The 171960-nt window shown below is 44.2% G+C and carries 143 protein-coding genes and 4 tRNA genes; 55 read left to right on the top strand and 92 right to left on the bottom strand.

Annotated elements, in window-relative coordinates; translation table 11 throughout:
• Nucleotides 1-484: 484 nt before the first annotated feature.
• A complete protein-coding gene (locus ACXAGV_RS18440) occupies nucleotides 485-949 on the top strand; it encodes an RNA recognition motif domain-containing protein (RefSeq protein WP_474874481.1) in 465 nt (154 codons plus the stop codon).
• 76 nt (nucleotides 950-1025) lie between these two features.
• Here the strand turns inward: ACXAGV_RS18440 and ACXAGV_RS18435 are convergent, their stop codons facing one another.
• On the bottom strand, nucleotides 1026-2342 hold the full coding sequence (locus ACXAGV_RS18435; RefSeq protein WP_474874480.1) for a DUF5610 domain-containing protein: 1317 nt from the start codon (nucleotides 2340-2342) through the stop codon (nucleotides 1026-1028).
• Nucleotides 2343-2532: 190 nt separating this feature from the next.
• Between ACXAGV_RS18435 and trmA the strand changes: the two genes are divergently transcribed.
• On the top strand, nucleotides 2533-3630 hold the full coding sequence (trmA, locus tag ACXAGV_RS18430) for a tRNA (uridine(54)-C5)-methyltransferase TrmA (RefSeq protein WP_474874479.1): 1098 nt from the start codon (nucleotides 2533-2535) through the stop codon (nucleotides 3628-3630).
• A 78-nt stretch (nucleotides 3631-3708) separates the two neighbouring features.
• Here the strand turns inward: trmA and fabR are convergent, their stop codons facing one another.
• Nucleotides 3709-4302, bottom strand: a complete 594-nt coding sequence (fabR, locus tag ACXAGV_RS18425; protein ID WP_269918394.1) for an HTH-type transcriptional repressor FabR — start codon at nucleotides 4300-4302, stop codon at nucleotides 3709-3711.
• Between the two features lie 340 nt (nucleotides 4303-4642).
• Between fabR and ACXAGV_RS18420 the strand changes: the two genes are divergently transcribed.
• Together ACXAGV_RS18420 and sthA are read left to right on the top strand one after the other, a co-directional pair.
• A complete protein-coding gene (locus tag ACXAGV_RS18420) occupies nucleotides 4643-5770 on the top strand; it encodes an acyl-CoA desaturase (protein WP_474874478.1) in 1128 nt (375 codons plus the stop codon).
• A gap of 238 nt (nucleotides 5771-6008) precedes the next feature.
• Complete coding sequence (gene sthA, locus ACXAGV_RS18415) at nucleotides 6009-7430, top strand: Si-specific NAD(P)(+) transhydrogenase (protein ID WP_474874477.1); 1422 nt, start codon at nucleotides 6009-6011, stop codon at nucleotides 7428-7430.
• A gap of 53 nt (nucleotides 7431-7483) precedes the next feature.
• Here the strand turns inward: sthA and ACXAGV_RS18410 are convergent, their stop codons facing one another.
• Complete coding sequence (locus ACXAGV_RS18410; RefSeq protein WP_025254039.1) at nucleotides 7484-7789, bottom strand: hypothetical protein; 306 nt, start codon at nucleotides 7787-7789, stop codon at nucleotides 7484-7486.
• Between the two features lie 114 nt (nucleotides 7790-7903).
• Here ACXAGV_RS18410 and ACXAGV_RS18405 point away from each other — a divergent pair, with 114 nt between their 5' ends.
• A complete protein-coding gene (locus ACXAGV_RS18405) occupies nucleotides 7904-8482 on the top strand; it encodes a uracil-DNA glycosylase family protein (protein WP_474874476.1) in 579 nt (192 codons plus the stop codon).
• On the opposite strand, the gene ACXAGV_RS18400 is transcribed toward ACXAGV_RS18405, so the two are convergent.
• The gene (locus ACXAGV_RS18400) at nucleotides 8479-10704 is read right to left on the bottom strand and encodes a bifunctional diguanylate cyclase/phosphodiesterase (protein ID WP_474874475.1); all 2226 of its coding nucleotides are present in this window, start codon (nucleotides 10702-10704) and stop codon (nucleotides 8479-8481) included. The genes ACXAGV_RS18405 and ACXAGV_RS18400 overlap by 4 nt on opposite strands.
• Before the next feature lie 143 nt (nucleotides 10705-10847).
• Here ACXAGV_RS18400 and ACXAGV_RS18395 point away from each other — a divergent pair, with 143 nt between their 5' ends.
• A complete protein-coding gene (locus ACXAGV_RS18395) occupies nucleotides 10848-11753 on the top strand; it encodes a TIGR03899 family protein (protein ID WP_474874474.1) in 906 nt (301 codons plus the stop codon).
• Here the strand turns inward: ACXAGV_RS18395 and ACXAGV_RS18390 are convergent.
• The 10 genes from ACXAGV_RS18390 to dusA form a co-directional block, all read right to left on the bottom strand.
• Nucleotides 11750-12496 (bottom strand): phosphoadenylyl-sulfate reductase, encoded by a 747-nt coding sequence (locus ACXAGV_RS18390; RefSeq protein ID WP_474874473.1) that lies wholly within the window; start codon nucleotides 12494-12496, stop codon nucleotides 11750-11752. The two genes, ACXAGV_RS18395 and ACXAGV_RS18390, sit on opposite strands and share 4 nt — an antisense overlap.
• A complete protein-coding gene (gene cysI, locus ACXAGV_RS18385; RefSeq protein ID WP_474874472.1) occupies nucleotides 12486-14207 on the bottom strand; it encodes an assimilatory sulfite reductase (NADPH) hemoprotein subunit in 1722 nt (573 codons plus the stop codon). Before cysI ends, ACXAGV_RS18390 begins: the two co-directional genes overlap by 11 nt.
• Nucleotides 14207-16030: an assimilatory sulfite reductase (NADPH) flavoprotein subunit gene (locus tag ACXAGV_RS18380; protein WP_474874471.1), complete on the bottom strand. Its 1824-nt coding sequence runs from the start codon at nucleotides 16028-16030 to the stop codon at nucleotides 14207-14209. The genes cysI and ACXAGV_RS18380 overlap by 1 nt, the downstream gene beginning before the upstream one ends.
• 199 nt (nucleotides 16031-16229) lie before the next feature.
• On the bottom strand, nucleotides 16230-16985 hold the full coding sequence (locus ACXAGV_RS18375) for a TIGR04219 family outer membrane beta-barrel protein (RefSeq protein WP_474874470.1): 756 nt from the start codon (nucleotides 16983-16985) through the stop codon (nucleotides 16230-16232).
• Nucleotides 16986-16988: 3 nt separating this feature from the next.
• Complete coding sequence (locus ACXAGV_RS18370) at nucleotides 16989-17981, bottom strand: DUF2333 family protein (RefSeq protein ID WP_474874469.1); 993 nt, start codon at nucleotides 17979-17981, stop codon at nucleotides 16989-16991.
• Between the two features lie 156 nt (nucleotides 17982-18137).
• Nucleotides 18138-18500, bottom strand: coding sequence for a hypothetical protein (locus ACXAGV_RS18365; protein WP_474874468.1), 363 nt, complete (start codon nucleotides 18498-18500; stop codon nucleotides 18138-18140).
• Nucleotides 18500-18700, bottom strand: coding sequence for a PspC domain-containing protein (locus tag ACXAGV_RS18360; RefSeq protein WP_458730277.1), 201 nt, complete (start codon nucleotides 18698-18700; stop codon nucleotides 18500-18502). The genes ACXAGV_RS18365 and ACXAGV_RS18360 overlap by 1 nt, the downstream gene beginning before the upstream one ends.
• 62 nt (nucleotides 18701-18762) lie before the next feature.
• Nucleotides 18763-19431, bottom strand: a complete 669-nt coding sequence (gene pspA, locus ACXAGV_RS18355) for a phage shock protein PspA (protein WP_474874467.1) — start codon at nucleotides 19429-19431, stop codon at nucleotides 18763-18765.
• A gap of 332 nt (nucleotides 19432-19763) precedes the next feature.
• Complete coding sequence (locus ACXAGV_RS18350; RefSeq protein ID WP_474874466.1) at nucleotides 19764-20051, bottom strand: hypothetical protein; 288 nt, start codon at nucleotides 20049-20051, stop codon at nucleotides 19764-19766.
• A gap of 192 nt (nucleotides 20052-20243) precedes the next feature.
• Nucleotides 20244-21260 (bottom strand): tRNA dihydrouridine(20/20a) synthase DusA, encoded by a 1017-nt coding sequence (gene dusA / locus ACXAGV_RS18345; RefSeq protein WP_474874465.1) that lies wholly within the window; start codon nucleotides 21258-21260, stop codon nucleotides 20244-20246.
• 372 nt (nucleotides 21261-21632) lie between these two features.
• On the opposite strand from dusA, the gene ACXAGV_RS18340 reads away from it, so the two are divergent.
• The 4 genes from ACXAGV_RS18340 to ACXAGV_RS18325 are packed head-to-tail and all read left to right on the top strand — an operon-like array spanning nucleotide 21633 to nucleotide 26579.
• A complete protein-coding gene (locus tag ACXAGV_RS18340; protein WP_474874464.1) occupies nucleotides 21633-22184 on the top strand; it encodes a hypothetical protein in 552 nt (183 codons plus the stop codon).
• A gap of 3 nt (nucleotides 22185-22187) precedes the next feature.
• On the top strand, nucleotides 22188-23951 hold the full coding sequence (locus ACXAGV_RS18335) for an OmpA family protein (protein ID WP_474874463.1): 1764 nt from the start codon (nucleotides 22188-22190) through the stop codon (nucleotides 23949-23951).
• Nucleotides 23952-23966: 15 nt separating this feature from the next.
• Nucleotides 23967-24452: a Rab family GTPase gene (locus ACXAGV_RS18330; RefSeq protein ID WP_474874462.1), complete on the top strand. Its 486-nt coding sequence runs from the start codon at nucleotides 23967-23969 to the stop codon at nucleotides 24450-24452.
• Nucleotides 24453-24461: 9 nt separating this feature from the next.
• Nucleotides 24462-26579 (top strand): putative bifunctional diguanylate cyclase/phosphodiesterase, encoded by a 2118-nt coding sequence (locus ACXAGV_RS18325; RefSeq protein ID WP_474874461.1) that lies wholly within the window; start codon nucleotides 24462-24464, stop codon nucleotides 26577-26579.
• A 70-nt stretch (nucleotides 26580-26649) separates the two neighbouring features.
• On the opposite strand, the gene fghA is transcribed toward ACXAGV_RS18325, so the two are convergent.
• Nucleotides 26650-27492: an S-formylglutathione hydrolase gene (gene fghA / locus ACXAGV_RS18320; RefSeq protein WP_474874460.1), complete on the bottom strand. Its 843-nt coding sequence runs from the start codon at nucleotides 27490-27492 to the stop codon at nucleotides 26650-26652.
• Nucleotides 27493-27605: 113 nt separating this feature from the next.
• Between fghA and ACXAGV_RS18315 the strand changes: the two genes are divergently transcribed.
• Genes ACXAGV_RS18315 through ACXAGV_RS18305 form a run of 3 tightly spaced genes read left to right on the top strand, consistent with a single transcriptional unit; the run spans nucleotide 27606 to nucleotide 30751 of the window.
• Nucleotides 27606-28520: an acyltransferase gene (locus ACXAGV_RS18315; RefSeq protein WP_474874459.1), complete on the top strand. Its 915-nt coding sequence runs from the start codon at nucleotides 27606-27608 to the stop codon at nucleotides 28518-28520.
• Nucleotides 28517-29410 (top strand): acyltransferase, encoded by an 894-nt coding sequence (locus ACXAGV_RS18310; protein ID WP_474874458.1) that lies wholly within the window; start codon nucleotides 28517-28519, stop codon nucleotides 29408-29410. Before ACXAGV_RS18315 ends, ACXAGV_RS18310 begins: the two co-directional genes overlap by 4 nt.
• A 3-nt stretch (nucleotides 29411-29413) precedes the next feature.
• Nucleotides 29414-30751: a mechanosensitive ion channel family protein gene (locus ACXAGV_RS18305; RefSeq protein ID WP_474874457.1), complete on the top strand. Its 1338-nt coding sequence runs from the start codon at nucleotides 29414-29416 to the stop codon at nucleotides 30749-30751.
• Nucleotides 30752-30826: 75 nt separating this feature from the next.
• Here the strand turns inward: ACXAGV_RS18305 and ACXAGV_RS18300 are convergent, their stop codons facing one another.
• Nucleotides 30827-31018 carry a hypothetical protein gene (locus ACXAGV_RS18300; protein ID WP_014950735.1) on the bottom strand — a complete coding sequence of 64 codons (192 nt, stop codon included), beginning with the start codon at nucleotides 31016-31018 and terminating at the stop codon, nucleotides 30827-30829.
• A 346-nt stretch (nucleotides 31019-31364) separates the two neighbouring features.
• On the opposite strand from ACXAGV_RS18300, the gene ACXAGV_RS18295 reads away from it, so the two are divergent.
• Together ACXAGV_RS18295 and ACXAGV_RS18290 are read left to right on the top strand one after the other, a co-directional pair.
• Complete coding sequence (locus ACXAGV_RS18295; RefSeq protein ID WP_474874456.1) at nucleotides 31365-32195, top strand: DUF2884 family protein; 831 nt, start codon at nucleotides 31365-31367, stop codon at nucleotides 32193-32195.
• 166 nt (nucleotides 32196-32361) lie between these two features.
• Nucleotides 32362-33174 carry an NAD-dependent epimerase/dehydratase family protein gene (locus tag ACXAGV_RS18290; protein WP_474874455.1) on the top strand — a complete coding sequence of 271 codons (813 nt, stop codon included), beginning with the start codon at nucleotides 32362-32364 and terminating at the stop codon, nucleotides 33172-33174.
• Nucleotides 33175-33288: 114 nt separating this feature from the next.
• Here ACXAGV_RS18290 and ACXAGV_RS18285 read toward each other — a convergent pair whose 3' ends face one another.
• From ACXAGV_RS18285 to ACXAGV_RS18275, 3 genes are all read right to left on the bottom strand, one after another.
• Nucleotides 33289-34710, bottom strand: a complete 1422-nt coding sequence (locus ACXAGV_RS18285; RefSeq protein ID WP_039216347.1) for a sodium-dependent transporter — start codon at nucleotides 34708-34710, stop codon at nucleotides 33289-33291.
• A 311-nt stretch (nucleotides 34711-35021) separates the two neighbouring features.
• Nucleotides 35022-35747 (bottom strand): SDR family NAD(P)-dependent oxidoreductase, encoded by a 726-nt coding sequence (locus ACXAGV_RS18280; RefSeq protein ID WP_435786958.1) that lies wholly within the window; start codon nucleotides 35745-35747, stop codon nucleotides 35022-35024.
• Nucleotides 35737-36132, bottom strand: a complete 396-nt coding sequence (locus tag ACXAGV_RS18275; protein ID WP_081099448.1) for a thiol-disulfide oxidoreductase DCC family protein — start codon at nucleotides 36130-36132, stop codon at nucleotides 35737-35739. Before ACXAGV_RS18275 ends, ACXAGV_RS18280 begins: the two co-directional genes overlap by 11 nt.
• Before the next feature lie 224 nt (nucleotides 36133-36356).
• Here ACXAGV_RS18275 and msrA point away from each other — a divergent pair, with 224 nt between their 5' ends.
• On the top strand, nucleotides 36357-36902 hold the full coding sequence (msrA, locus tag ACXAGV_RS18270) for a peptide-methionine (S)-S-oxide reductase MsrA (protein ID WP_474874454.1): 546 nt from the start codon (nucleotides 36357-36359) through the stop codon (nucleotides 36900-36902).
• A gap of 101 nt (nucleotides 36903-37003) precedes the next feature.
• Here msrA and ACXAGV_RS18265 read toward each other — a convergent pair whose 3' ends face one another.
• Nucleotides 37004-38125 (bottom strand): hypothetical protein, encoded by a 1122-nt coding sequence (locus ACXAGV_RS18265; protein ID WP_474874453.1) that lies wholly within the window; start codon nucleotides 38123-38125, stop codon nucleotides 37004-37006.
• 272 nt (nucleotides 38126-38397) lie between these two features.
• On the opposite strand from ACXAGV_RS18265, the gene ACXAGV_RS18260 reads away from it, so the two are divergent.
• The 5 genes from ACXAGV_RS18260 (at nucleotide 38398) to ACXAGV_RS18240 (ending at nucleotide 43781) form a co-directional block, all read left to right on the top strand.
• Nucleotides 38398-40263 (top strand): metallophosphoesterase family protein, encoded by a 1866-nt coding sequence (locus tag ACXAGV_RS18260; RefSeq protein ID WP_474874452.1) that lies wholly within the window; start codon nucleotides 38398-38400, stop codon nucleotides 40261-40263.
• A 17-nt stretch (nucleotides 40264-40280) separates the two neighbouring features.
• Nucleotides 40281-40817 (top strand): flavodoxin FldB, encoded by a 537-nt coding sequence (fldB, locus tag ACXAGV_RS18255; RefSeq protein ID WP_014950744.1) that lies wholly within the window; start codon nucleotides 40281-40283, stop codon nucleotides 40815-40817.
• 26 nt (nucleotides 40818-40843) lie between these two features.
• Nucleotides 40844-41632: a CLCA_X family protein gene (locus ACXAGV_RS18250; RefSeq protein WP_474874484.1), complete on the top strand. Its 789-nt coding sequence runs from the start codon at nucleotides 40844-40846 to the stop codon at nucleotides 41630-41632.
• Between the two features lie 142 nt (nucleotides 41633-41774).
• Nucleotides 41775-42185 (top strand): ExbD/TolR family protein, encoded by a 411-nt coding sequence (locus tag ACXAGV_RS18245; RefSeq protein WP_014950746.1) that lies wholly within the window; start codon nucleotides 41775-41777, stop codon nucleotides 42183-42185.
• Between the two features lie 183 nt (nucleotides 42186-42368).
• Nucleotides 42369-43781, top strand: a complete 1413-nt coding sequence (locus ACXAGV_RS18240) for a collagen-binding domain-containing protein (protein WP_474874451.1) — start codon at nucleotides 42369-42371, stop codon at nucleotides 43779-43781.
• 38 nt (nucleotides 43782-43819) lie between these two features.
• Here the strand turns inward: ACXAGV_RS18240 and ACXAGV_RS18235 are convergent, their stop codons facing one another.
• The 8 genes from ACXAGV_RS18235 to ACXAGV_RS18200 all read right to left on the bottom strand — a co-directional run bounded on the left by ACXAGV_RS18235 (nucleotide 43820) and on the right by ACXAGV_RS18200 (nucleotide 54840).
• Nucleotides 43820-46243, bottom strand: a complete 2424-nt coding sequence (locus ACXAGV_RS18235; protein ID WP_474874450.1) for a cellulose synthase subunit BcsC-related outer membrane protein — start codon at nucleotides 46241-46243, stop codon at nucleotides 43820-43822.
• Nucleotides 46240-47346, bottom strand: coding sequence for a family 8 glycosyl hydrolase (locus ACXAGV_RS18230; protein ID WP_474874449.1), 1107 nt, complete (start codon nucleotides 47344-47346; stop codon nucleotides 46240-46242). Before ACXAGV_RS18230 ends, ACXAGV_RS18235 begins: the two co-directional genes overlap by 4 nt.
• Complete coding sequence (locus tag ACXAGV_RS18225; protein ID WP_474874448.1) at nucleotides 47340-49616, bottom strand: cellulose biosynthesis cyclic di-GMP-binding regulatory protein BcsB; 2277 nt, start codon at nucleotides 49614-49616, stop codon at nucleotides 47340-47342. Before ACXAGV_RS18225 ends, ACXAGV_RS18230 begins: the two co-directional genes overlap by 7 nt.
• Nucleotides 49613-51739, bottom strand: coding sequence for a UDP-forming cellulose synthase catalytic subunit (gene bcsA / locus ACXAGV_RS18220; protein ID WP_474874483.1), 2127 nt, complete (start codon nucleotides 51737-51739; stop codon nucleotides 49613-49615). Before bcsA ends, ACXAGV_RS18225 begins: the two co-directional genes overlap by 4 nt.
• A 76-nt stretch (nucleotides 51740-51815) precedes the next feature.
• A complete protein-coding gene (locus ACXAGV_RS18215; RefSeq protein ID WP_474874447.1) occupies nucleotides 51816-52388 on the bottom strand; it encodes a hypothetical protein in 573 nt (190 codons plus the stop codon).
• A 305-nt stretch (nucleotides 52389-52693) separates the two neighbouring features.
• Entirely contained in the window at nucleotides 52694-53182 is a 489-nt protein-coding gene (locus tag ACXAGV_RS18210) for a YgjV family protein (RefSeq protein WP_136783768.1), read from the bottom strand.
• Between the two features lie 14 nt (nucleotides 53183-53196).
• The gene (locus ACXAGV_RS18205) at nucleotides 53197-54063 is read right to left on the bottom strand and encodes a tRNA1(Val) (adenine(37)-N6)-methyltransferase (RefSeq protein ID WP_474874446.1); all 867 of its coding nucleotides are present in this window, start codon (nucleotides 54061-54063) and stop codon (nucleotides 53197-53199) included.
• 156 nt (nucleotides 54064-54219) lie between these two features.
• A complete protein-coding gene (locus tag ACXAGV_RS18200; protein ID WP_474874445.1) occupies nucleotides 54220-54840 on the bottom strand; it encodes an NAD(P)H-binding protein in 621 nt (206 codons plus the stop codon).
• A 70-nt stretch (nucleotides 54841-54910) separates the two neighbouring features.
• Here ACXAGV_RS18200 and ACXAGV_RS18195 point away from each other — a divergent pair, with 70 nt between their 5' ends.
• Nucleotides 54911-57124 (top strand): S9 family peptidase, encoded by a 2214-nt coding sequence (locus ACXAGV_RS18195; protein WP_474874444.1) that lies wholly within the window; start codon nucleotides 54911-54913, stop codon nucleotides 57122-57124.
• 236 nt (nucleotides 57125-57360) lie between these two features.
• Here ACXAGV_RS18195 and ACXAGV_RS18190 read toward each other — a convergent pair whose 3' ends face one another.
• Together ACXAGV_RS18190 and ACXAGV_RS18185 are read right to left on the bottom strand one after the other, a co-directional pair.
• Nucleotides 57361-57735: a PH domain-containing protein gene (locus ACXAGV_RS18190; protein WP_014950757.1), complete on the bottom strand. Its 375-nt coding sequence runs from the start codon at nucleotides 57733-57735 to the stop codon at nucleotides 57361-57363.
• Nucleotides 57736-57746: 11 nt separating this feature from the next.
• The gene (locus tag ACXAGV_RS18185) at nucleotides 57747-60725 is read right to left on the bottom strand and encodes a putative bifunctional diguanylate cyclase/phosphodiesterase (protein WP_474874443.1); all 2979 of its coding nucleotides are present in this window, start codon (nucleotides 60723-60725) and stop codon (nucleotides 57747-57749) included.
• Nucleotides 60726-60920: 195 nt separating this feature from the next.
• Between ACXAGV_RS18185 and ACXAGV_RS18180 the strand changes: the two genes are divergently transcribed.
• The 4 genes from ACXAGV_RS18180 to ACXAGV_RS18165 all read left to right on the top strand — a co-directional run bounded on the left by ACXAGV_RS18180 (nucleotide 60921) and on the right by ACXAGV_RS18165 (nucleotide 65828).
• Nucleotides 60921-61961, top strand: a complete 1041-nt coding sequence (locus ACXAGV_RS18180) for a serine/threonine dehydratase (RefSeq protein ID WP_474874442.1) — start codon at nucleotides 60921-60923, stop codon at nucleotides 61959-61961.
• Between the two features lie 97 nt (nucleotides 61962-62058).
• On the top strand, nucleotides 62059-63759 hold the full coding sequence (locus tag ACXAGV_RS18175; RefSeq protein WP_474874441.1) for an amidohydrolase: 1701 nt from the start codon (nucleotides 62059-62061) through the stop codon (nucleotides 63757-63759).
• Entirely contained in the window at nucleotides 63756-65183 is a 1428-nt protein-coding gene (locus ACXAGV_RS18170; RefSeq protein ID WP_474874440.1) for an APC family permease, read from the top strand. Before ACXAGV_RS18175 ends, ACXAGV_RS18170 begins: the two co-directional genes overlap by 4 nt.
• Nucleotides 65184-65186: 3 nt before the next feature.
• The gene (locus ACXAGV_RS18165) at nucleotides 65187-65828 is read left to right on the top strand and encodes an MBL fold metallo-hydrolase (RefSeq protein WP_474874439.1); all 642 of its coding nucleotides are present in this window, start codon (nucleotides 65187-65189) and stop codon (nucleotides 65826-65828) included.
• A 147-nt stretch (nucleotides 65829-65975) separates the two neighbouring features.
• Here ACXAGV_RS18165 and ACXAGV_RS18160 read toward each other — a convergent pair whose 3' ends face one another.
• Complete coding sequence (locus tag ACXAGV_RS18160) at nucleotides 65976-66491, bottom strand: lactoylglutathione lyase family protein (RefSeq protein ID WP_474874438.1); 516 nt, start codon at nucleotides 66489-66491, stop codon at nucleotides 65976-65978.
• A gap of 226 nt (nucleotides 66492-66717) precedes the next feature.
• Here ACXAGV_RS18160 and ACXAGV_RS18155 point away from each other — a divergent pair, with 226 nt between their 5' ends.
• The gene (locus ACXAGV_RS18155; protein ID WP_474874437.1) at nucleotides 66718-67614 is read left to right on the top strand and encodes a LysR family transcriptional regulator; all 897 of its coding nucleotides are present in this window, start codon (nucleotides 66718-66720) and stop codon (nucleotides 67612-67614) included.
• Nucleotides 67615-67717: 103 nt separating this feature from the next.
• Here ACXAGV_RS18155 and ACXAGV_RS18150 read toward each other — a convergent pair whose 3' ends face one another.
• The 6 genes from ACXAGV_RS18150 to ACXAGV_RS18125 form a co-directional block, all read right to left on the bottom strand.
• Nucleotides 67718-68551: a class II glutamine amidotransferase gene (locus ACXAGV_RS18150; RefSeq protein WP_474874436.1), complete on the bottom strand. Its 834-nt coding sequence runs from the start codon at nucleotides 68549-68551 to the stop codon at nucleotides 67718-67720.
• Between the two features lie 230 nt (nucleotides 68552-68781).
• Complete coding sequence (locus tag ACXAGV_RS18145; protein WP_474809605.1) at nucleotides 68782-69165, bottom strand: nuclear transport factor 2 family protein; 384 nt, start codon at nucleotides 69163-69165, stop codon at nucleotides 68782-68784.
• Between the two features lie 345 nt (nucleotides 69166-69510).
• Complete coding sequence (locus tag ACXAGV_RS18140; RefSeq protein ID WP_474874435.1) at nucleotides 69511-69807, bottom strand: hypothetical protein; 297 nt, start codon at nucleotides 69805-69807, stop codon at nucleotides 69511-69513.
• Between the two features lie 152 nt (nucleotides 69808-69959).
• The gene (yiaA, locus tag ACXAGV_RS18135; RefSeq protein ID WP_474874434.1) at nucleotides 69960-70430 is read right to left on the bottom strand and encodes an inner membrane protein YiaA; all 471 of its coding nucleotides are present in this window, start codon (nucleotides 70428-70430) and stop codon (nucleotides 69960-69962) included.
• Between the two features lie 10 nt (nucleotides 70431-70440).
• Nucleotides 70441-71250, bottom strand: a complete 810-nt coding sequence (locus ACXAGV_RS18130; RefSeq protein ID WP_474874433.1) for a DUF2145 domain-containing protein — start codon at nucleotides 71248-71250, stop codon at nucleotides 70441-70443.
• A gap of 7 nt (nucleotides 71251-71257) precedes the next feature.
• The gene (locus ACXAGV_RS18125) at nucleotides 71258-71662 is read right to left on the bottom strand and encodes a hypothetical protein (protein WP_474874432.1); all 405 of its coding nucleotides are present in this window, start codon (nucleotides 71660-71662) and stop codon (nucleotides 71258-71260) included.
• Nucleotides 71663-71793: 131 nt separating this feature from the next.
• On the opposite strand from ACXAGV_RS18125, the gene ACXAGV_RS18120 reads away from it, so the two are divergent.
• The gene (locus ACXAGV_RS18120) at nucleotides 71794-72528 is read left to right on the top strand and encodes a helix-turn-helix domain-containing protein (protein WP_474874431.1); all 735 of its coding nucleotides are present in this window, start codon (nucleotides 71794-71796) and stop codon (nucleotides 72526-72528) included.
• 50 nt (nucleotides 72529-72578) lie between these two features.
• On the opposite strand, the gene ACXAGV_RS18115 is transcribed toward ACXAGV_RS18120, so the two are convergent.
• The 9 genes from ACXAGV_RS18115 to rutA all read right to left on the bottom strand — a co-directional run bounded on the left by ACXAGV_RS18115 (nucleotide 72579) and on the right by rutA (nucleotide 83051).
• Nucleotides 72579-74078 carry an NCS1 family nucleobase:cation symporter-1 gene (locus tag ACXAGV_RS18115; RefSeq protein WP_474874430.1) on the bottom strand — a complete coding sequence of 500 codons (1500 nt, stop codon included), beginning with the start codon at nucleotides 74076-74078 and terminating at the stop codon, nucleotides 72579-72581.
• A gap of 289 nt (nucleotides 74079-74367) precedes the next feature.
• Nucleotides 74368-76686 carry a TonB-dependent receptor gene (locus ACXAGV_RS18110; RefSeq protein WP_474874429.1) on the bottom strand — a complete coding sequence of 773 codons (2319 nt, stop codon included), beginning with the start codon at nucleotides 76684-76686 and terminating at the stop codon, nucleotides 74368-74370.
• A gap of 270 nt (nucleotides 76687-76956) precedes the next feature.
• The gene (locus tag ACXAGV_RS18105; RefSeq protein ID WP_474874428.1) at nucleotides 76957-78447 is read right to left on the bottom strand and encodes a CoA-acylating methylmalonate-semialdehyde dehydrogenase; all 1491 of its coding nucleotides are present in this window, start codon (nucleotides 78445-78447) and stop codon (nucleotides 76957-76959) included.
• Nucleotides 78448-78466: 19 nt separating this feature from the next.
• A complete protein-coding gene (locus ACXAGV_RS18100) occupies nucleotides 78467-78997 on the bottom strand; it encodes a flavin reductase (protein ID WP_474874427.1) in 531 nt (176 codons plus the stop codon).
• 22 nt (nucleotides 78998-79019) lie between these two features.
• Nucleotides 79020-79640 (bottom strand): malonic semialdehyde reductase, encoded by a 621-nt coding sequence (locus tag ACXAGV_RS18095; RefSeq protein WP_474874426.1) that lies wholly within the window; start codon nucleotides 79638-79640, stop codon nucleotides 79020-79022.
• 96 nt (nucleotides 79641-79736) lie between these two features.
• A complete protein-coding gene (gene rutD, locus ACXAGV_RS18090) occupies nucleotides 79737-80573 on the bottom strand; it encodes a pyrimidine utilization protein D (RefSeq protein WP_474874425.1) in 837 nt (278 codons plus the stop codon).
• Nucleotides 80574-80631: 58 nt separating this feature from the next.
• The gene (gene rutC / locus ACXAGV_RS18085) at nucleotides 80632-81015 is read right to left on the bottom strand and encodes a pyrimidine utilization protein C (protein WP_159120466.1); all 384 of its coding nucleotides are present in this window, start codon (nucleotides 81013-81015) and stop codon (nucleotides 80632-80634) included.
• A gap of 216 nt (nucleotides 81016-81231) precedes the next feature.
• Nucleotides 81232-81963 carry a pyrimidine utilization protein B gene (gene rutB / locus ACXAGV_RS18080; RefSeq protein ID WP_474874424.1) on the bottom strand — a complete coding sequence of 244 codons (732 nt, stop codon included), beginning with the start codon at nucleotides 81961-81963 and terminating at the stop codon, nucleotides 81232-81234.
• Nucleotides 81963-83051: a pyrimidine utilization protein A gene (gene rutA / locus ACXAGV_RS18075; RefSeq protein WP_474874423.1), complete on the bottom strand. Its 1089-nt coding sequence runs from the start codon at nucleotides 83049-83051 to the stop codon at nucleotides 81963-81965. The genes rutB and rutA overlap by 1 nt, the downstream gene beginning before the upstream one ends.
• 309 nt (nucleotides 83052-83360) lie before the next feature.
• Here rutA and rutR point away from each other — a divergent pair, with 309 nt between their 5' ends.
• Both rutR and ACXAGV_RS18065 read left to right on the top strand, forming a co-directional pair.
• Nucleotides 83361-84035 (top strand): HTH-type transcriptional regulator RutR, encoded by a 675-nt coding sequence (gene rutR, locus ACXAGV_RS18070; RefSeq protein WP_474874422.1) that lies wholly within the window; start codon nucleotides 83361-83363, stop codon nucleotides 84033-84035.
• A 93-nt stretch (nucleotides 84036-84128) separates the two neighbouring features.
• A complete protein-coding gene (locus ACXAGV_RS18065) occupies nucleotides 84129-84347 on the top strand; it encodes a VF530 family protein (protein WP_474874421.1) in 219 nt (72 codons plus the stop codon).
• Here ACXAGV_RS18065 and ACXAGV_RS18060 read toward each other — a convergent pair.
• The 14 genes from ACXAGV_RS18060 to ACXAGV_RS17995 form a co-directional block, all read right to left on the bottom strand.
• Nucleotides 84340-87504: a glycoside hydrolase family 2 TIM barrel-domain containing protein gene (locus tag ACXAGV_RS18060; RefSeq protein WP_474874420.1), complete on the bottom strand. Its 3165-nt coding sequence runs from the start codon at nucleotides 87502-87504 to the stop codon at nucleotides 84340-84342. The genes ACXAGV_RS18065 and ACXAGV_RS18060 overlap by 8 nt on opposite strands.
• 121 nt (nucleotides 87505-87625) lie before the next feature.
• Nucleotides 87626-88501 carry an MBL fold metallo-hydrolase gene (locus tag ACXAGV_RS18055; RefSeq protein WP_474874419.1) on the bottom strand — a complete coding sequence of 292 codons (876 nt, stop codon included), beginning with the start codon at nucleotides 88499-88501 and terminating at the stop codon, nucleotides 87626-87628.
• 73 nt (nucleotides 88502-88574) lie between these two features.
• Nucleotides 88575-88823, bottom strand: a complete 249-nt coding sequence (locus ACXAGV_RS18050; RefSeq protein ID WP_474874418.1) for a DUF1653 domain-containing protein — start codon at nucleotides 88821-88823, stop codon at nucleotides 88575-88577.
• Between the two features lie 216 nt (nucleotides 88824-89039).
• A complete protein-coding gene (gene dinB / locus ACXAGV_RS18045; RefSeq protein WP_474874417.1) occupies nucleotides 89040-90113 on the bottom strand; it encodes a DNA polymerase IV in 1074 nt (357 codons plus the stop codon).
• Between the two features lie 208 nt (nucleotides 90114-90321).
• Nucleotides 90322-90555: a (Na+)-NQR maturation NqrM gene (nqrM, locus tag ACXAGV_RS18040; RefSeq protein WP_014950791.1), complete on the bottom strand. Its 234-nt coding sequence runs from the start codon at nucleotides 90553-90555 to the stop codon at nucleotides 90322-90324.
• A 9-nt stretch (nucleotides 90556-90564) separates the two neighbouring features.
• Nucleotides 90565-91590 (bottom strand): FAD:protein FMN transferase, encoded by a 1026-nt coding sequence (locus ACXAGV_RS18035; RefSeq protein WP_474874416.1) that lies wholly within the window; start codon nucleotides 91588-91590, stop codon nucleotides 90565-90567.
• Nucleotides 91591-91725: 135 nt separating this feature from the next.
• Nucleotides 91726-92958, bottom strand: coding sequence for an NADH:ubiquinone reductase (Na(+)-transporting) subunit F (gene nqrF / locus ACXAGV_RS18030; protein ID WP_071815998.1), 1233 nt, complete (start codon nucleotides 92956-92958; stop codon nucleotides 91726-91728).
• 20 nt (nucleotides 92959-92978) lie between these two features.
• The gene (gene nqrE, locus ACXAGV_RS18025; protein WP_474874415.1) at nucleotides 92979-93587 is read right to left on the bottom strand and encodes an NADH:ubiquinone reductase (Na(+)-transporting) subunit E; all 609 of its coding nucleotides are present in this window, start codon (nucleotides 93585-93587) and stop codon (nucleotides 92979-92981) included.
• Between the two features lie 3 nt (nucleotides 93588-93590).
• Nucleotides 93591-94223, bottom strand: a complete 633-nt coding sequence (locus ACXAGV_RS18020; RefSeq protein ID WP_118492037.1) for an NADH:ubiquinone reductase (Na(+)-transporting) subunit D — start codon at nucleotides 94221-94223, stop codon at nucleotides 93591-93593.
• Between the two features lie 10 nt (nucleotides 94224-94233).
• Nucleotides 94234-94998, bottom strand: coding sequence for a Na(+)-translocating NADH-quinone reductase subunit C (locus ACXAGV_RS18015; RefSeq protein ID WP_014950796.1), 765 nt, complete (start codon nucleotides 94996-94998; stop codon nucleotides 94234-94236).
• A complete protein-coding gene (locus ACXAGV_RS18010; protein ID WP_014950797.1) occupies nucleotides 94988-96190 on the bottom strand; it encodes an NADH:ubiquinone reductase (Na(+)-transporting) subunit B in 1203 nt (400 codons plus the stop codon). The genes ACXAGV_RS18015 and ACXAGV_RS18010 overlap by 11 nt, the downstream gene beginning before the upstream one ends.
• A 3-nt stretch (nucleotides 96191-96193) precedes the next feature.
• Entirely contained in the window at nucleotides 96194-97534 is a 1341-nt protein-coding gene (locus tag ACXAGV_RS18005; RefSeq protein ID WP_202941862.1) for a Na(+)-translocating NADH-quinone reductase subunit A, read from the bottom strand.
• Nucleotides 97535-98045: 511 nt separating this feature from the next.
• Nucleotides 98046-99224, bottom strand: a complete 1179-nt coding sequence (gene fabV / locus ACXAGV_RS18000) for an enoyl-ACP reductase FabV (protein ID WP_474829808.1) — start codon at nucleotides 99222-99224, stop codon at nucleotides 98046-98048.
• Nucleotides 99225-99554: 330 nt separating this feature from the next.
• Complete coding sequence (locus ACXAGV_RS17995) at nucleotides 99555-100175, bottom strand: FKBP-type peptidyl-prolyl cis-trans isomerase (protein WP_015068144.1); 621 nt, start codon at nucleotides 100173-100175, stop codon at nucleotides 99555-99557.
• Nucleotides 100176-100407: 232 nt separating this feature from the next.
• Between ACXAGV_RS17995 and ppc the strand changes: the two genes are divergently transcribed.
• Nucleotides 100408-103029, top strand: coding sequence for a phosphoenolpyruvate carboxylase (gene ppc, locus ACXAGV_RS17990; protein WP_474829806.1), 2622 nt, complete (start codon nucleotides 100408-100410; stop codon nucleotides 103027-103029).
• A 114-nt stretch (nucleotides 103030-103143) separates the two neighbouring features.
• Here ppc and ACXAGV_RS17985 read toward each other — a convergent pair whose 3' ends face one another.
• Entirely contained in the window at nucleotides 103144-104178 is a 1035-nt protein-coding gene (locus ACXAGV_RS17985) for an alpha/beta hydrolase family protein (protein WP_474829804.1), read from the bottom strand.
• Nucleotides 104179-104399: 221 nt separating this feature from the next.
• On the opposite strand from ACXAGV_RS17985, the gene ACXAGV_RS17980 reads away from it, so the two are divergent.
• Nucleotides 104400-105188, top strand: a complete 789-nt coding sequence (locus ACXAGV_RS17980) for a DUF2071 domain-containing protein (RefSeq protein WP_474829802.1) — start codon at nucleotides 104400-104402, stop codon at nucleotides 105186-105188.
• 553 nt (nucleotides 105189-105741) lie between these two features.
• Here ACXAGV_RS17980 and mdh read toward each other — a convergent pair.
• Nucleotides 105742-106680: a malate dehydrogenase gene (gene mdh, locus ACXAGV_RS17975; RefSeq protein ID WP_474829800.1), complete on the bottom strand. Its 939-nt coding sequence runs from the start codon at nucleotides 106678-106680 to the stop codon at nucleotides 105742-105744.
• Nucleotides 106681-106917: 237 nt separating this feature from the next.
• Here mdh and argR point away from each other — a divergent pair, with 237 nt between their 5' ends.
• Nucleotides 106918-107382 (top strand): transcriptional regulator ArgR, encoded by a 465-nt coding sequence (argR, locus tag ACXAGV_RS17970; RefSeq protein ID WP_025253953.1) that lies wholly within the window; start codon nucleotides 106918-106920, stop codon nucleotides 107380-107382.
• 84 nt (nucleotides 107383-107466) lie between these two features.
• Here argR and ACXAGV_RS17965 read toward each other — a convergent pair whose 3' ends face one another.
• Nucleotides 107467-108150, bottom strand: coding sequence for a type 1 glutamine amidotransferase domain-containing protein (locus ACXAGV_RS17965; RefSeq protein ID WP_474874414.1), 684 nt, complete (start codon nucleotides 108148-108150; stop codon nucleotides 107467-107469).
• Nucleotides 108151-108344: 194 nt separating this feature from the next.
• On the bottom strand, nucleotides 108345-111518 hold the full coding sequence (locus ACXAGV_RS17960; protein ID WP_474874413.1) for a TonB-dependent receptor: 3174 nt from the start codon (nucleotides 111516-111518) through the stop codon (nucleotides 108345-108347).
• A gap of 381 nt (nucleotides 111519-111899) precedes the next feature.
• On the opposite strand from ACXAGV_RS17960, the gene ACXAGV_RS17955 reads away from it, so the two are divergent.
• From ACXAGV_RS17955 to ACXAGV_RS17935, 5 genes are all read left to right on the top strand, one after another.
• Nucleotides 111900-112793: a hypothetical protein gene (locus ACXAGV_RS17955; protein WP_474874412.1), complete on the top strand. Its 894-nt coding sequence runs from the start codon at nucleotides 111900-111902 to the stop codon at nucleotides 112791-112793.
• Complete coding sequence (locus tag ACXAGV_RS17950; RefSeq protein ID WP_474874411.1) at nucleotides 112793-113746, top strand: hypothetical protein; 954 nt, start codon at nucleotides 112793-112795, stop codon at nucleotides 113744-113746. Before ACXAGV_RS17955 ends, ACXAGV_RS17950 begins: the two co-directional genes overlap by 1 nt.
• A gap of 188 nt (nucleotides 113747-113934) precedes the next feature.
• Complete coding sequence (gene udk / locus ACXAGV_RS17945) at nucleotides 113935-114558, top strand: uridine kinase (protein ID WP_014950808.1); 624 nt, start codon at nucleotides 113935-113937, stop codon at nucleotides 114556-114558.
• Between the two features lie 12 nt (nucleotides 114559-114570).
• A complete protein-coding gene (locus ACXAGV_RS17940; protein ID WP_474874410.1) occupies nucleotides 114571-115782 on the top strand; it encodes a NupC/NupG family nucleoside CNT transporter in 1212 nt (403 codons plus the stop codon).
• Nucleotides 115783-115951: 169 nt separating this feature from the next.
• Nucleotides 115952-116791, top strand: coding sequence for an isopenicillin N synthase family dioxygenase (locus tag ACXAGV_RS17935; protein ID WP_474857416.1), 840 nt, complete (start codon nucleotides 115952-115954; stop codon nucleotides 116789-116791).
• Between the two features lie 55 nt (nucleotides 116792-116846).
• Here ACXAGV_RS17935 and ACXAGV_RS17930 read toward each other — a convergent pair whose 3' ends face one another.
• Entirely contained in the window at nucleotides 116847-118004 is a 1158-nt protein-coding gene (locus tag ACXAGV_RS17930) for a tetratricopeptide repeat protein (RefSeq protein WP_474874409.1), read from the bottom strand.
• A gap of 361 nt (nucleotides 118005-118365) precedes the next feature.
• Between ACXAGV_RS17930 and ACXAGV_RS17925 the strand changes: the two genes are divergently transcribed.
• The 3 genes from ACXAGV_RS17925 to ACXAGV_RS17915 all read left to right on the top strand — a co-directional run bounded on the left by ACXAGV_RS17925 (nucleotide 118366) and on the right by ACXAGV_RS17915 (nucleotide 120712).
• Entirely contained in the window at nucleotides 118366-118872 is a 507-nt protein-coding gene (locus tag ACXAGV_RS17925; RefSeq protein ID WP_474874408.1) for a fasciclin domain-containing protein, read from the top strand.
• Nucleotides 118873-119098: 226 nt separating this feature from the next.
• Nucleotides 119099-119518: an MAPEG family protein gene (locus tag ACXAGV_RS17920; RefSeq protein ID WP_474874407.1), complete on the top strand. Its 420-nt coding sequence runs from the start codon at nucleotides 119099-119101 to the stop codon at nucleotides 119516-119518.
• A gap of 210 nt (nucleotides 119519-119728) precedes the next feature.
• Nucleotides 119729-120712 (top strand): GGDEF domain-containing response regulator, encoded by a 984-nt coding sequence (locus tag ACXAGV_RS17915; RefSeq protein WP_474874406.1) that lies wholly within the window; start codon nucleotides 119729-119731, stop codon nucleotides 120710-120712.
• Here the strand turns inward: ACXAGV_RS17915 and ACXAGV_RS17910 are convergent.
• The 4 genes from ACXAGV_RS17910 to ACXAGV_RS17895 form a co-directional block, all read right to left on the bottom strand.
• A complete protein-coding gene (locus ACXAGV_RS17910) occupies nucleotides 120709-121395 on the bottom strand; it encodes a 3'-5' exonuclease (protein WP_474874405.1) in 687 nt (228 codons plus the stop codon). The two genes, ACXAGV_RS17915 and ACXAGV_RS17910, sit on opposite strands and share 4 nt — an antisense overlap.
• Before the next feature lie 5 nt (nucleotides 121396-121400).
• Complete coding sequence (locus ACXAGV_RS17905; RefSeq protein ID WP_474874404.1) at nucleotides 121401-123230, bottom strand: putative nucleotidyltransferase substrate binding domain-containing protein; 1830 nt, start codon at nucleotides 123228-123230, stop codon at nucleotides 121401-121403.
• A gap of 98 nt (nucleotides 123231-123328) precedes the next feature.
• Nucleotides 123329-125035, bottom strand: a complete 1707-nt coding sequence (locus tag ACXAGV_RS17900) for a sodium:solute symporter family protein (protein ID WP_474874403.1) — start codon at nucleotides 125033-125035, stop codon at nucleotides 123329-123331.
• A gap of 3 nt (nucleotides 125036-125038) precedes the next feature.
• Complete coding sequence (locus ACXAGV_RS17895) at nucleotides 125039-125305, bottom strand: DUF4212 domain-containing protein (protein WP_039216401.1); 267 nt, start codon at nucleotides 125303-125305, stop codon at nucleotides 125039-125041.
• Nucleotides 125306-125562: 257 nt separating this feature from the next.
• Between ACXAGV_RS17895 and ACXAGV_RS17890 the strand changes: the two genes are divergently transcribed.
• Nucleotides 125563-129006: a PAS domain-containing hybrid sensor histidine kinase/response regulator gene (locus tag ACXAGV_RS17890; RefSeq protein ID WP_474874402.1), complete on the top strand. Its 3444-nt coding sequence runs from the start codon at nucleotides 125563-125565 to the stop codon at nucleotides 129004-129006.
• Between the two features lie 90 nt (nucleotides 129007-129096).
• Here the strand turns inward: ACXAGV_RS17890 and ACXAGV_RS17885 are convergent, their stop codons facing one another.
• A complete protein-coding gene (locus ACXAGV_RS17885; protein ID WP_474874401.1) occupies nucleotides 129097-129720 on the bottom strand; it encodes a mechanosensitive ion channel domain-containing protein in 624 nt (207 codons plus the stop codon).
• 538 nt (nucleotides 129721-130258) lie between these two features.
• Between ACXAGV_RS17885 and rimK the strand changes: the two genes are divergently transcribed.
• The 4 genes from rimK to ACXAGV_RS17865 all read left to right on the top strand — a co-directional run bounded on the left by rimK (nucleotide 130259) and on the right by ACXAGV_RS17865 (nucleotide 133768).
• Nucleotides 130259-131164, top strand: a complete 906-nt coding sequence (rimK, locus tag ACXAGV_RS17880; RefSeq protein WP_025257684.1) for a 30S ribosomal protein S6--L-glutamate ligase — start codon at nucleotides 130259-130261, stop codon at nucleotides 131162-131164.
• Nucleotides 131165-131206: 42 nt separating this feature from the next.
• Nucleotides 131207-132238: a succinylglutamate desuccinylase/aspartoacylase family protein gene (locus ACXAGV_RS17875; RefSeq protein WP_474874400.1), complete on the top strand. Its 1032-nt coding sequence runs from the start codon at nucleotides 131207-131209 to the stop codon at nucleotides 132236-132238.
• Nucleotides 132239-132255: 17 nt separating this feature from the next.
• The gene (locus ACXAGV_RS17870) at nucleotides 132256-132690 is read left to right on the top strand and encodes an ATP-dependent zinc protease family protein (RefSeq protein ID WP_474874399.1); all 435 of its coding nucleotides are present in this window, start codon (nucleotides 132256-132258) and stop codon (nucleotides 132688-132690) included.
• Between the two features lie 106 nt (nucleotides 132691-132796).
• Nucleotides 132797-133768, top strand: a complete 972-nt coding sequence (locus tag ACXAGV_RS17865; protein WP_474874398.1) for a type 2 periplasmic-binding domain-containing protein — start codon at nucleotides 132797-132799, stop codon at nucleotides 133766-133768.
• Here the strand turns inward: ACXAGV_RS17865 and ACXAGV_RS17860 are convergent.
• Complete coding sequence (locus tag ACXAGV_RS17860) at nucleotides 133728-134372, bottom strand: response regulator (RefSeq protein WP_474874397.1); 645 nt, start codon at nucleotides 134370-134372, stop codon at nucleotides 133728-133730. The genes ACXAGV_RS17865 and ACXAGV_RS17860 overlap by 41 nt on opposite strands.
• Before the next feature lie 17 nt (nucleotides 134373-134389).
• Nucleotides 134390-136336, bottom strand: coding sequence for an acetate--CoA ligase (acs, locus tag ACXAGV_RS17855; RefSeq protein ID WP_474874396.1), 1947 nt, complete (start codon nucleotides 136334-136336; stop codon nucleotides 134390-134392).
• A 257-nt stretch (nucleotides 136337-136593) separates the two neighbouring features.
• Here acs and ACXAGV_RS17850 point away from each other — a divergent pair, with 257 nt between their 5' ends.
• Nucleotides 136594-137757: a DcaP family trimeric outer membrane transporter gene (locus ACXAGV_RS17850; protein ID WP_474874395.1), complete on the top strand. Its 1164-nt coding sequence runs from the start codon at nucleotides 136594-136596 to the stop codon at nucleotides 137755-137757.
• A 203-nt stretch (nucleotides 137758-137960) separates the two neighbouring features.
• Here ACXAGV_RS17850 and ACXAGV_RS17845 read toward each other — a convergent pair whose 3' ends face one another.
• The 3 genes from ACXAGV_RS17845 to ACXAGV_RS17835 all read right to left on the bottom strand — a co-directional run bounded on the left by ACXAGV_RS17845 (nucleotide 137961) and on the right by ACXAGV_RS17835 (nucleotide 141420).
• Entirely contained in the window at nucleotides 137961-139115 is a 1155-nt protein-coding gene (locus tag ACXAGV_RS17845) for a Na/Pi symporter (protein ID WP_474874482.1), read from the bottom strand.
• 102 nt (nucleotides 139116-139217) lie between these two features.
• Nucleotides 139218-140270: an aldo/keto reductase gene (locus ACXAGV_RS17840; RefSeq protein WP_474874394.1), complete on the bottom strand. Its 1053-nt coding sequence runs from the start codon at nucleotides 140268-140270 to the stop codon at nucleotides 139218-139220.
• Between the two features lie 91 nt (nucleotides 140271-140361).
• On the bottom strand, nucleotides 140362-141420 hold the full coding sequence (locus tag ACXAGV_RS17835) for a chemotaxis protein (RefSeq protein WP_474874393.1): 1059 nt from the start codon (nucleotides 141418-141420) through the stop codon (nucleotides 140362-140364).
• 378 nt (nucleotides 141421-141798) lie between these two features.
• Here ACXAGV_RS17835 and ACXAGV_RS17830 point away from each other — a divergent pair, with 378 nt between their 5' ends.
• The 6 genes from ACXAGV_RS17830 (at nucleotide 141799) to ACXAGV_RS17805 (ending at nucleotide 150754) form a co-directional block, all read left to right on the top strand.
• Nucleotides 141799-144276 (top strand): S8 family peptidase, encoded by a 2478-nt coding sequence (locus ACXAGV_RS17830; protein ID WP_474874392.1) that lies wholly within the window; start codon nucleotides 141799-141801, stop codon nucleotides 144274-144276.
• A gap of 92 nt (nucleotides 144277-144368) precedes the next feature.
• Complete coding sequence (locus ACXAGV_RS17825) at nucleotides 144369-145214, top strand: DUF6689 family protein (RefSeq protein ID WP_474874391.1); 846 nt, start codon at nucleotides 144369-144371, stop codon at nucleotides 145212-145214.
• 154 nt (nucleotides 145215-145368) lie between these two features.
• A complete protein-coding gene (locus ACXAGV_RS17820; protein WP_474874390.1) occupies nucleotides 145369-146208 on the top strand; it encodes a GAF domain-containing protein in 840 nt (279 codons plus the stop codon).
• 79 nt (nucleotides 146209-146287) lie between these two features.
• Entirely contained in the window at nucleotides 146288-149446 is a 3159-nt protein-coding gene (locus tag ACXAGV_RS17815) for a protein kinase domain-containing protein (protein ID WP_474874389.1), read from the top strand.
• Nucleotides 149439-150128 carry a sensor histidine kinase gene (locus ACXAGV_RS17810; RefSeq protein ID WP_474874388.1) on the top strand — a complete coding sequence of 230 codons (690 nt, stop codon included), beginning with the start codon at nucleotides 149439-149441 and terminating at the stop codon, nucleotides 150126-150128. The genes ACXAGV_RS17815 and ACXAGV_RS17810 overlap by 8 nt, the downstream gene beginning before the upstream one ends.
• A complete protein-coding gene (locus ACXAGV_RS17805) occupies nucleotides 150125-150754 on the top strand; it encodes a response regulator (protein WP_474874387.1) in 630 nt (209 codons plus the stop codon). The genes ACXAGV_RS17810 and ACXAGV_RS17805 overlap by 4 nt, the downstream gene beginning before the upstream one ends.
• 214 nt (nucleotides 150755-150968) lie before the next feature.
• On the opposite strand, the gene ACXAGV_RS17800 is transcribed toward ACXAGV_RS17805, so the two are convergent.
• From ACXAGV_RS17800 to ACXAGV_RS17785, 4 genes are all read right to left on the bottom strand, one after another.
• Nucleotides 150969-153416, bottom strand: coding sequence for a S8 family serine peptidase (locus ACXAGV_RS17800; RefSeq protein ID WP_474874386.1), 2448 nt, complete (start codon nucleotides 153414-153416; stop codon nucleotides 150969-150971).
• Between the two features lie 232 nt (nucleotides 153417-153648).
• The gene (locus ACXAGV_RS17795; RefSeq protein WP_474874385.1) at nucleotides 153649-154203 is read right to left on the bottom strand and encodes a hypothetical protein; all 555 of its coding nucleotides are present in this window, start codon (nucleotides 154201-154203) and stop codon (nucleotides 153649-153651) included.
• 94 nt (nucleotides 154204-154297) lie between these two features.
• Nucleotides 154298-155026, bottom strand: a complete 729-nt coding sequence (locus tag ACXAGV_RS17790) for an Lcl C-terminal domain-containing protein (RefSeq protein WP_474874384.1) — start codon at nucleotides 155024-155026, stop codon at nucleotides 154298-154300.
• A 10-nt stretch (nucleotides 155027-155036) separates the two neighbouring features.
• Nucleotides 155037-156536, bottom strand: coding sequence for an ethylbenzene dehydrogenase-related protein (locus ACXAGV_RS17785; RefSeq protein ID WP_474874383.1), 1500 nt, complete (start codon nucleotides 156534-156536; stop codon nucleotides 155037-155039).
• Between the two features lie 143 nt (nucleotides 156537-156679).
• Between ACXAGV_RS17785 and ACXAGV_RS17780 the strand changes: the two genes are divergently transcribed.
• Both ACXAGV_RS17780 and ACXAGV_RS17775 read left to right on the top strand, forming a co-directional pair.
• Nucleotides 156680-158917: a DNRLRE domain-containing protein gene (locus ACXAGV_RS17780; RefSeq protein ID WP_474874382.1), complete on the top strand. Its 2238-nt coding sequence runs from the start codon at nucleotides 156680-156682 to the stop codon at nucleotides 158915-158917.
• A gap of 87 nt (nucleotides 158918-159004) precedes the next feature.
• A complete protein-coding gene (locus tag ACXAGV_RS17775; protein ID WP_474874381.1) occupies nucleotides 159005-160648 on the top strand; it encodes an alkaline phosphatase D family protein in 1644 nt (547 codons plus the stop codon).
• A gap of 52 nt (nucleotides 160649-160700) precedes the next feature.
• On the opposite strand, the gene ACXAGV_RS17770 is transcribed toward ACXAGV_RS17775, so the two are convergent.
• The 13 genes from ACXAGV_RS17770 to ACXAGV_RS17710 all read right to left on the bottom strand — a co-directional run bounded on the left by ACXAGV_RS17770 (nucleotide 160701) and on the right by ACXAGV_RS17710 (nucleotide 171614).
• A complete protein-coding gene (locus ACXAGV_RS17770) occupies nucleotides 160701-161315 on the bottom strand; it encodes an ankyrin repeat domain-containing protein (protein WP_474874380.1) in 615 nt (204 codons plus the stop codon).
• A gap of 148 nt (nucleotides 161316-161463) precedes the next feature.
• Entirely contained in the window at nucleotides 161464-163080 is a 1617-nt protein-coding gene (locus ACXAGV_RS17765; RefSeq protein ID WP_474874379.1) for a catalase, read from the bottom strand.
• The gene (locus ACXAGV_RS17760; RefSeq protein ID WP_474874378.1) at nucleotides 163077-163253 is read right to left on the bottom strand and encodes a hypothetical protein; all 177 of its coding nucleotides are present in this window, start codon (nucleotides 163251-163253) and stop codon (nucleotides 163077-163079) included. The genes ACXAGV_RS17765 and ACXAGV_RS17760 overlap by 4 nt, the downstream gene beginning before the upstream one ends.
• 288 nt (nucleotides 163254-163541) lie before the next feature.
• A complete protein-coding gene (locus tag ACXAGV_RS17755) occupies nucleotides 163542-164894 on the bottom strand; it encodes an alkaline phosphatase PhoX (RefSeq protein WP_474874377.1) in 1353 nt (450 codons plus the stop codon).
• A 402-nt stretch (nucleotides 164895-165296) separates the two neighbouring features.
• On the bottom strand, nucleotides 165297-166481 hold the full coding sequence (gene tuf, locus ACXAGV_RS17750; protein ID WP_012519826.1) for an elongation factor Tu: 1185 nt from the start codon (nucleotides 166479-166481) through the stop codon (nucleotides 165297-165299).
• Nucleotides 166482-166548: 67 nt separating this feature from the next.
• A tRNA-Thr gene (locus tag ACXAGV_RS17745) sits at nucleotides 166549-166624 on the bottom strand.
• 7 nt (nucleotides 166625-166631) lie between these two features.
• Nucleotides 166632-166706: transfer RNA gene (locus tag ACXAGV_RS17740), tRNA-Gly, on the bottom strand.
• A 33-nt stretch (nucleotides 166707-166739) separates the two neighbouring features.
• Nucleotides 166740-166824: transfer RNA gene (locus ACXAGV_RS17735), tRNA-Tyr, on the bottom strand.
• A gap of 7 nt (nucleotides 166825-166831) precedes the next feature.
• Nucleotides 166832-166907, bottom strand: a tRNA-Thr gene (locus ACXAGV_RS17730).
• A gap of 121 nt (nucleotides 166908-167028) precedes the next feature.
• A complete protein-coding gene (locus tag ACXAGV_RS17725) occupies nucleotides 167029-167775 on the bottom strand; it encodes a type III pantothenate kinase (protein ID WP_474874376.1) in 747 nt (248 codons plus the stop codon).
• A gap of 142 nt (nucleotides 167776-167917) precedes the next feature.
• Nucleotides 167918-168904 carry a bifunctional biotin--[acetyl-CoA-carboxylase] ligase/biotin operon repressor BirA gene (gene birA / locus ACXAGV_RS17720; protein ID WP_039222269.1) on the bottom strand — a complete coding sequence of 329 codons (987 nt, stop codon included), beginning with the start codon at nucleotides 168902-168904 and terminating at the stop codon, nucleotides 167918-167920.
• Nucleotides 168901-169935 (bottom strand): UDP-N-acetylmuramate dehydrogenase, encoded by a 1035-nt coding sequence (gene murB, locus ACXAGV_RS17715; protein ID WP_474874375.1) that lies wholly within the window; start codon nucleotides 169933-169935, stop codon nucleotides 168901-168903. The genes birA and murB overlap by 4 nt, the downstream gene beginning before the upstream one ends.
• A gap of 116 nt (nucleotides 169936-170051) precedes the next feature.
• Entirely contained in the window at nucleotides 170052-171614 is a 1563-nt protein-coding gene (locus tag ACXAGV_RS17710; RefSeq protein WP_474874374.1) for a methyl-accepting chemotaxis protein, read from the bottom strand.
• Between the last annotated feature and the right edge of the window lie 346 nt (nucleotides 171615-171960).

Below are 171960 nucleotides of genomic sequence, written 5' to 3'. Positions count from 1 at the left end.
TCGAAATATGAATCGTCGTTGTGACACTCTTAACGAGTGCCCACACAGATTGTCTTGTCTAAATTGTTAAAGAACGTTGCGACTTCGTCGCAATTCACTATAAGCCGCTGCCTCTTAGTGACTCACCCTGTTCGAGTGAGGTGCGCATTTTACATCGTTTATTTTCGATGTCAACCATGTTTTTAAACTTTTTATCTGTTTGAAAACTTGGTTTCGCACTCAATTCAAAGTTGACTTTGTTTTTCTCGAAGCCCCCTCAGAACGTGGAGCGCATTATAGATACCTCTTGAGAAAGATCAACACTTAAATTGGATTTTTTTGCATTTTAAGGCACTTTTGATGTTAACCGCTCATTTCTACATCATTTCTATGGGTTCAATGCATCTTTAGACTAGTTTTTTCACATTTTATTGTTCAAATTGTTACAAATGAGTAAACTATATACAGCCTCCAACACCATAATAAACAATAGAAAGGTAGGTATATGAAAGTAGGCTTTATTCAATGCGCTGTAATTAGCGCTATTTTTGCAATTGCAGGGTATTTGTTATTTTCTTCTGCTAGTTTAAACGTCCATGTTCCACTTACCGTATCGGCAGCTCTGCTGATAAGCGGTATCGTCACTCCTTGGCTAGCGTCTCTTATTCAAAGTCCATCTTCCTCAGATGCCAGAGCACACACCAATAACGGATCAGTCGAGACTTTATATGTGGGTAACTTACCCTATAGAGCGAACGAGAATGCAGTAAAGGAATACTTCAGTAGCTTTATCGAAGTACAGTCGGTTCGTTTGATGAAGGATCGCAAAACCGGGAAAAGAAAAGGTTACGGTTTTATTGAGGTTGTCACTGATGATCTAAGTAGTGTTATCAATAAAACTAACGACTCAATCTTTCAGGAACGAACACTTAAGGTTCGTCCTGCAAAGGATAAAGTCGAACACGCATAGTCCTGTATACTCAGTATCAGTTATTCAAAAAAAGCCCGGTTAGCTTTGCTCCCGGGCTTTTTATTTTGGTAGACCATTAACTTTCGCTAGTTTCAGCAGATTGAGGAAGACCCTCTAACAGGGTTTGGTTAAACGAGCGGAATCTATTTATTGCTGATATAAGGTCGGGTACCTGAACATCTTCCATCTCGTTAATAATGCCAGCGATTAACGCATTATAGTCTTCACTACTTTCTAACTTACTTTCTGCGTTAGCAAAGGTATCCATCATCTTCTCTAGATATTGAGCGATTGGACTAACCACATTACCGTATTTAGCGTTGTCGCTTTTATCCTCGTTGTAGTGCTGGATATTCTCGTATGTTTTTAACACTTCGGTTTGTGTAGTCCTATTCAACTGTAACGCATAGCCAACCAACTCTTTATCGTCAAAGCCTAAACTTAGTGCCTCTTCGAACGCTTTGTCTATATCTCCGCTGTAGAAAGTATCGGCAAGATCCTGAACTTGACCGACCAAATCAGCGATCGATTCCAGCTCATCTTCATCAAGTTCGCCTTTCAATGAAAAGCTAATACCGCTTCGTTCATAGTATTGGTAAGAAGTCTGTTGTTGGTATGATGCTGAAAAATTGTTTTCGCCTTGTTCACCACTACCGCCTGATTGCTCCTGAGATGCCTGTGCCTGGAAGTTAAGTTGTTGAGAGGCTTGGAACGAGCGAAGACTTTCAAAACTAAAACTCACTTCGTCCCCATCTTTAGTTCGAATCAGCAAGCTACCGCTTTTCTCATCTGATGCAGCTACTGCGTTTAAGGATGAAAGTGATACCGCGCTCGGCTGCTGTCGACCAAATATGTCAGTTTCTAGATCATCAATACCTGTATCGATGAGATCACGACTTTTGGTTATACCTTGTTCAATCTCATCATTCATAAACCCAGCGAGATCTTTTTCTGCCATTGCGAAACCGCGGCTTACTCCATCTCTTGCTTGGCTAAAGAGCCCGGCAAGCTTTTCTTCGCTGGCACCTCCATCAGCTGCGCCGCGAATAACACTGCCTACGAACTTAAGTACATTTCGGGCTACTTTTTCAAAATCGAATAAGCCGTTTGACTTTTCTTCAAGATTTTTCTCTTTGGTTTCTTGTGGTTTTTGCCCATCTATTTCCAACGCTTGATTAATATTGCTACTTACCACGCGCAAGCCGATACTCGTTTGGCTACTTGAAACAGATACTGAAGCCGCTTGTTGCTTCGAGAACTCAGCGGCTTGCTGCAATCCATCTTGCTTCAACTGCTTTTTAAGCGCTTCATTCGGGTGAACCGTTGCCTTTTGATCCGCTTTCTGATCAACCTTTTGGTCTCCCATAAAAGCTTTTATTTGACCCACGTTCATAATTTGATCCTCACTATCCTCATTCTTATTATCGGCAAAGAATCAATATTGTTTAATTTTAATACAGCATTTTTTTCTAAAAGCTATTTAGGTAATCACGCTAATTAATAATGAAGAAGTCGGGAGCGCTTGTTGCAGTTATTTTTTAAGGGACTACAATTCGCGACCTCAACAATGAATGGAGAATTTTATGACCACCACTGAACAACAACGCTATCAAGATCAGTTAGACGAAAAAGTTAATCGTCTCGGTGCGTTGCTTTCTCCATTCAATGCCCCAGAGCTTTCAGTGTTCCCATCTCAGCCAACGCACTATCGTATGCGTGCGGAGTTTAGAGTATGGCATGAGGGTGATGACTTATTTCACATAATGTTTAATCAGGAAACAAAAGAAAAATATCGTGTGGATAGCTTTCCTCCTGCGTGTAAAGCAATAAACGATGCAATGGAACTTCTGCTTGAAGAAGTAAGACCAAACGAAACTCTAAGAAAAAAGTTATTTCAAATCGACTACCTTTCTGCACTGTCTGGCGAACTTGTTATAAGCCTTTTATACCATCGTCAATTAGATGAAGAATGGCAAGTGGCTGCAAAAGCATTACAAGCAACACTTGAGACTCACTTTCCCAAAGTAAACATCATCGGTCGCGCTAGAAAACAAAAACTCATTATCGACAACGATTTTGTGATTGAGCGTTTGCCAGTAAACGGTAGAGAATTCGTTTTCAAACATATAGAAAACAGTTTTACCCAGCCTAACGCTGAAGTGAACTGTAAAATGATTGAATGGGCTCTAGATTGTGTAAAGCCGCTCTCGGGCGATTTACTGGAAATGTATTGTGGTGCCGGCAACTTTTCACTTCCGTTAGCCCTTCACTTTGATAATGTAGTGGGTACCGAAATAGCTAAACCTTCGGTGCAGGCTGCTCAGTTTAACATTGAGCAAAATCAGCTTAATAATGTGAAGATTGTAAGACTCGCCGCTGAAGAATTCACTCAGGCTATGAAGGGCGAGCGTACGTTTAGTCGCTTAGAAGGCATTGATTTAAGCACTTATAATTTCACCACTGTATTGGTCGACCCTCCAAGAGCTGGATTAGATGAAGATTCACTTAGAATGATTCAGGATTACGATAATATTGTATATATCTCATGTAACCCCGAAACATTGGCGCAGAACCTTGAGCTTTTGAGCGAAACTCATAACGTTGTGCAGTCTGCGCTTTTCGATCAATTTCCATTCACTCATCATATTGAGGCTGGGGTTCTTCTTACACGCAAAAGCTAATTTGCGTGTAAGTAAGGAAAAATCTCACACTGAAATATAATTTGGAAGAACACTTTATACTGTAAATTCTTTTCCGCGCTAGGCTTTTTGCGTAGCGCCCACTTGAACAAAGCGAAGTTGCGCTTTCACTCTTTCGCCGATTTCACTTCTAAGCTTATCATCTGCTTCTAATGCTTCAGCTCCGGCACTAAAGACCAGTCTTACCATTGCATCGGCTTGTAACTGAGCGCAAGCGTATTCCACGCCTTGCTGTTCGATAATGTAGTCAGTAAGTTCATCAATGAAATGTTGAATTTCTCTGAATACTGCAAGTCGGTAAGCCGACGACGTACCGGTATGCTCTCGCAGTAATAATCGAAATACATTTGTATTGGCCGCGATGAACTCCATGAAGGTTTCAACAGAGGTATGAATGACGCCGCCGCCTGAAGCTATGCGCCTTCTAGCCTGACGCATAAGCTGTCGAAGCGCTAAACCCGCTTCATCCACCAACGTTAAACCCAACTCGTCCATATCTTTAAAGTGCCGATAAAAAGACGTGGGGGCAATGCCTGCTTCTCGGGCAACTTCGCGCAAGCTAATTGCCGATAAACTGCGGTTTTCGTCTAGCAGTGAAAACGCAGCATGGATGATATTCTGGCGGGTTTTTAATTTCTGTTCTTGTCGGCTCACGTTTGCACCCTGTGTTCATTAACTTTTAATGGTCTGATGATTTTTTAACTTTAGAGACTACTCTCAACGTCATCTGAATAACCATTAACGCAATCGAACCTCGTACATCAAAGACTAGCATGCATAGTCTATCTCAACATCTACTCATCAGGAAAGAGAAACAAAATCATCTCTTTAATAAACAAAGGTTAAGCAGTTTTCGTCACGTTTTATCTGTGTTTTGACTACACTTGGCTATAATTAAACTTTACACATGTAAGCAGAACTAATCTTGGTTTTGCTTGCCTGAAGCCTCGTAAAACGATAAATTAGCGAACAGTTGTAAGCCAAGTTGTATAAAATGAAAAAACCTCCTCTTATCCTTACTAATGTGCTGGTATTTATAATATCAGGCGCAATTGCATTTATAGGTGTGCCGCTTTGGGTGGCATATCAGGGTATCGATTGGACAGAAATCGGTACCGCTATATTCCTATTCTATTTCACCGGTATGTCGATAACTGCTGGGTATCATCGCTTATGGTCACATAAAACCTATGATGCCAACATTGTAGTTCGTGTCATATTAGCGATTGGTGGTGCCATGGCCCTGCAAAATAGTATTTTGCACTGGTCGTCAGATCATCGCGTTCACCATCGCCATGTAGATGACAACGACAAAGATCCCTACTCTGCAAAGAAAGGGCTTTGGTTTGCGCACATCGGCTGGATGTTACGGGAGTATCAAGCTAAGCGTTACGATGATTACAGCAACTGTAAAGATCTACAAAAAGATAGCGTTGTGATGTGGCAGCATAAATACTACTTGCCTATTGTACTCGTTGCTAACTTTGGAATTACTGGTCTGTTGGGTTATCTTAACGGCGACGTGATGGGCATGATTTTGGTAGCCGGCGTACTTCGCCTAGTGCTAGTCCACCACGTAACCTTTTTCATTAATTCCCTTGCTCACTTCTGGGGTAGTCAGCCTTATACAGATAAGAATACGGCACGTGATAATGGCGTTTTAGCATTCTTCACGTTTGGTGAGGGTTATCACAACTATCATCACATATTTGAGTACGACTACCGCAATGGCATTCGTTGGTATCAGTTTGATCCAACTAAATGGCTAATTAAAGGGCTCTCTTATGTAGGTTTAACGTCGAATCTTCGCAAAGTACCTGAAGAGCGCATCGAAAAAGCCTTGGCGGCCATGCAGCTTCAAAGGGCAAGTGAAAAAGTATCGTTACTGCCGAATGCGGAAGAAATGATGCACACAATTCAAGAAGAGTACGACTTGTTGATGCAGCGTATGAGTGAATACTACGCCACGAAAAAACGCGTGATGCGCGTTAAGCAACGCACCTTAAAGCGGAGTATTGAAGGGCTTGAGCTTGCATATAAATATAAAGAGCTGAAACACGCCTTTGCTGTTCAGAAAGAAAAATGGACACAATTGCAGAGTTTGTCGCTTCAAATGGCGTAACTATTTTCTTTACTCTTGTATTCGTAGAAAACCACATAAGCCCATGCTTATGTGGTTTTTTTTGATCTATAGTTTGAATGACACTTCAAGTAAGGTAGTTATACTGGAGTTTGGAAGATTGGGATAAAAACTTAGCTTTATTCTAAGTTCGATGTTCACGCTACATAATAAACTGAATTATGGCGGTTACTGTAATTTCAGACGCCACATCATAGAAGTAATAATACGGGAAGGTAACATGGCAACGAAGCAAAAAACAAAAGCTCCATCGTATCACTATGACGCAATAGTTATCGGCACAGGTCCTGGTGGAGAAGGTGTTGCAATGCAGCTTGCTAAAGCCGGAAAAAAAGTTGCTGTGGTGGAACGCTACGAAGCAGTAGGAGGTGGGTGTACCCATTGGGGCACTATTCCGTCGAAGGCGCTTCGACACTCTGTCAGTCGTCTAATTGAATATAATTCATCTCCCTTGTTTGCCGACAACCACCTAAGCAAAAGCCTGACTTTTTCTGACATTATGCGTCATGCTAGCGGTGTTGTTAAAAGCCAAACGCGACTTCGTTCTTCTTTTTATGACAGAAACCGCGTTACGCTTTTTCACGGCGAAGCCAGTTTTGTAGATGCGCATACGTTAGAGATCACCCGGAAAGATGGCTCAAAAGATACTGTCACTGCGGGCCAAATTGCTATAGCAACCGGTTCGAGGCCTTACTGCCCGAAAGATATCGATTTCACCCACCCACGAATTTATAACTCAGATACGATCTTGTCATTAGATCACGATCCTAAATCAATCATCATTTATGGTGCTGGAGTAATTGGGTCAGAATATGCCAGTATCTTCCGAGGACTAGGTGTAAAAGTAGACCTCGTTAATATGCGCGATCGCTTACTTTCATTTCTTGACGACGAGATATCTGATGCGCTTAGCTACCATTTATGGAATAACGGCGTGCTTATTCGCCACAACGAAACTTATTCTTCGGTTGAGGCCACCGATGACTCGGTAATTTTGAACCTAGAGTCAGGCAAGCGTATGCGGGCGGATTGCTTACTGTTTGCTAATGGTCGCACAGGTAATACTGATACACTTAAACTCGAAAACATTGGTTTGAAAGCTGATGGCAGAGGCCAGCTTAGAGTAAACGAGAATTATCAGACTGACGTAGACAATATCTTTGCAGTTGGCGATGTGATTGGTTATCCAAGCTTAGCATCAGCAGCTTATAATCAAGGGCGCTTTGCTGCAGAAGCCATGCTGGGTATTAAAACACACTCTGCATTGGTAGAGGATATTCCGTCTGGTATATACACCATTCCGGAAATCAGTTCTGTAGGAAAAACAGAGCAAGAACTTACCGCAGCAAAAGTACCTTACGAGGTGGGTAGAGCCCAGTTCAAGCACTTGGCCAGAGCGCAAATTGCGTCAACGCAGACAGGGAGTTTGAAAATCTTGTTTCATCGTGAAACAAAACAGATCTTGGGAATTCACTGCTTTGGCGAACGTGCCTCAGAGATTGTTCATATCGGCCAAGCCATTATGCAGCAAAAAGACGAAGGAAATACCATAGATTACTTCGTTAACACTACGTTTAACTATCCAACCATGGCAGAAGCTTATCGAGTCGCTGCTATTAATGGACTGAATAGAATTTTCTAGCAGCCACAAAAAAGCCGGCGAAATTGTCGCCGGCTTATATGCGTTAACTAAAATTAGTTACGGTTCGCAGCAAGCGCATTAAGCGAGTCTTTATGTGCTACGATGTCGATGTGCATATTTTCTTGATCGAACGTCATTGTTGCAATGGCGTAGTCACCCTGACTCTCGCTTGCAATGTCGATCAGCTTTGCTTGTGCATCACGGAAACGAATGTTATTGCCGATTTGATCAGACATACATTGGTTATTCATTTCGAATGTTTTCGCATCCATGCAATCGAAAAGCTGGTTTTCACCAGATTCCGCATGCGCAATACCAAAGGCTGCTGAAAGAGCTAATGTTAGTACTACTTTACGCATGTTTCTTCTCCTGTGCTACAGTCTACTACTGTCACTATTAAACATACTGTATATACATTAGATAGTCAAATTTAGATCACACTAATATGACAGAAGTATGACAAGAAGAAATAATTGGAGAAAATTTTGAAAGGGCACGATGCATTGGTTGCCAAAGCTAAGAATTGCACGCTATGCGCCCCTTATCTACCGCAAACACCCAACCCTATTTTTAGCACTGCCGCACCAACCAAGATACTTATTATTGGACAAGCACCGGGGATGAAAGCGCATGAAAGTGATAAGGCTTTTGCGGATCCGAGCGGAGATCGGTTACGCGATTGGCTATCGGTTTCTAAAGAGACCTTTTACAACCCGCGGCTAGTTTCTATTATGCCAATGGGCTTTTGCTTTCCAGGTTATAGAAACGGCGCTGATGCTCCTCCCAGAAAAGAATGTGCACCTACGTGGCACAATCAATTTCTTTCTTACTTAGAACCTGAAATAACACTTTACCTAGGTAGATACTCGCAACAGTATTACTTACCACAATACAAAACATTAACTGAAGCTGTACGCAGTCCGACTGAAACACACTTCGTCCTACCCCACCCATCTGGCAGAAACAACAGGTGGCTCGCTAAAAATCCTTGGTTTGATTTAGATGTTCTTCCTAGGTTGCGACACACTATCGAGTCTGTTTTGAAAGTTTAGTCGTGCTCTTCAAGAAACGCTAAGAGCGCGTCGAACGGCATGGGCTTCGCATATAAATACCCCTGAGCTTCGTCACAACCGAGCTTTATCATGTAACTCGCCTGCTCTCTTTTTTCCACGCCTTCAGCAATAGTCAGTAAGCCTAGCTTGTTCCCCAGCGTTACTATGGTTTCAGCTAACACTGCACTTGCGCCTGGCTTAATATCTTTAACGAATGAACGATCGACCTTTAGCCGGTCTAGCGGTAGCTGCTGTAGATAACTCATGGAGGAAAATCCTGTTCCAAAGTCATCAATGGCTATTTGAACGCCGAATTCTTTTAGTGAACGCAAGGCATCAATAACAATTTGTGGTTCATCCATCACCACACTCTCTGTTATTTCGAGCTCTAATAAGCTCGGGTCGCAGTTAGCTTTGGAAAGAGCTTGTTTTACTTTATCCACAAATAACCTGTCGCGAAATTGTGGAATAGAGATGTTAACAGCAACTCTAAGATGCCCGTAGCCTTTCTCTTTTAACGCTTGAAGACGTCTGCATGACTCTTCCAAAACCCATTCACCAATATCAACAATAAGCCCAGAATACTCGGCCAACGGAACAAAGACAGCAGGAGAGATATAACCACCCTCGCCATCGGGCCAGCGAAGTAGGCCTTCCATACCCACCACTTTTTCATTCAGTAAGTCCACCTGCGGTTGAAACCACAGTTCCAACTTACGTGCCGCAAAATCACTGCGAAGTTGGCGAATCATATCAAGGCGCCAAGTTGTCTGATCTTCGATATCTTTGGCATAATATTCAAAGTTATCAGTCAGGTTTTTCTTGGCGCGATTTAGCGCGATGTTAGTACGCTTTAAAATTTCGATACCAATGTGACGTTTATTATCCAGCTTACATAGCCCAAGAGTAACGTTTACAGGTAGGGTGTGATCACCGACCAGAAATGAAGACTGAAAAATATTGTTGATTGATTTAGGACAAACTAGTTCATCCGGGCCAATTAGACCAAACACGTCGGCACCTATGCGGCCCTTTTGAACAGAAACATCTAGCGCAGAATGAAAGCGGTCGCTAATTGCTCGTAAAAGCTCATTACCAACCTCTTGGCCAAGACCATCATTGATATCAGAAAAATGATTCACATCAATAAGTGCAACAGTATAATTTTCTCCCGCAAACAGATGGGGTTTATCAAGCATGTTGATAAATTCGTTGCGGTTAGGCAAACGCGTTAACCAATCTCTAAAGGCAGCGTTTCTCAATTCATGAAACAAATTGACGTTTTCGTAGCCTACGGAAATACTAGAAAGAAAGACTTCAAGCAGGTTTTTATCTAATTCGCTTATTTCGTGAGTTTGCCGAACGTAAACCGCGGCTTCAAAGCCCGCTCTGCTAATATAAAGTACTGAGCAGCTAAGCTCAAAGACATGTTTTTTAAGACGTAGACAGCGCGATACATTTTCTTCAATTTCACTGTTTTTAACATCTACAACCGGTTGGTTGATATATCTGGCGTATTCACCCGCGGCACCAAGTACATATACTTGTTCGTCGTCTCGGTCTAGTAATGACCCGGCCCTAGCACACAATAGACCTTCAGAATCGAGTCCTATCAGGGAACTGATTTGAGTAACAACCCCTTCGCAGAATTCTTTGACCGAATGTTCTTCAAACAAATTGGCCGAAGACGTAATAATCTTTTCTAAACCTGCGCGACTTTGGCTTATGGTAATAATTTGCTGATAAGAGCGGAGCGAAGAAATAATGGTAGTGAGCAGTTTAGCGCGAGTAAGCTCAGTTTTCGTTTTGTAGTCATTAATATCATACACTTTAATGACCTGCTCTTCTGGCGCATACCCTGGCTGCCCAGTACGCAATATTATGCGAGGCTCAAAGAGCTTCATATCTTCGCGAATGTATTTAACAACGTCGAAGCCAGCATCATCAGTTTCCATCACCACGTCAAGTAGAATGATGGCAATACTGTTACCGTGCTCATGGAGCTTCTCTTTGGCCTGTTTTGCAGAATAAGCGTGGATGAAGTTTAACTTTCGATCATTTACGATGAGGTCAGACAGGGCAAGGCGCGTTACCGTGTGAATCTCTTCATCATCATCGACAATAAGAATATTCCAGTCTTTACCGAGTAAAACCTGCTCTTCAACTGAACCATCATCGTCTAAAAAAACTAACTCGTCGTTATCGTAATCCATTGCCGACATTACCGCTCATTTCCTCGATACATACAAAACAAGAATGCATGACTTACTGTATTAAGGAGACGATTGCATTGATAAATGGGTTACGCAATGCAATAGTGCTCACATGGTACACGCTAATTTACATTCATTTTATTTAAACCAACATGAAGATAACACCTCAGCACATTTCTCCTGAGATAAAAAAAACTCAGAACACGGAAGGCAATGGCACAATAGCAACGACTAGCCAAACTGCTGCTGAGAAGGTAGCAAACTCTACACAAACCGATGCAAGTCGCCAACGCATGCTAACGTGGTTCGCTAGAGTGGGAATTAGCCCTTCTATGTTGTCTCCTGATCCTAAAAAGCAAAAACACGCCTTAGAACGAAGAAAACAGATCCTAGAAACCCAAAAAGCGAGCAATCTTCAATCTGTTCTAAATATAGCACTAAATGTCTCAATCAACGAACAAACTAGCGATAATCTTGATCCCGACTGGTTTTTTGCCTTTAGTACAATGGCTGAAGAGATTTATAGCCCCCCCATGCAGGAATTGTGGGGAAAAATTTTTGCCGTGGAAGTAGCGCGTCCAGGCAGTTTTTCACTACGTACCCTGCAACTACTCAAGACACTCACTCACAGAGATGCAAAGGTATTTAATAAAGCAGTTAACATAGCGAGTCGAAAGAGTAATGATACCGTTCCGCGCATATTGGTAGGGTATCATAAGCGCAAGGGTCTTTTTTCGTTTCTTAAAAAGCCTATTCCAGAGCAAATAAACTTAGCCTCTGTTGGCCTCAGCTACCCTGATTTATTATCTCTGCAAGAAATGAAATTGATTTATGCCAGTGAAATCGAGAGTGCAGAATACGCTGAAGGGCAGCAGGTTACTTGGCGATGTGTTAATGAAAACATGACACTCACATGTAAAGCGCCGGGAGTGGCATTGGTTTATTATAAATTTACTTCAGTAGGTGCTGAACTTTATAAACTGGTGACTAAGTCTACTAACGAAACGTATCTACAAGAAATCAATCAAGTATTGAGTGAGGTATTTAACATAAGTTAAATACCGTCACCGAACTCGTGTAATCCACATTCGCGTTTCAAACCAAAGAAACGGGTGTCTTGTTCACTCATTCCTTCTTGAAGCGATTGGGTTGTATGCCAGTCACCAATTGAAACATAACCTTGTTCCCACAGCGGGTGATAAGACAGGTTGTTGTCTTTAAGGTAATAGTGAAGGTCTTTGTTACTCCAATCGATAATCGGATACAGCTTGAACTGCTGCCCTACTTTTTGTAGAACAGGCAGCTTGCCACGGGTATCAGATTGACTTCTGCGCAAACCTGCGAACCAGGTACCCGCATTCAGTTCACCCAACGCACGCTGCATTGGTTCAACTTTGTTCATCTTGTTGTATTTTTCAATACCGTCGATGCCTTGCTCCCAAAGTCTGCCAAATCGAGCCTCCTGCCAAGCAGATGACATTTCTGCACTATAAACGTGTAGGTTTAAATTAAGCTTCTCGACCAATTCATCAATAAACTTGTAGGTTTCTGGAAACAGATAGCCGGTATCGGTAAGCACAACGGGTATATCCGGTTGTGCTTGAGTAAGCATGTGCAGCATAACTGCCGACTGCGCTCCGAAACTCGAAGACACAATATGAGTATCGGGCAAGTTGTCCAGCGCCCAAGCTACTCGCTCTTGCGCTGTCATTTTTTCCAACATATCGTTGATATCAGCAAGGGCTTCTTTGCTGATATCAAGCGTAAGTGGTTGCTGCTTTTCTGCTGTATTATTCGTCATAGAAATCCCGTGCGGAGTCTACTACTGGTTTTACAACACCAGCGCGAACAACATAATCACCAAAGGCCTCGCCACTCTCACGCTCTTTAGCCCATTGACCAAGTAGCGTATCTAACTCCGCCATGATTTCTTGTTCGCTAATATTTTCACGATACATACGTGGTATGCGTGTACCTTCTCGATTGCCGCCTAAGTGCAAGTTGTACTTGCCTGGGCCCTTACCAACCAAGCCAACTTCTGACAACATTGCGCGACCACAGCCATTTGGGCAGCCAGTTACGCGGAAAATAACACTGTCTTCTTCTAAACCGTGTTTGGCAAGTAAACCCTCTAGCTCGGTAACAGCATCTGGCAGATAACGCTCAGCTTCTGCCATCGCTAGCGGACAAGTTGGCAATGCAACACAGGCCATTGAATCAAGGCGCTGATTAGAAATACTCGGCGCAATGAGGCCATGCTCACGAGCTAAGGCTTCTACTTTGTCTTTGTCTTGGGGTGGAACACCAGCAATAATCAAGTTCTGGTTTGCGGTTAAACGGAAATCGCCTTTGTGTATTTTGGCAATTTCTGCGCAACCTGTTTTTAGCGTTTTACCTGGGTAATCCAAAATACGACCATTTTCGATAAACACAGTCAGGTGGTATTTGCCGTCAATGCCTTCAACCCAGCCAAAACGATCACCACGGTCGGTAAATTCGTAAGGTCGGCTATCTTGGAAAGTCACGCCTGCGCGCTTCTCAACTTCAGTTTTGAAGTTGTCTACGCCAACACGCTCTAAGGTGTATTTCGTTTTCGCGTTCTTACGATTAACACGGTTACCCCAATCACGCTGCGTGGTAACAACCGCAGCGGCAACGTCTAGCGTGTTTTCTAACGGTATAAAACCAAAATCAGATGCTTTACGCGGATAGGTGCTCTTATCACCGTGGGTCATTGCAAGACCACCACCAACAAGCACGTTAAAGCCAACTAGTTGACCATTTTCTGCAATCGCAACAAAGTTAAGGTCGTTTGCGTGAACATCAACGTCGTTTTGTGGAGGAATAACCACCGTCGTTTTAAACTTACGCGGCAGATAGTTATCACCCAAAATAGGCTCAACAGGCTTTTCAGTGGTCTCAACTTTTTCACCATCCAACCAAATTTCAGCATAGGCGCGAGTTTTAGGAAGTAAGTGTTCACTTATCTTTTTAGCCCATTCAAACGCCTGAAGGTGAAGCTCAGATTCAACCGGATTTGACGTACACAGTACGTTTCGGTTTACATCACCTGCCGTTGCAATAGAGTCAATGCCAGCCTTGTTCAGCATTTGGTGCATAGACTTAATCTTAGGCTTTAACACACCGTGAAACTGAAATGTTTGACGCGTGGTCAAACGAATACTGCCATACATAGTGTGGTCAGCGGCAAACTTATCGATAGCTAACCATTGATCAGGCGTGATTACGCCACCCGGTAAACGAGCGCGCAGCATCACATTGTGAAGCGGCTCAAGTTTTTGCTTTGCACGCTCAGCGCGGATATCACGGTCATCTTGCTGGTACATACCGTGGAAGCGGATAAGCTGGAAGTTATCAGCCGTGAAGCCACCTGTAAGATCATCTTTGAGATCCGTAGTGATGGTGCCGCGCAAATTATTACTTTCACGCTTTAAGCGCTCGTTGTCAGCCAGTTTGCCCTCAACGATAAATGGTGATTTTTCGTTACTCATTAATAGACATCCTTCTGATAACGTTTCGCTTTTCGTAACTCTACAATATAGGCTTTAGCATCGGCTTCAGATTTTCCGCCGTGCTCTTGCACGATACTAATAAGGGCATTTTCAACGTCTTTCGCCATGTGCATTGCATCACCACACACATAAATGTGTGCGCCCTTCTCTAACCATTCGTACACTTCTTTACCGTTTTCTAACAAGCGGTGCTGAACGTATACTTTTTCTTCTTGATCACGAGAGAATGCGAGCGTAATTTTATCTAGCAGACCTTCTTTAACGTAACCTTGCCACTCTACCTGGTATAGGAAATCTTGCGTAAAATTAGGGTTCCCAAAGAACAACCAATTTTTGCCTTCAGCGCCTTGAACGTCACGCTCTTGCATAAAGGATCTAAACGGTGCAATGCCCGTGCCTGGGCCAACCATGATAACGGGTGTATTCGGATCTTCCGGCAAACGGAAGTTGTCATTGTTTTCAACGAAAACTTCTACCTCACCATTTTCTTGTAAATACTCACACAAGAAACCAGACGCACCACCTTGATGACGGTGACCAAACGCTTCATAGTCAACGTGAGCTACCGTCAAGTGTACTTCGTCTTCTACGTCAGCTTGGGCTGATGCAATAGAGTACAAACGTGGCGTAAGTGGGCGCAACGCATCTACAAGCTGCTGTTCAGACAGCTTACCTGGGTGATCGCGCACAATATCAATGATTTGACGCTCAGCCATGTAGGTACGTAACTGCGCTTTATCTTCCATCAGGCTCGCTAACGACTCAGAGCCGGTCGCTTCTTGATAAGACTTAATGAAATTAGGGTAGCTTAAGGTTAATTCAAGTTTAGACGTTAATGCTTCAGTTAACGACATTGTCCCGTCACCAACAGACACTTCAGCATTGCCATCTAACGACAAAATACTAATAAGTTCTGATACCAAAGAGTCGGCGTTCTTGAACCAAACGCCTAGCGCGTCACCTGGCTTGTAGGTAATTCCGCTATCTTCAAGGCTAATTTCAATGTGACGGATATCTTTAACTGAATCGCGACCCGTAATTTTCTGAGCATCAATTAACGTTGCTTTGAACGGCGCTTTTTTAGTGTAAGTCTGTGCTGCTACACCCTGAACTGCTGCGCCAGTTTGCGCCGCTACCGCAGCCTGTGGTGCTGCGCTAAAGTCATCTTTTAAAGATTCAATCAGCTTATTGAGCCAAGCCTCGGCTTCAGCTTCATAATCAACATCACAATCAAGGCGCTCAACAATAGGTTTGCCACCAAGCTTGCCAAAGCGCTCATCAAAGTCTTTACCTGTTTGGCAGAAAAACTCATAACTGCTATCACCTAGACCCAACACGGCGTATTTAGTGCTTGCCAGCTTAGGTGCTTTTTTACCTGCTAAGAATTCGTGCAGTTCGATGGCATCATCGGGTGCATCGCCTTCACCGTGGGTACTTACAAATACCGCCACGTGAGTTTCTGCTTTTAAGTTGCGAGGCTTGTAATCTGCCATGCTAACTAGCTTGCTATTAAAGCCCGCTTCTTCTGCTTTCGCTTGACACTGCGCTGCAACACCTTTCGCATTACCGGTTTGTGAACCGTACAAAATAGTTAACGTTGGTGCATCACCCGCAACTGCAGGCGCGCTTTGTAATACAGGGGCAACCGAACCACCTTGTGCAGCTGCCATGCCTGCTGCATAGCCACTTACCCAAGTAAGTTGATCACGATTTAAGCCTGCAATGGCTTGCGTAATTGCATTCCACTGCTGTTCGTTTAATACCGCGCCTGGCGCTGAGTTCGAATTAGAATCTTGTGACATAGTCTTTTAGCCTTTTATCAATGGCGCTAAGGCTAACGGCTTTCTACAAGAAGAGAAAAGAATAAATGAAACTTTTTTATTACTGAAAGTGCTAATGACTGTGTGAATAGGTAATAACGTACATGAAGATTACGCTCGGAAAATAAAAAAGGCGTGGACTGCACGAGCGGCCACGCCTTTAAATACAGGTAGTTAGCGCTTAAAAATGAAGTTCTAAGCCTGCGAATACACCGTCGAATTCCATGTCAGCATAAACATCATCAAGGTCTTCAATATCAACCGTTACGTTTCTGTAACCAACTTGAAGCGTCATATCGACTGCTAAGCTCTCAATAAACGAGTATTGAACTGCAGCCTGATAGTCGCTTAGCTCGTGGTCATCGAATGACAAATAGCTGCCTTCAAAATATGCAGACAGTCCCGTAAATGGAAGACCCAGCTGCACTTTTGAATATGCCATAGGCACTATGCCCGAAAACTCAGCAGAGCCGCTGGTGTTACTGTCTGTCTCAACAACACTTAAAGCGCCATCAATATATTTTGCATTTACACCAAGATCAAAGCTAACTAGGTCGTTATCAAACAGCTCGTAGTACAAAATGAAGTCGGTTGCATCAAGCTCTATATCAGTGTTTACAACAGCGTCACTTCGAAACAACTCGTCATCAAAGGTAAATTCAGATTGAAGCGCTGTAGTCCCAGAGTTATCTAACGTGGTGTGATTTACCTTCACATTCGGCAAGAAAGGTACTGGATGTTCAAAGGCAATGTATAACGCCGTATTGGTTTCATCGTCAAAATTGAAGTCAGCGGTGTTGTTGTTGTCAGCAAAACCACCTTGTGTATCGGTTTGCCACACTTGTGCACCAACATACACGCCAGCAATAGTGTCTGCGTGAGATGAAACTGAAAATAATGCGCATCCCAATGCGGCAGCTATAAGACCTTTTTTCATTAATTATCCTTGATTAAGAAGTTCTGATATTTCAATTAAAGCAGCGTTTGCGCGAGAAATATAGTTAGCCATAACTAAAGAGTGATTAGCTAACATACCAAAGCCACTGCCGTTTAAAATCATCGGACTGTAAACAGACTGTTGTGTTGCTTCCAGTTCGCGAATGATTTGCTGAAGACTCACTAGGGCATTCTTATCTTCAAGCACATCGTTAAATTCAATTTCTACGGCTTTAAGAAAGTGTAGTAAAGCCCATGTTGCACCGCGCGCTTCATAAAAATTATCATCTAACTTCCACCAGCTTGTCTGTACAACTCGTTGGTTGCTGCTAGGCGTAGATTGCTTTGCGTTAGCGTCACCAGCTAAATCTGTATTAACTCTCGCAGATCCTACGCTGGCGCTTAATCTTTGTGAATAGCTACCCAACCGTTTTTCAACCTGCTTCAACCATTCTCGCAGGTTATCTGCTCGGGTATAGAACTGACTGTCTGAATTACGTGTGTTTGCCAACTCGTCTCGATATTTTTTAAGAAGCTCGATACCTTCAGCATAGCTTGATTCAGACGAAGGTAATGCCCAGCTTTTATGATCCATATTGAATTTAGGGTGGGCTTTTGTCAGGTATGGGTTTTCAATGGATTGAGATTGAGAGCGGCTGAAATCTTTGCGCATAGAAAGCGCGAGATCTCGCACCATCTCTAGTGCACCAAACTCCCACGCAGGCATGTTATCTAAAAAGACACCAGGAGGAATGACATCATTTGAAAGGTAACCACCAGGCTTATCTAGCAAAGTTTCTGACACATCAATCATAGTAGTGGTCAATGTGTAACCCGCTATGTTGGTAGGGTTTTCAACGGGTGAGTTCTGTTCCAAACGTTTTCTAACATCATACGTGTCCGGAGATAAACTCCAATACCACCCGATTAACCAGAACAGTAAAAAAATCACCACAGCGACAATCGCTATCTGTTTTGAGTTAATAGATTGTCTCATATAAACACCAACCTTCCTTTTAAATAACAAATAGCCGACGGTGGTCAGCTATTTGAAACAACTAATATTATGTGAAAAATGCGAAACCTTTATGACGGTTACCGGTATAACACCACCTTTTACTACGTTAACACAATTTAAATTTATTTATGTTAATTATAAAGTGTGGCGCATGTTTACGTCATTTTGTCGCCTATAAGCAGCAGATTTACGATTTTTCAGAGCATATAGCGCGATACCGATTAGTATAATTGGCCAGAAAGCACTGACACCCAACACCAGCAAAGCCAAAAAGCCTGCACCTAAAGCTAAAAGAATCGTACCCATAACGCTTATAGCAACAACAAAGCCCACTATGGCAAGGGCAACACCAATTAACGAAAGCACTGCCACGTTTTCCCAAGGACTTAGCAACTCGTCAGACATAACAAGGTGCATGCCGAGCCAGCTATCTACAAGGCTTCCCAAACAATTCACCAAAATAATGGCGATGACTAACGCAATTAAAAAGTTTTTCATTACACTAATCTCGGTAGTAGGATAACGGCAGCCACGTAAGCTACTAGCGTGATGGGGGTGGCGATAAATAAACCCGCTATCGCTGCCGCTCTTACCCATACTGCATCGATATCAAAATAACGTGCAACACCTGCACACACACCTGAAATAATGCCAGAATCAAGGTCTCTATAAATTCGCTTCTGTGATGGTACTTTCATCATCTTCTCCAAAAATGTTTCTTTCGATATCTACAATATAGGCTGGCGGTAGCCAAGGTCGCTTAAGCGACCTTTTTCTTCTTAAGTTCTGCCAGTTCCTTTTCAATCGCTTCGTCTGCTTCCATTGCGTCGAACTCAGCTTGTAATGACGTTGCTTCATTAGACTTCGTTAAGTCATATGCATCCACTTGCGCTTCAAGATGGTCAATACGCTGTTCGTAGCTTTCAAAACGCATCATTGCATCGTCAATTTTTCCTTCGTGGTCAGCCTGCTTCACCTTCAAGCGTGTTTGCGCTGAATTTTTGCGCTGAACTAAGGTTTTTTGCTTAGCTTTGGCTTCTGCTAATTTACTGTTCAACCTTGCAGTATCGCCTTGAATTTTTTCGATACTTTCTGCAAGTTGCGCTTCTTGCTCTTTAAGAGAGTCAAGTTTCGAGACATACTTCTGCTTCTCTATAAGCGCCGCTTTCGCTAATGACTCTTTATCGTTGTTCATTGCAATTTGCGCTTTTTGTTGCCACCCCTCTACTTCCTTGTTTGCTGCTGCGATATGACGCGCTAAGGTTTTCTGCTGAGCAATAAAGCGCGCCGCGTCCGTGCGAACCTCAACTAGGGTTTCTTCCATTTCTTGAATAATCAAACGAATGATTTTTTCAGGCTCTTCCGCTTTATCTAACATTGCGTTGATGTTTGCTTGAACAATATCGTTAATGCGTGAAAACATACCCATAATTCTTTCTCCGTTAAAAATAGTGTTGTGGTTTCCAGCATTTATTCTTAAGTTCACACGCTGCTGGTTACCGCTGACTGAGTTCTCCTCAACACTTAACGTATTACAATGACCATGCCATTTATTTAAGTCACTGTTTTTAATATATTTTAATTTAATTACAGGGATTTCCAACTGCTCACCAAGCAACCAAATACAATTTTTTAGCGTATTTAACCAATCAAATTGTTAAATTGACCACACCTATTTATTGCGCCTTTAATGTTAAAATCACTGTGATACACACACAAAAAAAGCGCCTTTCGGCGCTTTTGCTAGATACTAATATCAAATTAGTCAGCGTCATCTTCTGTCGCACTACCATCAGATGAAGTAGTAGCAACTAAATCAGTCACACTGACCTTACCTCTTCCATGCCCTTCTTGCGGGCTGAGTTCAAAGTGGTATGTTGCATTCGCAACGGCTTGGTATACATCAGCCTTTATTTCTTGTGTAGTTGTGCTTACTGCATTTGAAACTACATGCGTCAAAAACGTTTGAAGCACTGACTCTTCTGCGTTTGCTACGCCACTTGCCATGCTTGCTGTCAATAAAGTTGCTGCGATTAGTGAAGTTTTCATGATATCCCTCTAAATTTAGTCAGTGCAACCACACGCTGTCGTTGCGATATCTAAAGGATAGCGAGAGGTGTGCCAACTCCTTAAAAATCACTTAAATTACTGATTAAATTAAAAATAAACAAAAAATCTCGCGAGACTGCGAGCTTTTAAAAATTGAACAAATATTAAACTTTGGTCAAAAGTACTAAGTCGTTAGTCTTTTTGACTATTGTAAGCTGCCACTTCTTTTTGGGCACTTTCAACTGCGTCTAACGCATTTAGCAGTAGGTTGGGATCTGGATTTTTGCCTGTACCATTTTGGCTTAAGTATCTACGCCAAATACGTCCACCCGCCTGCCCTTGATAAAGGCCTAAAATATGCCGTGCTGTATGCCAGGGTTTAAAATACGGGTCGTCTTGGCGCTCAATATATTGCTGCATTTGAAGCACTATCTCACGACGTGACAGGCTATGTGCATTAACATCACCAAATATATCTTTATCTACGGTAGACATGATATAGGGGTTTGCGTAAACCTCGCGGCCAACCATAACACCGTCAACGCTCTCTAGCTGCTGCTGGGTTTCAGCGAGTGTTTTTATACCACCGTTAATGCTAATTGATAATTCAGGGCGCGCCTGTTTTAGTCTGTGAACCCTAGGATAATTCAAAGGCGGAATTTCACGATTTTCTTTAGGGCTTAAACCTTGTAGCCACGCTTTTCTGGCATGAACAATAAAGGTGTCACACCCTGCGTCTGCCACTATATCGATAAAACGAGTAAAGTCTTCATCTTCATCCATATCGTCGATACCAATACGGCATTTTACTGTTACTGGAATATCTACCGCAGCCTGCATAGCCTTGACGCAGCTAGCTACCACTTCAGGTTGCGCCATCAAACACGCTCCGAAACTGCCGTTTTTAACTCTATCACTTGGGCAGCCTACATTAATGTTAACTTCATCGTAACCGCGCTCTTGAGACAGCTCGGCACACTTGGCCATATCAGACGGATCACTTCCGCCTAGCTGAACGGCTACTGGATGCTCCTCTTGGTTGTAACCAAGGTAATCGCCTTTACCGTAAATGATCGCGCCCGTTGTTACCATTTCAGTATAAAGCAGCGTATGTTTAGACATTAATCGTAAAAAGTAGCGACAATGGCGGTCCGTCCAATCCAGCATTGGAGCGACGGAGAATTTACGATTTAATGGGGTGATAGACACGACAATAACCTCAGAAACAATTGGTACCTTTAGACCTCGCTTAGACGAGAGCGGCGTATAGTACCTATGTTCAATAAAAAAACAATGTCGCTTTCTATTATTTAAGAGACTTAATCGCCCCTCATAAAAACAGCCTGATTTGCCATATCTTTAATTGACAATCATGAATAGGTTAACTTACTGAAAAGAAGTTGTTTTTGATTGAGGAGTTTTTATAGGTATTCGCCACTATTATGCTTTTTGCGTATTTCAAAGTTAGCGATTAGCCGCTATTGTATAAAGCAATAATCAAAATTATTAGCACAAACAAAAATGTGATAGCAGTATGTAGGTTTATAAAACCCTAAACACTGCACCTCCCGGAGACATTTTATGGCGGACATGAAGCCGAAGGATCAGCACGCGCAAGACGTTTCTAAAACAGAAAGCGCTCCTCAACCCGCTGATGAGCTTGCACAACTTAGAGAAATATTATTCGGTCAAACAAACCGTGCTTTTCGGGCAGATCTATCTGCCTTAGAGTCACGAGTAAACGATAGTTTCACTAGATTAAACGCACACCTTGATGACCAGTTCAATGACATACGTAAGCTTATCGACCAGCAGATCACTGAACTTTCAAACCAGCTAGCCAGTGCCAATGACAACCATAGTAACGTGCAAGAACAGCTTCAGCACACGACTGACAAACTGCAAAGCGAGTTAGAGATTGCTGAAACAGCTGCTAAAAACGATAACGACGCGCTAGAAGCTCATGTTGTGAAAGAACTAGAATCACTAGACAACCTATTTAGCAAACGTCATCAAGAGTTGTTAGAAAAGCTACAGCAGGTTACTAGCGAGCTTTCAGAAAGTAAAACCGACAGAAAAACACTGGCAAACTTACTTTCAACCATGGCAACCAATCTCGCTACCGACCATTAATTAATGAGTGACAAAGTGCCGCCGTCTGAATTGCAGGACAACTCTCTTGAGAAAGTCAGAGAGCTGCTCATCGGACGGGATGACAAGTTCATTCAGGATAAATTGCAGCGCGATGCTAAAGGCATTGTGACTAATGTTGTCTCCGAAGCGCTGTTTGATCGAGAAACAAAAGATGGCTCGGTAAATAAGGTATTAGTTCCCCTTGTTGAAAAGTCGCTGCACCGTTCTATAGAAGCCAATAGCGAAAAAATCGTCGGCACACTTTACCCATTAGTCGGTACGCTGGTAAGAAAGGCGGTGTCTTCATTTCTTGTCGAATTTGTCGAGCGCACAAACGCGCTAATTGAAAATAGCTTCAGCCCTAAAAGTGTATCGTGGCGTTTTAAAGCGTGGCAATCAGGAGTTAGATATTCCGAATACGTTGCATCGCAAATTTATCAGTACCAAGTTCAGCAACTTCTTGTCATACATCGAGAAACCGGCACCCTACTCCATAGTATTTCATCAGACCCTGAGAAAGAGAAAGATGCCGACCTGATTTCATCGATGTTAGTGGCTATCAATGACTTCGTTGCTGATGCGTTTGGCGTCACCGCTACCGAGTCTGACAACGAGCTGGGTGAGATAAAAACAGAAGATTTTACGCTACTGATTAAAATAGGGCCTCAAGCACTGCTTGTCGCTGCTGTAACTGGGAGCATACCGCCCGAGGTACGCGGAAAATTGCAACAGACTTTGGAAGAGTTTCATCAATTTTATCAACAACCTTTACTTCATTACGACGGTGACAACGCCCCGTTTGAGGGTTGTGAGACTATTCTTTCAGATTGCTTGGTCAGTGAGAAAAAGGAAGGCGAAGGTAAAAAGTCAAAACGTGTAATAGGCGCTGCAGTGCTAGTTGTAATTTTTGCTGCACTTGCTGTACTGTCTTTTATGCGCTTGTCACTCAGTATTTTAAAAAGTGATTTGCATGAGCTTACTCCTCCACCAGGTATTATAGTGACAGACACATACGTGTCTAATGGGAACGTATACGCTAAAGTACTCCGAGATCCCGTAGCTACAAACATCGAAAAATGGCTTAATGACAACGACATTGATGCTGACAAGATCACCATTATTGAAGAGCCATTTGTCTCTTTAAAACCCGGGGTGGTCGAACGCAAACTTGAAAGTCTTGTTGTGGGTTACCCACTCAGCGAATCAGAAAGCATTTCAATTGAAAAAGATAATAGTGGTCGCTTTGTGATATCGGGCACAGTGTTTACTCCCACGGCAATCAACCTAACTAAGCAAATAGGCGCGATTCCGGGTATTTCAGGGATTACGGTTGATACAGATACACTTAATGTACAAGCGGCTTATGAAGTCGATGATGCAGTGCTTCAAAAAGCTGCGTTAAATCGGCTAGTTAACAAGGTTTCTTCACAAAGTGTACTTTTTGCTACTAACCAAGAGGTGCTTTCTGAAGTACAGTTAGCAAAACTAGAAGCGCTGGCAAACGACATAAAACAATTATTAACGCTTGCAGACAAGACAAGTACTGTTGTTAGTATTGTTGTGATGGGTGCCAGCGACAATTCAGGGTCAAGCGCCCGCAACCGCGCTTTGAGCCAAAAAAGAGCAGAGAATGTTGTGAATTCATTAATTTCACTAGGCATAGAAAGTGATATTCTTATACCCGTAAGCTTAGGAGAGCTACCATTGCAGAAAGCATCAATGGGGCGTTCAGTTATGTTGAATGTTTTAATATCCAGTGAGCAATAGTAAGGAAGCTATGCGGTGATACAGAAAAAAGTTTGTATTCTAGGGCCCACGGGTGTTGGCAAAACAAGCCTGGTAAAGCAATTCGTTGAAGGTATCTTCTCTGAAAAGTACAAAACGACCATAGGCGTTAAAATTGACAAAAAACAAGTCAATAAAGAAGGCCGAGGCGTTCAGCTTCTGCTGTGGGATTTAGAAGGCATCGATAGATACTGTGGCTTTAACCCCCGCTACCTTCGTGGAGCTAGTGCCTATATTATCGTGGTTGACCAGACTCGCTCTCAATCTTTACTTGAGGGAATAGAAATTCTCGACCTTGCCAGAGAGCATTATCCCGACATTCCCGCATTTTTTGTTGTGAATAAAACCGATCTTCCTACAAGCTGGCATTGGAGTGAGGAAGAGTTAAATAACTACGCACAGAGGTTTACTTCACTTACCAAAACAAGTGCGAAAACCGGTGAAAACGTAGAAAAGTTGTTCAGTGCAATAGCGTTTTGGTAGGAGAATGGCATGGATATCCATTTGTTAAACGCGTTGGGCATAACTAACTGTGCGTTGTTTAAATATAACCCCGAAGATGACATCACGTGTTTAACACCGGAACTTCCATGGTTAGTAGACGTGGTTTCGCTTGACAACAACAAACTGCAAAGAAAGTACATTCCCTCTATTTTTTTAGACGACTTCTTTCTTGACGTTGAAGAGGTATGGAAAGGCGACACCTCGCTTACACTTTCTTCAGGTTTTTGGACCGAGCAGACCGAAAGTGAAGTTTTGCGTCTTGAAGCCTTGGCTATAAATAGCGCATCAGGCTCTCGCTATCTTGTAGTGAAGAACGTTGAAGAGCAGTTCGACGAAAAGCAACAAACGCTGCAAGCTGCTAGAGAATTACTGCTTAGCCACCATGAAATTGTAGGGCAGCACGAATATATTAGGCATAGATTAAATAGTGTACTGCGCAAGAATACCCGCTTGCAAAAGTTAGTGCCGCCCATTCAGCAAGCTATTCATAATATAGAAACTGGCGTTGTTATTTTAGATAGCGAGGGCGCGTTAATTCTCGACAACAAAGCTTCTCACAGACTGCTGCTTTGCAATAGCACTACCCCAAGTTCTATTCGTATCGGTGAATTAATAAAAGATATTGATGCTCCGTCGACTTTCCTGCCTGCGTTAATTCAACGAAAAGCGCCGTGGCAGGGCGAGATATACTGGCAACCAGCAGATGATTATAAAGTGTGGCTTCAGGTAACTATTCACCCGGTACTTCATAGTGACGAACTTACTCACTGGGTTTACTTATTTACCGACATCACGCACATACACAGCAAAGAAAAAAGTATACTTACTGCTAGCGGCATGGACTCGTTAACAAAGGTTGCCAATCGGAATTTGTTTATCGATACGGTTAGGCGACTGGTCCAAGAAGACACTCCCTTTACCTTGTTTATTATTGATATTTGCGGCTTTAAGAAAATAAACGAAGTCCTCAGCTATCAATCTGGAGACGAGATCTTAAAATCATTTGCATTACGCCTGCAGGCCCTCAAAGGTAACAGCGGGTTTATTGCAAGGATCGGCAGTAACGAGTTCGCGCTTGTAAAACGACTAGACACCTTTAAAGATGTTTCTAGCGCTGACTTTGTACATCAGTTACTGAATAAAGTAACACAAACCTACACCGTACTTAACGGTAGTGAGCCAAATCTAGGCGTAAATATTGGCCAAGCAAGTTTTCCTAAGCACTGCTCTTCTATCGAAACGCTGCTGCAATGTGCCGATATAGCACTTCAAGCGGCTAAATATCAGGGCAGAAATATCGCGCTTGCATATAGTGACGAACTACATAAACAGCATCATGCAATTAACGAACTTGAATCAGAGCTTCGATGTGCCATTGAGAATAATGAGCTAAAATTATTTTTGCAGCCCATTGTCGACCTATCTTCTGGGAAATTAGTAAAATGTGAAGCGCTAGCAAGATGGATAACACCTGAAGGAAAGTTTATTTCTCCGGAAGTATTTATCCCACTAGCAGAAAAAAGTGAGCTGATATTCCCCTTCGGTGAATGGCTTATTAACGAAGCATGTAGTGTTATTGAGGCGCTGAAAGCATCCAATTTAGATATCAGGTTGGCTATCAATATATCAGGCCGTCAGGTATCTGATTTGGCGCTGCTTACACAGATCAAAAATGCGTTAGAGGATCACCAAATTCTCGGTTCAAACCTGTCTATAGAATTAACAGAGAGTGTGTTTGTTGATAGCTTAGACACCGTATCTGTTTTGCTCAATGAGCTAAGAGCTATGGGTATAACCGTGTCGATTGACGATTTCGGGACGGGCTTTAGTTCACTTGTTTATCTAAAAAAGTTGCCAATTGATGAACTTAAGATCGACCGCTCTTTTGTAAGTGAACTTGAAAATAACACCGACGACCAGGCAATTGTGCAAGCTATTCTTGGGCTAGCAAGCAATTTGAATATTAAGATTATTGCCGAAGGCATTGAGACGCAACAGCAGCAGCAATTTTTACAGAGCCATCATTGCACATACGGGCAAGGGTATTTATATCAGCGACCCGTTGCAATTGATGAATTCATCTCACAAGCACATAAGTTTAAGTAACTTGGGCCTTTTGATTAAAACGATACAAACAGCCGGAATGTCTTCCGGCTGTTTGATTCACCTTATTGGCTTATATTAAGCCCATATGCCCAGCATGAAACTCCAAATGTTCTTCAATAAATGATGCAATGAAGAAGTAACTATGATCGTAACCTTCATGCATATTCAGCGTAAGCTGCGTATCTGATTGCTGCGCAGCATGAACCAGAGACTGAGGCTTTAGCTGTTCGTGCAAAAACTCATCCTTTGTCCCCTGCTCAACCAACAACGGCACGCTATGGTTTTTGCTCGCTAATAGCAGAGATGCGTCGTAATCTTTCCACGTTGTCTTGTCTTCCCCCAAGTAACGCCCTAAAGCTTTCTCCCCCCAAGGACAATCTGATGGATTTGATATAGGGCTAAATGCCGATACCGATACAAATTTATTGGGGTTTCGCATACCAATGACGAGCGCGCCATGCCCGCCCATTGAATGCCCGCTAATCGCACGCTCTTTAGTTACGGGGAATTCGCTTTCGATAAGCGCTGGCAGTTCATCAACAATGTAGCTATACATGTTGTAGTGTTTGTCCCACGGAGCTTGAGTTGCGTCTACATAAAAGCCAGCTCCTAGACCGAAATCGTAAGACCCTTCTTCATCGTCTGGTACACCATCACCACGAGGAGAAGTATCCGGTGCAACAATGGCCATACCCAATTCTGCTGCAAGCTTCATTGCCCCCGCTTTCTGCATAAAGTTTTGATCAGTACAGGTTAACCCTGATAGCCAATATAATACCGGCACCGGTTTTTCGTTAGAGGCAAATGGGGGGAGAAAAATTGCGAAAGTCATATCGCATTGAGTGGATTCCGCTTTGTGGGTATAGCGCAAGTGCTGTCCCCCAAATGCTTTATTTTCGCCAATAAGCTCCATTTCAGCTCCTTAAATTCATTAATTTGTACCTTTATTGTGGAATCAGTAAAGGCTCTATCGGATTTTAGATCAAGTTCGTTTACACTAAGCGCCTAATTTTTGAGGTAAGTACAATGGTAAAAGCCCTGTTGCATCATATTGTTGGCACTATTTCGGTTATCTGCTATTTCCTGAATACAGTTTTGTGGTCAACGCCTATATTCATACTAGCGATTTTTAAGTTAATCCCTTTTGCCCCATGGCGTCGCTTCATCTCCTATTTGCTCGATGCATGTGCCACTGCGTGGATTAGTGTTAATAACCTTAATCAACGCATAAGCGGGCGTACCAAGTGGCAAGTTAACGGACTTGAAAAACTTACTCGAGATGACTGGTACCTCGTTGTTGCTAATCACCAATCTTGGGTCGATATCCTCGTTCTTCAACGTGTTTTTAATCGAAAGATTCCTTTTCTGAAGTTTTTCCTAAAAAAAGAACTAATCTATGTGCCAATACTAGGCCTTACTTGGTGGGCGCTGGACTTTCCATTTATGCGCCGTTATTCAAAATCATTCCTGGCTAAGAACCCACATTTAAAAGGGAAAGATATGGAAACCACGCGCAAAGCGTGTGAAAAGTTCCGTAATAAGCCAGTAAGCATAATGAATTTTGTTGAAGGCACGCGTTACACGCAAGCAAAGCACGACAAGCAAGCATCGCCTTTCAATCACTTACTAAAACCAAAGGCCGGCGGCGTCGCTTTTGTTCTATCGGCTATGGGAGAGCATTTGCATAAGCTTATTGATGTAACCATAGACTACCCGAACGGTGTTCCATCTTACTGGGACTTTGTAAGCGGCAAGGTACGGGACATTCGCGTAAATATTAAGGTTATGCCTATTAAAGACATTATGGAAAATGGCATTTTTAACGACAGTTATTTTGACGACCCGCAAGTTCGTGCCCGTTTTCAAGCATGGCTCAATGAGCAATGGCACGCCAAAGATCAATTATTAGATTCACTTAACGCAACTCAGAAACCATTATGATTCGTGTAGTACTCGCGCCCTTTATTTTTGTTTTGCACACCACGCTGCAAATTCTTAATCTCGCCCTATGGGGCGGTCTTATTATTGTCCTAGGTTTGGTCAAACTTTTGTTACCAAATGGAAAGGTCAGAACTGCGTGGAACAAGGTTATGCATGCCCTAATGTTTAGCTTTGGGCGTATAAGTGTGCTTCTAATTAGGTTATTCAATAAGATTGATATTGAATGTTCGGTTCACGGTGAGCTTTCAAAGAATAGTTGGTATTTGATTATCGCCAACCATCTGAGTTATTTAGATATTATTCTGCTCATCGAGTTCGCCACACACCGCATTCCAGCACCAAAATTCTTCCTTAAAAAAGAGCTTATCTGGTTACCCTTTGTAGGGCTTGGGGCATGGGCTCTTGATATGCCATTCATGCATAGATACACCCGTGCCTATTTAGAAAAACACCCAGACAAAAAAGGTAAAGATTTAGAGACCACTAAAGCGTATTGTGAGAAGTTCCGAACGGTTCCGACTACCGTAATTAACTTTGTTGAAGGAACCCGCTTTACTACGCAAAAACACCTGTCTAAGCAAAGTCCGTACGAAAATCTACTTCAACCAAAAGCCGGTGGGGTCTCTTTCACGCTGTCTGCTATGGGTGAGCTCTTTACTAATGTGTTAGATATCTCGCTGCTTTACCCTGAAAATAGACGTCACCCTATGATGGCAATGCTAAGTGGTCAAATGACTAAAATCGTCATCGACGTGAACGTAACTCCTGTACCTGAACTGCAACAAGAATCAGAACGCACTGAATCTGAGTTTCGTCTTTATTTTCAAAACTGGTTAAATGGTCTATGGGAAAATAAAGATAACCGCATTAAGAAACTGTTGGAGTCGTAAATAATGGAAGTCAGTGCTTCAGTACGCGATCACTTCATACATTCGGTAAAAGACATTTTTCCAAATTTAACCACCGAAGATCCGCTTTACAGTGTAATTGCACTGGGGTCTATTTTGTTCGTTGCCGCACTTATTTACATTATAGCGCGCTTGTTAGTGCGCCCTCAAATTGCTAACTGGGTGTATAAATCGAACAATAAGTGGGATAACGCGCTGCAAGAACATGGCTTCTTCAGACGCTTAATGCACCTCTTCCCCGCTCTCTTTATTTATATTGCCACCCCGGTACTTATTGATAACGAAGCAGTAATGCACGGAATGGTGATTAAAAGTGCTCAACTGTACATGCTGTATAGCGGGTTGTTGGCCCTGTATGCCATGCTGAGCACAGTAGAGGACGTATATAATGCATCTGTGCTTTCACGGCGCGCACCAATAACAGGCTTCATTCAAGTTACTAAGTTAGCGTTTGCTATTGTCACCATACTGTTAAGTATTTCATTGATTGTAGATAGAAGCCCGCTGCTTATTGTTTCTGGCTTAACCGCCATTGCCGCTGTTTTATTATTGATATTTAGAGACACCATTCTAGGCTTTGTTGCCGGCATTCAAATAGCCGCTAACCGCATGTTTAATACAGGCGACTGGATTGCCATGCCTAAGTATGAAGTAGATGGTGAAATACTCGAGATAGGCCTTACCAACGTCAAAGTACAGAACTGGGATAAAACCATTTCTACGCTGCCGACTTACAGCCTTACTACAGAAGCAGTTAAGAACTGGCGCGGTATGCAAGAGTCTGGCGGACGCAGAATTAAGCGCGCCATTTATATTGATGTGCACTCTATTAAGCTTTGTGACAACGATATGCTAGAGCGCTTTTCGAAAATTCGCTATATCAACGAATATATCGATAAGAAGAAAAATGAGCTCCGCGCTTATCACCGAGATTACTCCATTGATGAGTCGGATCTGCTAAACAGCCGTCGCCTTACCAACATCGGCACTTTTAGAGCTTATTTAGAGGCATACTTGCGCAAGCACCCGGATATAAACCAAGAACTGACCCTAATGGTTAGGCAACTACCGCCTAATGAACTTGGTCTACCTTTAGAAATTTACTGCTTTAGTGCACAAAAGGAATGGGTGAGGTACGAAAAAGTACAGGCGGATATTTTCGACCACGTTATGGCTATGCTGGATTTGTTCGATTTACGCGCTTATCAACGTGATGGACATTTGTCGCTGCTTGCCCATCGCGAACAAAGCGCTTATAGAAACAGTCCTGAAAGCGACAATGCGCTTGAGGATGCTCAGGAGAAGAGCGAACCTAATCGATAAGGCAGTGATGAATAAAGACTAGTTCAAGACGAAAAAAAACCGGCTGAGATAGCCGGTTTTTTTAATGCTTATCGCTTAAGCCAATGCGTAGGCCATCAGTAAGCAAAGTACTAAACCAGTAACGCCAAAAAAACCGTACTCGATTTTTTCCTGCATACCTTCAGCACCTGCTTTAGCAGTCATAAAACCCATAACGATGCTGCTTAGCCCTAGCGTAAAGGCAATTAGCGCAACACCAAACATAATTGCATTAATCCAATCAGCCATTGTGATAACCCCTTAAAAATATTGGCGGTATTATGCACCAATAAATAAGATTTAACCATGCTTGGATTGGCTTAAATGTACCGCTATTGGTATTAATTGATCTTAGTCAAAACTACTAATTAGTTGGTAATCTCACTAAATAGTGTATTTAGCAGAGCATAAAGAAATCATCAAATATCACTAACCATTTGAAAGATATAGACTTTAAATATTGGCAAGGCCATTGCTCTACCTTAGGTATAACAGCGAGTATCGTTAGCGTCTATCTGACAGTGACACTACAACGCATTGCAGTTTGCTTCGAGCACTTTCGTTAACGCGTCACACGTAAATTAAGGAATGAACAATGTCTAAGAAACTATTACTTTCAGTTGCCCTTACCAGTGCTTTAATGAGCGGCCACGCTTTTGCGCATGACAGCAGCTTTCAAAACAACAGTTGTGACATGGAGCTTGATGGTCATATTCAATATTACCAAGGCGACCTAACGGTTCAGATGGATAATGGCTCAGTGATGATGATTGACTCCCATCACAATATGACCATTAACGGTGAATCAGTATCGCTTGACAGCGAACAACAGCGCTGGGTAAGTGAATATTACAACAACATTGATATCGCCATTCCTATGACGTTGAATATCGCCAGTGAAGGGCTACAAATTGCCAACGTGGCAGTAACTGAAGTGTTTACTGAACTGTTGGGTGGCGATCAAATGGGTGACGATTTCAATGAATTGTTTAACTCACTAGAAACCAAATTAAACACATCTTTTTATGATGACGAGGGCAATATCCGCGTAGACTCAACTAAATTCGACGAGCCAGGTTGGTTTGACGAAAGCTGGGAGCAAGAGTTTGAGGCACAAATTGAGTCTTTAATCAGTGAGTCTATGGGAAGAATTCTTATTGCCGTAGGGACACAAATGTTGTGGGAAGGCGGTGATATGTCTGAGTTTGAGCAAAAGATGGAGCGCTGGGGTGAAGATTTAGAATATCGCTTGGAAAGCCAAGCCGCTTCACTGGAAGAAAAAGGCGAAGCTTTGTGCAAAGTCTTGAAAAAAGCCGACTATGCCGAAGGTAAAATACAGGCATCTATATCAGGGCTAGATGACTTGAACCTGCTAGATATTGATCAAGACAACCACCATGACCACAACGACGAAATGAAAATGTAGTTGGAGAATTTAGCGAACTAAACGCGCAGAGCGAAACGATTTACAACTCTAACCACTCACCTTAGAAAACCGACTGTAACCCAGTCGGTTTTTCATTTTTACAGTTAACGACAATCACCCTACAGTTAATGTACTCTTAAGCCCTAAACAAAGGGGTATTAAAACAATGACTCAGAATGTAGTAATTAGTGGCTACGGCTGGTTAGCTGGCTATGTGGGCAACGCACTATCAGGCAAGGTCAATATTGTTGGCACCACTCGAAGCCAACAGAAACGCTTAGCGTTAAAAGAACAAGGTATCACCGCAATTGAATATGCACTGGGCGATGATACATCAGCGCTATGCAACCACCTACCAAACGCTACCTTATTGCTAAATATTCCCCCTGGTAGGAGAAACACAGATCTCGCGTCATTTACTGATAATATGCTGCAACTTATTGATGCTGCAATTAGCGCAGGCGTCGCGCATATTGTTTTTATCAGTACCACATCAGTATATGGAGATGACACAAGTAAAGTCATTACGGAACAAAGTGCCACAAACCCAAAAACTGCGTCAGCGAACGCTCATGTGGCTATTGAAAACTATTTACTGTCTAAACGTAAACAGGCTGATGTCAGTATTGTTCGTCTAGCCGGTTTAGTAGGCCCAGACCGTCACCCCGCCCGTTCGTTAAGTGGAAGACAGTTAGATGCAGGCAACAAACGAATAAACCTTGTACATGTGGACGACATTGTATCTGCTTTGACGACCATCATTTGTGACAATCCGCTTAACGATGTTATACACCTTTGTAGCTTGTCTCACCCTAAACGCGGCATTTACTATGTGGACGCCGCGCAAGCGATGGGCATTGATGCCCCGCACTTTTCTGATACTGAAGCTGAGCCTGCTGGCAAAGTGATTGACGCCGCACAAAGCTGGGCAAGGCTAAATGTAACGCCAGTGTACGGTGACCCCTATCGCATGTTTTAGGCTTTACACTTAGTGAAAATACATACTCTGACACAAACAAAAACGGCAAGCTTTAGGCTTGCCGTTTTTAAGTTGAGCTCGCTGCTAGCTCACGTCATTTCTTGTAAAACCTGACTATCCGAATAGGCTCAACCCGAAGTATTTTACCGCTACCGTGTTTACAAAAATCACGAGTAAAATAAGCGGAATAAAGGTTTTCAGCGATATATCCACGTACTTTTCAAACCAGCTGCCTTTGTAACCACTGCTGCCCTCTTCCAAAGAAGCATTGAAGTTTGCACTCTTCCAACGATAAATAACAAACAAACAAATTAGCAAGCCGTTTAAAGGCAAAATCGTGTCGTAGAACACATCGTAAATGACATCAAATAGTGATTTATCTGCGCCAGCGTAGTGCATAAACGACGTAAGCATATCAACTTTACCGAATGACAAAGCACTTAGGATGGCTAGCAAAATCATAATGCTTCCTAGCGACCCAAGCGCCCATTTACGGCTTACACCTTTTTCATCCATAAGCGCCGCAACAGGTACTTCAAAAATAGACACTAGCGACGTAATGGCCGCAAAGAACACTAATAAGAAGAACAAGCTAGCGACAATCGATGCGCCCATATATCCAATCGAGTCTTGTAACGCTAAAAAGATACTAGGCAGGTAAGTAAAAATCATGCCCACTGACGACTCACTTAAATCATCAGGGTTAATGTCTGGGTTAAAAGAGAAGATGGCAGGAAGGATCATCAAACCCGCAGTGAACGCTACGGCCGTATCCGTTAACGCCACCAGCTTGGCAGCGCTCGGTACATCTGCACGCTTATCAATGTAGCTACCGTAGGTAATAAGAATACCCATACCCAACGATAGAGAGAAAAAGGCCTGCGATAGCGCACCATTCACCACTTCAGCAGTGATTTTTGAAAACTCAGGAACGATATAGAATTCAACACCAGCCATCGCATTTTCGCGGGTTAATACGAAGATAACGAGACCGATTAGCATCACGAAAAGCGCAGGCATGAGCAGCTTTGCCGCTTTTTCTATCCCTTCTTTTACACCGCCTTGAAGGATGAGGTAGACCACACCAACAACGGCCGCCATATATACAAAGATGGCTTCTGAGTTTATGAACAGCCCAAAGGTTTCTGGGTTAGCTAACTTGTCTAGATTCCCGCTTACTGCTTCAAACAAATAGCCGAAAAGCCACACAGTAATAACCATGTAGAAAACGGCAATCATGAACGGCGTAGCAATAGCTAGCCACCCCGCGACTTTCCATTTCTTTTCATTACCGCTTATATCACTGTATGCACCAAGCGGGTCTTTTTTAGCATGGCGACCAACTGACATTTCCGCCAGCATTACCGGTAAACAAATGGCAAAAACGAAAATAGCGTACATTAAAAGAAATGCACCACCGCCATTTTTAGCTGCACCGACAGGAAACCCTACCAAATTACCTATGCCTACCGCAGAACCTGCAGCTGCCAAAATAAAACCTATGCGCGATCCGAACTGTTCTCTGGCCCCGCTCATATCCCTTCCTCTTGTTGAGTTATTGTTATAGCAGTTCGCCGTATCATGCCTTGTGATGCACAAACACGTCGTGTGCTCACAATTTAATCTGGTTGTCGGTACTTGCTATTCGTAAGAATCAAACCGAGCGAACTGGTATTATTTATTATCAGGATGGCGTTTGTTGTTATGACTCACGTGTGGCGTCAACGCGTTGTATTGCTACCTCTATGGGCTTATCAATACGCTGCACCATTCCCAAAAATAGCATGGTAACAGCAGTGAAATAAAAAGTCTTGATGTTGGACTTGCTGAAATGATGTTAGACCGTATCACCAAGTTACCACTTCGCCATTCCAGTCGATAAAATGACAGGCTTGGTCTCGATTAAGCGCCGAAAGGTGGTGAATGAGCTGTTTAGCGGTAAACTCAGGCGTGAACAGTTTCTTGGCGGCGACGTTCTTTTGAAAAGGCTTAGAAAGCCCCGTATCAACCGTCCCAGGGTGATAACAAACAAGCATCACGTCTTTCAATCTGCGCTTGTATTCTACCGACGCCGTTTTAACCAACATGTTGAGCGCCGCTTTCGACGCGCGGTAGCCGTACCACCCGCCAAGTCCATTATCTGAAATACTCCCTACTCTCGCGCTTAAGCAAACAAGGGTTGAGCCTTCTTTACTCATAATATTCACCAAATGCTTGAGCCACATTGCGGGAATAATGCTGTTAGTCGAAAAATAAGCCGCTAAGGCCTGCTCGCTGACATCTTCCAAACGTTTCTCAGGATGAATGCCATCGCTTTCGCGGTGTAGAAAGCCTGTTGTGATAACTACCGTAGTTAACACAACCTGCTGTTCAGCCAGCTGTTCAACAAATTCGCTAATGTGCCTATCGTCCTGTTCGGCCAGCTGATGATAGGTAACATCTCCAGAATGATTGGTGTCAGATAAAAGGGCGCGACTAACCGCGAACACCCTAGCACCTTCACTGCTATATTGCTCAATAAGCGCAGACGCAATACCGCCCGACGCGCCCACTATGAGTACGTTATTTTTCACTGGCTTCTCCTGGTATGCAGCGATCGCACTGGCGTTTTTTACCTGTTAACAGGTATGAAATGGTGTATCTATGCTTTGCGAATACATTGTAGAAAGCATCGGCCACATGACGAATAACAGGCCAGCGAAGCGGTGCATATAGCCAACCCATGCCCACGGCTTTCCATGCTTCATGAGTGACATCAAGGCCAGTTATCAACGTCCCGTCTTCACGAAGTCCGTGAATTCTTGCATTGAGTGCATGCCAATCCATGGTTGGATAACGGCTCGAAAAATCGGGGGCCTGAATATCTACCAGTGTTAATTTGTTGTGCTTGTCTCTTTTTCTTAAATGACGCATTTCAGCGATACACAACGGACAATACCCGTCATAGAAAATAATCACGACTGAATACCTCTGCCAAATTTTGAACACGTTTATACGCATTCTTACCAGTTGCAAACTGCTTGAAAGAAAGCAGTTAACCTCACATGTTAAAACCTTTCACTTAGCTCGCACATTATTCTTATTTAATATTCGTTTATACGATAAAAAAACACGCTTGGATGACTTGTGTTGTGACCTACCCGCACCCACACTACAGACAAAGATTAAGAGAGGTTTTTACTATGGCAAATATACAAGTCGCCACGTTGGCAGGCGGATGCTTTTGGTGTATCGAATCAGCGTTTAATAGCGTTGAAGGCGTGGAAAAAGCAATTTCTGGCTATGCTGGAGGCGAAAAGGCCGATCCAACCTATGAAGAGGTATGCAAAGGAAATACTGGCCATGCTGAAGTGGTACAAGTAACGTTTGATGCCGACAGCATTAGCTACCGAGAGATACTAGAAATTTTCTTTGCGCTGCATAACCCTACACAGCTTAACAGACAGGGCAATGATGTCGGCACACAGTATCGCAGCGCGGTTTTCTATCACGACGATACACAAAAAGCTGAAGCAGAAAAAATTATCGCAGAAATCACAGAAGAAGAGATTTGGCCCGTTCCCGTAGTGACTGAAATAGTAGCAGTAAATAACTACTACGACGCCGAAGACTACCACCAAGATTACTTCAAAAATAATCCACAAAACCAATATTGCTCTATGGTGGTGGCGCCTAAACTTGCGAAGTTCAAAAAAACCTTCGCTTCTCGACTTCGCAGCGACGCATAAATAAAACAGCGATATTAAGCGCGCTATCAATAGCGTTAGCCAACAATAAAAAGGGTTGCTTAAAAGCAACCCTTTTGTTTTTCAATCTATTCGTTTTCTTATTATTCAAACCAAACGCTGTTAATTTCTAGTGGAAATAATAAAGGCGCTAAGTCTTCATAACGCTTCTTATGCGCTTCACACGTCGCGTTTTTAAGGTAGTTTTTCTCCCAAGGATCGTTAATGATCCACAAGGTATTTTCAATGGTCACTAGTCCTTCCACCGACGAATTATCCATTGTGTACTGTTCACAATTCTGGTCGCCGGCAACGTCAAACTTAATAGGGATACGCTTTGTTGGCTTATTGCCATTCACATCAATTACCCACAGTTCATTGTCGTTTCTTGCTGCGCCAAACAAATAGGATGCGCCGGTTGAATGGGTATAAAGCGCCAGTCCATTGATAGGGTGATTACCTGAAGTAAACGAAGGAAGTTGAAGGTTAGGCTCGCTCACTGTGGCAAAATCATTCGACGAGAAAAAGTCTTCATCAACAGCCAATGTAAAAATTCTTGGCTGTCCTGCTTTATCTTTCTCTAGCGCCAAATATAACGTGCCGTCTTCAGCCATCGTCAACCCTTCAATGCCGTCATTGGGAAAATTACCTACTTCGAACTCTTGCGGAAACTGTAGTGGGCGCACATCCGACATTTCAACAATGCCACTGTCCTTTCGCTCTAGTTTAACCAATAGCGTCGGGTAATCTGTTGAGCCCGTATTCTCGTATTTAGCTTCACAACGAGGGCTTAATGCGCCGGTACGGGTAGCATCTTCGGTAACCGTATAAATTACATTGGCGTCTCTGGGGTCTACGGCTAACGCTTCTAAATCAGGTTGCTCACTTAAATAGCTATAGAAGCAGCTTCGCCGCACGTTTCTTGAGAATGAAAAGCGATCGCTCGATGCGCTCAGCGTTACGGTATCTGGTGAAATGCTGTGAAATTTCAACTGTTGAGTGGTATCAGCGCTAGCATCTGCGATAGTGACAAGCTGACCGTCTAGCACCACTAACCCTGAGGTTTGAGGATCAAACATAACGTTGTCTTTTTCATCAAGGATCCATTGACCCACAGTGACTTCTGTTAAGTCTTGAGGTTCAGGAGTAATAACAACGTCTTTCGGCTCGCTACAGGCGCTAATCAGTAAAGTGGTTAGCACAGCACTCGTTAAATATTTTAGCATAGTGTGAAGTCCTCTCTCCGTTTATTAAGACGAGAGCAAAAGGTAAAACTGAAAAAATTGTAAGGGAGTATATCGAGCATACCGTTCATTCACAAAAAAGAGTAAGGTTATGCGATAGACATCCGGTTTGCTGAGTACATATATGATAAGGCGACGATAAATAGTCGTGCTGTCATCATGTTTTTTAATTTACGTGCAGCATATTTAGTTAACACGCTTACGTGTACTGATTATCGACAAAATTGAAGGAGAGCGTCATTTCTACGCAGCACTTGCCCCAAGTTATTGCAGGTCCAATAGTAAGAAAGGTGACATCCACAGAATGTCATATTTGGGTAGTAACCAGTAACGCCGATTCACCTACGCTAAATCTATCTGCAAATGAAGTCGTCGCCAGCGGCAATTGTCAACGCGAAACCATACGCGTAGGTAAGTACGCATTTATACACTTGCTCTCTTTCACTTCGTCAGAGCCCTTCGAAGATACTGTGCGGATAGGTTACTCGCTATCTTTTAGCGACGACGCTCAGCAGGCTTCATGGGAAGATGAACAACGCGGGCTTCTTTACGATGGGCAGTCTTCCTTATGTTTCCACTTCACCGAGACTCCCGAGACCATATTGCACGGCTCATGCCGTAAGCCTCACTTTCAAAGTGATGATGCCCTAGCACAAGTAGATGTACTCCATGAAAATGCGTTCAAAAAGCAAAATGATTTTCCCGATCTTCTATTGATGACAGGCGATCAAATTTACGCTGATGATGTCGCAGGTCCTATGCTTAAAGCCATACACAGCGTGATTGAGCGTTTAGGTCTTTATCATGAAGTACTGGAGGGAGCAGTAGTAGCCAACACTAATGAACTTGCCACACATGAACACGGGTATTACGAACGAGAGCAGCTTCTTCCACAAGTTGCGACCAATACGGTACTGTCTTCAATATTCTTTGGCGCTAAGAAAAAACCGGTATTCACATCAGTAAACGCGCAAAACCATTTGATTGGCAGTGCGGAAATCATCGCTATGTATTTACTGGTGTGGTCCGACACGCTTTGGGCTGATATCAATATAGATAAAGATGGGATCCCCCCAAAATACCTTGCTATTTTCGACAAAGAACACGAGGCGCTTAACGGCTTTGTAAAACAGCTACCGCAGGTACGTAGAGCCCTGGCACACATTCCTACCTATATGATCTTTGACGATCACGATGTTACCGACGACTGGAACTTAACCCGGGGCTGGGAACAAGAAGTCTATGGAAACCCTTTATCAAAACGCATGATCGGCAATGCGCTTATCGGCTACTTGCTTTGCCAAGGCTGGGGAAATGCACCAAAAAAAGTAGCGCCATTAATTGCTAAAGTACAAGAATCAATGGGAGAAAGCGGTTTAAACTCTCACGATGAAATCATTGATGATCTGTTGGATTTTGATCAGTGGCATTATCGTTTAGATACCACACCACCTATTGAGGTTTTAGACACCCGCACGCAGCGTTGGCGCTCCGAATCAAATATGAACAAGCCCTCGGGCTTAATGGATTGGGAAGCACTGTGTGATTTTCAGCACTCTATAATCGGCAAAGAATCAGTCATCGTTGTCTCTGCCGCTCCCATTTATGGTGTAAAGGTTATCGAAGCCATTCAAAAGGTGTTTACGTTTTTTGGCAAGGCACTTACTGTTGATGCTGAGAACTGGATGGCCCACAAAGGCACTGCAAACGTTATATTAAACATATTCAGGCATTACAAAACGCCCCCCGATTTCATCATTCTATCTGGCGATGTGCACTATTCCTTTGTATACGATGTACGCCTGCGCTTTAGGCGCAACAGCCCTCACATCACCCAGTTCACCTGCAGCGGATTAAAAAACGCCTTTCCTGATGGATTGATCAAATGGTTAGATAGATTAAACCGCGTGCTTTATCGCTCCAAATCGCCCCTCAACCTTTTCACAAGACGTCGAAATATGTCAGTAAAAGCGAGAGAACCAAGTTTGGGCTATGGCGAATTATTCAACGGTTGCGCCATTGGTGTATTAAAAATTTCACAGAAAAACACCGATGTTCAGTGCAAAGCTTTGTTGAGCAACGGTAAAGAGGTAGAATTCCCAGCTTCTAAAGACGATTAGTTCAAAAGAGGTATCTAATGAGTGATAGCGCACTGTCCATCGGATTATTTTACGGTTCAACAACCTGCTATACCGAAATGGCAGCAGAAAAAATCCAAGCGCAGCTCAATAGCCTTTTCGACGAAGATATTGTTGATCTTCACAACATTAAAGACGTTAACCTAACGCGCACGGCCGAATACGACATTATCATTTTTGGTATTTCAACGTGGGACTTTGGCGAGCTCCAAGAAGATTGGGAGTCTCATTGGGAAGAAGTGCACGGTTTGGATTTATCAGGGAAAACCATCGCCTTATTCGGACTTGGCGATCAACTTGGTTACGGTGAATGGTTTCAAGATGCGCTAGGCATGCTTCACGATGCAATATTGCCATCAGGCTGTAAGATCGTGGGTTATTGGCCAAACGAAGGATACGAGTTTACCGCCTCAAAAGCGTTAACCGAAGACAAAACTCAGTTTGTTGGCCTGTCTCTTGACGATGAAAACCAATACGACAAAACTGACGCACGCATCGAAGCATGGTGCGAACAGTTATTGGTCTCGATGGCTTAAAGCCTATTAAAATTCGGATGTCAGTGTTGGAAAGTAAAGGCCGTATTCATCAGCAGTTTTATCGCAACGGCCCAAGCCACAGGGACGGCGCTGATGTTTCGTTTCAAGATATTCGCAAGCTGTTTAATTTCGCTACGATCACTGTGGGTAGATGGGTAACAGCAGAAGAACAACAGATCGCTGCCAACCTCTTTTTCGATGCGCTTTACGATCTGGTGGCGATCTTAAATATCAATGAACAGGTGTTGTCGTTAAACGGCTCCCTGTCACTGGCTTTTGGCAGTGGCGGTCAAAAACACAGTAGTGCCCACTACAACAGTGCGAAAAGACAGCTTGCGCTAGCAAAAAACGCAGGAGCCGGAGCGCTTGCCCACGAGTGGTTTCACGCCTTCGATCATTATATTGCGCCGCGCATGTTCGACGGTATTGCCGCCGGTAGCTTTGCCACACAGGCCTGGCTTGACAATGCCCCGATGAATCCTCATCCGTTGAATCAAAAATTGAGCGATTGTTTCTCGCTATTGTTCCTAAATGATCAAAAAAGACCAAATGATTACTTTGTGCGATCCGTAGAAGCTGATCGCGCGCTAAAAATGTATTATTATGCTATGCCTCAGGAGATGGCAGCCCGTGCATTTGAGGCCTGCATTCAAGATCACGAGATCAAAAATGCGTTTTTGGTGCAAGGCACAAAAAAGTCAACGGAAGCTAGACTTGGCATTTATCCTCATGGTAACTTGCGTACATCACTCAATCAGGCATTGATGTTGTATTTTTACCAATTAGGTGTCGCTATTTCACGCAAACAAACCTAGTTTGTTGTTTTATTACCGTGAAACTGAGTATTTTTTCAACAACAAGTGTTAATGAGCACACTGTTTTTATACAAAAGTCTGTATATTTTTGTAACAAGCAGTATACTAAATGGCTCGAACGTAACAGAAGAAAGAAGACGAGATGAAAAGAAAGAAGCATACCTCGGCTGAAGACGAGGCTCAGATTGATATGACCCCCATGTTGGACATCGTGTTCATCATGTTGATTTTCTTCATCGTAACGACCTCGTTCGTGAAAGAGAAAGGTTTAGACGTAAACCGTCCAGAAGATAATCAAGCGAAGAACGACAAGCCTTCTAAAGCGCTATCAATTCGTATTGATGCCGATGGCACTATCATGATGGGTGGCCGTGAGGTCGATATTCGTCGTGTGGTTGCAAACACGCAAACATACCTTGCAGAAAACAACACGGATTCAGCTGCAATCCAAGCTCACGAAGACAGCGAGCATGGAACGGTTGTTGAAGTAATGAACCAAGTCAAAATTGCTGGTATCGACAAAGTATCTGTTTTGGTTAAAAAGAGCAGCTAAACGCTTTATTAATCAAACGCAAGTTAAGTAAAAGCCACCTTCGGGTGGCTTTTTTCGTATAAGACCTTATACCAAAGTATCTCTTGTGCTATCGCATGAATTTTGTTCAGATCGTAGTATTCGGTGTGTCTGGAAAATCCATGTTGAAGCTCGGTTCCAGATTCGGATGTCACTGGAGCCATTATGCACAAGAAATTAATCTACACCGCTGTACTTGCAGCAGTGATGACAGCACCACAGGTGTCTGCCGCCAAAATTGAATTAAGTGAAGCGTTTGAATATAACGCATTCATTTTCGACAGCTTTACCGGCAAATCGTCCGATGTTGAAGGAAGGTTAGCGGTAGGCGGTAAGATGGACGTAACTGATTTCAATGTTGGCTTGTTGTTATCACCAGATATGTCAGAGTCTGCGCTTGCCGTAGGCGGTAACCTTCATTTCACGCGCGGTGATGTTCACGGTGGTTCAACTACCGTGTCAGGTATGGTGTTTGGCTCTGAACTTTCATTCGATAAAGCGGTTAACGCCGAGCAGACTGTAAATCTCATCAATTCGACGGTGAAATCTGGCGGTATCTCATCAAAAGGTGATGTCAAGCTAGGTAACTCAAACGTTGTATCAGGTGATGTGCACGCCAATACTGTGAAACTTGGCGGGCCCAATAGTGTTTACGACAGTGTGAGTAACCCTGCCGTATACGGCTCCCAAGTTGAAAGCGGAAACGTATTTGCTGAGTCTAGTGTTGAACTTGATAGCAGCGAGGTTAACGGTGCCATAACGCTTAACGACGCTAACAATTACACCGCTATTAACGGTTCGACAGCAACATCTGTTGAACAAGGCAGAGTGAGTAAGGCTGAAGTTAACAATATTGAATTTAATGCTATTGCTGCCGAAGTAACAGCGCAGTCTCAGAAGTTTGCTTCAATGACACTGAATGGCACAACAACATTGTCGTGCACTGACGCTAACGATTCGGATCAAGCTGTTGCTTGTACCGACGCTAGCAAAGATGTATTAAATACCATCACCTTCTCTGGCTCTGATGATATCAATATCTACAATATTGACGCTAGTTGGTTCAGTGCTGCTGATAAAGGCATTGTTTACGATTTCTCAACCACCAGCTACAACATCATCAATGTGTACGGTAAATCAGTTGAGTTATTTAACACTGGCTTCTTTAATACAGCGTTTACGCAGGAAAATGAATATTTCAGAGAAAATGGCCAGTATAGAGATAATGACAACAATGAAGGTCAACGTCATGATGGCCTTTATACCAACAACATCTTGTTTAACTTCGTTGATGCTAAAGATCTCACCCTGCACAGTGTAGGCGTAAAAGGTAGTGTATTAGCGCCATATGCAGAGCTAAGTTTTTATAATGGTCACGTAGATGGCAATGTGATTGCTAATCGTTTGGAAACGCCGTTCAAGGAACTGATTAATGACGATGGCGAAACCTACGTTGCGCCAACAGGCCAAATAAACAACTATCAATTTGGTGCCATTAACGTAAATGAACCCGCCTCAATCGCCCTTTTATTTGGCGCTGGATGTTTCATGCTAGCAAGACGTAGAAAAGCGAACTAACGCTTACAAAGTTAGTAAATCTTCAAATAAAAGCGGCTTTATAGTGCAAAGCCGCTTGATCTTGGCGAAGACAGCAAGAGTTCATCGCTGGTTACGCCGCCGCCTTGCCCTTCTCGCCACCTTATTTGAATACCCGCTTCAAACGCTCGATACTCAACCGCAAAGGCTTTTCCAATATACCCTGCCACAATCCAGTTGTGATCAATACGATACTGCCCTTCAGCCATAAAGTTACCGCTTAAGCCTGTATCTGAGCTTTCACCAAGGGTCGCATTCTCGTCTGCCGTAGGAAATGCACCTCCAATCGGAAAGCGCAGATCATCGTCTTGTTCAACACGTGATAGCGCAAGTGAGCTTCGCAGTTTAACTTGCCAGTTTAGTGCTTCAAGCGTCAATAGCTCTGAATAGCCGCCAATACTAATGAACTGGCTTGGGCTAAAGTAGCCACCATTGCCAACGGTAAAGCCGCTTAGATTTTTATCGTAGCTTGTATAGCTAAAGAATGGCCCGACACGCCAATAATCAAGCTTGGGAGATATCATGGTAGCAATATCGTAACTGACATCCCCCCGTAGAGAGAGCGCGCTATTATCGGCAACCTGCTCGCCGTCTAAGCGACTAACCTGGGCAGTACCTGCAACAGACCAGTTATCGGCCACTGTATGCGCTACTAACCCTCTTATGCCACTTTCTATCACATAGCCCCAAGGTTTAGCGTGATCAGCATTGAAGGTTCCGGTTTGGCTTAATAAGCTGTCTTCTTTTGCCTTTCTAAACAAGGTTGCAGCTACCGTTGTACTGGTAAGAAATTTGGTTGCAGATATCTGCCCGGTTACTTTAGCGCCAACGGGTTGATCGAACATGGCATATTCAAGGTTTGCATAAAAATTGAAATCAGGTGCCTGATAATGCGCTTCGGCGCGAAGCCCCTTATCTTCAAAGCCGCTTATTCCCGAAAATGCTTCACTCAATTGATCGTTACCAAACCAGTCACCAACTTGAGGGCGACCACTGTAGAATTGCTTATAGTCGAGCGATACTTGCCACAGCCAGTTTTCATAACCGCTGCCAATACCAATATATTGCGAGAGAACATCGAAATTACCGAGTCCCTCCTCCCCGCTTCGACTGCGAGTATTAATACCGTAGACTGCACTTAGGCCATCTTTAGTTTGTGCTGTAACTCCCCGCACATCGCGATTTTGATAAGCTAGCCAAAACTGTTTTCTGGGCCAGGCATTACGTGTGGTGCGTTCTTGCAATATGCTTTTTACCGCACTATATCTCAGCGCCAATCGGTTCAGTGTGGCTTCGTCGTTTTGATTAATTGTAACCAATTCATTGGCAATTACCGTATCGGTTGGCGTCTTCGCTAACACTCGCTCGAACGCTGCGGTGGCGGTTGTGGTGTCTTGTATCTCTTTAGCAGCCCACCCAATTAGTGCTTGCTCATCTACACTTAACGGTCTCAAACGGGCAAGTGATTCTCCTGACTCAATACTTTGCTTGTAGCGCCGTGTATCGTAAAACTGAGCCTGTCGGCTAGCCAGACCATCAGCACAGCGTCGAATGAAAATTTCGGTATTGACACTACATGCTAGGTCGAACGCGCTTTGCTTGGCCGTGTCGCTGCTTTGCGCGCTAAGTGACAAATACCTGCCTTCGTTATCGTTCACCAAACTAAATAGCGCGGCGGCAAAGTCGTAATTTTTCAAGTCGAATTGTTGCCATGCCGCGCCCTGCAGCACTTCTTTTACGTAGCCGCTGTTATCAGATTTGAGAAATTGCTCCAGCGTTGTCGTATCGCGCAAAGACAATGCCTGCTGCAGCTTAATACCAGTGACACTGTTAAGGCCTTGTTGAGCGGATTGTTTATCGATATCCCGAACTGCCGATTGTTGGGCCTGAGAGAACTGCTGCGTTGCCATTTCTAACATGCCTTTATCAATGGCGGTCCACCCCATAAGCAAGTAAAAATCAGTACGCTTAATTTGATTGCTCAATGCAATAAGCGTTTCTACTTTTTGCTTCGGCGTATTTGCTCTGGCTTTCGGCGTTAACTGAGCAAATTGTTCGAGCGGGAGGGTTTTAGAAGCGGGCTTATCTGGCTGCTTTTTTAAAGCCTGAAGCGATTCTCTTGGCGCTGAAACTACAGGCTTGATAGTACCTTTTAAGCGGCCGTTTATTCTGTTTAGTTCGGTTTCGACTTCTTGTGGTACCTGCCACGCAGGGTAACGAGCTTTTAAGCGCGTAAACTCTTCATTGGCTTGCTGAATCTGTCGGTCATTAATATGGTACCAAAGCCCTGTTAAATCTGGCTGTTCTTGCTGTGTAGGTAATATACCCAGATCTTTTTCTTTGTACGTTGTTTTAGCTTGTCCGTATGCCTGCACCGATAAAAGTGACGTGGTCATAGCGCCTAGTGCCAGATACAAAGACGTGCGAGTAAACCGAGTTTTCACGATGCGTTATCCAAAACTGCTAGCATAGAAAGCAGCGTTAAACTTGCCGAGTAATAATCCATGTTTCGATTGATCTCAGGCCACTCTGGCCTTTGCTTTTCTTCTGATTTCATCAAACTGTTTACGGCCATCTGCACTGAGCGCATTCCCTTAGACATTTCGTACTCGGCTGTTTCCTCGTTTAACAGGTTGATGGTAGCTGGCGTAGGCGTTATCGCCCACCATGCATAGTAGGGAGAAAGTAGCTTCTCAGTTAACCTAGCGTTTTTGCGAAAACGTGGCGACCATGCTAGCTGAAGCGGTATACGGATCGCATTAAAACCAAACTCAGGCGATATCACATTATCTAAACTTAACGTACCAATCTTACTGTTATCGGACTCAGCACTATTAGGGGTGAAACGCACCCAATCACTGGGCAATTGATAGGTAGAAAACTGCATGTTCGACAGCAAGATCAAGCCCGATTCGAACAGGCTTTCCCAGCGTTCTGGCGTAGCCGACAGCGAAGACAGGTCGGTTATGGCAGGAAAAACCCAATAGGACAGATTTAGCTGAAGGCTGGTATTTCCTGATTGGTCAGAGGCAAATCCGTATTCCCCTGGCAAGAGCACTACACTGTTACTATTTACCACCAAAAGTTTCTGCTCTACAGCACGTACGATATTTCTGGCGTCCTCCTCATACGTACCAACACCCCATTTTTCACTTGCACGCAATAATGCCCAGGCAATAAGAATCTCACCATCAGAGGCATTATTAGGGTCATCGATACAAGAAGATGAATTATCCACACAAGGACGGTAGCGCCAGCTAAATAGCCCGTCCTCGCGCATGAGCGTACGTTGAGTCCAGAGCCATAATGCATCGAAGGTGTCTTTGTCGTTGGCGGCGACGGCAAAGAGCATACCGTATCCTTGCCCTTCGCTGTGAGACACATCATCATTTCCTGTGTCTACCACGCGCCCGCCGTCAACAAACAATGCCTTATACGCTATGTACTGAGACTTGAATTCGCTATCTTCCTTGGTAGAGCACGACGCCAACAGGAACAAAAAACCTATCACTAACGTCGCTTTTGTTGCGTAATGCAGAATTACCATGAGTCTTGTACTTGTTTATTTCTGCGTTTGAGCAACAGGTAAACAATCAGACTGACAACAAATACGAAGAATACAAAGCCTATTAGCCAATACCACGGGTTGTTAGACAGCCACAGTCGTAAATGCAGCCAGCTGTCGTCGGCTTCACCCACTTCATATTTATCGCTTACCTGCATGATGAGTGATGGCGAAAGGCCATCTTTCCATGCGAAGAAATCCCCTGCCATCTGCCCCCACATCGACAAACTAACCAGATCCTCGATTCTAGCTTGAAGAAGTTCCGGGGTCTGCGCTGCAACAATGAATAAAGTATCGGTTTGTGATGAAACAGGGTGTGCCTGTGCAGTAAGTACAGCTTGCTCACCTAAGTCGCTTTCTTGGATGGTATGACCGTCTATGCGCATTTCCTTGAAAGACTGATCGTCCGTCAGGTTTCTTACGCGATTGTACAAATTATTCTGTAACCGATAAGACCAGCGTTTCGTTGCCTCAATGGCCGTACTGAATTCAGACTGCTCAATATTCGTTAAGCTTTCAGGGGTACCTAGAACAATCACAGAACCTTCGGTTGTAATGTCGTTTCCAGTTGCTATTTTCACGTTTAATAAAGGCACTTGAGCTACTTGCGCTAATTTCGCTGAAAGGGTTAACGCTGTATCTAAGTAGTCATCTGACGGAATAGCAATGGATGACGATGGTGCTGACTTAAAGCGCGCAAACGGGTAAGCCGTTTCTGAAAGCAAGACGAGATTAGGTTGAACTGCCACGTTTCCTGCATCAGGTAGCTTTATAGCCGAAGAATCATCAAGCTGGAACACGAGGTGGGAACCAGGAATATCATCACAAGGCACGCCTGCCAGTGGCGCTCTCATGGTTACCGCAAAGTCTAAATTATTCGTCCCGCCTTTGAAGAACCGTGCAGGTATTCTTAGCTGATAGTCTCGGTAGGATTGTCCGTTAATATTATTAAGAGACAAACCGTGTACAAGTTCGTCATTCACGCTTACATTCATAACCGAACCTGGCCCAAAACCTGCGCCATATCCAAAATCTAAGAGCAAGCTAACGCTCGCGTTTTCAGGTACATAAAAATCTGCAGGCAATCTGAATGACACCCGTTTGGTGAAGTTCCCCTCATCCCTAAACTGAGTGGTCGCCACACCAAAGTCTTGGAATGTGTAGTGATTGTCAGGGTTCAGAATGCGATGACGCTGCAGCGTTTCCGCCTGCATTTGTGACTGTGAAAGTACGGTGACTTGTGAAATAGGGTTAATCGCATCGTCCATTACCGCCAAGGCTTTCGCTGCCTCAAGTACTTCATCTTGCGTAGTACCGCTGACAATAAGGCGGTAGCTAGCTGGTACAATAACCTTACTGTCCTTAACAAACGCTGGCGTGCGCTGTGCTTTTAAAAACGCGCCATCTATGTCGTTAATCACTTCGTCAGATAACACAGGTGATAACGCGTCGACTGTACCAACTAGAATATGAACAGGCTGCTTTTGCTTGGCTTTCAAATACCACGCAGCTCGCTCGTAACGAGCAACATTTTGGTCGTTCCAAAAGCTATTTTCTGTGTCTTCTAGCTGTGGCAAAACGTAACCATCATCAAAGCTATCGTGCTCGATAATAAGCGGTTGATATTGATTCCTCAGAGACAGCGCTTGCGCAACAATGGGAAGCGTCTGATATTTAATTTGAGCATCAGCTTCACGCGCTGTGTATAGCTGAACGTTTCGCTGCCCGCCGATTCCTGGATTAAAGAACCCGCTCAGCTCATCTAACGTGAAGCGCTTTTCATTCACCGACGTCGCAATTTTTAGCGTGGAGTTGTACGCATTAATTTCGCTCCACAATTCAGGCGCACTGCCGTCAACACATTGCTCGGCATAGTGCTGACTTACCGCTAGTGTCAGAGAGTTAAACCCGGCTCGCCACAATGAAGTAGGGATCGCAATTTCAGAGACAAGAGAAGGTCTGTCTGGATCGAACGCAATCTGTCCAATGGTCGCATTATTGAATCTCACATACAGCTGAGAACGCTTTTTAATTAACGCCTGCGAACTGACCACTTCTAATGTAAGTAACGCGCTGTCCACATCAGTTACTGAACTAAGGGGAATTGGAATATCAGTAGAGGCAGATTTTCCCTGTAAGCGCACGGTACTTTCACCGCCAAAGAAGTCGGTTAATCGGTACGTGTTGGTTTGCGCCGCTAGGGCAAAAGACATGCAAAAGCATACGATAAACATAAGGTATTTTTTTATCATTGTTTTTCCTTTGCCAGTTTAACAAGCAAGCCTAATTTCATAGCGAATTTCCCCATTAATACAAGCATATGCAATAAAACAGGCTTTAACCCAACTTTCAACACATGTTTTGCGCCGAACCAGTATGAGATAGCCCTTGTTCTTCTTCGTTGAAACGACATCCAGCGCAGACTATCACACAGTGAATAAGCGACGACTTCGTTTTCTTGTTCTTCGGTTTGAGGCATAAAGCGTACACGGAGCATTTTCGACTTACTATCGTAATGCAGCACATTTATAGGGATATGTACGTTTCTACTTAGTGCATGGCTCCATGAAGTTAATATCGCGCCCTCGGGCACGTAAGCGCCTTCTCCCTTTAATCGAAGTCGAGCCCCTCCAAGTGACATGTCTACTAAATCACCCACCCATCCTTGACCGTTCTTACTCTTGATAACCACGCTATTAGTAGCGGGCAAGCGTGCCTGGCTACGCACTTGTTTTCTTTCTAATAATACGCTGAGTACAGACAGCAGTAATATTAAATTGAACGCGTTCCAAAGCATTACCACCACGGTTAATTCTCGGGTGATCGGCTCAGTGATAAATTTATAAATACCAGTACCTAGTGCGAAAGTGATGACCAGAATAAGCCAATAAAATACGGTCGAAAGTGGCGACACAAATGTCTTTTCCAGGCTTTCTCCTTTGGGCGTTACAACAAAAGAAGGAGCGCGAGGTTTTAGGAAGACTTTTACCAAAGCATTCAACGTAAAAGCACATTGTAATATTTCATATAATTCTGAGACCAGCGGCCATCGCGTTCGACCAAAAAGCATGGTTGATATCATGTAGGTAGCGACAACGTGGGGTATGGTGAAGGCAAAAATTTCAAGTAATGACGCATGATACACCTGAAGCCCAAAAACCAAGTATGCTAGCGGCATTAGCAAGAAAATAATACGGGCGAAAGGAAACAGCCAAAACATGATTGAACTCATGTAACCCACCCGCTGGTACCATTTCAAACCTTCTGCTTTGAATGGTTTTTTTAGTAATAAAATTTGCGTCATGCCCTGCGCCCAACGCATACGTTGCTGAATAAATGCATCAAATGTTTCAGGGGCGAGTCCGCTAACCATTGGCCGATCAACATATACTGATTCATAGCCCATTTTGTGCAAATCAAGCGCAGTTTCTGCATCCTCTGTAATAGAATCACCCGAGATCCCACCCACCAAGTCCAGATGCTTCCTTCGCATTAAAGCAGCTGAACCGCAAAAGAATGAGCTTCCCCAATAGTCTAGCCCCTTTTGGATGGTGCCATAGAACATGTCATTTTCAGACGGCATACGGGTAAATGCCGAGAAATAGTTTCGTTCTACCGGATCGGGATTAGCCATAAAATGAGGGGTTTGAACTAAGAATACTTTTTCATTTTTAAGCATCCAAGGGACAGTTCTATCTAGAAAATCTGAAGTGGGTACATGATCTGCGTCAAGAATTACAATTAAATCACCCGTAGTGTTTTGTATTGCGCTATTAACATTACCCGCCTTGGCGAATTCATTTTTTTCACGCGTGTGATACGTGACACCAAGGCGCGAACAAAGCGCCTGCAGGTCCTGCCTTCGCTGCTTTGCTGAGGCCGCTGAAACCGGATTATCTGCATTGATTTTTTGATCTGTTCCGCCGTCGTCAAGCAAGTGGATGTAAAGCTTATCCTTTGGATAATCCAGCATTTGTGCGGCACGAATTGTGACCTCTAGTATCTCTTCATCTTCGTTATAACTTGGGATCATTACGTCAACGCTCGGCAGTGTAGACTTGTCTTTACCTTCTAATGTCAGAAGAGGACGGCTTAAAGGAAAAGCATTCACTATGGCGCCCAATACGGAAGTTATCCCAGCGTAAATTTCTGCGCCAAACAATAGCCAAACTGCAATCATAGAAAGCACATCAGAGTAAGTTAGCGTGTAAATACCACGCCATAATAAATACCTCACGCTAAGTGCTATTGCGAGAACGAGCGCAAGCACTCTGAATAAGTTCTGGTATTTTTGAGAATGCCTGGCTTCTTTACTGCAAAGCGATATGAAAATAAGAATAGTAATGGAAGCGAGGAGTTGCCCGAGTGCATCCATCGGAGCCAAAAGTAGCGCCCCAAGAAAGAGCGACGCTACTAGTAGAACAGCAGTAAGGTGTGACGTGTAGTGATGTTTATGTGTTTGCGAATGATCCAACGTTGCGATCCAGTATGTGTATGTGCGTTACACTTGCATAGTTCGCCCTGTTGATTAACGTCATCTTTCCGTCTGCGACCTCTACCTCATGATTGCTCTTGTAAAACAAACTTGAGATGTGATCTCTGCGCTTTCTGTCGCTCTTGGATACTAAGAACCACGCTGGGTACGTCGCAACTCCGAAAGCGGCGACCGCACTTAGAACATAGAAAACGACTGGCGACATGGACGGTGCTAAATACAGGGAAAATAAAAACATAGCCATGCTCAATACCGTAAATATACCAGTAATTTTACGTAAGCGTATAACTTTAATAAGTTTATTCTCTGCATCAAGTAACAAGTTGAGACGTTTCTTCCACAGGTTTTCTGTTTCTAAATTAGTTCGAGTCTCAACTAGACGAGGTTGCTCACTTGCCGAAACAGCATTGCGAAAATGCCTCGCGCGCTCAAATACGTTAACCGCAGTGCCTTTGTCTATCGCACTTTGAAACGATTGCTCAAGCAAGTCAGACTGATTAGATAGTTGTGTATTTTCCACTAATTTCACTGCGCATACTCCCCTCATTACTACACGTTGAGTTTACCTCCACATATTCAGAGGAAAAATTGCTGAAAACCATACTTACTGATTAGAAATGATACGCTTATATTTGGATAAAGATATTGAACTTTAGCCCATTGAACTTTGGTATACCCCTTTAAAAATAAGGCGTGCAGAGATTTGACATGATATTTATTGACCGATTGGTTAAATATTTCCAGGAATTCCAACCACCGAAAACCGGTCTTTTTTTGAGCAAAAAGAGAGAAGAATTAGACTAATTGATTAGATAAAGGTATTGAAGGTTTTAACTAGGGTTTGCGCAGCTTGCTTAAAATACTGATCAAATTGCTTACGTTGAATACCGTGCCGAAAATACTTCCTACAGAAATGGCGTACAGCAGCCCCAAAGTTTCAGCTAGAAGAAAGACTTTTCTAATAGTATGTGTGTTGCGAATAACCAGCGAACCCACTGTGAAAATAAGTGACGACGCATAGGCAATGAAAATGATCCAGCTGTGATCTAGTACAAACCATTCATAAGCCAGAAAGCCTAAATTCACCGCAACAAAGAAGAATAAAATGATATTACTTCTATGTTTAATGGCAACGAAATTACGTACGCTGGCAAGTAGAGTACCGATGCCTGCGGCCATAGCATCTAGCATAAAAAAGTGCACGCTAAGTGCGCTTAAGGCAAAGGCAGAAATGAGCAAATATTTATCTACGTTCGTTTGGCGATAACCAATAAAATTTAAAACCACGGCTATTGCGCCAAAGCCTTCTGCGATTATGTTCATTTATATAAGCTCATTTAAAATTTAAGGTAAAAAGGCTGACAAAGGGCTTTGTATTGATTGGTATATTCGCCCTCTCGATCTCTAATTATCAACTCACTTTTATTTGTACTTATTATCCTCGCACTCAGACAGTCTCGATTTGCTGTAACGTTTGCCAGACTATCGCTTGCACGCTTCAATACTTTTTTAAAGTGGAATGCGCAAAGGTAAGGCGCTTTGTTAGACGTATGCTTTACATAAAGAATATCTTCCAACGATAGGCCATAACCTGTCGCCGTTTCGATAACTTCGGCTTCCATCGACGCTGGGTACACGCAGTACATTTGCCCTTGATCTGCTAACAATTTACTGCTTGCACTAAAAAGTTCATCTGGGCCCAATGAAGACGTTTGCCTTGCCACCGAGCGAGATTCGCTTTGCTTGCTGTACGCATTAGAAAGCTTAGCTGGCGAGTCAAAATACGGGGGGTTAGATATCACTAAGTCATACAAGTGAGGCGAGGTATAGCCACTTACATCACAGCAGTAAACAAACATCTGCTCAGCCCATTTTGCAATTTTAAAGTTAGCAGAGGCTTGTGCTGCGGCTTGCTCATCTATTTCAATCGCATCTACTTGAGCAGCGTTATTGTCTAACGGGCTTTGGGGTGATGGAGCTGAACAAGTCGCACACGCTTTCTCAAACTTTTGACTATCAGCGCCATCACTATAAACCTTCCCGTTAGCATCGCTTTGCGAGTAACAACCCTCAGTTTTTTGGGCCATCATCAGTGCTAAAATGCCACTGCCGGTTCCAATATCCAAAATACGTGGAGCATGGCCGATTTTTGCGCGAAGCTGCGCCCAACTGCCTAAAATCAGGCTGTCGGTGTTCACTTTCATGGCGCATTTATCCTGCGCCACGGTGAATTGTTTACAGCGGAACATAAGGGAGTCGTATTACCCAAAGCATTAAATGGCGCGCATTCTATACCAAGTTGGGTTGAGCTTCACGTTAAGCTGGTGACATATATTGTCACGACTTAATGACTTTATTTATTACCAACGCTGCAGCGACATCATATTTCTGGCAACATCAATAGCATGAACGGGGCGGTATTTCTTTAACGGCCCTTTCATTATGCTTTGCCAGATAGGCGCAGTCTTCTGCGCAATATCTTCTAAAGTTCGTGATTCCCCTCTATCTCCTAACAACAACGAAGGTCGAACTGCCGAGGCATGGGGTAGTTGCGGCATGCGCATAATGGCGTTCTCTAATTCTCCTTTCACCCGCAAATAAAAGTTACTGCTTTTAGCATCAGCGCCAACCGAAGATATCCATACAAAGCTGTCTGCGCGTTGAGCACGAGTAAGCTGGGCAGCGACGTGCACAAACTCAAAATCCACACGGCGAAAGGCTTGTTTAGACCCCGCTTTTTTAAGCGTGGTCCCTAGGCAGCAGTACACATGGTTTACGCTGAAGTAACCTTGGTAGTCTTGCAGGTTGTCAAAGTCGATAACCACAGGCTTGAGCCTATTGTGTGGGTCGTTAAACATGCTAGAGGAAAGCGGTTTTCTGACTAAGCAGGTTACTTCATTGTACCGTCTGTCCTGTAACAGCATATTTACAAGCATTCGTCCTACTAAACCTGTCGCTCCTAGCACCATTGCGGATTTCATACGTCGCACCTTGTATCATAAATTGATATAACTACAATCAAACCTTCGACAGTCAAATATGCAGATAAAAATGAAAAAAGCCCTTTTAATTGGAGCCGCTATGCTCTCTACTGCTTTAAACGCTGAAACGCTCACTATTGAGCGCATTTTCTCCTCTCCTTCACTTGATGGCAATGCGCCACGTTCATTGAAAGTATCCCCAGACGGTCAACGTGTCACCTTCTTAAAAGGTAAGCAAACTGACTACGAACGCCTAGATTTATGGGAATACCATATTGAAAGCGGTCAAACTCGCATGCTTTTCGACTCAAACGACCTACAAAGCGGCGAAGAAGTGCTTTCTGATGAAGAAAAAGCGCGACGGGAACGTATGCGTTTATCTGGCAGCGGTATTGTAAGCTACCAGTGGTCGGACGATGGTAAAGCATTACTTTTCCCATTAGGTGGCGATGTGTTTTATCACAAGCTGGGCGAAAAAGGGGCGAAGCAACTTTTAGATACTGACGCTTTTGAAACTGATATTAAATTATCACCAAAAGGTAACTACATCTCATTTATTCGCGACCAGAACCTTTATGTGAAACACATTGAGTCAGGTAAAGAGACAGCGATTACCAAAGAAGGCGGCGGCAACATAAAATTTGGTATGGCTGAGTTTGTTGCCCAAGAAGAAATGGGCCGCATGACTGGATATTGGTGGTCACCAGATGAGACCAAGATTGCCTTTACCAAGGTGGATGAAAGCCCGGTAGATGTGATCACCCGCTCTGAAATTTATGCTGATGATATCAAGCTTATCGAACAAAAATACCCTAAGGCGGGCACACCAAACGTATTGGTAGAACTGGCTATTCAAGACATCGACTCAGGGGATCGCACTTGGGTTGATTTAGGTAAAGATAAAGACATTTATTTTGCACGAGGCAAGTGGATGCCAAATAGCACTACCTTTACCTACCAGTGGCAAACACGTGATCAGCAAACCCTAGAGCTGCGCGCGTTTGACCTTAACAGCAAAAAAGAAAACGTACTGCTTACAGAATCAAGCAACACGTGGGTAAACCTGCACAACGACCTTTACTTCCTAAAAGACAAAGGCCAATTTATTTGGGCGTCAGAGCGCGACGGTTTTAAACACCTTTACCTATTCGACAACACTGGCAAACTGGTTAAGCAATTAACCAAAGGTGACTGGGTTGTTGACAGTGTTGAAGCTATAGATACAGCGAACAACCGTTTGTACTTCTCTGGCCGCAAAGACACCCCACTAGAAAGCCATGTTTACAGCGTGCCTTTAGAGGGCGGCGAGATTTCGCGTATCACTGAACTTGGGGCATATCACAGCGCGGCATTCAGTAAAGATGCCTCTATCTTTATCGACCGTTTCTCAACCATTAACTCTCCTGCACAAGTTAGCCTAAATAGTGCCACCGGCGAGCGAATTACCTGGCTTGAAGAGAACAAGGTTGAAGAAGGCCATCCGCTACACGCTTACATGGATAGCTGGACGGCACCTGAGTTTGGTGACATCACCACAAAGGATGGCGCAACCCTTAAGTATCGAATTTACACGCCTGACAGTGCCAAGCAAAACCCTAAACAGAAGCACCCTGTTATTGTTTACCTTTACGGCGGCCCGCACGCACAAGTGGTAACAAACAGCTGGGCGGGTAACCGTGGCTTGCTATTCCAACACTGGGTTGATCAAGGCTATGTGGTATTTACGCTAGATAACCGCGGCTCTAATTATCGCGGTAAAGGTTTTGAAGATCCTATTTATAAAAAAATGGGCTTTATTGAAGTAGACGATCAAGTTGCAGGCGTAGAGTTCTTACGCACACTACCTTTCGTTGATGCTGAGCGTATTGGAGTTCATGGCCACAGCTATGGCGGCTACATGACGCTGATGACCATGTTCAAAGCGGGCGATTACTTCGCAGCGGGTGTGTCAGGTGCGCCGGTAACTGACTGGCGCTTATACGATACCCACTACACTGAACGCTACATGGGCAACCCAAATACAGATGATGATGCTTACACTGCGTCTTCAGTATTCCCTTACGCAAAAGATCTTAAAGGCGACCTTTTGATTTACCATGGCATGGCAGATGACAACGTACTGTTTACCCACTCGACTATGCTATACAAGCATCTTCAAGACTTGGCAATTCCATTTGAAACTATGGATTACCCGGGCAAGAAGCACAGTATCCGTGGTAAGCAAACGGGCATTCATTTATACAGAACGATTACTAATTTCTTTAACCGTAACTTGAAAGACTAATACGGTTAGAGCCTGGGACTGTTGATCTCTACTGTACATCCAAGCTCAACAAGCCCTGGAAAGTAGCAAAAAGCAAAAAGCGATGCTTATGAAGGCATCGCTTTTTTGTTTCGTCGATTTAATTAACGCTTATTTTGTACATGTTTGCTTTGTAGTGTTTTGCTGCACTTGTAGGGTGATTAGACTTTCTTCACTTGCTACTTCAAAACATCAATCAAATTTTACAACTATAGAAACTAGCTAAACATCTGAGTTGCTAGGTTTTGCTGTACCGCCTGGGCAGAGGACGCACTTAATTCAATTTCAATAGGATCGGCTTTGCCCGACAGCCAAATTTTAAGCTCGGCGTCAGTATCAAAATGCCCTGCCGTCTCAACGATAAACTGCGTAATAGATTTATAAGGTATTGAATGATAGTTCACTTTGCGCCCGGTCAGGCCTTGCTTATCAATAAGGATTAGGCGCTTGTTTGTGAATACGCTCAAATCGCGCACTAATTTAAACGCAGAGGTAACCGTTTCGTTAGCAGCAAGTATAGGCGTAAGCTCTTCTTGAACATCTGAAGCGCTAGTCTCGCTTGCATTACCCATGATGGTATCAAATAAACCCATAATCATTTCCTTTAGGCAGAGGCAAGTTTAACTCGCCATTGAACTCTATGCGCCAGTGGCTTGGGTTTATCTAAAGCAAAGCCTTGACCATAGTCGACTTTAAGCTCTCGTAAGACCTCTGCGGTCGCGTTATCGACCACAAACTCAGCTACCGTTTGTTTACCCATACTGTGCGCAATATTATTAATTGCAGTAACTGTAGCATGATCAATTGGATCGTGAACAATGTTTCGCACAAAGGAGCCGTCAATCTTCACGTAATCTACGTCAAGGTGCTTAAGGTAAGTAAACGACGACATACCTGCACCAAAATCATCTAAGGCAAAGCTACAACCTAAATCGCGCAGCGTGGATATAAAGTGTTTAGCGGCACTTAAATTAGTTACCGCCGTTGTTTCTGTAATCTCAAAACAAATTTTCTCTGCAGGTACAGAGGTACTTTGCATGCGCTTGGTAATGTTGTGAAGCGCCATTTCATCGCCCAATGTAATACCCGATAAGTTAATGGCCACTTTGCCAACGTTATCAATATGCGCTGGGTTACTTTCAAGGGTTTTAAGGGTGTTATCTACCACCCACATATCCACTTTGTTCATTAATCCGTGGCGCTCAGCTAACGGGATAAATAATCCCGGACTGATAAGGCCGCTGTCTTTGGCGTTTAGACGCAGCAGAATTTCGTAATGCTGTAATTGGGAGGCCTGTTCTTGGCTCGGCACGGTAAGTGGCATAATAGCTTGGCTATACAACTCAAAACCATCGTTTTGTAACGCGTAGTGCAAAGCATGTAGAACCTGATTTTCGCTGTCGTCAATGGCCATTTGCGAGTCGTTATCATGGAATACAAAGTAACGGTTTCGGCCTAGATGCTTGGCTTTGTAACAAGCATTGTCAGCAGCTTTAATTAACGCTTCCGCGCTTTGTGTGCTCTCGTTTATTTCGATAACGCCAATGCTTGCCCCCACAAAGAACAACTTGTCGTCATAGACAAAACGGTAATTGGAAATCGCTACCAATAGCTTGTCTAGGCGGTTTGTTACCTCATCCAAACTTTGATTGCGAAATATAATGCAGAACTCGTCGCCACCTATTCGGGCGAGCAGGTCGTGTCCATTGACATACTGCCTAAATATGGTCGAAATCTCCTTAAGCAGCTTGTCGCCGGCTGGGTGACCACAGCTGTCATTTACTAATTTAAATCGATCCATATCGATAAAGCACATCACGCTTTGTTTGTGGTAAGCGCGGGGCAAATGAATGTCAGCCACGTTTTCAAAACCAACTTGGTTTAACGCCTCTCGACTACTGTGTTGAACAGCTTCTTTGTGCGTTTCATCAAGTATCTCTCGCAATTTTTCATCAAATGCGTAGCGATTAAACAACCCGGTTAACTGGTCATGGTTGGCTTGAAAATACACTTCTTCCTGTAGCGCTAGCTCTTTCGTCACATCGCGTGCTATGCCTTCAACCGCAACCAACAATCCTTGTTCGTCAACGATGGGGGTATCTGAAAATTCAATCGCTAACGGCTCCCCTACTTTGCCTTGATAATGCACAACATAAGGCTCGGGCTTTTCGCCGCGGGCAATGGTTTGGCGTATTTCGAAGGTCTCGTCAGGTACTTGGCGTACGTATTTCGACTCGTTCGCACAGAAGTCTTCGGCGCTAAACCCTAAAATTTTTTCAATACCCGCGCTCACATACATAAAGTTATGCTCGACAGTTTTGGTGTAAACAAAGTGACGGTGCATGCCATCAACTAAGCGACGATACTTTTCTTCGCTACGCTTTAAATCGTGCTGGGCGCGAAAACGTTCGGTCACATCTCTTACGGTGACCGCTATATTATCACCTGCTTTTACCACCTGAACTTTTATCCATTGTGGCGCAATCTTGTCGCTGTGAATGGCAAGGTGGGCTTCATAAGGTACACCGTGTTCAGACACGTTTTTAGCATTCTTAAATTCATCACTTAAGCCTAAATAGCGCGTTTGCTCGGCTAAGCTCATAGACCGTAATACATCACAAGCACCGCGAAATAGATAGCGGCTATATGAGTTTGCTTCAACTAAAGAAAAGTCATCATCTATTGGTTGATAGATAAGTAGCGCGTCAAGAGATGCTTCGCTAGCGGTAAGATAACGTTGATGGCTAGCGGATAGATTAACCGCTCCTTTGAGCTGCTTGTGCAGTACATAGCTAACCAACGCTGACATTAATAAGCCCGTTAGCATAATCAAAAGCCCTGCGTTGTAAGGGCTAAGCTGGGACTGCATGGTAAGAAGGAAGTCCCGATCTAGAAATGTAAACGGTGCAAGCGGCACAATAGTGCCATCTTGTACTAATTCTCCGCTTTGAAATAAGGTTTGATTGTCGGCTTTGAGCTGAAAATTAAACTGCGGCCCCACTAACTCGCCTAACATCACGCCTAGAATAGTTTGTATATCAAAACTCGCCACTAGAAAGCCATGCTCAGGCTCCTGAGGGCTTATCGATCTACCCATAATGATAAAGTGGTGTTTAGCGGTATCTGAATACAAAAGCGTGCTTTCCAAGTCCTCAGAAAAACGCGATATGTTCAAGCCTAACGCTTCCATAGGCTTACCAACTAAGCTGTTGTCTATGCGGGTTTTAATGCCGGAAGATGGCGTTGCCACCCACGCTATCTTCCCATCAGCATCAACAAACACCAGCGATGAAAAACCACGCTGCATGCCCATCAATGACAAAGCCTGCGCGTTAAACCAGTCTACTTGGTTTGGCTCAAAGGTGGGCCAGTTTTGCATAAGGTTATGCAGCGCTTGAATGCGTTCACTCGAGAACACCTCTAAACTTATCTTTACCTGCTCTGCTACTGACTGGGCCTTAGAAATACGAGCTGCACGCTCATCGTTTTGAATAAAAGCGCCCGCAGAAACAAAAAGTAAAGTGAGAAAAAGAAACAAAACCGTTGGTAAGGCGTAAATACGATGGTTGAGTTTGCTTAACATGTGCCTATCTCCGGTAACTAGCGCCGGCATACTAAAGTAGAATTATGAAATAAATATGAATTGTCTTATGTGGTATCGGCTCTGGCGTTATCTAATAGTATCTGGCACTGTAAGGCTTCCGATTTCCTTTTAGTGCCTAAAGGCCATTGTCGGCGCTACCCCATAAAAAAACCAAAATGAAAAGAGCGTTACTTAATGAGTATTTCCCCAAACTTCGAAGACATTAAACAAGCCTATAAACGTATAAAAGGCGACGTAAAGAAAACGCCAATTGTTGAATCTTCGTTGCTCAACAAATGGATGGGCAACCGCATTCTGTTTAAAGCGGAGTGCTTACAGACCATTGGGGCATTCAAAATTCGCGGCGCTATGAATTTTTTAGCCCGGTTGAAAGAGGAAGGTCGTTTACCGAAGCATGTGGTCGCCAATAGTTCTGGAAATCATGCTCAGGCAGTAGCCTATGCAACGTCTCACTTTGGTATTAAGGCCACTATTTTTGCAAGTGAAACCATTTCGCCAATTAAAGCTGCCGCTACGCAAAGCTATGGTGCTGAATTAAAACTATTCCCTACCCGTCCAGAAGCAGATGCGGCTGTCGAGCAAGCGTCAAAAGCACCAGACACGGTCTGGATACCGCCGTTTAACCACAAAGATATTGTGGCAGGACAAGGCACGGCAACGTTAGAAGCGCTTAACGAGATAGGTGAAGTGGATGCTGTCTTTGCGCCGTGTGGTGGCGGAGGGTTATTGTCGGGCGCATTACTGGCAACTAGTGTACTACAGCCAAATGCATTGGTCATTGGCGCTGAGCCCGCAGAAGCGAATGATGCGTCTATGTCTCTACAGGCGGGTGAGATAGTGTCGTTGCAACATACTCCTGACACCTTAGCAGACGGCGCAGCCACGCCTTCTGTTGGTGATGTAACGTTTCCTATACTGCAAGAAATAGATGATTTCTACGAAGTGGATGAGCTGCAAATTGCTTATTGGACCCAATGGCTACATCATTTATTGAAGCTTCATATAGAGCCCACGTGCGCGATGACCATGGCGGCAGTAGCTGCTTGGGCTGCCAACACTCCACCTGGGCAAACCGCTCTTGTTATATTGAGTGGTGGCAACATTAGTCAGTCGAGTATGGCTAAGATTTGGGAGAGAGATTTTTTGCTGCAGCCTCCCATTCTTGACCTTGATGACGCAGACGAATTTGAAGACAACGAGCGTGTTGAGGCTTAGCATTGCATTAGTGCGCAGCTATTGAAACTCTAGCAGCTCGGTATAAAAACTAAAAAAACAAAGAATAAAATAGAAATTAAAAAGGCAGAAACTCACTATGAACTCTACATTGTCGGCACTGACATTTAAAAAGCACTCGCTTTCAAAATTGCTAACCACAACGTTTGCAACAGCGGCAACGTTAGGCGCTATGACCACCACGCTTACAGTGGATGCTGCAACGCTTGTTGAGAACGTAAAAGGCTACACCTTAAATGAAAAGGGTGAACTCAAAACTTTTAAAAATCTTCTTTTGGACGAAGGTAAGGTCGTTGCACTAGACGTAGATAAAGGTAAAACCTCTGTTGATGACACCATAGACGGCAAAGGCAAAGTTATGCTGCCTGGTCTTATCGACGCTCATGGCCACCTTCTCGGCTTAGGAGCAAACTTACTAGAAGTAGACTTGCGAGAAAGTAAAAGTGCCCAAGACGCAGCTAAAATGGTTGCCGAATACGCCTTTGCAAACGGACAACAATCTTGGATCACCGGGCGGGGATGGAACCAAGAGTTATGGTCTGACCGAGCCTTTCCAACCGCTGCGGATTTGGACAAAGTTGTTTCTGATAAACCTGTAATGCTTACTCGCGTAGACGGTCATGCGGCATGGGTTAACACAAAAGCCATGGAGTTAGCTGGCATCACAAAGGACACCCAGGCGCCTGTCGGCGGTGAAATTATCAAAGACGCCAACGGCAATCCTACAGGCGTATTTATTGATAACGCATCGCTGTTAATCGAAGAACACTTACCAACAGCCAGTAACGCGATATACGAGCAGCAATTGAATGCCGCAGGTGAGCACTTACTAGCAAATGGCATTACGTCAATGCACGATGCTGGTGTGGGCAGAGACGTTTACGACTTCTATTTAAAAGAAGCGGTAGAAGGCGATTTACCTGTACGTATTTATGCAATGGTGAGCGCGACTGACCCTGAACTTTCAACAATGTTGAGCAACGGTGCAATTCGTGATGAAGACGACTTTTTGTATATTCGTTCAGTGAAAGCCTATGGCGATGGTGCCCTAGGTAGTCGGGGTGCAGCATTACTCGAACCTTACTCAGATGCGCCCCGTCAACATGGATTACTGTTAACTCAGCCAGAAGATATGACACAGCTTTTCACCACGGTTATTGGTGCGGGCTTCCAGCTTAACTATCACGCTATTGGCGATAAAGCTAATCATGTTGCGCTAAACGAGTTTGAAACTACGTTTAAAAATATTGGCGGCAGCGAGTTGCGCAACCGCATAGAGCACGCGCAAGTTATTGCTCCTGACGACCTAGCCCGTTTTGCGTCGCTGAAAGTTCTTCCTTCCATGCAGCCAACGCATGCTACCAGCGATAAAAACATGGCGGAAGATCGTATTGGCAAAGACCGAATGAAAGGCGCTTACGCATGGAAAACGCTACTTGATTCAGGAATTGCCCTACCCTTAGGTTCAGATTTTCCTGTAGAGCTTGCTAACCCGTTTTACGGTCTTCACGCTGCGGTAACGCGTCAAGACAGAAATAATCAACCAGTAAAAGGCTGGTATGCTCACGAGGCACTAACCATTGAACAAGCCTTCAAAGGCTTTACGCTAGATGCTGCCTATGCAGGGCATATGGAAGATACTTTAGGTACGTTAACCCCAGGCAAGTGGGCTGATTTCATTTTGGTAGACCAAGATATTTTCAGCATAGACGCCAAAGACATTTGGAAAACCGAAGTACACGCCACCTATGTGGCTGGAGAAGAAGTTTTTTCTAAATGAGTAGCGAAAACAAAAGCCTGTTAACCAAAGGGATTGGCGGCATTGGCGCTGCCCTTTTGGTATTAAATGGTCTTATTGGGGCAGGCATTTTTGCACTGCCCGCTAAAATGGCCGCAGAGCTTGGTGCTTTCAGCCCCTACATCTTTTTGATTTTTGGCGCGCTAATGCTGGCCATTGTGTGGTGTTTTGGGCAGCTAGCGGCGCTGTACCACGAAACCGGTGGACCTGTGGTGTACGCCCAGAAAGGCTTCGGAGACGCAGCGGCGTTTCAAACTGGCTTTATTTACTATTTAGCTCGCGCAACCGCGATTGCCGCCAACACGCACGTGTTATTGCTGTACGCCGGCTATGTGTGGCCCGAACTTAATGAAGGAACAGGCAAGTCATTCGCGATTATCTCGCTTTCTACAGCATTAATTGTGGTGAATGTTGTTGGTCTTAAGGCCGCCATGCGTTCGCTTGATACTATCTCAGTGCTAAAACTGCTTCCCTTTGTGGCGCTTATTGCGGTTGGCTACTGGCAACTCGACTTTTCTACTGCGTTAACAAGCTCTTCGGAAGCCGTTGTGCCTGCATTTGACACCATATCGGCCGGTGCCCTGCTTACGCTTTACGCTTTTATTGGTTTTGAAACGGTAGTGGTGACCAGCGGCGAGACTAATTCACCGAAAAAGACCATTCCTCGAGCGTTGATGCTTACGGTTTCAGGCATTGCCATATTCTACTTTTGCGTACAGTGGCTTTATTGGCACACAGTAGGGCCTGTAAAGCCGGATAGCGCACCGCTTATCGCACTCGCCAATCTGATATTTGGCGAAACCGGGGCGCTTATAATGACGCTAACTGCCGTGGTGTCGGTTGCCGGTAATTTGTTGGCGAATATGATATCTACCTCTCGACTTACGTTCTCTATGGCGCGGCAGTCGCTTATTCCAGGTAGACTAGGTGATAAGCTAGGAGAGATTCACTCGACCTTTGCAACTCCAGCCGTTTCCATAACGATATTGGGGATTTTTGCCGGTACCATGGCGCTTACCGGCAGTTTTGTATGGCTGGCAATTTCAAGTGTGCTGGCGCGGCTAGTAGTATATGCAATGTGTGTAGTGGTGTTAATAAAAGCGCAGAGGGCTTATTTAAAAAGGGGTTCTTCACAGGGGGAGAGTTCACAAGGGTGCTCTTTGCAAAACGGGTCGCTACAAGATGAACATGGGCGAAACTCTGACCTTACTACAGACTCACAGGCTAATGCTATAAACCCTTTGAAACGTTTGATACCCTTTGCTGCATTAACGGTTTGTGCATGGTCTATTGCACAATCGTCAACGAACGCATGGCTATTTTTATTAGGTGAATTAGCGGTTGGCGCACTGCTTTATTTTGCGCTTTTTCATCTCGCTCTAAGCAACAAAAAATCAAAAGGTTAAACAGTGGAAATTCAAGTTATACCCGTCACGCCCTTTGCCCAAAACTGCTCGTTAATTTGGGACCCAGCTACTAACAAAGGTGCGTTTGTGGACCCTGGCGGTGATATTGAAAAGCTCATTGCTGCGGCGTCAAGTAAGAGCGTGAGTATAGAAAAAATCATACTGACTCACGGCCACCTCGATCACGTTGGCGGCACAGTCGCCGTTGCCGAGCACTACGGTGTGCCTATTATTGGACCTCACATAGGCGACAAATTCTGGTTAGATGCACTTATGCAGCAAAGCCAGATGTTTGGCTTTCCACCCGCGCAGCCTTTTGCCCCCAATGAGTGGTTAAATGACAACGACACCATTTCAGTAGGCAATTTAACGTTAGAAGTGCTGCATTGCCCCGGTCATACACCTGGTCATGTGGTGTTGGTAGAGCGTTCGAGCAATCGAGTTATTGTGGGGGATGTCATATTTGCAGGCTCTATTGGCAGAACTGATTTTCCGCAGGGAAATCATCAGCAGCTTATCGACTCTATTAAGCAAAAAATTATGGTGTTACCTGATGATATGACGATTTACCCTGGACATGGCCCTACTACAACGGTAGCCACAGAAAAGGCATCCAACCCTTATGTATCAGGTCAGTTCGGATAAAATCTCACGTTTCAACAGCAGTTAAAGAACAAAAAAGGCGAGGTGCGTTGAACAAGCTCTTGCTTGTTTCGCCCTCGCCTTTTGCGTGCTTAAAGCCTGTTATGTATTTGCTTGAAGCAATACCTAATTAGCGTTAGTCACTAACGCTTACTCGTAAGCACCGCTTGCATAATGCAACTCATAGCTGTGGCTATAAATTTCAAGGATGTTGCCAAACGGGTCTTCCATGTAAATCATGCGGTAAGGCTTTTCACCAGGATAGTAATAACGCGGCGCCTTCATTCGCTTCTTACCACCAGCGGCAACAATCTTTTCTGCTAAGCCTTCAACGTCTGGATCTTGAACACAGAAGTGGAAGATACCGGTTTTCCAATATTCAAAGTTGTTTTCTGGGTTTTCTTGGTTGTTGAATTCGAAAATTTCAACGCCTACACGGTCACCTGTTGAAAGGTGCGCAATGCGGAATTTTCCCCACCCTGCACCGAATACGTCGGTACACATTTCACCAATGGCCGAGTCATCTTCAACAATTTCGGTTGGCTTCATGATGAGATACCAGCCAAGTACTTCGGTATAAAACTTCACAGCAGCTTCTAAGTCAGGTACTGAAATACCTATATGAGAAAACGTACGTGGATACGGTGTTTTTACTGCTTCAGACATCACTTACTCCTTTGTAGTGCAAGTTATCAAAATGGCTTAAGCGTCTACAACATTGCCTATTTCAGGGTTTAGTTAGATAGCGTTTCTTACAATAGCTACCCGAAGCCTCGAAAAATTAGCTAATCGAAAATAGCGCTTAAGTGAATATGGATACATAGTAGCTAGACAATGAGAAAACTTGAAATTATGATATTTTCTCAATTTGATAAATTTAGGTTATACCAAAATGATTAACCCTATTTGGCTAGACACCTTTATTACTCTAGTAGAAACGGGAAATTTCACTCGTACCGCTGAGCAGCGATTTATGACGCAGCCCGGGGTAAGCCAGCACCTGAAAAAACTAGAAGAAGTATGTCAGTGCGAATTGGTGGTTCGTTTAGGCAAAGGGATTCAGCTTACAGAGCAGGGTCAGCGGGTTTATCAATACGCCAAAGAGCAACAGATAAAAGAGCAAGATTTTATTGCCAGCTTAAAGTTTGACGCGCCATTTGAAGGAAAGTGTGTAGTGGCCTGTTCAGGCGCTATCGCACAGCGTATTTACCCTGCCTTGTTGGCACTACAAAAGCAGCATAACACGCTTAACATTCACGTCGAAGTTGCGCCTCGACGCACAATTTTGTCAGGCATAGCGAACAATACGCTTGAGCTTGGCATTGTGACTAACCAGCCAGAGAGTGAAGATATACACAGCGAGTACTTAGGCGAGGAAGCGTTGGGGCTTATTCTACCGCGTAGTCTGCCTGAAACATTTGATGCTGCTACATTAAAAGGCGTCATCAACCATTTAGGACTTATAAATCACCCTGACGCCATGCACTACTTACAGCGCTACTTTAACGATTGCGGAGAGCCTGAATTAGTCAAGATTAATCCAAATAAGCTGCCACACGCCGGCTATATCAATCAACTTTCGCAAATTCTACTGCCGGTAAGCGAAGGATTAGGTTACACCGTGCTACCCACCAGCACGCTAGAATTTGTATCATTTGCCGACAAACTTACTGTTTACGAAGCAAAAAACGAGGTAACCGAGCCCTTATACAGTGTTCAAACACCCCACAGCGCTCTACCCGCCCGCTACCAAGTAGTGAAACAAGCCATCACCCAAGTATTGGGATAACCCGAGTTTTGGGGTCAGAGTACATTATTGAGCGGCTTACCAACCAAGCGCCGGCTTTTAAAGTGCGGGGCCGGTAAAGTTACTCTGACCCCACAATTCGTGATTAGTCGTGAAGTGACGGGTCGGGCGCTACCATCTCGGCTTCTTTTTTGTGTTCAGGGACATCTACTTTACCCGAGGCTATGACTTCGCCTTCCTGCCATAGCTTCCACTCACCCCGTTCGTAGATATCCCACTGTTCATCGTTGGTTAGCGGTTCAGTAGCAATAATGCTCACTACATCTTTTGGCGTGGTTTCAGCTGCAAAATCAATTTCCACCTCTACATCACTCAAACAAGCGGGGCCAAAAGGTGCTCTGCGGGTAATGCTAGCTAACTTTGTACTACAGAACGTAAATAACCAGTCGCCATTGCTCAGCAAGCAATTGAATACACCTTGCTGAGCGTACTCCTTTGCAAGTGAAACTAACGTTTCAGCTAACTGCTCAGGCATAGCGTCTCGTGGAAGGTTTTGCCTAACGTTATTCATAATATCGCAGAAAAGCTCTTCGCTATCTGTATCCCCTACCGCTTCATAAATACCTGCTCGACGTGAGAAGTTGGGTAATTGCCCATTATGTGCAAACACCCAATAGCGCCCCCACAGTTCGCGAGTAAAGGGATGCGTGTTAGCTAAGTTAATGTTACCCACATTAGCCTGACGAATATGGCAAATCGCATTCTTGCTTTTTATAGGCAACTTCGAAACAAAATCAGCGATGGGTGATGTGGCGCAAGGCTCGGGATCGTGAAACATACGCACGCCCTTACCTTCGTAAAAGGCAACGCCCCAGCCGTCCTTATGCGGCCCGGTTTCACCACCACGACGTGTTAACCCGGTAAAGCTAAAACATAGGTCAGTAGGAGTGTTCGCACTCATGCCTAAAAGTTCACACACAGCGTTTATTACCTTTAGCAGTTGTTTCATTAAGTACGTCGAGAATACGCAACCTCTCGAATTGAATCAATTCGACATTGGTGTTGAAAAAGGCGTTTAGCTTCGAGTCGGAAGTATTTGTAGATAAGTACGTTAAGCTTGCGCATGGACGCTCTGTCTTTGAAATCATAGAAAAAAGCGAGCGATTTGGGAATATAACGTGGCGCCACAATTTAAGCTGCTTTTGTTTGTTAAAACATGGTGTTGCTATGTGCTAATTGCTCTGGCACATCTTGAATTACGTCCCAATGTTCAACGATTTTTCCGTTTTCTAGACGAAAAATATCCATGACCGCATGTCCTCTCTCTCCTGGAGTGAATACCCAGTGTGCATGAACACTCACTAAATCCCCCTCGCTCAGCATTCGTTTAATCTCGAAATGGGACTCTGGATATGTGGAAAAGGTTTCCTTAAAATTCTCTATAAAAGCGTGTAATCCGTCTTTAACATTTGGATTATGCTGTATATAGTAATCTCCGAGACATCTTTCGGCCCCTTCATCCACTCGATGTTGATTAAATACTAGCTCTATAAAATCTTTCACTACCTTCTTGTTTTGCTGAAGATCAGTCATTTATTACCTTCTCTAGTTCAAAATAAACTCCATGTAAGGAGAACAGTGCAAATTCAACAGCTTTTTCTACCCTAGTGAAACATCTATTTGGTAATTCTCAGAGCATCAAAAAGATCACATATGATTTCAAATCAATGATGACCTACAAAACGTAACTGACCTGGGTAGTAAGAGTTTGAAGCCTCAATAGGTTTCACTCAAATGTGTTGGGAATGGATAAGAACTAATAGATTGAAGATGAATTTAAAGAAACACGGAAAGGTCAACAACGCTGGGCTAACGCATGTCTTATGACATAATTAAAGCCGCGCGCAAAAGGAAGTGCGCTTTATGGTCGTCTAAATCTTACCAGTCGATTGAGATAACAGGGCGTGATGTGCTGCTGCAAAATAGTTGGCAAATAGATGCATAGATAAACGGTGTTTCACCTAATAAATGCGGGTTTGAGAGCAAGCTTCCAGCACGTTTAATTCGATGTTTTTCATAGGCTTTAGTGCTAATTCCTCGACCTATGCTGGTTACGGTTGCAGCGCTTCCATTAAGTAGACTTTTGATGCACGCCGTGACCGCATTTAGACGCGTTTTATGCATATTGTAGCTGACAAGCGTAACGACTTTGTTCACAATAGATAGGGCATTCATGACTGTTTGACCTCGGTGAAGTTTGGCGATTGATATGATCACCAAACGTCATGAATGTTCATATCTTTTTTATCTCACTGATATCGTTAAATTATTTGTGGGGATACCTCAGACCCCGACCCCATTAATTTAATGTACTCTGGCCCCATTTTTTAAGCGGCTTTCACTTTGGGAGAGTCTTCGTGCTCAGTAGCGCTGCTTTGAGTATCGCTTTTTGTGTTGCGTGACTCATCTGCAGTTTGGCTATCACGAACGTTCTTCTGCACCGTAATAGCGGCAAAGAGGCTTAGAGTGAAGGCCATGCCGAAGAAGCCTTTTTCACTTAATAAAAGCTCAGCATTTAATAAGCCAATTACCAACAATACGATGGCTGATGCAGTAGCTACAGCTGATGCAAGGAAGTATGCTTTGGTCGCTGGCACACCTTCCATTTTATCGCGTACCGTTTTTTGTAAGCTCACTACAGAAAACAAGCCAAATAACATAATAGTGAAGTAATAACCTTTTTCATTAAGGGCCATAGGCGCGTTGTACAAGCCTATGAAATACGCACCTACGCCTACAATTAGTGCTGCTAGCGATGCGATTCGAAACGCTTTAGTGGGTTTATTCATGTTTAGCATAGTAAAACTCCTAAATATTCTCTATTTGACCCGTGTGGGTAAACGTAACGGCCTTGTTTGTTAAATCGTACTTTTGCATATAGCGAGCAAGACTTCCGAAGGTGGTGGTTTCTACTTTGCGACCGTGATCTGACAAAGTTACGCCATCGCTGAACATACTTGCTAAGCCAAGTTTCGCGCGGCTCATATTTACTTTTTGTGGCACAAAATGGGCCTTAGCATTTACCTTTAGCTGCGCAATATCAGTGGTTGAATAAATTGCTGCGTTTAAAACATCAAGGGTGTATTCCGTGCAGTTTTGACGTTCACTATTAAACGGGTTTGCCACTACGGAATAGCGAGAATTGTGAAGCAGCTTAGCTTTGTCATCGCGATATAGATTCACTAACGCTTGCTGTACCTCTACTGAAGGAATTATTATTCCTGCCTCTAGCGCATACGCGCCCCAGAAGAAATCTACAGGATAGTCGGTAATCAAATGACTTTTGCCCTGCTTTTCTGCGTCTTGATATAAATTGTGTATGGCATAGCCCTTAGCCGTATCGCCATTGCTTAGCTGGATACTTGAGTAAATAGCAATAGCGGTATGAGTAAAGCGTATGCCTTTCGGCATATCCTCAATAGGTCTGCCACGTCTGGCAATAATAAATGCCCGGGCCCCTTCAACTGCCGCATACTTTTCCACATTCTTTGAAAAAGTAGCGATCGCTTCTGGCGTAAAAGTAGGCTTACCGTGCTGCTGACTACCCGCGTATACGTCATGAATACCAGACATCAATAGTACAAGTGTAAACCCGATTGAAGTTATGTAGGCTTTCATGTCTAACCTACCGCTTAGTATTAGTTGTGGTCGTGATCACTTTGGTCTTAGTACTAACCACTTGGTTTGGAGCTGGATCAGCGGTAATAATGGTTTCGGTTATCACCAAAGGTTGGTTATCCGCCACTGAAGACTGATGGCTAGCCTGATGAAGGTTGCGAGCACTTGCATTCACGGCGCTTTCTACCACCGCGCTTCCGGCTACAACCACACTCCCGGTCAATACCACAGGTACTGCCACGACTGCACTTGCTACCGAAGCGGTTGTCGCCAAGCCTTCAGAGGCAGCTAATGCACTGTGCTTACTGGCTTTGCCGCTATGATAAAAAGAATCATCTGCCATTGCAGAATGGGTAAGAAGCGCACTACTTAATAGTGCAGTTAACATCAATGTTGAACGTGTATTTTTCATATCACTTGCTCCTAGTTTGTTAAGACAAGATGTGTCTGAACACTTTCCACACTAGAGCCAAGAATAAATTTCGTAAACCAAAATGATTAATGTAGTATTAAATTACACCACAAGTATAAAAAAGTAATACCGTGAGCCAAATCAGCCTTGTGTACGACACCTTGAAACAATGCTTACGGGAACAGCGACTTACCTATAAGCAGCTTGCAGAAGCGCTTGATGTTAGCGAAGCAAGTGTAAAGCGTAACTTTTCGTTGCAGGCATTCAGCCTTGATAAGTTAGAGCAGATTTGTGAATGCTTAAATTTGTCATTAAGCGATTTATTTAGCCTTTCACAAAAACAGCAGGAGAAAATTTCGCAGCTGTCTGAACAACAAGAAATGGAGCTGCTTGCTAACCCTAAGTTACTGCTTGCCGCAGTGTGTGTAAGAGACGGCTGGCGCTTTTCAGAACTCATTGAACATTACGATATTGATGAAGTTGAAGGCATTAAGCTAATGACTACCCTCGACAAGCTTAGGCTTATCGAACTACTGCCGAACAACCGCTATAAGCTGCTTATTGCCCAAGACTTTAGGTGGATCCCTGGCGGCCCGCTAGAAAAATTTATGGAACAGGAAGTTATGGTGAAGTTTATGGACCCAAAGAAAAACGAACCATGGATGTTTCGCTTTTACTTACGAGGTCGCTACTCACAAACCTCGGTTTCTATTATTCAGCGGCGCTTAGAGCAGCTTAGGCAAGAAGCAGCTAAGCTCAGCAGTGAAGATAATGATTTACCGATAGAAGAGCGCCAGCATGTAGGTTTACTAATGGCAATGAGACCATGGGAGCCTTCGCTTTTTGAAAACATGAAGCGAAAATAGAAGCAGTGGGGTCAGAGTACATTTCATGGAAAAGTACTCTGACCCCATAGCTAAGAGGCGCTTCTTGCCTGCATGGTAATTGGTACTCTGTTGGACAGCGTTAGGTAAACGATACTGGCGATAATTAGCCCCACGAACCACGCGTAGGCGTAAAGGGTATCGAATATGGCGGGTACACTGTCTACAAACCCTGCCGCGTGCATAAAACCGGGTATATTAGGCAAAATTCCAATAACTAGTGCAGCTACTCCCGCCATGTTCCAACCGTTGTTCGCACCGTATTCGCCAGAGTGTTGAAACAGCGCATCGATGTTTAACGTCGATTTTCTTAAAATGAAATAGTCGGCAATTAGAATACCTGCGATTGGGCCGAGAAGTGCTGAATATCCCGTAAGCCATGTAAATAAATAACCACCCGCGGTTTCAAGCAGCTTCCAAGGGAAAATAGCCACACCTATCCCCGCGGTAATATAGCCGCCCATTCTAAAGCTAATTTTTGAAGGCGCCATGTTCGAAAAGCCATACGCCGGAGCAACCATGTTGGCGGCTAAGTTTGTAGTTAAAGTAGCAAGCGCTAAGGCAGCCAGTGCAAAGACCACGCCCATGCCGCCCATTCTGCCAGCAAGCGCCACTGGGTCCCAAATGGCTTCTCCGTAAATGGTTACAGTTGCAGAGGTAACCACTACACCGATGAAGGCAAACAACGCCATAGGTAACGGCAAGCCAATAGCTTGCCCTAGCATTTGATCTTTTTGAGATTTAGCGAAACGGGTGAAATCGGGGATGTTTAATGCCATGGTTGCCCAAAAGCCCACCATAGATGTAAGGCCTGCGAAGAAAGCAGACCAAAATTGGCCTTCTTTAGCTCCACCTTCCACAAACTGCGATGGCGTAGATAACATAGCGCCAAATCCACCGGCATTGATGTATGCCCAAGCAAGAAGCGCTAAGCCCATTAAGATCAAAAATGGTGCAGCAAAAGTTTCAAGCCAGCGAATAGATTCAGTACCGTGTTTAATAAAAACTAAGTGCATTGCCCAAAAAGCAAAGAAGCACAGAGTTTGGGTAATATCTATACCTAAAAATGGCAGCGCCTGCCCCACAAAAGCGTCGCCGCTCACGCTATTTAAAATAACGTATATCGCGCTGCCACCCACCCATGTATTGATTCCAAACCACCCGCAGGCTACAAGACCGCGAGCCAGAGCAGGAATCTTCGCGCCTTTGGTGCCAAACGCGCTACGCAGTAACACAGGAAAAGGTAAGCCGTATTTAGCGCCCGCATGACCAATTAACATCATTGGTACCAGTACAATAACGTTGCCTAACAGCACGGTAATCACCGCCTGGTACCAATTCATGCCTTCAGACACTAGGCCGGCAGATAAGAGGTATGTAGGTACACACACCACCATAGCGACCCATAATGCCGCATAATCTTTCCACCCCCAGGTTCTTGTTGCTTTACTGGTTGGCGCTAAATCTTCGTTCCATAAATCGCCATCGTAATGGGAAGGTTTTGTCATGGGTTGATTGTTGGTGTTATCCACGATCTCTTTCCTTGTTGAGTTTGTAGTGCGCATAGTGACATCTAACAAACGTTGCTTATTGATAAAAAGTCGCTCTTCGCGAAGTCTTTTACTTACGTTTAGCTTATTACATGCAGCGTCTTTGCCTGGCAGACTAAAAGAAAAGCAAAAACACTGCCGTTTCGCGTGCTTTGATAAAACAATACCTACATACCGTTTTGTACTTTTTAGTATCTCGGCTAGCCACGCGTATTTTTTGGAGCTAGTAATGCGCTTTATTCAATAGGAATAAAGCGCATTTCTACTCAAATTAAAAATTACGCCTTACTGTCACGCCATATGTCCTAGGCTTCGCATAGGAAATTTGGCTGGTCCCATAAAAGCCCGTCACGTCAAAGCCAATCAGTTCATGGTCAGAGTCAAACAGGTTATCTACATAGGCAGCTAGACTCCATTTATCCTCAGCGTCAACCCAGGTTAAACGCGTGTCGGCAGTGGCGTAGCTATCAATTTGATGAGCGGTAAAATTACGCGCGTTGTGAAAGGTTTCTGATTGATAGCTAGCTGACAATTGCGCTGCCATATTGCCGTTAAAGGCACCCCAGTTATAGCGAAGCATGGCGGACGCCTGATATTCGGGGGTAAATGGCGGCGTAGTATCGGCAAAGTAACCTGAAGCCACTTCTAAGTCTTCAACCACAGCATCGGTATACGAGAAGTTAACCATTACGTCTAAACTATCTGTCGGCGTTAAAAATACCTCAAGCTCTACCCCACTAAACGAAGCCTCTTCATTCGTCACCACACCGGCATTATTTACCCACGAAAAAGACTGGTAATCGTTGTAGTCATAGTAAAAGACGTTGGCATTAAACACGCCGCTTCCCTGCATAAAGCTGTGCTTCAAACCTGCCTCATAGGAAGTTAGCTCTTCAGGTTCATAAAAGCTGAACCCTCCGAATAAGGGCGCATTAAAACTCCCCGCTTTTACGCCACGATTAATTCCCGCGTAGTACAAACTATTGCCAATGCTGTATTCCAACTGTAGCTTTGCCGACCATAAGTTTTGATCGTTACTTTGCGAAAGTATTTCCAAAGAAGACGTACTGGTGTCAATCTCAATCACTCGGTCATCGGTATTTTCATTCTGATACACGTTACCGATGAAATCTTTGCTCTCTCGGGTGTAGCGAAGCCCGCCTACTAATACCAAATCATCCGTTAAGCTGTAGTCAAGTTGCCCGAATGCAGAGTATGACTCGGTTTCAAGCGCCACTAAGGTATTGTTTTCTTCACCACCTAAGAAGAAGGTTGTGGGCGAACCTGCTAGGCCTTGACTATAATCTGTGTCGATAGAAAGGTAATAAAGCCCCCCTACCCACTTTAAGTCTGCAGTTTCACCTGAAAAACGAAACTCTTGGCTAAACTGTTCGATGGTGCTATTTGACTGGAAGATAAGTTCAGGAGACGCCGTTTGGTCAGAATCAAGACCAACCGTACGTTTGAATTCTTTATAGTCTGACATCGCAAAGAAATCGAACTCTTCGAAGGCATAGTCTAGTGTCGCCGCTAAGCCTTTTGACTTAATTTTGTTTTGATCGTCAAAGGCAAAGTCTTTATTTACCTTATTGCCCGAACCGTCAGGGTCAAAGTTACCGTTAAAGTCACCACCTTGCACAGGGCGAAACGGGTCACCATTGAAGTTACCGTCCACGCACACGCCTGCCTGAATAGTGTCACATCCTAGAGGATCGTCGGCTGCGAAAATTACATCTATCACATTGCCCGCGGCATCTTTTACTTCTGTGGTATTCACCACCTGATACGGGCCTTCACTTTTGGTGGTATCAGACCAGTTACCGCTTAGAAGTAACGAGCCTTCCTCGCCAATATCAAACATCAGCTGAGCACGAAACGCCTTAGTATCGTCGTTGTAGCCGTCTTCACCACCGCCTACTGAACCCAAGCGCGTATCGGGTGCTGCACCGTCTTCATAAATATTCTCGAGTATTTCACCTTGCTGATTGGTAAACCCAGAAAATCGGCCATAAATGCCGTCTGCTATTTCCCCGGATATTGCCCCTTCAAAACGATATTGTTCGAAACGGGCTGCGGTAAACTCTGCATAGCCCTCGGTGTTGGCGGTAGGTTTTTCGGTAATAGTATTTACCAGCCCGCCCGTGGCGTTTCTGCCAAATAATGTTCCCTGAGGGCCTTTTAAAATTTCGATGCGAGCCACATCGAATAAGCCAAAGGTTTGTGCTTGGGTACTTGCTAAATATCCGCCGTCCACATAGACCGCCACCGGCGCTTCAGCCAAATCGGCGTAGTCGTTTTGCACCACGCCTCGAATATTGAAAATGGCGCGTTGGCCGCCAATGTCCCCGGCTAACGACACGCCTGGGGTAAAGGCAATAAGCTCGGTACTGCTTTCAAGACCTAGCGCCTCTAACTGCTCCCCTGAAAAGGCGGTGATTGCGATACCCACATCGCTTATATTCTCGTTGCGCTTTTGCGCGGTAACCTCAATACTTTCCCAAACATTTTCTGCAGCAAAGGCCGCTGGCGCACTTAACGCCATAGCTACGGTTAACGCCAGCAGACGCTTGTGTGTGTTTAACGTATGCATGTTTTACTCTCGTTTATAGTTCTTTTAACAAGCCTTGCGGCGGTGTTGTCCCGATATTTTTATAAGAGTAACTGTCGACGTGAACTGCTTATCGATTGCCACTTAAGTGCAAACCTAAGACAGGACTGGAGAGGTACTGTCAAAGGTTTGCGAGTTTAAATTGTTATAATTAATGGCGTAGCTTTTTATACCTACCGCCAGTGAACATTGGCCGTTTTATCTAAAGGCATTAATACACTGGTAGCGTGTAAGTGTTTATTAACTTGTTAGTTAACTAGGAAATGAAAAGCTGACTCCTTCTCTAACTCCACTTGAAGGCCAACGTTGGGTAATAGTTTTGCGCTTGGTATAAAAACGCACGCCGTCTGGCCCATATGCGTGAAGGTCGCCAAACAGTGAGCGCTTCCAACCACCAAAACTGTGATAAGAAACAGGTACAGGCAGCGGTACGTTTATGCCTACCATGCCCACCTGAATATTGTCGGAGAAATAACGCGCAGCTTCACCGTCGCGGGTGAAAATGCAGGTGCCGTTGCCGTATTCATGCTCGTCAATAAGCTGCATGGCTTGATCCATACTTTCAACGCGCATTACCTGTAATACCGGGCCAAAAATTTCGGCCTTATAACTTGTCATTTCAGCCGTGACTTTATCGATAAGCGTTGCACCTAAGAAAAAGCCAGTTTCATATCCCTCGACTGTGGGACTTCGCCCGTCAACGACAACGTTGGCGCCTTGCTCAGCTGCACTTGTTATGAACCCTTCTACTTTCTCTTTGTGCTGCTGAGTAATAAGCGGGCCAAAATCATTAGACGCATCGTCAAATGTCCCCACTTTCAAACCTTTCATCGCCGACTGCATCTTATCTACAATCTCATCGGCTATCTTGTCGCCCACGGCAACCACCACAGACAATGCCATGCAGCGCTCGCCCGATGAACCAAAGGCTGCGCCTAACAGTTGATTTACCGCGTTATCAACGTCGGCGTCAGGCATAACAATGGCGTGGTTTTTAGCCCCGCCTAGTGCTTGGCAGCGCTTGCCACTAGCATTGGCTTTTGAATAGATGTATTCGGCGATAGGCGTTGAGCCTACAAAACTTACTGCTTTAATGCGCTCGTCATCGAGTATCTGATCAACCGCTTCTTTATCGCCATTTATCACATTGAAAACACCGTCGGGTAACCCTGCTTCTTTCAGTAACTTTGCTAAGAAAATAGCGCAGCTTGGATCTCGCTCTGATGGTTTTAAAACAAAGGTGTTACCGCATACAATGGCGAGCGGAAACATCCAAAGCGGCACCATAGCCGGAAAGTTAAATGGGGTAATCCCTGCAACTACACCAAGGGGCTGAAACTCGCTCCAAGAGTCTATGCTTGGCCCAACATTTTTACTGTGTTCACCTTTAAGCAACTGCGGCGCGCCACAGGCAAACTCTACGTTCTCGATACCACGTTGCAGTTCGCCCGCCGCGTCGTGGCTTATTTTCCCGTGCTCCGAGCCAATTAGCGCGATAATTTCATCTGCGTGCTCTTCAAGTAAGCTTTTGAACTTAAACATAACGCGAGCCCGCTTGCTCACCGGAGTGTTTCGCCATTGTGGGAAAGCTTGCTGTGCGTTAACAATGGCTTCGTTTACGGTAGCCTTCGATGCCAGCAAAACCAGCTTCTCTGCTTCGCCCGTTGCTGGGTTATAAACATCTTGCATACGCCCTTTTGGGGTACAGGTTTCACCGTTTATAAAGTGGCCTACTACTTTCATTGGGTATCTAATCCTTCAGTTATGCGTCTTTGCACGCGCTGTGATAGCCGCGCTGGTAATATAAAAGTGCGTCGGCATCTTGGTCTTGTTTAATGTCTACTACCTGGCAAAAAAGCACATCGTGTGTAGCAACACTTTTTACATCTGTGATTACGCAATCAAAACTGACTGCGGCATTGAGTAGTTGAGGGCAGCCAGTTGCTGACTCGCCCCATTCGCCAATTTCGAAGCGTTCATTCATAGGCGCTTTACCACCAAAGGTGTTTGAAATTGACTGATGCTGTGAAGTTAGCGTGTTAATAACCAGATGCGTGCTGTTTTTAAATACTTTGTGTACAGAAGCATTGCGGTTTAAACACACCAGTAAGGTTGCTGGGCTGTCGCTTACGCTGCACACCGCAGTTGCTGTAAAGCCAGCGCGCCCTTCTGGGCCAGTGGTTGTAACGACGTTTACCGCTGCCGCTAAGCTAGACATGCCTTCACGGTATTGCTCAGGCGTAACAGGGGGAAGCACTTCTGTTACTGCGTTTTTTATTGCTGTAATAGTCATACAAATATCCTTTGTGTTGGCGTTACAATATTTGACAAGCTTGCTCGAAACTTAAGCGAGGCAAACGTTTGTGCACTTTCTTTCCATCGCCATAGCCAATGTTAAGTAAGAAGTTCACCTTCCACGTGCTATCGGAAAAGAATGTTTCGTTGAGTAATTTGGGGTTAAAGCCAGACATGGCACCGGCATCAAGACCGAGTGCGCGCGCAGCGCTAATGAGATAAGCCCCCTGCATTGAACTGTTTCGCATCGCGGTTTCATAGGCGGCTTCAGGGCTTGAAATAAACCAGCTTTTCGCATCCGCATAAGGAAATAGCGTAGGTAATTCTTCATAGAATTCTTCATCGTAAGCGACGATAACCGTACAAGGTGCGGTCATGGTTTGCTCTACATTACCGCTTGAAAGACAAGGCTTAAGTTTTTCTCGCCCTTCATCTGAGGTAATAAAAACAAATCTCGCCGGGCTGCAATTTGCTGATGTCGAACCTACCTTCACCAAGTCATAAAGCTGCTTTAGCACCGCTTCATCTATTTTTTTATCAAGCCATGTAGTGTGCGTGTGTGCACCGCTAAAAAGCTGGGCTAGACCGCTATCAGTAATAGGGCCTTTTGTTTCATATTCAGTTTTCTCTGATACCGTCATTTCTATATCTTTCCAGTTTTCAAATTGCTAGACAGCGTCTTAGCCGACTAGGTATTGTTTTGAGCGCTTTGTTCTGAGGCACTTACGTGTGAACAATTAAGCTATGCGCGCTAAGTATCCCAACACCAATTTATTAAATGCCTCAGGCACCGTAATGCTTGATGCATGACCGCCATATTCCATTACCGATAACTCTGCGTTAGGCATGGCATCAGCTAGTATTTTTGAACGCTGCCACGGCACCAAGGTGTCGTCTTTGTTGGCAAGCGCTAACGTTGGTGTAGTGATAGTTGCTAGCTTGTCATCGATATTGAACGCACTTAGCGCGCCGATACGAGCTAGCAAGTTATCTACATCGGGAAAATGATTAAGTAGATGCGCCTCTTCATCGTCTAAATGATGTGCATTAGCGGCTATCCAATCAGGTGGAAATAGCAACAGTGCTTGCAGCTGTAGGTACATGTCTTTTCTATCCGCAGCGAGTAACGCTTTACGTATATTAAAGCAACGTAGCGTGTGTGGATTGGGGCTACTCCATGCATTTACTAGCACTAGGCTTTGCAGTAGGTTGGGCTGAGTTAACCCTAGTTCTAAGCCCACCAGCCCACCAAGTGCATGCCCAACAAAATGACATTGCTGCACTTCCAGTTTTTTCAGTAGTGCAGCGAGTTCATTTGCCATATCAGAAATACGGTAGTTCGCTGGCAAGTCACCCACACTTTTGTTGGTTCCTAGCTGGTCGTAAGTGATCACTCTGTAGTCTTGAGTAAAGTCAGCCAGTTGGGGCTGCCAAAACTTAGCTGCCCCGCCTAGCCCTGAACTGAAAACAACCGTTGGCGCGTCGGGCGATGTCAATCCGTGAAGTTCGTAGTGCATGTCGTAATGCATTCCCTTGTGCGTATCAACTTCGCTTGTCTGCACGTTAGAAGGCATAAAGCTCACCTACATAAAACCAATGGGCACAGTTAATAGGAAGTCCAAACATAACCGCTTACCCAATGTGCGCTGTAGAGGCGATTTCAATTAAGGCTTCAGGCTTTACTAGCCCAACCTTAATGCAATAACGGGCTGGCTTTTCACCCGGGAAGTATTCGGCGTATACCTTGTTTACCGCGGCGTAATCGTCCCAATCGGTAATAAAAATTGAGTTGAAGGTGACGTCATCCATAGTACCGCCCGCTTCTTCAATAACGCTTTTTATGGTTTCTAAAACGTGTCGAGTTTGTGCTTCAGCATCACCTACATGCACTACGTCATTGTTTTCATCAAACGGCAAAGTGCCTGACACATATAAAATATTGTCCGCCATAGAGCCTGGAACAAAAGGGGCGATTGGCGTTGACGTACCTGCTGGAATAATGGCTTTCTTTGGCATAATTAAATTCCTATTCTTCTTTGCGCTTTTTACACAGTGTTCTTTGTAGTGCTTTAGCTAATTCGTTTTATTAAGGCGTTACTGCTTGCCTTTTTTTTACGGTTATTGGTTTTTCGCTTTTTAAGCTTTCTTTCCCACTTTTGAATAACGGCTTTGGGTTGAAGCTAAATGTTTTTTTGCTCCAAGTGCAGCGCGCTAACGTCTGGGCTTTGGAAACTAAGAAGACTTAAACACCTCACAAAATTGCGCGGTGGTAGACACCCAACCGAAAAACGTTTGTATATTGAAAAGTGACGCTTCGTGAATATCGGGCGGACCAGCTTGATATGCAGCATCAGCCAATACCACGCCAAAATATTCCAAGTGAAAGCCATCGCGCAGCGTAGACTCCACACACACGTTAGTGGCAATACCGGTGAACACTAAGTTGCGAATACCGCGGGCGCGCAGCATGCTGTCTAAATTGGTGTTGTAAAAGCCGCTATAACGGGTTTTAGGGATAACGATATCGCCTGTTTGAGGCTTTAGTGCGTCGACAAGTGCGTAGTCCCAGGTTCCTTTGGCTAGCAAACTGCCCTTTAACTCTGGCTGATTGCGCATAGTTTTAAGGGCATTAGATTTATACCAATTCGGCGAACCTGGGCCGCCAGCCTCTTTATAATCCGCATCCCAACCATTTTGTAAGAACACCACCGGCATGCCTGCAGCACGAGCGGTATCAAGCACCTTGACGGTATTTTCAATAACAGGCGCAGTAGTAGAGACGTCAAAACCCGCTTTGTCTAAGTAACCGTTTTTACTAGCATAAGCGTTCTGCAAATCCACAACTATCACGGCAGTTTCAGCAGGGTTTAAGGTTAAGGGTTCAGGTTTAGCAGGCAGTACGGGCTGCCCTGTTTGGCGTGCTTGAAAGCACCCTGACACTTCAAATACGTCACCGGCAGACATTAGGCAGCTCCCGATGTGCTAAGCAAGTGCTGACGGGATTTCATTAACGGCTGAATTTTAGTGCCGAAATCATCCATACCTTTAAGGAAGTCATCAAAGGTTAGCAATACACCTTCACAGCCTGGAACCGTCGCTATTTCATCGAGCATAGAAGCCACCGATTCATAAGAGCCAACCAGCGTGCCCATGTTCAGATTTACCGCTGAGGTTGGGTTGGTCATGTCGCGAATGTTGGTGTCTTTGCCTGACTTTTTGTCGGCCGCGCCCTGCGTTGCCATCCAATCTAACGCTGACTGATCCTTGCCATCTTTATAGCTTTCCCATTTAGCCATGGCGGCTTCGTCGGTTTCATCGGCAATAACCATGATAAGTACAGCAGAACCCACGCTGCGACCGTGCTTTTCAGCCGCTTCGGTTAAGCGCGCTGCGGTAGGAGCAAATGCAGTAGGTGTATTCACACCTTTGCCAAAACAGAAGTTATAGTCGGCATGACGAGCCGAGAAATCCATACCAGCCGCACTTTGGCCCGCACAGATAAGTGGAATTTTTCGCTGTGGTTTAGGTAGCATACGGCAGTCATCCATTTGGAAATGCTCACCTTTAAAGTCGCTTTTTCCGGTTTCCCACAGCTCTTTCACTACTTTGATGTACTCATCTAAATACTCGTAGCGGTTACCGAAAAATTCATCGCCCGGCCACATGCCCATTTGTGAGTATTCAGGGCGTTGCCAGCCAGTCACTAGGTTTACGCCAAAGCGACCGTTGGAAATAGAATCGATAGTACTTGCCATGCGCGCCATGATCGCAGGCGGCAAGACTAACGTGGCAGCTGTGGCATATAGCTGAATTTTTGAGGTAACGGCGGCAAGACCAGCCATTAACGTAAACGACTCTAGGTTGTAGTCCCAAAATTCAGTTTCACCGCCAAAACCGCGCAACTTGATCATAGAGAGCGCGAAGTCCATATCGTACTTTTCTGCCTTCATTACAATCTCTTTGTTGAGATCGAATGATGGTTTGAACTGAGGCGAATTTTTCGAAATTAGCCAGCCGTTGTTACCAATCGGAATAAATACACCTATATCCATGTTGTTCCCTCTGCTTGTATGCGTTTTAAGCGGTTAACCCCGCTTTTTTTAAGGTTGCCGAATTCAAAACATTGAAGTGGCGGTATACATAATGAACAGCATAAAGCAGGCCAATTTATTTAATATATTATTTTCAATAACTTAAATATCACAAGCTTTCAAGTTAGACCTCTCGGTTCAATTTGGAATACCCAGTCCAGTGCAACTGAACTTAATTGGTGCATATTTGTGCAAATGGGTTTATAGGTTAGAAAACTGCGCGTAAACTATGCGCCAGATTGCAGAAATCCGGTTAAGAAGAATTGAGTAGTGAGTAAATCTGAAGACCAATTAAGTACAAAAACAGCAAGAGCTTTTAGCCCTACAACCCAGAAAAGAAGAGAAAAGGCGCTTCAAGAAAAGCGTACCCGCATTATGGATGCTGCCCTTTCTCTGTTTTCAAAAAACGGTGTAAGCGGCACAACCGTAGAACAAGTATCGGAATTAGCGAATGTATCAAAGAGTAATTTACTGTATTACTTTAAAAGCAAAGATGGCCTTTACTTATCGGTAATCACTCACCTATTAGATGTATGGCTAACGCCGCTACAGAGCTTTTCTGCAGAACAAGAGCCCATAGCCACCTTAAATGAATACATTAAAGTAAAACTTGAAATGTCACGGGACAATCCTGCCGAATCTAAGCTTTTTTGTATGGAAGTAGTGCAAGGTGCGCCACTTTTAATAAAGGAATTGGAAACGCCGCTTAAAACATTGCTGGACACAAAAAGTGCCGTCATTAATGAGTGGATTAAGGTCGGAAAGCTAAAACCTGTCGACCCCATACACCTAATTTTTAGCATTTGGGCTATTACGCAGCACTACGCAGATTTCAGCGTGCAAATCAAAGCCGTAACAGGTAAAGATTTAAGCGATCCCGTTTTCTTTGAAAGCACGCTAAGCAACATTCAGCGCATTATTTTAGACGGGCTAAAGCCTGCGTAGCACCTTTTAGCAAAGTGGGGGTAGAGTAATAACTCTGCCCCCAGTGTTCGTGGTAAACTAGTAGGAAGGATAAATCAAAAACTGCAGCACGTTATGAATCAACAACCCAATAATCCCCTACACGGCTTAACGCTTGAGAAAATCGTGACACGACTTCATGAACAATACGGTTGGGACGGGTTGTATTACCGTATAAGAGTGAACTGCTTTAATAATGATCCATCCATTAAATCCTCACTCAAGTTCCTCAGAAAAACGCCGTGGGCTCGAGACAAAGTCGAAAAACTGTATATTCAGACCTTTATCAATTAAGCGCTATCTCGAACTGATAGTGATAGTCTCTCCATGGCAGCGTGTATTTAAACAGTGGCGGAGTCATCCATGAGTCTGTACCCGCAACACCACGCTGCTTAAAGTCAATATTAATAAAAGCATTCTGCTTAACCGGGATTTCATGAGGATGAAGTCCGGTTTTTTCAGTTGTGTCGTAATCCAGCCAATCTGTGTATTGCGCATTAAAGCCTATCAATGGCTTGCCTTTGAATGTAATAGACGGTGTCTCTGCATTACTTCTCTCAAAGAAACTTACTTCGTAAACATCCGCTCTGTGTCCGTTTTCTTGAGGCCTCACATAGTCATGACTTAAATCAGCAATAGACATTGAGTATTGTCCAAAAAAGGCAGAGTTTTTGCGATCCCAGTAATTTTCGTGTGGACCACGGCCAAACCATGACGCACTTTCATAACTATCGGCTAGCTGAAGGCGATAACCAATTCTAGGGAGCGCAGAGTAATATTGGTTTGGCGCGGCAAGAAACCAAACATCAATCAAAATATTACCCTTATCCGTCAAGGTGTATGTTGTGTGATATTCACTTTGTACGGTAGGAAAACGGTGTTTTGTTACAACACTTATTGCTCCGTTTTCTTCTTTTTCAGTTATAGAAATTAATTCAGCATGTTTAGCAACATCTATCCAGACCTTGCTTTTTTGCGGAAAGCCCTCTCCGAAGTCATTGTCGGTTGGCGCTCGCCAGAACCAGGGAATCATTGGCGTCTTTAATACTTCTTTTTCTTTCTTTTGTACTGAAGTAAGCCACCCCGTATTTTTGCTCACCGTGTACTCGCTATCTTCAAAGCGAAGTATCAGTGCATCACCTCTCTCGTCAATACTGCCTTGTGACTTAACAATCTCTTTTTCGTTATTTTTAAATGGTTGCAAGAGCTGTATTTTTGCAATCACATCCCCTTTTTTATGGCTAAGTGAATCTGATTTCTTAACAAAGTACAGGTTAGTATGATAAAGATTCTCGTTTTTCATCTTTGAGATATTAGGGATGGTTATTGTCGCGCTTTCGCCTGGTGGTATTGAGAGCGATTCAACTATTCCACTTTGAAGCACCTGTCCCTGCTCAAGCCTTTCCCATCTTAGAGCGACATCGTCGAGACCGGTAAAGTAACGACCATTTCTGATAAGAACTCTGTCAGCACGGGGAGAATCCCACTCTGCAAATATATTTTGATAAACGTGTTGCACCTCATAGGCATGAGGATGCAATTCTCGATTAGCGGTAAGAAGACCATTTGCAGAAAAGTTACCATCGTGATATTGACCTGCTTGCTCAAAGTCACCTCCATAACCTTGATACTCGATCCCTTCATTTGTTGTGGTGGTTATCGTTTGGTCTACCCAGTCCCAAATGAACCCGCCTTGTAACGCTTCATGTTTATAAATGAGATCCCAGTACTCTTTTAAATTCCCAACCGAATTTCCCATAGCGTGCTGATATTCACACAGTATCATAGGCCGGTCACTGCCTAACTCAACAAAGCTTTGCATGAGATCTAGCGAAGCATACATTTGAGCGTAAATATCGGTATGAGGACGAAGCTGCGCTTGCTCAAACATAATAGGCAGCGATGTTCGTTCTTTGAGCCAGTGATATAGATATTCAGTATTGTCGCCATCTCCACTTTCGTTGCCAGGAGACAACATCACGACAGAAGCATGGTTCTTACTCGCCTCATACATATTGCGGATACGATCTACATATGCGTTTCGCCACTGAGGCATGTTGACCATGTGATTTTCAGCATTATAGCTGTGGCCTTGATTCGCGGCCCCTACACCGTGTGACTCAATGTTCGCTTCGTCAACAAGATACATTCCATACTCATCAGCTAACGCATACCATAGGGGATGGTTCGGATAATGTGAGTTGCGCACCGCATTTATATTGAGCGACTTCATTAGTGTAAGGTCTTTTCGCATCGACGCTTCTGAAATAACGTGGCCAGTAAGCGGATCATGTTCATGACGATTTACACCTTTAAACAACACAGGTTTGCCATTAATCAGGACGTTACCTTCCTTCAACTCACTCGTCCTAAAGCCTGCTCGAAGCCAGACGACCTGTGTTACCTCTTCCTCTCTGTTTAGCAGCCTTAACCTGACCGAGTAAAGTGTGGGAGATTCATGGCTCCAAAACTGTACCCCTTTTACAACCGTCGACTGAACGATAGCTACGGACGTATTTTCTTGGATGCGAGTTGACTGGCTATCACTCAAAACCACACCTCCGTTTTCATCATAAACGGTGAAATCAACCACGCTATTACTGGCTTGATTTCCTACAATCGAAACCTCTGCTCCAAATAACCCATTTTGATAATCTGCAGTGGTCGTGGTGTTTAACTTGATATCTTGAATGCGTGTGCGAGGGGTCGCATAGAGATAAACATCTCGTTCAATACCATTTAGCCGCCACATATCCTGTAACTCTAAATAACTTCCATCCGACCATCTATACACTTCAATAGCCATAGAGTTCTGCTTGCCGGGCACTATAAATTCTGAAATATCAAACTCAGCTGCAGTTTTACTGTCTTGAGAGTATCCAACGTAGTGCCCATTCACCCACAGTTTAAACGCTGACTTTACAGCGCCTAAATAGGCAATAACTGTTTTTCCATTCCATTCTTTAGACACATTAAAAACACGTTTATATCGCCCTGTTGTATTGGTATCACGAGGGATCTTATTAACCGTCAGCGGATTTTCATCAGGTGCAAAATCAGCGCGCATATTAACGTAATTGGGCTCGCCGTAACCGTTTAAAGACCAATTTCCAGGTACCTGTATCGTACCCCAGTCTTCTGTTGAGGCGTCGTTTTCGTAAAAACGCGTGGAACCGGTAAACGGCGACGAAGACAATTGAAATTGCCAGTCTCCATTTAAGTTCAAGTAATTTTGGCTGTCCCATGGGGTGTAGACGAATTTATTCGGATCTTGAAAAAAAGAAAAAAAGTGTGACCGTGCTGGAAGACGATTCTCATGGACAATTGTTGGGTCTTCCCAAGGCGCTTGAATTTCGTCGCAGTGAAGGTGATGAGAGAATACGCCTAGAAACACAACAAAAAGCAGGGTTACTTTCCAAGGTAACGTACTAATTTTTTTATTTTTCAACACACGTCCTCTCCTTCACAATTTGGCAACCCATTATAGGTAAACGTTTACCCTTGTAAAGTTAAGTGTGAAATAAATGTAAAAAAAGCGGCCTGCGCCACTTTTTTCATGCTTTTTGACTTTACTAAGCGTCGTTGTAAAGTGCAGTTATCCACTTATCTTCATTGATAAAGTTCCAGCTCCAATCGGCCCATTTTTCATCTAAACCCATCGCTTTCACTTCATCAAGGGTTTTGCCGTCTTGCTTAAGTGATTTAACGTAGCTAAACGTTTCTCTAATCATCTTCAAAAAGCTGGTGTATTCCTTCTTGTTACTCAATTTACCATGACCAGGAATAACAACCGTATCGTCATCAATTTTGTTAAGTAAGTGCTGCACAGATTCCATATAACCCTCAACGTTACCGCCCGCGCCTTGGTCAATATAAGGAAACATGCCGTTAAAGAATAAATCGCCAGTGTGCAATACGTCGGGCTGCTCAAACCACACAACGCTATCGCCATCAGTATGTCCAACCGGCAAGTGCATCACGTGAACCGTTTCACTGTTGAAGTAAATTTTGATGCCATCATCATAGGTTACTGTTGGCAGTGTTTCAGGTTTTACTTTTTCATCATCAGCAAGACGTATACGAACATTCTCGTGCGCAAAAATGGTTGCCCCCTTGTGACTATGGAAAAACGCATTAGAGCCCGTGTGATCACCGTGGTAGTGCGTATTGATTACATATTTAGGCTTGTCGCTACCCAGCTCACCTAGTGCAGCTGCAATTTTTTCAGCCAAAGGAGCGAATTGATCATCAATAATAAGTACGCCATCTTCGCCAGCAGAAACACCAATATTCCCCCCCATACCAGTAAGCATATGTACAGCCCCTCTTACTTCAGTGGCTTTTACTTCAACATCAGCGAACCTATCTTGGGCGAAAGCTTGATTCAAAGGAGATATGGCCACCAATGCCGCTAATATGAGTGATCGTGAACGAATAGCAGAGAGCATGAGTTATTCCTTGTGTAATGGACGTATTATTATTCTTAAATAAGACCTTCTACACTATGACCTAATTTCAAAATTAGATCATTTTTTCGTCATTAGGTATATCTCCCACATAAGCAAAACGAGGGAGTGTCTCTCCGTCTTTATCCACTGACTCAACAAACATATCCAAAGGGCGAACCCATAACGCCTTTTCTCCATAGCACGGCCGATATACCACTAATTTACTTTCGTCTTCTGAGTGGGTGGCTACTTCGTAAACATCGTATAAATTACCTTTGTAGTGCTTATAGCGACCTGGGGTTTTAAGTTGATTTGAGTTCATAATGTTCTTCATCAAAAGAGTAATAAAATAGCAGTAGTTGGCTGCTTTGTTTGAGTGCCACAGATAAAATGCCTTGGCTACCAAATCACTAGCTTGTGTTTTCACAACGCAAGATAGCATCATCGGTATGAATGACAACTTCACCGCACTGAGGATAACAAGCGACTACATTGCGGCTGCAGCGCACGAGCATTAAAAAATGTATGATACCTTTATCTAAATCTGTTCAAAAGGCAAAACCAATTGCTGAGTCGATTGGTCGGCCGCAAGCCCTATGTGCACACCCACAAGACGGATACCTCGCCCTGTTGCCCGTTCAAAAGCTTCCTGCATCAATGTGTGAAAGTACGCTTCATCAAGCGTGGCACAGCGGTGCTCTACCGTAGTTAGTTGGAAGTCGTTAAACTTAAGCTTAACGCCCTGCGTGCGAATACGTACCGGCTTACCCGTACGCTTCTTGTGATTTTCCATTCGCTCTTGAAGCTTTTCAAATAAATGTGGCAAAAAATCTATGCATTGCTCGAAGGTGTGAATGTCTTCGCTTAGCGTGCGCTCTACGCCGATAGACTTTCGCTCACGAGATACGGATAGTTCACGCTCATCAATACCGTGAGCACGCTCCCACAGCACACTGCCAAATTTACCCAGCTCTTTTTGAATGCGCTCAAAAGGGTATTGGCGAACATCGTCGCAGGTATTAAGCCCCATACGCTGCAGCTTTTGCATGGTGACTTTGCCTACGCCCGGTATTTTTTTTAGTGGCATTTCGCGTACAAACTCATCGAGCTTGTCAGGAGTAATAACACAAATTCCATCGGGCTTATTTTCATCGCTCGCTACTTTAGCCACAAACTTACAAGGCGCAACACCTGCTGAAGCTGTAAGCCCAAGTTCATTTTTAATGCGCTCGCGTATTTCTTCGGCAATTAACGTGGCGCTGCCACCGCAAAATTCACTGTTAGTCACGTCTAGGTAGGCTTCATCTAATGATAAAGGCTCAATGAGGTCGGTATAGTCAGCAAATATCTTACGTATTTTTTGCGACTCGGCAGCGTAAACATCCATGCGCCCTTTTACTAGCGTGAGATTGGGACATAACTTTAAAGCATAGGCTGTTGCCATAGCCGAGCGCACACCAAATTTCCGGGCGGGATAATTACAGGTAGAGATAACACCGCGACGGTCGGCACTGCCGCCAATAGCGATGGGTATATTGCGCAAAGCTGGGTTGTCGCGCATTTCAACTGCGGCGTAAAAACAATCCATGTCGACGTGGATAATTTTTCGCATTACCTGCCTTTGCTATATAGCTATCAACGTAAAACTGTACAAAAAGACAGTATATTATTAATAGTGCTGAATTACACTATCTAATCATGGCTTCTAAATCGAAGTAATGGCTCGCACTTATATTTGAAGGCTGTGATAAAAAACAAAAAAGCGCTGTCGATTTACTCTAACAGCGCTTTTAAATATTAAGTCAACGGTGTGATAAGCATTACAAAATTTGATTTTGTTTCCACTCGTTTAACTTTTTCTGGCGGGCTTCTTCTTTTTCCATGCGCGACTTTTTACGATCACACGGTTCTGGACAGTCACAGGCTTTTTCAATACCCAGTGCGCCTAAGCCACCGCAGCTTCCAGAGATTGATTTTTTCTGAAATAGGTAGCCCACGGCCATAGCTAGTACCATTGTTAGAAAGAAACCAAAAGCAAGAATGAATGTAGACATTGCTACCCCCTAATTATGAACTGTGACCAGTTTATCAAATTCTGGCGACGCGTACTCTTCAAATCCGTCATCTGTGCGACGAATGAGGAATACAGCGAGTTGTTCTTGCTCAGCAACCGCTATCGCTTGTTCCCATCCCATTACATTAAACGCCGTAGCCAAACCGTCTGACGTCATAGATGAAGGGTGAACTACGGTTACCGATACCAAATTATGCGAAATAGGTTTACCCGTAGTCGGGTCGATTAGGTGTGAATAACGGACGCCGTCTTCTTCGTAATAGTTACGATAGTCACCCGATGTAGCAACCGCATTTTCACCTATTGAGACAACTTTTTGAACAGCACGTTCAGTGGTAACTGGCTTTTCAATGGCTATCAGCCATTCGCTGCCGTCGCCACGTTCTCCTTTAACGCGCATTTCACCGCCTATTTCCACAAGGTAGTTTTCAATACCGTGCTTTTCAAGGATCTCTGCCACTTCATCAACGCCAAAACCTTTGGCAATAGTAGATAAATCGACGTAAAGCATGGGATGGCTTTTCTTTAAGCCCGTCGGCGTGGTTAGTAGCTTCTTATATCCTACATACTCTCGAATCTCGTCGATGTCTGCCTGGCTCGGCACTTTTTCAGGGCGCTTTGTTGGGCCAAACCCCCACAAATTAACCAATGGACCAACGGTAACATCAAGCACACCACCACTAAGATTTGCCAAGCGTAACGCCTCGTTTACTACGGTTAGCGTATCTGGCGATACGGCGAAATTGTCGGTGTAGCGATATTGATTGAACCTTGATAGTTCTGACGTTGGGTCGTAAGTAGACATCATCTTGTTAACCTCAACAAGACGGGCATCTATTTCAGCTTGTAAGCCTTCTACCGGCGTTTCAGCTACAAGGTACTTAACGTTGTAGGTTGTGCCCATTGTCTGCCCTTGCAGGTGTACTACAGGCGTTTTTTCGTCGCTACAGCTTGCGAGAAGTAGAATACCTACCGCAACAAAGGCGAGGAAAATTCGAATAGCAAATCGAATCACGATGTTGTCCTTAGCTAATATGCACATTATTCAATCGCTATTATGTGCATTCTGCGTTTTGCTTCAACGAAAAAGGGGCTTACGCCCCTTTTAATATGCTTGATTTTTTAAGCGAGTAGCTCTTAAATCAACTCCTTAGCCACCGAAGTCATCTAGCATGATGTTTTCGTCCTCAACACCTAAATCTTTAAGCATGTTGATTACGGCCGCGTTCATCATAGGTGGTCCACACATGTAGAACTCACAGTCTTCTGGTGCAGGGTGATCTTTCAAGTAGTTCTCAAGAAGTACTTGGTGGATAAACCCAGTGTAACCTTCCCAGTTGTCCTCTGGCTGAGGATCAGAAAGTGCTACATGCCACTCAAAGTTATCGTTTTCTGCTGCTAGCTCGTCGAAGTCTTCTGTATAGAACATTTCACGAAGTGAACGTGCACCGTACCAGAAGCTCATCTTACGCTTAGACTTAAGGCGACGAAGCTGATCGAAGATGTGAGAACGCATTGGGGCCATACCTGCACCACCACCTACGAATACCATTTCATTTTCAGTTTCTTTCGCGAAGAATTCACCGAACGGACCAGAGATAGTCGCTTTGTCACCTTCTTTCAGGCTCCAAATGTACGATGACATTTTACCCGCAGGTAGGCTTAGGTTATTAGGTGGCGGCGTAGCGATACGCACGTTCAACATAATAATGCCTTCTTCTTCTGGGTAGTTCGCCATTGAGTAAGCACGAATAGTCTCTTCGTCTACTTTAGACTCAATGTCGAAGAAGCCAAAACGCTCCCAGTCACCGCGGTATTCTTCAGGAATATCGAACTCTTTGTACTTAACGTGGTGCGCTGGCGCTTCAATCTGAATATAACCACCTGCACGGAAAGGTACGCTTTCACCGTTAGGAATTTTAAGCTTAAGTTCTTTGATGAAGGTTGCTTTGTTATCGTTAGAGATAACTTCACAATCCCACTTCTTAACACCAAATACCGACTCTTCCAGCTCAATTTCCATGTCTTGCTTGATAGCAACCTGACATGAAAGACGGCAGCCTTCGCGCGCTTCACCTTTAGTGATGTGGTCTAGTTCAGTTGGAAGGATTTCACCACCACCTGAGTGTACATCTACACGACACTGACCACATGAGCCACCGCCACCACACGCAGATGATACGAAGTAACCTGCGTCAGCTAGTGCACCAAGAAGTTTGCCACCCGGTGCAGTTTTGATTGCCTTGTCTGGGTCACCATTGATAGTGATAGTTACATCACCACTTGGTACCAATTTAGACTTGGCAAACATGATAATAAATACCAGCGCTAGAACGATGGCAATGAACATGCCAACGCCTAGATATATTTCTACATTATTCATTTATATGCTCCCGAGCTCTATTACAGCTGAATACCAGTGAATGACTGGAAGCCTAGTGCCATTAGGCCAGCGATCATAAATACAGAACCTAGACCACGAACACCATCAGGCATATCAGCATACTTAAGCTTTTCACGTACTGCCGCAAGCAACACGATTGCAATTGCCCAGCCAATACCACTTCCTACGCCGTAAACAACACTTTCAGTCAAGTTGTATTCACGTTGTACCGCAAATGCCACACCGCCGAAAATTGCACAGTTAACGGTAATAAGCGGGAGAAAGATACCTAGTGCGTTATATAGCGCAGGGAAGAACTTATCTAAGCTCATCTCTAGGATCTGTACCAATGCCGCGATAACACCGATAAACGTCAAGAAGTTAAGGAAGCTTAAGTCAGCTTCTGGGAAACCTGCCCATGCTAATGCGCCTGGAGCAAGAATGTTTACATAAATAACTTGGTTAACCGGTACAGAGATACCTAGCACCACGATAACGGCAACACCAAGACCCATAGCAGTTTTAACTTTCTTAGATACCGCAAGGAAGGTACACATTCCTAAGAAAAGTGATAACGCCATGTTCTCAACAAAGATTGAGCGAACAAATAACGACAAATAATGTTCCATGACTTACTCCTTAGGCTCTACTTGCTCAGGACGGATAGTACGGATAACCCAAATCATACCGCCGATTAAGAAGAATGAGCTGAATGGTAGGATTAATAAACCATTACCTTGATACCAGCCACCGTTTTGAACCAGTGGAAGGATTTCGAAACCTAAAATAGTACCGAAACCAAATAGCTCTTTAATTGTACCAATTACAACTAGGATGAAAGAGTAACCCAAGCCGTTACCGATACCATCAAGGAAGCTCATCAGAGGTGGGCTCTTCATGGCGTAGGCTTCAGCACGACCCATTACGATACAGTTTGTAATAATTAGACCAACGAATACCGACAGCTGCTTCGATATCTCATACGAATACGCTTTCAGAATTTGGTCAACAACGATTACCAACGACGCAATAATGGTCATCTGGATAATAATTCGAACGCTAGATGGGATCTGGTTACGAATTAGTGAAATAAACAAGTTTGAGAACGCTACAACGCTAGTAAGCGCTAGCGACATTACCAATGCTGTTTCCAGCTTAGTGGTAATTGCCAGTGCTGAACAGATACCCAATACCTGTAGGGCGATCGGGTTGTTGTCCAGGATTGGCCCAAAGAGGGCCTTTTTCATTTCTTTAGTATCTGCCATGAGACTTCCCTTATGAACGCCATGCTTGGTTCTTCAGGAACTGGCCGAAGCCTTGCTCGCCTACCCAGTAACGAATTGTGTTTTCAACACCGTTGCTGGTTAGGGTTGCACCTGAAAGCGCATCGATAGTGTGAGGATTGCTAGGGTTAGCATTTTTCACTACGCGAATAGCAACTTCGCCATTCTCGTAAAGCTCTTTGCCGTCCCATTTGTCCTGCCAAGCAGGGTTTTGCACTTCACCACCTAGTCCTGGCGTTTCTTTTTGCTGATAGTAAATAAGCTCGCGAACCGTTTGGCCGTCTGCGTCTACCGCTAAGAAACCGTACATAAGATCCCAAAGGCCGCTTCCGTGTACAGGAAGGATGATACGAGAAACATCACCTGCATCGTCGCGAACTAAGTAAACACTTGCCACGTTAGGGCGGCGTTGGAAACCAACATTGCTGTTAGTTACCTTAGTGCTGTACTCAGTTTCTTTGGCTGCTTTATACATATCGTAATCTGGCTTAGGCGCTTCTACGAAAGTACCTTCGTCAAGATTAACAAAACGCTGCTCTACTCGCTCGCTGTACGTGCTTTCAATTGCGCTATTGCTCATGCCCATTTCATAAAGGCCTGCAGCATTAAGAATGTTGCTCTTTTTATCTAGAGCTGCGTTTGTTTGTTGTAGAGAGCGAAGGCCAACAGCCGCGCCAGACACAACAATTGAACAAACTAAACATACGGCAACAACAATACCTACCGTTTTGCCTAAAGATTCTTTCTTAGCCGACACGTGCTACCCTCCGCTTGATATTGCTTTGTGCGACGAAATAGTCGAACAGTGGCGCCCACAAGTTAGCAAATAGAATTGCTAGCATTACACCTTCAGGGAAGGCTGGGTTTAGGACGCGGATTAGTACCGTCATGAAACCAATGAAGATACCGTAAGCCCACTTACCTTGGTTTGTGAACGACGCAGAAACTGGGTCTGTCGCCATAAAGAACATACCAAAAGCAAGACCACCAACAACAAAGTGCCAATGTGCAGGCATTGCAAACATAGGGTTAGTATCGCTGCCGATTAGGTTTAGCAAGGTTGCGAAGAACGCCACACCAATTGCTACACCAGCAACAATGCGCCAGCTTGCTATACGCATGTACATGATGAACAAGCCACCAAGAATAATAGCAAGGGTAGACACCTCACCCGCTGAACCTGAGATAGTACCGATGAAGCTGTTCATCCACTGGTCCATGTTCGCGTAATCAAGGTTGCCAGAAGCCGCTTGGCTTAGAGACGTTGCACCAGAATAACCATCTGCCGCTACCCATACTTGGTCACCTGAAATTTGCGCAGGATACGCAAAGTAAAGGAATGCACGACCAGACAATGCTGGGTTAAGGAAGTTACGACCTGTACCACCGAATACTTCTTTAGCAATTACAACACCGAAGGTAATACCTAGTGCAACTTGCCATAGAGGAATAGTAGCTGGAAGTGTTAGTGCGAACAGTACCGATGTAACGAAGAAACCTTCGTTAACTTCGTGCTTGCGCACAGACGCGAACAATACTTCCCAGAAACCACCTACCGCGAACGTTACCGCGTAGATTGGCAGCCAGAAACATGCGCCATAGAAGAATAGACCTAGTGTACCCGCATTTGCCAAGTCACCGCCAAGGGCAGCGAATAGACCTGCTTGCCACGTATCAGGTAGTGTTCCTGCGCCAGCAGCAATAGCTTCTTGCGCTTGGAAACCAATGTTATACATACCGAAGAACATAGCTGGGAATGTTGCCATCCATACCATGATCATGATGCGCTTAAGGTCAATGCTGTCACGCACGTGCGTGTTAGCTTTATTTACTTTACCTGGGGTGTAGAAAATGGTCGCCGCAGCTTCGTAAAGCGCATACCACTTTTCATGCTTACCACCTGGTTCGAAGTTTGGTTCGATCTTTTCTAAATACGCTTTTAAACCCATGACTTAACCCTCTTTCTCTATCGTGGTCAAACAGTCGCGTAAGATAGGAGCGTAGTTGTATTTGCCAGGGCATACATAAGTACACAATGCCAAATCTTCTTCGTCCAACTCTAAGCAACCCAACGTCTGAGCACCGTCAGTATCACCAGAAATCAGGTCCCTAAGCAGAAGCGTAGGAATGATATCTAGGGGCATAACGCGTTCGTAATTACCAATTGGAACCATAGAACGTTCAGAACCATTGGTAGTTGTTGTCATATCAAATTTCTTGCTGCCACTTAGGTGACCTAAGTAAGCACGAGTCACTGAGTGTTGGTTTGAACCAGGTAGGATCCAACCGAACAATTTCTTCTCGCGACCTTCTTTTAGTAGTGAAACTTGGGTGTGGAAACGACCAAGGAAGCCGTGAACGCCCATCGCTGTCGTACCGCTAAGTACAGAACCAGAGATAACACGTACTTCACCGTCTACTTGCTCGTTCGCAGTTAGCTCGGTCAAGTCTGCGCCCATTACGGTGCGCACTAGGCGTGGGTTAGTTGCTGCAGGACCCGCAAGTGAAATAACACGACGGTTATCTAGCTCGCCAGAGGTCAGCAATGCACCAATTGCCATAACGTCTTGGTAGTTGATGTGCCAAACCGTTTTGTTCATGCCGGCTGAATCAAGGAAGTGGATGTGAGTACCCGGTAGGCCCGCAGGGTGAGGACCGCCAAATTCTTCAACATCAACTGCCGCATCGCCAGTAGCAACAGATGCACCTGCCGCTTTACAAACGTAAGTCTTGCCACCGCTCAATTGCGTTAATGCTTTAAGACCATTTACGAAATCGTCTTGGCGCTCAGCAATAATCACAGCAGGATCTGCTGCCAGTGGATTAGTATCCATTGCTGTAACGAAAATTGAACTTGGAACAGAGTCTAGCTTAGGAGATTTGCTAAATGGACGTGTACGGAACGCTGTCCACATGCCTGACTCTACAAGGATTGACTGAAGTTGCTCGCGTGTTGCGCTCGCGATCTGGTCAGCTGCAATTTTATCAAATGTCACAGCATCGCTGCCGTTCACTTTGATAACTACAGACTGAAGAACACGTTTTGCACCACGGTTAACCTCTACCACTTCACCCGCTGCTGGCGCAGTGAATTTAACGCCAGGATTCTTTTTATCTTCAAAAAGAACCTGACCTTTCTTCACTACATCGCCAACTTGGACGTGCATGGTAGGGCGCATACCCACATATTCTTCTCCCAGAATGGCAACGCGCGTTGCAGCAGATGCATCAGCAATCTCCTGCTTTGGCGCTCCCTCAATTGGGAGGTCGAGACCTTTCTTGATTTTTATCATATGTAATCGCACTACTCTAATAGAAATACCCTTTTGCATGACCGCAGAAAACCTGCCTGTCAGCATGCAAAAGCGCACTATTAACAGGTGTAAAACACCTTTTCGTTGTTGATTGATGGAACTTGCTGCATTTGCTACGGTCAGCCTGTTATGAAGCCGTAACGCATAATTCCTTTTGCGGACGCTTTGTTCGCCCTTTCTTTATAGACCACCAGCCGAAATTTACACTTATTATTGTTGTTGTGTTGCTGCAATCGCCACTGCTGTTTTGGTAGAGGCAGAAAAGGCCCCTACTTAATTTCGGGATTTTAGCATTAACCCATACGTTTGTGCCACGCAATTTCAAGATAAAGGCAAATTTTTCTACAATTTAATGTAAACCTTTGGTCTTATTTATTTACATTTTTTTTGATGACACCCTACACCGGCTTGTAATTAGGTACAAAAAAGCCGTCAAATCAGACGGCTTTTGCACAAATTGCATTAAGTTAATTAATGGTAAGTTTAGGTTTTACCACTTAACCAATGGGTCAACTTCACTGTCGTAATCAACGCTTGAAATGTCAAAACCAAACAGCTTTAGGAATTCATGGTGGTAACCTTTGTAGTCACTTAAGTCATGAAAGTTCTCTTGTGTCACTTGATCCCATAGCGCCTTAATTTTCGCTTGGGTTGCATCGTTAGTTTCCTTGCCGTCCATACGAAAGCGATTTGCTTCATCTAACGTAGGAGTATTTCCAAACAGGCATTGTGTGAATAAACCATGAATTTGTTCAATACACCCTTCGTGTGTCCCCTCTTCTTTCATCACTTTGTAAATAAGTGAGATATACAGAGGCATTACAGGAATGGCAGAACTTGCCTGCGTTACCAGTGCTTTTAGTGAACTTACGTTTGCTTGTACAAGCAAGTCACTGTTTTTACCAACAATAGCAGCAGCAGCGCGATCTAGGTCTTCTTTTGCCTTACCGATAGTTGCTTGACCGTAGATAGGCCACGTAAGCTCTTTCCCGATATAGGTATATGCGGTGGTTTTACAGCCTTCTGCAAGCACATCGGCTTCACGCAAAAAGTCCATCCAACGCTCCCAATCTTCGCCGCCCATCACTTTGATGGTGTTAAGGATCTCGTCGTCGTTGGCAGGCTCTAGCGCCACTTCATGCACTTTATCTTTATCTGTGTCGTAAGTTTTTGTGGTGTATGCCTCGCCTACTGGCTTAAGTGTCGACTTGTAGGTCACACCGGTTTCTGGGTCGGTTCTGCGCGGAGACGCAAGGCTATAAATAACCAAGTCAACCTTACCCATTTCAGCTTTGATTTTTTCGATGGTTTCATTTTTGATTTCATCGGAAAACGCATCGCCATTGATGGTGTCTGCATACAAGCCTTTTGCTTTGGCTTTTTCGTGGAATGCTGCAGTGTTGTACCAACCTGCTGTACCCGTTTTGCGTTCCGTTGGCGCTTTTTCAAAGCAAACACCTAGTGTTTTCGCGCCATAACCAAAGGCAGATGTGATGCGTGAAGCCAAGCCGTAGCCTGTAGAACTACCAATAACCAGTACATTTTTAGGGCCTTCGCCTAAGTCGCCTTTTGCTTCTACATAAGCAATTTGTTCGTCAACCGCCGTTGCACAGCCAACAGGGTGCGCGTTTGTACAAATGAAGCCTCTCACTTTAGGCTTGATAACCATAATAATTTTCCTTATTTGAGCGTGGGGCTATTGTAATGCCGAAGCCACTGATAACAACTCGGAGCAGATGGAAGCCTGCTAACCATAAAACGCTTTTGCCAGCATATCGCATACATGCATTCTCACCAACAAAACATAGTAGCATCACATATTTAGATTTAAACAAGCGACACTTAAGCGCATTCAGATTATTAGTGTGCTGTTCGTTTACTAACTAAGCGTTAGAAAAGTAAAAGGAATAGGCTAGAAGATAGAAAGGGATACAAGATTAAACAAAGAAAAGTACTGGTATTCACAGGAGCACCACTGGGCACTCCTGTGAAGAAATCATTAACCTAGAACGTCAAGAAGTTCTACGTCAAAGATTAGGGTGCTGTAAGGTGCAATAGCTGCGCCAGCACCTTGCTCACCGTAAGCTAGGTCGTGTGGTACGTATAGACGATACTTTGAACCTGCTTTCATAAGTTGAAGTGCTTCAGTCCAACCTTTGATTACGCCGCCTACTGGGAATTCAGCTGGCTGACCACGCTCGTAAGAGCTATCAAACGTAGTACCGTTTATAAGCGTACCATGGTAGTGAACACGTACTGTGCTAGAAGCATCTGGTGTCTCGCCGTCACCTTCAGTAACAACTTCGTATTGAAGACCAGATTCAGTTACGGTTACTTCGTCACGCTTCGCGTTTTCTTCAAGGTACTTTGTGCCTTCTTCAATAACCGCTTTGCTTGCTTCTTCTTTAGCAGCTTGCATACGCTTGTGAATTTCGCCAAACGCATCACGTAGAGTGTCGTTATCAACCTGAGGTGCTTGACCTGCGAAGGCGTCTTTAAGGCCAGCTACAACAGCGTCAATCGCTAGTCCGTCAAACGGATTTGATTGTAGTTGTTGACCCATTTGAAAACCAATGCCGTAACTTGCTTGGGTTTCTACTGTATTGAATGTATCAGTCACAAGAACTCCTGAAATTAAATTACAAATGCAGTACAAATTTCAAACAAAACGCATATTGCGAGAATGTTTCTGCATTTTCCGGTGCTAGAGTGTATCACACCACAAAATATCTTGCTTTGAGCAATGTTAACTAGGGTGCAAAAGTATCAAAATGTTGTAAATTATAACCGAAAGTGGTTAGACAAGTCGCGAAGGACACAGTATGGTTAGCCCATATATTTAGGAGGATAGCATGCAAACACACTACGATGCTGAACTGAAAGATACCGTTCGATACCTTGGTAAAACCCTTGGTGAAACAATCAAAAATCAATTAGGTCAGGAATGGCTAGACCGTATTGAAAAGATTCGTAAAGGCGGCCGAGCCTCTTATCAGGGAGACGCTACCTGTAGCGAAGAACTGAAAGAAACTTTCAAAACAATGTCTGACAGCGATTTGCTTACTGTTGGTCGTGCCTTCGCACAATTCTTGAACCTAGGCAATATTGCCGAGCAAGAATACAACGCAGCAATGAATGTCGATGCATCGATTGATGCTCTGTTTAAACACCTAGATAAAGCAGAACTAACTGCTGACAAAGTACAAGATGCTGTAGCAAAGCTGAACATTGACCTTGTATTAACTGCGCACCCTACTGAGGTTACGCGCCGTACACTTATTCATAAACATAAAGAGCTAGCGGATTGCCTTCAAGCAGTGCATCAAGCTTCACTAAGTGATGTTGAGCGTAAAAAAATCGAAACCCGCATTGCTGATCTTATTGCGCAAGCTTGGCACACTGAAGAAATTCGTTCAGTGCGCCCTACGCCTGTTGATGAAGCGCGTTGGGGCTTCTCCGTTATTGAGAACTCATTGTGGGAAGCGGTACCTGACTTCATGCGCGAGCTTGATGGTCGCTTAAATGAAGACTACGACGTATCGCTACCGCTAGACTCGTCACCAGTACAATTTAGCTCTTGGATGGGTGGAGACAGAGACGGTAACCCGTTTGTTACTTCGAAAGTAACTGAGCAAGTATTGCTGCTGGCAAGAAAACGCGCGGCTAAGCTTTTCGCTATCGACCTTGATCGTTTGCAGGTAGAACTTTCGATGTACGATTGCAACGAAGAACTACGTGCACAAGTAGGCGATGCAAACGAACCGTACCGCGCCCTACTTCGCCCGTTGGTTAATAAGTTTATTGCTACTCGTGACGGCATTGCCGACTATCTTGCAGGTAAAAACCCAGACACGTCTAACTGGATAGAAAGCGATGATGAGCTTATCGAGCCGTTGATGCTTTGCTATCAGTCACTATTAGACTGCGGTATGCAAGTTGTTGCTAATGGCCTACTACTAGACACCATTCGTCGTGCTCGCGTATTTGGTATTCACCTTCTACGCCTTGATGTACGCCAAGATTCAGAGCGTCACGCAGACGTATTTAGCGAACTTACTCGCTATTTAGGTTTAGGCGATTACGCACAGTGGAGCGAAGCCGACAAGCAAGCATTCTTATTGCGCGAGCTTGGCTCAAAACGTCCGCTATTCCCAGCACAATGGGACGCATCTGACGATGTAAAAGAAGTTCTGGATACCTGTAAGGTCATTGCAAAGCACAGCAAGCATGGATTTGGTATCTACATTATCTCTATGGCGAGTGAGCCATCAGATGTTATGGCGGTTCAGCTGCTTCTTCAAGAAAGCGGTGTAGATTGGCCAATGCCGGTAGCACCACTATTTGAAACGCTAGACGATTTGAACAACTCGCCTGACGTAATGCGCAAACTTCTGTCTATCGACTGGTATCGCGGTTACGTGAAAGGTCGTCAGTTTGTGATGATTGGTTATTCTGACTCAGCAAAAGATGCAGGCGCATTAGCAGCTGGCTGGGCACAGTATCAGTCGCAAGAAGCACTGGTAGCCATTGCAGAAGAATTCGACGTAAGCCTAACCCTATTCCACGGCCGTGGCGGTACAATTGGTCGTGGTGGATTGCCAGCACACGCTGCTATTTACTCACAACCTCCTGGCTCACTAGAAGGCGGGTTCCGCGTAACAGAACAGGGCGAAACTATTCGCTATAAGTTCGGTATGCCAACTCTGGCCAAGCGTAGCTTAGGTATTTATGCGAGCGCTATTATAGAAGCCATGTTGTTCCCACCTCCGGCACCAAAAGAAGAATGGCGCGAACTCATTACTGCAATGGCAGCACAAGGCCGTGATAACTATCGCGCCACTGTGCGTCACGACGAAGAGTTCGTTCCATATTTCCGAGTTGCTACGCCGGAGCAAGAGCTAGGTAAACTGCCGCTCGGTAGCCGTCCTGCTAAGCGTAAGCCACAAGGTGGTATAGAAAGCTTACGTGCTATCCCATGGATATTCGCTTGGGCACAAACCCGTTTGGTGCTACCAAGCTGGTTAGGTGTTATGCGCGCTATTGATAGTGTGAAAACACCTGAGAACGAAAAAGTGGTTAACGAGATGTTTAGCGAATGGCCATTCTATCGTTCACGTTTGTCTATGCTAGACATGGTGTTCCACAAAGCCGACCCACGCATTAGCGAAGCGTATGATGAGCGCCTAGTGCCAAGCGAGCTTAAGCACTTTGGTGAAGCGCTGCGTAAAGAGCTTAAAGAGAGCATTTCATCGCTACTCGCCATTACTGGTGATGACGACATTATGAAAAACGATCCGCAGGGTAAAGAGTCGATGGAGATCCGTGCAGGCTATCTTCAGCCTCTACACTATCTTCAAATTGAGCTTTTAGATCGTATTCGTAAAGCAGGTGACGAGTCACAAAACACCAGCCTAGAGCGCGCCATGATGGTAACCATCGCCGGTATTGCTATTGGTATGCGTAACACGGGTTAACTCGCTAAATTTGTGAAAAACAAAAGCCCGCCTCGTAGTACGTAGCGGGCTTTTTTGTATTTAATACACGTTGCTGACGCTTGTGTTTACATCCTCAGAGCAAAGCTTTAAAGCTTACATATGGCTAGAAAGCCAACTGTTAATTTCAGTTTTCATTTCTTTTTGGTAGAACGAAAGTCCATGATCCCCATTTTCATAAATAACCACTTTATGCGGATGTTGATTTTCACTGAGCGCTTCAGCTGCCATATTTGTATGCGAAACATCAACACGAACATCAGCATCGCCGTGTATAAGTAAAATCGGAACTTTAGTGTTAAGTTCATCTACCCACTTCACAGCAGAACGTGCATTCAGAGCTCTCTCTTGATTATTTTCAATGTCAGGGATCATGCGATGCAGGAGTGCTTTCATACCAGCTCTGCGATTAATCATAAAATGTAAATCGGTAGGACCTGCTACCACTATGGCCGTTTTTATATCATCCGACGCCTTCAACTGACGCAAGGCTTGCCATGTCATCATGCCGCCTCTGCTAACACCATACAGCGCAATTTTTGAGGCATCGGCAGCTGGCAACTGCTTAGCAATGTCGATAAGAGCAAGCACATCGTTTACATCTTTTCCACCAAACTCATCTTCACCCTCACTAAAGCGCGAGCCTCGATAATTACTGGCAAGTACGATGTAACCTTTTGCGGCAAGCGGAAGAAGTCGGTCTACTACCGTAATTCGGCTGACATTATGTTTATTATTACCGCCGCGATTATAAATAATAACCGGAAGCTTTTTGTTGCCAGCGTTTTTAGGCGCCACCATTACACCTGAAATCTTCAAACCATCAGATTCGTATTCAATCCACTGAGCGCTTGTTTGTTTGATGAGAGTATTAAACGCTTTGGGATTAACACGCTTCTGCCAGCGGTCGACAAAAGCTATTTTTTGATTGTTACTTTGCGCATGCGCAAGCCATTGTTGATAGTTTTCGAAAGGCAAAGCGTCGCCTTTAAGAGTTAGTGCTTTTGGCAGTTTAGCAAATGCAGTACCTGCCAATGGCACAGTATTGCTTGTAGCCGCAATAGTATTGGCGTTAATGCATAAGGTTAAAAGTGCGATGGAAAGTAAAATAGTGCATTTTAAAAAACTCATAACACGTCCTTGTTGAATTCAAATAAAAAACAGTCAGAATGTAGATAGTAAATAACGAAAACGTATACGACTCAACAAAATACGAACCTGATTAGTAACAAAATTTGTCGTTGTGCATTGTATTAAATTGCAAGCAGCGAATCAGGTTTCTGCTTGTAAATGAAAGTAAGCGTTACTCTTCTTTTTCAACTTGTATCTATCTATTAAACCAAGGAAGTATTGTGCAAGAATCAAGGAAGCTAAAAGACTATTTGATCGATAGACCTAAACCGAGTGGAATTGACGTGCTATGCAGTTTAGAGCATTTTGCAATTATTACTTATGCAGTACCAGCCAAACGTTTTGAAGGAATTTTCCCCGAGAGGTTTCAACTCGACACTATTGAAATAAATGGTCAAGAACTTGGGCTTATATCCGTGGTACCTTTTATTGACGTTGATTTCACTTCCGCCGTGTTCCCCTTCCCTAAATTTACAATGGGGCAAACCAATTATCGTATCTACATCATCGATAAAGAAACAGGAGAACGTTGTGTCTGGTTTCTTGGAACAACACTCGATTCGTGGACGCTAGCCGTTCCTCGATACGTTTGGAACTTACCGTGGCATTCGGGAAGGGTTCGTTTTGATTGTGAGCGAGACAAAGAGAGCGGTCTCTATAACAAGTATCGAATGAACACCGAGTCTGATTGGGCCCCTGCGTCGGTAGAATTAGTGCAAGATAAGACTGACAAACTTAGTTTTCCCGGCTTTCCCGACACAGAATCTGCTTTAGTTTATTTAACCCACCCTCTCGCTGGCTTTTATTATCGAAGAGATAAAAAACTGGGGACTTACCGAGTCTGGCATAAAGAATTAGTAGTCAAGCCCGCTAGACTTGTATCTGCAAGTTTCAAACTTTTATCTGATCTCGACATTGTGAAAGAGTCAGAGCAACACTCGCCTTACAGCGTTCTAATAGAACCCATCAATGAGTTTACTATTTACTTACCACCGACTGTCATTAAATAACTCGAAGAGCTTATAAGCTCCTGTGCCAAGGAAGCAGCGGCGAAGCCTACAAAGATGCAACAAAAAAGGCTGGATACGTAAGGTCGTAACAGACTGCGCTTTATTACTACTTGAGTGATTAGGCTATAGAGGTGTTTTGAGTTGGCGGGGATTTGATAAGTAGGCTTTCCTGTGCCAAGGATGCCGTGGCGAAGCCTACGAAGACGCAACAAAAAAGGCTGGATACGTAAGGACGTAACAGACTGTCCTTTTATAAAAATCTTCAGTAATTAGGCTACAGGGATGTTTGGAGTTGGCGGGGCTTTGATAAGTAGGCTTTCCTGTGCCAAGGATGCCGTGGCGAAGCCTACAAACACGCAACAAAAAGGCTGGATACGTAAGGGCGTAACAGACTGCACTTTCTACAAATCTAAAGTGATGAGGCTATTGGGGAGTTTTGAATTGGTGGGGCTTTGATAAGTAGGCTCTCCACCGCAGGGAAGCGGTGGCGAAGCCTACAGGGAAGTATTCACGGCGTGCCTACGTTCAAAGGCCTGCCAATGACACTCACTAATTAGCCGTTTACGAAGTCAACACCTAGCTTGATGTCGCCACGTAGGCCTTCAAGCATGTCGTTTTTCGCTTTTTCTTCAAATGCGCTTAGCTCGCCGTATGGCAAGATTTCTTCAACACCGTTTGCGCCAAGGCGAACTGGGTGTGCGAAGAATGCTGCGTCGTCGCTGTCGTCAGTTTGTACATAAGTGTACTCAACAACGTTCTCACCCTGCATTGCTGCAACTAGAGATAGACAGAAGCGTGCCGCTGCTTGACCCATTGATAGGGTTGCAGAACCGCCGCCCGCTTTAGCTTCAACAACTTCAGTACCCGCATTCTGGATACGAGTTGTAAGGCTAGCAACTTCTTCGTCTGTGAAATCTACACCTTCAACTTGTGAAAGAAGAGGAAGGATAGTTGTACCAGAGTGACCACCGATTACCGGTACGTGCACAGAAGATACGTCTACGCCTTTAAGTTCAGCAACGAAAGTTTCAGCACGGATAACGTCAAGCGTTGTTACACCGAAAAGCTTATTCTTGTCGTAAACGCCTTTAGCTTTAAGCGTTTCAGCTGCAATAGCTACAGTAGTGTTAACTGGGTTAGTGATGATACCAACACACGCGTTCGGGCAGTTATCAGCTACACCTTCGATTAGGTTTTTAACAATGCCGGCGTTGATGTTGAACAGATCTGAACGATCCATACCTGGCTTACGAGGCATACCTGCTGGAATAAGAACTACGTCTGCTCCAGTTAGTGCATCAGCTAGGTCATCTTTACCGTGACCGGTTACTTTTACCGCAGTGGGGATGTGGCTCAAATCAACGGCAACACCAGGAACAACTGGCGCCACGTCGTAAAGCGCTAAATCTGAACCTGCTGGCAATTGTGTTTTCAACAACAAAGACAGCGCCTGACCAATACCACCGGCAGCACCTAACACGGCTACTTTCATACCATTTCTCCTATGGGATTACTTCACGTATTTAAACGGAACGTCACACTAATGCAACGCGGGGGAAAACTCAATCACCGGATCGTCTTATTAACGTTATTTATGGCGATTTTTGTTCGATATTCATTATCATGAATGATTATGCAAAGAAATTGCGCAAAGTCTACCTGTGCGGCACAATATACGCATACTAAATATAATTCCTAACGATAACCCTCAGAAAAGAAAAGAGCGCTAATGGCAAACGCAAAACAAGAGCAACTCATCAAGGCTTTTAAAGAGATTCTTAAAGCGGAAAGTTATGGTTCACAAGGCGAGATAGTAGATGCTTTAAAAGCTCAAGGTTTTGACAATATCAGTCAATCTAAAATCTCTAGAATGCTAAGCAAGTTCGGTGCAGTAAGGACTCGTAATGCCAGGGGCGACATGGTGTACTGTTTGCCCCCAGAACTAGGCATGCCAACCGCCAAGAGCCCCCTGAAACAACTTGTGTTAGACATTGTCCACAATAATGTGATGGTTATTATCAGAACCAGTCCAGGTGCAGCTCAACTTATCGCCCGTTTATTAGATTCGTTAAGCAAGAAAGATGGCGTATTAGGTACTATTGCAGGCGACGACACCATTTTTATAGCGCCAGCTGATGTGACAAGAATTGAAGAGCTAAGACAACGCGTTGAAGATTTATTCGAAAATGTCTAACTAGTTCGTTAAAGACTCGGTAACCGAAAACAAGAAACCGCATACAAGATGCGGTTTCGAAATAGTTTATAAACTAAGACTTTCCTAAGATAAAAGCTTAATTAGGGCATCTGCAGCTGGGCGTGATGACGGTGGGTTCTGTCCTGTCACCAGTAGACCATCAGTACACACTTTTACGGCGAAGTCATCTGCACTTTCATATTTACCGCCCTTTTTCACTAGTTCGTCTTCAACTAGGTATGGGACAACATCGGTAAGTTCCATTGCCGCTTCTTCGCTGTTTGAAAATCCAGTTACCTGCTTACCATCAACTAAGTACTTGCCATCTGAAGTTTTAACGTCCTTAAGCACGATTGGAGCATGGCAGACTGCGCCAACAGGTTTATTTGCCGCGATTGTGTCTTCTATGAGTTTAATTGAGTGGGCATTATCTGACAGATCCCACAAAGGACCATGACCACCTGGGTAGAATACTGCGTCAAACTCATCTGCACGCACATCTTCAAGCGGTATAGTCGACGCCATTGCACTTCGCGCCAGTTCATCTTTTGTATATCTTATTGCGTCGTCTGTCATCGCATCATCTGCAAGGCTATTTGGGTCGATAGGTACTTGGCCTCCCATTGGCGACGCAAGGGTAATCGTATAGTCTTGATCTTTAAATGCGTAATATGGCGCTGCGAACTCTTCTAACCACATGCCTGTTTTCTTACCCGTATCACCCATAATTTCATGAGACGTCATTACCATTAGCATACGTTTTGTCATAAGCCCTCCTTGCGAGCATTTAAAAAATTCTCTCGTCGGTTAATTCGTGTAGTGGAGGGACTTAGATCATAAACAAAGGCTATGCGCGGTAAGTAACAGATGTGTGAGATAAATTGCAGGCATAAAAAAGTGCCACTTCCTGTTAAGGAGAGTGGCACCTAACACTACAACTTGTAGTTCGTGTTTACTACTTCTTAGAAGCGGTAGTTAACACCTACGCGGATTTCCCAAAGAGATGGACCGCGAGATACGCTTTGCTCTGGAATAGAAACGGCGCTGTACTCATATTGACCTGCGTCATTGAAACTAGCATCAAGAACTTCATCACCACCGAAGCTACCCTGACGGAAATCGCCCCACTGGTCGTTGATCAAGTTAGTCAAGTTTTCAATTACGAAGAACGCGCTTGCTGTATGACCTTCATAGAAGCCAGGAAGCTCTTGAGAAACACGTAAGTCAGCTTTAAACCACCAGTCAGCAGTTTCACTGTTACGCTCAAGGATCTCGCCACGTTCGAAGCCGTTGTTCTCAACCCAACGGTTAAACAGTCTTTCTGCTTCTTCTGCAGTTTGTAGCACGTCACCATCACGGTTAGTTTGATCAACAAATACAACATTCGCATCATTTACTTCAGGGATATAAATAAGCTGACGAGCAAATACACCATCCCATGGGAATGCTGAGTTGTTGCTATGAACGTAAGAGAAAGGCTTACCTTCGTTAGCCGTTGCAAACAAGTTGAAACGCGTTGCATAACCGTCAAAGAACTCAGCAGTGTAGCCTAGAGAGAAGTTAAAACGGTTGCCAACAGCGTAGTCAGACGTTGCTGCAGATGGATTGTTAGGATCGCTAGTTGCAAAGTTCGCGTAGTTCGAGAATGCAACTGCGCTTGTCATTGGGTTAGCATCTTCAGCATCAACATAAGCGTATGAAGCGCCCATATCGAAACCATTATCCCACTCTTTGCTTACGCCGATTGAAAGTACAAGCGAACTACCGTCGTCACTTGAATCTACGTTACCAAGGATAAAGTCAGACGTTTCGTTACGGTCCGCGTCAATGCGCTCGTAAATTGGACGACCGTCAAAACGATTTTGACCTGAGTAAACGATGTTAGCGTCTCTAACAATCGCTGAGTCTTGGCGATCGGTATAGATCATATCAGCGTTAATTAGGTAGTCGTTTTCAGTTACGTAGGTGAAGCCTAGCGCGTATTTCCACTCAGACGGAATTTCAAAGTCTGGGTCAGTTGCGTTAGTGTTACCGTCACCATCTGTTAGGCTAGTGTTCGCTACTACGTCAAATAGCTCTTGTGGTACGTCGTAAATCGGACGACCTTGACCAGTTAGCGCTAGGTCAAACAATGAAGTAGTGCCACTTACGAAGCCATCGATTTGACCTTCACGAGTACCAATGTTCGTCACACCGTCGTTAGAGTAAGCATTTGAGATCCAAACGTTAGGGTTACCACCAGAGTAAAGACCTAAACCACCGCGTAGCTCTAGGCTTTCGTTAACTGTGTAAGTAAAACCGAAACGCGGTTGAAGAAGGTCGATACCGTCTACATTTGCCGTGTTTGCAAAACCGTAACGCTCAGTAAAGTTTTCATTCAAACGAGGTGTGTCGTCAGAACCGTATGTATCGTAACGAAGACCAGCCATAATTTTTAGGTCGTCAGTCAGATAGAACTCGTCTTGTACGTAGAACGTGGTCACGTCGAATGCAAAAGAAGCACCTGCATCAGCTGGGTTATTTGTACCCGCTGAGTTGTTGTAGTAAATACGGTCAACTAGGCCTGCTTCAAAATCAGCAATGCTGTCGAAACGGTATTCACCTACGGTGTGCTGCATAAACAGGTTAAATACATCAGTTTCTTCGTATTCAACACCGGCTGTAATTTCGTGGTCGCCCCAAAAATAAGTACCCGCAAGCTTGAAGTTAAACACTTCGTAGTTAAGGTCATTAGACTGACGAGAATCATCAGGACCGATGTAAATACGGCCGTTACCTTCAGTAGAAATCTGCGCTTCTGCAAAGCCAGAAGCAGCATCAAGTGATTGCTGGCGATTATCTAGGTCAGTGTGACCAATACGAAGTTCTGTCGAGAAATCGTCAGTCCAGTTTGAGTAGAGTGAACCAACAATCGTAGTTAGCTCAGCGCCGCGCTCGTAGAAGTGATTGCTAAGAGAAAGGTTAGATGAACCACCATCAGATTGGCTTACGCTGAAACCATCGTTCCAGTTGTAAACTAATGAAGCACGGTGATCTGCATTAATGTTCCAGTCTAGTTTAATAAGAATTTTTTCATCTTCAACTGGCGCAGAACCTGGTGTACCGCCAACATCGTAACCGTAAACGCGTTGCGCAATTTCAGTTACTTGGTCGATATCATCTTGAGTTACACGGCCGCCAAGCGCGTTGTAATCATATAGCTGAACGCCTTCAAGCTTCTCGTAAGCAGCAAAAAGGAAAAGACTATCTTTAATTAGTGGAAGGCCAACGTTGAAGCCGTAACGTTTTTCAGTGTAGTTGCCGTTGTCACGCTCTACGCTGTCAACTTCGTCGCCGCGGTAAGAGTCAGACGTAAAGTCATAGAAAACACCACCGTGAACTTCGTTTGTACCTGATTTGGTTACCGCGTTGATGTTACACGCAGTGAAGCCGCCGTATTCTACGTCGAAAGGAGCAAGCTCAACCGCTACTTGTTGAATAGCGTCGTAAGAGAAAGGCATACGCTCAGTTGGGAAGCCGTTGCTGTTTAGACCGAAGTTGTCATTCATGCGAATACCATCTAGGGTCAAGCTGTTGTTACGCGGGCTTGCACCGCCACAACTAATTGAGTCGTTGAAGCTTTCATCAACGAAAACACGAGGGTCAACACGCACAATATCACCGATGCTACGGTTAATAGCAGGCGTATTTTCTAGCGCTTCAAGGTTGAATACTGTTTGTGGGCCGGTCGCACCAAACGCTGTAGCTGTTAATGCACTACCGCTTACAGAGATAACTTCGATATCGCTTGCATCTTCTAGCGTAAGGTTTACACCAAATGGGTTACCTAGTTCTAGGAATACGCTATCGATAGTCGTATCTTGGTACTCATCAGAATCGATAACGACTCTATAAGGCCCACCTACGCGAAGTCCACGAAGGTTAAATGTACCGTTTGCACCAACAACCACTTCACGGGCTGTACCAGTAGGTTCGTGAATAACAGTAACAGATGTTCCCGCAGCAGGTGCACCTGTAGGGGTAAGGATGCGGCCTTCCATTGCAGATGACGTTTCTTGCGCCATTGCAGTGGTAGACAAACCGATTGACAGCGCAACCGCAGCCGCAATGCGACTGAATTTAGCTGATGAGCTCATGTGTGTGTTTCCCTTTTTGTTTAAAATTCTTTTTTCGGCTAAAAACTGCATATACATTGTACATTTTGTCTGGTTATTAACCGGAACCCGATGAATTGTCGTCAAGGTTCATGTCATTTTTATTACACTTTTACATTTTTATTTAACAGCAATCGTACGAGAATACTGAGTTTGCAATTTTTTTCTTGACCACATGGTCAAGTTAATTTACTTGTTATTATTATTGGCGACCCGCTTCGATTTGTTGGACCTATTCTTGACAGACGGGCAACTAATAAACAGCGTTTAATAAAAATCAGGTTTACCTATAAAAAACCATTAAATTTCAATATATTAACGCATTTAAATAAACTTACCTATTGCAATAAATAACCTTAACTGATGAAATCACTTTATAAATCGTTAATTCATTCGGTCGTTTTTTTGACTAATTTCAGAATTGTTGCTTCAGGAAAATGGATAATTTTAATTCTGACCGCTGTTATTTGCGGTTCGATAAACTATTTTCTAAATTCTGCATCGTATGGTGATATCGCGCCACAAACTGGTCATTACATAACCTGCAAGACTGGTCTTGAGGGTAACAATGATGTTTTTTCTGTTTATGTTACCGATGGCAGAATCGCAGAAATGGCTAGCGAGCGTTTGTGTGATGATAAAATCATCAAGCGTCAATATGGCGAGGTCAAGGTAACTATCGGTCAAAGCGACTATGACACTTTCCGTTATATTAACCACGGTGTAGTTAATCTAGCGCTGGTCAAGAGCAATGTAGTTGATGCGTTTGGCGCAGATCAAATATATGGATTAACGAAAATAGCTTCCCATCCAGATTATTCAGCGTTTTTTATAGCCTTAAGAGAGCGACCACAACTTTCAAAAGAGTATTTGCTGGGAAAAAGCATTGGACTTTTAGATTATCCAAGCAGCCGTTCTGGTCACATTGTGCCGAAAACCGTGATACAAAGCATTGGATTAAGTGACAACAACGTAAACATTGTTTATTACAGTTCTCATCAAGAATTAAGGCGAGCATTACTCGCCGGAGAAATCGATATAATTTCGTCCTATTGGGCTGAAGAAGATAGTGAGAACTTTTCCAAAAACTATGCAACGCCCCTTCAAGAGGATGTCAGCGGCATGCAGTGGTACTTAAAAATGCTGACGCAAAACACGGATCTATTCTGCGCCATGCAAACCGTTGTAAACGAGATAGCTATGTCACACCCAAGGCCTTATTACAAAACGATTACACTTGAAGAAGGCTGTAACTGATGAGTAATAAACCTCTCAACTGGAAGCCTAAACCTTTTATCTTTTTTATCTTCTTTGCACTTTTTGCGTGCATACAGTGTGTGGCTCTCGTTGCACAATACTGGTCTTATCAATCTTCAATTCATGAAGCAGTCGATAAGGTTGAACGAAGAATAAGCTTAGATAGCGCCTTTCTTGACGTAGGAAACAGCACACTAAATACACCCGTGAATCAATTCGCAATTATTAGGTATCTAGAAAAACTCAATAAGGCGCTCAAAGATGGAGGTTATCCTGTCCTTGTAAAGAGTATTCAGACTATCGGAGTCGATAAAGAAGATTTCACATCTTACAGCTCTATTATTGATGCTAATTTCAAGAACGCAGAACAAACGATTACCGCAGAAATTCGAGCAGTTGGAACGCTAAGTGCGCTCTCTTTTAGCTGGACTGCACTGCTGTCGTCACTGCTATTGACCCCTATTTTCAGTGTCTCAAATAAGGTTAAAAAGAAACCAACGTCGCTAGAAGAAGTGATTCCTCCTTCACCGAAGCTGATAATTAATCTCCAGGAAAAAACAATTTCAAACGGTGTCGACGATAAGGTCGTTATACTGCAAAACAAACCACTTTGCTTTTACACTGCACTGGTGAAATATTGCATTGAACATCCCGGTGTACCACTCCCCCCGCATAAAGATGTGCCAAGTGAACTGTTGGTTCTTGCAAATAAAAGTTTTGGTCGCTTAATTGAACTTGGCCACACCAAACGTAAGCGCCCAGATTTCAACGCAAATCTTGATAAGACGTTAAGCGAAATAAGAGCCGCTCTTGACGAAGTTTTTTCTTCATTCAGCGAAGAGAAAGAAACATATTACCCACCACGGGCTCAAGGAGAGGGTTCACGTTCAAAGCAACACTCTTACGCATTGCCACCGATAAAAGAAGAGGATATCGAAATTATTGGTAATTAATTAAAAACTGACCAATTGGAGAACTTTTTTGTATTTTATGCGAGTTTTAAAAACAGCCCGCAATACCTTGAAAACACAATAAAGTTCTAGCAAAGACCGCGCCCAAAAGTAATAACTTGTGAATATAACATTGATTCGCGAGGCCTAAACGCGTATCTTTGCACCAACAAAACCAGCTTTATAGTACTATGCAATCGCCACTAATTATTGCCATTTCTGGAGCTTCTGGCTCTGGGAAGTCTCTTTTTACAAAAAATTTGTTTAACGGCTTCAGTGCTCAAGGCCGCCCTGTTCAAGTGCTGCGCGAAGATCACTACTATCGCGCCCAAGATCACCTTCCCATGGAACAGCGTGAGAAGAATAACTACGATCATCCAAACGCATTTGAACACGAGTTATTGAAAGCGCACTTGCAAGCATTGCGTGATGGCCAACCTATCGACTATCCGCATTACTGCTATAAAACGCACACACGTTTACCTGAAACGGAGCGCTTAAACCCCGCACCGGTGATCATACTTGAAGGTATTATGTTGCTTGCACGTACAGATTTATTACCTCTGTACGACGTAAAAATCTTTATCGATACTCCTCTTGATATTTGTTTGATGCGCCGAATGATGCGAGACCTGAAAGAACGAGGTCGTAGCATTGAGTCGGTGGCAAAACAGTACGAAGAAACTGTTAAGCCTATGTATCATCAATTTATCGAACCTAGCCGCTTCACTGCCGACGTAGTAGTGACGCAAGGTGGCAAAAACCAAATTGCATTAGATGTGATTAAATCACACATTCAGCAAGCGCTTCTTTAAGGGAACATTACTATGGTAGGTTTACTGGGCATTGCAGTCCTTCTGGGTATTGCTTTCGCGTTATCATCGGCGAAACGCAGTATAAATTGGCGCACCGTTGGTGGCGCATTTGCTATTCAAGCATCAGTTGGCGCGTTTGTCCTGTATTCTGAAACAGGTAAAGAAGTATTGTTAAGTGCAACCAAATTTGTTGCTAATATTATTGCTTACAGCCAAGAGGGCATAAACTTTCTGTTTGGCCCTATCGGCGACAAGTCTATTGCGTTTATCTTCGCTTTTAACGTACTTCCCGTTATTGTCTTTTTCTCAGCCCTTATCGCAGTGCTCTATCACCTTAAAGTGATGGGAGTTGTTATTAAAGTTATCGGTGGCTTCTTACAAAAGACGCTGGGTACCAGTCGCCCTGAATCCATGTCATCTGCAGCCAACATTTTTGTCGGTCAAACCGAAGCGCCTTTGGTAGTTCGCCCTTTCATCCCACACATGACGAGCTCTGAGTTGTTTGCCATTATGGTAGGCGGGCTAGCGTCAATTGCGGGCTCTGTGATGGCTGGTTATGCCGGAATGGGCGTTGACCTTAAATACTTATTGGCAGCAAGCTTTATGGCTGCGCCAGGTGGTTTGCTAATGGCAAAAATTATCTTGCCTGAAACCAGTAAACCAAATGAAGACTTACACGACGTAGACGCGGAAGATACCGGCTACGCTAATGTATTTGATGCTGCTGCCAGTGGCGCAGCGTCAGGCATGCAGCTTGCGTTAAACGTAGGCGCTATGCTACTCGCTTTCATAGCGTTAATTGCCATGTTTAACGGCCTTATTGGCTGGACAGCAGGGCTATTTGGCTATGAAAACGTTACGTTTGAAGGGATCCTGGGTTATGTACTTCAACCTCTTGCATGGGCAATCGGCGTACCATGGGAGGAAGCACAACTTGCAGGTAGCTTCATTGGTCAGAAAATGGTGGTCAACGAATTCGTTGCTTACCTTAACTTCTTAGAAAACCAATCGCAGCTATCTGAAGCATCTCAGGCCATTATCACCTTTGCACTTTGTGGTTTTGCAAACTTCTCTTCTATCGCTATTTTGATGGGTGGAATTGGTGCTATGGCACCAACACGCAGAAAAGAAATTGCGAGACTGGGGTTAAAAGCTGTTATTGCTGCAACGTTATCTAACTTAATGAGTGCCGCGCTAGCGGGCTTTTACCTCTCTCTTGGTTAAATTTCATTAATTTGGACCAGTTGGTCAAGATTTTACTAGACTAACTGGTCAGGTTTCTGTAAATTACGCGCAAATTCCTCGCGGGGTTGATTTATGTCAATTTCTGCGACTTTTTTCTGTAGCCCGTCTACCTTTATAATGCCGCAGTCAAAATATACGGGATAAAGTTATGCAATTAGTTGCTGTTGATTACCAAGCGGAAAACGCACAAGAAGAATTCGTGAAGTCACTTCGCGAGACAGGGTTCGGTGTTTTGAAAAATCACCCTATCCAACAGTCATTAGTTCAAGGTATTTACGACAATTGGCAGGGTTTCTTCGACAGTGAAGAGAAGAACGACTACCTGTACAACAAAGGTAAACAAGACGGATTTTTCCCTCAGAGCGTATCTGAGGTAGCTAAAGGCTTTACGAAAAAAGATATTAAAGAGTATTACCACTTCTATCCGTGGGGTCAGTGCCCAGAAGCGCTACATCCACAAATTTCTCAGTACTATGAGGAAGCAAACACATTAGCGAAAGAGCTGTTGGGTTGGATAGAAAAGCATTCTCCTTCTGAGGTGAGTGATAAGTACAGTCAACCGCTAGGTGGCATGATCAAAGATTCTGATCAAACCTTGCTACGTATACTGCACTACCCACCACTAAAAGGTGATGAAGAAGTAGATGCGATTCGCGCTGCTGCTCACGAAGATATTAATTTGATTACTATCTTACCGGCAGCCAACGAGCCTGGATTGCAAGTACAAGCTAAAGACGGTAGTTGGATTGACGTTCCTTGTGATTTCGGGAACCTGATTGTGAATATTGGCGACATGCTTCAAGAAGCATCAGGCGGATATTTCCCATCAACTACCCATAGGGTTGTAAACCCAGATGGCACTGACATGACGAAGTCTCGTATCTCGTTGCCATTGTTTTTACACCCAAGACCAGATGTTGTTCTTTCAGAACGTCATACTGCAGGGTCATACCTGCAAGAGCGCCTTCGTGAGCTGGGCGTTATATAAATTAAGTTCCTTTTGTAGTGTTATTCTTTTGCCGCAGCTAGTCTGCGGCTTTTTTTTAGTTGCTTGCCAAGGTGGCTAATTTAGAAGAATAGCGTTGTTTTTCCTGTAGGTTTGGCGAATGCTTCACGGCTCTTTCTAAATAACGCTGTGCTTCGCTAACATCTCCTAACTCGTGATACGCTTTGGCCATGCCGAATAATATCTCGTGACGTGCATTATCAAGCTTGAGCCCTTTTCTATAATGCGCTATTGCGGCGTTAAGCTTGCCAGCATCAAAAGCTTGTTCCCCTAATATGTAATGATAAAAAGGGTTGTTCTTACGCTTTGCTTCAACCATTTGCGCAATCTGCATTGCTTCTACGTTTCTATCTTGATGCGTATAAAGAATAGATAAATTTTCCCATGCGGTGAGGTTTTCGTCATCTAGTGATAGTGCGTGCTTGTAAGTCATCTCAGCCTGCTCATAAGCGTCAACCATTCTGTATAACACACCAAGGTTGACCCAGCTTTGCTGTAATTCAGGCGTTAATGTAGCAGCGGCACGAAAATAGCTGTAAGCCCTTGTGTAGCTATTCGCAACCAACGCATCTGCCCCTTTGTTGTTGTAGTACATGGACACTATTTTATTTTTTGACACTGGCTTTCTGGGAAAGTAGTTGCGTAGCATTTGCGGGTCAAAGTCTACGTCTGCCCATGAACCTCCAACCGAGGCAATCTGGTTATCGCTGGGCAGTGAGACGCGCATATTAATATGCCCATTTAGCAGGCTATACCCTTCTCTTCGTGTCCAATACTCTGGAATATCTACTTCATAGAAGGTCGCGTCTAGCCCCACATGTTCAGCAAGTGCATAGGTCATAATTGAGAGGGATAAACAGTTTGCCGCGCGGTTGTTAAACGTAGTGTCTGCTGTCGTATTCGCGCTATTTCGATACAGCATGCCATAATCAGAATGGTCAAAAATAGCTTTCACTAAGCCTTTAACATTTTTCTGCAAAGTGCTTTTGTTATGTACCGCTTTTTCAGCAAAAAACTGGGCATCTTCACCTAAGTAAAAAATTTCGTCGATGGTCTCTACGGGAAACAAATGGTATGACGGAAACAGGTTGTCGTTTAATAAGGTAGGTGGCGATGCTACATTTTGCTCGTCAGTAGACTGGCAAGCACTAAGAAAACAACAAAGTAGCCAAACTAAAACTAGTCGAGTATTCATATAAGGCACCTATTTTAGTTACTCGATAGTTTAAAATTATAGCATCCCAACCATTTTTTACATTTTATTTACAAGCTGTGCTGTTGTACTTTTATCGCAAAAGAACATCAAAGTGGGCTTACTCACTTTTCTGTTTTCTCATTCTTACTAATGGTTATCGTTTCTCTAATGGCATTACACAAAGTTAATCATCAAATTATTAAATAGCGCCGTAACAACTTTCGATTCAGTACCTTTTAGTTGCTACATGGAAGCCTGTTGACTTTTCCTTTACAACAAAGCTCAACAGGCCCCTAGTAGTAGGCAAAACGAAGGATAGTGAATTTCACTTAAAGCCAATTTACATGTTAAAGGAAATAGTATGAAAAAATTAATCAGTGCATTGTTTTTAATTGTAGTGAGCGCAAGCGCTTTCGCGGGACACCATGCTGAAGGTGAGCAAAAAGATATTGTCGATACAGCCGCAAGCAATAACATGTTTTCTACATTGGTTGCTGCCGTAAAGTCTGCTGATTTAGTCACTACATTGAAAGGAGATGGTCCATTTACCGTTTTCGCGCCAACCGATGATGCATTTGCAGCTTTACCTGATGGAACGATTGAAATGCTGCTTAAGCCAGAAAACAAACAAACACTTGTGAAAATTCTTACCTATCATGTTGTAGCTGGCAAAGTAACGGCCAAAGACGTATCTGCGCTTTCTGATGCAACTACAGTGGAAGGAAGTAAAGTTATGGTCTCTACTACTATGAATAAAGTCATGATAAACGATGCTCAGGTTATCAAGGCTGATGTGATGACCAGCAACGGTGTTATTCATGTTATTGATACTGTATTACTTCCAGACGATGTAAAAGCCTCTCTATAAGATGTTTCTCTAAAAAGAAAAGCAAAGATCGCCTGTAGTCAGTCTTTGCTTTTTTTAAACTTATCACCGATCTCTCCCAATAACTTCTCCGTAAAAAAATCATATGAAACACTGTTTTCATTGTTCTAGTACTATCCAGCGCGTGAGTTGAACAAACAAATCAGTCTCGGTGCTATTAGAACTTCAGATAATTAACCTTGCCCTTTGGGCTAGAAAAGGAGTTCATATGTTTACGGTTTACACATACAGTATTGCTGGCCTATTAGTGATTAGCTTTACGGTGTTCGTTCAAAACATTGTTGCCGCTGTGGCGCATAGAAAACAGTCTCGCTACATCCCCGGTAAAGTTAGCGAGGAATTAAGCCATGATAGTTTTGTATTTAGAAGTCACAGAACCTTTCATAACTCGCTTGAAAATATTCATCAATTTGTGCTTCCCGCCCTAGTTTGCATGTTTCTTGGTGCGCAAACAGACCTATTGGCTATCTTGGTTTGGGCCTTCGCACTAAGTCGTATCATTCATATGGCGCTATACTATGCAGTTGCCACAGAAAAAAACCCTAGCCCTAGAAGCTATTTTTATATGATAGGTGCGCTTTGTACGCTTGGTGTTTATGGGCTTGCGTTACTTCAGTTGTTATTCTAGCTAGCAACACTTAAATCTGTACTATATTTATACAGCACAGTAGTCTTTTAACTATTGAAAATGCTTTACTCTTTAAAGTTTTATATAGAGAAGCAGATAACAATGATGCTGAACCTAACGCTTGAATATTACACTTTTGATTAATGTTTTTTTCCAGATTCAGGCGTATTCTTACTAATTGAACGCTCACATATGTGTTTAGGAGCTCCAGTGTACATTGACCAAGTCGGCGATCGGTCTTTAGCTGATTGCAGTGTATTGATTGTCGACGATCAAGCTAGCAGTAGACTTATTTTAGAAACACTACTCGATGAAATAGTAGAGCGTTTTTCTGTGAGCTCAGGAAAAGAAGCCATTGAGTACTGCAAACACAATAAGCCAGACTTAATCCTAATGGACGTCTCCATGCCAGAAATGGATGGGCACGAAACCACAGCACTACTTCGACAAAAGCCATCTTGCGAACATATACCAGTCATTTTCGTAACGTCTTCTTCCACTGAAGAGGAAGAATCTCGCTGTTGGGCATCGGGTTGTGTGGACTTTGTAGTAAAGCCTGTGAATGCTTGTACGCTGCGCAATCGCGTCAAGTCACATATTCAACACAAACTTAGAAGCGATTTTTTAGAAACGCTGATTTATATCGACAAACTGACTGGAGCCTACAACAGGCACTATTTGGATGACTTTTTACCCCGACTTGTAAGAGACAGCGAGCGCAACGCTACTCCCTTGGCTCTAGTTATCTTTGATGTTGATCACTTCAAACTGTTTAATGATATGTATGGACATTTAGATGGCGACAGCTGCTTGTGGAAGGTCAGTAAAACGATAAACGACGCACTCCTTCGGCCTATGGACAAATTGGTTAGAATTGGTGGCGAGGAATTCTTGGTGATCTTGCCAAATACCGATGTAGATGGTGCTAAAGCAGTAGCAGAACGTCTATTGCAAACCGTTTACGATCTCAACATTCTTCATAGTTCGTCTGAGTACGGGCGTATAACATTGAGTGCTGGCTTAGCAATAAAAACCGCCAGCGATGATAAAACGATTGATTATGTCATGCTGGAAGCAGATAAAAACTTGTATGCAGCTAAAACTTCCGGGCGTAACCGCTTAGTATCTCCTTCACTTGCGCCTACTAAAAAAGCAAAGAGCCCCAGTTCTTCACAAACGATAAAAAGTTTTTAGCTGCTACCTAGCTGAATACACCCAACCGCCCCGGTGTGAAGCAGACAGTCCAGCGTAGCCTCTTTCTCTACACCTAATTCCGTCAACTGGGCTAGGAAAAGCTGAAGCGTAGCTAACGCATCATCTAGCGCATTGTGTTCATTGAAAGCTGGAAGATCTAAGCGTTGACGGCACACACCTAGCGTAGCACTATTACTTGGTAAAACCTGATGCTGCTTATTTAGCTGATATAGCGCAAGCTGAAGGGTATCAATATAAACCACCTCCAACTTTGGTACAGCGCACTGTTTAAATGCGCTATTTAATGCCATTAAGTCCAGCCTAGCGTTGTGAAAGATAAGAATGTGTTGTTGTAATAAAGGTGTGAGTGCATGAAGAGCCCTCTCCAAATTCTCACCTTTTTGCAAGATGTCAGGGGTTAAACCGTGAATCACAGGGCTTTGTCCTAGGTCTGCGGTAGTGTTGATAACATGATAACCGCTCGTCGATAAATCGATACGCCCCCCCTTGCCACTCACATAACCCACAGAAGTAATTTGCGTTGCTGAAGGGTTTAGCGAAGTAAGTTCTAAATCAACTGCGGTAAATGATGTATTGTAAACGCTAAGTTCGCGAAGACGCTTTTTCAGTTTCGTTTTGCTATTGAGCGCCTGTGCGCATACCTTTATCCACCGTTGAACCATGTCGATTAACTCACGCCGCCGGAAAACTTCATCACCATAGCTTGATTCGTTCGTTCTATGGCTTTAAAAGCAGCTTTAAGCTGATGTTTTTCAATTGATGACAGGCTTGATATGGAAACGCGATTATCAGTAACCTTGTTTTCAAGTTGATGACGCCAGCGCAGACGATTCAGGAACAGCCAAATATCGCTAAGATTCACTGCATCTCGTTTTGATAGTTGAGAGCGTTCAGACAGAGCTTCCAGACGTGCAAGTGTATTAGGTAAAGTTACGCCATCGGCTAAAGCGTAAATTCGGGCGATATTATTTATTAAAGCGACGGCACGGGCTTTAAGATCAATAACGTCTTTTTGTTTTCTGCCCCTTTCATAAACAAACTTCTGAAACATGGAAAGCGGCACCGATATATCGTTACTATGTCTGGCAAGTGCTGCTAAAAACATGTTTTGCTGCATCAAAGGCGCACGCTGTTTTTGAAGCTGCTTGAATAAGCTTACATCTCCCGCTGCACATCGCACATCAAGAAAAATATTAAAATGCATAATGGCATCTTTGGTGGGCGCTTTTACCCATTGTTTCGCCTCTTCAAGAGCTTCATTCAGTGACAACCTAAGCTTGGGGTTACTAGCCATAATATTGCCATCGCACAGCTTAATACCGCACTTTGCTAACCCGTTGCACACGTACTGGGCCATGTTTGAAAAATATGCGGATTGCGCTTCGGTAGGTCGTTCCGCAAGAAGCAAACCGTTGTCTTGATCTGACCCCATTGTTTGGTCTTCTCTAGCTTGCGAGCCATACACCAACCACGCAAACATCATGGGAGCTTTACCGTTAGCTTGTTGGAAAAAGCCAATGAGCTTTCTGGTCATAATATCGGTTGCTTGTGACAGTATTTTTCCAGCAATATCGTAATCACCCGCTTTTTTCGCGTGGGCAGAGAAATAGTGAGGCAGTTGCCACGAGAGGCGCGTGAGTTCATATAAGTTCTCGGCTTTGCTTAGTTCACCAATGATGAACAGTACGTTTCCCCGCTGATGACGAATAATATCGCTGGCCGTTACCATTCCAAGCGGCACTTGCGTTTGTTGCTCGATAATAGGCAAATGATGAATATTTTTTTCTGTCATTAGCGCTAATGCATCAAAAAGCGTTCTGTTTCCCATAATTTGGGAGGGATTAGCCGTCATTATTTGGCTAACCGGAAGATGAGTGTCTAAAGATGCCGCAACTACTCTCGACCTTAAGTCACGATCAGTAATAATGCCAATAAGCTTCTCTTCTTGCGTAACCAACAAAGAAGAAACTTTTTGCGACGTCATTAACTGAGCAGCAACCGTAATGGGCGTTTGAGTATCAACGGAAACAGGGGCTTTTTCGATAACCTCTAAAAGTCCCTTGTAAAGCCACATTGAATTACTATCTGCTATAGCGTGACTTTGAAGTGCATTATTTCTAAGCCCATCAAAAAAGTGCCGTATTACTGGTATCTCTAGTAAAGGTTCGACAGCTAACGCATCAAAGCAATAGACTAACCCCGGGCTGTCGACCGTTATGCTTAATGGAAAATTGCCCTTTTCCATTATATTCGTATAACCGAAATAGTCCCCATCACTCAAATGGCGTGTTGGAGCATCGGAATCTTTCACAGAAAACTGCCCACTTTGAATAAGAAACAGCGCGACCTTATCTTTCAGAACCTGATCCACATTATCAGCGGTCAAATAGATTAGCTCAGTGTGTTTTACAAGCTGCAGCTTTTGCTCTTTGTCCAGCAAGTCAAAAGGCGCTGAGGTATTAAGAAAGCCTTCAACTTGTTTAGCCATTGCAGTCATAGAAGTTGTCCAGTTCACAAAAAGAAAAAACCAACCTACTCACTTTCGCCAGTAGATTGGTTTTATTTTGCTAAAGCCTATCTTAAGGCAATACTAACTTAGTGCGCTGATGCTTCACCCGCTCCCTTAGGATAACGAATGCTCTCAACCAGCTCTTGAACTTCTTCTGGCGCTTCACCTGTTGCTTTGAACACAAGGAAAGCCACAATGAAGTTCACCATCATACCTAAAGTACCAATGCCTTCAGGCGAGATACCAAACCACCAGTTATCAGGCGTATTAGCTGCTGGATTTACAAATTTAAAGTAAATAATGTAAGCCGCTGTAAACGCGATACCTGAAATCATCCCAGCAATAGCACCTTTATCGTTCATGCGCTTGCTAAAGATACCCATAATAATTGCAGGGAAGAAACTGGATGCCGCCAAGCCGAAGGCAAATGCCACCACCTGCGCCACAAATCCAGGTGGATTAATACCGAAGTAACCCGCTATCACTATCGCAACACCAGCAGCGAGTCGCGCATACATCAGCTCGGCTTTATCTGTAATATTAGGCATAAAGTTCCGCTTCAGTAAGTCGTGTGATACAGAGGTGGAAATCACCAACAGTAAGCCCGCTGAAGTAGAAAGGGCTGCTGCCACACCACCTGCCGCAACAAGCGCAATTACCCACGCTGGTAAATTAGCAATTTCAGGGTTAGCCAATACCATGATGTCGCGGTCAACTTTCATTTCGTTGCGCTCATCACCCGAATAGAACATCTTGCCATCACCGTTTTTATCTTCATATGAGATAAGGCCAGTTTGTTCCCAATTTTTAATCCACGACGGCGCTTCTTCATAGCTGGTTCCCGTCATTTCAGGGCCGTTAATGGTTTCAATCATATTCACACGAGCAAACGCTGCTAACGACGGTGCTGTAGTGTAAAGAATAGCGATAAATGCTAAGGCATAGCCTGCTGATTTACGTGCATCGTGAACTTTAGGCACAGTGAAGAAGCGAACAATAACGTGTGGAAGACCCGCAGTACCCACCATTAGTGCAAAGGTGATAAAGAATACATCGATGGTACTTTTCGTTCCCGACGTATATTCATTGAACCCGAGTTCGACGGATAAATTATCGAGTTTCTGCAGCATATGCATCCCCGAACCGTCAGCTAAAGTGGCCCCAAAACCAGTTTGTGGCAGGATATGTCCTGTTACCATCATCGAAATAAATACCGCAGGTACGATATAGGCAAAGATCATTACGCAATATTGCGCTACCTGAGTGTAAGTAATGCCTTTCATACCGCCAAGCACAGTGTAGAAGAACACAATGACCATGCCGATAACCACGCCAGACACAATATCTACTTCTAAGAAGCGGCTGAATACCACGCCTACGCCACGCATTTGGCCTGCTACATAGGTGAAGCAAACGAAGATGGCACAAAATACCGCAACCGTACGGGCGGTTTGTGAGTAGTAGCGATCGCCAATAAAGTCAGGCACAGTAAACTTACCGAACTTACGTAGGTAAGGTGCTAAACAAAGCGCAAGTAGAACATAACCGCCGGTCCAGCCCATAAGGTATACCGCACCGTCGTACCCCATAAATGAGATAAGACCCGCCATTGATATAAACGATGCTGCCGACATCCAGTCTGCCGCCGTAGCCATACCGTTCATAACAGGCGGTACGCCGCCACCTGCTACATAAAAGTCATTTGTCGACCCGGCGCGGGCCCAAATTGCAATTGCAATATACAGCGCGAACGACGCACCAACGATAATAAATGTTAAAGTTTGAACGTCCATGATTTACTCCTCATCTACGCCGTAGCGTTTGTCCATGGCGTTCATCTTCGCCATATAGACAAAGATCAATGCAACAAATACGTAAATTGAGCCCTGTTGTGCAAACCAGAAGCCTAATTTAAAGCCAAAAAACTGAATTTCATTTAAGATATCGACAAACAGTATGCCGGCACCAAATGATACGATGAACCAAACGACTAAAAGCTTAGCTAGGAGCGCTAGGTTTTCACTCCAGTAGGCCTTTTTGTCCTCTTCGTTTCTAAATGCCATTGTTTCACCCTCATGTCAGGTTAACTAGTTGTTATGATTTTACAATTCCCTAACGCTCGGCTTTGTTAACGTTATTGCTGCGATTGAAACTTTTGTACACGACAGAACCAAAGCAGCAAAAGTCAAGCATCTAGGAGGTCGGCTATTACTCTAGACCTGAGGTGTGAAATTCAAAATGAGACCATGGTCGTAGGTAGACTATGGTCGAAATGATTATAATATCAGCATGGTTGTTAAAACTAAGTTAAAGGAAGATTATGGTTTTTGGTTGGGTAACGCTTGCAGTCTTGTACCTTTTTTTGCTGTTTTCATTAGCAAGTTGGGGAGAAAAGAACTCGCCTACAGCAAGAGCACTGACTTCTCATCCCGCCATTTATTCATTAGCCCTGGCAATCTATTGTACCGCTTGGACTTTCTTTGGCATGGTAGGGCAAGCAAGTAGAGATACGTGGATTTACCTGCCAATCATGCTTGGGCCCATCTTGGTCTATGTGCTGGGATACAAGTTTATTTACAAACTGACACTGGTAAGTAAAAAGCAGCATATCACAACCATTTCAGACTTCATTGCGTCTCGCTATGGCAAGCGTCAAACCGTAGCCTTAGTCGTTACGCTTATTGCTTTACTGGCAACCATTCCCTACATCGCGCTTCAGTTAAAAGCAGTTGGCGCCACCTTTCAACTGTTAACTCAACAACCTAACAGCAATGGAATTATCATTGCCGCCACAGGCTTTATCGCTGCCTTCGCGATTTATTTTGGTACGCGCCAAACTGATGTAACAGAATATAGGCGTGGCCTGATGCTGGCCATAGCCTTTGAGTCAACCATTAAGCTACTTGCTTTAGTGCTGGTTGCTATTGTGGGTTACAGCGCGTGGAAGCGTACCCAGTCTGGTGCATTTTTCGAAAGTTTTACTAACGAGGTGGCACTTGCTCAATTTGGCTCATTTAGCTTCATCGCACAAACCATCATGGCTGCGGCAGCTATTGTGTGCTTACCTCGTCAGTTTCATGTCGCCATTATTGATAACTTAAGCTTGGGGCACATACGCACGGCGCGTTGGCTATTTCCGCTTTACTTAACCATTATTTCCGCGGTTATTCCCGTTATTGCTATCGCAGGTAAAGCCATTTTTGCTGGCCAAGGCATTGAACCTGACTCCTATGTTTTGTCTCTTGCAATGTTTTCGGAATCTGCGCTGCTTCAGGTTATTGTATTTGTGGGTGGGCTGTCTGCGGCCACCGCTATGATTATTGTCGCCACGTTAACGCTAAGTACCATGCTTACTAATGACGTGATATTGCCGCGTATTCTCGCGTTTTCCGGCAACACTGATGATAAAAAAGACGTGTCGAAAAGAATCCGCCTTATTCGCCGTATCGTTATTGCCTTCATTTTATTAATGGCCTTTTTATACCACCAGCAAATGACCAGCAGCCGGTCTCTTCACTCTATTGGTCTTATTGCGTTTTCTCTTGTAATACAGCTAATGCCTGCCATTGTTGGCGGCCTTTATTGGAAACGCGCTCATGCCCATGGTGTCTACGCTGGCTTAATGGTAGGGCTTGTTATCTGGGTGCTGTGGTTAGTGCTGCCCATTGTGAGTGAACAAGTTTCGCAAATGGAGCAAAACGAACTTATAAGCCAAGGGGCCATGATTAGCTTGGCTGCAAACAGCCTGGTATACATACTCTTTTCTCACTTTGCTCCCCAGCGCCTTATCGACAGAATGCAGGCAGAAGCGTTCGTTTCTCCCGCCATTTCTAGTAACAACACGGTGAAAGCTCAAGCCACAAACGTTACCGTGTCTGACCTTATCACTTTGCTTTCAACCTTTATGGGAACAGGTCGTTGCGATCAGCTTCTTACCCAATATCAACAGTTAAACAATTGTCAATTAAGCCACACTGACACGCCTAATGAATCGTTTTTATCATTCTGTGAGCGGGCCCTCGGTGGTGTGATTGGCGCATCGAGCGCTAAGGTATTACTAGACAGTGCGCTGCGCGGTAAAAAAATGGATTTTACTGAGGTCATTAACTTCTTCGACGATACCACGCAGGCGATGCAATTTAATATGACGGCGCTATTAACCTCGCTTGAAAACATGGATCAGGGCATTAGCGTGGTAGACAAACATTTGAATTTGGTCGCTTGGAATAAACGCTACGCCAACCTTTATCCCTACCCAGACAACTTACTTGCTGTGGGCACGCCTATTGAAAAGCTCATTCGATACAACGCGTCGCAAGGCGAGTTTGGGACTCACGATGTCGATGCTGAAGTAGAAAAACGTTTGGCGCACTTGCGATCCGGTATGCCCCATCGCTTTACTCGTCAGCGCAAAGATGGTCGGGTTATTGAGATGGTAGGAAATCCACTTCCCGGAGGCGGTTTTGTAACAAGCTTCAACGACATCACCGGGCACGTGGAAATTCAGCAAGCGTTAGAAGAATCGAATATTGATCTTGAAGCCCGTATTAAGAAACGCACGGAAGAGGTACACTCCATTAACGCCGAGCTTCGCCTTGAAATAGAACGCCGGTCAGAGGCCGAGAAAGAATTGATAAGAGCACGAAAAGCCGCTGAAGACGCCAACGCCAGTAAAACCCGCTTCTTAGCCCTTGCCAGTCATGACGTACTGCAGCCACTTAATGCAGCCAAGCTCTATGTAAGTGCTTTGGAAGAGCAGGAACTCTCTGATCAGGCCCACGCTATTATTCAAAAACTTGGACATAGCGTTACCTCAAGTGAAACACTTATAGGCACACTGTTGGATATTGCTAGACTGGACCAGGGAGAAATGAAACCCGATATCGAGTCTATTGATGTTAGCGCTCTACTCTCTCCGCTTGTTGATGAAATGGCCATGCGCGCCCGTGAAAAGGGGCTTGGTTTCAAAGCCATTATCCGCCCTTGTTGGGTACGAGGCGATAAAACTTATTTATATCGAATAACCCAAAACTTGCTATCAAATGCTGTGAAATACACGGAAATGGGTCGAGTTTTATTTGTCGTAAAACCCGTAAAAGAAACTGTTTATTTTAAGGTTTTCGATACTGGCATTGGTATCTCCGATGATAAGAAAGACAGTATATTTGGCGATTTCTTTCGCGCCAATGAGAGCAAAGAGCATGGGTTAGGGCTTGGATTAGGTGTAGTGCGCCGCTTAAGCCTTCAGCTTAACAGCGATATTAAGGTTAACTCAAAGGTGGGAAAAGGAAGCTGCTTTACATTTTCTTTAGACAAAGTTGAACCTAGACGGGTTACTAATATTGCAGCAAAGCCTCGTAGTACCACATTCACTGGAATGGATGTACTTTGCGTAGACGACCAAAGAGAAAACTTAGATGCCATGCAAACCCTATTACAAAAATGGGGCGTGAATGTGTTCTTAGCGAATAACTGGGATGATGCACTGAAGGTTTGTGAAATCATTCAGCCTCAGATCTTACTGATGGATTATCAACTTAGTCACGATAACGAGAAAAATGGGCTTGCGCTGATTGAGGAGATAAGACACCGGCTAAACATCGTTGTGCCGGCGGCGCTTATAACCGCAACACCAGATGAGAATTTAGTTACTGAGTGTAAAGACCAAGGCGTAAACTTTTTGGCTAAGCCGCTTAAACCGGCAAAACTACGCGCGTTACTACAAAGTATGACGCGTTATATCAGAGAAGCGAAAAACGTTTAATTATTGAGGAGCGATAACATATCTGTACCACGTTAATTGAATGCTTTTCGTTCTCTACTATTGAACTGTACATGACGAATAAAGAAGTACTTACAGTAACTCGTCATGTGGTTTAGTTTCTTCCGTCTTAACCACCGGCGTCTCTACACTCGACTTCGCCACAACTTTACCCATTGCGCCCCACTTTTCTTTCGGGTTGAGTAGCACTGGGCGAGTTAGAATCAAGTTGTTAGGATACATTAAAGTTTCGCGGTCAGCGGTGAGTAAGCGCGTGCTAAATGGCCCAACATCCGCAATTACTCCCTCGATATAGTTGTCCCCATCAAGAATACGCACGTAGTTGCCGCGACGATAGGCTACATTGGTCAATAAAATAAAGTACGCGGTAATGTTACTTATAAGCGACCAGCTTGCAAATAGCGCTACCCCAGTCACCGTTATTATAGACGTAGAAAGTACAAGTAAGCCTGAGAAATCAATACCCCAAGCCAATAAAAGCAGGCAAAGCGAGACCGTAGCTACGAGCACACGCGCAGCAAAAAGCCCTTTTAATGCACTGTTAGATTTGAGCTTTGATTTTACAATATTATTTTCTAATTTTGGCAGTAATTTCCGCGACATAGCCAAATAGATAAGCAGAACTAAACCACTGAACACGACGTTTGACTGGTACTGAGTTAACCACGCCAAAAAACCATGCCACCACTCATTCATTTACTCTTTCCTTACTGTTTTTGTGAGCCATATAGGCCTTTCTCTCTGATTTTTATTTAGAAAAGCCAAGGCGCATTAATGCTAACGCGAATAACAGACAAGTTCATGCATTAAAAGCAATCGACACCACAAGAATTATTCGTAAGACACCCCCTAACACTTCTATTAGTATGCGCGCAAAAATGACTTGTCTAATTAATACCAGTCTGTATAGATAATTACCCACTCAGGAAAAGTTAAAATGTTCGTAATCGCGGCGTGTTACCGCAGGTATAGTGGTACTACATCAAGGTGACACAACAAAGAGTACAGACATTTTAAACTCGCCCTTCGGGAAGGCCTGGCAAGCTTCCTAGCTTCATTCTGGGAATTTGAAAGGAAACAATCATTCCTGCATTCCCGCGCTTCGCAAGGAAACTTGCCAGCGCCTTCTGAGTGGGTCATTATTTGTACAGATTGGTATGATCACGTTCTAGACGTGATTACTGACACGTCGAATAAACGACAAAATAAATCACAAACTACAGGCTTTTTTATAATGCGCATCGCAATTCTTTCAAGAAATCCACGTCTTTACTCTACTTCACGCTTGGTGGAAGCTGGGCAGGCTCGCGGGCATGAGGTCGACGTTATCGACACTATGCACTGTTACATGGATATCACGAGCGCACGCCCCTCTGTCCGCTACAACGGTAAGAAACTTCCATACTATGATGCGGTGATCCCTCGTATAGGTGCATCGGTTAGCTTTTACGGCACATCGGTGGTTCGCCAATTTGAAATGATGGGCACATACAGTCTTAACGAGTCAGTGGCTATTAGCCGTTCTCGAGATAAATTGCGCTCGCTCCAACTGCTTTCACGAAAAGGCATTGGCATGCCTAGAACCGGCTTTGCTCATCACCCTGACAAAATCGACGATGTGATCAAGACCGTGGGTGGCGCACCGGTAGTGATTAAGCTGCTCGAAGGTACCCAAGGTATAGGCGTAGTATTAGCAGATACTCAAAAAGCCGCAGAATCCATTATTGAAGCATTTATGGGGCTTAATGCCAGTATCTTAGTACAAGAGTTCATTAAAGAGGCGGGGGGTTCCGATATACGCTGCTTTGTGGTTGGTGGAAAAGTGGTAGCTGCTATGAAGCGTCAGGCGGCGCCTGGTGAGTTTCGCTCTAACCTTCACCGCGGTGGTCAAGCAAGCTTGGTTCGCTTAAGCCCTGCTGAACGCAAAACAGCGGTAGATGCCGCAAAAACAATGGGGCTTAACTGCTGTGGTGTAGACATTCTTCGCTCGAACAACGGCCCGGTCGTTATGGAAGTTAACTCTTCACCAGGTTTAGAAGGTATCGAGAAAGCGACCAACAAAGATGTTGCCAGCATGATTATTGAATTCATTGAAAAGAGTGCCGAGCCGCACAAAACCAAAACCCGTGGGAAAGGCTAGCCCCTTCAACCTACGCAATAACGTAAACATAGGAAAACATTAGTGGTAAACGATGTTTTAAAAATTGGGGGTGAAAGCATTGCTCCTGGCGAAACCAAAAAGATTGAGTTAGAAATGCCGCCGTTATACACGGCTACTAACATGAGTATTCCCGTATATGTAAAGCGTGGAAAGCGACCAGGCCCTGTTATGTTCGTAAGCGCAGCCATCCACGGCGACGAATTAAACGGTATAGAAATCGTCGGCCGTCTTATACGGTCTAAGGCAATTGAGCGTTTAAGAGGCACCTTGATAGCCGTACCAATGGTTAACGTATATGGAGTGTTAAACCAGTCTCGCTATTTACCCGACAGACGCGACCTAAACCGCAGCTTTCCGGGTAGTAAAAAGGGCTCGCTTGCTGGGCGGTTGGCGAACTTATTCTTTAAAGAAATAGTGAGTAAATGTGACGTGGGCATCGACCTACATACAGGCGCTATTCACCGTAGTAATCTGCCACAAATTCGCGCGGATTTAGACGATCCTGAAGTACTAGAAATGGCTAAGGCGTTTGGCGTGCCTGTGTTGCTTAATGCGGAATTACGAGACGGTTCACTACGCGAGGCGGCCAGTGAAAATGGCGTTAAAATATTGCTCTATGAAGCAGGTCAAGCACTGCGCTATGACGAATTTTCTATTCGCGCAGGCGTAAAAGGTATTATCAATACCATGCGCCACTTAGGCATGCTTAACAAGAGTCGCAGCAAAGGCCACAGCATTGAGCGTTTCATTGCCAGACAAAGTGGTTGGGTGCGCGCGCCTGAAAGTGGATTTGTAAATCACCTTGCCCAACTGGGCGATCATGTTGAAAAAGGTGACAAACTAGCCACTATTGCGGATCCATTTGGCAATTATTTAGACAGCCTTGAAAGCCCTGCTGAAGGGGTTGTCATTGGTAAACAAAATATTCCCCTTACCCAAGAAGGTGAAGCCGTTTACCATATTGCATACTTCTCAGAGCCTGATACTGTTGCTGAACACGTTGAGCTATTACAAGACAATTTATTACCACCAGAACAGGGGCCTGTTCTTTAAAATTGGTAGAAAGACTGATGAACAATAAAAAAATTGTTGGTGCGGTAGAACTGTGTGACTTACCTAAACTTGCTATCTCTGATTTAAATGTGCGTGTAGACACTGGAGCCGCCACCTCGTCACTTCACGTAGACAATATTGAAGAGTTCGAGCAGGACGGTGAACTATGGATTAAATTTGATATTCACCCAGACATCCACAACGTAGAACGAGTAGTTCGCCGAGAAGCTCGCGTTGAAGGACAAAAGCGCGTAAAGAGTTCAACAGCTACACGTGAGAAGCGCTATGTTATAATTACACCTATAATAATGGACGGCTACCAGTGGGATATTCAATTAACCCTAACTGATCGCTCTGAAATGACCTACTTAATGCTACTCGGACGTGAAGCTATGAGTGGGCAGTTTATTGTAGACCCCGAGCACGACTTTTTGCTGACGGGAAAAGATTAGCAATTAAGTCTTAAGGCCCTAATAGCGCCTTATCTGTGTATTGAGCCTTAGATAATCTTTAGTTGAGGCGTGCAGGTAAGTGTTCACCAAATGCGTGAGTAAAAATATGGACATTAAAGCTAAAGCGCTAAGTGCTAGCGTTCTTCTAATCAGTATATTCACACCACATGACGTGTGTGGACAGCAACAGCCCTTCAATGAGGTAAGTACAGACTTACCTCATACTGTTTTGCGCTTGCCAAACGTGCACCCCGGTAGGGATGCTGTTTATTCCTATGCAAAATCACTGCTCACTGAAACTTTGCGTATCACAGAGCCTCAGTACGGCACCTTTGAACTCACTGTTAGCGACCAAGAAACTGCGCAAGAACGACAGTTACGTAGCCTAGAGCACAATATGCTCGACGTAACTTGGAGCGTTACCTCTAGAGAGCGAGAGCGTCAGTTTCTTCCTATCCGCATTCCAATCATGGCCGGTCTTTTCGGTAAACGCGCCTTGTTTATCAAAGAAGGTGATGTTCGACTAAAAGAAGTGAAAAGTCTTGTGGACCTGAAAAAGTTTCGCGCGGTTCTAGGCTACGACTGGCCCGACACCAAGATTTTTCGCGCAAACGACATTCCGGTACTAGAAACGACCTATCGCGCTTCGTTCCGCATTGTTTCGGAAGGGTTTGCCGATATGTTCCCAAGAAGCGTTATGGAAATTAGCGAAGAGTTTGCCGACAAAACCTTGTCAAAGGGGTTAGCTATTGACGAACATCTAATCATTTCCTATCCCAGCCCCATCTTTTTCTTCGTAGCAAGCGACAATCAGGCTTTGGCTAGGCGGATCGCTGAAGGCCTTTTACAGCTTTTCGAGACGGGAAAATTTCAGATGCTACTGTTAGCTCACGATAACTTTAGAGAAGGTATGGCACTTACCGAAGGGCGAACGGTTATTGAAATTGACAACCCTTTGCTAAGTGAACAAAGCCGCTTGGCATTAGAAAAATTCTTACCAGAGTTTGCTGCTTCAGAGGCCGTGCTTGAGTTCGACGCTACTGAACCGGTGGCTCCAACTCAAGTTGTGAAGCAATAAGTACCGCTTGCGTTCGGTTGTTTATACCCAGCTTCTTGAAAATAGCAGTGACATGCGCTTTCACAGTGGCCTCTGCAATATCTAAATTGAAGCCTATTTGCTTGTTCAATAAACCGTCTCGCATGTAACAAAGAACCTTGTATTGCGAGGGCGTCAGCGACGCTACCTTGTCAGCAAGTTCAGAAAACGCTTCGTTTACCTCATCCACATTTTCGCTTAAATTTTCAGGCAGCCATACGTCGCCATCTAAAATAGCTTCTACGGCGTTTGCAATATCTTGTGCACTTGCCGTTTTTGGAATAAAACCTAGCGCGCCCACGCTAATAATTTTCGAAATAAGCGTGGTGTCTTCCGTACCAGAGACGACGGCAACAGGGAGTTCAGGAAAAAGTTTACGGATATGCAGCAAGCCAAACAAATCATTGCTGCCTGGCATATGTAAATCGAGAAGCAACAAGTCGATATCCTCATTATTGAGAATATCGACTGTGGTGTTTAGATCTCCGGCCTCTTTGAGGGTAAGGGCTGGAAGTGACAATGACAACGCGCCTCGTAGTGCATCGCGATACAGCGGGTGATCATCAGCGATTAGAAGGGTTATCATTGTCTATATCCTTAGTTCTACTTATTTAGACGTTCCTCTATCAGTGTATCAACAACCGATGGATCCGCCAATGTAGATGTATCACCTAATTGCTCATGCTCATTGGCAGCAATTTTACGCAAAATACGGCGCATGATTTTACCAGAGCGTGTTTTAGGTAGCCCACTTGACCACTGAATCATATCAGGTGTGGCAATCGGGCTTAACTCTTGGCGCACCCACGCTTTAAGTTCTTTAGTCAGCGCTTCGTCTGCTTCAACACCTTCATTAGGCGTTACATAAACGTAAATCCCCTGCCCTTTTATATCGTGAGGGAAACCTACAACAGCTGCTTCAGCCACTTTAGGGTGCGCAACAAGTGCACTTTCGATTTCAGCGGTGCCTAAGCGGTGACCCGATACGTTCAAGACATCATCCACACGGCCCGTGATCCAGTAAAAGCCATCTTCGTCGCAACGAGCGCCATCACCGGTGAAGTACACGCCTTTATATGCACTAAAGTAGGTGTTAATAAAACGCTGGTGATCGCCATAAACCGTGCGAGCTTGGCTTGGCCAGCTATCTTTGATCACTAGATTACCTTCTGCCACACCTTCAAGTTCATTGCCATCTGCGTCAAATAGCGCTGGCTGTATACCAAAAAACGGGCGGGTTGCCGACCCAGGTTTTAATTCTGTCGCGCCAGGCAGAGGTAAAATCATGTGGCCGCCTGTTTCAGTTTGCCACCATGTATCGATAATAGGACAACGGCCATCACCAATAACACGGTGATACCATTCCCACGCTTCTGGGTTAATTGGCTCACCTACCGTTCCGAGTAAGCGCAGCGAAGATAAATCACATCCTTCAGCAGGCACGTCACCGTGAGCCATTAACGCACGAATTGCCGTTGGCGCAGTATAAAGGCTATTAACTTTGTATTTTTCTACGACTTGCGCAATGCGCTTAACGTCTGGATAAGTGGGAACACCTTCGAAGAACACTTGTGATGCAGCGTTGATCATAGGGCCGTAAACCATATAGCTGTGACCCGTGATCCAGCCCACATCGGCAGTACACCAATACACATCGTCGTCTTTGTAATCGAAAGCATATTTGAAGGTCATAGCGGAATAAAGTAGATAACCGCCCGTGGTGTGCACCACGCCTTTTGGTGTACCCGTAGAACCCGAAGTATAAAGGATAAACAGCGGGTCTTCTGCGTTCATAACCTCGGGCTCGCACTGCGCTGACATTCCGTCAACAGCTTCATGCCACCATACATCGTGTTTTTCGTCCCAATCTACATCGCCGCCCGTTAGCTTGTGCACTAAAACGTGAGTGATCGACGGACAAGCGTCGTCGGCTAACGCTTTATCGACATTGGCTTTAAGCGGAATGCTTCTTCCTGCACGGCGACCTTCATCGGCGGTGATAACAACCTTTGCACTACTATCGTTAATACGGTCGGCAATAGCATTAGGTGAGAAACCACCAAAAATGACTGAATGCACAGCGCCTATACGTGCACACGCCAACATAGCGTAGGCAGCCTCGGGTACCATTGGCATATATATGGCGACACGATCGCCTTTGGCTACCCCAATCTCTTTAAGCGCATTCGCTAATTTACATACTTCATAATGGACTTGTTGATATGTCACATCTTGACTATCTTCTGGTGAGTCTCCTTCCCAGTGAAAGGCAACTTTTGTGGCATTATCAGCTAGATGGCGGTCAATACAGTTATAGCTGGCGTTTAACTCTCCATCTTCGAACCATTTGATAGACACATCGTTTTCACCAAACATGGTGTTTTTAATTTTGGTTGGCTTTTGATACCACTCAAGCATGGACGCGTGTTCAGCCCAGAACGCTTCGGGCTGCTCTACTGACTGCTTGTACATCTCGTCATACTGCGATGCAGTCAAATGAGTAGATTGAAGAATGTTTTCAGGCACAGGGTAAGTTTTGCTGGCGGTCATAAAGATTGCCTCCAATATCAATAATGTAAAATTCTTGTTGTATGGTGAAACACTCTAGCTATTCAACCGCAAAGCAAAATGAGACTTTGGTCTTAGCAGCCTACAACTAGGGTTCTAGTTAAAAAGTTAGACTAAAAGTATTACGACTATAGTCTTATGCGACCATCGGCTTATTTAAATTTGAGATAATAAGTACACAATCAACAACGTTAACGTTGAATTTACATTTATTTAACCACTTTTTTGGAACAGACACGATGAAAGCTAAAATAAAAAATACGGCTACCGCAGTAGCGCTGTGCCTGGCGGCTACAGGCGGCGCAGCAAACGCAGCGACAATCGGCGACACTAGTGTGAAATTCACCGGTTATATTAAAGTTGACGCTATGGTAAGTGACTATTCAGATGGCACCATTGCCTCGGGTAGCGTAGGTCGCGACTTTTATATTCCCTCACTAACTCCCGTTGGTGGCGTTGACGAAGACCCACAGTTTGATGCACACATCAGAACATCACGTTTTCGCTTTGCAACTTCAACACCCACTGCCGAAGGTGACACTATTAACGGTGTATTCGAGCTGGATTTTGTTGTGACTAGCGGCGGTAATGAGCGCATCAGTAACTCCTATACTCCACGAGTACGTCACGCATACTTAACTTACAAGAATTGGTTGGTGGGCCAAACATGGACGACCTTTATGGACGTAGGTTCATTACCAGAATCACTTGATTTTATTGGTACCACTGACGGCATCACCTTTGGCCGTCAAGTCATGGTGAGATATACCAATGGCGGGTTTCAGGTTGCACTAGAAAACCCTGAATCAACCATTACGCCGTTTGGTGGTGGCAGCAGGATAACAAGTGATGACAGCAGCATGCCGGACCTGGTCGCAGCTTATACGTCGAAACAAAATTGGGGCTATGTAAAAGTGGCCGGTTTAGTTAGACAGCTTTCCTATGATAATGCGGCAGGTATCGATGCTGATGAGACCAGTTTCGGTGTGTCAGTCACGGGTAAATACAACCTTTCAAATGGCGATGACATTCGCTTCACATTCAATACAGGTACAGGTTTAGGCCGATACTCAGCACTTAATGCTGTAAATGGCGCGGTTCTTACTGAAAGCGGCGACCTTGAGGCGATTGACTCAACCGGTTACGGCATTGCCTATCGTCACAAATGGAGTGAGAAAGCACGCAGCAGTATTATGTTTTCAGCATTTGAAGCAGATAACGATGTAACGCTTACTGGCTTGAATACCACGGAAAGTACCTACAGTACTCGTGTGAACTATTTGTATTCACCGACGAAGGCACTGACTGTAGGTGCTGAATATGCGTTCGCAAAACGCGAAATTGAAGCTGGCCTTGAAGGCGATATGAATCGCTTCCAGGTTTCTGCTAAGTACGCATTTTAATAAGTAAGCAGCTTTACAAACTAGAACGGCGTCTCTGAGCTCAGAGACGCCGTTTTTTATTTACCGAATGGTTGCTTAATGCGTTTAACGCTTGGGCTATACCAGTTTGCACAGATAATTATCACGCTAGCCTGTACTAGACCATTAGAAACAATTAGCCCGCCTTTATCTTTGTAGTGCATTTTAAAATGACTCGTACGCTTTTATATTGTCGTAAAAATAATTCCCAGTGGTACTGCAAAAAACAACCCGCCCACGTAAGCTGCGCCGTACATTTTTCTCTCTGCAGCTAAGACAGATAATTGGTACGAGAGATTGATAGGGATATTACGTAAAAAAGGAACCCCATAAATAAGTGTGACACCCAAGACATTGTAGATAAGGTGTACCAGCGCTATTTGTAGCGCAAAACCGCTGTTTGCACCCGCCACGCCTAACGCTGCAATAAGGGCGGTTATGCAAGTTCCAATATTAGCCCCAAGCGTAAACGGGTAGATTTCTCGGGCTTTTAATACGCCAGCTCCGACTAAGGGCACCATGAGTGATGTCGTCGTGGAGGAAGACTGCACCAACACCGTCATTAGCGCGCCAGATGTAATGCCCGATATAGGCCCCTGCCCTATGCTTTTGTGTAGTAAATCCTTCGCTTTTCCTACCATAAGCGACTTCATGATCTTTCCCATATAGGTGATAGAAACCATGATAAGCCCAATGCCAATTAGAATTTTGGCGATACCTGGGTAGACAGAAGGCAAAAATCCAAGGAAATGAGAAACTAAGTCGGTTACTGGCTGCGTAGCCGCCTTTATCGGGTTAAATCCGCTTACGCCCAGCGCTTCTGGGGTATGAATAAGTGTTACAATCTGACCGCTCAAATATTCTAAGATACCAAAGGCCATTTCTAGCGGTAGAAAAATAAGTACCGAAAGAACATTGAAAAAGTCATGAATAGTGGCTGCGTTAAAAGCACGCTGAAATTCTTCTTTTTTAGCCACATGCCCTAGGCTAACCAAGGTATTAGTAATACTAGTACCTATGTTCGCCCCCATCATCATGGGTACCGCAATGGTTATAGGTAAACCACCTGCAACCATACCAACAATAATAGAAGTCACCGTGCTTGAAGACTGAATTAACGCAGTCGAAACCATGCCAATTATAAGCCCCATTATTGGGTTTGACGCAAAATTAAAAAGTTCTCTAGCGTGATCACCAGCGGCATATTTGAAACCACTTCCAATCATGCTCACCGCAAGCAGCATGACATAAACAAGAAGTGCAAGAAGCAGCCATCGGTGCCAGTTATTGTTCTTCTCTGCAGTGCTGGCTGAAAGTATTTGTTGGTCAATCATTAAGATAACGAGTACGAGTTAAGACAGAAAAAACCATACTATTACGACCGTGTGACACAAAAATGACGGGGTATACCCGCCATTGTTCATCAAAAAAAACACTAACTATTAGAAACCAAGAGGATAACTTCTAAATACATTGTGAATTTCATTCAACGTCTCGCTTGAGAGCTCTATGTCAAACGCTTCAATGTTCTCTTTTAACTGAGGCATTGTTGTAGCCCCAATGATAGTAGACGTAACACCGGGCACCTGCTGACACCACGCCAACGCGAGTTGGGAAGGTGTTATTCCTGCTTTTTCTGCAATCTTCATATATTCCGATGTAGCTGCTTGCGCTGGTGCTTTATCTCTAAACAGTCCCATGCGCTGCGCCAGTGTCCACCTGCTACCTTCCGGTCTTGCGCCGTTCTGATATTTGCCGCTCAGCATGCCAGTTGCTAGCGGTGACCACGGTAAATACGCAATATTCTCTAGCTCACACATTTCAATTAAATACGGCCAGTCTTTTGCGTGCAGTAAACTAAACTCATTTTGGATAGATACAGGAAGGGGCATATCGAGTTCTTTGCAAAGGGTAAGAAAAATGTGAATGCCCCAAGGCGTATCATCCGATAGCCCCCAATGTCTTATTTTTCCTTCGTCTAATGCGCGCTTAATTCCCAAAAGAATATCGCGCATACCCTCTATTTCTTTTTCCCGATTGGTTTTTGTAGGATCTGCGCCATCAGGCCAATGTTTACCGAAATGTGGTGTTACTCTGTTTGGCCAATGTAGCTGGTAAACATCAATGTAATCAGTTTTTAAACGCTCTAGCGAATAGGTAAGCGCATTAGCAATAGCGTCAGATGTAATGGGACCTGCATTGCGAATATACTTCAAGCCACTGCCGGCGATTTTGGTCATCAGTACAATATCAGAGCGCTTTGCTTCATTTCGCGAAATCCAATTGCCGATAATGCGCTCTGTATCGCCGTACGTATCGACATTGGGAGGAACGGGATACATTTCAGCGGTATCTAAAAAGTTAACACCTTTATCAAGGGCGTAAGCTATTTGTTCATCTGCATCTTGCTGAGTGTTTTGAATGCCCCATGTCATTGTTCCTAAACAGATGTCTGACACCTGTAGGTCGCTATTTCCTAAGCGGTTAAACTTCATCTTTGCTTCTACCTTGGCTTATACCTTGTTTATGCAATAGTGAGTCGGCCGCTTTAGAAAATCTACCTACTTTTAGCTTTTTAAATGAAAGCTATGAGACTTTCTTATTGGCCAACTCGGCTTCTACGCTGGCGAGCCGCGCCTCAATATCTCTTTTCGACTCGACCATTTCATTCGCCAACTCTGCGAGTGACTTTAACTCTGCAAACCCTAACTTTCTGGTATCAATAATTTGATACTGACGCTTGCAGCGATAAAAGAAGGTGAGAAAGCTAACAAATGCACGATGAAATGTCGCAAAACTCTTGATCAGCACCAGAATTAACACGACAGACGTAAGCGCGGCAATACTCAAGCTATAAATACGCACTTGCGCTTCTTGTTGTTCAATCACCGGCTGCAATGCAGCATCAACGGCTTTCAATTGAGTTTCAACGTTGTGTGCACTTTGTCTAAACTCTCCGCGTAACCCTTCATTGTGAGTTACACCATAAGTTTTGAATGCATCAACTAGCTCTAAAAGTGCTTCTCTGTACTGGGCCAAAATGTCTTTTAATAAAGCGGAACCGCCATTTTCAGCCACCAAACGCTCACTTAACGTCATCATCTGCTTCGCGTACATTCCTTCTTGGCTAATCTGAAAATTACGCGTAGAAAGTTGAATACGGGTTAACAGCTCATTTGCTTGGGGGCTTAGTGCCAGCTCACCTTCATTAAGTGTATTTTCTAACTCGGTAATACGCGCTCTCAAACCGTCGTTTTGCGTTAATCCAATTAGCTCTTGCAGTGACACCACTTGTCGAAATGTACCGCTATAGGCTTCCATAGAAGACGACAAACTTTCAACGTCAGCCACGGGTAATCGATATTCGTCAAACAGGGGGACAATAGATGATAGCCGACCTTGAAACTCATAGGCTTGTTGAAGAAACTTATCGGAATAAACCGTCTCGTGGCGAAGAAGAAAGTCTTTTTCGTGTCGTCGCATTTGCAGCAGATCTTGCCCCATCCTTAGCAACATATCACGCTGCTGGTGTAGCCCAATAAGTCGCTGTGTAAAATAATGCTGACTAACCACCAATACGCCCATACCGACAACGCAAACAAGTGTCATCAATACTAGACGAGATTTAATAGAATCGAACTTCATGACAAGCTCCTCATGGGAGAAAGGCGAGCATCAGCTACATAAACAAAAGCTAATAAACGCTGAAAACACATCAACATACGTCAACAATATAGATCGTTCACAGGTACTTTATTATTAAACCTTTGTAGCATTTTTAAGCGTTTCTTTAACTAAAATAATCTCACAATTAGGGTGAAACCCCTATGTTATCCACCTACTCAAAAAGCCACTATTAAGGCGTACCTTGCTGCGATGACGTAATCCGATATACGCCGCGTAACAACATATAACTGGCTTTGTGTTATATACAACGCGTTCAATCGTGCTGATGACAATATTGATGACGATATTCTCTGTAGTGCCAAAGAAAACCGCAGCTTCAAGAATTTGGAGAAGAATATGAAGAAGTTCGCCCTATCTACCTTAGCTGCTGCAATGCTTGCAAGCCCATCGGCTCACACGCTAGCTGATGCTTACATCGGTTCTCAAATGGCCGATCAACTAGTGTCCCTGTCCCCTACAGAATCATTAATGGCAGTGGTGACCTATGATCAAATGTCACCCCTTGCCGAGTCTCAAATAACTCAACTATTGAATTTGGGTATTACCGACGGTATTCAATTTAAGAACTTACCTATTATTGGAGTAGTGGCGACTAAGTCACAAATTGAGGCCATTGCCCAATTCGACGGCGTACGTTCAGTGTTCGCTAACCGTGAAATGAGCCTTTTCAACGCAGACGCACGGGAAATAACAGGTGTAGCTGATTTACAGGGCGAAGCATTTGCATCGCGCAACAATGTTGAATTTACTGGTAAAGGGTCAACGGTTTTAGTCATTGACTCTGGTATTGATGCGTCGCACCAGGACCATTTCTTCGGTGACACTGTGGTTGATAACGTGCAGGCAATTCTAAATCCTGGTGCGCTGTCGATTGTTGGTATAACCGGCCCTACATTATCAAACCAGGTTAATACAGACTTAAACTCAGGCCACGGTACTCACGTAACGGGCACTATTGCTGGTACTGGTGCTATGTCTGGCGGCAAGCACCGCGGCGCAGCACCCGATGCAGATATTATTGGTTATGGCTCGGGTGCAGCGGTACTGCTACTTGATACCATCGGCGGTTTTGATTACGCAATTAGCAAGCAATACACCTTCGATAACCCTATCAAGGTCATCAGCAACTCATGGGGCTCTAGCGGCAAATATGAACCACTTGGCCCTGTATCATTAGCAAGCTATAAAGCGCACACAATGGGAATGCTAAGTGTTTTCGCTGCGGGTAATAGCGGCCCTGGTGAAGACTCGCATAACCCATACGCGCAAATTCCTTGGGGTATTTCTGTGGGTGCGGGCGATAAGTTTGGCAAACTTGCGGATTTTTCATCTCGTGGACTTAAAGGCGAGTCTGGTGACTTTACTATGCCTGACGGCACGGATTGGACGTATACAAATGACGTAACCGTTGTGGCTCCTGGTGTCGATATTATCTCTACTCGCGCTGTATTAAACGCAGCAGCTAATGGCGGTGATGGAGATCTCGGTGCGATAGAGCCGCAAAACATTCCTTTCTATACCATGATCTCTGGCACTTCAATGGCCACACCGCATGTATCGGGCATTATTGCGTTAATGCTAGAAGCAAACCCGAATCTTGATAACTTAACCATAAAGCGTTTGCTTCAAGAAACCGCCACTAATATGCCTGGTTACGAGCGCTGGGAAGTGGGTGCGGGTTATGTTAACGCACGTTCTGCGGTTGCCGCTGCACTACTTGAAGACATGGATCATAAAGCTACGGTTAATAATCTAGATGGCAAAAGCTTCAAAGCAAATGCGCTAGTCACCACCAGCGACCGTGTAGAAAATTTCGATGTTTTTTACTCACCAGTAGGCACACCTGAAGTCATTGAGTTTGAAGTAGGCACGGAAGAAGTACTTGTAAAGGCCTCTGCCGACAGTTTCGCAAATCTGACCAAGCTTGTGCTAGTCGCGCCAGACGGCACTGAATATCGTGGCAACCTCACTACGCCAGTACTTACTACTACCATGCGTGTCGCTGCACCTGCAATGCCTGGCACATGGGGCGTATACGTTTATGGTTTAACATCACTCTCTGGTGTAGAAGCCGATCCACTTGGTTTAACCAACGGCCCAGGCCTCCCTGAAACGTTCAACGTTACTGTGTCGTTTGAAAATAGCGGTGGATTTGAAGGTATGGACGATGTTGAAGGCCATCCTCAGCAAAGTGCTATTGAATTTGCGGTAAGTGAACGCCTAATGGACGCCATCAACAGCCGTGGCTTTTCACCAGATGCTCGCCTGAAACGCAAAGATTTTGCCCGCCATGCAGTAATGGGCGGTGCAGTAAGACAATACCGTGACCTACTAAACGAAGAACGCCCTAACATTGGTTCAGTACCTGGGTTTGACAAGGCATTCATCGAGTCGGTAATGGTTAATGGCGGCGCGCTTAAAGACAAGCTTCGTACACAAGCACCTGTTCTAAGAAGTGTAGACGGCAGCGCAGACCCATTTGCAAGCGTCACTAAGTTAGACATTGCATACTCACTTGTTCAAATGCTAGGACTTGAGGAAGCGGCACTTAGCTTCGACCCAAGTGCCGACATCGTTGTTGACTATAATGGTGAGCAAATCGTGCTAGAGGACCAAGACAGTATTCCAGCTGACATGAAAGGCTATGTGCAACTTGCCCTTACTCTGTCTTTGATTAACGCTGAGTTCGGAGTAGAGCAAAGCCCTTTTAGCATTACGCCAACAATCACTGCGAGCTTCGCGCCAGATACAGTGATAACCCGAGCACATTATGCGGTACTTGCGTCACGCTTCTTTGCTCAATACTTTGAATAAAATCGCAACCCCCTGAAAACGGTGCCATTATTTACATTGATAAAGGCACCGTTTTAGGTTAAATTTTAACCAACACTGAAAGAGGTCATCCTATGATGTTTACTGCGATGAAATTCAGACAACTCACCACTGTTGTTGCCGCCACTGCATTACTCCTGTTCTCAACTGCCCAAGCGCAAGTTGTTACGCCTACGACCCTAACTGTCGATGACAATAAGATTCAGGCGAAGCTTACGCTAACCAGCTTAATTGAAGTAGATTTAACTGTAGAGTTCGAAAACAGTATTGGCCTTAATGCTAACAACATTGACATTACCGCTGAGCTGCTTGATCCCACAGATTTGACCATTACAGACCGCCTGCCCTCAGCACTAACAAGCGCTGTTTCGGGTTTTCCGGTTCTTGTATCAATCTCTCCGAAAGCTGACGCCGGTTTTGGATTTGAAGGTTTAGCGATGGTTGAGCTTTACACTAAAGCTATTCACTACACGCCAACCATTCCATGGCGCTTGTTTACGTCTCACGACGGTGGCGAGTTTGAAGACATAACAACGTTAACGTCATCAGGCAGTTTTCGTGCACGCGGCAGCACAGGACAATTTTCTGATTTTATTATCTTATTAGATAATCGCCCATCAGGTTCTGTTATCAATGACAAAGTTGCTTCTTTAAGCACGATCGTAAATGGCAATCGCAATAAAATTGCTGCGCTATTAGAGGCAGCCATAGACAGTGGAATAAACGATGTCCAGTCGGCATTGGTGGTAAACGATGACGATGCGGCACTGGCTGCTGTAGATAGCCTTATATCGCTTATTGATAATGCGTCTGGCAATGAAATTGCAGATGTATGGCGCTCAAGTGGTGACGTTGTGAACGTGAAAGGTTTACTACTTACTCAGCTACAAACATTACGCTTTAGCTTAAGAACACTGTAAATCAAGCTGGAGACTGAAACGTTTAATTGCGTCGAAACCAGAGCAGTTAAACCAGCGTTTGGCGTCACTGATAAGCAAGGAACTCTCTTATTTGTGTAATCTTATACAAACAGATGGGAGGAGATGGCACCAGTGAAGCGACGAGGAATATGCCATGCCGTTACAAATAGCCTTTACAGAAAATAACGGAAGCGTAAGTGAGCACTTGCTTTTTGAATGTCGCGAGTATCAGGTCGGCCGCTCTGAAAGCGCGGACATCGTTATTCCCCACCCCCAAGTTTCTCGCTCTCATATTGTATTACGAGCAAACAAACAAGCTGACAACGATCACGTTTGGCAGCTAAATGACATGAGCTCTACAGGGTGCTTCAGTGCGGGAATTCAAATAAAGCACCTGACGCTAGACAAGCCCCATGTATTACAGCTTGGTCCAGTACCCTGTGAATTTACTCCCCTTGCGCTCAATAATGTAGTCAAACTTGATAGCCAACGGGAGTGGAGAAAGCAACAACTAAAGCAGTACCAAACGCAGCTTCAACAGTGTAATAGCAGTAATGCTCTTATTAACCTTGCCAGAGAATGTTTAACCCAATCATTAGGGTGTGAACGGGCATCACTCATTTTGTTTGATAAGATAAATAACTATCAACTCGGGGTAGGCTCTGAAAGCTGGATGCAAGGTGAGGACTTTACCGGTAGCCGTACTATCATCAACCAGTGCATGCAAGCTAACGCTGTTCGTGCCATTGGCAATATTGTTTGCGACAAATCGTTAAACAAGCAGCATAGTATAATCAGTCACGGCATTCAGGCTGCCATCTGTGTACCAGTTTGTATTGATGAAAAGCCCGTTGGCGTATTGTACGCAGACTCGACGCTGGGACGCCGTTACTTTACCCAAACGGACATAGATTTTGCCACCTCTTTAGCGAATATGATTTCGATGCGTTTGTTATTCCACACAATTGAGCATAAACTTTCACTTATAAGCTAAAATAAAAATAACAATTTAGTGAAGCAATTCGTTTATTCGAGTGCGTCGCTGTAGTGGTTAGTGAAGTGTGGAGAAGGCTTTGAACAGGCCCGATGTATTCTCGTCGCAAAACAATTCTCTTAAAACTGAGGCGCTAGCTTTAGGGACTTCTATTGCGCCAAATTCCCGTCTAGCTAACCGTTTTCGGGTTGTTGAACAACTTGGTTCAGGTGCTCAGGCCGCCGTTTTCAGCGCCATCGATGAATTACTTGATGTGAAAGTTGCACTTAAGGTCATTGAGGGTGGCGCCAGCGACCCGGTTAAAATGCAAACCATCCGCAATGAAGTCAACATCGCTAGGCAACTACAGCATCCTAATATCATCCGTGTTCATGACGTTTTCTCTGATGGAGATACCGCCTTTTTTACAATGGCGTTTATTGAAGGCGAGCCTCTGTATACACGCATTCAACAACCTATCAGCAAAGCCGATTTCGACAAGTGGCAGCAACAGCTCGTTGAGGCACTGTTGGCCTGTAAATCGATAGGCATTAAACATGGCGATATAAAGCCAGACAATATCCTTCTTGATCACAATGAAGACATTAAACTGATCGACTTTGGAATTGGGCAGAGCGCTGCATCTGGCGCTCAAACGAGCGGACACCAACGCTATACCGCTCCTGAAGTCATCCAGACTGGAAAAGCGAGCGAACACTCTGACACCTACAGCTTAGGAAGAGTGTTAGAAGATATGCTGGGCTGTGTACAAAAGGAAGGACTGGGCTTTTCTCAATACCTGTGGACGAAAAAACGCAAAGCTTGTATTGAACAATTAACACACCATTTGCCCGCGAAGAGACTCTCTTTGGAGCAGGCGCTTAACATCAGCTCATCAGGCGATAACGGCAGTGCTAATGTAACTTACAAAACCCTTGTCACCTTTTCCGCCATTGCCATATTGGTACTTGTGATTAGCGCCAGCATTTTTTCTTACTCTTGGTATCAAAAAACGCAACCCAGACTGCCCTCTGATACTCCTATTCAGCTACTCGTACTCAATGACCCTCAATATCCACTTTTAGATACGATAAACACGTTACTGCGCTATCCCCTGTCTACTCACCCTCACATTGTTTTAGATGATAAAGCGCAAACCCAAACATTGGTGTCAAACTTAGCGTTATCCCCATTTAATAACGACAATGACAGAGTAGACTTAGCGGCTTCAACGTCGGTAAACAGCGTATTATTACTTGATGCTACGCCTACCAGTAGCGATAGTTACTTACTTCACGCCAGTGTTCTTAGTATGCCCGCTAACGAACCTATATTTCACGTGTCACATAATGTAAATGCAAACACCCTGTCCGATGATTTAAGTGTATTTGCTAACAAGCTCATTCAATCGCTATTTGACGCCATCCAAACGCAATCGCCTCAACCACTTCCTGACTTACGCTACCTTGATGCCTTGGACACCGCTTGGCAAAAAGGAGAAGCGTTAAACAGCGCTGACACCGTTGAGGCAATTATAGCAACTACACCGGACTATCCAGGTGGATGGGTGGCAAAGGCTCGAAACGATTTAAATACGGGCGACTATGACGGTGCCAGGCAAGCGATAGGAACCTTATTCCAACTCTCTGACTTGGCAGTGTATTGGCGTTTACAAGGCGAGCTATTAAGAGCAGAGCTAAACGAAGATCTATCTCTTGCTCAACAATCAATAGATGCGCTTATTTCTCAGTTCCCTGACAGACCAGACTTGCTGTCGATGCGTGCAGACATATATCAGTGGGCTGGCGAAGATGCCAAAGCAATGTCCGACTATAAAGCTGCTTTAGCCCTTCGCCCCAATAATGGACAACTTTGGTTTGAACTTGCTCGTCTGCAAATTATTAATGGGGACATTGAAACTGCCACCAGCGACTCATTAACTCGAGCACTCGTAGCGTTTCGTCAAGCAAAAGATCCCCGAGGCGAGAGTTTAGTTCTTAACGCTTTTGGTATTGCTTACCTACGTACAGCTGACAATGTGGCTGCAGCGCAGTATTTTAAAGACGCACTAACATTGCGTGATGCAAAAACGCAGCCCTCTCAGCGGGCTAAAACCTTGGCCAACCTTGCCATCGCCACATCTCTTACGGGCGACTATGCCACCGCAGAGGCGTCATTAGAAGAAGCGGTAAAACTACTCCACGATTTAGGTGACTTGGCACAAGAAGCCCATGTAAACGATACACTAGGTTTTATGTTTGAAGAGCGAGGCCAGTTCGCAAGAGCGTTAGAGTACTACAAACGCGGTCTTGATATTCGTGTGCAAACCGATGACAAGGTGCTTCAGCCGCAAAGTATGAGCAATGTGGCCTATATGCATTTTCTAATTGGAGATATCTCTCTTGCTGAGATTTACTGGCAGCAGGCGAAAATGCTATTTGAAAGAAATGGGGACGAGTCTCACTTACTTCGAACCCATCAAAATCTTGCACAGTTGAGTTTGGTAAAAGGGGACAAGAATACCGCCACCAATTATTTAACCACTGTCGAGCAACGACTCGGTACACAGCACAATCAAGAAAAGCTTTATAACCACCTGCTATTCAGCTACTTAAACTTTGCAAACGGAAATTTGACCGAAGCCACGCAGCACGCCGCTGACGCAAGACGCTTAGCTCTGGCCTCTGAAGATGTCAGAGCCCAAACCGAGGTATTACTATGGCAGGGAGAGATGTGTTTACTTACAGCAAACTGGTTGTGCCTAGAAAACAGTCTTGAAGCCGTGACGCCTACCATTAGCGAAGAGCGCCACGAGCAATTTGCCGTTTATCAATGGTTAACATTGGGATTGAAGCATCATAAAGGCACACTAAATAACGAACGTGACGAGATCTACACTACACTTGTCGATAACACCAACGTGCCGGTAATCACTGAAATTAAAATTCTGCTCGACATGCAGCAGCGGCTTTCTTTGAATGAAAATAGCAGCGCCATGGAGAAGCTTGGCTCGCTCATTAAACCAACCTACTACCAGCCTTACCTGCAGTGGCTATACGTAAAGGCGTCACTAGGTGATGAAGAGTCCATCGAAAAGTTAAAGCAAAAATTAGCGTTATATCCTACCTACTGGCGGAACCACCTTTACTATCGCGCCATACCAGGTAAAGAAGACACGGTGGATGACTTAACATCCAAATGGCTATCTCAATTACCTGAGCAACAGGTTGGAGACTACAGGAACGCCTATTTTGACTGACTTGGCCACCGAGATAGAGAATATTAAAGCGTTACAGGCGACACTTCAGGCTCGATTAGATGCTGACCAAGAGGTTTTGCAACAGCTCGCAAAACGATTGTGGGCTCAACAAGAATCAGAAAAAGCGAAGCTTTCTCGTGAATTACATGATGGGATTGGTCAGCTGCTCACAGGGCTGACACGAAGACTGCAAGCATTATCAACCTCTTCGCCTGAAATAGAAGCCCTACACGGTATCGCCGAAATGGCGTTAAATGATGTCAGACAATTATCGCGGCTAATGAGCCCAACAATCCTTGATGACTTAGGTCTTAAACCAGCACTTAACTGGCTTTGTAGAAATTTGCTCAGTGGTGAAGATATTGAATATCACACCGAGATTACCGTACCGCCTGATCTGCCCAAAGATATAAGCACTTTATTATTTAGAATTGCGCAAGAAACGCTGGTTAATGCTATAAAACACAGTGAGGCCACCAACCTTACTTTATCAATTTCTTACCATCATCACGTTATTCGTTTGGATATTCTTGATAATGGTGTAGGGTTTGATAGTAAAGCCATAGAGCCCGGTATTGGCCTTTCTAGTATTCGCGACAGAGCAGAAGCGTTCAATGCGACACTGGAAATAGACTCTGCAGTAGGGCAAGGCACCAGAACAACAGTAACGGTACCCGTATGACAATTCGTGTAGTGCTAGCCGATGACCATGTGCTGATGCGTCAAGGCGTGTCTCAAATGCTAAATGCCAACCCAGATATCAGCGTAGTGGGAGAATGCGACGATGGTGTCGCGCTAATCGCTGCTGTGTTAAAGCTCTCGCCAGATGTTATTTTAATGGATATTTCTATGCCGCGAATGAGCGGGCTAGTGGCGATTGATAAAATTTTGTCCCAGCGCAGCGACGCAAAAATTCTTGTGCTGTCTATGCATAACGAAGTGGAATACATTGAAGCCATGCGCGATGCTGGCGCTAAAGGCTATATATTAAAAGAATCCTCCGGCGAAAGCCTGGTTGAAGCCATAAAGAAAGTTGCCTCAAACAAAACCTGTTTTCCCAATGAACTAACCCAATCATCTAGCGATCAATGTCAGAAGCACGTATCGCCGCTAAGCGTATTGACGCGAAGAGAGCGAGAGGTATTCTTCTTAGTTGCAGCAGGCAACACCAGTAAGAAGATTGCTGAACTCTTAGATATGAGCCTAAAAACCGCAGAAAACCACCGAAGCAACATTTACAAGAAGCTTAATTTAAGTAGTTCTGCAGAGCTTATCAGAATGGCAGGAAAAGCAGGTTTGTTAGAATAGTTGAGGTTTATTCTCAGCGTAGAACTCTTTTCCATTCCCCTTCTTTCCATATTCCATATTCAGCGAATGCTGGTTGCAGTATCTTAAGCCCTAAACAAAAAAGAGGGGCCTTACTTCATCTGAAACTCTCCACAGCATGGATGCTGTGGCGAAGGCCCCATGGATGGGTTTACGCCGTGTTTCAGATGGAGCAAGGCCCCTCTTATATCAGAAATTAAAGTTCTGCGTATTGCGTTAGGATAAACGCGGCTTCGCCTCTTGATACCCCATTTTGTGGGTTAAAGAAGGCTTTAAGCGTAGGCTGTAGGTCAAATGGACCTTGCTCCACTTTCACTTCTACCTGCATTAGCCCTGCAGCCAGTGCTTGTTGAACATAGCCGCGATACTCAGGTGCAATTGCGTCTGTATCTTCAACTTCCACCGCTTCACCAAGCACGATAGCGATAACCTTTTCAGAGTCAAAGCTGCTCGCGGCATCTTCAAGACCTAATGCTTGAACCATTGAGTACGCCATTTCTTCCTTACTTACCTGCATATTGCTACCAAAAAAGTCGCCGTCAACTTGCATCACCGGTTGCGTATTCATCTCTAGATCCCCAAGCACAGCGCCAGTTGCTGTTGCTGAATTTACGGCGGCAGCATTTTCTGCACTCACGTCAGAGAAGTTCACTGTATTACCATCGTTGGTTTGACGAAGATTAGCGCTAAGCGCTAGCGTATCAGCAAGCTCTACACGCGTTAATGGTGCATTTGGTGCAAAACCGCTTTCCTTTGCGTCCATTAGCTCATTCGCTACTACGTATTCAATGAATGGTTTAGCAGGGTGACCCTCTGCATCATCAATACCGGTATAGCCTGATGTAACTAATAAACGAATGTTCACGTCGTTGGTGCCAGGTATACCCACACCGTTTGTAACACCGAGTGGGTCAACTGACACACCACTAATGCTGCCAATGCCTCGGCTGTATAGTTTCCATGTACCCGGCATGCCCGGAGCAGCTGTGCCTACAGAAGAACCTAAAACAGGCAGGCCGATGCCAGAACCGTAGGTATTTCCTGCTGGGTCTTCTAGTACGAACGCTGTTGCCGTTTCGATAGATGCATTAGCCACTACCATCGATACTTCAGGCCCTACTTCAAAAGTTTCAGTTGGCGACTCACCCACTGGCAGGTAAGTCGTTGGTAGCGTAAAGCTGTCGCCCTCTGCCACGTTAGCAAATGCGTTAAATTTACGATTTTTCTTCACTGTATCGCCAAATACTTCCTCGCCTTCAAGCACGGCAGTTACAGCAGCATAAGCGTTAACATAACCTGCGCCCACTTCCCACTCGTCCATGCCTGCCATTGGTGTTGCGGTTTCCTGAAGAATACGCTTCACGTCTTCCCATTGAAGGTTTGGATCCGCTTCTAGCATTAGTGCAACAATACCTGACACATGCGGCGCAGCCATTGATGTACCGCTAGATACGGTATAAAACGGTAGGTGCTGTGGCTCAATCATCTCCGCGTCGTCAGCTGCACTTAAACCGCCTAAGCTAGACAGTGATGCACGAGCAGAAATAACGTCTACACCCGGCGCTGTTACGGTAGGACGGTCTTCCCACGTGAACACTTCTCCATCAACAACCGCTTGACCACCTTTACCGTCGACACCGCGAGAACTAAAGTCTGCTAGCTCACCCTGCTTGTTACCCGCAGCCACTGTAATTACCCAAGGGGCCTTTTTAAAGTTACCAGTAATTGTCGATTCGCCTGGACCTGAGTTACCCGCTGAGAACACGGTAATAATACCGTTGTCAGCCAATGCTTTAGTTACAACGTTGGTTGGATCGTCTGGGTTGAAGTCTGTACCTACATCACCTGTGTTACCGAATGAGTTAGAGATAACACGAATGTTGTAATCGAACTGGTGTGTTAACGCGTAGTCGAAGCCGCCGATAGTATCTAAAATAAATAAAGCGGCACCCGAGCCATAACCAATAATGTCTGCACCTGGTGCTACACCTGCGTGTAAACCGCCGCTCTTAGCGCCGTTACCGCCTACTGTACCTGCCACGTGCGTTCCGTGACCGCCTAGAATATCGGTGTTAGAGACGTTTTCTTGATAAGTAATCGGTAAAATGCCGCTATAGCTGTTTAGGTTCACTTGCGCTAAAACGTTTTGAACAACATGATCAGGGAATGCTAAATCACTGTGTGTGCCGTCAACACCCGAGTCGTTTACCACTACACCAATGCCCTTACCTGATACCGGCATGCCATTTATGCGAATGTCGCGGTCAGCCTGCAATGCCTGTACACCCGTAATTTGAGTCGACTCATGGTTTTCTAGTTCTAGCGAGTCGTTATTCCACACTGACACAACGTCATCACGTTGATAAAGCGCTTCAACTTGCTGCTTGTTGGCTAACACACCAACAATAGGCACGTTACGCAGGCTAACACCGCCAGTGATGCCTAACGATTCAAGTGCTGTAATTTGTTCTGTTGTGGCAGGTCCCTTACCTTCAAATGTAACAATAACTTGTTGTAGTTCTCGTGGCGAAGCAGCAAGTGCATCGGCCAATGTTTTGTCGAAAGTTTTTGCATTCACCATGCTCGCTGGCAGGGCACAAGCAATAGCTACTGATAATACTGTTTTGTTATTAAGGAACTTCATAATACACCTCTCTTTGAGTACCCCTTGAGTATTTAACAACCAAAGAAGCAAAACTATGGGGAGTTCCCCCTATTCGATGTAATTTATAAAAGCGTTGAAAAAACAGAAATTTGAAAAGAAAAAAGCCCTCACAAAAGGAGGGCTAAAAACACCAACTATCGAGAAACATAGATATGTTGGAGGGAACGAACGCGATATAAGAAATGAAACGCTTATTAACATTAAAAACGCTTTACTGTTGGCGTTTTCTCAGTGAAGTCAACGCGAACAAAACTAGCATTAGAGTAGCAAAGGAAGCGGGTTCACTCACTTGTGTTGAGCCATTGTTGGAACCATCATTAGGCTCTACTGTTTTAACTAACTGAAACAAACCGCCCGCACAGCGGTCGCCACTTTCAAAGAAAACACAAGTATCGGTTTGCCCTAGTCCAGCTAAACCTGAACTAATAGTAAACTCGTAAGGAACACTTGAATCTTCGATGAAGAACTCAAAGCCTTCGCTGCTTTCATCACCAAACACACCATCATCTAAATCAACTATCGCAAAGTCAGCAATGTCGTCTTCTAAAATATCGTAAGAGACGCCATCAAACTCTAACTGAAAAACAAACGATAACCATGTGTTCATATTGAACTGGGTTTCGTTTTCATCGAAAGTGATTTGCCCAATCAAACTGGTTTCGTCAGCTTGGTCACCTAACACTAATCGAGTGAAATCATAAGTGATTACGCCAGCAAAAGAAGGCGCAGAAAATAGAACGAACACTGCTGCAATTAATGACTTCATAGAATGGATATCCATGTGATTTCGTAGAATCAGTATCGAACCAACTGTACGAAGTGCAAATAGGTATTTCCCCCTACATAGTGCCAATGGCTAGTTAATTGTGAGTGTATGCGATGCTTTGCTTTCTACCTAAGAACGTACTTTGATGCATCGAAAGGGGTAGCGCTTTTTTGTCCGCAACAAGCATGACATGAGCAGCATTTCTAAAAGGTAGAACTCGACTTTTTCCATATTTGAAGTTGACCGCAACCGCGCCAACTTCCAAATACGCAAGCGCTTGTGTATTAATACTGTTGCTCTGCGTTTGCGACCAATAATCCCCTTTTTGTATATGAGGAAAAAAAGCGCTTTGTATAAAAGGGCCATTAGGTTTAGTTGGTGTTTGAACCAAGGCAGTCAGCTCTTCTTCATTGGGCAAGCGCCAGTTAGATAGGTTACACACTTTCCGTTTAATCGCTTGCTGCTGAATATGCCTTGTATCGCAACCCGGCTTGTTGAAATAACAACTCCCTCGCTCTTTCACTCCTTTACGCTTTTTTTCGTCGAACCAACTGTAGCTCCAATAACTGTCAAAGGGTGACTCGTCATCTCTTCCCACCAGCCAAGTAACCTCGAGCTCTCTGTCGTAAACACAATGCCAAGGGCCTTGCTCATTTGAAATGGCCTGTCCATGTGAGTTCAATTTTACGAATCGATACTCTGCTGTTTCTTTAGCTGCAAATATATCAGGCACGCTTTTTAAAAATTGATAAAGTACGCTTAACTGCGTACCAACGAGGACTATAGCGCAAAGGACAAAAAGCTTTTTTACGAATAACAGCATAGCATTACCCTTACAATTCATAGCTAAGCCGCAAAGGTCTAACATGTCGGGTATGAGCAATTTGAGCGTGATCAAACGCGCTTACCCACAAACAAATACCATCAGTTAAACTGATGTCTGTCTTTTCGGAAGCTTGCTTCTTTCGCACAATTTCAAGGTTCCAGTAACCGTTTGCATACCTTCCATAAGCACGCACGTCGGCTCGTCCCCCTTCAAGCTGATTAGAACGGTACAAAACCGAATTGATCAAACTGCCTATTGGTAAATCATCCCGTTTGGGAGAATAAGCTTTGTAGTCAAACCAGCTAGCATAACCTTGATGGTCAAACGAAGGTGCGTTAGGAAGGCGTTTCGGGGTAACATTTTCGCTGCTGTACCATTTCCAGTTTAAGACGTAGCTTCCCCCCATATCGCCGTCTTGCTGATAGCCGGCCGTGTACCTTTTTTCGCCTATAATAGGCGCTACGGGCCTGCCGATATAACTGTCGTCGACCAAGTACATAGCATTCGTTCTTACCGCTTTCCACTGCCACAAATCAACGACACCGTCGGATGTAAAATGATAGCCTTTTTTATGTTTATTAGCAGGTAGTTCAGACCGAGGCTGACTCCCTAAATGGGCGGTGGCAGCGGCTGCTATACTGCAACTTTTAGAAAACAGCAGCGCCAGTTTATCTTCGTAATACTCCTTCTCATCGAACCGCTCAAAACCATGGCTTTTTACTCGCCAACCTGCATCGGTTTTAACTAAAGGAAGGTGAAGTAAACTTTCCGTAGGATCTTGCCAGCGAACAAAGAAATATGTTTCAGCCGTATTGTGAAGCGTTTTAATCGTAACGTCCGACGTCCCTTTATAAAAATTGGCGCCGGCAAAAGTTTTTACTATGACGCCAGGTGCCTTTTGCCAAGCACTCTCATTGGCTTTTCCATCAATTTTGATAAACACATCGTCGGCAACCACTTTAGATTGCAGAGTGGTAGGCGTAGATAATGTGAACAAGTACAAACTACACGTTACCAATGCAGCTGCCCCTAAATAAAAATATCCTTGCTTGAAAGTGAAAGGTTCAAAAATAATGTGGAGAAGGTATGTTACCGGCTTTTGAAAGTAGTATCGCAAGGGGTGTAGCGCAATAAAAATAAGTAGTCCTACCGCACTATAATAATGGATAAAGCGCACCACTATATGTGTCAGTTCAAAAAAGAATTGTGCCCCACCACTCACTACCGACACGCAAATAAGTGCAGAGCCTATTTGGTTAAATGTTTTTGGTACAGCCTTTTCTTTTCGTTGATTTAGCAGCGCGAAAAGCATTACCGGCATCATCACAAGCAATAACAGCCCTGAAATCACGTGCCAAATATGCACAAGCCCTTCAGGTAACAGCCAATCAAAATAAAGCCAAAAGTCTCGATGCTGTGACGCAATACGAAAGCCGCTTAACAACTGTGTGATTAAGCAAAAGCCTACTACCAGATGGCTAAATAAAAACAGTTTTTTGCGCGTCATTTTCGTACACAAATTTGCCGAATACTTATGCTGCACAATTATGAATTTTTTATGACTCCCCCATCAATAGGGTGTTCCCCCCATATCTCATCGCCTCATTTTTTTATCCAATACGCACCAAACAAAACTAAGGTAACAGTCATATGATTATGCGTAGTTATAGAACGATTCTGGCACTGCTTTTATTGAGTTATGCGGGCACGGTAGTATCAGCTACTCACTTATACCGGTTAGCATGGGATAGCGACCCCGCACACCAGGCGATAGTAGGTTTTTCACCTAAGGGGGTTAGCCTTTCACCTTATGTTCTATATGGAACGTCAACCGATGAAGACCAATGGCAACGGGTAGAAATTAGTCACAAAGCCAGTTTCTTTAGCCTTGAATCTTACTTTGTGCGGCTTACCCGTTTGCCTGCCGACAGTGCGATTTACTTCAAGGTATGTGATTTTGATGGTTGTGATACCCCAATGTGGTTTAAAACTGCATCAACTGAACCTACCCCATTTACAGCTATTGCAGGCGGCGACACACGCACGGGCTGGACGACGCGGCAGGAAGGCAACAAGCTAGTAGCAAAGATTCGCCCCTTGTTTATTATGCACGGCGGTGACTTCACCAATGGTAATACCCCTTTTGAAATGGCGGGTTTTCTTGATGACTGGCAGCTAACTTTTTCAAATGATGTGATAAACGGCAAAGCGTTTAAGCGCATTTATCCCATCATTCCCACTCACGGTAATCACGAAGACACCAACTATGCCACCTTATGTCAGGTGTTCGGTGTCGACTTTATACGAGACAATGTGTGTGATGAACAAGACACCTACGGCGCGTTAACCGTTAATGCACTGGCTAGAGTTTATACGCTCAACAGTCAGTACCAAGAAAGTGGATGGCAAGTGTATGCAACCCAGATGAATGACTGGCTTGCGTCAGATTTGCAGTCGAGCCAGCAAGCGCCCTTGTGGCGACTAGCCCAATACCACAAGCCCATATTCCCTCATTTCGATGGAAAGTCATCGAATGAAGGGTTGTTCCAGTGGTGGGCAACACTGTTTTACCAGCACAACATGAACCTTGTTGTTGAGTCAGATACCCACATCAACAAACTGACCTATCCTATGACACCAGTGCAAAACGAGGTCGCCTTTCGTCGTTCAGACGAAGGTGGTACCGTTTATGTGGGTGAAGGCAGCTGGGGCGCTCCGGCTCGTTCTGCTAATCAGTCCTACCCTTGGACCATTGACCTTGCCAGTATTCAACAGTTTAAAGTGTTGAGCATTACTTCTAGTGAAATACAAGTGCGTACCGCTGAATTTGATGAAGAAGCCAGCACTCTTTCGATGGAACAAAGAGAAAGGAACCCGTTAGCCTTGCCTGAAAATATTAAATGGTGGATAGCCAATGACGTAGGCGCTGTTTTCACTCTAACTCAGAACAGCAAAGGGTTAACAACCTACTTACCGCCAAATCAAGAAAATCGACGGGCTTATACGCTTACAGCAAAACACGATAGTTTTATCTCTAGTGCAAAACCCACGATGAACTACAACGCTTACCCTAGCGGTATGATGGTGGTTAATAACCATGTTCAGTATGGTGAAACAAAAGCTCTGATGAGCTTTGATGCAAGTGACATAGCAAAATGTGCCACTCTCGATAGCGCTACCCTGTCTTTTCAATCTAACCCAAGCCAAACAAGTACCGCAACGGGGTTAGCTAGCGAACTATTTCCCGTATATCCGAACCCCACGGCATTGGGCATATCAACTGTTACGCCAAGCTTCAATGAAAACACTGTGAACTGGCATAGTGGGCATTCGCTCTTTTCTAGCAATGCATTTGCAAATGTTAACGTCATTGATGCAGGTAATAATATAACCCTTCCTTTAGACGAATCTACTATTCGTACACTGCAGCAACAGTTTTTAGTACACGGTGCGTTTGGGCTTGGAATTTCATCGAAGCATCCTCTACAGCTGCGCTTTATCGACGCTAGCGAAAACACCAAATCACCTGTTTTGCACGTGGCCTTTTTAGCTACCGAAGATTGCTTTTCAACGCCTAACAACCTTTTAACGCCACCGCAGACCCTTGCAAACTTGCACGCAAGCGCAGGCGTTTTTGAAACCTATTTCGTTGATGCTATTGAGAACGACAGGACCCTTTCCATTTATTTAGAGCGCGGTTTTGGCGATGCTGATTTGTATGTACAAATTGGACAAAACGTCAGTTTTCGTAACTATGTATGCCGCTCTAATGGGGTAGACAATACGGAAAGCTGCATCATTGACGTACCGCATGGAAGCGCCGTTTCTATTGGTATTCATGCTCGCTCTCAATACCAGGGGCTGAGTTTACGAATTACAGATAAATAACTCCGTATATAGGCAATTAAGGTATTGCTAGCGCTGTAGCTGTATTCGGCTGAGGCGCGCTCCCCTATTGAGAGAGAAGGTAAAACAATGAAAAACGCGATAAATTATTCCCGTCGACAATTTTTTAAAACGGCGGGGTTATCCGCTTCAATTTTAGGCTTTAGGGCTTCAGCCGCGCCTTTTGAAGCGCTGAATACGTCTTTTAAGCTTGATAACAACTACTACTTCCAACATGGAGTTGCCAGTGGTGATCCGCTCCCTAACGCTGTAGTCCTATGGACTCGCATCAGTCATGTTGCAACTGAAACACTAGTCACACTGCATGTTGCTTTAGACAGTTCGATGAAAAACAGCGTGCTTAAAGAACAGTTAACCACGTCTGAAAGTCGAGACTATACCGTAAAAGTTGATGTCCAAAACCTTTCGTCGGATACCACCTACTTCTATCAATTTGAAGTCAACGGCTACAGAAGCCGCATAGGCACTACGAAAACGGCACCTGTCACGACAGACCATGTCCGCTTTGCGGTTGTAAGTTGTTCAAACTACCCCGAGGGCTTTTTCAATGTCTACCACGCTATTACGAACAAAAATGCCGTTGGGGATATTGATGCCGTCCTTCACTTAGGCGACTACTTATATGAATACGCCGAAGATGAATACGGCGATGGATCGCGGTTAGGCAGAGCGCCATTGCCTGACAAAGAAATTACCAGCTTAAGTGACTACCGGACTCGACACGCCCAATACAAAACTGATCCTGATTTAGCTTTACTGCATGCTGCTTACCCCTTTATCACGGTGTGGGACGATCATGAAATTACGAACGATGCTCATCGCACTGGCGCTGAAAACCATAACGAGGGCGAAGGCAACTACCAACTACGCAAATCTTACGCAATTCAAGCCTATTATGAATGGATGCCTATTCGCGAAGGCAGTATCTACAGGCATTTTGAGTGGGGCTCGCTCCTTGATTTATATATGCTTGATACACGCATTGAGGGACGCGACCCGCAGGTTGATTCTCCTGTTTCAGCAGAACGCTACGATACCAACCGTACACTTCTTGGCGATCCGCAAGAACGCTGGTTACTAGATAAGCTCACTTCATCTACGTCTACATGGCGCTTTTTAGGGCAACAAGTGATGTTTGGTCAATTCAAAGGACTGAACGCGCCAAACCTAGAGGCAGCCGGAATTCCTGTTACCAAAGATATTCTTGCGCTTAACATGGACCAATGGGATGGCTACCCTGAAGCTAGGCAACGAATTCTGGACGCCATCAAAGCCTATAGAATAGAGAATACGGTTGTATTAACAGGCGATATCCACACGTCTTGGGGAATGGAGGTTTTTGAAGACAGTACTAACGGGTACACCTACAACGATCGTGTTCGCCTTGGTGAACAGCCCTTAGCAGTGGAGTTTGTGACGCCTTCGGTAACATCGCCGGGGTTAAGCGCCCCTGCTGCAGACCCGCTAGCCACATTGATACCGACAATGAACCCACATATGAAATACGTAGAGCTTAAATCTCACGGCTTTATGATTGTTGATGTTACCCATCAAAAAGTAACCTGTGATTGGTGGTATGTAGATACTATTGATAGTGCCGCATACAAGGCTTATTTGGCAAAAAGTTTGTATACCACCAATGGAAGCCAACGATTAACTGAACGCAAAGACCTAGGTGTATCCTTTGACTATACGCACAACCCTTTTAAATAAGTTCAGTTGCTGACAGCAGCCAAATCTTAGGGCGATTTAAAAGCGTTGAAGATTAATCAACGCTTTTGTTTAGTATTTTTGCTAACTCGTAGTTACCTTGTGAAAGTGCGATATCAGCGACCGAATTGTCCGCATTATCCATGTGGGCGGGATTAGCCCCTTTATCGATAAGCGTATTGATAATTTCTTGTCTGTCGAACAGGCTTGCGAACATTAACGCGGTTTGGCCTTTTGCGTTTTCTTCGTCAATATCGCAATCGGCAAATACGAGCTGTTTGGCAACGCTTACATGACCTTTAAAGATGGCGCCCATTAGTGCAGTGTTGCCGCGATTGTCTTCTTGGCATGGGTTGGCGTGTGCATTGCTGATAAGGAAGTCTACCGTCTCAGTGTGGCCATGATAGGCAGCAAGAATAAGCGCGGTATAGCCTTTTTCATCCGCTACGTTAACATCTAGGCCAGCTTGATAAAATGCAGCTAGCATGGCGCTATCGCCTTCTCGCGCCGCATCAAAATAGCGTGCTTTCAAGGCTTCCATATTAGGCGTAGTTGCACTTTGTTGAGTATTAGCTTGAGTTGTTGAGTCAGTTGCCGCACTAGTATAAACACTGGTGAAGGTGGCAACGACGAACAGTGCTGCCATAAGTGTTTGCTTCAAAAAAGACATTGTGCCCCCTTACTGGTAAATTAAATTTGGTTACTAATAAACTCTTTTGGCAAAGCGGTTTTAGCAAAGCTATAAGAGAAAGGTCGTTAAAGAAAAATGGGAGTTACTCAACACTGTGATGTAACTCCCAACGTTATTGCTACTTAGCTTATTGCATAAGTGCCGTTAGGCTTTCTGCAACTTGCTTTGCTTTTGCAGCGCGTGCTGCTTGTTGCTCCATCAAGTCTTTTGCAGTTTGGCGAACTTTCGACATTGGCGCTTTAGCTAGTTTAGCTACGCCCTTACCGTAGTTCTTATCTGCGTTGTACATATAAGCACTAATGATTACGCGAACCTCTTCTTCAGGTACCGATGCTAACGCTCCACCTAAGTTACTAATAAGGTGCGCTTGACCTTCTTTAGTTAGGTTTCTGAAAAACTCACCCGCTTGCTTAAAGTTCTGTTCTTTGTAGAACGGAATTTGTTGTGTCATACCTGCAAGCGGCTTGCTTGAATAACGAAACGCTGGGTCTTCGTTAAGGTCAAGACGGCGGCTTGGCTGATAATTCACATCGCGATTAGAGTTAGTTGTGCGAAGCTGTCCGTGTTGCTCATGGTTATTGATAACCGCATTTTTCGGCGCGTTAATAGGAATGCGGTACGCATTAACACCTAAACGATAGCGCTGCGTATCAGCATACGAGAACAAACGACCTTGAAGCATTCTGTCTTCTGATGGCTCAATACCTGGAATTAAGTTGCTTGGTGCGAATGCCGCTTGTTCGGTTTCTTCAAAGAAGTTATCCGGTACACGGTTTAGCACAAGGCGACCAATTTTCTTAGCAGGCACTAGCGATTCAGGCCAAATTTTAGTGGTATCAAGTGGGTTAAACTCAAAATCATCCAGTTGCTCAGGCTCTAACTCTTGAAGATACAGATCCCAAGATGCTGTTTCACCTTTTTCACCGATACGGGTATACACATCCGTGGTGTGCGGCTGGAAGTCCATACCTTGAACTTTCATTGCTTCTTCAGCAGAGAAGTTCTTAATAGGTTGGTTCGCTTTCCAAGTAAACTTCACATACTTGTAATTACCTTCGTCATCAACAAATTTAAATGCGTGAACGCCTGAGCCGTCCATATTTAAATAGCTTGCTGGTGTACCGTAATCAGAGAAAAGCATGGTTAACGTATGCGTTGACTCTGGCACGTGAGAGAAAAAGTCAAAAATGCGCTTCGCATCTTGCTTGTTCGTTACCGGCGACGGTTTAAATGCGTGAACCATATCAGGGAATTTAATCGCATCACGAATAAAGAATACCGGGAAGTTGTTGCCTACTAGATCCCAGTTTCCTTGTTCGGTGTAAAACTTCACCGCAAAACCACGTGGGTCACGCAGTGTCTCTGGCGATAAATGTCCGTGGACTACTGATGAAAAACGAACAAATACTTCTGTCTTTTTACCTTCGCCTTGAAATGGTGCGGCAACGGTCTCGTCAGATAGGTCGACATAGTTTTCATAGTAGCCGTGAATACCAACACCACGGGCGTGAACAACACGCTCTGGAATACGCTCACGGTCAAATGCCGCTAGCTTTTCAATAAGGTGAGAGTCTTGTAGCAATACTGGACCCCATGGACCTGCAGTTTGCGAGTTTTGATTATCGCCTACGGGGGCACCATTTTGTCGGGTTAGTGTATCGGCGCTTACCCCTAAGGTAAGCATACTGGCAGTTATGCCGCCTAGGACAAACTTAGTTAAGGTTGATTTCATCGAGGTTCTCACAGCTGTACTCCTACATGAAGGTTGGTACGAGGTTTAGGGGCTTTTACTTCTACACAAACTTGGTCGCCATAATAGTTATCAGCGTAATTGCATTGCGTTCGAATTGATTGCTTCGTGGTGGAGGAAACACGGTGGCTATTCGCCGTTGTTAGTTTTTTTAATAGTGCGCTCATTTCGCTCTCCTTGTTAGGTTGAGAGCATTATCATTAATTGAACAAAACTATTAAAACGGGTTAAAACGATTCATATAATTAATTTATTTAATTATAAAGAAGAGCCTTAATCGAAAAAAGATATAGGAGTAGCGTAGAGAGTGGCATTAGGGAATATAGAACTTAAAGGAAGTGCGGAATAATGAATTAACGGATGCATTTGACTAGTGCGCTAGGTACACGAATTCGAAACTAACGGCGCCACTTTCACCCAAGATGAATGTGTGGCGTCGCTGTTGGAGATACAAGTTAGCCTTTCAACCAGGGACCGGTAATGGCCAAGGTTTTCGTTGGTGAGTAAATATTAACGAAAAGTGTATTACCGTCTGGTGAGAAACACGCACCTGCTAGTTCTGTTTGCGCATGTAATTTAGCAAAGTTGTATACTTCTCCGCTTGGCGTAACACCACGCAAATGGTTATCTACTATGTCAGTGTACTGATCTTCGCACACCAATAAATGCCCGTTCGGGCACACAGTTAGATTATCGCCAAAGTTGTACAGGTTCTTGTCTTCACTTTCTAAAAACAGCTGAAGCTTGTCTTGGTTACCATCTTCTGATGTAACAAGCTTCATTACCTGACCTAGCTGCTTTTGCCCGCCATTGGTACAGCAGAAATAAAGCTCATCTTCGCCCCAGTGTATGCCTTCACCGCGAGCAAAAAGCGCGGCACCTTTATCGTACCCTTGCACGCGTAAATCATCATTAGGGCTTTCTGGGTTATCTAAAGCTACCCACTCAACGTTGAACCATGTAGCTAAAGGCATAGCATTGCCATTCCAGTTACGTGTATCGAACTGAGGCTTCCCTTTTACCACCAAAGCTTCTAACTGACCGCCCGCCGCTAAGTTACCGTACTCTTTAGGTACAAAGCGATAAAGCAAACTATCGCCTCTGTCTTCGGTCAGGTAGACAATACCCGTTTTAGGGTCAACACAAGCCGCTTCGTGATTAAATCGCCCCATGTCTTTAAGCGGATTAGCCTTTATTAGTGAGCTCGCATTGGCAGGTACTTCAAATATATAGCCGTGATCATTATTTACTACATCGCCGTTAGGGCCGTGAGGACGGTCTACCGATTCTTCACACGTTAACCATGTGTTCCATGGCGTAACGCCGCCAGAGCAATTTCTCACGGTGCCAGCCAAGCTAACAAACTCTTTTTCAACCTTTTGAGTGCTAAGGTTATACACCATGTTTGTGGTACCGCCAGGTAATGCAATGCCATTAGCGTAACTGTCATAAGCTAAGTCGCTGGAATGCGCTTGAATAGACTCAGGCTGAGCGTTTAAGTGTTTAGGGTGTAGTTCATGATTGCGTATTAGCGCCACTTTATTGCTACTACCATCTATGGGTAGGCACCCCATTCCATCGGCTCTATCAGGTACATGCATACCGTCAGACATTGCATTGCCAAGACTTGAAATAACTTTATAGCTAAAGCCTTTGGGTAAATCGAGCAGCTTTTGGGGGTCGGCAACGAGCGCGCCATAACCTTCACTAATTGGCATTGACGCCAAATTCATTTTCTTACCAAAAGCACTGGTCGCTAGCCCACCAAATGCCAAAGAGCCTACTAAAAACTGGCGTCGTGTAATCATGAAAATCTCGTTAAACAATAAAGCCGGGCATGATAGCCATTAATTGTTACAGTATAACAACACTATAAGAAATCATTGGCAAGTGGCATTCGTATTTTATAGGCAGACAGCTTTGGGAAAGCGGTTAATGGGGAGATGTGGGTTGGTGTCGGCGCTCTTACTTAAAAGCAAAGATGGGTTTACGGCGTATAGCTCCCCTCCTCTTCAAGCTATTTACTATGCCGGTTAAGGAGGGAGTGAAGCCCCATCAAAAACTGATCGCAGCAGGGACGCTGCTGCGAAGCCGCCATGGATGGCTTTACGGCGTGTTTTTGATGGGGCTTCACTCCCGAAGTTCTAAATCGCAGGCATAAAAAAAGCGCACCTAAGTGCGCTTTTTTGGCTTGTGTTGCTAAGTCTAGATTAGTCTAGGATCTTAGATACAACACCAGCACCTACTGTACGACCACCTTCACGGATTGCGAAACGAAGACCTTCTTCCATCGCGATCGGAGCAATTAGCTCAACTTTGAATTTAAGGTTGTCACCAGGCATTACCATTTCTACGCCTTCTGGAAGCTCTACTGCACCAGTTACGTCAGTTGTACGGAAGTAGAACTGTGGACGGTAGCCTTTGAAGAATGGAGTATGACGGCCACCTTCATCTTTAGACAGTACGTATACTTCTGCTTCGAAGTTAACGTGTGGAGTGATTGAACCAGGCTTAGCTAGTACTTGACCACGTTCAACTTCATCACGCTTAGTACCACGTAGAAGAACACCAACGTTCTCACCTGCACGGCCTTCGTCAAGAAGCTTACGGAACATCTCAACACCAGTACAAGTAGTCTTAGTAGTGTCTTTGATACCTACGATTTCTACTTCTTCACCAACCTTGATGATACCTTGCTCAACACGACCTGTTACAACAGTACCACGGCCTGAGATTGAGAATACGTCTTCGATTGGAAGGATGAACGGCTTGTCGATTGCACGCTCTGGCTCTGGGATGTATGAATCAAGCGCTTCACCAAGCTCGATGATTTTCTTTTCCCACTCTGCGTCGCCTTCAAGCGCTTTAAGAGCTGAACCTTGGATAACTGGTAGGTCATCACCTGGGAATTCGTATTCGTTAAGAAGTTCACGAACTTCCATTTCTACTAGCTCTAGAAGCTCTTCATCATCAACCATGTCACACTTGTTCATGAATACGATGATGTAAGGAATACCAACCTGACGACCAAGTAGGATGTGCTCACGAGTCTGAGGCATAGGGCCATCAGTCGCAGCTACTACTAGGATACCACCGTCCATCTGAGCAGCACCAGTGATCATGTTTTTAACGTAATCAGCGTGTCCTGGGCAGTCTACGTGTGCGTAGTGACGAGTAGGAGTGTCATATTCTACGTGTGAAGTAGAAATGGTGATACCACGAGCTTTCTCTTCAGGCGCGTTATCGATTTGATCGAAAGCCTGAGCAGAACCGCCGTAAGTTTTAGAAAGAACTGTAGTGATAGCTGCAGTTAGGGTAGTTTTACCGTGGTCAACGTGGCCGATTGTACCCACGTTTACGTGGGGTTTCGTACGTTCAAACTTTTCTTTTGCCATTTCTATTATCCCAGCAAAGTTACATTAAAAAATTTAGAAATTTTACATGAGCTGGGGAGAAATAAACTGGTGCTGATAGGCAGATTTGAACTGCCGACCTCACCCTTACCAAGGGTGCGCTCTACCAACTGAGCTATATCAGCACTGATTTGGAGCGGGCAGCGGGAATCGAACCCGCATCATCAGCTTGGAAGGCTGAGGTAATAGCCATTATACGATGCCCGCAATCCTAATTCTCTGGCCACCTCATAGAGAAAGTGGTGGAGGGGGCAGGATTCGAACCTGCGAAGGCTGAGCCGGCAGATTTACAGTCTGCTCCCGTTGACCGCTTGGGTACCCCTCCAGATTGATGGTGCCGACTGCCGGAATCGAACTGGCGACCTACTGATTACAAGTCAGTTGCTCTACCAACTGAGCTAAGTCGGCACTACATCAAGTGGGTGCGCATTCTAGAGTATTGTTTAACTCTGTGCAAGTGTCTTTTTGAAAATTTTTCAATTTTCTTTTTTGACCAATTTTTCAACTAATCAAAAACTTACGTCGATGTTCACTTTAGAAGTTCACTTCGAGCGTAGCGGGCAAGACCCTGCATCACCAAATGAGCGAGGCGCATGTTATCAGCAGATTTTAAGAATGCAAACACTTTTTTGTCTCCACCCCCTAAAATTATATCAAAATCGGTTTGTTTGCTTGATATGTAATCAATAGCGCTCAAATAAACACCATATAGTGCCGCATGACACCCTGATGCCACACAATCTTCAGTATCGGTTCCCACACCAAAGGTGGTTGGAATTTCATCATTCGCGAACACTTTTTTAGTAGAAGCAACCAAAGCATTACGCATTACTTGAAAACCAGGTACGATCCAACCGCCTAAATGTTGACCATCCACAACAAAATCAACCGTAATTGCCGTACCCACATCCATAACAAAAAATGCTTTTTTTGACTTTTCTGCAGCGCAGACCATAGCAAGCCATCTATCAACGCCCATTTTTTGAACATTCGCGTAACTATTTTTTATGCCGAAGGCTTCTTTCTCTGTGTGCTTTTCTACAAAAACAATATTTCGTTCATTGCACATGGTGGATATTTCATCAACCAGCTCTTGGTTTCTTACCGAGGCGATATATAAATGGGAAATTTTTTTCTGAGAATCGATAAAAGAGAATAGAGATTTGGCATCTTCGCATGCATTAGGCTCTTCTTCTGCATGACAAAGCAGTGAATATTTTATTCGGGTGTTACCGATATCCACTAATATGACGTGGTTTTCTTCAATGTTGTTCATATTTTTGGTTTCAATCGCAAAGCAATCCGTAAAACGAACGGATAAAATGCTATTTAAAAATCACAAAGATGAACTACGAAGTACTTTTATTATAAAAATGGCAAAAATTTTCGTAGCTCTGCTATAAAACAAAAATAAAAAGTTAATTGCCTCTAAGGCTAACTTCGCCACCGTGGAATCGGGTAATACCGTCTTGCGTTTCAACTAGTAGCGCGCCGCTGGCGTCCACTCCCCTATCAATTCCGGAAAAACGCTTCTCACCCATTTGTAAAACAATGCGTTTATCGGCGTATAAGTCGAGCGCTTCCCAATATGCTGTGAATGGCCCGAAGCCCTGCTGGGTAAATTTAGGTAAATAAGACCAAAGCGATTTAATTATTTCTGCCGCCAATGCATTTCTATCTGGGATAGTGCCCAAATATGACGCAAGGTCGCTATGAGGCTGACCCACATCGTATTGATTATCGGGTACGCAAACATTTAAACCTATGCCGATAACACTATGCGCTGTAGCGCCTATTTGCCCTTCTACTTCAATAAGTACGCCCGCAAGCTTTTTACCTTGCAAATAAATGTCATTGGGCCACTTTAATTCGGCATCTTCTACGCCAAATTCTTTAAGCGCATCGCAAACCGCTAGCCCAACTAACAAAGAAAGCCCAGCCATGCTTTGATAACCGTCAGGAAAAGACCAGTACATAGAAAAAGTTAGGCTTCCGCCAACGGGAGCTAACCATGAGCGCCCGTGTCTACCACGTCCATCGGTTTGAATTTCGGCAAAAACTACATCGCCGTTCTCAAGATCTTCTCGTTTGCTGGCAATACGCTTCTTCATTTCCGTATTGGTAGACGGCAACACTGACTCAACATCAATAACCGCTCGTTTTGTATTGCCTAAATGACGTTTAATGCTATCGGCGCTTAACAATGGAAAACCTCGTTCTAAACGGTAGCCTTTACCTTTTACTTTAAATACATCTAATCCCCAATCGGCAAGTTGGGAAATATGGCCTGCTACAGCGGTACGTGACAGACCCACTTGCTGTGCAATAGTTTCACCTGAGTGAAACTGACCGTCAGACAACAAAGCCAGTATATGTTTTCTTATAGCTTTTGATGCTTGTCTCATAGCGAAATAAGTCCTTTGTTTCCTAATAAGCGCACTTCTGGCTCAAGCTGTATACCAAACTTTTCATGTACGCTTGCTATGATATCTTTTGCCATGGTGATAACGTCGCTTCCGGTGGCTCCACCTAAATTAGTAAGCACCAATGGCTGTGTAGGGTGGCATCGTACTTTATTCAAAGTCTTGCCTTTAAAACCGGCTTGGTCGATAAGCCAAGCTGCCGGTATTTTAATTTGTTCGTTTTCAACTGCTGGCAATTCACTACTTTCGCTCACCACAAAATGGGGTACTGCATCGTATTCTTGCGCAATTCCTTGATACACGGCTTGTGAAACAACTGGGTTTTTAAAAAAACTCCCTGCATTGCCAAGCTCGGCTGGGTCGGGAAGTTTGCTCTTTCTAATTTCTATTACCTTACTATATATCTTTTCTGGGGTTGGCTCAGAAAGCGCGGCTAATTCACCATAGCTAGTTTCAAGTTCGTAATGCTTGGGCAGTTTAAAGTTTACATGAGTGATCAGCACTTTGTTCGCGAGTTCGTGTTTAAACACACTGTCTCTATAGCCAAATTGACAGTCCTTATTGGTGAGCACAACTTGTTCGCCGGTCTCAAGGAATACACACTCTACTTTTTCGATTAATGTATTTACCTCTACTCCGTAGGCGCCAATATTCTGAATAGGGCAAGCGCCAACCGAACCAGGTATTAATGCTAAGTTCTCAAACCCATACCACTTCTCGCTCATACACAAAGTCACGAAGTCATGCCAGTTTTCGCCAGCGCCAACTCTTAAGAAGTGATGACTCTCTGTATCGAAATGACTAATACCTTTAATTTCGTTAACTAGTACTGTTCCATCAAAGTCATTGGTAAAAATGGAGTTGCTTCCACCACCAAGAATGTAGATGGCGTTATCAGTTCGATTTTTGATTGATTTGTATATAGATAAAAAAGACGAAACATCGGTGAATAGCTCAATTGAATCACAGGATGCTGAGAGACCAAACGTGCTATAGCTTTGTAATGAAGGCATATAATTTTACGAACTGCGAACAATTCGCTAATGGTAGGGTAACCAAGCATTAAATAAAAGTGTAAACACACAAATAAGTGGTTGCATGGGCATGCAACCTTAAGCTCTTACTGGCACTATTGCTCTTCGGCTTTGTAGCCGATACGAAAACCGCCCCAGTGCTTACCTTTAACATAAATAGGCGCTGATAGATCGTGCATTATCTCGCCGGTATCACGTTTATATGTCTGGAGTAAAAAAGTAGAGGTATTGCTACCACAACGACTCCCTGTTTTATCGCTAAATATACGCTTTGTGCGATTATTCGCTAAGTCTGTCTCGTAATCACCGGTAAGGGGCTGGCTAAACTTTTTATTGTGGGTAGGAAAATAGCCATTCTTATCTACTGCTCCAGAGTAAATAATATAGCTGTGATTATCTAAAATGGGCTCCTGCAGCTCCGGAAGCGCCTTATCAGTAAAGCTATCAAAAGGAGTAGTGTGCTTTTCGGGGTTGGTGTTTGGCACCGGTGTATAATCAAAACTAAATAATTGTGACTCGGATATCTCACCGTTTGATATTGCTTGTTCGAAGCGCTTACCTATTTTTTGTGCTGTTGATATCGCGATATCCCTTACTTCACTATTCCTGTCGTTTACATCGAAACTCTCTAATAGTCTGAATATATCTTCTGCGTGGCTGCTCAATGTAAGCGCTCGTGTTGCTACATCATTGAGATCTCGCTCTAGATTTTCCGTCGTGCTATGTAGCTGTAATATATTGGCACTGATACCTGCACTGTGATCAGTATTACTCTCTACCATACCTTGCATAGCGCCCATTGATTCGCGAGCTTGCGTAGATAATGAGCTTGAATGAGATATGGCATTTTCACTTTCTTGTAACTGCACATTCATATCGTCACTAGAATTAAGCACAGTTTGCATTGTCTCGACCGCGGCTTGACTGCTCGTATTCATATCTTTCAACAAGCTTTCAATTCCTGATGTAGCATCCGTTGTTTTTTTTGCTAACTCTCTTACCTCATCCGCAACAACGGCGAAGCCTCTTCCCTGTTCACCTGCTCTTGCGGCTTCAATAGCGGCATTTAACGCCAGCATATTTGTTTGATCGGCCAACTGATTAATTGTATTGGTAATAGTACTGATACCCTCAGCCCTACTTTTTAAAATAGTTAATGCTTCTGAGGACGCATTTATATTCTTTACGAGCTGTTGTTGCTGCTTCAACACTTCTTTTAAAGACAAAGTACCTAACTGTGTTTTTTCGTCAGACTCACTCATTGATGCATAGGCATTCTTTGCAAGTTCATCTAACGAGCTTGATGAAGTTTCTAAGTGCTGAAGTCGCCCGCTCATCTCACCAATATTTGCGACCTGTTCATTAAAGGCTTTTGATAATTGTTCAAGGAAAAACGAAATAGAGGCGCCGCCTATAGCAATGTTACTTACAGCATGACTAACCTTCGTAGCATCGTTATTTTTAAGATTAGTTACATCTAACTCTATAGATGAACTGACATTTTCTATTGTCTTTTTATCAGACACGCTACAAACAAAAAACGCCCCAACCAGAGCACTCACAAAAGTAATGCCAGAAGCTATCCAGTGATTATCAGTGACCCAATTTGCCACCAAACTGCTTAACCCAGCGATAGCCGCCATCAATAAATACTTCATCAAACGCACTTAACATTTCATTAACATTTTTCAAATGTAGTCTGATCGCTATCTAATTTCTATAAGCAGTTGGTAGTAGAACTCCATTTACTTCAATGCAATTAATGAGAGCAGAGTGTATTACTTTGAATATTGGGGTCAGAGTACATTTCTACATTGCCAATGGGTCGCAGTGGTAGTTGGCTTCTAATTAGGACAATTGCAGTGGGAACTAATGAAATAAAGTACTCTGACCCCATTTTGATGTTCGCTGGAGCATGGCGGGGAAATTAATGTACTCTGACCCCATCATTTTTCTTTCTTCCAAACGCAAAAAACCCGCCGTTAGGCGGGTTCTTCTTAATGG

The sequence above is a fragment of the Alteromonas sp. ABH4_453 genome, from assembly GCF_056160665.1.
Note: the sequence above shows the minus strand (reverse complement) of the source record. Positions and strands in the feature narration are given on the sequence as shown.

Coding starts and splice junctions, on each gene's coding strand:
- ACXAGV_RS18420 (WP_474874478.1), top strand. CDS start 4,643: ATGAAAAAACCTCCTCTTATCCTTACTAATGTGCTGGTATTTATAATA.
- ACXAGV_RS17870 (WP_474874399.1), top strand. CDS start 132,256: ATGAACAATAAAAAAATTGTTGGTGCGGTAGAACTGTGTGACTTACCT.
- dinB (WP_474874417.1), bottom strand. CDS start 90,113: ATGCGAAAAATTATCCACGTCGACATGGATTGTTTTTACGCCGCAGTT.
- ACXAGV_RS17710 (WP_474874374.1), bottom strand. CDS start 171,614: ATGAAGTATTTATTGATGGCGGCTATCGCTGGGTTAAGCAGTTTGGTG.
- ACXAGV_RS18210 (WP_136783768.1), bottom strand. CDS start 53,182: ATGAACATAATCGCAGAAGGCTTTGGCGCAATAGCCGTGGTTTTAAAT.
- ACXAGV_RS17830 (WP_474874392.1), top strand. CDS start 141,799: ATGAAGAAGTTCGCCCTATCTACCTTAGCTGCTGCAATGCTTGCAAGC.
- ACXAGV_RS17985 (WP_474829804.1), bottom strand. CDS start 104,178: ATGAGTTTTTTAAAATGCACTATTTTACTTTCCATCGCACTTTTAACC.
- ACXAGV_RS18300 (WP_014950735.1), bottom strand. CDS start 31,018: ATGGCTGATTGGATTAATGCAATTATGTTTGGTGTTGCGCTAATTGCC.
- yiaA (WP_474874434.1), bottom strand. CDS start 70,430: ATGCTAAACATGAATAAACCCACTAAAGCGTTTCGAATCGCATCGCTA.
- ACXAGV_RS18195 (WP_474874444.1), top strand. CDS start 54,911: ATGAAAAAAGCCCTTTTAATTGGAGCCGCTATGCTCTCTACTGCTTTA.
- ACXAGV_RS17755 (WP_474874377.1), bottom strand. CDS start 164,894: ATGATTACACGACGCCAGTTTTTAGTAGGCTCTTTGGCATTTGGTGGG.
- nqrF (WP_071815998.1), bottom strand. CDS start 92,958: ATGAATAATGTAGAAATATATCTAGGCGTTGGCATGTTCATTGCCATC.
- ACXAGV_RS18140 (WP_474874435.1), bottom strand. CDS start 69,807: ATGAATGCCCTATCTATTGTGAACAAAGTCGTTACGCTTGTCAGCTAC.
- ACXAGV_RS17895 (WP_039216401.1), bottom strand. CDS start 125,305: ATGGCATTTAGAAACGAAGAGGACAAAAAGGCCTACTGGAGTGAAAAC.
- ACXAGV_RS18160 (WP_474874438.1), bottom strand. CDS start 66,491: ATGTCTGAAGCAGTAAAAACACCGTATCCACGTACGTTTTCTCATATA.
- ACXAGV_RS17960 (WP_474874413.1), bottom strand. CDS start 111,518: ATGAGCTCATCAGCTAAATTCAGTCGCATTGCGGCTGCGGTTGCGCTG.
- ACXAGV_RS17780 (WP_474874382.1), top strand. CDS start 156,680: ATGATTATGCGTAGTTATAGAACGATTCTGGCACTGCTTTTATTGAGT.
- ACXAGV_RS17930 (WP_474874409.1), bottom strand. CDS start 118,004: ATGAATACTCGACTAGTTTTAGTTTGGCTACTTTGTTGTTTTCTTAGT.
- ACXAGV_RS18335 (WP_474874463.1), top strand. CDS start 22,188: ATGAGTGACAAAGTGCCGCCGTCTGAATTGCAGGACAACTCTCTTGAG.
- ACXAGV_RS18290 (WP_474874455.1), top strand. CDS start 32,362: ATGACTCAGAATGTAGTAATTAGTGGCTACGGCTGGTTAGCTGGCTAT.
- ACXAGV_RS17805 (WP_474874387.1), top strand. CDS start 150,125: ATGACAATTCGTGTAGTGCTAGCCGATGACCATGTGCTGATGCGTCAA.
- ACXAGV_RS17905 (WP_474874404.1), bottom strand. CDS start 123,230: ATGACTGCAATGGCTAAACAAGTTGAAGGCTTTCTTAATACCTCAGCG.
- ACXAGV_RS18145 (WP_474809605.1), bottom strand. CDS start 69,165: ATGACTGATCTTCAGCAAAACAAGAAGGTAGTGAAAGATTTTATAGAG.
- rutC (WP_159120466.1), bottom strand. CDS start 81,015: ATGCCAAAGAAAGCCATTATTCCAGCAGGTACGTCAACGCCAATCGCC.
- ACXAGV_RS17865 (WP_474874398.1), top strand. CDS start 132,797: ATGGACATTAAAGCTAAAGCGCTAAGTGCTAGCGTTCTTCTAATCAGT.
- ACXAGV_RS18245 (WP_014950746.1), top strand. CDS start 41,775: ATGAAAAGAAAGAAGCATACCTCGGCTGAAGACGAGGCTCAGATTGAT.
- ACXAGV_RS17920 (WP_474874407.1), top strand. CDS start 119,099: ATGTTTACGGTTTACACATACAGTATTGCTGGCCTATTAGTGATTAGC.
- ACXAGV_RS18105 (WP_474874428.1), bottom strand. CDS start 78,447: ATGAAAGTAGTAGGCCACTTTATAAACGGTGAAACCTGTACCCCAAAA.
- ACXAGV_RS18295 (WP_474874456.1), top strand. CDS start 31,365: ATGTCTAAGAAACTATTACTTTCAGTTGCCCTTACCAGTGCTTTAATG.
- ACXAGV_RS18315 (WP_474874459.1), top strand. CDS start 27,606: ATGGTAAAAGCCCTGTTGCATCATATTGTTGGCACTATTTCGGTTATC.
- ppc (WP_474829806.1), top strand. CDS start 100,408: ATGCAAACACACTACGATGCTGAACTGAAAGATACCGTTCGATACCTT.
- argR (WP_025253953.1), top strand. CDS start 106,918: ATGGCAAACGCAAAACAAGAGCAACTCATCAAGGCTTTTAAAGAGATT.
- ACXAGV_RS18390 (WP_474874473.1), bottom strand. CDS start 12,496: ATGACGAATAATACAGCAGAAAAGCAGCAACCACTTACGCTTGATATC.
- ACXAGV_RS18185 (WP_474874443.1), bottom strand. CDS start 60,725: ATGTTAAGCAAACTCAACCATCGTATTTACGCCTTACCAACGGTTTTG.
- ACXAGV_RS18350 (WP_474874466.1), bottom strand. CDS start 20,051: ATGAAAACTTCACTAATCGCAGCAACTTTATTGACAGCAAGCATGGCA.
- ACXAGV_RS17760 (WP_474874378.1), bottom strand. CDS start 163,253: ATGAGCGCACTATTAAAAAAACTAACAACGGCGAATAGCCACCGTGTT.
- ACXAGV_RS18395 (WP_474874474.1), top strand. CDS start 10,848: ATGAAGATAACACCTCAGCACATTTCTCCTGAGATAAAAAAAACTCAG.
- ACXAGV_RS17775 (WP_474874381.1), top strand. CDS start 159,005: ATGAAAAACGCGATAAATTATTCCCGTCGACAATTTTTTAAAACGGCG.
- nqrM (WP_014950791.1), bottom strand. CDS start 90,555: ATGTCTACATTCATTCTTGCTTTTGGTTTCTTTCTAACAATGGTACTA.
- ACXAGV_RS18370 (WP_474874469.1), bottom strand. CDS start 17,981: ATGAGACAATCTATTAACTCAAAACAGATAGCGATTGTCGCTGTGGTG.
- ACXAGV_RS17800 (WP_474874386.1), bottom strand. CDS start 153,416: ATGAAGTTCCTTAATAACAAAACAGTATTATCAGTAGCTATTGCTTGT.
- ACXAGV_RS17950 (WP_474874411.1), top strand. CDS start 112,793: ATGAGTAATAAACCTCTCAACTGGAAGCCTAAACCTTTTATCTTTTTT.
- ACXAGV_RS18285 (WP_039216347.1), bottom strand. CDS start 34,710: ATGAGCGGGGCCAGAGAACAGTTCGGATCGCGCATAGGTTTTATTTTG.
- ACXAGV_RS17785 (WP_474874383.1), bottom strand. CDS start 156,536: ATGACGCGCAAAAAACTGTTTTTATTTAGCCATCTGGTAGTAGGCTTT.
- ACXAGV_RS17790 (WP_474874384.1), bottom strand. CDS start 155,026: ATGCTGTTATTCGTAAAAAAGCTTTTTGTCCTTTGCGCTATAGTCCTC.
- msrA (WP_474874454.1), top strand. CDS start 36,357: ATGGCAAATATACAAGTCGCCACGTTGGCAGGCGGATGCTTTTGGTGT.
- ACXAGV_RS18230 (WP_474874449.1), bottom strand. CDS start 47,346: ATGGTAATTCTGCATTACGCAACAAAAGCGACGTTAGTGATAGGTTTT.
- ACXAGV_RS18130 (WP_474874433.1), bottom strand. CDS start 71,250: ATGAAAGCCTACATAACTTCAATCGGGTTTACACTTGTACTATTGATG.
- ACXAGV_RS17820 (WP_474874390.1), top strand. CDS start 145,369: ATGCCGTTACAAATAGCCTTTACAGAAAATAACGGAAGCGTAAGTGAG.
- ACXAGV_RS17825 (WP_474874391.1), top strand. CDS start 144,369: ATGATGTTTACTGCGATGAAATTCAGACAACTCACCACTGTTGTTGCC.
- fghA (WP_474874460.1), bottom strand. CDS start 27,492: ATGGAGCTTATTGGCGAAAATAAAGCATTTGGGGGACAGCACTTGCGC.
- ACXAGV_RS17955 (WP_474874412.1), top strand. CDS start 111,900: ATGAAATCACTTTATAAATCGTTAATTCATTCGGTCGTTTTTTTGACT.
- ACXAGV_RS18055 (WP_474874419.1), bottom strand. CDS start 88,501: ATGCTCTCTGCTATTCGTTCACGATCACTCATATTAGCGGCATTGGTG.
- ACXAGV_RS18225 (WP_474874448.1), bottom strand. CDS start 49,616: ATGATAAAAAAATACCTTATGTTTATCGTATGCTTTTGCATGTCTTTT.
- trmA (WP_474874479.1), top strand. CDS start 2,533: ATGACCACCACTGAACAACAACGCTATCAAGATCAGTTAGACGAAAAA.
- rutD (WP_474874425.1), bottom strand. CDS start 80,573: ATGCCTTCTAACGTGCAGACAAGCGAAGTTGATACGCACAAGGGAATG.
- ACXAGV_RS18010 (WP_014950797.1), bottom strand. CDS start 96,190: ATGGGTTTAAAAGCGTATTTAGAAAAGATCGAACCAAACTTCGAACCA.
- ACXAGV_RS18440 (WP_474874481.1), top strand. CDS start 485: ATGAAAGTAGGCTTTATTCAATGCGCTGTAATTAGCGCTATTTTTGCA.
- ACXAGV_RS17940 (WP_474874410.1), top strand. CDS start 114,571: ATGGTAGGTTTACTGGGCATTGCAGTCCTTCTGGGTATTGCTTTCGCG.
- ACXAGV_RS18095 (WP_474874426.1), bottom strand. CDS start 79,640: ATGACGGTATCAGAGAAAACTGAATATGAAACAAAAGGCCCTATTACT.
- birA (WP_039222269.1), bottom strand. CDS start 168,904: ATGAGACAAGCATCAAAAGCTATAAGAAAACATATACTGGCTTTGTTG.
- ACXAGV_RS17910 (WP_474874405.1), bottom strand. CDS start 121,395: ATGGTTCAACGGTGGATAAAGGTATGCGCACAGGCGCTCAATAGCAAA.
- ACXAGV_RS17935 (WP_474857416.1), top strand. CDS start 115,952: ATGCAATTAGTTGCTGTTGATTACCAAGCGGAAAACGCACAAGAAGAA.
- ACXAGV_RS18365 (WP_474874468.1), bottom strand. CDS start 18,500: ATGAAAAACTTTTTAATTGCGTTAGTCATCGCCATTATTTTGGTGAAT.
- tuf (WP_012519826.1), bottom strand. CDS start 166,481: ATGGCAAAAGAAAAGTTTGAACGTACGAAACCCCACGTAAACGTGGGT.
- ACXAGV_RS18340 (WP_474874464.1), top strand. CDS start 21,633: ATGGCGGACATGAAGCCGAAGGATCAGCACGCGCAAGACGTTTCTAAA.
- ACXAGV_RS17890 (WP_474874402.1), top strand. CDS start 125,563: ATGGTTTTTGGTTGGGTAACGCTTGCAGTCTTGTACCTTTTTTTGCTG.
- ACXAGV_RS17835 (WP_474874393.1), bottom strand. CDS start 141,420: ATGAAGTTCGATTCTATTAAATCTCGTCTAGTATTGATGACACTTGTT.
- ACXAGV_RS18200 (WP_474874445.1), bottom strand. CDS start 54,840: ATGAAATCCGCAATGGTGCTAGGAGCGACAGGTTTAGTAGGACGAATG.
- ACXAGV_RS18375 (WP_474874470.1), bottom strand. CDS start 16,985: ATGAAAAAAGGTCTTATAGCTGCCGCATTGGGATGCGCATTATTTTCA.
- ACXAGV_RS17725 (WP_474874376.1), bottom strand. CDS start 167,775: ATGAACAACATTGAAGAAAACCACGTCATATTAGTGGATATCGGTAAC.
- fldB (WP_014950744.1), top strand. CDS start 40,281: ATGAGTGATAGCGCACTGTCCATCGGATTATTTTACGGTTCAACAACC.
- ACXAGV_RS18205 (WP_474874446.1), bottom strand. CDS start 54,063: ATGAAAGTGAACACCGACAGCCTGATTTTAGGCAGTTGGGCGCAGCTT.
- ACXAGV_RS18265 (WP_474874453.1), bottom strand. CDS start 38,125: ATGCTAAAATATTTAACGAGTGCTGTGCTAACCACTTTACTGATTAGC.
- cysI (WP_474874472.1), bottom strand. CDS start 14,207: ATGAGTAACGAAAAATCACCATTTATCGTTGAGGGCAAACTGGCTGAC.
- ACXAGV_RS18050 (WP_474874418.1), bottom strand. CDS start 88,823: ATGAACTCAAATCAACTTAAAACCCCAGGTCGCTATAAGCACTACAAA.
- ACXAGV_RS17925 (WP_474874408.1), top strand. CDS start 118,366: ATGAAAAAATTAATCAGTGCATTGTTTTTAATTGTAGTGAGCGCAAGC.
- ACXAGV_RS18180 (WP_474874442.1), top strand. CDS start 60,921: ATGAGTATTTCCCCAAACTTCGAAGACATTAAACAAGCCTATAAACGT.
- ACXAGV_RS17885 (WP_474874401.1), bottom strand. CDS start 129,720: ATGAATGAGTGGTGGCATGGTTTTTTGGCGTGGTTAACTCAGTACCAG.
- murB (WP_474874375.1), bottom strand. CDS start 169,935: ATGCCTTCATTACAAAGCTATAGCACGTTTGGTCTCTCAGCATCCTGT.
- udk (WP_014950808.1), top strand. CDS start 113,935: ATGCAATCGCCACTAATTATTGCCATTTCTGGAGCTTCTGGCTCTGGG.
- ACXAGV_RS17900 (WP_474874403.1), bottom strand. CDS start 125,035: ATGGACGTTCAAACTTTAACATTTATTATCGTTGGTGCGTCGTTCGCG.
- ACXAGV_RS18100 (WP_474874427.1), bottom strand. CDS start 78,997: ATGACTATTACAGCAATAAAAAACGCAGTAACAGAAGTGCTTCCCCCT.
- rutA (WP_474874423.1), bottom strand. CDS start 83,051: ATGGATATAGGTGTATTTATTCCGATTGGTAACAACGGCTGGCTAATT.
- ACXAGV_RS17860 (WP_474874397.1), bottom strand. CDS start 134,372: ATGATAACCCTTCTAATCGCTGATGATCACCCGCTGTATCGCGATGCA.
- ACXAGV_RS18435 (WP_474874480.1), bottom strand. CDS start 2,342: ATGAACGTGGGTCAAATAAAAGCTTTTATGGGAGACCAAAAGGTTGAT.
- ACXAGV_RS18400 (WP_474874475.1), bottom strand. CDS start 10,704: ATGTCGGCAATGGATTACGATAACGACGAGTTAGTTTTTTTAGACGAT.
- sthA (WP_474874477.1), top strand. CDS start 6,009: ATGGCAACGAAGCAAAAAACAAAAGCTCCATCGTATCACTATGACGCA.
- ACXAGV_RS17850 (WP_474874395.1), top strand. CDS start 136,594: ATGAAAGCTAAAATAAAAAATACGGCTACCGCAGTAGCGCTGTGCCTG.
- bcsA (WP_474874483.1), bottom strand. CDS start 51,739: ATGGATGCACTCGGGCAACTCCTCGCTTCCATTACTATTCTTATTTTC.
- ACXAGV_RS18110 (WP_474874429.1), bottom strand. CDS start 76,686: ATGCATACGTTAAACACACACAAGCGTCTGCTGGCGTTAACCGTAGCT.
- ACXAGV_RS18175 (WP_474874441.1), top strand. CDS start 62,059: ATGAACTCTACATTGTCGGCACTGACATTTAAAAAGCACTCGCTTTCA.
- rimK (WP_025257684.1), top strand. CDS start 130,259: ATGCGCATCGCAATTCTTTCAAGAAATCCACGTCTTTACTCTACTTCA.
- ACXAGV_RS18410 (WP_025254039.1), bottom strand. CDS start 7,789: ATGCGTAAAGTAGTACTAACATTAGCTCTTTCAGCAGCCTTTGGTATT.
- ACXAGV_RS17840 (WP_474874394.1), bottom strand. CDS start 140,270: ATGAAGTTTAACCGCTTAGGAAATAGCGACCTACAGGTGTCAGACATC.
- ACXAGV_RS18360 (WP_458730277.1), bottom strand. CDS start 18,700: ATGAAAGTACCATCACAGAAGCGAATTTATAGAGACCTTGATTCTGGC.
- ACXAGV_RS18170 (WP_474874440.1), top strand. CDS start 63,756: ATGAGTAGCGAAAACAAAAGCCTGTTAACCAAAGGGATTGGCGGCATT.
- ACXAGV_RS18190 (WP_014950757.1), bottom strand. CDS start 57,735: ATGGGTTTATTTGATACCATCATGGGTAATGCAAGCGAGACTAGCGCT.
- ACXAGV_RS18305 (WP_474874457.1), top strand. CDS start 29,414: ATGGAAGTCAGTGCTTCAGTACGCGATCACTTCATACATTCGGTAAAA.
- pspA (WP_474874467.1), bottom strand. CDS start 19,431: ATGGGTATGTTTTCACGCATTAACGATATTGTTCAAGCAAACATCAAC.
- nqrE (WP_474874415.1), bottom strand. CDS start 93,587: ATGGAACATTATTTGTCGTTATTTGTTCGCTCAATCTTTGTTGAGAAC.
- ACXAGV_RS18380 (WP_474874471.1), bottom strand. CDS start 16,030: ATGTCACAAGATTCTAATTCGAACTCAGCGCCAGGCGCGGTATTAAAC.
- acs (WP_474874396.1), bottom strand. CDS start 136,336: ATGACCGCCAGCAAAACTTACCCTGTGCCTGAAAACATTCTTCAATCT.
- ACXAGV_RS17965 (WP_474874414.1), bottom strand. CDS start 108,150: ATGACAAAACGTATGCTAATGGTAATGACGTCTCATGAAATTATGGGT.
- ACXAGV_RS17795 (WP_474874385.1), bottom strand. CDS start 154,203: ATGAAGTCATTAATTGCAGCAGTGTTCGTTCTATTTTCTGCGCCTTCT.
- ACXAGV_RS18065 (WP_474874421.1), top strand. CDS start 84,129: ATGAATCAACAACCCAATAATCCCCTACACGGCTTAACGCTTGAGAAA.
- ACXAGV_RS18325 (WP_474874461.1), top strand. CDS start 24,462: ATGGATATCCATTTGTTAAACGCGTTGGGCATAACTAACTGTGCGTTG.
- ACXAGV_RS18240 (WP_474874451.1), top strand. CDS start 42,369: ATGCACAAGAAATTAATCTACACCGCTGTACTTGCAGCAGTGATGACA.
- ACXAGV_RS18155 (WP_474874437.1), top strand. CDS start 66,718: ATGATTAACCCTATTTGGCTAGACACCTTTATTACTCTAGTAGAAACG.
- ACXAGV_RS18125 (WP_474874432.1), bottom strand. CDS start 71,662: ATGAAAAATACACGTTCAACATTGATGTTAACTGCACTATTAAGTAGT.
- fabV (WP_474829808.1), bottom strand. CDS start 99,224: ATGGTTATCAAGCCTAAAGTGAGAGGCTTCATTTGTACAAACGCGCAC.
- ACXAGV_RS18020 (WP_118492037.1), bottom strand. CDS start 94,223: ATGGCAGATACTAAAGAAATGAAAAAGGCCCTCTTTGGGCCAATCCTG.
- mdh (WP_474829800.1), bottom strand. CDS start 106,680: ATGAAAGTAGCCGTGTTAGGTGCTGCCGGTGGTATTGGTCAGGCGCTG.
- ACXAGV_RS17770 (WP_474874380.1), bottom strand. CDS start 161,315: ATGTCTTTTTTGAAGCAAACACTTATGGCAGCACTGTTCGTCGTTGCC.
- rutB (WP_474874424.1), bottom strand. CDS start 81,963: ATGTCTGCCGGTGACGTATTTGAAGTGTCAGGGTGCTTTCAAGCACGC.
- ACXAGV_RS18005 (WP_202941862.1), bottom strand. CDS start 97,534: ATGATAAAAATCAAGAAAGGTCTCGACCTCCCAATTGAGGGAGCGCCA.
- ACXAGV_RS18310 (WP_474874458.1), top strand. CDS start 28,517: ATGATTCGTGTAGTACTCGCGCCCTTTATTTTTGTTTTGCACACCACG.